The 230,686-nt window shown below is 64.1% G+C and carries 199 protein-coding genes, 2 tRNA genes and 2 pseudogenes (1 of these 203 cut by a window edge); 100 read left to right on the forward strand and 103 right to left on the reverse strand.

The genetic code is table 11. The features are described from left to right. Positions 1-199: 199 nt before the first annotated feature. The 3 genes from P6U25_RS34425 to P6U25_RS34435 form a co-directional block, all read right to left on the reverse strand. On the reverse strand, positions 200-1,051 hold the full coding sequence (locus P6U25_RS34425) for a tetratricopeptide repeat protein (RefSeq protein ID WP_407149177.1): 852 nt from the start codon (positions 1,049-1,051) through the stop codon (positions 200-202). A gap of 423 nt (positions 1,052-1,474) precedes the next feature. Beyond that, positions 1,475-1,551 (reverse strand) — tRNA-Arg (locus tag P6U25_RS34430). Between the two features lie 118 nt (positions 1,552-1,669). Beyond that, on the reverse strand, positions 1,670-3,178 hold the full coding sequence (locus P6U25_RS34435) for a flavin-containing monooxygenase (protein ID WP_407149178.1): 1,509 nt from the start codon (positions 3,176-3,178) through the stop codon (positions 1,670-1,672). Between the two features lie 98 nt (positions 3,179-3,276). Here P6U25_RS34435 and P6U25_RS34440 point away from each other — a divergent pair, with 98 nt between their 5' ends. Together P6U25_RS34440 and P6U25_RS34445 are read left to right on the forward strand one after the other, a co-directional pair. Continuing rightward, positions 3,277-3,927, forward strand: a complete 651-nt coding sequence (locus P6U25_RS34440) for a TetR/AcrR family transcriptional regulator (RefSeq protein WP_407149179.1) — start codon at positions 3,277-3,279, stop codon at positions 3,925-3,927. A 263-nt stretch (positions 3,928-4,190) separates the two neighbouring features. Next, positions 4,191-4,832, forward strand: coding sequence for a hypothetical protein (locus tag P6U25_RS34445; protein ID WP_407149180.1), 642 nt, complete (start codon positions 4,191-4,193; stop codon positions 4,830-4,832). Between the two features lie 189 nt (positions 4,833-5,021). Here P6U25_RS34445 and P6U25_RS34450 read toward each other — a convergent pair whose 3' ends face one another. Next, positions 5,022-5,228 (reverse strand): hypothetical protein, encoded by a 207-nt coding sequence (locus tag P6U25_RS34450; protein WP_407149181.1) that lies wholly within the window; start codon positions 5,226-5,228, stop codon positions 5,022-5,024. A 40-nt stretch (positions 5,229-5,268) separates the two neighbouring features. Next, a complete protein-coding gene (locus P6U25_RS34455; RefSeq protein ID WP_407149182.1) occupies positions 5,269-6,279 on the reverse strand; it encodes a 2-dehydropantoate 2-reductase in 1,011 nt (336 codons plus the stop codon). Between the two features lie 150 nt (positions 6,280-6,429). Here P6U25_RS34455 and P6U25_RS34460 point away from each other — a divergent pair, with 150 nt between their 5' ends. Together P6U25_RS34460 and P6U25_RS34465 are read left to right on the forward strand one after the other, a co-directional pair. Next, on the forward strand, positions 6,430-7,029 hold the full coding sequence (locus tag P6U25_RS34460; RefSeq protein WP_407149183.1) for a YidB family protein: 600 nt from the start codon (positions 6,430-6,432) through the stop codon (positions 7,027-7,029). Between the two features lie 35 nt (positions 7,030-7,064). Beyond that, a complete protein-coding gene (locus tag P6U25_RS34465) occupies positions 7,065-7,343 on the forward strand; it encodes a GlsB/YeaQ/YmgE family stress response membrane protein (protein ID WP_407149184.1) in 279 nt (92 codons plus the stop codon). A 136-nt stretch (positions 7,344-7,479) separates the two neighbouring features. Here the strand turns inward: P6U25_RS34465 and P6U25_RS34470 are convergent, their stop codons facing one another. Beyond that, on the reverse strand, positions 7,480-8,262 hold the full coding sequence (locus tag P6U25_RS34470; protein WP_407149185.1) for an SDR family NAD(P)-dependent oxidoreductase: 783 nt from the start codon (positions 8,260-8,262) through the stop codon (positions 7,480-7,482). 263 nt (positions 8,263-8,525) lie between these two features. Between P6U25_RS34470 and P6U25_RS34475 the strand changes: the two genes are divergently transcribed. The 3 genes from P6U25_RS34475 to P6U25_RS34485 are packed head-to-tail and all read left to right on the forward strand — an operon-like array spanning position 8,526 to position 11,614. Then, on the forward strand, positions 8,526-9,593 hold the full coding sequence (locus P6U25_RS34475) for an acyl-CoA dehydrogenase family protein (protein ID WP_407149186.1): 1,068 nt from the start codon (positions 8,526-8,528) through the stop codon (positions 9,591-9,593). Between the two features lie 23 nt (positions 9,594-9,616). Further along, positions 9,617-10,777, forward strand: a complete 1,161-nt coding sequence (locus P6U25_RS34480; protein WP_407149187.1) for an acyl-CoA dehydrogenase family protein — start codon at positions 9,617-9,619, stop codon at positions 10,775-10,777. Between the two features lie 36 nt (positions 10,778-10,813). Next, entirely contained in the window at positions 10,814-11,614 is an 801-nt protein-coding gene (locus tag P6U25_RS34485) for an enoyl-CoA hydratase/isomerase family protein (RefSeq protein WP_407149188.1), read from the forward strand. 158 nt (positions 11,615-11,772) lie between these two features. On the opposite strand, the gene P6U25_RS34490 is transcribed toward P6U25_RS34485, so the two are convergent. The 4 genes from P6U25_RS34490 to P6U25_RS34505 form a co-directional block, all read right to left on the reverse strand. Next, positions 11,773-13,887, reverse strand: a complete 2,115-nt coding sequence (locus P6U25_RS34490) for an acetate--CoA ligase family protein (RefSeq protein WP_407149189.1) — start codon at positions 13,885-13,887, stop codon at positions 11,773-11,775. A 361-nt stretch (positions 13,888-14,248) separates the two neighbouring features. Next, positions 14,249-14,998, reverse strand: a complete 750-nt coding sequence (locus P6U25_RS34495) for a hypothetical protein (RefSeq protein ID WP_407149190.1) — start codon at positions 14,996-14,998, stop codon at positions 14,249-14,251. Between the two features lie 3 nt (positions 14,999-15,001). Then, on the reverse strand, positions 15,002-15,796 hold the full coding sequence (locus P6U25_RS34500; protein ID WP_407149191.1) for an enoyl-CoA hydratase: 795 nt from the start codon (positions 15,794-15,796) through the stop codon (positions 15,002-15,004). 58 nt (positions 15,797-15,854) lie between these two features. After that, positions 15,855-17,060 (reverse strand): ABC transporter substrate-binding protein, encoded by a 1,206-nt coding sequence (locus tag P6U25_RS34505; RefSeq protein ID WP_407149192.1) that lies wholly within the window; start codon positions 17,058-17,060, stop codon positions 15,855-15,857. Between the two features lie 154 nt (positions 17,061-17,214). On the opposite strand from P6U25_RS34505, the gene P6U25_RS34510 reads away from it, so the two are divergent. From P6U25_RS34510 to P6U25_RS34520, 3 genes are all read left to right on the forward strand, one after another. After that, on the forward strand, positions 17,215-18,000 hold the full coding sequence (locus P6U25_RS34510) for a thermonuclease family protein (RefSeq protein WP_407152696.1): 786 nt from the start codon (positions 17,215-17,217) through the stop codon (positions 17,998-18,000). Positions 18,001-18,141: 141 nt separating this feature from the next. Then, positions 18,142-19,557, forward strand: coding sequence for a M48 family metalloprotease (locus tag P6U25_RS34515; protein WP_407152697.1), 1,416 nt, complete (start codon positions 18,142-18,144; stop codon positions 19,555-19,557). Positions 19,558-19,721: 164 nt separating this feature from the next. Next, positions 19,722-20,513 carry a transporter gene (locus P6U25_RS34520; RefSeq protein ID WP_407149193.1) on the forward strand — a complete coding sequence of 264 codons (792 nt, stop codon included), beginning with the start codon at positions 19,722-19,724 and terminating at the stop codon, positions 20,511-20,513. Between the two features lie 265 nt (positions 20,514-20,778). Here P6U25_RS34520 and P6U25_RS34525 read toward each other — a convergent pair whose 3' ends face one another. Next, entirely contained in the window at positions 20,779-22,071 is a 1,293-nt protein-coding gene (locus tag P6U25_RS34525) for an MFS transporter (RefSeq protein WP_407149194.1), read from the reverse strand. Positions 22,072-22,261: 190 nt separating this feature from the next. Here P6U25_RS34525 and cyoA point away from each other — a divergent pair, with 190 nt between their 5' ends. From cyoA to P6U25_RS34565, 8 genes are all read left to right on the forward strand, one after another. Beyond that, entirely contained in the window at positions 22,262-23,428 is a 1,167-nt protein-coding gene (gene cyoA, locus P6U25_RS34530; protein WP_407149195.1) for a ubiquinol oxidase subunit II, read from the forward strand. Positions 23,429-23,437: 9 nt separating this feature from the next. After that, positions 23,438-25,447, forward strand: coding sequence for a cytochrome o ubiquinol oxidase subunit I (cyoB, locus tag P6U25_RS34535; RefSeq protein ID WP_407149196.1), 2,010 nt, complete (start codon positions 23,438-23,440; stop codon positions 25,445-25,447). Next, positions 25,444-26,073 (forward strand): cytochrome o ubiquinol oxidase subunit III, encoded by a 630-nt coding sequence (gene cyoC / locus P6U25_RS34540; protein ID WP_407149197.1) that lies wholly within the window; start codon positions 25,444-25,446, stop codon positions 26,071-26,073. Before cyoB ends, cyoC begins: the two co-directional genes overlap by 4 nt. Next, entirely contained in the window at positions 26,070-26,462 is a 393-nt protein-coding gene (gene cyoD / locus P6U25_RS34545) for a cytochrome o ubiquinol oxidase subunit IV (protein WP_407149198.1), read from the forward strand. The genes cyoC and cyoD overlap by 4 nt, the downstream gene beginning before the upstream one ends. Before the next feature lie 26 nt (positions 26,463-26,488). Continuing rightward, a complete protein-coding gene (locus tag P6U25_RS34550) occupies positions 26,489-27,283 on the forward strand; it encodes an SURF1 family protein (RefSeq protein ID WP_407149199.1) in 795 nt (264 codons plus the stop codon). Continuing rightward, the gene (locus P6U25_RS34555) at positions 27,255-28,646 is read left to right on the forward strand and encodes an ATP-binding protein (RefSeq protein ID WP_407149200.1); all 1,392 of its coding nucleotides are present in this window, start codon (positions 27,255-27,257) and stop codon (positions 28,644-28,646) included. Before P6U25_RS34550 ends, P6U25_RS34555 begins: the two co-directional genes overlap by 29 nt. Next, positions 28,636-29,172, forward strand: a complete 537-nt coding sequence (locus tag P6U25_RS34560) for a response regulator transcription factor (RefSeq protein ID WP_407149202.1) — start codon at positions 28,636-28,638, stop codon at positions 29,170-29,172. The genes P6U25_RS34555 and P6U25_RS34560 overlap by 11 nt, the downstream gene beginning before the upstream one ends. A gap of 158 nt (positions 29,173-29,330) precedes the next feature. Then, positions 29,331-29,750 (forward strand): hypothetical protein, encoded by a 420-nt coding sequence (locus P6U25_RS34565; protein WP_407149203.1) that lies wholly within the window; start codon positions 29,331-29,333, stop codon positions 29,748-29,750. 73 nt (positions 29,751-29,823) lie between these two features. On the opposite strand, the gene P6U25_RS34570 is transcribed toward P6U25_RS34565, so the two are convergent. The 5 genes from P6U25_RS34570 to P6U25_RS34590 all read right to left on the reverse strand — a co-directional run bounded on the left by P6U25_RS34570 (position 29,824) and on the right by P6U25_RS34590 (position 36,817). Continuing rightward, on the reverse strand, positions 29,824-30,834 hold the full coding sequence (locus P6U25_RS34570; protein WP_407149204.1) for a CarD family transcriptional regulator: 1,011 nt from the start codon (positions 30,832-30,834) through the stop codon (positions 29,824-29,826). A 189-nt stretch (positions 30,835-31,023) separates the two neighbouring features. Continuing rightward, positions 31,024-31,362: a ferredoxin FdxA gene (fdxA, locus tag P6U25_RS34575; protein WP_066499798.1), complete on the reverse strand. Its 339-nt coding sequence runs from the start codon at positions 31,360-31,362 to the stop codon at positions 31,024-31,026. A gap of 126 nt (positions 31,363-31,488) precedes the next feature. Further along, complete coding sequence (locus tag P6U25_RS34580) at positions 31,489-31,758, reverse strand: RNA-binding S4 domain-containing protein (RefSeq protein WP_407149205.1); 270 nt, start codon at positions 31,756-31,758, stop codon at positions 31,489-31,491. 67 nt (positions 31,759-31,825) lie between these two features. After that, the gene (locus tag P6U25_RS34585) at positions 31,826-35,299 is read right to left on the reverse strand and encodes a helicase-related protein (RefSeq protein WP_407149206.1); all 3,474 of its coding nucleotides are present in this window, start codon (positions 35,297-35,299) and stop codon (positions 31,826-31,828) included. Positions 35,300-36,031: 732 nt separating this feature from the next. Next, positions 36,032-36,817, reverse strand: a complete 786-nt coding sequence (locus P6U25_RS34590) for a DUF3108 domain-containing protein (RefSeq protein WP_407152698.1) — start codon at positions 36,815-36,817, stop codon at positions 36,032-36,034. A gap of 444 nt (positions 36,818-37,261) precedes the next feature. On the opposite strand from P6U25_RS34590, the gene rpmB reads away from it, so the two are divergent. Beyond that, positions 37,262-37,570 (forward strand): 50S ribosomal protein L28, encoded by a 309-nt coding sequence (rpmB, locus tag P6U25_RS34595; RefSeq protein WP_407149207.1) that lies wholly within the window; start codon positions 37,262-37,264, stop codon positions 37,568-37,570. A gap of 197 nt (positions 37,571-37,767) precedes the next feature. Here rpmB and P6U25_RS34600 read toward each other — a convergent pair whose 3' ends face one another. Continuing rightward, positions 37,768-38,379, reverse strand: coding sequence for an OB-fold protein (locus P6U25_RS34600; protein WP_407149208.1), 612 nt, complete (start codon positions 38,377-38,379; stop codon positions 37,768-37,770). A 792-nt stretch (positions 38,380-39,171) separates the two neighbouring features. Between P6U25_RS34600 and P6U25_RS34605 the strand changes: the two genes are divergently transcribed. Together P6U25_RS34605 and P6U25_RS34610 are read left to right on the forward strand one after the other, a co-directional pair. Further along, positions 39,172-39,390, forward strand: a complete 219-nt coding sequence (locus tag P6U25_RS34605) for a hypothetical protein (RefSeq protein ID WP_407149209.1) — start codon at positions 39,172-39,174, stop codon at positions 39,388-39,390. Positions 39,391-39,743: 353 nt separating this feature from the next. After that, on the forward strand, positions 39,744-40,949 hold the full coding sequence (locus P6U25_RS34610) for an ABC transporter substrate-binding protein (protein ID WP_407149210.1): 1,206 nt from the start codon (positions 39,744-39,746) through the stop codon (positions 40,947-40,949). Between the two features lie 226 nt (positions 40,950-41,175). Here P6U25_RS34610 and P6U25_RS34615 read toward each other — a convergent pair whose 3' ends face one another. From P6U25_RS34615 to P6U25_RS34630, 4 genes and pseudogenes are all read right to left on the reverse strand, one after another. Then, positions 41,176-42,141, reverse strand: a complete 966-nt coding sequence (locus P6U25_RS34615) for an alpha/beta hydrolase (RefSeq protein WP_407149211.1) — start codon at positions 42,139-42,141, stop codon at positions 41,176-41,178. A gap of 9 nt (positions 42,142-42,150) precedes the next feature. Then, entirely contained in the window at positions 42,151-43,926 is a 1,776-nt protein-coding gene (locus P6U25_RS34620) for a flavin-containing monooxygenase (protein WP_407149212.1), read from the reverse strand. A 167-nt stretch (positions 43,927-44,093) separates the two neighbouring features. After that, positions 44,094-44,285, reverse strand: a pseudogene (locus P6U25_RS34625) (hypothetical protein); the annotation flags it as partial. A gap of 78 nt (positions 44,286-44,363) precedes the next feature. Next, complete coding sequence (locus P6U25_RS34630; RefSeq protein ID WP_407149213.1) at positions 44,364-44,783, reverse strand: hypothetical protein; 420 nt, start codon at positions 44,781-44,783, stop codon at positions 44,364-44,366. 1,043 nt (positions 44,784-45,826) lie between these two features. Here P6U25_RS34630 and P6U25_RS34635 point away from each other — a divergent pair. The 3 genes and pseudogenes from P6U25_RS34635 to P6U25_RS34645 all read left to right on the forward strand — a co-directional run. After that, a pseudogene (locus P6U25_RS34635) lies at positions 45,827-45,877 on the forward strand (hypothetical protein); the annotation flags it as partial. Between the two features lie 207 nt (positions 45,878-46,084). Next, positions 46,085-46,702 (forward strand): phospholipase D-like domain-containing protein, encoded by a 618-nt coding sequence (locus P6U25_RS34640; RefSeq protein ID WP_407152699.1) that lies wholly within the window; start codon positions 46,085-46,087, stop codon positions 46,700-46,702. A gap of 95 nt (positions 46,703-46,797) precedes the next feature. Next, complete coding sequence (locus P6U25_RS34645) at positions 46,798-49,065, forward strand: DUF2235 domain-containing protein (protein ID WP_407149214.1); 2,268 nt, start codon at positions 46,798-46,800, stop codon at positions 49,063-49,065. A 199-nt stretch (positions 49,066-49,264) separates the two neighbouring features. Here P6U25_RS34645 and P6U25_RS34650 read toward each other — a convergent pair whose 3' ends face one another. The 6 genes from P6U25_RS34650 to cobS form a co-directional block, all read right to left on the reverse strand. After that, complete coding sequence (locus tag P6U25_RS34650) at positions 49,265-50,365, reverse strand: LLM class flavin-dependent oxidoreductase (protein WP_407149216.1); 1,101 nt, start codon at positions 50,363-50,365, stop codon at positions 49,265-49,267. Between the two features lie 210 nt (positions 50,366-50,575). Further along, entirely contained in the window at positions 50,576-51,688 is a 1,113-nt protein-coding gene (locus P6U25_RS34655) for an NADH:flavin oxidoreductase/NADH oxidase (protein ID WP_407149217.1), read from the reverse strand. Between the two features lie 127 nt (positions 51,689-51,815). Then, positions 51,816-52,889, reverse strand: a complete 1,074-nt coding sequence (locus tag P6U25_RS34660; RefSeq protein WP_407149218.1) for an esterase-like activity of phytase family protein — start codon at positions 52,887-52,889, stop codon at positions 51,816-51,818. 3 nt (positions 52,890-52,892) lie between these two features. Further along, a complete protein-coding gene (gene cobT, locus P6U25_RS34665) occupies positions 52,893-54,788 on the reverse strand; it encodes a cobaltochelatase subunit CobT (protein WP_407149219.1) in 1,896 nt (631 codons plus the stop codon). Next, positions 54,785-55,195, reverse strand: a complete 411-nt coding sequence (locus P6U25_RS34670) for a GNAT family N-acetyltransferase (RefSeq protein ID WP_407149220.1) — start codon at positions 55,193-55,195, stop codon at positions 54,785-54,787. Before P6U25_RS34670 ends, cobT begins: the two co-directional genes overlap by 4 nt. A gap of 3 nt (positions 55,196-55,198) precedes the next feature. After that, complete coding sequence (gene cobS / locus P6U25_RS34675; protein WP_280974423.1) at positions 55,199-56,197, reverse strand: cobaltochelatase subunit CobS; 999 nt, start codon at positions 56,195-56,197, stop codon at positions 55,199-55,201. Positions 56,198-56,486: 289 nt separating this feature from the next. Between cobS and P6U25_RS34680 the strand changes: the two genes are divergently transcribed. Next, entirely contained in the window at positions 56,487-57,146 is a 660-nt protein-coding gene (locus tag P6U25_RS34680; RefSeq protein ID WP_407149221.1) for a DedA family protein, read from the forward strand. Positions 57,147-57,151: 5 nt separating this feature from the next. Here the strand turns inward: P6U25_RS34680 and P6U25_RS34685 are convergent, their stop codons facing one another. Further along, on the reverse strand, positions 57,152-58,375 hold the full coding sequence (locus tag P6U25_RS34685) for a citrate synthase family protein (protein WP_407149223.1): 1,224 nt from the start codon (positions 58,373-58,375) through the stop codon (positions 57,152-57,154). Between the two features lie 75 nt (positions 58,376-58,450). Between P6U25_RS34685 and P6U25_RS34690 the strand changes: the two genes are divergently transcribed. Then, a complete protein-coding gene (locus P6U25_RS34690) occupies positions 58,451-59,554 on the forward strand; it encodes a citrate synthase/methylcitrate synthase (RefSeq protein ID WP_407149224.1) in 1,104 nt (367 codons plus the stop codon). Between the two features lie 169 nt (positions 59,555-59,723). Here the strand turns inward: P6U25_RS34690 and P6U25_RS34695 are convergent, their stop codons facing one another. Further along, positions 59,724-60,362, reverse strand: coding sequence for a J domain-containing protein (locus tag P6U25_RS34695; protein WP_407149225.1), 639 nt, complete (start codon positions 60,360-60,362; stop codon positions 59,724-59,726). A gap of 107 nt (positions 60,363-60,469) precedes the next feature. Between P6U25_RS34695 and P6U25_RS34700 the strand changes: the two genes are divergently transcribed. Together P6U25_RS34700 and P6U25_RS34705 are read left to right on the forward strand one after the other, a co-directional pair. Beyond that, positions 60,470-60,745 (forward strand): BolA family protein, encoded by a 276-nt coding sequence (locus P6U25_RS34700; protein WP_407149226.1) that lies wholly within the window; start codon positions 60,470-60,472, stop codon positions 60,743-60,745. Between the two features lie 132 nt (positions 60,746-60,877). Further along, positions 60,878-61,327, forward strand: coding sequence for a hypothetical protein (locus P6U25_RS34705; protein WP_407149227.1), 450 nt, complete (start codon positions 60,878-60,880; stop codon positions 61,325-61,327). Positions 61,328-61,470: 143 nt separating this feature from the next. On the opposite strand, the gene P6U25_RS34710 is transcribed toward P6U25_RS34705, so the two are convergent. The 3 genes from P6U25_RS34710 to P6U25_RS34720 form a co-directional block, all read right to left on the reverse strand. Continuing rightward, positions 61,471-62,781, reverse strand: coding sequence for an HlyC/CorC family transporter (locus P6U25_RS34710; protein WP_407149228.1), 1,311 nt, complete (start codon positions 62,779-62,781; stop codon positions 61,471-61,473). A gap of 95 nt (positions 62,782-62,876) precedes the next feature. Continuing rightward, complete coding sequence (aroB, locus tag P6U25_RS34715; RefSeq protein WP_407149229.1) at positions 62,877-64,022, reverse strand: 3-dehydroquinate synthase; 1,146 nt, start codon at positions 64,020-64,022, stop codon at positions 62,877-62,879. An 11-nt stretch (positions 64,023-64,033) separates the two neighbouring features. Continuing rightward, positions 64,034-64,651: a shikimate kinase gene (locus P6U25_RS34720; protein ID WP_407149230.1), complete on the reverse strand. Its 618-nt coding sequence runs from the start codon at positions 64,649-64,651 to the stop codon at positions 64,034-64,036. Positions 64,652-64,794: 143 nt separating this feature from the next. Between P6U25_RS34720 and P6U25_RS34725 the strand changes: the two genes are divergently transcribed. From P6U25_RS34725 to P6U25_RS34740, 4 genes are all read left to right on the forward strand, one after another. Next, positions 64,795-64,941 (forward strand): histidine kinase, encoded by a 147-nt coding sequence (locus P6U25_RS34725; protein WP_407149231.1) that lies wholly within the window; start codon positions 64,795-64,797, stop codon positions 64,939-64,941. Between the two features lie 17 nt (positions 64,942-64,958). After that, complete coding sequence (xerD, locus tag P6U25_RS34730) at positions 64,959-65,933, forward strand: site-specific tyrosine recombinase XerD (protein ID WP_407149232.1); 975 nt, start codon at positions 64,959-64,961, stop codon at positions 65,931-65,933. Between the two features lie 298 nt (positions 65,934-66,231). Continuing rightward, positions 66,232-67,194 (forward strand): acetyl-CoA carboxylase carboxyltransferase subunit alpha, encoded by a 963-nt coding sequence (locus tag P6U25_RS34735; protein WP_407149233.1) that lies wholly within the window; start codon positions 66,232-66,234, stop codon positions 67,192-67,194. 227 nt (positions 67,195-67,421) lie between these two features. Beyond that, positions 67,422-68,885, forward strand: a complete 1,464-nt coding sequence (locus tag P6U25_RS34740; protein WP_407149234.1) for a L,D-transpeptidase family protein — start codon at positions 67,422-67,424, stop codon at positions 68,883-68,885. Between the two features lie 258 nt (positions 68,886-69,143). Here the strand turns inward: P6U25_RS34740 and P6U25_RS34745 are convergent, their stop codons facing one another. The 9 genes from P6U25_RS34745 to P6U25_RS34785 form a co-directional block, all read right to left on the reverse strand. Further along, entirely contained in the window at positions 69,144-71,564 is a 2,421-nt protein-coding gene (locus P6U25_RS34745) for an EAL domain-containing protein (protein WP_407149235.1), read from the reverse strand. Positions 71,565-72,103: 539 nt separating this feature from the next. Continuing rightward, on the reverse strand, positions 72,104-72,805 hold the full coding sequence (locus P6U25_RS34750; RefSeq protein ID WP_407149236.1) for an ABC transporter ATP-binding protein: 702 nt from the start codon (positions 72,803-72,805) through the stop codon (positions 72,104-72,106). Next, positions 72,798-73,532 (reverse strand): ABC transporter ATP-binding protein, encoded by a 735-nt coding sequence (locus P6U25_RS34755; protein WP_407149237.1) that lies wholly within the window; start codon positions 73,530-73,532, stop codon positions 72,798-72,800. The genes P6U25_RS34750 and P6U25_RS34755 overlap by 8 nt, the downstream gene beginning before the upstream one ends. Continuing rightward, complete coding sequence (locus P6U25_RS34760; protein ID WP_407149238.1) at positions 73,519-74,613, reverse strand: branched-chain amino acid ABC transporter permease; 1,095 nt, start codon at positions 74,611-74,613, stop codon at positions 73,519-73,521. The genes P6U25_RS34755 and P6U25_RS34760 overlap by 14 nt, the downstream gene beginning before the upstream one ends. 7 nt (positions 74,614-74,620) lie before the next feature. Continuing rightward, positions 74,621-75,841 (reverse strand): substrate-binding protein, encoded by a 1,221-nt coding sequence (locus P6U25_RS34765; protein ID WP_407149239.1) that lies wholly within the window; start codon positions 75,839-75,841, stop codon positions 74,621-74,623. Between the two features lie 4 nt (positions 75,842-75,845). Beyond that, positions 75,846-76,703 (reverse strand): branched-chain amino acid ABC transporter permease, encoded by an 858-nt coding sequence (locus tag P6U25_RS34770; RefSeq protein ID WP_407149240.1) that lies wholly within the window; start codon positions 76,701-76,703, stop codon positions 75,846-75,848. A gap of 39 nt (positions 76,704-76,742) precedes the next feature. After that, a complete protein-coding gene (locus P6U25_RS34775) occupies positions 76,743-78,257 on the reverse strand; it encodes an amidase (protein WP_407149241.1) in 1,515 nt (504 codons plus the stop codon). Positions 78,258-78,429: 172 nt separating this feature from the next. Next, positions 78,430-79,614 (reverse strand): substrate-binding domain-containing protein, encoded by a 1,185-nt coding sequence (locus tag P6U25_RS34780; protein WP_407149242.1) that lies wholly within the window; start codon positions 79,612-79,614, stop codon positions 78,430-78,432. A gap of 85 nt (positions 79,615-79,699) precedes the next feature. Then, entirely contained in the window at positions 79,700-80,884 is a 1,185-nt protein-coding gene (locus tag P6U25_RS34785) for a substrate-binding domain-containing protein (protein ID WP_407149243.1), read from the reverse strand. 182 nt (positions 80,885-81,066) lie between these two features. Between P6U25_RS34785 and P6U25_RS34790 the strand changes: the two genes are divergently transcribed. Next, positions 81,067-81,510 (forward strand): MarR family winged helix-turn-helix transcriptional regulator, encoded by a 444-nt coding sequence (locus P6U25_RS34790; RefSeq protein ID WP_407149244.1) that lies wholly within the window; start codon positions 81,067-81,069, stop codon positions 81,508-81,510. Positions 81,511-81,555: 45 nt separating this feature from the next. Here the strand turns inward: P6U25_RS34790 and P6U25_RS34795 are convergent, their stop codons facing one another. Together P6U25_RS34795 and P6U25_RS34800 are read right to left on the reverse strand one after the other, a co-directional pair. Next, on the reverse strand, positions 81,556-82,617 hold the full coding sequence (locus P6U25_RS34795; protein WP_407149245.1) for a nickel/cobalt efflux transporter: 1,062 nt from the start codon (positions 82,615-82,617) through the stop codon (positions 81,556-81,558). 4 nt (positions 82,618-82,621) lie between these two features. Then, positions 82,622-82,900, reverse strand: a complete 279-nt coding sequence (locus tag P6U25_RS34800) for a metal/formaldehyde-sensitive transcriptional repressor (protein ID WP_407149246.1) — start codon at positions 82,898-82,900, stop codon at positions 82,622-82,624. A 358-nt stretch (positions 82,901-83,258) separates the two neighbouring features. Here P6U25_RS34800 and P6U25_RS34805 point away from each other — a divergent pair, with 358 nt between their 5' ends. The 3 genes from P6U25_RS34805 (at position 83,259) to P6U25_RS34815 (ending at position 86,249) form a co-directional block, all read left to right on the forward strand. Beyond that, a complete protein-coding gene (locus tag P6U25_RS34805; protein ID WP_407149247.1) occupies positions 83,259-83,696 on the forward strand; it encodes a VOC family protein in 438 nt (145 codons plus the stop codon). A gap of 554 nt (positions 83,697-84,250) precedes the next feature. Continuing rightward, on the forward strand, positions 84,251-85,918 hold the full coding sequence (locus P6U25_RS34810) for an esterase/lipase family protein (RefSeq protein WP_407149248.1): 1,668 nt from the start codon (positions 84,251-84,253) through the stop codon (positions 85,916-85,918). Between the two features lie 73 nt (positions 85,919-85,991). Further along, a complete protein-coding gene (locus tag P6U25_RS34815; RefSeq protein ID WP_407149249.1) occupies positions 85,992-86,249 on the forward strand; it encodes a hypothetical protein in 258 nt (85 codons plus the stop codon). Positions 86,250-86,424: 175 nt separating this feature from the next. On the opposite strand, the gene secA is transcribed toward P6U25_RS34815, so the two are convergent. Beyond that, positions 86,425-89,292, reverse strand: coding sequence for a preprotein translocase subunit SecA (gene secA / locus P6U25_RS34820; protein WP_407149250.1), 2,868 nt, complete (start codon positions 89,290-89,292; stop codon positions 86,425-86,427). 341 nt (positions 89,293-89,633) lie between these two features. Here secA and P6U25_RS34825 point away from each other — a divergent pair, with 341 nt between their 5' ends. The 3 genes from P6U25_RS34825 to P6U25_RS34835 all read left to right on the forward strand — a co-directional run bounded on the left by P6U25_RS34825 (position 89,634) and on the right by P6U25_RS34835 (position 92,766). Then, positions 89,634-90,566, forward strand: a complete 933-nt coding sequence (locus P6U25_RS34825; RefSeq protein ID WP_407149251.1) for a peptidylprolyl isomerase — start codon at positions 89,634-89,636, stop codon at positions 90,564-90,566. Between the two features lie 471 nt (positions 90,567-91,037). Then, complete coding sequence (gene argJ / locus P6U25_RS34830) at positions 91,038-92,279, forward strand: bifunctional glutamate N-acetyltransferase/amino-acid acetyltransferase ArgJ (protein ID WP_407149252.1); 1,242 nt, start codon at positions 91,038-91,040, stop codon at positions 92,277-92,279. Between the two features lie 76 nt (positions 92,280-92,355). Further along, positions 92,356-92,766 (forward strand): (deoxy)nucleoside triphosphate pyrophosphohydrolase, encoded by a 411-nt coding sequence (locus P6U25_RS34835; RefSeq protein WP_407149253.1) that lies wholly within the window; start codon positions 92,356-92,358, stop codon positions 92,764-92,766. Between the two features lie 427 nt (positions 92,767-93,193). Here P6U25_RS34835 and P6U25_RS34840 read toward each other — a convergent pair whose 3' ends face one another. Beyond that, a complete protein-coding gene (locus P6U25_RS34840) occupies positions 93,194-94,036 on the reverse strand; it encodes a methyltransferase domain-containing protein (RefSeq protein WP_407149254.1) in 843 nt (280 codons plus the stop codon). Between the two features lie 77 nt (positions 94,037-94,113). Here P6U25_RS34840 and P6U25_RS34845 point away from each other — a divergent pair, with 77 nt between their 5' ends. The 5 genes from P6U25_RS34845 to P6U25_RS34865 are packed head-to-tail and all read left to right on the forward strand — an operon-like array spanning position 94,114 to position 97,004. After that, entirely contained in the window at positions 94,114-94,923 is an 810-nt protein-coding gene (locus tag P6U25_RS34845) for a ComF family protein (protein WP_407149255.1), read from the forward strand. A 29-nt stretch (positions 94,924-94,952) separates the two neighbouring features. After that, on the forward strand, positions 94,953-95,225 hold the full coding sequence (gene grxC, locus P6U25_RS34850) for a glutaredoxin 3 (RefSeq protein WP_407149256.1): 273 nt from the start codon (positions 94,953-94,955) through the stop codon (positions 95,223-95,225). Further along, a complete protein-coding gene (locus P6U25_RS34855; protein ID WP_407149257.1) occupies positions 95,225-96,103 on the forward strand; it encodes a carbon-nitrogen hydrolase family protein in 879 nt (292 codons plus the stop codon). Before grxC ends, P6U25_RS34855 begins: the two co-directional genes overlap by 1 nt. Beyond that, entirely contained in the window at positions 96,100-96,579 is a 480-nt protein-coding gene (locus P6U25_RS34860; protein ID WP_407149258.1) for a DUF1178 family protein, read from the forward strand. Before P6U25_RS34855 ends, P6U25_RS34860 begins: the two co-directional genes overlap by 4 nt. Further along, positions 96,576-97,004: an EamA family transporter gene (locus tag P6U25_RS34865; protein ID WP_407149259.1), complete on the forward strand. Its 429-nt coding sequence runs from the start codon at positions 96,576-96,578 to the stop codon at positions 97,002-97,004. Before P6U25_RS34860 ends, P6U25_RS34865 begins: the two co-directional genes overlap by 4 nt. A 130-nt stretch (positions 97,005-97,134) precedes the next feature. On the opposite strand, the gene P6U25_RS34870 is transcribed toward P6U25_RS34865, so the two are convergent. From P6U25_RS34870 to P6U25_RS34885, 4 genes are all read right to left on the reverse strand, one after another. Beyond that, entirely contained in the window at positions 97,135-98,034 is a 900-nt protein-coding gene (locus P6U25_RS34870; protein ID WP_407149260.1) for an EamA family transporter, read from the reverse strand. 170 nt (positions 98,035-98,204) lie between these two features. Further along, entirely contained in the window at positions 98,205-98,486 is a 282-nt protein-coding gene (locus tag P6U25_RS34875; protein ID WP_407149261.1) for a GIY-YIG nuclease family protein, read from the reverse strand. Between the two features lie 791 nt (positions 98,487-99,277). Next, complete coding sequence (ubiG, locus tag P6U25_RS34880) at positions 99,278-100,036, reverse strand: bifunctional 2-polyprenyl-6-hydroxyphenol methylase/3-demethylubiquinol 3-O-methyltransferase UbiG (RefSeq protein ID WP_407149262.1); 759 nt, start codon at positions 100,034-100,036, stop codon at positions 99,278-99,280. Positions 100,037-100,048: 12 nt separating this feature from the next. Then, positions 100,049-100,516 (reverse strand): PH domain-containing protein, encoded by a 468-nt coding sequence (locus P6U25_RS34885; RefSeq protein ID WP_407149263.1) that lies wholly within the window; start codon positions 100,514-100,516, stop codon positions 100,049-100,051. Positions 100,517-100,693: 177 nt separating this feature from the next. Between P6U25_RS34885 and P6U25_RS34890 the strand changes: the two genes are divergently transcribed. The 3 genes from P6U25_RS34890 to prfA all read left to right on the forward strand — a co-directional run bounded on the left by P6U25_RS34890 (position 100,694) and on the right by prfA (position 105,787). Continuing rightward, positions 100,694-101,950, forward strand: coding sequence for an aspartate kinase (locus P6U25_RS34890; protein WP_407149264.1), 1,257 nt, complete (start codon positions 100,694-100,696; stop codon positions 101,948-101,950). Positions 101,951-102,382: 432 nt separating this feature from the next. Further along, entirely contained in the window at positions 102,383-104,650 is a 2,268-nt protein-coding gene (gene ptsP, locus P6U25_RS34895; protein WP_407149265.1) for a phosphoenolpyruvate--protein phosphotransferase, read from the forward strand. 57 nt (positions 104,651-104,707) lie between these two features. Further along, entirely contained in the window at positions 104,708-105,787 is a 1,080-nt protein-coding gene (gene prfA, locus P6U25_RS34900) for a peptide chain release factor 1 (RefSeq protein ID WP_407149266.1), read from the forward strand. Between the two features lie 34 nt (positions 105,788-105,821). On the opposite strand, the gene P6U25_RS34905 is transcribed toward prfA, so the two are convergent. Together P6U25_RS34905 and P6U25_RS34910 are read right to left on the reverse strand one after the other, a co-directional pair. Further along, on the reverse strand, positions 105,822-106,292 hold the full coding sequence (locus P6U25_RS34905) for a MarR family winged helix-turn-helix transcriptional regulator (RefSeq protein WP_407149267.1): 471 nt from the start codon (positions 106,290-106,292) through the stop codon (positions 105,822-105,824). 138 nt (positions 106,293-106,430) lie between these two features. After that, the gene (locus P6U25_RS34910; RefSeq protein WP_407149268.1) at positions 106,431-106,835 is read right to left on the reverse strand and encodes a hypothetical protein; all 405 of its coding nucleotides are present in this window, start codon (positions 106,833-106,835) and stop codon (positions 106,431-106,433) included. Between the two features lie 298 nt (positions 106,836-107,133). Here P6U25_RS34910 and P6U25_RS34915 point away from each other — a divergent pair, with 298 nt between their 5' ends. The 4 genes from P6U25_RS34915 to P6U25_RS34930 all read left to right on the forward strand — a co-directional run bounded on the left by P6U25_RS34915 (position 107,134) and on the right by P6U25_RS34930 (position 112,031). After that, entirely contained in the window at positions 107,134-108,489 is a 1,356-nt protein-coding gene (locus P6U25_RS34915) for a substrate-binding protein (RefSeq protein WP_407149269.1), read from the forward strand. A 113-nt stretch (positions 108,490-108,602) separates the two neighbouring features. Continuing rightward, positions 108,603-109,478: a branched-chain amino acid ABC transporter permease gene (locus tag P6U25_RS34920; RefSeq protein ID WP_407149270.1), complete on the forward strand. Its 876-nt coding sequence runs from the start codon at positions 108,603-108,605 to the stop codon at positions 109,476-109,478. A 13-nt stretch (positions 109,479-109,491) separates the two neighbouring features. Beyond that, on the forward strand, positions 109,492-111,336 hold the full coding sequence (locus P6U25_RS34925; RefSeq protein WP_407149271.1) for an ABC transporter permease subunit: 1,845 nt from the start codon (positions 109,492-109,494) through the stop codon (positions 111,334-111,336). After that, positions 111,333-112,031: an ABC transporter ATP-binding protein gene (locus P6U25_RS34930; protein WP_407149272.1), complete on the forward strand. Its 699-nt coding sequence runs from the start codon at positions 111,333-111,335 to the stop codon at positions 112,029-112,031. Before P6U25_RS34925 ends, P6U25_RS34930 begins: the two co-directional genes overlap by 4 nt. A 254-nt stretch (positions 112,032-112,285) precedes the next feature. Here the strand turns inward: P6U25_RS34930 and P6U25_RS34935 are convergent, their stop codons facing one another. Beyond that, positions 112,286-112,711, reverse strand: a complete 426-nt coding sequence (locus P6U25_RS34935) for an HIT family protein (protein WP_407149273.1) — start codon at positions 112,709-112,711, stop codon at positions 112,286-112,288. A 105-nt stretch (positions 112,712-112,816) separates the two neighbouring features. Here P6U25_RS34935 and prmC point away from each other — a divergent pair, with 105 nt between their 5' ends. Next, complete coding sequence (prmC, locus tag P6U25_RS34940; RefSeq protein ID WP_407149274.1) at positions 112,817-113,707, forward strand: peptide chain release factor N(5)-glutamine methyltransferase; 891 nt, start codon at positions 112,817-112,819, stop codon at positions 113,705-113,707. A gap of 442 nt (positions 113,708-114,149) precedes the next feature. Beyond that, on the forward strand, positions 114,150-114,863 hold the full coding sequence (locus P6U25_RS34945; protein ID WP_407149275.1) for a DUF4167 domain-containing protein: 714 nt from the start codon (positions 114,150-114,152) through the stop codon (positions 114,861-114,863). A gap of 156 nt (positions 114,864-115,019) precedes the next feature. Here the strand turns inward: P6U25_RS34945 and P6U25_RS34950 are convergent, their stop codons facing one another. Then, positions 115,020-115,754: a methyltransferase domain-containing protein gene (locus P6U25_RS34950; RefSeq protein ID WP_407149276.1), complete on the reverse strand. Its 735-nt coding sequence runs from the start codon at positions 115,752-115,754 to the stop codon at positions 115,020-115,022. Positions 115,755-115,885: 131 nt separating this feature from the next. On the opposite strand from P6U25_RS34950, the gene gloB reads away from it, so the two are divergent. Further along, positions 115,886-116,653 (forward strand): hydroxyacylglutathione hydrolase, encoded by a 768-nt coding sequence (gene gloB, locus P6U25_RS34955; protein ID WP_407149277.1) that lies wholly within the window; start codon positions 115,886-115,888, stop codon positions 116,651-116,653. Then, the gene (locus P6U25_RS34960) at positions 116,653-117,087 is read left to right on the forward strand and encodes a cupin domain-containing protein (RefSeq protein WP_407149278.1); all 435 of its coding nucleotides are present in this window, start codon (positions 116,653-116,655) and stop codon (positions 117,085-117,087) included. The genes gloB and P6U25_RS34960 overlap by 1 nt, the downstream gene beginning before the upstream one ends. A gap of 103 nt (positions 117,088-117,190) precedes the next feature. On the opposite strand, the gene P6U25_RS34965 is transcribed toward P6U25_RS34960, so the two are convergent. The 3 genes from P6U25_RS34965 to P6U25_RS34975 all read right to left on the reverse strand — a co-directional run bounded on the left by P6U25_RS34965 (position 117,191) and on the right by P6U25_RS34975 (position 120,308). Further along, positions 117,191-118,063 (reverse strand): DMT family transporter, encoded by an 873-nt coding sequence (locus tag P6U25_RS34965; protein WP_407149279.1) that lies wholly within the window; start codon positions 118,061-118,063, stop codon positions 117,191-117,193. A gap of 170 nt (positions 118,064-118,233) precedes the next feature. Next, positions 118,234-118,959 (reverse strand): acetoacetyl-CoA reductase, encoded by a 726-nt coding sequence (phbB, locus tag P6U25_RS34970; RefSeq protein WP_407149280.1) that lies wholly within the window; start codon positions 118,957-118,959, stop codon positions 118,234-118,236. Between the two features lie 170 nt (positions 118,960-119,129). Further along, positions 119,130-120,308, reverse strand: a complete 1,179-nt coding sequence (locus P6U25_RS34975; protein ID WP_407149281.1) for an acetyl-CoA C-acetyltransferase — start codon at positions 120,306-120,308, stop codon at positions 119,130-119,132. 317 nt (positions 120,309-120,625) lie between these two features. On the opposite strand from P6U25_RS34975, the gene phaR reads away from it, so the two are divergent. Beyond that, positions 120,626-121,213 carry a polyhydroxyalkanoate synthesis repressor PhaR gene (phaR, locus tag P6U25_RS34980; RefSeq protein ID WP_407149282.1) on the forward strand — a complete coding sequence of 196 codons (588 nt, stop codon included), beginning with the start codon at positions 120,626-120,628 and terminating at the stop codon, positions 121,211-121,213. Between the two features lie 66 nt (positions 121,214-121,279). Here the strand turns inward: phaR and P6U25_RS34985 are convergent, their stop codons facing one another. Then, on the reverse strand, positions 121,280-123,640 hold the full coding sequence (locus P6U25_RS34985; protein ID WP_407149283.1) for an acetamidase/formamidase family protein: 2,361 nt from the start codon (positions 123,638-123,640) through the stop codon (positions 121,280-121,282). A gap of 383 nt (positions 123,641-124,023) precedes the next feature. Here P6U25_RS34985 and P6U25_RS34990 point away from each other — a divergent pair, with 383 nt between their 5' ends. After that, positions 124,024-125,478, forward strand: a complete 1,455-nt coding sequence (locus P6U25_RS34990) for an acetamidase/formamidase family protein (RefSeq protein ID WP_407149284.1) — start codon at positions 124,024-124,026, stop codon at positions 125,476-125,478. A gap of 259 nt (positions 125,479-125,737) precedes the next feature. Here P6U25_RS34990 and P6U25_RS34995 read toward each other — a convergent pair whose 3' ends face one another. Next, complete coding sequence (locus tag P6U25_RS34995; RefSeq protein WP_407149285.1) at positions 125,738-127,426, reverse strand: putative bifunctional diguanylate cyclase/phosphodiesterase; 1,689 nt, start codon at positions 127,424-127,426, stop codon at positions 125,738-125,740. Positions 127,427-127,646: 220 nt separating this feature from the next. Here P6U25_RS34995 and P6U25_RS35000 point away from each other — a divergent pair, with 220 nt between their 5' ends. Further along, positions 127,647-127,931: a hypothetical protein gene (locus P6U25_RS35000; RefSeq protein WP_407149286.1), complete on the forward strand. Its 285-nt coding sequence runs from the start codon at positions 127,647-127,649 to the stop codon at positions 127,929-127,931. A gap of 120 nt (positions 127,932-128,051) precedes the next feature. Here the strand turns inward: P6U25_RS35000 and P6U25_RS35005 are convergent, their stop codons facing one another. The 3 genes from P6U25_RS35005 to mtgA all read right to left on the reverse strand — a co-directional run bounded on the left by P6U25_RS35005 (position 128,052) and on the right by mtgA (position 129,821). Next, positions 128,052-128,669 (reverse strand): hypothetical protein, encoded by a 618-nt coding sequence (locus tag P6U25_RS35005; protein WP_407149287.1) that lies wholly within the window; start codon positions 128,667-128,669, stop codon positions 128,052-128,054. Between the two features lie 140 nt (positions 128,670-128,809). Beyond that, positions 128,810-128,995: a 50S ribosomal protein L32 gene (rpmF, locus tag P6U25_RS35010; RefSeq protein ID WP_044536294.1), complete on the reverse strand. Its 186-nt coding sequence runs from the start codon at positions 128,993-128,995 to the stop codon at positions 128,810-128,812. A gap of 154 nt (positions 128,996-129,149) precedes the next feature. Continuing rightward, positions 129,150-129,821 carry a monofunctional biosynthetic peptidoglycan transglycosylase gene (gene mtgA / locus P6U25_RS35015; RefSeq protein WP_407152700.1) on the reverse strand — a complete coding sequence of 224 codons (672 nt, stop codon included), beginning with the start codon at positions 129,819-129,821 and terminating at the stop codon, positions 129,150-129,152. Between the two features lie 179 nt (positions 129,822-130,000). Here mtgA and P6U25_RS35020 point away from each other — a divergent pair, with 179 nt between their 5' ends. The 4 genes from P6U25_RS35020 (at position 130,001) to P6U25_RS35035 (ending at position 133,801) form a co-directional block, all read left to right on the forward strand. Then, a complete protein-coding gene (locus P6U25_RS35020) occupies positions 130,001-130,921 on the forward strand; it encodes a polyprenyl synthetase family protein (RefSeq protein ID WP_407149289.1) in 921 nt (306 codons plus the stop codon). 17 nt (positions 130,922-130,938) lie between these two features. Further along, positions 130,939-131,619 (forward strand): DUF1345 domain-containing protein, encoded by a 681-nt coding sequence (locus tag P6U25_RS35025; RefSeq protein WP_407149290.1) that lies wholly within the window; start codon positions 130,939-130,941, stop codon positions 131,617-131,619. A 128-nt stretch (positions 131,620-131,747) separates the two neighbouring features. Further along, positions 131,748-132,122 carry a nuclear transport factor 2 family protein gene (locus tag P6U25_RS35030; protein ID WP_407149291.1) on the forward strand — a complete coding sequence of 125 codons (375 nt, stop codon included), beginning with the start codon at positions 131,748-131,750 and terminating at the stop codon, positions 132,120-132,122. 71 nt (positions 132,123-132,193) lie between these two features. Next, positions 132,194-133,801: a Na+/H+ antiporter gene (locus P6U25_RS35035; protein WP_407149292.1), complete on the forward strand. Its 1,608-nt coding sequence runs from the start codon at positions 132,194-132,196 to the stop codon at positions 133,799-133,801. Positions 133,802-133,982: 181 nt separating this feature from the next. Here P6U25_RS35035 and P6U25_RS35040 read toward each other — a convergent pair whose 3' ends face one another. From P6U25_RS35040 to ispG, 3 genes are all read right to left on the reverse strand, one after another. Further along, entirely contained in the window at positions 133,983-135,323 is a 1,341-nt protein-coding gene (locus tag P6U25_RS35040; protein WP_407149293.1) for a Rieske 2Fe-2S domain-containing protein, read from the reverse strand. A gap of 127 nt (positions 135,324-135,450) precedes the next feature. Beyond that, positions 135,451-136,344 carry a TauD/TfdA dioxygenase family protein gene (locus tag P6U25_RS35045; protein WP_407149294.1) on the reverse strand — a complete coding sequence of 298 codons (894 nt, stop codon included), beginning with the start codon at positions 136,342-136,344 and terminating at the stop codon, positions 135,451-135,453. A gap of 169 nt (positions 136,345-136,513) precedes the next feature. After that, positions 136,514-137,803 carry a flavodoxin-dependent (E)-4-hydroxy-3-methylbut-2-enyl-diphosphate synthase gene (gene ispG, locus P6U25_RS35050; RefSeq protein WP_407149295.1) on the reverse strand — a complete coding sequence of 430 codons (1,290 nt, stop codon included), beginning with the start codon at positions 137,801-137,803 and terminating at the stop codon, positions 136,514-136,516. A 257-nt stretch (positions 137,804-138,060) separates the two neighbouring features. Between ispG and P6U25_RS35055 the strand changes: the two genes are divergently transcribed. Continuing rightward, entirely contained in the window at positions 138,061-138,936 is an 876-nt protein-coding gene (locus P6U25_RS35055; RefSeq protein ID WP_407149296.1) for a sulfurtransferase, read from the forward strand. A gap of 151 nt (positions 138,937-139,087) precedes the next feature. On the opposite strand, the gene P6U25_RS35060 is transcribed toward P6U25_RS35055, so the two are convergent. Together P6U25_RS35060 and P6U25_RS35065 are read right to left on the reverse strand one after the other, a co-directional pair. Then, on the reverse strand, positions 139,088-140,044 hold the full coding sequence (locus tag P6U25_RS35060; protein ID WP_407149297.1) for a DMT family transporter: 957 nt from the start codon (positions 140,042-140,044) through the stop codon (positions 139,088-139,090). Between the two features lie 216 nt (positions 140,045-140,260). Then, a complete protein-coding gene (locus P6U25_RS35065; RefSeq protein ID WP_407149298.1) occupies positions 140,261-140,749 on the reverse strand; it encodes a Fur family transcriptional regulator in 489 nt (162 codons plus the stop codon). A 158-nt stretch (positions 140,750-140,907) separates the two neighbouring features. On the opposite strand from P6U25_RS35065, the gene P6U25_RS35070 reads away from it, so the two are divergent. The 5 genes from P6U25_RS35070 to P6U25_RS35090 all read left to right on the forward strand — a co-directional run bounded on the left by P6U25_RS35070 (position 140,908) and on the right by P6U25_RS35090 (position 146,563). Continuing rightward, positions 140,908-141,387 carry a MarR family winged helix-turn-helix transcriptional regulator gene (locus P6U25_RS35070; protein WP_407149299.1) on the forward strand — a complete coding sequence of 160 codons (480 nt, stop codon included), beginning with the start codon at positions 140,908-140,910 and terminating at the stop codon, positions 141,385-141,387. Continuing rightward, positions 141,380-142,549: an HlyD family secretion protein gene (locus tag P6U25_RS35075; protein ID WP_407149300.1), complete on the forward strand. Its 1,170-nt coding sequence runs from the start codon at positions 141,380-141,382 to the stop codon at positions 142,547-142,549. The genes P6U25_RS35070 and P6U25_RS35075 overlap by 8 nt, the downstream gene beginning before the upstream one ends. 217 nt (positions 142,550-142,766) lie before the next feature. Continuing rightward, positions 142,767-144,323 (forward strand): MDR family MFS transporter, encoded by a 1,557-nt coding sequence (locus P6U25_RS35080; protein ID WP_407149301.1) that lies wholly within the window; start codon positions 142,767-142,769, stop codon positions 144,321-144,323. Positions 144,324-144,744: 421 nt separating this feature from the next. Beyond that, positions 144,745-145,134 carry a pilus assembly protein N-terminal domain-containing protein gene (locus tag P6U25_RS35085; protein ID WP_407149302.1) on the forward strand — a complete coding sequence of 130 codons (390 nt, stop codon included), beginning with the start codon at positions 144,745-144,747 and terminating at the stop codon, positions 145,132-145,134. A gap of 118 nt (positions 145,135-145,252) precedes the next feature. Further along, complete coding sequence (locus P6U25_RS35090; protein ID WP_407149303.1) at positions 145,253-146,563, forward strand: ABC transporter substrate-binding protein; 1,311 nt, start codon at positions 145,253-145,255, stop codon at positions 146,561-146,563. A 171-nt stretch (positions 146,564-146,734) separates the two neighbouring features. Here P6U25_RS35090 and P6U25_RS35095 read toward each other — a convergent pair whose 3' ends face one another. The 5 genes from P6U25_RS35095 to pcaF all read right to left on the reverse strand — a co-directional run bounded on the left by P6U25_RS35095 (position 146,735) and on the right by pcaF (position 151,404). Continuing rightward, positions 146,735-147,904 carry a Gfo/Idh/MocA family protein gene (locus P6U25_RS35095; RefSeq protein ID WP_407149304.1) on the reverse strand — a complete coding sequence of 390 codons (1,170 nt, stop codon included), beginning with the start codon at positions 147,902-147,904 and terminating at the stop codon, positions 146,735-146,737. Between the two features lie 18 nt (positions 147,905-147,922). Beyond that, positions 147,923-148,771 (reverse strand): shikimate dehydrogenase, encoded by an 849-nt coding sequence (locus tag P6U25_RS35100; protein WP_407149305.1) that lies wholly within the window; start codon positions 148,769-148,771, stop codon positions 147,923-147,925. Between the two features lie 14 nt (positions 148,772-148,785). Further along, complete coding sequence (pcaG, locus tag P6U25_RS35105) at positions 148,786-149,388, reverse strand: protocatechuate 3,4-dioxygenase subunit alpha (RefSeq protein WP_407149306.1); 603 nt, start codon at positions 149,386-149,388, stop codon at positions 148,786-148,788. Beyond that, positions 149,389-150,090 carry a protocatechuate 3,4-dioxygenase subunit beta gene (gene pcaH, locus P6U25_RS35110; RefSeq protein ID WP_407149307.1) on the reverse strand — a complete coding sequence of 234 codons (702 nt, stop codon included), beginning with the start codon at positions 150,088-150,090 and terminating at the stop codon, positions 149,389-149,391. Between the two features lie 105 nt (positions 150,091-150,195). After that, on the reverse strand, positions 150,196-151,404 hold the full coding sequence (gene pcaF, locus P6U25_RS35115; RefSeq protein ID WP_407149308.1) for a 3-oxoadipyl-CoA thiolase: 1,209 nt from the start codon (positions 151,402-151,404) through the stop codon (positions 150,196-150,198). 213 nt (positions 151,405-151,617) lie between these two features. On the opposite strand from pcaF, the gene mutS reads away from it, so the two are divergent. Continuing rightward, positions 151,618-154,377, forward strand: a complete 2,760-nt coding sequence (mutS, locus tag P6U25_RS35120) for a DNA mismatch repair protein MutS (RefSeq protein WP_407149309.1) — start codon at positions 151,618-151,620, stop codon at positions 154,375-154,377. Between the two features lie 231 nt (positions 154,378-154,608). Here the strand turns inward: mutS and P6U25_RS35125 are convergent, their stop codons facing one another. The 5 genes from P6U25_RS35125 to P6U25_RS35145 all read right to left on the reverse strand — a co-directional run bounded on the left by P6U25_RS35125 (position 154,609) and on the right by P6U25_RS35145 (position 158,943). Continuing rightward, entirely contained in the window at positions 154,609-155,412 is an 804-nt protein-coding gene (locus P6U25_RS35125; RefSeq protein ID WP_407149310.1) for a hypothetical protein, read from the reverse strand. A gap of 140 nt (positions 155,413-155,552) precedes the next feature. After that, a complete protein-coding gene (locus tag P6U25_RS35130) occupies positions 155,553-156,062 on the reverse strand; it encodes an OsmC family protein (RefSeq protein WP_407149311.1) in 510 nt (169 codons plus the stop codon). Positions 156,063-156,118: 56 nt separating this feature from the next. Continuing rightward, positions 156,119-156,904 carry an ABC transporter ATP-binding protein gene (locus P6U25_RS35135; RefSeq protein ID WP_407149313.1) on the reverse strand — a complete coding sequence of 262 codons (786 nt, stop codon included), beginning with the start codon at positions 156,902-156,904 and terminating at the stop codon, positions 156,119-156,121. Continuing rightward, positions 156,904-157,755 (reverse strand): ABC transporter permease, encoded by an 852-nt coding sequence (locus tag P6U25_RS35140; RefSeq protein ID WP_407149314.1) that lies wholly within the window; start codon positions 157,753-157,755, stop codon positions 156,904-156,906. Before P6U25_RS35140 ends, P6U25_RS35135 begins: the two co-directional genes overlap by 1 nt. Before the next feature lie 213 nt (positions 157,756-157,968). Continuing rightward, positions 157,969-158,943 (reverse strand): aliphatic sulfonate ABC transporter substrate-binding protein, encoded by a 975-nt coding sequence (locus P6U25_RS35145; RefSeq protein WP_407149315.1) that lies wholly within the window; start codon positions 158,941-158,943, stop codon positions 157,969-157,971. A 195-nt stretch (positions 158,944-159,138) separates the two neighbouring features. Here P6U25_RS35145 and P6U25_RS35150 point away from each other — a divergent pair, with 195 nt between their 5' ends. The 4 genes from P6U25_RS35150 to P6U25_RS35165 all read left to right on the forward strand — a co-directional run bounded on the left by P6U25_RS35150 (position 159,139) and on the right by P6U25_RS35165 (position 164,680). Continuing rightward, positions 159,139-161,931, forward strand: a complete 2,793-nt coding sequence (locus P6U25_RS35150; RefSeq protein WP_407149316.1) for a [protein-PII] uridylyltransferase — start codon at positions 159,139-159,141, stop codon at positions 161,929-161,931. Between the two features lie 254 nt (positions 161,932-162,185). Then, a complete protein-coding gene (locus tag P6U25_RS35155) occupies positions 162,186-163,523 on the forward strand; it encodes a PAS domain S-box protein (RefSeq protein ID WP_407152701.1) in 1,338 nt (445 codons plus the stop codon). After that, the gene (locus P6U25_RS35160) at positions 163,517-164,191 is read left to right on the forward strand and encodes a response regulator transcription factor (RefSeq protein WP_407152702.1); all 675 of its coding nucleotides are present in this window, start codon (positions 163,517-163,519) and stop codon (positions 164,189-164,191) included. The genes P6U25_RS35155 and P6U25_RS35160 overlap by 7 nt, the downstream gene beginning before the upstream one ends. 99 nt (positions 164,192-164,290) lie before the next feature. Continuing rightward, the gene (locus P6U25_RS35165) at positions 164,291-164,680 is read left to right on the forward strand and encodes a response regulator transcription factor (protein WP_407149317.1); all 390 of its coding nucleotides are present in this window, start codon (positions 164,291-164,293) and stop codon (positions 164,678-164,680) included. A 715-nt stretch (positions 164,681-165,395) separates the two neighbouring features. On the opposite strand, the gene P6U25_RS35170 is transcribed toward P6U25_RS35165, so the two are convergent. After that, entirely contained in the window at positions 165,396-165,920 is a 525-nt protein-coding gene (locus tag P6U25_RS35170; protein ID WP_407149318.1) for a methylated-DNA--[protein]-cysteine S-methyltransferase, read from the reverse strand. Between the two features lie 198 nt (positions 165,921-166,118). On the opposite strand from P6U25_RS35170, the gene P6U25_RS35175 reads away from it, so the two are divergent. Together P6U25_RS35175 and P6U25_RS35180 are read left to right on the forward strand one after the other, a co-directional pair. Continuing rightward, positions 166,119-167,339: an ABC transporter substrate-binding protein gene (locus tag P6U25_RS35175; RefSeq protein ID WP_407149319.1), complete on the forward strand. Its 1,221-nt coding sequence runs from the start codon at positions 166,119-166,121 to the stop codon at positions 167,337-167,339. 403 nt (positions 167,340-167,742) lie between these two features. Further along, positions 167,743-168,969 (forward strand): ABC transporter substrate-binding protein, encoded by a 1,227-nt coding sequence (locus tag P6U25_RS35180; protein ID WP_407149320.1) that lies wholly within the window; start codon positions 167,743-167,745, stop codon positions 168,967-168,969. Positions 168,970-169,260: 291 nt separating this feature from the next. Here P6U25_RS35180 and P6U25_RS35185 read toward each other — a convergent pair whose 3' ends face one another. Continuing rightward, entirely contained in the window at positions 169,261-169,686 is a 426-nt protein-coding gene (locus tag P6U25_RS35185) for a DUF1330 domain-containing protein (RefSeq protein ID WP_407149321.1), read from the reverse strand. Positions 169,687-169,922: 236 nt separating this feature from the next. Between P6U25_RS35185 and P6U25_RS35190 the strand changes: the two genes are divergently transcribed. Next, entirely contained in the window at positions 169,923-172,151 is a 2,229-nt protein-coding gene (locus P6U25_RS35190) for a transglycosylase domain-containing protein (protein ID WP_407149322.1), read from the forward strand. Between the two features lie 202 nt (positions 172,152-172,353). On the opposite strand, the gene P6U25_RS35195 is transcribed toward P6U25_RS35190, so the two are convergent. The 4 genes from P6U25_RS35195 to P6U25_RS35210 all read right to left on the reverse strand — a co-directional run bounded on the left by P6U25_RS35195 (position 172,354) and on the right by P6U25_RS35210 (position 176,463). Beyond that, positions 172,354-173,193, reverse strand: coding sequence for a M48 family metallopeptidase (locus P6U25_RS35195; protein ID WP_407149323.1), 840 nt, complete (start codon positions 173,191-173,193; stop codon positions 172,354-172,356). A gap of 198 nt (positions 173,194-173,391) precedes the next feature. Next, the gene (locus P6U25_RS35200) at positions 173,392-174,720 is read right to left on the reverse strand and encodes a polyhydroxyalkanoate depolymerase (protein ID WP_407149324.1); all 1,329 of its coding nucleotides are present in this window, start codon (positions 174,718-174,720) and stop codon (positions 173,392-173,394) included. A gap of 127 nt (positions 174,721-174,847) precedes the next feature. After that, a complete protein-coding gene (locus tag P6U25_RS35205; protein ID WP_407152703.1) occupies positions 174,848-175,615 on the reverse strand; it encodes an ABC transporter permease in 768 nt (255 codons plus the stop codon). 53 nt (positions 175,616-175,668) lie between these two features. After that, positions 175,669-176,463: an ABC transporter ATP-binding protein gene (locus P6U25_RS35210; protein WP_407152704.1), complete on the reverse strand. Its 795-nt coding sequence runs from the start codon at positions 176,461-176,463 to the stop codon at positions 175,669-175,671. A 106-nt stretch (positions 176,464-176,569) separates the two neighbouring features. Here P6U25_RS35210 and P6U25_RS35215 point away from each other — a divergent pair, with 106 nt between their 5' ends. Together P6U25_RS35215 and P6U25_RS35220 are read left to right on the forward strand one after the other, a co-directional pair. After that, positions 176,570-177,892: an ActS/PrrB/RegB family redox-sensitive histidine kinase gene (locus P6U25_RS35215; RefSeq protein ID WP_407149325.1), complete on the forward strand. Its 1,323-nt coding sequence runs from the start codon at positions 176,570-176,572 to the stop codon at positions 177,890-177,892. A gap of 119 nt (positions 177,893-178,011) precedes the next feature. Further along, complete coding sequence (locus P6U25_RS35220) at positions 178,012-178,566, forward strand: ActR/PrrA/RegA family redox response regulator transcription factor (protein ID WP_407149326.1); 555 nt, start codon at positions 178,012-178,014, stop codon at positions 178,564-178,566. Between the two features lie 153 nt (positions 178,567-178,719). On the opposite strand, the gene P6U25_RS35225 is transcribed toward P6U25_RS35220, so the two are convergent. The 3 genes from P6U25_RS35225 to P6U25_RS35235 all read right to left on the reverse strand — a co-directional run bounded on the left by P6U25_RS35225 (position 178,720) and on the right by P6U25_RS35235 (position 181,898). Further along, positions 178,720-179,205: an MmcB family DNA repair protein gene (locus tag P6U25_RS35225; RefSeq protein WP_407152705.1), complete on the reverse strand. Its 486-nt coding sequence runs from the start codon at positions 179,203-179,205 to the stop codon at positions 178,720-178,722. 180 nt (positions 179,206-179,385) lie between these two features. Further along, positions 179,386-180,990, reverse strand: coding sequence for an alpha-amylase family glycosyl hydrolase (locus P6U25_RS35230; protein ID WP_407149327.1), 1,605 nt, complete (start codon positions 180,988-180,990; stop codon positions 179,386-179,388). A 95-nt stretch (positions 180,991-181,085) separates the two neighbouring features. After that, positions 181,086-181,898: an RMD1 family protein gene (locus P6U25_RS35235; protein WP_407149328.1), complete on the reverse strand. Its 813-nt coding sequence runs from the start codon at positions 181,896-181,898 to the stop codon at positions 181,086-181,088. A 175-nt stretch (positions 181,899-182,073) separates the two neighbouring features. Between P6U25_RS35235 and P6U25_RS35240 the strand changes: the two genes are divergently transcribed. Next, entirely contained in the window at positions 182,074-182,742 is a 669-nt protein-coding gene (locus tag P6U25_RS35240; protein ID WP_407149329.1) for an MBL fold metallo-hydrolase, read from the forward strand. A 24-nt stretch (positions 182,743-182,766) separates the two neighbouring features. Here P6U25_RS35240 and P6U25_RS35245 read toward each other — a convergent pair whose 3' ends face one another. Both P6U25_RS35245 and P6U25_RS35250 read right to left on the reverse strand, forming a co-directional pair. After that, positions 182,767-183,948 carry a PHB depolymerase family esterase gene (locus P6U25_RS35245; RefSeq protein ID WP_407149330.1) on the reverse strand — a complete coding sequence of 394 codons (1,182 nt, stop codon included), beginning with the start codon at positions 183,946-183,948 and terminating at the stop codon, positions 182,767-182,769. 175 nt (positions 183,949-184,123) lie between these two features. Next, on the reverse strand, positions 184,124-185,530 hold the full coding sequence (locus tag P6U25_RS35250) for an MFS transporter (protein ID WP_407149331.1): 1,407 nt from the start codon (positions 185,528-185,530) through the stop codon (positions 184,124-184,126). 272 nt (positions 185,531-185,802) lie between these two features. Here P6U25_RS35250 and P6U25_RS35255 point away from each other — a divergent pair, with 272 nt between their 5' ends. Beyond that, a complete protein-coding gene (locus tag P6U25_RS35255; RefSeq protein WP_407149332.1) occupies positions 185,803-187,044 on the forward strand; it encodes an LLM class flavin-dependent oxidoreductase in 1,242 nt (413 codons plus the stop codon). 992 nt (positions 187,045-188,036) lie between these two features. Then, a complete protein-coding gene (locus P6U25_RS35260; RefSeq protein WP_407149333.1) occupies positions 188,037-189,428 on the forward strand; it encodes a cytochrome P450 in 1,392 nt (463 codons plus the stop codon). A gap of 88 nt (positions 189,429-189,516) precedes the next feature. Here the strand turns inward: P6U25_RS35260 and P6U25_RS35265 are convergent, their stop codons facing one another. Further along, positions 189,517-190,920: an FAD-binding oxidoreductase gene (locus tag P6U25_RS35265; RefSeq protein WP_407149334.1), complete on the reverse strand. Its 1,404-nt coding sequence runs from the start codon at positions 190,918-190,920 to the stop codon at positions 189,517-189,519. A 181-nt stretch (positions 190,921-191,101) separates the two neighbouring features. Between P6U25_RS35265 and P6U25_RS35270 the strand changes: the two genes are divergently transcribed. Next, the gene (locus P6U25_RS35270; RefSeq protein WP_407149335.1) at positions 191,102-191,953 is read left to right on the forward strand and encodes a LysR substrate-binding domain-containing protein; all 852 of its coding nucleotides are present in this window, start codon (positions 191,102-191,104) and stop codon (positions 191,951-191,953) included. Positions 191,954-192,069: 116 nt separating this feature from the next. On the opposite strand, the gene P6U25_RS35275 is transcribed toward P6U25_RS35270, so the two are convergent. Further along, positions 192,070-193,089, reverse strand: a complete 1,020-nt coding sequence (locus tag P6U25_RS35275; protein WP_407149337.1) for an adenylate/guanylate cyclase domain-containing protein — start codon at positions 193,087-193,089, stop codon at positions 192,070-192,072. Positions 193,090-193,410: 321 nt separating this feature from the next. On the opposite strand from P6U25_RS35275, the gene P6U25_RS35280 reads away from it, so the two are divergent. Next, positions 193,411-194,373: a sensor histidine kinase gene (locus tag P6U25_RS35280; protein WP_407149338.1), complete on the forward strand. Its 963-nt coding sequence runs from the start codon at positions 193,411-193,413 to the stop codon at positions 194,371-194,373. A 210-nt stretch (positions 194,374-194,583) separates the two neighbouring features. Continuing rightward, positions 194,584-196,353 (forward strand): putative bifunctional diguanylate cyclase/phosphodiesterase, encoded by a 1,770-nt coding sequence (locus P6U25_RS35285; protein WP_407149339.1) that lies wholly within the window; start codon positions 194,584-194,586, stop codon positions 196,351-196,353. Positions 196,354-196,421: 68 nt separating this feature from the next. Here the strand turns inward: P6U25_RS35285 and P6U25_RS35290 are convergent, their stop codons facing one another. The 7 genes from P6U25_RS35290 to P6U25_RS35320 all read right to left on the reverse strand — a co-directional run bounded on the left by P6U25_RS35290 (position 196,422) and on the right by P6U25_RS35320 (position 202,809). After that, complete coding sequence (locus P6U25_RS35290) at positions 196,422-197,168, reverse strand: amino acid ABC transporter ATP-binding protein (protein ID WP_407149340.1); 747 nt, start codon at positions 197,166-197,168, stop codon at positions 196,422-196,424. A gap of 40 nt (positions 197,169-197,208) precedes the next feature. Further along, the gene (locus P6U25_RS35295; RefSeq protein ID WP_407149341.1) at positions 197,209-197,904 is read right to left on the reverse strand and encodes an amino acid ABC transporter permease; all 696 of its coding nucleotides are present in this window, start codon (positions 197,902-197,904) and stop codon (positions 197,209-197,211) included. Beyond that, positions 197,904-198,599: an amino acid ABC transporter permease gene (locus tag P6U25_RS35300; RefSeq protein ID WP_407149342.1), complete on the reverse strand. Its 696-nt coding sequence runs from the start codon at positions 198,597-198,599 to the stop codon at positions 197,904-197,906. Before P6U25_RS35300 ends, P6U25_RS35295 begins: the two co-directional genes overlap by 1 nt. 10 nt (positions 198,600-198,609) lie before the next feature. After that, positions 198,610-199,446 carry an ABC transporter substrate-binding protein gene (locus tag P6U25_RS35305; protein ID WP_407149343.1) on the reverse strand — a complete coding sequence of 279 codons (837 nt, stop codon included), beginning with the start codon at positions 199,444-199,446 and terminating at the stop codon, positions 198,610-198,612. 23 nt (positions 199,447-199,469) lie between these two features. Next, complete coding sequence (locus P6U25_RS35310) at positions 199,470-201,062, reverse strand: rhodanese-like domain-containing protein (protein WP_407149344.1); 1,593 nt, start codon at positions 201,060-201,062, stop codon at positions 199,470-199,472. Between the two features lie 75 nt (positions 201,063-201,137). Then, positions 201,138-202,232, reverse strand: a complete 1,095-nt coding sequence (gene metC / locus P6U25_RS35315; RefSeq protein WP_407149345.1) for a cystathionine beta-lyase — start codon at positions 202,230-202,232, stop codon at positions 201,138-201,140. An 82-nt stretch (positions 202,233-202,314) separates the two neighbouring features. Next, complete coding sequence (locus tag P6U25_RS35320) at positions 202,315-202,809, reverse strand: hypothetical protein (RefSeq protein ID WP_407149347.1); 495 nt, start codon at positions 202,807-202,809, stop codon at positions 202,315-202,317. Between the two features lie 210 nt (positions 202,810-203,019). Between P6U25_RS35320 and P6U25_RS35325 the strand changes: the two genes are divergently transcribed. The 3 genes from P6U25_RS35325 (at position 203,020) to P6U25_RS35335 (ending at position 207,807) form a co-directional block, all read left to right on the forward strand. Further along, positions 203,020-203,892: a LysR substrate-binding domain-containing protein gene (locus P6U25_RS35325; protein WP_407149349.1), complete on the forward strand. Its 873-nt coding sequence runs from the start codon at positions 203,020-203,022 to the stop codon at positions 203,890-203,892. 244 nt (positions 203,893-204,136) lie between these two features. Further along, positions 204,137-207,229, forward strand: coding sequence for an EAL domain-containing protein (locus P6U25_RS35330; RefSeq protein WP_407152706.1), 3,093 nt, complete (start codon positions 204,137-204,139; stop codon positions 207,227-207,229). A 173-nt stretch (positions 207,230-207,402) separates the two neighbouring features. Further along, positions 207,403-207,807 carry a YccF domain-containing protein gene (locus tag P6U25_RS35335; protein WP_407149350.1) on the forward strand — a complete coding sequence of 135 codons (405 nt, stop codon included), beginning with the start codon at positions 207,403-207,405 and terminating at the stop codon, positions 207,805-207,807. Positions 207,808-207,823: 16 nt separating this feature from the next. Here the strand turns inward: P6U25_RS35335 and P6U25_RS35340 are convergent, their stop codons facing one another. Next, complete coding sequence (locus tag P6U25_RS35340) at positions 207,824-208,864, reverse strand: alpha/beta hydrolase (protein WP_407149351.1); 1,041 nt, start codon at positions 208,862-208,864, stop codon at positions 207,824-207,826. Positions 208,865-208,986: 122 nt separating this feature from the next. Next, positions 208,987-210,066 (reverse strand): LLM class flavin-dependent oxidoreductase, encoded by a 1,080-nt coding sequence (locus P6U25_RS35345; protein ID WP_407149352.1) that lies wholly within the window; start codon positions 210,064-210,066, stop codon positions 208,987-208,989. Positions 210,067-210,184: 118 nt separating this feature from the next. On the opposite strand from P6U25_RS35345, the gene P6U25_RS35350 reads away from it, so the two are divergent. From P6U25_RS35350 to P6U25_RS35380, 7 genes are all read left to right on the forward strand, one after another. After that, positions 210,185-210,261 (forward strand) — tRNA-Arg (locus tag P6U25_RS35350). A gap of 311 nt (positions 210,262-210,572) precedes the next feature. Continuing rightward, positions 210,573-210,905, forward strand: coding sequence for a hypothetical protein (locus P6U25_RS35355; RefSeq protein ID WP_407149353.1), 333 nt, complete (start codon positions 210,573-210,575; stop codon positions 210,903-210,905). Between the two features lie 848 nt (positions 210,906-211,753). Next, on the forward strand, positions 211,754-213,118 hold the full coding sequence (locus P6U25_RS35360; protein WP_407149354.1) for a hypothetical protein: 1,365 nt from the start codon (positions 211,754-211,756) through the stop codon (positions 213,116-213,118). 53 nt (positions 213,119-213,171) lie between these two features. Beyond that, on the forward strand, positions 213,172-213,915 hold the full coding sequence (locus P6U25_RS35365; RefSeq protein ID WP_407149355.1) for a hypothetical protein: 744 nt from the start codon (positions 213,172-213,174) through the stop codon (positions 213,913-213,915). A 10-nt stretch (positions 213,916-213,925) separates the two neighbouring features. After that, positions 213,926-215,866, forward strand: a complete 1,941-nt coding sequence (locus tag P6U25_RS35370; RefSeq protein WP_407149356.1) for a GMC family oxidoreductase — start codon at positions 213,926-213,928, stop codon at positions 215,864-215,866. A gap of 68 nt (positions 215,867-215,934) precedes the next feature. Continuing rightward, positions 215,935-218,751 carry a phospholipase D-like domain-containing protein gene (locus P6U25_RS35375; protein WP_407149357.1) on the forward strand — a complete coding sequence of 939 codons (2,817 nt, stop codon included), beginning with the start codon at positions 215,935-215,937 and terminating at the stop codon, positions 218,749-218,751. 319 nt (positions 218,752-219,070) lie between these two features. Then, positions 219,071-220,150: a tetratricopeptide repeat protein gene (locus tag P6U25_RS35380; RefSeq protein WP_407149359.1), complete on the forward strand. Its 1,080-nt coding sequence runs from the start codon at positions 219,071-219,073 to the stop codon at positions 220,148-220,150. A 9-nt stretch (positions 220,151-220,159) separates the two neighbouring features. On the opposite strand, the gene P6U25_RS35385 is transcribed toward P6U25_RS35380, so the two are convergent. Then, positions 220,160-220,816, reverse strand: a complete 657-nt coding sequence (locus P6U25_RS35385) for a hypothetical protein (protein ID WP_407149360.1) — start codon at positions 220,814-220,816, stop codon at positions 220,160-220,162. Positions 220,817-221,524: 708 nt separating this feature from the next. Next, positions 221,525-222,508: a cysteine synthase A gene (locus P6U25_RS35390; protein WP_407152707.1), complete on the reverse strand. Its 984-nt coding sequence runs from the start codon at positions 222,506-222,508 to the stop codon at positions 221,525-221,527. Between the two features lie 696 nt (positions 222,509-223,204). Between P6U25_RS35390 and crcB (P6U25_RS35395) the strand changes: the two genes are divergently transcribed. From crcB (P6U25_RS35395) to P6U25_RS35405, 3 genes are read left to right on the forward strand one after another with little or no spacing between them, the layout of a single operon-like run. Next, the gene (gene crcB, locus P6U25_RS35395) at positions 223,205-223,594 is read left to right on the forward strand and encodes a fluoride efflux transporter CrcB (protein ID WP_407149361.1); all 390 of its coding nucleotides are present in this window, start codon (positions 223,205-223,207) and stop codon (positions 223,592-223,594) included. Between the two features lie 9 nt (positions 223,595-223,603). Beyond that, on the forward strand, positions 223,604-224,041 hold the full coding sequence (gene crcB, locus P6U25_RS35400; RefSeq protein WP_407149362.1) for a fluoride efflux transporter CrcB: 438 nt from the start codon (positions 223,604-223,606) through the stop codon (positions 224,039-224,041). A 2-nt stretch (positions 224,042-224,043) separates the two neighbouring features. Beyond that, positions 224,044-224,385: a DUF190 domain-containing protein gene (locus P6U25_RS35405; protein WP_407149364.1), complete on the forward strand. Its 342-nt coding sequence runs from the start codon at positions 224,044-224,046 to the stop codon at positions 224,383-224,385. 50 nt (positions 224,386-224,435) lie between these two features. On the opposite strand, the gene P6U25_RS35410 is transcribed toward P6U25_RS35405, so the two are convergent. Further along, positions 224,436-224,675 carry a hypothetical protein gene (locus tag P6U25_RS35410; RefSeq protein ID WP_407149365.1) on the reverse strand — a complete coding sequence of 80 codons (240 nt, stop codon included), beginning with the start codon at positions 224,673-224,675 and terminating at the stop codon, positions 224,436-224,438. A gap of 52 nt (positions 224,676-224,727) precedes the next feature. Further along, complete coding sequence (locus P6U25_RS35415) at positions 224,728-226,035, reverse strand: MFS transporter (protein ID WP_407149366.1); 1,308 nt, start codon at positions 226,033-226,035, stop codon at positions 224,728-224,730. Positions 226,036-226,775: 740 nt separating this feature from the next. On the opposite strand from P6U25_RS35415, the gene P6U25_RS35420 reads away from it, so the two are divergent. The 3 genes from P6U25_RS35420 (at position 226,776) to P6U25_RS35430 (ending at position 229,361) form a co-directional block, all read left to right on the forward strand. Next, entirely contained in the window at positions 226,776-227,909 is a 1,134-nt protein-coding gene (locus tag P6U25_RS35420; protein ID WP_407149367.1) for an MFS transporter, read from the forward strand. A gap of 102 nt (positions 227,910-228,011) precedes the next feature. Next, on the forward strand, positions 228,012-228,905 hold the full coding sequence (locus tag P6U25_RS35425; RefSeq protein ID WP_407149368.1) for a sigma-70 family RNA polymerase sigma factor: 894 nt from the start codon (positions 228,012-228,014) through the stop codon (positions 228,903-228,905). A 117-nt stretch (positions 228,906-229,022) separates the two neighbouring features. After that, the gene (locus P6U25_RS35430; RefSeq protein ID WP_407149369.1) at positions 229,023-229,361 is read left to right on the forward strand and encodes a YciI family protein; all 339 of its coding nucleotides are present in this window, start codon (positions 229,023-229,025) and stop codon (positions 229,359-229,361) included. A 57-nt stretch (positions 229,362-229,418) separates the two neighbouring features. Here P6U25_RS35430 and P6U25_RS35435 read toward each other — a convergent pair whose 3' ends face one another. Further along, positions 229,419-230,686 carry the 3' portion of a YgiQ family radical SAM protein gene (locus P6U25_RS35435; protein ID WP_407152708.1) on the reverse strand. Its footprint extends 763 nt past the window's final position, so 1,268 of the gene's 2,031 nt are visible here — the last part of the coding sequence; the start codon falls outside the window, past its right edge — the gene reads right to left on this strand; the stop codon is at positions 229,419-229,421.

Consider the following 230,686-nt stretch of genomic DNA (forward strand, 5'->3'; position numbering starts at 1 on the left):
AGGCCGGGACGACGGGAGTGTGTGGCGCGATCTTGACACCAGCGCCGTCATTGCGAGGAGCCAAGGTCGCGCGAACGCGCCCGGTGACAGCCTCCGCGACGAAGCAATCCATGCTTCCGAATATGCGGGACCATGGATTGTTCCGCTCGCAATGACGTTATGGTTGGTGGACACAGCAGCCAGACGGCCCTCTCCCACGTCAGCCCGGCTCGCTCAGGAATCTCTTCACTGCGCTTGGACGAAAGAAGAAGCGGCCGTGCGACGATAGCGCCAGCGCGTAGGTGGCGCGTCCGATCATCTGCGGCCGGCCGCGCATGGCCTGACGCAGGTTGGCCTCGCCGGCCTCGCGCTGCCCCATCTCCAGCAGACAGGCGGCGAAATCGGCGCGCAGCATGGCATCCTCGGGACGCAGCGCCAGCAGTTGGCGGTAGAGATCCGCAGCGGCGGCGCATTCGCCGTCGAGCAGCAGCGCACGCGCCAGCGTCGTCAGGACCTCGGGATGCCCAGGCGCTGCGGCGCGCGCCTTGACAAGCAGCGCACGTGCCCGGGCGCGCTCATTGCGGTGAAGCAGCAGACGCGCAAGGCTGAGCTCCAGCTCTACAGCATTTGGTGCGAGGTCAAGCGCGCGCTCGACGACAGCCACCGCCTCGTCGAGGCGTCCGGCCCCGGCCAACTGCCCTGCCAGCTCCTGAAACGCCGGCGGGAATGGCGGACAGCGCGCGGTGGTCCGGCGCAACAGGTCGATCGCCTCGTCGCGGCGCCCGGCGCCGCCGAGTGCCGCGCCGAGCAGGGTCTCGATGGCAGCATCTTCGATGCGGCGCGCGACACGCTCGAGCGGCGCGATCGCCTCCCCGCTCCGGTTCTGGGCGATCAGCGCCCGCGCCAGGATCGACGCCGCAGCGACGTCGGTGCGGCTCGCCTTCAGCACCTCGGCTGCAAGCCGCTCGGCCTCGACGAGCTGCCCCATCTGCAACGCGACCGCCGCACGTTGCAGCGCCTGGGACTGATTTTGCCCGCGACCAGCGGACGGAACGGGAGGAGGTTTCGGCATGCGGCGTGCTTTGGGATGGTCTTCCGAGCCGTTATCGCCCCCGGCGGATGAGGCGTCCAGCAAAAGTCACATGACGAGAGCGGCCGCCTTTGCCGCGCCTACCAGGCTTCGCCGGAGGCCAGCGATTGCCGCTCCCCGGCGCCGATACGCCAGGTGGCGAAGATCATATGCCGCAGGCGCGCGCCGCGACACAGCCGCAAACGCGCAGCGCCGCCCCAGCGGAGTATAATCGCGGGCGGCGCTGGTTCAGTCTCCGGGCATGGGCAATTTCCCGGACATCCCATCGCAGCACGGATGCCGCTAACACTGAAAGTGACGAAGGGCACTTGTCTCGGCCGGCGCTGCATGGGCGAGCGGCGACCCGGATGACAGTCCGAGAAAGCCGTCGAAGATTGGGAGAGAACTTACCCGCCTCGGGGCGAGTGGCGATCCCGGGAAGACTCGAACTTCCGACCTACGGTTTAGGAAACCGTCGCTCTATCCGGCTGAGCTACGGGACCGCGAGCCCGTTGTTCGCGGGCGTGGCCCTCCATAGCAGAGCCGCCAGCGGATCGCCAGTCTGCGACGATGTCGGCATGCACGAAGTCGAAGGCAGGTCGGCCGTGCGCGAACCGGTTCCTACGCCGTCTGCCCCGCCGGCTTCGATGCTGATCCGATGGCGGCCGCGATCCGGCCGGCCGGCAGATATTCGATCGCCTCGTCCTTGATCGAGCCGAAACGCAGGCTGACGATGTCGAGCGCGTAGTTCTGGTAAAGCCGCCACGGCCGGCGCGAGCCCTGCTTGGGGAACTTGGCGGCAGCGCGCTGGATGTAGCCGGAGGAGAAATCCACCCAGGGCAGTTCAGCGACGGTCGGATCGTTCCGCCGCGGCGTCGCCTGCGCGTAGCCGTTGGCCTTCATGTAATTGAGCATGCGACAGACATATTCGCAGGTCAGGTCGCATTTCAGCGTCCAGGACGCGTTGGTGTAGCCGAAGGCCGCGGCAAGGTTCGGCACGCCGCTATACATCAGCCCCTTGTAGTTCATGGTTTTCGAAAGATCGACGCTGCTCCCGTCGACATTGATCTCGAGCCCGCCGAGCACCTGGAGATCGAGCCCGGTCGCGGTCACCACGATGTCGGCGTCGAGCGCCTTGCCGGATTTAAGCTTGATGCCCCGGGACGTGAAGGTCTCGATCTGGTCGGTGACCACCGACGAGGCACCGCTGCGGATCGACCGAAACAGATCGCCGTTCGGCACCAGGCAGAGCCGCTGGTCCCATGGATTGTAGCGCGGCGTGAAATGTGTGGCGATATCGTAGTCCGGCCCCAGCGCGTGGCGCACGCCGCCGAGGATCAGCTTCTTGACGCGCTCGGGATCGCGCTTGCAGAGCCGGTAGAAATACATGCCGAACAGCACGTTCTTCCAGCGCGTGATGCCATAGGCGAGCTTCGCCGGCAGCCGCGCGCGCAGCCAGTCGGCGACCTTGTCCTTGTCGGGACGTGCCACGACATAGGTCGGCGAACGCTGCAGCATCGTGACATGCGTCGCTCGCTTGGCCATCTCGGGCACCAGCGTCACCGCGGTGGCGCCGCTGCCGATCACCACGACCTTCTTGCCGGCATAGTCGATGTCGTCGGTCCATTTCTGCGGATGGACGACGCGGCCGGCAAACTCGGCGATGCCGGGGAAATCGGGCGTGTAGCCGTGCTCGTATTTGTAGTAGCCGCTGCACATGAACAGGAAGTTGCAGGTGAAGCGCTCGATCGTCTTCTCCGCGCCGCGCTCGACCTCGACCGTCCATTGCGCATCCGCCGACGACCAGTCGGCACGCACGACGCGGTGATTGAAGCGGATGTTCTTGTCGATGCCATAGACGCGCGCGGTCTCCCGCACATACTTCAGGATCGACGCGCCGTCGGCGATCGCCTTCGGCTCGGTCCAGGGGCGGAACGAATAGCCCAGCGTGTACATGTCGGAGTCGGAGCGGATGCCGGGATAGCGGAACAGGTCCCAGGTGCCGCCGATGCAGTCGCGCCCCTCGAGGATGGCATAGCTGCGGTCCGGACACTTCGTCTGCAAGTGGTAGCCGGCGCCGATGCCGGACAGCCCGGCGCCCACGATCAACACATCGAAATGAGCGGACATTGCCTCGACTCTCCTTCGGCCTCCCGTGACCGTTCGATTTGACAACAATTCTTGTCAGATACTTGACATCTGACAACACGCCATGTCAATACACTTTCATGGCAAGCAGCCGGAAAGCCCGCCTCTATGGCGGCATGGACGCCGAGGAACGCCGCACTGAGCGGCGGCTCAAGCTGATCGACGCGGCGATCGAGGTTTATGGCGAGGTCGGCTATCGCGGTGCGACCGTGAAGGCGATCTGCGAGGCGGCCGAGCTCACCGAGCGCTATTTCTACGAATCCTTCGCCAACAGCGAGGCACTGCTGATCGCGGCCTATACCCACGTCGTCGGCCATTTGCATGAGGAGATGGCGACAGCAGCCACTGCCGCAGGCCACGACGCCGAGGCGAGATTGCGCGCGGCGCTGACGCTGTATTTCACGCGGCTGAGGCAGCATCCCAAGCCGGCGCGCGTCTTCCTGCTCGAGATCTCCGGCATCAGTCCCGCCGTCGATGCCGTCAAGCTCGATGCCTTGCGCACCTTCAGCGACATCCTGGTGCCGCCGTTGATCGATCCGAAGCGAAGCGGCAAGGGCTCGACCGCGGTGCTGCTGTCGAACGGCATGGTCGGCGCCGTCATCTCGATCGCGCTGCGCTGGGTGTCGAAGCAATATCCGCAACCGCTCGAGGACGTGGTGGCGGTCGCGGCGAGCTTCTGCCGCGTGGCGCTCGGCGATCCGGGCCGCCGCAACCATCTGCGTTCGGTGTAGGACACGGATTGTGAGCGAGGTCTCGGCGGCGATTGCGGCCGCGGTCGAGGCTTCCAAGTTCCACATTACCGTGGGCGGCACGAACCGCGTCACACAAGGGAACCAGCCCTTGATATTGAGAATACAGGTCAATTTTGACCGTTGTGTCCGATCCGTCACACCGCACAGGCACCGCAATCTTCCACAACGGACGTGACAAGCTGCCCCAAAATGGCAAAAATTGGCGGAAATCGTGACCGCTGATTTGCGCTGGGACCTTGTCCGTGATTGCGAGCCGTTCATCGGTATATGCCATTGCCGCGGTGGCCGCCTGCCTTGAGCTGGCGCCGGTGACCGCGCATGCGCAGTGGTGGCGCAGCGGACCGAAAGACTTCGAGGAATGCGCCGATATCGCCGAGAAGGCGAAGACGAAGGAAGACAAGACCGCGCAACTCGGCGAGTGCAACGCCAAGTTTGCCGGGCGCCGCAAGCCCGGCGGCGGCTACACCTATTACGACTTCATGCAGGACCGCAGCTTCGACATCGCGGGTCCCAATCCGACGCCGGACGAGCAGAAGAAGATCGATCAGGAATACACGGTTTATCTCGAGCAGCAGCGCCGCTCGAACATCGTCGCGGCGCTCAACGCCAAGCAGCTTCAGGAAGAGGAAAAGCTGCAGCAACCACCGCCACAGCAACAATCGCAGCCCAAGCAGATCCCGCCGGCCACGGTGCACAGTGTACCGGCGCGCGTGCCGATCCCGGTCGCAAGCCCGGTCAAGCAGGCCGCGCGCATCAGGGCCGCGCAGTGCGCCAAGAACTCCTTCTCGTGCGAATGGCCCCGGCTGTCGCAAAGCCTCGATGATCTCAAGAAGCTGTTCACTTTTCAGCCATCGCCCCCGGGGCGGCCGGCGAAGCGGAGCTGACATCGCCTCGTCATGTTCTCGGCGTGCAGCAGTACAGCCGAATGTCGCGCTGACGCAAATAGCCACGTGGCGCCGGCATAGTCGGCCGCGCTTGCTGTAGCGGTCAGGCTCAGCACAAAGCCAAACACGAGGACGAACACCGTCATCCCGGACCGCCCCATTCAAATGGTGGCCGAGAACGACCGAGCATCAATGGGTGTGGTTACGCTTGCGATGTCGTGGCGCAATGTGCCTGGCAGCCGGCACCGGCCGCTCGCCTGATGCGGCCATCCGCGCTCGCTGCTCCTGCAACCGCGCATCATAGCCCGGCGACGGCACCACGGTCGGCGGCGCGGCCTGCGCGGACCACGCAGTGAACGCCGCAAGCGCGACAAGCACGATGCAAACCGGCTTCATGGCTTCCTCCCCACATGCGGCAACGCAATCGCGGCCGCAATCATGACACGACACCGCGGATCTGCTCGGGCGTCAGCCCCGGCGAGCCCTTGCCGTCGGCCTCCGCCCTCCGGATCAGTTGGATGACGCGGCGCGACAGCGGCACATCCAGCCCGCGACGATCGGCGATCGCGGTGATGACGCCCTGCAGATAGTCGATCTCGGTGCGGCGGCCGCGCTGCAGATCCTCCCACATCGAGGAACGTGCCCCGGGATCGATCTTCATGGTGCGGCCGAGCAGCATCATGAACAGTGTGTCCGGCAGCCGCAGCAGAGGCGGCATCCAGCTCGACGGCAGCGGCGTCGGCGACACCGGCCTGATGCCCTCGGCGCGCACCGCAGCCATTCCTTCCGCCATCTGATCGGCGAACAGGCGCCGCCAGTCGCGTTGCGCGAGCTGCTGGCGCAGCGGAATATCGGAGAGCGCGTTCAGCGCATTGTTGAGATTGACGATCAGCTTGCCCCACTGCACGCCGGCGATGTCGGAGGTCGCGCGGATGGCGAGACCCGGTGCCGACAGGCGTGCGGCGGTGCCGGCGGCGTCGCGGGCAATCACGATGTCGCCCGAGGTCGAGCGATGGAAGCGGCCATCGCCGAGCGCCACCACATTGAACGGCACCATGCCGCCGAGCACGCTGCGGCCCGGCAGCCGCTCGCGCAGCAGCGGCACGTTGCCGACGCCGTTCTGCAAACTGACCACGACGGCATCGGGCGAAGCATGGCGCGCGATCAGATCGGCGATCTCGCGCGTGTCGGCGCTCTTTACCGTGACCAGCAGCACGCGTACGTCGGCGAGGATCGACGGATCGTCCGACAGCATCAACCGATCGGCTGCGACAACTTGCTCGGAGCCGTCGACATCGGTGACCCGCAGGCCGCCGGCCGCGATCTCCTGCATGACGCGCGGCCGTGCCAGCAGCGCGACGCGGCGGCCGGATGCCGCCAGCATGCCACCGACAAAGCAGCCGATGCTGCCGGCGCCTGCAATGCCGATCGGCCGATCCCTGTTCATCTCCCCGAGCATCCGTTCAATTATGGCTCGATAGCAGACCTTGGGATGCCTGCCTATTCGGCGCTCCGCCGCGCGGGCGTGTCGCCTTGTAACCGTCATGGGCCGCAGCTATGTTTCGCGTTCGGGGCACAGTTGCGGCAGGAGACGACCATGGGTTTACTCGATGTACTCAACGGCATGCAGAACGGCCCCCGCGGACCGAGCGCGCCAAGCACACAATCCGACAGCTCCAGCGGCGGGGGAATGTCGCCGATGACGATGGCCATTCTGGCGCTGCTCGCCTGGAAAGCCGTCAAGCATTTCACCGGCGGCAACCAGCCGGGCACCGCGGCTCCGACGCCGACGCCGTCACAGGCTCCGCTGCCGCCCGGCAATGTGACCGCCGGCCTTCCCGGCGGGTCCGGCGGACTCTCCGACGTGCTCAAGGGCGGCCTCGGCGGACTGCTCGCCGGCGGCGCGGCCGGCACGGTTTTGAGCGGCGGCCTCGGCGACCTGCTCAACCAGCTCCAGCAGAAGGGTCACGGCGACGCGGCCAATTCCTGGGTGAGCAACGGCCCCAACAAGCAGATCTCGCCCGGTGATCTCGCCAACGCGCTCGGCGCCGACCAGATCGACTCGCTGGCGTCGCAAAGCGGCATGTCGCGCGACGATCTGCTGCAGGGCCTGAGCCGGTACTTGCCCGACGCGATCAATCACCTGACGCCGGACGGGCGGCTGCCGAGCGGTGACGAGCTGAGCGGCAGGCTGTAACGGCGGTTTGATTCCATCCGAGGAGGACCACTGATATGAGCGGCATCATCTGGGTGATCATCGTCGGCTTCGTCGCCGGCATCATTGCGCGCTTCCTGTCGCCGGGGCCGAACAACCCGAGCGGGTTCATTCTCACCACCGTGCTCGGTATCGCCGGCGCGTTCCTGGCCACCTTTGTCGGCCAGGCGATCGGCCATTACGGGCCCGAGCAGGGTGCAGGCTTCATCACCGCCACGATCGGCGCGGTGGTGGTGCTGTTTATCTGGAACCGGCTGGTCGCGGCGCGTGTGATCCCGGATTCGAGCAACAGATGACGCCGTAGGCGTCATCCCGGGGCGATGCGTAGCATCGAACCACAATTCGCAATTGCGAATTGTGGGATCTCGAGATTCCGGGTCTGGTGCTAACACACCATCCCGGAATGACGACGTTCAATTCACTGAATCACATTCACTGAATCAAATGCATGCCGGCGTCCATGCGGACGAACTCGCCGGTCATGTTGCTCGACGCGGGGCTCGCCAGGAAGCAGACCAGATTGGCGATGTCCTCCGCCGTCGACGCCACCTTCAGCGGCACCCGCGCCACCACGGCATCGCGCACCTGCTTGGCGCCTGCCTCGCCACGACCCTTGGTGAACCATGGCGTATCGATATAGCCCGGGCACACCGTGTTGACGCGGATCAGGGGCGCGAGCGCGCGCGCCAGCGACTGCGTCATGGTGTTGAGCGCGCCCTTGCTCGCGGCATAGGCGACCGACGAGCCGCCGCCGGAAATGCCGGCGACCGAGGAGACGTTCACCACCGCCGACGGCCGGCCCGAGGCCTTTGCGCCGGCCTCAAGCAGGCTGCGCGCTGCGCGCACCATCTGGAACGGGCCGATGGTGTTGACGGCATAGATGCGCTGGAAGTCCTCCGCCGTGAGCCCGTCGAGATCGTGATGCGGCACATGCTTGGTGGTGCCGGCATTGTTGATGAGCACGTCGAGGCGGCCCCAACCTTGCGCGGCGGCGGCGATCTTCTTGCAGTCCTCATCGCGCGAGACATCGCCCTGCACCGCCAGCACCTCGGCGCCCTGCTTGCGGCAGGCTTCCGCGGTGGTTTCCGCCTCCGCCTTGCTGTTGGAATAGTTGATGATGATGCGCGCACCGGCCGTGGCGAGGATTTGCGCGGTGGCGGCGCCGAGTCCCGATGCCGATCCCGTCACGATCGCGCACAAACCTTCCTTCGACATCTGCGTTTTCCTCTTCGTTGTTCTCTGACACATGAAGTCCGGCGGGGGCATACCATATTGCGCGCGGCCGTCCCGGAAAATCTGCGAAATCCGCACTGCGGAATTAGATTCGTCGCATGGCTGTTCGCATGCCGCAGCCGCAAGCGGCCCTGCGGGCAGCGCTTGTCACAGCTATGGCTTTTCCGCATCATTGAGCGCAAGACAACACCGCGAAGCATGACCGGCCGAGAGCCGGCTCTAGCCAAATCAACACGAGGAACGCTGTGGCGGAGAGTGAGAACATCGTTGCCGAGACTGCGGAAAAGATTTTCGCCGATCTCGCAGATGCCCAAACCATCAATCACGACAAGCAGGGCGCATGGAAAGCGCCGCTGTGGCAGGCGCTGACCGAAGCCGGCCTGCCGCTCTCCTGGGTGCCGGACGATCTCGGCGGTTCCGGCGCCAGCCTCGCCGAAGGCTTCAGCGTCCTCAACGTTGCCGGGCGGCATGCGATCGCTGTTCCGCTGGCCGAAACAATGCTCGCCGGATGGCTCTTGACGCAGGCGAAGATCGCCTCCCCCGAAGGCGAGATGACGGTGGTGCCGGCAAGCCCGAAGGACCGCATCACGCTCAATGCCGACGGCAGTCTCTCCGGCCGCGCCCGCGGCGTGCCGTTCGCGAAAGAGGCGAAGCATGTCGCGGTGCTGGCCCACGGCAATGGCGGCACGTCGATCGCGCTGGTCGACGCCGCGAAGTGCCGGATCGAATCCGGCATCGGCCTCGGCGGCGATCACAGTGACACCGTCACGCTCGACAAGGTGCAGCCGATCTCCCTCAAGCCCGCGCCGAAGGGTTTTGACCAGACCACGCTGATGCTGATGGGCGGCGTGGTGCGCAGCCTGCAGATCGCAGGCGCACTGGAATCGCTGCTGGATATCTCGGTGGGCTATTCCAACGAGCGCGTCGCCTTCGAGAAGAAGATCTCGAAATTCCAGGCCGTGCAGCACAACCTTGCCCGTCTCGCCGGCGAGTCCGCCGCGGCGCTGGCCGCGGCGACCTCGGCAGCCGACACCATCGTCAACGCGACGTCGCTGGACACTGACGCGGTGTTCCTCGAAGCGGCGTCCGCAAAGATCCGCTGCTCGGAAGCGGCGGAAAAGGGCGGCGGCATCGCGCATCAGGTGCACGGCGCGATCGGCTTCACCGTCGAGCATATTCTGCACCGCTACTCGCTGCGTGCGCTCGCCTGGCGCGACGATTTCGGCTCCGAGAGCTACTGGGCGGTCGAGCTCGGCAAGCGCGTCGCCGACCGTGGCGCCGACGAATTGTGGCCGCTGGTGGCCTCGCGCTGAGATCCGGACATTAGAGACATCACATGACCGCAGCCCTTCGTTTCGATCCGATCCGCCTGCCGGAAAAGTGCGAGCAGCTCCGCAAGGAGGTGCGCGCCTTCCTCGCCGAGGAAATCGCCGCCGGCACCTTCGATCCCCATGCGCCCAACCGCGAGGACAATGACGCGCCCGAGTTCTCCCGCCGCGTCGGCGCCAAGGGCTGGCTCGGCATGACCTGGCCAAAGAAATATGGCGGCCAGGAACGCTCGTTCCTCGAACGCTATGTGGTGACCGAGGAGATGCGGGTGGCGAACGCGCCGACCCGGCGCTTCTTCGTCGCCGACCGCCAGAGCGGGCCGGTGCTGCTGAAATACGCGCCCGAGCACATCAAGATGGATATCCTGCCGCGGATCTGCCGCGGCGAGCTCTGCTTCGCCATCGGCATGAGCGAGCCGAACTCCGGCTCCGACCTGTTCGCGGCGAAGACCCGCGCGACCAAGACCGACGGCGGCTATCTGATCAACGGCACCAAGATCTGGACCTCGTCGGCGCACATCGCCGATTACATGATCGCATTGTTCCGCACCTCGCCGCCGACCAAGGAGAACCGCCGCCACGGCCTGACCCAGTTCCTGGTCAAGATGAAGCAGCCGGGCATTCAGGTGAACCCGATCGGCCAGATCACCGGACAGCGCGAGTTCAACGAGGTGGTGTTCACCGATTACTTCGTGCCCGACGATCACGTGCTCGGCGAGATCGACGGAGCCTGGAAGCAGGCGACCTCCGAGCTCGCCTATGAGCGCAGCGGCCCCGAACGCTTCCTCGAGACCTACTATGTGCTGACCGAGCTGGTGCGCGCCGTCGGCAAGAATCCGGACACCCGCAGCGCGGAAGGCATCGGACGCCTGGTGGCGCAGGTCCACACCATGCGCCGCATGTCAGTGTCGGTCGCCGGCATGTTGCAGGCCGGCAAGGAGCCGGTGGTGGAAGCCTCCATCGTGAAGGACATCGGCACGGTGTGGGAGCAGCAGCTCCCGCATCGCGTCCGCGATCTTGCCGCCTTCGTCGAGGAGACCGTCACCAACCGCGAGACGCTGGAAAAGCAGCTCGACTTCGCCATCAAGACCGCGCCCAAGCTGACGATCCAGGGCGGCACCACCGAGGTGCTGCGCGGCATCATCGCCCGCGGCCTGGGCCTGCGCTAGCCGCGCGAGCCCACACAGATTCAACGAGGACAGATCATGACCAAGTACACTGATATCGGCGTCGAAACCCACGGCCACGTCGGCCTGATCGAAATCCGCAAACCCCCGCTGAACTTCTTCGACGTCTCGCTGATCAACCAGATCGCCGACGCGCTGGAGGAGTTCGACAACAACATCGAGATCCGCAGCTCGGTGCTTGCAGCGCAAGGCAAGGCGTTCTGCGCCGGCGCCAATTTCGGCGATCCGGCCCGCCAGGAGCAGGAGGAGCGCGCCAAGACCGATCCAGCCTCGAACCTGCCAATCAACCACCTCTACGTTCAGGCGGTGCGCATCTTCCGCAACAAGAAGCCGATCGTCGCGGCCGTGCATGGTGCCGCGATCGGCGGCGGCCTCGGGCTTGCCGTCTCGGCCGACTTCCGCGTCGCCTGCCCCGAGACGCGGTTCTCGGCGAATTTCACCAAGCTCGGCTTTCATCCGGGCTTCGGCCTCACCGCGACGCTGCCGGAGCTGATCGGCAAGAACAATGCGGAGCTGATGTTCTACACCAGCCGCCGCGTCACCGGCGAGGAGGCCTATCGCTGGGGCCTTGCCAACGTGCTGGTGCCGCAGGACCAGGTGCGCGCTGCCGCGATGAAGCTCGCGCAGGAGATCGCCGAATGCTCGCCGCTCGGCCTCGTGTCCACCCGCGCCACGATGCGCGCCGGGCTCGCCGACCGCGTGCTCGCCGCAACCAACCATGAGCTGGTCGAGCAGACCAAGCTGCGCGCCACCGAAGACTTCAAGGAAGGCGTCAAGGCAACAGCCGAGCGCCGCATCGCCAACTTCAAGGGCCGGTAAGCGCGCAAACGCGGCTCTCTCAACACGGTCGTCCCGGCGAAGCCGGGACCCATACGCCGCGGTCCGCGGAAAGGGTACAAGCGGCGTCGGCTTCTCTCACAATTCAATTCGGTGGTTATGGGCCCGGGCCTTCGCCGGGGCGACGTGAGGGGAAGTCACTACTTTCTCGGCACCACCAGCGCATCGACGATGGTGACGCCCTGCCCCTCCGGGTGCACCAGCACCGGATTGACCTCGATCTCCGCGATCTCGCCGGCGTGCCGGGCCGCCAGCAGCGATATCTCCGAGATCAATCGCGCCAGCGCTGCGACATCCGCCTTCGGCGCGCCGCGGAATCCCTGCAGCAGCGGCACGGCCTTCAGCGTCTCCAGCATCGCCGATGCCTCCGCCGCGCTCACCGGTGCCGGACGATAGACCACATCCTTGAACAGCTCCGTGGTGATGCCGCCGAGCCCGACCATCACCATCGGCCCGAACGTCTTGTCGATCATGGTGCCGACGATGATCTCGACGCCCTTCTTCGCCATCGGCCCGACCAGCACGCCCTGGATCGCGGCCTGCGGCCGGTGCGCTTGCACGTTCTCCAGCATATCGCGATAGGCCGTGAACGCCTCACCCTTGGACCGGATGTTGATGCGAACGCCGCCGAGCTCGCTCTTGTGCGGGATATCAGGTGACTGGATCTTCATGACAACAGGAAATCCGGCCTGCGCGAGTGCGGCGTCGAGCCCGTCGCGCTCGGTGACCAGCACCTCTTCCGGCAGCGCGATGCCGGCCGCGCGCAGCAGCGACTTGCTGTCGAACTCGGACAGCACCTTCGATTTCAGATACACAGAGAGATCGTGCCCCGGCGACGCCACGCTCTCCATCTCCGGCACGAGCCTGAACTTCGCATAGTCGGCCAAGCGCCGCATCGCGACTCCGACATGCGTCAGTCCCGAGAGCACCACGACGCCGGATTTCGCCAGCTCCCGCCGCGCGAATTGCGACGGCAGCGTGTAGGAATAGAACACCACGGGCTTCCGTTGCGCCGCGATCACGGGCTTCAGCTCGTCCTCCTTGAACGGCATCCGCGTCTCGCTCGACAGCGACAGCACCACCAGCGTCGCGTCGACTTCATCGGACGAATCGAACAGCTCGATGCTCTTCTGCAAGCCGCCGCTGGAGACGCCCTGCGCGGTCACGTCGACCGGATTGCCCGCCGCGCCATAGGACGGCATCCACTGCTTGATCCGGCTCTGGACCGCCGTTGAGAGCTCGGGCACGCGCAGGCCTTGCATCGACACCGTGTCGGCACTCCAGATGCCGGCGCCGCCGGAGACGGTCAGCACCGCGACGCGATCGCCCTTCGGCAGCGGATTGGTGGTGAGAACGGCGGCGATCGTCACGGCCTCATCGAGGTCGTTGGAGACGATGAAGCCGTATTTGGCGAACACCGCGTCATAGGCCGCCGACCAGCCCGCCATGCTCGCGGTGTGCGAGGCGGCCGCACGCTCGCCGGCACCGGAGCGGCCGACCTTGGTCACGATCACGGGCTTCCTGAGTTCCGCCGCCCGCTTCGCCGCCGCCGTGAACTTGTCGACGTCGCGGATGCCCTCGATGAACAGCAGGATCACATCGGTGGATGCATCCTGAACCATGTAGTCGAGGAACTCGCCGGCGCCGAGATCGCTCTCATTGCCGGCGCTGACGACGTAGCTGAGCGCGACACCCAGCGCCTTGGCGCGGTGATAGATCGCAAAGCCGATGCCACCGCTCTGCGCGACGATGCCGATTCGCCGCTGGCTCGCGACCAGATCGGGCGCGTCCGGCTTGACGTCGACGGTCGGGCTGAAGGTGGCGGCGACCTTCTGCACCTGGCTGTAGAAGCCTTCGGCGTTCGGGCCCGAGATCCGCATGCCCGTCTTCCGCGCCAGCGCCACGATCGCATCCTGCATCGCCGCGCTGTCGCCACCCTCCTCGGCAAAGCCGGACGAGATGATGACGGCGTTCTTGACGCCGACGGCCGCGCACTGCTCCAGCGCCGCCAACACCGCGCGGGCGGGGATGACGATAACGGCAAGATCGATCGGCGCGCCGATGTCGGCGATCGACTTGAAGCATTTCAGCCCGTCGATCTCGTCGTAGTTCGGATTGATCGGATAGAGGTTGCCCGGATAGCCGTTCTTGCGCAGCATGCCGAGCAGCCGGCCCGGAATCTTCTCGTGATCGCGCGAAGCGCCGATCAGTGCGATGCTCTTTGGTGCGAAGAAGGAATCGAGCGGATGCGGCATGGGGACGTTTCCGATTGTTGTTGTTGGCGCCAACGATATTGAATTGCCGCAACGAGCTCAATCCTACGCCCGTCATCCTGAGGAGGCCGCAACGCGGCCGCCTCGAAGGATGACCGGTCGTAGATACGTAGCCCGGATGGAGCGGAGCGCAATCCGGGTGCTGCTCATCCGCCGCAAAGCGCTCCATCCGGGCTACAGTCTTCCGTCATTGCCAGCCAACGGGTCGCGCGAATGCGCGCCCGATGATAGGCTCCGCGAAACAATCCATCGCGCGGCATATGCGGAGCATATGGATTGCTTCGTCGCTTCAGCGCAAAATTGCTTTGCAATTTTGTCGCGAGCTCCTCGCAATGACGACCAACTAGGTCGTCACCTTAAATCTCACGCCGCAGAGCAGGAACTCGTCACCCGGCACCGCGCAGCCCCTGGCCTTCGCGGCTTCCAGCACCATCGTCTTGTTCGCGACTTTGAACGTCAGGCCGCTCATGATCTCGGTCTCGCCCTTGACGAAGCGGAAGGTGCTGTTCGGCAGCTTCAGCGTCGTGTCGGTTGCGGCGATGCCGATGATCCTGCCCCAATGCTCCGCCAGCGCTTGCGGTTCGGGGCTCTGCATCTCGACCTCGGTCAGCGCCAGGGTCGTATCCTTGCGGATCGACTGCTGCCAGGTGGGACCGGCCGGCGGATAGGGGCCGAGAATGTCGTCACTGCCGTCGGTATGATTGAACTCGATGAAGGCAGCGCGGCAATCACGCGGGTGCAGTTGCACGCCGTGATAGGGCGCGTGCGTGATCACGTTGGCGGTGCGCACGCCCATCGCATTGGCCTTGGCACCGCGCGCGTCGGGATCCTCGCAACAGAAGATCGCCATATAGCCACCACGGCCGCCGGTCTTCTCGATGAAGCGGCCGGCCGCCGTGCCCGGCTGGAACGGCGCGACCACCTCGAGAAGGATGGTGTCGACCGGCAGCAGCGCATTCTCCAGGCCGTACTTTGCGACGTTACCGTCACGGTAGCAGACGTCGAGGCCCATGATCGCGGAGATGTCCGAGATCACGGGCTCGAGCTGCGGCGCCACCAGGCAGATCTGCCGCAGCCGCATGTACTCGGCCATCGGTTACTGTCCCTGGAAGGTGGGCTTGCGCTTCTCGACGAAGGCCTTGGCCGCCTCCTTGTGGTCGGCGGTCTCGCCGGCGCGCGAGTGATGGATCGCTTCGCCGTCGAAGCAGGCTTCCAGCGTCATCGTCTCGGCATTGTTGATGTTGCGCTTGATGTAGCCGAGCGCCACCGACGGTCCCTGCGCCAGCGATCGCGCGACTTCGAGCGCCGCCGCATCGATCTCGGCATCTGGCACCACCTTGCTCACCATGCCGAGACCAAGGGCCTCCTGTGCCGACAGCACCGGCGACATCAGATAGAGCTCGCGCGCCTTGGCGCTGCCGAGCATCTTGGTGAGGAAATAGGTGCCGCCATAGTCGCCGGAGAAGCCGACCTTGGCGAAGGCGGTCGTGATCTTGCAGGAGGCGCTGGCGACGCGGAGATCGCAGGACAGCGCGATCGACAGCCCGGCGCCGGCCGCCGCGCCGTCGAGCTGCGCCACCACCGGCTTCGGCATCTGATGCAGGATGCGCGAGACTTCCATGCCGCGGCGCAGGTTCGCCATCTTGGTCTCGAACGGCAGCGGCGCGCGCCCTTCCGCCATCGACTTGACGTCGCCGCCGACGCAGAACGTGCCGCCGGCGCCCTTGATCAGCACCGCGCGCACCTCGGGATCGTCCTGCGCGCGGCGCGCCGCATCCACCAGCCCGCGCGTCATGTCGGGATTGAGCGCGTTGCGCCGATCGGGACGGTTCATCATGATCGTGAGCAGGCCCTGGTCGAGGGATTGGAGGACCATCTGGTTGTCGCTCATGGCGTTTTGCCTTTCGTTGTTGTTGGTTGTTGTGGCGTCACGTGACTTCGTCACTCCGTCACTTCTTCACCAGCGGACAGCGCGACTCCGCCAGCGACTGGAACGCCTGGTCGCCCGGCACGGTCGCGAGCAGCTTGTAATCATCCCAGCGGCCCTTGGACTCCGACGGCTTCTTGACCTCGAACAGGTACATGTCGTGCACCATGCGGCCGTCCTCGCGGATCTTGCCGTTCTTGGCGAACATGTCGTTGATCGGGGTCTCCTTCATCAGCTTCATGACGGCGGCCGAATCGGTGGTGCCCGCGGCCTTCACCGCCTGCAAGTAATGCAGCACGGAAGAGTAGACCCCGGCCTGCGCCGAGGTCGGCACCCGCTTGGTGCGCTCCATGAAGCGCTTGGTGAAGGCACGGGTGTCGTCGTTGAGGTCCCAGTAGAAGGCTTCGGCCAACAGCAGGCCCTGCGCGGTATCGAGCCCGACGCTGTCGATATCGGTCACGAAGGCGAGCAGCGGCGACAGCTTCTGGCCGCCCTTGCTGATGCCGAACTCCGCGGCCTGCTTGATCGCGTTGATGGTGTCGCCGCCGGCATTGGCGAGCCCGATCACCTTAGCCTTCGAGGCCTGCGCCTGCAGCAGGAAGGATGAGAAGTCCGAGGTGTTGATCGGATGCCGGACGCTGCCCAGCACCTTGCCGCCGGACTTCACCACCACGTTGGAGGTGTCCTTCTCCAGGTCCTGACCGAAGGCGTAGTCCGCGGTCAGGAAGAACCAGGTGTCGAGGCCGGATTTCACCGCGGCGAGCCCGGTGACGTTGGCCTGCGCGAAGGTGTCGAACACGTAGTGCACGGTATAGGGACCGCAGGCCTCGTTGGTGAGGCGGATCGAGCCGGGCCCGTTGAACATGATGATCTTGCCGCGTGCCTTGGCGATCTCGGCGGCGGCGAGCGCAGTTGCGGACGCCGCGACGTCGAAGATCATCTCGACATGCTGGTTGTCGAACATGTCACGGGCGATGTTGGCGGCGAGGTCGGCCTTGTTGAGATGGTCGCCGACGACGACCTCGATCTTGCGGCCGAGCACCTCGCCTCCAAAATCCTCCACCGCCATCTTGGCGGCGGTCTCGCTGCCGGAGCCGGTGATGTCGGCATAGAGGCTCGACATGTCGAGGATACCGCCGAGCTTCAACGGGGGCTTCTCCTGCGCCAGCGCTGTATTCGCCGAAATCGCAAGCACGCAGGCCAGCACGCCGGCCAAAACTCGTCTCATCAAACCCCTCCCTGGAAGCCCGCGCCGCATTCCATCGCGGCCGGTCCGTTTCACGCGCGCGGGATCATGCCGCATGCCATTCACAGCGGCAAGTCGCGGAGCTGGCTCACGTTTTCCGCTGAACGGAATGGCTGAAATGTGCGAAGATCGATCGATGCAAGGATGGTCGATGTGGATTCCGCCGATATCCATTCGCCGCGCACTCATAGTCTGCGCGGCGCTGCTTGCTTGCGGCAGAGGCCACGCCGCAGGATGCAACTTCGAGACCCAGGGCGAAGGCCGCGTTGCCGCTGTTGTCGATGCACGCAGCTTCCGTCTGGACGACGGCCGCGAGGTCAGGCTCGCCGGCATCGAGGTGGCAGACGTGGCGAAGGCCCGCGCAGCCTTGTCCGGGATCTTGGCCGGGCGCGAGGTGACCTTGCGCGGCGGCGACGACATGCCGGACCGCTACGGCCGTCAGCCGGCCTATGCTTTCCTCGCCGACGCCGACACGTCCGTGCAGGGCGAGCTGTTGCGGCGCGGCCTCGCGCTGGTGTCACCCGACGTGACCGATAAGGATTGCGCGGCGACGCTGATGGCCGCGGAGGCCGAGGCCCGGCGGGCCCGGGCGGGAACCTGGGGCGAGGCCACCGTCATAAAAAACGCCGAAAGTCCGGGCGATATTTTGGCCGGAATCGGTCGGTTTGCTGTGGTCGAGGGCCGGGTTTTGTCGGTACGGCAGGCCGGGGCCACAACCTATCTGAATTTCGGCCGAAACTGGACACAGGACTTTGCGGCGACTATTTCAAAGCGCATAGTCCCTGCGTTTGAGGCGGCCGGGCTCGCGCCCAAGTCCCTCGAAAATCGAAAGATTCGCGTCCGAGGCTGGGTGGAAGCGCGACGTGGGCCACGTATCGAATTGCTCCGGGTGGGGCAGATTGAAGTGCTCGGCGAGAACTAGGGGATGTGCCCGTACTGGCCGTACCCCGGCCGGTTCATTCAACAATTGCGAGCTGTAGACTTGAGAAAGCGTGCAGGACGGCGTGAGGGAGTGACAGGCCGCCGCCTTGCGGCTGCGCTGCCGCTCGTCTGCGCCGCGCTGATGCTCGCAGCCTGCAGCAATGTCGGCCGGTTTGAGCAGGTCGCGCCCACCGCGGCGGCGGCCGTCCCGGTGAAGCCGAACCGCATCGTGCAGCAAACGCCCGCGACCGAGCGCGAGCACGAGCGGATCCTGTCCTCCTATGGCGGCGCCTATGACGATCCGAAGCTCGAGGCGCTGATCAGCAAGATCGTCGAGCGGCTGGTTGCGGCCTCCGATCGGCCCGACCAGGCCTACAAGGTCACCATCCTCAATTCCGGCGCGGTCAACGCCTTTGCACTGCCGACCGGCCAGCTCTACGTGACGCGCGGGCTGATTGCGCTCGCCAGCGACACCTCCGAACTCTCCTCCGTGCTCAGCCATGAGATGGCGCATGTGCTGGCCAAGCACGCCTCGATCCGCGAGGACCAGGCTCGGCAGGCCGCCGTGGTGACGCGCGTCGTCACCGACATGAGCAACGATCCCGATTTGACCGCGCTGGCGCTGGCCAAGACCAAGCTGACGATGGCGAGCTTCTCGCGGCAGCAGGAATTCGAGGCCGACGGCATCGGCGTCGGGATCGCCGCACGGGCGCATTTCGATCCCTACGGCGCCTCGCGATTCCTGAGCGCGATGGAGCGCAACGCGGCGCTCAAGATCGGCAGGACCGCGCTCGATCCCCGCGCACAGGACTTCCTGTCGTCGCACCCGGCAACGCCCGAGCGCGTCGCCAATGCCCAGGCGATCGCGCGGCAATACACCTCGCCCGAGAACAACGACCGCGACCGCGAGGCCTATCTCGCCGCGATCGACAACATCGTCTATGGCGAGGACCCGAGCGAAGGCTTCGTACGCGGCCGCCGCTTCCTGCATCCAAAGCTCGGCTTCACCTTCACGGCACCCGACAACTTCACGCTCGACAACACCGCACAAGCCGTGATCGGCGTACGCGAGGGCGGCAGCCAGGCGATGCGCTTCGACGTCGTCCGGGTGCCGGCCGAGCAGTCGCTCGGCGACTATCTCAATTCCGGCTGGATGGAAGGCGTCGAGAAGTCATCGACCGAAGACCTCAACATCAACGGCTTCCCGGCGGCGTCGGCCACGGCCCATGGCGACCAGTGGCAGTTCAAGGTCTATGCGCTGCGCTTCGGCACCGACGTCTACCGCTTCATCTTCGCTGCCAAGCAGAAGACCACCGAGAGCGAACGCAATGCGCGCGAGACCGTCAACTCGTTCCGCCGCCTGACGCTCGAGGAGATCCAGGCCGCGCGGCCGCTACGCATCAAGGTCATCAACGTGCAGCCGGGCGACACCGTGGAATCGCTGTCGCACCGGATGGCCGGCGTCGATCACCCGGCCGAACGTTTCCGCGTGCTGAACGGGCTCGACGCTCACGCGCAGGTGAAGCCGCGCGACCGCGTCAAGATCGTGGTGGATTGAGGCGCGATCGCGTAGCCCTCGTTGCGCGCCAAATGATTATACGCGGCCGACGCCTGCCTCATCCCTGAAGTTTTTTCACTAGGCCGGGAATATCCGTACGCGCCCGCCGATCCATATCGGAGCTGCCACCTCCGCAGCCGCGCCGCGCCATTGGAGCATCCCCAGTGTTTCTCAATCGCCTCGGCGCCGTCGCTCGCATGCTCGCTGTGCTCGCAGTTGCGGCAGCCTCCGCCGCACGCGCGGATAGCTGCCCCAAGGCGAGCGACGACATCGCGACCGACCGGCCCGACGTTACCAATTCGAGTATCGTCGTGCCGGTCGGCAGTTTGCAGAACGAGAACGGCGTCAACCTGACCTCGCGTGACGGCGGCCGCACCATCGACGGCAGCAACAGCCGGTGGCGGCTGGGCATTGCGCCCTGCCTCGAGGTCCTGGTCGACCTGCCAAGCTACTCCGGCCGTTTGAAATCGTCCGCCGTGTCGGGCTTCTCGGATGTCACCCCGGCGGTGAAATGGCAGATCAGCCCGGTGCCCGGCAAAATCGATCTGTCGATCACGGCCGGCGTCGCGCTGCCGACCGGTGCAACCGACATCGCCGGGCGCGGCGCTCAGCCCTATATCCAATTGCCGTGGTCATGGGAGCTGCATGACGGCTGGGGCGTCAGCGGCATGTTCACCGAATTTGTCCGTCCGGCCGAGCGGACGGGACGGCACATCAGCGAGACGACCTTCGTGATCGAGCGCAAGCTGACGGAGCGAGTGAGCGTGTTCACCGAATATGTCGGCGACTATCCCGATGGCGCGCGGCCGACCCAGCTCATCAACTCCGGCGGGATGTATCATGTGACGCCGACGCAGCAGCTCGACGTCCATGTCGCGTTCGGCCTCAACCGCAATTCACCGAACTATATTATCGGCGTGGGATATTCGTTCCGCGTCGACGGATTGTTTCGGTGAGGATGTAGATGTAGATGTATCGGCTGATTTGCGGGGCATTCCCACCTCCCCTTGAAAAGGGGAGGTCGCTTTGCTCGCTAGAGCAAAGCGGGTGGGGATCTTCTCTCTCCGCATACAGCGTCGCCAGCGGCTGACCCCCATCCCCACCTTCCCCCTTTCAGGGGGAAGGAGAAGAGCCCGGATGGAGCGCAGCGCAATCCGGGACAAGTCCGTCCGCGGGGAGAGCGGTCCCGGATTTCGCTGCGCTCCATCCGGGCTACAGGTATCACCCCTCGGCTTCGCGCAGGCCGCTCAGCCACAGCGCGAGCAAGGTCCAGACTGCGCCCGACAACAGATATGCGCCCGCCGAGATCAGCCCGAAATGGGTTGCCAGCAACAGCGCAGCGAGCGGGGCGAAGCCGGCGCCGAACAGCCAGGCCAAATCCGACGTCAGCGCGGAGGCCGTGTAGCGATAGGCCCGCGCGAAGCTGGACGCGATCGCGCCCGAGGACTGCCCGAAGGAGAGACCAAGCAGCACGAAGCCGAGCACCATGTAGACCGTCTCGCCGAGCGGACCGGCATCGAGCAGTTGCGGCGCGAAGCCGCTATACACCGCGATCGCGATCGCCGAGCCCAGCAGCAACGGCTTGCGGCCGACCCGGTCGGCGATCATGCCGGAGGCGACGATCGCGGCGACGCCGACCATCGCGCCGATCATCTCGATGATCAGGAAGCGCACCGGGCTTTCCTTGGTGAACAGGAACACCCAGGACAGCGGAAACACCGTCACCATGTGGAACAGGGCAAAGCTCGCCAGCGGCGCGAACGCGCCGAGCAGGATGTGGCGGCCCTCCTGCCTCACCGTCTCGCCGACGGGTGCCGGCTGCAGGTCGCGGCTTTCGAACAGTTCGGAATATTCATCCGTTGCCACCATGCGCAGCCGCGCGAACAGCGCCACGACGTTGATGGCAAAGGCGACGAAGAACGGATAGCGCCAGCCCCAGTCGAAGAAATCCTCCGCCGACAGGTTGCCGGCGAAGAAGGCGAACAGCGCGCTCGCCACGATCAGCCCGAGCGGCGCGCCGAGCTGCGGCACCATCGCGAACCAGCCGCGATGCCGCGCCGGCGCGTTCATCGCGAGCAGCGAGGCGAGACCGTCCCAGGCGCCGCCCCAGGCGATACCCTGCGCGACCCGCGCCGCAGCGAGCAGCCAGATCGCCGCCACACCGATCTCGCTGTAGCCGGGCAGGAATGCGAGCGCCACCGTGGCCGTGCCGAGCAGAAACAGCGCAATGATGAGCTTGGCGCCCTTGCCGTGGCGGCGGTCGATCGCCATGAAGATGACGGTGCCGAGCGGTCGGGCAGCGAAGGCGAGCGCAAACAGCCCGAAGGAATAGAGGGTGCCGGTCAGCTCGTTGACGAACGGGAACACCAGCTTCGGAAACACGATCACCGAGGCGATCGCGTAGACGAAGAAGTCGAAGAATTCCGAGGTGCGTCCGATGATGACGCCGATGGCGATTTCGCCGGGTTTTGCATGCCCGTGACCTGAAGAAGTCGCCGGGTTGCCGTGAGCCATTGCTGGGGCCTGTGCCATCGCGCCGTGAACCGTCCTTGGAGTGAGGCCGCGGACAGACTTTGCCGCGCGGTCCAATCGACTGTTTCGCGCCCTATCTCGCAGTGCAACATTGGACAAATTGTCCAATGTCCGTTTTGTTGCATCGCAGCTACCCCTTGGCGGAACTCATAAAATTCCAGCGGGGTAAGCTGTGCGCGCCTTGAAATTATTGGCCTTATTGCCGTTTGTGGCCCTGCTCGGCGGGTGCGATTTCGTCGTCCTGGCGCCTGCCGGCGACGTCGCCGCCCAGCAGCGCGACCTCGTCGTCATCTCCACCGTTTTGATGTTGCTGATCGTCCTGCCGGTGATGGCGCTGACGGTGTTCTTTGCCTGGCGCTACCGCCAATCCAACACCGCCGTGCCCTACGAGCCGGAGTGGGATCACTCGACCCAGCTCGAGCTCGTGATCTGGTCGGCGCCGCTGCTCATCATCGTTTGCCTGGGTGCGCTAACCTGGATGGGCACCCATCTGCTCGATCCCTACCGCACGCTTGGCCGCATCGATGCCGGCAAAGCGATCGAGAGCAAGGACGCGCCGCTCAATGTCGAGGTGGTCGCGCTCGACTGGAAGTGGCTGTTCATCTACCCGGACTACGGCGTCGCCGCCGTCAACGAGCTCGCCGCTCCGGTCGATCGCCCGATCCGCTTCCGCATCACGGCGTCCTCCGTGATGAACTCCTTCTACATCCCCGCACTGGCCGGCCAGATCTACGCCATGCCCGGCATGGAGACGAAGCTGCACGCCGTCGCCAACGAGCAGGGCACCTTCAGGGGCTTCTCCGCCAACTACAGCGGCGCCGGCTTCTCCGGCATGCACTTCGCGTTCAAGAGCCTCTCGGCCTCCGATTTCGACAAGTGGATCACGAACGCCAAGGCCAGCAGCAACATGCTCGGCCGCAGCGACTATTTGCAGCTCGAGCGCCCGAGCCAGAATGAACCGGTTCGCCTCTACGGCTCGGTCGATCGCGACCTCTACAAAGCGATCCTCAACATGTGCGTCGAGACTGGCAAGATGTGCGTGAGCGAGATGATGGCGATCGACGCCAAGGGCGGCCTCGGCCGCGAGGGTCTCAACAACACGCTGCCGCTGACCTACGACAAATACGCGAGGCGTGGCGCGCCGCTCGGCAACCAGCCGACCTTCGTCGCCGGCATCTGCTCGATCGACGAGCTGAAGGACACGCCGTCGCGCGAGATCTTCGCGCCGTCGGACATGACCCCGCTGCGCGGCGTCGGCATGAAGCGCCCGCCATTCTCTCCCGCCCATCCGTCATCGACGTCGCTGCTGTTTGGGCAGCGTTCGAAATCAGAGTCCTAAGAGGGCCGCATGTTCAACAATCCTGAAATCATCAAGGCGATCTTCGGCCGCCTCAATCTGGACGCGCTGCCGCTGCACGAGCCGATCCTGGTCGGCACCTTCGCCGTGGTCGCGACCGGCGGCCTCGCGCTGTTCGCCGCCGTCACCTATTTCCGGCTGTGGGGCTATCTGTGGCGCGAGTGGTTCACCACCGTCGATCACAAGCGCATCGGCATCATGTACATGATCCTCGGCATCGTGATGCTGCTGCGCGGCTTCGCCGACGCTCTGATGATGCGCCTGCAGCAGGCGATCGCCTTTGGCGGCTCCGAGGGCTACCTCCCGGCGCATCACTACGATCAGGTGTTCACCGCGCACGGCGTGATCATGATCTTCTTCGTGGCGATGCCGCTGGTCACGGGCCTGATGAACTACATCATGCCGCTGCAGATCGGCGCCCGCGACGTCTCCTTCCCGTTCCTGAACAATTTCAGCTTCTGGATGACGGTCGGCGGCGCGGTGCTGGTGATGGCCTCGCTGTTCGTCGGCGAGTTCGCCCGCACCGGCTGGCTCGCCTATCCGCCGCTGTCGAATATCGGCTACAGTCCTGACGTCGGCGTCGACTATTACATATGGGGCCTCCAGGTCGCCGGCGTCGGCACGACACTATCGGGCATCAACCTGATTTGCACCATCGTCAAGCTGCGCGCCCCGGGCATGACGATGATGAAGATGCCCGTCTTCACCTGGACCACGCTCTGCACCAACGTCCTGATCGTCGCCTCCTTCCCGGTGCTGACGGCCGTGCTGGTGCTGCTGTCGCTCGACCGCTACGTCGGCACCAATTTCTTCACCAACGACTTCGGCGGCAGCCCGATGATGTACGTGAACCTGATCTGGATCTGGGGCCATCCCGAGGTCTACATCCTGGTGCTGCCGGCGTTCGGCATCTTCTCCGAGGTGACCGCGACGTTCTCGGGCAAGCGGCTGTTCGGCTATACCTCGATGGTCTACGCCACCGTCGTCATCACCATCCTGTCCTACCTGGTCTGGCTGCACCACTTCTTCACGATGGGCTCCGGCGCCAGCGTGAACTCGTTCTTCGGCATCACCACCATGATCATCTCGATCCCGACGGGCGCGAAGATGTTCAACTGGCTGTTCACGATGTATCGCGGCCGAATCCGCTTCGAGCTGCCGATGATGTGGACGGTGGCGTTCATGCTCACCTTCGTGATCGGCGGCATGACCGGCGTGCTGCTCGCGGTGCCGCCGGCCGACTTCGTGCTGCATAACAGCCTGTTCCTGGTCGCGCACTTCCACAACGTGATCATCGGCGGCGTGCTGTTCGGCCTGTTCGCCGGCATCAACTACTGGTTCCCGAAGGCGTTCGGCTTCAAGCTCGATCCGTTCTGGGGCAAGCTGTCATTCTGGTTCTGGGTTACGGGTTTCTATGTCGCCTTCATGCCGCTCTATGTGCTCGGCCTGATGGGCGTCACCCGCCGCCTGCGCGTGTTCGACGATCCGAGCCTGCAAATCTGGTTTATCATCGCGGGCATCGGCGCATTCCTGATCCTGCTCGGCATCGTCTCGATGCTGGTGCAGTTCGCGGTGAGCTTCTTGAAGCGCGAGCGGCTCCGCGACGTCACCGGCGATCCCTGGAACGGACGCACGCTGGAATGGGCCACCTCGTCGCCGCCGCCGAGCTACAACTTCGCCTTCACGCCTGTCGTCTACGACAACGACGCGTGGTGGGACATGAAGCGCCGCGGCTACAAGCGTCCGCTGTCCGGCTTCAAGCCGATCCACATGCCCTCCAATACCGGAACCGGCATCATCCTCGCCGGCCTCGCAACGGTGATGGGATTTGGCCTGATCTGGTACATCTGGTGGCTTGCTGCCGTCAGCTTCATTGGGCTGCTCGCGGTCGCGATCGGCCACACCTTCAACTATCACCGCGACTTCAACATCCCGGCGGATGAAGTGAGTCGGGTCGAAGACACGCGGACGCATTTGCTTTCCGCGGGAGCAAAGTCATGACTGTAGCAACCGTCTCCACGCAGAATTCCGAACCGGTCTTCCACGTCATCGACGAGCACGCGCATCCCGAAGGCGCCAGCACCATGCTGGGCTTCTGGATCTACCTGATGAGCGACTGCCTGATCTTTGCGATCCTGTTCGCAACCTTCGGTGTGCTCGGCGGCAACTACGCCGCCGGTCCTGCGCCGAAGGACCTGTTCGATCTCAACCTCGTCGCGCTCAACACGACGATGCTGCTGCTCTCCTCGATCACCTACGGCTTCGCCATGCTGACGATGGAGAAATCGAAGATCGGCGCGACGCAGGCCTGGCTCGCGATAACAGGACTGTTCGGCCTCGCGTTCCTCGGCATCGAGCTCACCGAGTTCGCGCACATGATCCACGAGGGCGCGACGCCGCAGCGCAGCGCCTTCCTGTCGTCGTTCTTCACGCTGGTCGGCACCCACGGTCTGCACGTCACCTTCGGCCTGGTCTGGCTGACGACGCTGATGGTGCAGGTCGCGCGTTTCGGCCTGATCGAGGCCAACCGGCGCCGCCTGATGTGCCTCTCCATGTTCTGGCACTTCCTGGACGTGGTCTGGATCGGCGTCTTCACCTTCGTCTATCTCCTGGGAATGCTGCGATGACCTCAGACTCTCACGCCCTGCCATCCAACGCCGGCGATCACGGCCACCACGCCCACGACGCGGCGGCGCACGGCACGCTTTCGAGCTACCTGATCGGCTTCGGTCTCTCCGTCGTCCTCACCGCGGTGCCGTTCTGGCTGGTGATGACCGGCGCAATCGCGGACAAGCAGGTCACCGCGCTGATCGTGCTGTTGCTCGCCGCGGTGCAGATCGTGGTGCACATGATCTACTTCCTGCACATGAACACCCGGTCCGAGAACGGCTGGACCATGATGGCGCTGATCTTCACGGTCATCATGGTGGTGATCGCGCTGACCGGATCGCTGTGGGTCATGCATCACCTCAACATCAACATGATGCCGATGCACGACATGAGCCAGATGCCGTGACGATGCGGTCGTCCAGGCCCTCTGTGTTGCTCCTCACGCTCGGCATGCTGGGCGTGGTGCTGCTGACCGCGCTCGGGGTCTGGCAGATCGAGCGCAGGGCCTGGAAACTGGCCTTGATCGAGCGGGTCGAGCAGCGCATTCACGCTGCCCCCGCTCCGCTGCCGGCCGCCTCCTCGTGGCCTGCCGTGACGGCCGCCGGTGATGAATACCGCCGCGTCACCGTGACCGGCACCTTCCTGCATGCGGACGAAACCCTGGTCCAGGCCGTGACCGACGACGGTCCCGGCTCCTGGGTGCTGACCCCGCTGCGAAGGACCGACGGAACCACCGTGCTGGTCAACCGCGGTTTTGTGCCCGCCGAGAAGCGCGATCCCGCGACACGGCGCGAGGGCGCTCCGCAAGGCGTGGTGAGCTTCACCGGCCTCCTGCGGATGTCGGAACCGAAGGGCGGCTTTCTGCGCAGCAACGACCCCGCGGCCGGCCGCTGGTACTCGCGCGATGTCGCCGCGATCGCGGCCACGCATGGATTGTCGCAGGTCGCGCCCTTCTTCATCGATGCCGACGCCACCCCGAATCCCGGCGGTTACCCGGTCGGCGGACTCACCGTGGTGCGGTTTCATAACAGCCACCTGATTTACGCACTGACATGGTTCACGCTCGCCTTTATGCTGGCGGTTGCACTGCTGCGCGCTGTGCGCGGCAGGGGTCGCGCCGGCGGCTCCGATCCCCGACGCGCCGCCGTGCGCCGCCTGATCGGCGCAGCACGCAACCTGTCTCGCAACCCAGGCCCAGATGCTCGAGCGCACATCGGATCCGCATGACGACGAAACGGCGGCAGAAGGTGCCGTGACGCCGCCTGCCGGCAGCGCGCCCGCCGGCCTGTCATTCGATCTCACCGCGCCATCGCCGACCGACGCTGCGACCAATCGCAAGAACATGGCGCTGCTGATCCAGTTGCGCTGGACGGCGGTGATCGGCCAGATCGCCACCATCGCCTTTGTCCAGTTTTGGATGGGCATCGACCTGCCGCTGTTGCCGATGGCAGGCGTGATCTGCGGCCTGGTGGCGCTCAATCTCGTCAGCCTGCTCTGGGTCCGCTACCGCGCCGACATCAACAACCGCGAGCTGCTGATCGCGCTGGCGCTCGACGTGGCGGCGCTGACAACCCTGCTCTATCTCAGCGGCGGCGCCACCAATCCCTTCACGTCGCTCTATCTGCTGCAGGTGACGCTCGGCGCGGTGCTGCTCGACGCTCCATCGACCTGGTCGCTGGTGGCGCTGGTCTGCATGAGCTACGCCTGGCTGACCGGCTATTACCAGCCGCTGGCGCTGCCGCACGAAGGATTTGGCGATCCGTTCAGCCGGTATATCGCCGGCACGTTCATCGGCCTCGTGCTCGACGCCGTGCTGCTCGTGGTGTTCGTGACCCGCATCAACCGCAATCTGCGCGACCGCGATGCGCACCTCGCCGCGCTGCGCCAGCATGCCGCCGAGCAGGACCATATCGTGCGGATGGGCCTGCTGGCCTCCGGGGCCGCGCACGAGCTCGGCACGCCGCTCGCCTCGCTCTCGGTCATCCTGAGCGACTGGCGCCGCATGCCCGCGCTCAGCTCCGACCCCGAGCTGTCGCAGGACCTCGGCGAGATGGAGACGTCGCTACAGCGCTGCAAATCGATCGTGACGGGCATCCTGCTGTCGGCCGGCGAGGCGCGCGGCGAAGGCTCCGCGCCGACCACGGTCGCGGCCTTCCTGACCGCGCTGGTGGACGAATGGCGGACGACGCGGCCCTCGGCCACGCTGTATTTCCGCAATGCGTTCGGCGCCGATCTGCCGATCGTGTCGGACATTGCGCTCAAACAGGCGATCTTCAATGTGCTGGACAATGCCGCCGAGGTTTCGCGCGACTGGATCGAACTGATGGCAGAGCGGAAGGACGACACGCTAGTGCTGTCGGTGACCGACCGCGGCCCGGGCTTTCCGCGCGAGATGCTCCCGAACGTCGGCAAGCCCTATCAATCGACCAAGGGCAGCCCCGGCAGCGGCCTCGGCCTGTTCCTGGTCGTCAATGTCGTGCGCAAGCTTGGCGGCGTGGTGACGGCGCGCAACCGGCCCGATATCGGCGCCGCTGTCAGGCTCGAGCTTCCGCTGTCGACGTTAGTGATCGGAGACGAGCTTGACGGATGAACGCCAGCTTCTGATCGTCGAGGACGACGCCGGCTTTGCCCGCACCCTCAAACGATCGTTCGAGCGCCGCGGCTACGGCGTCGTCGTCGCGACCTCGCTCGACGAGGTCCGCCATCTGCTGGAGCAGCAATCGCCCGGCTATGCCGTGATCGACCTCAAGCTCGCCGGCGGCGCCTCCGGTCTTGCCTGCGTGGAAGCGCTACACGCGCACGATCCGGAGATGCTGATCGTGGTGCTGACCGGTTTCGCCAGCATCGCCACTGCGGTAGAGGCCATCAAGCTCGGCGCCTGCCACTATCTGGCCAAGCCTTCCAACACCGACGACATCGAGGCGGCGTTTCAGAAGGCGGCCGGCAACGCCGACATCGAGGTCGGCGCGCGTCCCACCTCGATCAAGACGCTGGAATGGGAGCGCATCCACCAGACCCTGATCGAGACCGATTTCAACATCTCCGAAACCGCCCGCCGCCTCGGCATGCACCGCCGCACGTTGGCGCGCAAGCTCGAGAAGCAGCGGGTGAAGTAGCTGCGGCCCGGCCTAGCCCGGATGGAGCGCAGCGCAATCCGGGATTGACATGTCCACGGACAGAGCAGTCCCGGATTTCGCTTCGCTTCATCCAGGCTACGAATAAAGGGATGCGGGCTCCGTTGCCGCTCATTTCCCGAACGGTGTATAGCAGCGGCATGAGCAGTGCCGACAATCTCTTCCAGCCGAGCCAGGATGACGCCGACGACGCGACCGTCATCGCGGCGGCGATCCGCTGCATCGACGATTTCACCGACCGTTTCAATGCCCGAGATCTCGCCGGCATGGACGCACTGCTGCATTTCCCGCACATCATCCTCTCGGGCGAGCAGCTCGTGGTCTGGGACGCGCCGGGCAACCTGCCAACGTCGTTCTTCGACGACTTGGCGCGCACCACGGGATGGGCAAAGAGCACCTATCAGCGCAAGGATCCTGTGCTGGTCAGTCCGCGCAAGGTTCATCTGCTGGTGCAATACACCCGCGATCGCGCCGACGGATCGGTGGCGAGCCATCATCGCAACCTCTGGATCGTGACGTCGGAGAACGGCCGCTGGGGCATCAAGCAGCGGTCGTACTGAGCGAGTCTCGCTGGAAAAGCAAAAGGCCCGGTCTTTCGACCGGGCCTTCCGTCTGAATTCTGTGGCAAGCGGCTCAGGCGGCCTCGTCGGCCACCGTGGCATCGTCTCCGTCGGAATCGAGATCGTCTCCGTCGGCATCGCCCTCGGCGTCGCCTTCTGCGGCTTCGGCCTTGGCACCGCGGCGCGGGCTCTTGGCGAGCTGGCTCTCGATCTCCTTGACCGCTTCGGTCTCGGTCGAGTGCTGCACCACGGCGATTTCGCGCGACAGGCGGTCGAGCGCCGCTTCATAGAGTTGGCGTTCCGAGTAGGACTGCTCGGGCTGCGATTCCGAGCGATAGAGATCGCGGACCACCTCGGCGATCGCGACGATGTCACCCGAATTGATCTTCGCTTCGTATTCCTGGGCGCGGCGCGACCACATGGTGCGCTTGACGCGGGCGCGGCCCTTCAGCGTCTCCAGCGCCTTCTTGACCAGCGCCGGCTCCGACAGCTTGCGCATGCCGACATTGGCGACCTTCGCGGTCGGAACGCGCAGCGTCATCTTGTCCTTCATGAAATTGATCACGAACAGCTCGAGCTTGGCGCCCGCGATCTCCTGCTCCTCGATGGCCAGGATCTGGCCGACGCCGTGAGCCGGATAGACGACGAATTCATTGGCCTTGAAGCCCTGACGCTGGGTCACGACCTTCTTCTCCTCCACGCGCGGCGCGGCGGCCGGCTTGGCGGCAACCTTCGGAGCAGCGGCGGGAGCGGCAGCCTTTGCGGCAGGCTTGGGCGCGGCGACGGACTTGGGGGCGACCTTGGCAGCAGAGGTCTTCGAAGCTGCCGCTTTCGCGGCAGTCTTGGCAGTCTTTTCTGGCATCACGCTTCTTTTGTTCTTTGAGGACTTTGCGGCCGAAGCCTTCCTGGCATCCTTCACAGGCGCCTTGGCACGGCCCTTGAGTGCGCTGCGAGCAACAACAGCGGCTTTCTTGGTCGTCTTTGAAGCACTCTTTTTACGCGTTTTCTGTGACACAGCCTGCGCGCGGAAACTGCCACGCCCCTGTTCGAGTTTGCGGGAACCTCGAAGCCACAGGATACGCATGGCAGCGGGTTCTTGGCTTGTAATGTGCTCGATATAGCACATTTTCCGCAAAAATCAATGATTTACGCCCGATTCCGGACATAAGTCAGGACCATGCGGTCATATGTCCGTCATTAGGGTTAAATCAGCAGGCCGTCATCGGGCCGGCACGGAGCTTAAGCCCGCGCCTACCGGGGTAGTTCCAGCGAATCAGTCACCGGTTCCGGGGTTCGGAGAAAAATATTTCTCGAACTTGCCCTCTTTGCCTTCCCATTCCTTGGCGTCTTCGGGCGAGTCCTTCTTCTGGGTGATGTTCGGCCAGCTCTTGGCGTAGTCGCGGTTGACCTCGAGCCACTTTTCCAGGCCTGGCTCGGTATCCGGCTTGATGGCGTCCGCCGGGCATTCCGGCTCGCACACGCCGCAATCGATGCATTCGTCAGGATGGATGACCAGCATGTTCTCGCCCTCGTAGAAGCAGTCGACGGGGCAGACCTCAACGCAGTCGGTATATTTGCATTTGATGCAGGCTTCAGTGACGACGTAGGTCATCCAAAACTCCGAAAACGGTCAACTTTTTCAGGGGTTGCCTAGCGCAGGAATACCGCAGCCGCAAGGGAAGCGGGCTCCCAAAGTGCAGGCGTTCCGGCGCTAATCCGAATTGCAGCCCCTAAATAATTACTCCTTGCCGGCTTGCAAATCGTCGTACAGCACGCGCGCCGAGGTGGCATCGCCGCGCCGCTCGGCAAAGCCCGCGACCTTCAGCACCCGGACGCTGTTGTCGAGCGCCACGGTGACGACGTCGCCGAGCTTGACTGCATGCCCCGGCGATCTCTCGCGCACGCCGTTGATGCGAACGTGACCGGATTCGACCAGCGCGGCCGCGCTGGTCCGGGCCTTCACCACCCGCGCGTGCCACAGCCATTTGTCGAGGCGCTGTCGGTCCAAGTGGATTCTTAAGTTTGACGCGCTTTCTTCACGCGAACCGGTCTCCGCTTCGCTTGAAAACGCTTTGCTAGTCCTTGCGGTTGCTCGCGAGCTGTTCCTTCAGCGCGGCGAGCTTTGCGAATGGCGAGTTCGGATCGATCGGCCGGTCCCGCTCGCGCGGCGCGCTCGACGCATAGGGCCGATGCGACGGCCCGCCGTCGCGCTTGTCGCGACCACCCTTGTCACGGCCGAAATCGCGGCCGCCGCGATCCCGATCGCCGCGCTCGCCCTTGCGGTCGCCACCGAACTTGTTGTCGCGGCGGCGCTCGTTGTCGCGATCGCGGCCCTTGCCCTCGAAGCGCTCGCGGCGCTGGTCACGGCCCTCGCGCGGCGCTCCCTCGGCAGGCGCCGCTGACGCATCGGCGGGCGCGCCGGGACGTGGCGTGCGGAAATCCTGGTGGCGGCGCGGCCGGCGATGCTGCTCACGCTTGTCGCCCTCGCCGCCTTCGATGGCCTGTGCACCGCCCTCGGCGGACTTGCCCTGGTGACGGCCACGGCTGCGGTCGTGCCCGCGATGATGCGGACGGCGCTGCTCGTCGGAGCGGCCGCCAGGACGCCAGACTTCCACGAGCTGCGGTTCGGCCGGCGTCTCGGGCGCGGCGGCAGCCTCGACTGCGGCAGCCTCGGCCGGCACAGCTTCGCCAGCCGTGGCCTCGGCGGGTGCTTCGGCAGCCACGACAGGAGCGGCCACCGTTTCGGCGGCGGGCGTGTCGGCCAGCGCCACAGGCTCTGGTGCGGCGTCGGCGACGACGTCGGATGACGCCTCGGCAGCGGCCGGAGCGGCCTCATCGGCCGGGGGAGCGAAGCCGACTTCGGGCAGCAGCGCGGCGGACGGGGCGGGATCGCCGGACACCGGCTGATCGCTGGCGGCATCCGCAGCCGGCGCCTCGGCGCTTGCCTCCACCGGCGTCTCAACGGCAGCGTCCGCGCTCGCCTCGACCGGCGTCTCGGCGGCGATGTCAGTGGTTGCCTCCGCTGGCGTCTCGGCGGCAGCGGCCTCGGTGCTTTCGGCCGGCGCCGGTTCGGCGGGCTTCGGCGGCAGCGGCGGACGGCGGTCCATCCGATAGCCGAGCGCGCGCAGGATCGAGGCGAAATCCTCGCCTGCCGATCCCGTCAGCGAGGTCATCGCCTGGGTCACGACAAAGCCGCGGCCGTCGAATGCGCCGGCCGGCTTCTCGCCCGGCGAGGTCTCACGCCAGGCCAGCGCCGGGCGGATCAGATCGGCCAACCGCTCCAGGATGTCGACGCGCACCGCGCGCTCGCCGCACTGGCGATAGCCGAGCACGCGATAAGCATCGCGTGGCAACGCCTTGTCGACCGGGAACGAGGTGCGGCCGCTGGAGGCCAGATGCTGCACGTTCGACAGCGCGCCCATATCGACATTGTTCTGCTTCTCGGCCCACAGCAGCGAGGCGAGCGAGCGCGCCGCGGGCTTTAAAAGCTGCGGGAAGTAGATGTGATAGGCGCCGAACCGCACGCCGTATTTGCGCAAGGTGGCGCGCGACGGCTGGTCGAGATCCTTCATCTCCGAGGAGATCTTGGCACGCTCGAGCACGCCGAGCGCTTCGACGAGCTGGAAGGCGATGCCGCGGGCGATGCCCTGCAGATCCTCCGCCTTGGCGAGCTCGAACAGCGGGCCGAGCAGCTTCTCGATATGGGTCTTGAGCCAGAGGTCGAGCCGGTTCTGCACGGCTTCGCGCGAGGCGCCGGTCAGTCGCTCGTCGGAAATGATGCGCAGGCGCGGATGCAGCGCGTCGTCGGCCGCGACCAATTTAGCCACCGCATCGCCGGTCCAGCGGATGGTGCCGTCGGAGGTCAGCACGAACTGCTCGTCGGGCGCGGCGCCCAATTTCTCGGCACGCACGTCGATCTCGCGCGCCAGCACCTGCTGCGCGGCAGCCTGCAGGGCCTTGGCGTCGGAGCCGGCTTCGGCGGCGTCGGGCGCAAAGGTGAATCCATCGAGCCGGCCGATCACATGACCTTCCACGATCACTTCGCCGGTTTTGCCAATTTCCGTATTCAAAACTGAGTTCTCCCGCAGGCGGCGCATCAATACACTGGTCCGCCTGTCAACGAAACGCTCTGTGAGCCGTTCATGCAGCGCATCGGATAATTTATTTTCGAGTTCGCGCGTGATCCCCTGCCAATGCTCCGGGTCATACAGCCAGTCCGGCCGGTTGGCGACGAAGGTCCAGGTGCGAATCTGCGCGATTCGGCCCGACAACGTGTCGATATCGCCGTCGGTGCGGTCGGCCTGGTCGACCTGGGCGGCGAACCATGCGTCAGGGATACGCCCCTTTTGCATCAGGAAGCCGTACAGCGTGGTCACGAGTTCGGCATGGGCGGCCGGCGACAGTTTCCGATAGTCCGGGACCTGGCAGGCGTCCCACAGCCGCTCCACGGCGGCCGCGCCATGCGCCATATCGCGCACCTCTGCATCGCGCGCGGCGTGATCGAGCACGCGCTGGTCCTCCGCAACCGGTGCCCGCGTCAGCGTCTCGTGCCCGGGCGGCAGCGCCAGCGACACCTGCAGCGCGCCGAGCGAGGCGAAATCAAGCCTGGCGTTGCGCCATTGCAGCATCTTCACGGCATCGAAGGTGTGGTTCTGCAGCGCGTTCACCAGTTCCGGCTCGAACGGCGCGCAGCGCCCCGTGGTGCCGAAGGTGCCGTTGCGCGTCGCGCGGCCGGCTCTCCCTGCGATCTGCGCGAATTCGGCGGGTGTCAGCCGGCGGAACTGGTAGCCGTCATACTTGCGGTCGGAGGCGAAGGCAACGTGATCGACGTCGAGATTGAGCCCCATGCCGATCGCATCGGTGGCGACGAGATAATCGACGTCGCCGTTCTGGAACATCGCGACCTGCGCATTGCGCGTGCGCGGGGAGAGCGAGCCGAGCACGACCGCCGCACCGCCATGCTGGCGGCGGATCAATTCGGCGATCGCATAGACCTCATCCGCGGAGAACGCGACGATTGCGGTTCGTCGCGGCTGCCGCGTGATCTTGCGGTCGCCGGCGAATTCGAGCTGCGACAATCTCGGCCGCGTCACGATCGAGGCGCCCGGCAGCAGCCGCTCGATGATCGGCCGCATCGTCGCAGCGCCCAGCAGCAGCGTCTCGTCGCGGCCGCGGCGGTTGAGGATGCGATCGGTGAAGACATGGCCGCGCTCGAGATCGGCGGCGATCTGGATCTCGTCGACGGCCAGGAACGAGACGTCGAGATCGCGCGGCATCGCCTCTACGGTCGAGACCCAGAAGCGCGGCGACTTCGGCTTGATCTTCTCCTCGCCGGTGATCAGCGCGACGCTCTCCTCGCCGGCGCGATCGGCGATCTTGTTGTAGACCTCGCGCGCCAGCAGCCGCAGCGGCAGGCCGATCACGCCCGACGAATGCGCCAGCATCCGCTCGATCGCCAGATGCGTCTTGCCGGTGTTGGTCGGCCCGAGAACGGCGGTGACGCCTGCGCCGGGCACGCGGTCATTTCCGAACGAAGTTGAGAAAGCCATATTGTGCAGGTGTTTCTTCTTGCCGCGTGTCGCGCGATGCGCGCCTAGAAAGTCACCTCGCCCCGCTCTTGCGGGGAGAGGTCGGCGCAACGCGCCGGGTGAGGGGGACTATCCGCGCGCCGCGCTCGTGGCGAGGGCCCCTCACCCCGACCCTCGCAGCGTGAGCTTTGCTCGTCGCGCCCCCGCAAGAGCGGGGCGACGGAGAACATGCAGCGCGCTCCTTCAATATCGTCGCTCCAGCGCGATCCAGCAATGCAGCATGAATCACGCGTCCTTTCGCAAAATCCGTCTCACAATGCGACGCTTCTCGCGCCAGATTTAAGCTCCGGAACGAGTTGAGAACGAATCGCGCCCGAATCGCTGACTCCCTTCCAGGCCTGAAACGTTCACCGCAACATCTCGGGCAACTCTCAAGCCGCGGCACTAGATCAAGTTTATATGGGGTCCACAAGCCGGCGTTTCAGGTGCTCGGTTCCTTAAATTGCAGACAACGCCGAGTCGAATCAGAATCGGTCAAGAGTCAACTGGATTCCGGTGCCGGTTGTCGTGTTCCGCAGGTCCTTCCCTGATCGCGCTTCGCTGATCGGACTACAAACTAGACCCGTCATCCTGAGGAGCGCGTCAGCGCGTCTCGAAGGATGAACGGCCCGGCCGGTGGCGTCGTCCTTCGAGACGCGCGCAAGAGCGCGCTCCTCAGGATGACGGTAGACAGTTTCGGCCGCGAAACGATCCTTACTGCGTCTTCGCCACGCGCGGCGGGGCGGCGGCGGTGACGAACGAGGTGGCCTCCAGCATCGCGGGGCCGAGCGGGGTCGGGATCGTCATGCGGAACGGCACCAGGATACGCGTGCCGGCGATCGGCACCAGCGTGATCTCGATGTTGCGCTGGGCGGCGAGATATTTGATGACGGGGCGATCGGGGATGTAGCCCGCGATCGGCACGAAATAGATTGCGCAGACCAGCGCCGGGCCGTGATAGCCGCGCTCGGCCTTTACCGTCTCCAGCCGCTTGTAATCCAGCTTGAGATCGTAACGCATGCGGCCGTCGAACACGCCGGCGGCAGTGCGGCAGCTATCCGGGCTCAACAGCTCGGTATTCCCGGGCACACGCAGCATCGAGCCGGTCATCGGATCGAACACGCCCTTCTTGTGCGCGTCGGTGACCGGGATGCGGTCGGCATCGACAGGCGGCTGCGGCTCGATCGTGGCATCCTTGACGTTGCCATTGGCGAGCACCATCCGGATCGTCTCAGACTTCTTCGAGGTGGTAGTGGTCGCGGTGTACGACGTCGCCACCAGCGCGCCGTTGACGACGCGGCCCTGCGAGGCACCGGTGCCGGTGCCGCCCGTGAAAGCCTTCAGAAGCCCGGCGGTGCCGCCCTGGGCCGAGGCCGAGAACGCGTCGTCGCCGATTTCGATGGTCCAGGAGCCCTTGCCGACCGGGATGCCGGCGAGGGTTGCTTCATACTGCGCATCGAGCCGCCCCTGGGCCTTGGCGGCCTCGGAGCCGAACAGCATGAATGCGCCGGCCAACAGGCCGAGCAGCCACCCGGAGGGCGGCAAAATGGCAATCGGGGTAGTCACTTACCTGACGGTCCTGCTATCGGCGCTCGATCGTGTCATTTAGGCAGACAAATTGGCCAGACAACGCGTGTTTCCGCAAAAGAGGGCGCCGCCTTGCGCCCGAACACGCCTCGTCAAACCCGCGCGCGTCTTTATGGAACCAGAATTGCAGCCGAATACGCCCTTTATATGGTTGCCATCTCAGGCGTTAAGTGGCTGGAACGGCTTATGAACCGGCAATTTCCGGGGCGCCCATGCGGCGATATAATCTTGACGCTTTCGCGATCTGCCCCTATACACCCGCGGTTCCTGGAAAATGGACGCGAATTCAAAACCCCCGCGCGGGCCGTGTGATTGCACGCCCGATCAAGAGGCGGGGATGGAAAAGGATTTTGTAAGATGTCCCGGCGCTGCGAACTGACGGCCAAGGGCCCCCAGGTGGGCCACAAGGTGAGCCACTCGAACATCAAGACCAAGCGGCGCTTCCTGCCGAACCTGGCCAACATCACCTTCATCTCGGAGGCGCTCGGCCGCAACGTGCGCCTGCGCGTCTCGACCAGCGCGATCAAGAGCGTCGACCACAATGGCGGCCTCGACGCTTACCTGTTGAAGGCCAAGGCCGACGTGCTCTCGCCCCGCGCCCTCGAACTCAAGCGCGCGATCGAGAAGAAGGTCGGCAAGCCCGCGCCGGTGAAGAAGGCGAGCTGAGCGCGGTTAGACGCGGAATTCGCGGGAAGAGAGTTTTGAACGGCCGGGTCGGATGACCCGGCCGTTTTTGTTTTCCGCCATTTTTGCTTTTAGGGATCGTTGAAGCAGAGGCGATTCAATCAACGCTCGCCTTCGAGTGGTGGTGATAAGTTTTTGGACGCATCGACGATACCCATCGTCGCGACTTCCGAACCTCCTCAGTCCATCAGCACGCAGCCCTTGCCTGACGGCGCCCCCATGAATCGTCCCATGGTCTCGCATCGGAATGTTGCGGCTTGTCCCTTATGCAGGCGCGCCATCTTGTCGGTCTCGGAGCTGATCGGCCGCACGCTCGCAGACATGAACTGATTGGGCGTCTGGAGTTCGACGTAGACGTTATCGAAGAAGTCCTTGTTGATGGCCGCGACCTTCCCGTTGATTTCGACGATCTTCCCCTTGAGGCGCAAGTCAGTTGCAACCTCGTTGCGATCGTACTCACGGAACAGACCCATGGCCGAGACCCTGACGACCTCGACCTGCTCTCCGCGGACGAAACTTCGATGGAGGTCCGTGGTGCGCTCCTGCATCGGTGACGGCAACGGCTGGGGCGACGTCTCGCTTGATCGGTCCGGCTGAGATCGGGGTATCGCAACGCTTTGTCCAACGACAGCGGCTTGCATCGGCTTCGATTCGACCAGCGTTGGCTCGGCTTCGTCTCGCAGAAAGACGAGAATGACGCAGGCAACAAACGCCGCGGCGATAGCCTTCTGGCGGCTGTTCGAACCCAGGAAGCGGGGCGGCGCGAAGATTGAAAACAGGCTCGCGAACAACAGAATGCTGACAACTAACTTTAGAACCACAATCGTCTCGTCTCTTTTTCTTGTTAAGGCGAGCTACTACTGTGTGGACTTCCTGATTCACAATTCGCCTTTCGGAGATGCGAATATTGGTTCGGCTTCTCCTCTCCCGCTCGCGGAGTAATCCGACGCCAAATTCGTCGAATGGAGGAGAGTCTCGACACGACGGGCGTCGCGTACGGAGGCCTCATCCAGCCACCGCGCGTCGCGGCGCGCCGCCGTGAATGCGCGCGACGACGGAAGCGGCGAAGGATAATTTGCTTCGAGTCGTTGCGCGCGCAGCAAGGCGATCCATCGCGGAGGCAAATCAGAGATGGATTGTCTTTGCGGGCTCGCTTCCGCCTTCGCCGAGGCATCGATGGACTAATTTGCGGGAAAAGCTGGCAGGAGAAGTTCGCCTGCGACGAACCCTACTGCTGACAGGTCCCGCCATGATGGCCGTGCGAGCGCTGAGAGCGGCGCCCAGTGAAAGAAGAGTTAACGAGAAATGCCTTTAAACAAAGAAGATTTCAAAGGTTAAAGCTCGCATCACGCGCGCATGAGGCGCATGCAAAACGCCGCGATCTCTTTCATAAATTTGTAGTCTAACGAGACGCTCAACCACGCTCGCGATTCGGCGCGGCACCCTCCGCAACACTAGCGGGACCGTGAAGAGGATCACGGTCGGCACAACTCATCGTGAGGCGCGTGCGCCGCACCCTTGGGAAGAAGCCGGGCCCCACCTAGATCGTAGCTTAAGAACGACCCACGCAAAGGAATTGGTAAATGCAAGTTCGCGCATCCGACACGCGCGGAAGACTGGTGCCTGCGCTCGCGTCCGCCGCCGTGGCGGTGCTGGCAACGGCCGCGCTGTTCATCCTCGAATTCAACCCGCCCCGCAATGTGCGCGTGGGCGACCCCGGCATGATCACCACCGCCGCGGCCAGCCGCGCCGGCGCCATCGTGCTGCCGACCGATCCGGAGACGACGGGGAGCGTGCGGTAGGGCGAGAGGGTTTCCCTCTCCCCGTGCTTCACGGGGAGAGGGTCAGGGTGAGGGGCATCTCTCCACAAGTGAGCTTGCGGACGTACCTGTACCCCCTCACCCGGATCGCATGTCCGCTACGCTCCATGCGATCCGACCTCTCCCCGCAAGCGGGGCGAGGTAAGTAGAGCGACATTCCGCTTAACGGCAGGCAATAGCGGCCGGCATCCCGCTTCGCGGAGGCAACGGTAACTGGCTGCATTGCAGCCGCATTTTCGCATCCCTGCCCCAGCTTCTCGCCACAAGCCTGATCCGCGCGGCCTGCGTAAGCTCTCCCTTGCGAACAACAATAAACGCAAAAGGGAGGCTCTCGAATGATGTGGAAGGCCATCACGGTCGCGGCGGCGATTGCGCTCGCGGCACAGGCGCAGGCTGCCGAGAAGAAATACGGCACCGGCGCCAGCGACACCGAGATCAAGCTCGGCCAGACCTCGCCATTCTCGGGCGCGGCATCGGCCTACAGCGTGATCGCGAAGACGCAGGCCGCCTATTTCAGGATGATCAACGACCAGGGCGGCGTGAACGGACGCAAGATCAGCCTGATCACGCTCGACGACGGCTACTCGCCGCCGAAGACGGTGGAGCAGACCCGTAAGCTGGTGGAGCAGGAGGAGGTCGCCGCGATCCTCAATCCGCTGGGTACGCCGACCGGCCTTGCGGTGCGCAAATATCTCAACGACAAGAAGGTGCCGCAGCTCTTCGTCGGCGCCGGCGCCACGCTGTGGGGCGACTACGCGCATTATCCGTGGACGATCGGCTTCCAGCCGTCGTACCAGGCCGAGACCGCGGTCTATGCGAAATATGTGCTGGCCAACAAGCCGGACGCCAAGATCGCGCTGTTCTACCAGAACGACGACGCCGGCAAGGACTACGGCAACGGCTTCAAGAAGGGGCTGGGGCCGGAGAACACCGCGAAGATGGTGGTGGCGGAAGCGACCTATGAATCGACCGACCCGACGGTCGACAGCCAGATCGTGAAGCTGAAATCGTCAGGCGCCAACGTGCTGTTCATGCACGCGATCCCCAAGCAGGCGGCGCAGGCGATCAAGAAGATCGGCGAGATCGGCTGGAAGCCCGACATGTTCTTCCTCGCGGCGACCTCGACCTCAGTGTCCTCGGTGCTGAAGCCGGCCGGCTTCGAATACTCCAAGGGCATCATCTCGTCCTACTCGCTGAAGGATCCCAACGATCCGCAGTGGAAGGCGGACCCGGACGTGATCGCCTGGCAGGACTTCATGAAGACATACTTCCCGGACGGCAATCTGCAGGACCAGCTCATCGTCTACGGCTATGTGGTGGCGGAGGCGACCGTGCAGGTGCTGAAGCAGTGCGGCGACGACCTGACCCACGAGAACATCATGAAGCAGGCCGCCAACCTCGACACCACGCTGCCGATGCTGCTGCCCGGCATCAAGATCAAGACCTCGCCGACCGACTACTTCCCGATTCAGGCGATGCGGCTGCAGAAGTTCAACGGCGAGACCTGGGAGCTGTTCGGCGACACCATCGGGAATGATTGAGGGGGCGAAGGGAAATTTGCGGAACGCAAAACCATCCACGCCAGGATTGTCGTCCCTGCGAAAGCAGGGACCCATAACCACAGAATGTCGGTGTGGTACGACGCCGGGGCCACAGCCCGTTGCAACAACACGCTGCGGTGGTTATGGGTCCCGGCTCGCGCTTCGCTTGGCCGGGACGACGAGGAGGTTAGACTTCCCCGACAACAACGGCCGGGACGCGAGGAAGCTAAGAAACTCCCCGCTCCAGCAGCAGCTTGAAATCGGCCCGCGCGCGGCGCGCTTCGGCGCGGGCGACATCCGAGGTGTCGCCGAGGCCGAAATAGCCGTGGATCAGGCCTTCGCCGGAGTGATACGCGACCGGCACGCCCGCGGCCTTAAGCGCCTTGGCGTAGGCGTGGCCCTCATCGCGCAGCGGGTCGAACCAGGCTGTCGTGACCACGGCCGGCGCGACGCCCTTGAGGCTGGTCGCGCGCAGCGGCGAGACCCGCCAGTCGGCGCCGTCGGCCTTGTCTGCGAGATAATGTCCGCAGAACCACTCCATCACCGCGCGCGACAGGAAGTATCCTTCCGCATTCTCGGCGCGCGACGGAAACCTGGCATTCTCCGCGGCATCGGCGAAATTGCCGACGAGATCGGTGACGGGATAGACCAGCAATTGCCCGGCGAGCTTGATGCCGGCATCGCGGCAGGCGAGCGCAGTGGTCGCGGCGAGATTGCCGCCGGCGGAATCGCCGGCGACGCCGACGCGCTGCGGATCGCCGCCGAATTCATCGAGCCGCGCGATCACGTCGCGGATAGCGGCAAACGCATCCTCGAACGCGCCGGGAAAGCGCGTCTCCGGCGGGCGGCGGTAATCGACCGAGATCACCACGGCACCGGTCTCGATCACCAGGTTGCGCGCCTGGCGGTCATGGGTCTCGAGATCGCCGGCGACCCAGCCGCCACCATGAAAGAAGATCACGGTCGGCGCGCGTCCGCTGCCGTTGCGATAAAGCCGCGCAGCGAGCTTGCCCGCGGCGCCCTCGACCTCGATGTCGCGCGCCACATCGACCGGCGGCGGCGGCACCGCCGCGCGCTGCGCCGCCAGCGCTCGCAGCGAATCGCGCGCGCTCTGCGGCGTCATGGTGGCGGGGTCGCGCAGCGGCAGCAGCGGAATGATCTTCTCAATGACGGGATCGAGGGGCAGTGGCATTGATGTCCTTCAGGTCAGGTGCTTGGAAAGGGTGCCGGCCTCGATCGCGGCGATTTGCAGCGCGATGAAGCGGCTATAGATGCGGGCTTGCGAGAACGCGCCGCCGGTGAACCAGAGGCCGGGCTGACCCGTGCGCGTCCACATGTTGCGGAGCTCTTGCGTGGTGTCGTCGAAGCCCCAGACGCGGCCGACGCGCCTTGCGACGTCGTCGCCGAACAGCTTCGCGAGCAGGTGATCGAGGCCCTTGTAGCCGGTCGCCAGCACGAACAGTTCGGCGTTCAATTGAGAGCCGTCCTTCAGCGCGAGACCATCGGCCGTGAAGCCTGTGATGTCGGCGGCCTGGATCAGGCGGACCTTGCCATCGGCGATCAGTTCGGAGCAGCCGACGTTGAAATAATAACCGCCGCCGCGCGAGCGGAATTTCAGCGGCCAGCCGGTGCCGTCCTCACCGAATTCGAGCCGGAAGCCGGCGCGCTCCAGCCGCGACAGCAACGGCGCGTCGAGCCGCTTCACCTCGTCGGTGATGAGCTTGTGCGCGATCTTCATCACCGGCAACGGCACGCCGGAATTGAGGATGTCGCGCACCTCGATCGGCGGGCCGTCGCCGAGATAGGTCCTGTCGTAGAGCTGCGCAGGCTCGACATTGACGACCATGGTCGGGCTGCGCTGCACCATGGTGACATCGGCGCCCGCGGCATGCAGCTCCTGACAGATGTCATGCGCGCTGGTGCCGGTGCCGAACACGACGACCGACCGATCCGACCATTCGCGGCCGGCGGCAAATCTACTGGAATGCAGCACCCGGCCCTTGAACTGCTCGATGTCGGAAATCTCAGGGATGTTCGGTGTGCCGCTGACGCTGGTGGCGAGCACGATGTGCTTCGGATGCAGTGTGCGCGCGCCGTCCGTTCGCTGCAGCGTCACGGTCCAGCGCTGCGCGGTCTCGTCATAGGCAGCACCTTCGAACTTGGTCTCGGTCCAGAAATCGAGCTCCATGATGTCGACATAGCTTTCCAGCCAGTTCGCGATCTTGTCCTTCGGGATGTAGTCCGGAAAGGTCTGCGGGAACGGCAGATAGCGGAAGTGGTTGACCGGCGTCTTGTTGTGCAGCTTCAGCCCGCGATAGCGCAGCCGCCAATTGTCGCCGATGCGCCGCGCGCGATCGACGATCAGCACGTCGAGCCCGATCCGCTTGCACTCGGTGGCGGCCGCGATGCCGGCATGGCCACCGCCGACGATCAGTACGTCGGGCTCGCGATCGGCGTAAGCGCGCGAGGCGTGCCGCTGCTCGAGCCAATCGGGCGCCGCGAAGTCGCGGGCGTGGATGCTGTCGGCTGCTCTTGCGCCACGAGCGTCGCAGATCGAATCGAAGTCGAGCATGGTCGAGAACGTCCACGCCACGGAATGTCCGTTGGCACCGGGCAGCAGACGAACAGCGCCGGTGCCGGGGCCATGCGAGGTGTCGAAGGTGAAGACGGCCTCGATAACCTCACGTCCGGCCACGACAGCGTGCCGCGGTATCAACGCACGGTCGTCGATGCGAAATCCCGCGGCGTGGGCTTTGGCGGCGCGCTGGGAGAGCTCAGGGGCGACACTGTGCCGGCCGCTAAAGGTCGCAAACAGCCAAGAGATCCCGAAGATGTTGCGCCAATGGCCGTCGGGCGCGAACAGCACGGCGAGATCGTCAGCAGAGCCTGCGGCAAGCGCGGCGTTGAGGGCGGCGATCCAGTCGGCCGCGACGATGTCGGGCGTTTCCTCTCGAGCCGGCTTCAGTGTGTCCAGCATGGTCGTGCTTTCTTGAGGAGCAGTTGCCAGCCATCTGACAACATGCTCCCGAAAAGCACAACCGTCATGCGACCTGCTGCTGCAACGGCTCCGGCTCGGCTTGCCGCGCGGTGGTATTGGCGGGCGTAGCCGCGAGGTCGTTGGCGAGCGCGGCGGCATCGCCGACAGGAAGACCATTCGTCGGCGATTTTGGCGAAGCGCTTGGCGCAGCGCTTGATCGTGATGAAGCCTTGCGCATCGACCGTGACGATGTCGCCGGTATCGTGCCAGCCCTCTGCGAGATGCTCCGACCCACCGGGATTTTCCGCGCGGAGATAATCGAGCATGACGTTCGGGACGCGCACCGAGTGACGTCCGCCGAGGCGGTCTCCAATGTACGCTTGAGCAGCGCTCAAGACCCCTCTCGCAACGCTCCGAATAGCGCGCAAGTCATGAGGTCACGCGCGGGTGCGCGTGATCGTGCCGGCGACGATCTGCATGGCGACGCCGAGGACCCAACCGACCATGACCGTGGCGGTCCAGGCGATATGCGGCTCGCCGTGCAACACGATCACCCCGACCGAGAAGAATGCGACCAGCGTCGCGAGGAAAGTTCCGACCGCGCTGAGGAACTCCGCCGCGTCGATCTCGCGCGGCGACTTGCCATTCCTGGCACCAAAGGCGAGCTGCGGCGTGTCGATGCCGAGATAGAAGCCGATGGCGCCGCAGAGCATCATGATGAGCAGAAACGCCTGCGAAGTCAGTACCGATACGCTGGAGCCGACATGGACCGCCACGAACAGGCCGCTCGCCGCCCCCGCCATGGCAAGGCCGAGCCGTTCCAGGATATGAGCAAATTTTCGCACGCGGGCCCGCATTGTGGTGCCCTCATCGGTTGCAGCCGCAAAGCTAGGCCGTTTCGCCGGGTCTTGAAAGCCGCAGTCGGCTCACATGAGCGCGACTTCGTCTGTGACCGCAATCTGTGATCCAGCCTACAGACACGGTTGCAGTTCAACTGTCATACTTCCCACGGCTGCGGCACCGCGACCGGGGCAATCCGACGCGTCCAATTCATGTTGACCAAATATTTCTCGACAGCGATTCGGAGGCATCACCATGGTTTCAAGAATTCAGGCTTTTCCAACCACCGACGGCATCTTCGTGGTCTGGGAGGTGTCGGCCATGATTCCGAACTGCCTCGGCTTTGCGCTGTATCGCCAGCAGCAGGGCAAGAGCGCGAGCGTCGTCGACACCTGGGTCGGCTTCGAGGATCAGGCGCAAGGCCACAAGAACGGGGAGCATCGGCCAAGCACCGAATGGCCGGTACAGAAGACAAACTGGACCGATTTCCTGGCCCCGAGCGATGCGCCGGTTCGCTACGGCGTGGTCCCGGTTCTCAAGGACGGCGACAGCAAGGTGAAGCCCGCGGCCAACGCGCCGTCGACATGGAGCGACTATGTCTCCGCCATGCCGACGGGGCCGCTGAAGCCGTGGTTCAACCGCGGCACGATCTCGGCGCAATGGCTGTCGCGGGCGATCGGCCAAGACCGCAAACCGGCGCAAACCCTGGACAAGGCGATCTCCACCAAGGGCAACAAGATTCGCGACTTCCTCATGGGGCAGCTCGGCGCCCGCCTGCTCGCGCTGCTGGCCGACGCCAGGACAAAGAAGCGCGATGTCTATCTCGCGCTGTACGAGCTCAACGATCCCGAACTGATCGCCGCGCTGACCGCGCTGAAGGGCAAGGCCCATGTCGTGCTCGGCAACAGCACCGGCAAATCCGACGCCACGGCGAAGGACACCGAGAAGAGCGCCGGAGTGTTGAAAAAGGCCGGCGTCGACATCGTTCGCCGCAAGATTGCCGAGCCGCTACGCCCACAACAAGTTCGCGGTGTTCTGCGACGGCGCGCAAAAGCCGCAGGTGGTCTGGACGGGCAGCACCAACTGGACACGCACCGGACTCTGTGCCCAGAACAACAACGGGCTCGAGATCACCGACCACGAGATCGCCGCCGCCTATCACGATCATTGGAAGATGATCTATGCGGACGGCAGCAAGTCTCCGAGGGAATTGGCGACGGCGGGCGATCGAGACTGGCCCTTCACCATCGGCAAGTCAGATATCAGTGTCTGGTTCACGCCGACCACCAAGAGCGGTGATCTTAAGGAAGCCACCAGGATGATCGAGGGCGCCGAGCATGGCGTGGTGTGCCTGATGCTCAATCCCGGCAACAAGGGTCTGCTCGGCCCGATCCTGGAGAAGGCCCAGGACAAGAACCTCTATGTGCGCGGCGTGCTCAACAATTTCCCGGCACAGGGCAAGGACAGCCCGAAGGATCAACTGCAACTCTTGACCAGCGACGGCCAGCAACAGGTCTTCAAGGGCAAGCAGATCGCCGACGTGATCCGGCCGGCCGGTATCAACAAGACCGCGGACTGGTGGCAAGGCGAGATCAAAAACACCGGCAAGTTCATGATCGCCGTGCACAGCAAGGTGATCGTGCTTGATCCGGCCGGCAAGACCCCGGTGGTCATGACCGGCTCGCACAATTTCAGCGACCGCGCCAGCACCAAGAACGACGACAACCTCGTGATTGTCAAAGGCGATTCGCAACTGGCGCTGACCTATGCCGCGCGCATCATCAGCATCTACGGCCAGTACCGCTGGCAGGCCTGGCGAAACACGCCGGAGGGTCAGAAGGACAAGGGGCTGAAGCGCAGCGACACATGGCTGAGCAGCCGCATCGGCAAGGGATGGGCCGAAACCGAGACGCGGTTCTGGCTCGGCACGACGTGACCGTGCATTGTGGCGACCGGCCGACGCGGAGCGCAGGACGGTCTTGGTCGTCCTCGTGACCTGTTGGTTCAGTTCTTGTCAACGAGCACATTTCAATGGCTAGTCCCAAGATCATCATTCTGTCTGATGGTACCGGAAATGCCGCCTCCAGCGTCTGGCGGACCAATGTGTGGCGGGTCTTTCAGGCACTTGATCTACAAAGCAATTGCCAGGCCGCCAAATATGATGACGGCGTCGGCACCTCGTCCTTCGTTCCGCTTGCCATTCTTGGTGGCGCCTTCGGCTATGGCCTCAAGCGCAATATCCTGGACGCGTACAAGTTCATCTGCCGCAACTACGACCATCAGGATCATTCGAAGATATACCTGTTCGGATTCAGCCGCGGTGCGTTCACTGTGCGCGTGCTCGCCGCGCTGATCCTCGATCAAGGCCTGATCGTCGCCGACCCCGAATCCGAGTTGCACGACGGTGCGGTGAAAGCCTACCGCGCCTACCGCGCCAAGGGTTACCACTCGGTGTGGCGCATCGAGGTGCTGTTCCGCGCCATTCGCGACTACATCCTCGTGCCGATGCTGGACCGCCTGAAGGGCAACAAGCCGTATGCACGGATCGCGCGGAAGCCGGTCCCGGCGATCGAATTCATCGGCATCTGGGATACCGTCGCGGCCTATGGTCTTCCCATCGACGAGATGACGCGCGGCATCAGCAACTGGGTGTGGCCGCTCGAATTGCCGAACCGGATTCTCAGCCCACGCGTCAACTGCGCGCGGCACGCGCTGGCCCTCGACGACGAACGCACGACCTTCCACCCGGTGCTTTGGACCGAGCACGAGCCGGGGCAACCTCCGCCGCCCGTGCCGGCGACCATCGATGGCGAGCGCCTCGTCCAGGTGTGGTTCGTCGGCATGCATGCCAATGTCGGCGGCGGCTACCCCGACGATGCCGTCGCGTTCGTGCCGTTGGCGTGGCTGGTCGACGAAGCCGTCAAGCGCGGTCTCGTCTTCAAGAGCGCGCCCGTCGCCGACCCCGATGCGATCAGATCGATCAGGTCCTCAGAGGACAAGGACGGCCGCCTGTACGATTCGCGCGCCGGGCTTGGCGCGTACTACCGATACGGTCCGCGCAAGGTCGCTGATCTCTGCAACGACCCTTACGTCGGCGTCAGCGTGCCAATGCCGAAGATCCACGAAAGCGTGTTCGAGCGGATCGACAGCGGCTGCAATGCCTACGCTCCGATCGGACTTCCGCCCAACTACGTCATCGTCTCACGAAGCGGCCAGATCACGCCGCTGGGCTCCGCAACGTTTGAAACCCCGGCCGGCGCGCCGGCACGACATGCGGCTCAGGAGAAGCTCTGGAACTACGTCTGGATGCGCCGGATTGCATACTTCGCCACGCTGGCGGCGTCGCTGCACCTGGCTGCGTTCTGGCTCTTCCATAACCAGCACAAGGAGCACGAGTTCGACTCCCACTTCAGGATGGTTTCCGAGCTGGTGCGCTTCGTCGAATCGTTCCTGCCCAATTCGTTTCATTGGTGGACCGATTGGTACGCGGGCAACCCGGAATGGTTCGCCGGCGGCATCATCGCCGTAATCGTGCTGATGACGGTCGGCAGCGCGCTCAGTGCAACGATCAGTGACAAGATGCGGATCATCTGGCGCGACCGCGCCAAGCCGGCCGCGCTCTCGGGGATCGTGCACGACGCGATCTACACGTTCCGCACCAGCACAATCTATCAGTGGATCCTCAACGTCGGGAAACGACACGTCGTTCCGTTCGTGCTCACCGCCGCCATGGTCTGGTACGGCGCAACGCTGCTGAGTCATTTTCTGTTCAACGCGGCGGACTCGATGGGTGCATACTGCCGGGGGACGGCGGCCGACAAGCTTGTCGCCGTCGACAAAGGCATCCCGCAAGATGCGGCCGACTTCGCTACGAGCGCGATCTGCGCGCCGACCGGGCTCACGGTGCGCACCGGCTTCAGGTACGAAATCGCGGTCACCATGACGGATCCCTGGGAGGACGACGGACGGTCGGTCACGCCGGTCGGATACCGGACGTCCACCAGCGAGCCTTCGAAACGCTGGCGCGGATACGCGACGATCTTCCTGCGGCGCATCTTGTTCCGGCCTTGGTACCGACTGATCGCGCGCGTCGGGCCAACCGGGGTCGATGAATATTTTCTGGACCCGGCGCCTGTGCCGAGCACCGACCCGCAAGTCTACAAGGCAAGGTTCACGGCCGACCGCAGCGGCGAGATCTTCCTCTATGTCAACGAGGCCGTCATCGGACTGCCGTGGCTCTCCGACTGGTTTTATCGAGATCACAAGGGCCAGGCGAAGGTGACGGTGAAGTTGCTGTGACGTGGCGCCCGCGACGCGCCGGCGTGGCTGGACCACCAACATACGGCGCGGGGCAGCAGACACCGCCCCGCACCATTCTTAGAGCATGATGGGATTAGGTTGACCTGAAAGCAGCGTCGGAGGTCACCTCTCCCCGTCGGGGAGAGGTAGACAGAAGCTGCTGCGAGTCGATTCGACCCAATCTCGTCGCGCTTTACCCTTACGCCGCGCGGCCGAGCGAGGCGTCGAGATGCTTGAGCCGCGGCATCACCTCGTTCTTGAGCAATTCCAGCGAGCGCCGCCAGGCCTCCGGCTTGTGCTTGTAGTCGAAGCCGAACACCAACAGCACGCCGAAGCCGCCGACCTCCTGATAGATCTTCTCGATCTTCTCGGTGACGGTCGCCGGCGAGCCGACGATCCAATTCCGGCGTGCGCAATATTCGACGGTGACGTCGCTGTCCGGCACGTCGGGCGCGTGCTTCAGATAGTCCTTGAAGCCGAAATGGCCGAGCAGCGGCAGGAAGTATTCGCTCATCATCCGGCCCATCATGTCGCCGACCGAGAGCTTCCAGGCCTCCTCGTCGGTGTCGGCGACGAACACCTCGCGCACCATCCGCCAGTCCTTGCGGCTCGGCTTGCGGCCGGTCTTGGCCGCGCCGGCCTCGACCGATTCCCAATGGCTGCCGACATAGGCCGGGTTGAGGTTGAGGCTCATCGGGATGAAGCCGCGCTCGCCGGCGAGCTTCAGCGTGTCGGAATTCTTCGACAGGCCGGCAACCCCGATCGGCGGATGCGGCGCCTGCACCGGCTTGATGTGCGGCTTGAGGAAGTCGAACATCGTGTCCGGCTTGGTCACCGTCCAGTACTTGCCCTTGTGGGTCCACGGCGCCGGATCGGTCCACATCTTCAGGATGATCTCGAGCGCCTCGCGGGTCATGTCGCGGTTCTGCCCCGACATGCCGTCGACGTTGAACATCGCCCAGTCGCTCGGCAAGCCGCTCGCGGCGACGCCGAAATTGAGCCGTCCGTTCGAGAGATGATCGAGCACCGCGACGCGGTTGGCGAGCTCGGCGGGATGATGATACGGCAGCAGGAAGCCGCCGGGCCCGATGCGGATGGTCTTGGTTTGCAGCAGCGCCTGTGCGATCAAGAGATCGGGCGACGGATGCGGCTCCCAGGGCGCGGTGTGATGCTCGCCGATCCAGGCCTCCTGATAGCCGAGCTCATCGAGCCAGCGCAGGGTCTGCAAGTCCCAATCGTGGCCCTCCTTCAATCCGCACTCCGGCGGATGCGAGGGCATCGCGAAGTATCCGAGTTCCATAAGGGCTCCTCTCCTCGTTGTTCTCCGCGTGTCTTCCGCACGCGATCGAAGAGTACCTCCTTTGGTTGCGGCAGAATAATGGCTAGTTGAATCGTATCGTCATTCCGGGGCGATGCGCAGCATCGAACTATGGTGCGCATTGCGCACCTGAGAATCTCGAGATTCCGGTTCTGGTGCTGACGCACATTCCGGAATGACGACGTGGCCAACTTACCTCGCCCCGAACGTGGTCTTCCCGAACAGCGCCTTCTGCGTCGAAGGCTGCGAGCGCCAGTATTGCGGCGGCGCGCTGACCTCGCCGCCGAGCTCGGCGGCAGCGTGCCAACCCCAGCGCGGGTCGTAGAGCATGGCGCGGGCGAGCGCGACCATGTCGGCCTTGCCGGAGGCAACGATCTCTTCCGCCTGCTTCGCTTCGGTGATCAGGCCGACCGCCATCGTGGTGACGTCGGCAGCCTCCTTCACAGCCTGCGCCGCCGGCACCTGGTAGCCTGGCCCGAGCGGGATCTTCTGCAGCGGCGAGACACCGCCGGACGAGACATCCATCCAGTCGACGCCGCGCTTGTGCAGCTCTTTTGCAAATTCAACCGTCTGCGCAAGGTCCCAGGCCCCCTCGACCCAGTCGGTCGCCGAGACGCGGACGCCGATCGGTTTGTGGTCCGGGAACGCGGCCCGCACCGCATCGAACACTTCGAGCGGAAAGCGCATCCGGTTTTCCAGCGAGCCGCCATACTTGTCGGTGCGCTTGTTGGCGATCGGCGACAGGAACTGGTGCAAGAGATAGCCGTGCGCACCGTGCAGTTCGAGCGCGTCGATGCCGAGCCGTTCGGCACGCTTGGCCGCCGCGACGAAGGCGTCGCGGATGCGCTTCAGGCCGGTCTCGTCCAGCGCCAGCGGCGGCGCCTCGCCGTCCTTGTGCGGGACATCAGATGGTCCCACCGTCTGCCAGCCGCCCTCCGCGATCGGGATCAACTGCCCGCCCTCCCACGGGCGCCGGCTCGACGCCTTGCGGCCGGCATGGGCGAGTTGCATGGCAACTGCCGCCTTCGAATGCTTGCGCACGGAGGCGAGAATCGGCTTCAGCGCCGCCTCGTTGGCGTCGCTGTAGAGGCCAAGGCAGCCCGGCGTGATCCGCCCGATATCCTCGACATGGGTCGCCTCGATGCAGAACATCGCCGCGCCCGACAGCGCCAGCATGTTGATGTGCGTGAAATGCCAGTCGGTGGCCGAGCCGTCGACCGCCGAATACTGACACATCGGCGACACCATGATGCGGTTTGGAAGTGTCAGGCCACGCAACTCGATCGGGGAGAACAGGGCGCTCATGCGGGACTATCCGGAGCTGAGGAAGGGAGTGTGCGGCTTAAGATAGAGGGCGTGCGCAAAATCACCAACCGTCCGCCCGACGAAACGAGCCCGTGCGCAGACCAGCAATGCGCCAGCGCGGGGCACCTCACTCCAGCAGCGTGAATTGCAGCAGCAGGTTGCGCTGGATCAGTGAGAAATTGTCGTCCGAGACCATCGTCAGCACGGTCTCGCCCTCCGCCGTCACATGGGCGTCGATGCCTTCCATGTTGTCGATCTCGTTGCCGAGGTCGGCGTTGAAGATCGCGGGACCGTCGACGACGGCGCCGGGCCCGATCTCCGACAGCGCGAGGCGACGGATGCGGATGCCGACGCCCCCGATCCAGGAGAATTTCCGCTCCAGGATCAACAGGTCGCTAGAGGGCAGCAACACCGCATCGCTGATATCGAAGCTCTCGGTACGCCGTATGCTGAACTGGCCCGGTGTTTTGCCGCCGACGAGAAAGGCGATGAGATCGCCGCTTGGATCAAGTCCACGTTCGGACAGCGCGAGAAGCGTACCGGCAAGCGGCAGGCCCTTGGGCACGAAGACCAGCGCCTCGAGCCCCTTGTTGCGCGGAAGCTTGCTGACCGCCGGCGGCATCGGCACCACCTCGCCGCGCGCACGGGTAAAGCCTTTGGCGAAATCGTAGCGCAGCACTTGGTTGACGCGCTCGAGCCCGACATAGACCACGGAGCCATCGAGCGCGATCGATTCCGAATCGTACCAGTTGCGCGAGGTGATCGGCTTGCCGTCGGGCCCGAGCAGCGGCGCGGCTTCGACGTCATCGAGCCCGACCATCTCCCGGCCGCGATAGACGATACGACCGGTGAACCAGCTTCCCTTGTCGCTGATCGCGATGAAGCGCTCGCCCTTGGGATCGAGACGCAGGCCCGACAGCCCACCGAAGCCGGGAAACGGCGAGGTCAGGATCAGGCCGCTGCGATATTCGAGCGCGCCGAACCGCGTCCGCGAACGATCGCGGATATCGAACGAGGGCAGCGGCCGCGCCTTGACCTCGATCGAGACGGGCTCACTGACGGAATAGGGGCTGGGTTTGGCGGCCCGCTTCGGCGGCGTCAGCGGCGCGCTCTGCGCCTGCGCAAGGCCTGGGAGCGCGGCGGTCAACAGCGCCGCCGCCACATCCTGCACGAAGCGGCGGCGGTTAACAGGTGGGCGCATGTCTCACGAGTGGAGCCTGCGTCGGGTGCCCTGTGCAGGCGCGGCGCCGTGGGTCTCGCTGAACAACTCGGCGAGCTTTTCGGTGATGGCGCCGCCGAGTTCTTCGGCGTCCACGATGGTGACGGCGCGGCGGTAATAGCGCGTGACATCATGGCCGATACCGATCGCGATCAGCTCGACCGGCGAGCGGGTCTCGATCTCTTCGATGATGTGGCGCAGGTGCCGCTCGAGATAGTTGCCGGGATTGACCGACAGCGTGGAATCGTCGACCGGCGCGCCGTCGGAGATCATCATCAGGATGCGGCGCTGCTCGGGGCGCGCGAGCAGGCGCTTGTGCGCCCAGTCGAGTGCCTCGCCGTCGATGTTCTCCTTGAGAAGGCCCTCGCGCATCATCAGGCCGAGATTCTTGCGCGCCCGCCGCCACGGCGCATCCGCCGACTTGTAGATGATGTGGCGCAGGTCGTTGAGGCGGCCGGGATTGGCCGGCTTGCCCGCGGCCAGCCACGCCTCGCGCGACTGCCCGCCCTTCCAGGCGCGGGTGGTGAAGCCCAGGATCTCGACCTTGACGCCGCAACGCTCCAACGTGCGCGCCAGGATGTCGGCGCAGGTCGCGGCGACCGTTATCGGACGGCCGCGCATCGAGCCGGAGTTGTCCAGCAGCAGCGTGACCACGGTGTCGCGGAACGTCGCCTCCTTCTCATGCATGAAGGACAGCGGGTGATACGGATCGGTGACGACGCGCGACAGCCGCGCCGGATCGAGGATGCCCTCCTCCAGATCGAACTCCCAGGCGCGGTTCTGCTGCGCCATCAGGCGGCGCTGCAGGCGGTTGGCGAGCCGCGCCACGATGCCCTGCAGATGCGCGAGCTGCTTGTCGAGATACGAGCGCAGCCGCTCGAGTTCGTCGTGATCGCAAAGGTCCTCGGCCGCGATTACCTCGTCGAATTTCGGCGCGAAGGCATGATATTCCGGACCGCGCGGCTCGTTCTGCCCGCGCGAGTTGGGCCGCGTCGCCTCACCCGGCGTTTCGTCGTCGCCGAGCTCGCCGTCGTCGAACGTGTCGCTGGTGGAGGCTTGCGCGCTCTCCATCGCGCTTTCGCTCATCTCTTCGGCGGTGGCCTGCGCCTGATCGGCGCTCATCTCCTGCGCGGCGTCGGAATCGGGCGAGCCCTCGGCGCCGGACTGATCGTTGTCGCCGTCCGGGCTCTCGTCCTGATCGTCTTCGTCGGTATCCATGTCGCGCTCGTCGCCGAGATCGAGCGCCGACAACAGATCATGCACCAGGTCGCCGAACCTGGCCTGGTCCTCGGTGAAGCGGCTCAGCTTGTCGAGCCGCGTGCCGATCTTGTCCTCCAGCACCGGGCGCCAGAGATCGACCATCTTCTTGGCGGCCGCGGGCGGAGCGAGGCCGGTGAGACGCTCGCGCACCAGCATCGCCAGCGCATCCGACAGCGGCGCATCGGCGCGATCGGTGATCTCGTCATACTTGCCGCGATGAAAATGATCGTCGAGCATCGCAGTGAGGTTCTTGGCCACACCGGACATCCGCCGCGAGCCGATCGCCTCGACGCGCGCCTGCTCGACCGCCTCGAACACCCCGCGTGCCTGCGGATTGCCGGGCATCAACTTGCGATGCACCTTGGGATCGTGACAGGCGATCTTCAGCGCGATCGAATCGGCATGCCCGCGTACGATCGCGGCATCGCGCTTGGTCATCTTGCGCGCCGGCTCCGGTAGCCGCGCCTTGCCGGGCGCAAGTCCGGGGCGTTCGGCAGCGAAGCTGACCTCAAGCTCGGGCTTCTTGGCGATGGCGCGCAGGCACGCGGTGACCGAGCGCTTGAAGGGCTCGGTCGGCGCTTCCTTCGAACCGGGACGGAATTTGATGTTGGAGGTTGTCATAGCGATTTCGTAAACCAATGGCGCGTCACGCCGCCGGGATACCCCTCAATCGAACCGAACTCTTGATAGCCGTTGGCACGGTAGAAACCGGGCGCCTGGAAGCTCATCGTGTCGACATAGGCCCGGGTGGCTCCGAAGCGCCGCGCCTCGTCCTCGATCGCCGCGATCAGCTTCGCTCCGAAACCTCTGTTGCGAAACTTCTGCTCCATCCAGAAGTACTGGATGAACAGCACCGCGGTCCAAAGCTCTCCGACGATGCCGCCGACGATCTCGTTGCCGTCGCGGAGCGAGATGGCGAAGCGCTTGTATCTCTGCTTCCCCATCTTCTCGTTGTTGTAGCGCGCCAATCCGTCGAGCACCGCCTTCTTGGTCTGGATCAGGGTGCGCTCGACGGAGACTGTTAGCATGGATCAGCTAAGCGCCACGTTGACCGAGGATTCCGGCAGCTCGACATTGAAGCAGCGCTGGTAGAACTCGGCGACCAGCGGCCGCTCCAGTTCGTCACACTTGTTGAGGAAGGTGACGCGGAACGCGAAGCCGATGTCGTTGAAGATGTCGGCGTTCTCGGCCCAGGTGATCACCGTGCGCGGGCTCATCACCGTCGACAGGTCGCCGTTGGCGAACGCGTTGCGGGTGAGGTCCGCAAGCCGCACCATCTTGTTGACGATGTCGCGGCCTTCCTGCGTGCGGTAGTGCCGCGCCTTCGCGAGCACGATCTCCACTTCCTCGTCATGAGCGAGATAGTTCAGCGTGGTGACGATCGACCAGCGGTCCATCTGGCCCTGGTTGATCTGCTGCGTGCCGTGATAGAGGCCGGACGTGTCGCCGAGGCCGACCGTGTTGGCGGTCGCGAACAGGCGGAACGACGGATGCGGCTTGATGACCTTGTTCTGGTCGAGCAGGGTGAGCCGGCCGGAGACCTCCAGCACGCGCTGGATCACGAACATCACGTCCGGGCGGCCGGCGTCGTATTCGTCGAACACCAGCGCGATATTGTGCTGCAGCGCCCAGGGCAGGATGCCGTCACGGAATTCGGTGACCTGCTTGCCCTCCTTGACCACGATCGCGTCCTTGCCGACGAGATCGATACGGCTGATATGACTGTCCAGGTTGACGCGCACGCACGGCCAGTTGAGGCGGGCCGCGACCTGCTCGATATGGGTCGACTTGCCGGTGCCGTGATAGCCGGTGACCATCACGCGGCGGTTCTTGGCGAAACCGGCGAGGATCGCGAGCGTCGTGGCACGATCGAAGCGATAGTCCGGATCCGATTCCGGCACGTGCGGGTCGACTTCGGAATAAGCGGGAACTTCCAGGTCGCTATCGATCCCGAAGACCTGCCGGACCGACACCTTCATGTCGGGCAAGCCGACGGGTTCCTGCGTTTTGGTCTGGACGGCGGTCGTCATTCATCCTCCGAGGTCCCGGGCAGTCCCGAAACCAGATTTAAGCATTTGGCTGCGGATTGGGTGCTTCGCACAAGCCTAGCAGAGAGCAGCGGCTGGAAGAAGCCCGGGGGCTAATCAAAGTTCCATTGTGCTATCATGAAGATAGGGGCGGCGTTCGGTTTTTGGAAGGCTGCCCTGCGAATCACGCCGTACTTTCGCCGCACCACCGCGGCGCCCGCCTGCCCGGCACTTTTCCCGGCGGCCCGGAGTTGTTAGGTCTGCAACCCGGTTCCACGGCCGCAGGATATTCGTGACCTCTTTCCTTGACCCGTTGATCAGCTTCGTTTCGGCCAACGCATGGCTTGCCTATCTGACGCTGTTTCTGGCCGCCCTGCTGGAAGCCGTCCCGGTGGCCGGCTCGCTGGTGCCGGGCTCGACCATCATCCTCGCGCTCAGCGCGCTGGTGCCCGGCGGCGAACTGAAGTTGTGGCTGGTGCTGGCCGCGGCGGTGGCGGGCGCGGCGCTCGGCGATGGCAGCGCCTTTCTGATCGGCCATCGCAGCCAGCGCGAGATCCTCTCGACCTGGCCGCTGAGCAATTACCCGGGCGTGATCGCGCAGAGCGAGGCCTTCTTCAACCGCTGGGGCGTGCTCGCGGTGTTCTTCGCCCGCTTCGTGCCGCCGATTCGCGCCTTCGTCCCGATCACGGCAGGGGCGCTCGACATGCCCCCGGCGCGCTTCTACGCCGTCAACATCCCCGCAATCCTGCTCTGGGCGCCGGCGCACGTGCTGCCCGGCGTGCTCGCCATCACCGCGCTGCACGACTATGCCGGTCTGCCGCATCACGGCCATGTCGGCAAACATCTCTGGATCTTTGCGGTGGTCGGCTGCGCCTTGATCATCACGCTTGCGGTCTGGACCATCCGCCGCCGGCACGGCGGCGGCCTGATCGAACCGGCCCGGTCCAAATAAATGTCTCAAAGGCTGTTGGTCGTGCCGCCGCGCCCGGGAGCCGGGCCGACATAGCGCGCGCGGGGCCGGATCAGCTTGCCATGCTGCAATTGTTCGCTGGCATGCGCGATCCAGCCGACACTGCGGGCCATCGCAAACAGCGCAAGCTCGCTGCCGGCGGGCATCCGTAACGCATGCACCAGCACAGCCAGCGCATAATCGATGTTCACGAACTCGCCGGTCGCCTCCGCGATCCGCTCCGGCACCTCCTTGGTGAACTTGCGCGGCGCGCCGGCGCGGGTCAGTGCCTCGAGCAGCGAGATCGCACGCGGATCGCCCTTCTTGTAGACGCCGTGGCCGAAGCCGGCGAAGCGTTCGCCGAGCGCGACGCGCTCGCGGATCACCGGCGCGACGTCGTTGTCGATCATGGTCTTGACCAGATGCGAGGCCAGCACGCCGGCGCCGCCATGTTTCGGGCCCTTCAGCGCTACGAGTCCCGCAATGACGGCGTCATAGAGGTTGAGCCCGGTCGACGCGGCACAGCGCGCGGTGAAAGTCGAGGCATTCAGTTCGTGGTCAGCGAGCAGCACCAGCGCGCGGCGAATCAGATCGGGCGCGTGCTTGTTGTCGGGCGCCCAGACGCGGGCCACCTGCTGATGCAACGGCTCCGCCGACGTTCGTGCATTGAGCATGGTCGCGACCAGGAGCCGCACAATGCGCCCGCCGACCATCGCGCGGCCGTCGGGCGCGCGGGTGAAGGCGCCGGGATCGGCACTTGCCGCCAGCGCCAGCACTGCGACGGTCCGGTCGATCGGCGGCGCGCGGCGCGCGGCCTCCGCAATCATCCGCATCTCGTCCGAGACGTGCGGACAATTGTCCGGCGCGAACGGATCGACGCCGGTGACATCCCACAGCAATGTCGCGGTGTGCTCCAGCGTGTCGCGTTCGGAGAGCTCGACGCAGTTCACGCCGCGATAGATCGGGCCCTGCTCGGTGATGGTCGCGATCGCCGAATCCATCACCGGGAGGTCCACGTCGAAACTGCGCAAGCCGCGCGGCTCGGGCGATGGCGCGCGGCGCTGCTTCAAATCCCTGATGTCCTCGGCGCGGTAGCGGTGGCTGCGCGAATCCGGCGAAGGCTCGGAGCGGATCAGCCCGCGGCTGACATAGGCGTAGAGCGTGGCCGGCGAGATCGCGAGCTCGGCGGCGGCTTCCCGGGCGGAGAGGTAAAGCTCAGCGGATTTTTTCATATTGATTGATATAATCAAGATTGATCAATACGTCGAGAGGTCCGACTTTTGCGGGGTGAAGCAAGGAGATCGGGCATGAACATGATTCTCACCAAGAGCCGGATCGGTCTGGACGGCGTTCCCGCCGCCGAGACCGTGTTGAGCCATGTCGACGGCGAGCGCGGCGAATTGATCATAGCCGGCGAGCACCTCGCCGACCTCGCGGGCAAGTCGAGCTTCGAGGGTGTCACCGCGCGACTGTGGAACGGCGCCACCGGCAAGTCGCTCAGCGAGGCCAATGTCCGCGCCAGTCTCGGTGCCGCCCGCGACCGCGCCTTCGCCCGGCTGCCGGACCTGTTGCCGGCGACGCGCGGCATGTCCATCATCGACGGCTTCCGCGCCGCGATCGCAGGCCTTCGCGCGCAGAGCGGGCTGGAGCACGAGGCGACCATTGTCGGCGCCTTCCCGGTGATCGCGGGCGCCCTAGTGCAGCGCGCCAAGGCCCGCGATCCGATCGCGCCGGATCCGAACGCCGGTCACGCCGCCGACACGCTGCGGATGCTGCTCGGCCGCAAGGCCGCGCCGCGCGAAGTTGCCGCGCTCGATGCCTATCTCGTGACCGTCTGCGATCACGGCATGAACGCGTCGACCTTCACCACGCGGGTGATCGCGTCGACGCAGGCCGATCTGTTCGCGGCGATCACCGGCGGCTATTGCGCGCTGACCGGTCCGCTGCATGGCAGCGCGCCGGAGCCGGTGCTGGAGATGCTGGATGCGATCGGCACGCGGGAGCGGATCAAGCCGTGGGTCGATGACGCGCTGGCGCGCGGCGAGCGGCTGCCAGGCTTCGGCCACCGGGTGTATCGCGTGCGCGATCCGCGCGCCGACGTGCTGAAGGCTGCGATCGAGCGGCTGGCGGCCGACGGTGCCGACCTGCCGTTCGCCGGCGAGGTCGAGGCCTATATCCGCTCAGCGTTGCGCAAGAAGAAGCCGGAGCGGCCGCTCGAGACCAATGTCGAGTTCTTCACCGCGATCCTGCTCGATGCACTGGACATCCCGCGTCAGGCGTTCACGCCGATCTTTGCCGTGGCCCGCGCCGCAGGCTGGACCGCGCACGCGTTGGAGCAGCGGCGCACCGGCCGGCTGATCCGGCCGAGTTCGTCCTATGTCGGGGCGATGCCGAAGGGTTCTGGCAAATAAGCTGTCGAATGCGACGGCGGAGGCATCCACTCCGCCGTCGTCCCTGCGAAAGCAGGGACCCATACGCCGCGGCCCGTCAACGGGGCAATCAGACCAACATCTCGTGTGAACAATGAGCGCCGGTGGTTATGGGCCCCTGCTTTCGCAGGGGCGACGAAGGCGAGAGACTTCAGGCCTCGCGCACCACGGTCTTCAGGTAGTTGTACGCCTTGATGATCTCGATCAGGCGATCCTCCGTGGAGCGGTCGCCGCCATTGGCGTCGGGGTGGTGCTGCTTCACCAGCGACTTGTACTTCGCCTTGACGTCCTCGAGCGTCGCCTCGGCACCGAGCCCCATCACCTGGAGCGCCTTGCGCTCGGCGTTCATGACCTTGCGCGCTTCCGGCTTGGCCTGGGCGCCCGGCCCCGGTCGCCAGCGGCCGCGGCCGTTGAGCTCGGAGAACATGTGGAACGGATCGGACGCGGCGTCGAAATCGCCTTCGCCCTTCTTGCCGCCGCTGTTGGCGCCCATCTTCCAGGTCGGGCGATGGCCGGTCAGCGCGTCTTTCTGGTAGCGCGCGACGTCCTCCGGATTCATGCCCTGGAAGAAATTGTAGGACTGATTGTATTCGCGAACGTGATCGAGACAGAAGTGCCAATACTCGCGCGAGTTCTCACGACCCTTCGGGGCACGGTGCGCGCCCTTGTTCTGGCAACCCGCCCACTCGCAAGTGACCGCCTCTTGGCCGGCCTGCGCCTGGCGCTTCGCACTCACCTTGGTCGGCTTGATGCGAATGGAGTCGAAGAATTTTGATGAATCGATCGGCATGTTGTCTTTGACTACGCAATGCACAATTCTTCAAGTCTTGACATTGCGCAGACCTCGTTTCCCGCTGCACCATTGACGAAAGGCCGTCGCGAACCTAATTCGCCGCCATGAGCACGAAAGACACTATCATAAGCAAGTTGCGTGAAGCTTTCTTGCCGGAAAGCCTCGACGTCGTCGATGAATCACATCTGCATGAAGGCCATGCCGGCCATCGGCCAGGCGGCGAGACGCATTTCAGGGTGTATATTGTATCTCCGACCTTCGAAGGGAAGAGCCGGGTCGAGCGCCATCGTATGATAAATGCGGCGCTGGCGCAGGAACTTTCGGCCTCTGTGCACGCCCTGGCGATCCACGCGAACGCCCCCGGGGAAAACCGGCGCTAGCTCGCGCTTGCCCAGGGACGCCGCGGCGGTTTTCCTCTAATGAGGATGAATACTCCCGGCGATGGACCTGCTCCATATCCGAGCAGGCAATCTTGCGGATCACATCGCCGGCCGATTAAAGGGGGCCGCCCGATGATCCCTCGCTGGCTACGCTTCCAGTCGATCGCAGCCGCTGCCGGCCTGCTCCTGACGTGCGCCACGCAGCCGGCATCGGCGCTCGACATGCCGAGCCCGTTCGTCCAGGAAGTGTTGATCAAAAGCATCCTGGTCTCGCTCAACGACGCGGTGGCCGCCGATAATTTCATCGTGTTCCACGCCAAGATTTCGAAGCCGTTCCGCGACCAGTTTCCGCCGGACAAGCTGAGGACCGTCTTCAAGGATCTCATCGACAAGCACGCGGTGTTCGACGCGATCGTCGCCAAGCCGATCGTGCTGGACCAGGACGCCAAGGTCGACGACAAGGGCGTGCTGCAACTGAAGGGCCATTTCGATACCACGCCCAAGCAGGTCAAATATCAGCTCGGCTTCATCCCCTCCGATGGCGCCTGGAAGCTTTCGGGTATCTCGATCGACATCGAGTAGCAGCACGACCGCTCATCCTTGGGAGGCCGCAACGCGGCCGTCTCGAAGGATGAACGGCCATCGCTCGTGCCCGTCGCCCTTCGAGACGCCGCTTCGCGGCTCCTCAGGGTGACGGTGATAGATCGACACGACTCGCCACGCCGCTAGAACGCCGTCCCCGCCCGCTTCGGTTTCTTCTCGTCGAGCTCGCCCGCCTCGCGCGGAATTGGGACGATGCGCAGCGCGGTGATGCGGTTGCGCTCACGGCGAAGGACGCGGAAGCGGAAGCCGTAGAAGGTGAAGCTCTGGCCGCGCTCGGGGATCGACCGCGCCTCGTGGATCACGAGGCCGGCGACGGTGGTCGCCTCTTCGTCCGGCAGATGCCAATCCATCGCGCGGTTGAGATCGCGGATCGGCACCGAGCCATCGACCACGACCGAGCCGTCCGGCTGGGCGCGCACGCCGGCCACCACGACGTCGTGCTCGTCGGAGATATCACCGACGATCTCCTCCAGGATGTCCTCCAGCGTCACCATGCCTTCGACCTCGCCATACTCATCGACCACGAGGGCGAAGTGGGTCTTGCGGCGGCGGAACGCCTTCAACTGCTCGGAGACCGGGCGCATCTCCGGCACGAACCAGGGCGGCAGCGCGATGGCGGAGGCATCGATCGCGGAGGTGTCGCCGTCGTTGGCACGGATCGCGCGCAGCAGGTCCTTGGCGTGCAGCACGCCGATGATGTTCTCCGGCTTATCTCGCCAGAGCGGAATGCGAGTGTACTCGGTTGCCAGCACCTCCCGCACCAGTTCCTCGGGCGGCAAGTCGGCATTGATCATGGTCATCTCGGTGCGGTGAACCATCACGTCGGAGACCTGCAGCTCACGCAGGTCCAACAGGCCTCCGAACATGTCGCGGTCCAGCTTCTCGACCTTGCCCTCGTGATGCAGCAGATCGACCGCGCCGCGCAGGCGCTCGGTCGGCGACAGGATGGCCTGGTACGCACCGATCTTGATGCCGAACAGCCTCATCAGGGCGCGGACGATGCCCTCGATGACGGACAGCAGCGGCCCGAGCACCAAAACCGTGAGCCGCATCGGGCGCGCCACCAACAACGACACCCGGTCCGGCGCGTTGATGGCGACGGTCTTGGGCAGCACCTCCGCGAAGATCACCACCAGCACTGTCATGACCCCGGTGGCATAGAGCACGCCGACATCGCCGAACCAGGCGGTGAAGATGCCGGTTGCCAGCGCAGACGCGCCGATATTGGCGATGTTGTTGCCGAGCAGCAGCGCACCGATCATCCGCTCGCGCATCGCGATCAGGCTGGAGACCACGGTGGCCTCGCCGTTACCCTGCTTCGAGAGCCGCAACATGCTGGCGCGCGAGGCGCCCGTCAGCGCCGTCTCGCTCGCCGAGAAGAAGGCGGAGACCAGCAGGCAGCCAATCACGATGGAGAAGGCTATCCAGTCCAACTTGCTTCACCCGAACAGTGTTTGAGCATGATCTCCCCGAAGATCCGCATCTGCTTTGTCGCCGATGCCGCGCCGCTCCGGTCGACATCCCTGCCCTAATGCGTCGCCAGCTTGGCTTGCAGGAAATCGCGCACCAGCGCCGGCTCGACATGATTGGCGATCACCGCGCGGCCGACGGCTTCCAGCAGGATGAAGGTCAGCCTGCCGCGCTTGACTTTCTTGTCCTGCGCCATCAGCGCCAATAGCGCGTCGGCATCGGCCAGCCCCTCCTGCGCGAACCCGGCGATGTCCTGCAGCCGCGTCGGCAATCCGACCGCCGACAGGTGACGCTCGATCCGCGCCGCATCATCGGGCGAGATCATGCCGAGCTGCGCAGAAAACTGCGCGGCCAGCACCATGCCGACCGAAACGCCCTCGCCGTGAAACAGGCGGTCGGAGAAACCGGTCGCGGCCTCCAGCGCGTGGCCGAAGGTGTGGCCGAGATTGAGCAGCGCGCGCTCGCCGGTCTCGCGCTCGTCGCGGGAGACGATCGCCGCCTTGGCGCGGCACGAGGTCGCGATCGCGTGCTCGCGCGCCGCGCCGCCCGAGAAGATGTCGGCGTGGTTCTTTTCCAGCCAGGCGAAGAAGGCTTCGTCGCCGAGGACGCCGTATTTCGCGACCTCCGCGTAACCGGCGCGGAACTGGCGCGGCGACAGCGTGTCGAGCACCGAGGTGTCGGCGATGACCAGCACCGGCTGGTGGAAGGCGCCGATCAGGTTCTTGCCCTGCGGCGAGTTGATGCCGGTCTTGCCGCCGACCGAGGAATCGACCTGCGCGAGCAGCGAGGTCGGCACCTGCACGAAATCGACGCCGCGGCGCAGGATCGCCGCCGCAAAGCCGGCGAGATCGCCGACCACGCCGCCGCCGAGCGCGATGACCAGATCGTTGCGCTCGATCTTGGCCGCGATCAGCGCTTCGCTGACCTGCGACAGCCCGGCATAGCTCTTCGAGCCCTCGCCTTCCTCGACGACAATCCGCGCCGTCGGAATGCCTGCGGCCCCGAGCGAGGCCTCGGCCGGCTCCAGCCAGTGACTGGCGACGGTGCGGTCGGTGACGATGGCGGTGCGCACGCCGGGCCGCAGCGCCGCGATCCGCGCGCCGAGCGAGGCCAGCACATCGCGGCCGATGACGATGTCATAGGCGCGGTCGCCGAGCGCGACGTCGACGGTCACAGAAGCGGGATGTTTCAGGGGCGCGGTCATGAGTTGGTATTCTATCCATCCTGCGTTGGGTCTGTGCCCGGACGGCTGCCGCACAGATGTGCGTGCAGGGCCTCCAGGCATTCGTCGACGATGCGGTCATGCGGCACCTCGCGCGAGGCGATCGTCAGGTCGGCGTTCCGGTAGACCGGCTCGCGCTCGCCGAGCAGACGATTGACTGTCGCTTCGGGGTCGGCGGTCTGCAACAGCGGACGATCAGCGCGGCGACGCACCCGCCGCATGATGACATCCACATCGGCCTTGAGCCAGATCGAGATTGCCTTGTCCCGGATGCGGTTGCGGGTCTCCTCGCGCATGAAGGCGCCGCCGCCGGTCGCCAGCACGATCGGGCCGTGATCGAGGATGCGCGCAATCACCCGCGCCTCGCCGTCGCGGAAGTAAGATTCCCCATGGGTCTCGAATATCTCCGGGATCGTCATGCCGGCCGCGGTCTCGATCTCGGTATCGGCGTCCGTGAACGGCAGCCGCAGCCGCGCGGCCACCCGCCGGCCGATGGTCGATTTGCCCGCCCCCATCATGCCGACCAGCACGATCGACCGCGATCCCAGCGCGGCCGCGATGTCGGCCTCCAGGGTCGGATGGGTTTGTGCCGGTGCGGCGGTCTCGGACATCAAAAAGCTCGGTTGGCGGATGAATTGCTGGAATTCCAGTCACCTATACTACCCCCGGCGATACCGTTACCAGCGACTCTTGCAACCGCGCGGGGAACATGTTGGATGATTTCATTGGTTAATTCGCCGTCCGAGTCGTCTCCATGCCCAGCCTGTTCCGCTTCCTGACGGTCGTCGCCGTGATTTTCGGGATCGGCTACGGCATCATCTTCGCGCTGGCGAATTTTGTGCATCCGAAGCCGCGGGAAATGACCGTGACCGTCCCACCGGAGAAGTTCCTCAAGAAATAGGCGCTATGATTCGCGGCATGCGCTCCAACACTGCCGCCAAAGTTCCCGCCAAGACCTCCGATGCCAACCTGATCGCGCTGTTCCTCGACATGCTTGCCGCGGAACAGGGTGCCGGCAGCAACACGCTCGACGCTTACCGGCGCGATCTTACCGACTGCTCCGAATTCCTCAGCCGTACCGGCAGCAACTTTACCGGCGCGGATACCGAGACGCTCCGTGCCTATCTCGCCGACCTCGATGCCAGAGGGTTCAAGTCGTCGAGCGTGGCGCGTCGGCTGTCGGCGATGCGGCACCTCTGCCGTTTCCTGCTCAACGAGCGGATACGCAATGATGATCCCGCCGCGATTCTGTCCGGCCCGAAGCGCGGGCGCGGCCTGCCCAAGGTGCTGTCGATCGCCGACGTCGACCGTATGCTGACGCGCGCCAAGGAGCTGACGCAGACCGACGCCTCGCCGGCGCAGCGGCTGCGCGCGCTGCGGCTGCACTGCCTGCTCGAGGTGCTCTACGCCACCGGCCTGCGTGTCTCCGAGCTGGTGTCGCTGCCGGTCTCGGCGGCGCGGCGCGATGCGCGGATGATCGTGGTCCGCGGCAAGGGCAACAAGGAACGGCTGGTGCCGCTCAACGACGCCTCGCGCCAGGCGATGGCGGATTATCTGGCGGCGATGCAGGTGATGCAGCCGGAGAAGAAGGCCGCGCCGTCGAAATGGCTGTTTCCCTCCTCCGGCGAGAGCGGCCATCTGACGCGGCAGCATTTTGCCCGCGACCTGAAGGAGCTCGCCGCCGCATCCGGCCTCGCGCCGCGGCTGGTCTCCCCGCACGTGCTGCGTCACGCCTTCGCCAGCCATCTGCTGCACAATGGCGCAGACCTCCGCATCGTGCAGACCCTGCTCGGCCACACCGATATCTCGACGACCCAGATCTACACCCACGTGGTCGAAGAGCGGCTGAAGAGCATGGTCCGCGACCTGCATCCGCTGGCGGAGAAATCCTAGCGGCATGGAGCACCGGTAACCCGGATGGAGCGCAGCGAAATCCGGGGACACTTTATCCATGGGCCGACTTGTCCCGGATTACGCTTCGCTCCGTCCGGGCTACATGGATCGAAGAGGCGGATACCATCGCGTCATCCGCCTTGACTTCGGCGGCATCTGCGCGGAAACAGCGTCACCTGCCCGCGACCTGGGGCGCCCGTTCAGCCCGGACGCGCGTTAACCATCTGAAGTTACAAAGCTTCTCCACCTCACGCCGAAACGCTTCGCCCCTCGCACCGTTCCTCCTTATATTGAGTTGATGCCCGACCCGATGCGCAGCTATCTCGACTTCGAAAAACCCGTCGCCGAGCTTGAATCCAAGATCGACGAGTTGCGCGCGCTTGCCGCCTCGGGCAGCGACATCGGCGACGAGGTCGCGCGGATCGAGGACAAGGCGCAGCAGGCGCTGACCGAGCTCTACGCCAATCTGACGCCATGGCAGAAGACCTTGGTGGCGCGCCATCCGCAGCGCCCGCATTTCACCGATTTCGTCGGCGCGCTGATCACCGAATTCACGCCGATGGCCGGCGACCGCAAGTTCGCCGACGACGAGGCCTTGATCGGCGGCTTCGGCCGTTTCCGCGGCGAGAGCATCTGCGTGGTCGGCCAGGAAAAGGGCGCCACGACCGAGAGCCGCATCAAGCACAATTTCGGCATGGCGCGCCCCGAAGGCTACCGCAAGGCGGTGCGGCTGATGGAGATGGCCGACCGCTTCGGCATCCCGGTGCTGTCAATTGTCGATTCCGCGGGCGCCTATCCCGGCATCGGCGCCGAGGAGCGCGGCCAGGCCGAGGCGATCGCGCGCTCGACCGATGCGTGCCTGTCGCTCGGCGTCCCCAATGTCGCGATCGTCACCGGTGAAGGCATGTCGGGCGGTGCCATCGCGATCACCACCGCCAACCGCGTCCTGATGCTCGAGCACGCGATCTACAGCGTGATCTCGCCGGAGGCGGCGTCCTCGATCCTGTGGCGCGACGGCACCAAGGCGCAAGAAGCCGCCAACAGCATGAAGATCACCGCCCAGGACATGCTGCGCTTCGGCGTGATCGACCAGATCATCATGGAGCCCGCCGGCGGCGCCCACCGCGACGCGGCGGCAATGATCGCAACCACCGGCGACGCGATCGCCCAGGCCTTCAACGACCTACGAAATCTTGATCCCGACGCGGTGCGCAAACAGCGGCGTCAGAAATTCCTCGATATCGGCCGCAAGCTCGGCTAGCCCGCCCGAATTAAGCGGATTTTTCTCCGAATCACCGATTTTGGCCGCAATTGAGCCGGAGGCGGGTGTTTAACGTTCCTTGAACCATGCCTGTTACGTTAAGGGCGGGTGACCCCCGTTCAGGTTGCGAGCATGGGGGCCGAAGGCTAATATTTTAGACAATGGCTTCAGGGCATATTCGCCGTGTTGGGGTCGCGAAAATCGCCCGGTGGGTGTGGAGCTTGGACTTGATTCATCGCACGCTCGTTCGCGCGCTGTTGGCATCCGCGGCCCTCGCGGTGAGCGTGCTGCTCGCCGGCTGCAACAGCGACCAGATCTCCCTCGCCAACAACGCCAAGGCCAACCAGCCGGTCCCGCCGAAGCTCGTCGCCGCCATGGCCGAGAAGGACATGGATCTGCAATCGCCGATCCTGATCCGCCTGTTCAAGCAGGAAGCCGAGCTCGAGGTCTGGAAGCGGACCCGCTCGGGCGACTTCGCGCTGCTCAAGACATATCCGATCTGCCGCTGGTCGGGCGATCTCGGCCCGAAGATCCGCGAAGGCGACCGCCAGGCGCCGGAAGGGTTCTATTCGATCAACCCGAGCCAGATGAATCCGCAGTCGGCCTATTACCTGTCGTTCAACACCGGCTACCCCAACGCGTTCGACCGCTCGCTTGGCCGCACCGGCTCCGAGCTGATGGTGCATGGCGACTGCTCGTCGCGCGGCTGCTACGCGATGACCGACGAGCAGATCGCGGAGATCTATGCGCTCGGCCGCGAGTCCTTCTTCGGCGGCCAGAAGGCTTTCCAGTTCCAGGCCTATCCGTTCCGGATGACGGCGGCCAACATGGCGAAGCACCGCAACAACCCGAACATGCCGTTCTGGAAGATGATCAAGGTCGGCAATGATCATTTCGAGGTGACAAAGCGCGAGCCGAAGGTCGATTTCTGCGAGAAGAAGTACGTCTTCGATGCGACGAGGCCGCCGAACGCGACGCGCGATCCGGTGTTCGACGCCTCCGCCAAGTGCCCGGCCTATGTGATCCCCGACGAGATCGCGAGCGCCGTGCGCGAGAAGGAGCAGCGCGACGACACCGAGATGGCCCGGCTGATCGCCAAGGGCACGCCGGTGGCGCGCATGAACACCGGCATCGACGGCGGCATGAACAAGATCTTCGCTTCGAAGATTCCGGAAGGCGCCACCGGCCTCTCCGACGGCGGCGACAGCCAGAGCCTGCAATCGCTGGCGCTGTCGCGTGCGCCGGGCACGATCCCCGGAACGGTCAATCCGCCGAAGCCGAATCTCGCGCCTGAGCAGAGCGAGCCTGTGGTGGCGACGACATCGGCCACCTCATCGACGCGCGTCGCGACGGCCGGCGCGTCCGAAGGCGTCTTCTCCAGCTTCGCCCGCAAGGTCGGCAACGGCGCCACCGCCGACGCATCCCAGGCGACCGCCGCGCGACCGTCCGCCCCTGCGCAGCCGAAGCCGAAGGTCGCCGATGCAAAACCGCAATCGGTGGTTCGCGTGGCGCCCAAGCACGAGGCGAAGCACGAGACCAAGCAGGCCGCCAAGCCGGCGCTGAAGCCCTCGGTCACCGATACCGCAGCCGCAGCGCCTGCCCCGGCGGCGAGCGCCAGCACCCAACTCGCCGGCTCCGCGCCGGTGGTGCAGTCGAGCTCGTTCGACAACCGCTTCTCGGCGATGAAGTAGACGCGACATTTTGCCTGCTCCGTTCGCGAAGGAGCGGCGCGCCGGGACGCTCGATTCACATTTCAAACAGCCGATCTTGCGCTGTCGTCACCCGCGAAGGCGGGTGACCCAGTATTCCAGAGATGCCGGTGCGTGAGCCGAGAGGCCGCGGTGTACTGGATGCCCGCCTGCGCGGGCATGACGACTGAGGGGACATGAGGAGTCGAAGCCGCTTCTCGAACCGCCCGATCAGTCCGGAATGATCTGACGACGGATGAGTTATATCCGCCGCGCCGTGCGCTCGATGCTGGCGGCCACCAGCAGCGCCTCGTCGGGGACGACAGGCGGGGAAAAGACGAAGCCCTGCACCAAATCGCAATCGAGCTCGCCGAGCACGTCCACCTCGGCCGGCAGTTCGGCTCCCTCCGCCACCACCTTCATGCCCAGCCCGCGCGACAGGGCGATGATGCCGCCCAGCAGCTTGCGCTTCTCCGGCGCGGTGGAAACGCCGTCCACAAAGGCCCGGTCGACCTTCAGCCGGTCGAAGGGCAGACGCGTCAGGTAGCCGAGCGAGGAATAACCCGAGCCGAAATCGTCCAGTGCCAACCGGACGCCGAGGCCGGAGAGAGCCGTCAGCGTACGACTGATCCGCTGCTCGGTATGATCGACGAACAGGCTTTCGGTCAGCTCCAGGCAGAGCAACTCGGCCGGAAGGCCGGTCTCCGCCAGCACGGCCGAGACTGCCGTCTCGAAATCCATGCTCCAGACCTGGGCCGGCGAGACATTGACCGAGACGGAGCGCGGCGGCAGCCCGGCATCCAGCCAGGCGCGGCCCTGCCGGCAGGCCTCGCGCAGCACCCACAGGCCGAGATCGACGATGAGCCCTGAGCTTTCGGCGATCGGGATGAATTCCGTCGGCGAGATCGGCCCGCGCTCGGGATGGGTCCAGCGCAGCAGCGCCTCGAAGCCGGTGACGCGGCCGGTCCTGAGGTCTACCTGCGGCTGGTAGTGGGCCGTGAGGGCGCCGGCCTCCACGGCGTGACGCAGATGCCGGCCGAGATCGAGCCTTTGATCGACCGCCTGGGCATGGACCGGCTCGAACAACTGAGCCCGGCCGCGCCCGGCCTCCTTCGCCATGTAGAGCGCCAGGTCCGCATTGCGCATGGCGGTCTCGGCCGCGACCCCGTGCTCCGGCAAGCGGGCAATGCCAACGGTAGCGCCGATGAAGGCCTCGCCCTCGGAGAGATCCACCGGACCGGACAGCCTGGCGATGATCCGGTCGGCAAGCCCGGTCAGCGCTGCGTCGGACTTGCCGCATCCTTCCACCAGCACAGCAAATTCGTCGCCGCCGAGCCGTGCGATGAACGCCCGCGGCCCGAGCTCCAGCCGCAGCGCGGTCGCCACCCGGATCAGCAACTCGTCGCCTGCGGCATGCCCGAGGGAATCGTTGACCTCTTTGAAGCGGTCGAGGTCGATGAGGAGCAACGCCCCGCCCCGGCCGTCCAGGGCGCAGCCCTCGATCAGGGCGGCGAGCTGGCGCTTGAACAGCGCGCGGTTGGCAAGGCCGGTCAAAGGGTCGGTGTAGGCGAGCATCTCGAGCTGGCGCTCGGCCTCCTTGCGCTCGGTGACGTCCTGCACGGTGCCGATGATGCCGATGACCCTGTCGTGGGCGACCTCCGCCTTGCAAATCACCGCCAGATCGCGGGCGGTGCCGTCCGCATGCAAGATGCGCAGGTCCATGGACTCGGTCCTGCGGGTGCGGAGGACACGTTTCTGCACGTCGCGGAAGCGATCGGCGTCGCCGTCCAGGAAATAGGGCCTCATGTTCTCGTCGGTCGGCTCGAACCTGTCAGCGTCGAAGCCGAGAAGCTGGTAGAGCTCCGGCGCCCACACCGTGCGGCCGATGTCCAGCCGGTAGCTCCAGGTGCCGATCTTGCCGAGCCGATGCGCCTCCTGCAGCGCCCGCGTGCGCTCGTCGAGCTTGGCCTGCGCCGCTCTCAGCTCGGTGATGTCGCTGGACGTGCCGCGGTAGCCGAGGAAGGTGCCGTCATCGGCGAAGATGGGCTTGCCGCTGGTGCGGATACTGACGCGCGATCCGTCCTGGCCGATCAGCGTATAGATGAAGTCGCGGAAAGGGCGGTGCGCCTCCATGTCGGCGCGGTGCCGCGCCATAGCCTCCTCGTCCTCGGGTGCATAGGCCAGCTCCCAACGCGCTCGCCCACCGGCGGCTACCGTCTGGAACGCGGCATTGCCGGCAAGCGACTTCGGGTAGGGCAACAGCCGGTGGGCGGCGTCGCTCTCCCAGCACCAGTCCGACGCGGTGCTGACGAAATCGGCCAGCCGCTGCTCGCTCTCGGCCAGGCGCCGGAGCGCCGTGGTCTCTTCGGTGACATCGCGGACAATGCCGGACACCCGTCGGACCTGACCCTGCGCGTCGAATTCCGGCTCGCCATGCACCATGCAGTCGAGCAGACTGCCATCGGACTTGCGGAGCTTCGCCTCCACCACATAGGGCTGCCCCTCGGCCCAGCAGGCCGCGTAATGCGCGTCCAGAAGCTTCCGGCTTTCAGGCAGGTATCGGCGGCGCACCGTGGCGATCGGGATGAAGCCGTCGACCGTCTCGAATTCGTAAAAGGCGGCGAGCTCAGGCGATATCCAGAAATCGGTCGCGGCGGCGCTCTGCGACTCCCAGTAGCCCATGCGGGCCATCCTGATGGCGCACCGTAGCGACCGTTCCTCATGCCAGCGGTGACGTGCTACCGGTGTGGGGGCCTGCCCTTGCGACCATCTGCGAGCGACCATCGGTCCCCGACCAAAACGCTAACCTAAAATCACGCGACAATCCGTTAGCATATCGCGCGACAACCTTGGAGCGAAGGCCGTCACGATCCCGGGTTCATGCGCGTATTTGGTATAGTTTCCGTGAATTCATCAACTGACATCACGTATGCCGAAGGACCCAATTTGGGCCGCTGTCACGCTTTCACGAAACGACGGCTTCTCGTTCGCCGTCGCCGCAAGTCGCGAAGGTGAAACAGAATTTCGGGCGCCGTCGGGCAAGTCAGTGATTGGCACGTGAGGGACGCACCGGCGGACTGTGCAACCGGCAACATAGGTAACAGTTCACACCGACGACATGGGTAACACAATTCTTGTTTCGTTCAGGTCTGTTGTTGTTGGGGCTGTGGACCCTGTGGGGAACGCGCAGTGGATGATCGCCGCTACATTGCAGTTGCCAGTTACGGCGCGAGATAGCGCAGCAGCTCCGGATCGTTGCGCACATCGCTCGCTGCGCCCTGCAACGCGACCCGGCCGCGATCGAGCACATAGGCGTAATCGGCGACGCGCAGCGCGAGGTCGAGATGCTGCTCGACGATGACGACGGAGATTTCCTTGGCGAGCTCGATCAGCCGCTCCGTGATCTCCTCGATCACGCCGATCCAGACGCCTTCGGTCGGCTCGTCGAGCAGCAGCAGCCGGGGATTGCCGAGCATGGCGCGGCCGATCGCCAGCATCTTGCGCTCGCCGCCGGACAGCGTGCCGGCCGGCTGATCGAGGCGCTGGCCGAGCTTCGGGAAAATCGCCAGCACGCGGTCGACCGCGCTCGTGTCGCGATTGAACAGCGAGCCGACCGCGAGATTGTCGCGCACCGACAGCCGCGCGAACACCGAGTGCTCCTGCGGCACATAGCCGATGCCCGAGCGCACGCGCTCCTCGGTACGGCGGCGGGTGATGTCGCGGCCATCGAAGAACAATTCGCCCTGCGAGCTCGAAAGCTCGCCGACGATGGTCTTCATCAGCGTGGTCTTGCCGGCGCCGTTGCGGCCGAGCACCGCGACGCCGCCGCGCCAGGGAATGTCGATGTTGACGTCGAACAGCACCTGGCTGCGGCCATAGCCGGCATCGAGATGCCTGATATCGAGGAAGGACTGGTCAGGCACGGCGCAGATAGATCTCCTGGACGCTCTTGTTGCTCTGGATTTCCGCGACCGTTCCGGTCGCCAGCACCTTGCCCTGGTCGAGCACGGTGAGACGGTCGCAGATGTCGCGGATGAAATCGAGATCGTGTTCGACGATGACGAGCGAGCAATGCTGCTTGATCGGCTGCAGCAGCTCGCCGGTGACGCGGCGCTCCTCGAGGCTCATGCCGCCGGTCGGTTCATCCAGCAGCAGCAGCCGCGGCTTGCCGACGAGCGCCATCGCGATCTCGAGCCATTGCTGCTGGCCGTGCGACAGGGTCGCCGCGGCGTCATTGGCGCGATCGGCGAGGCGAAACTGCTGCAGCATGGCCATCACCTGATCGTGCAACCGCCGGCGCGTCCGCGAGAACACGAGTTCGACCAGCGACGACTGCGCCTGTAGCGCCAGCAGGATGTTGTCGTACAGCGTCAAAGTCGGCAGCACGGAGGTGATCTGGAACTTCAGGCTCATGCCGGCCCGGGCGCGCTCGGTCGGCGTGAACGCCGTGATGTCGGCGTTGATGAAACTGACCTTGCCTGCGGTCGGCACCTCGGCGCCGGCCACGCATTTCATCAACGTGCTCTTGCCCGAGCCGTTCGGGCCGATCAGGCCGTGAAATTCGTTCTCGCCGACGGTCAGCCCTGCGCCGTCGAGCGCGGTCAGCTTGCCGAACACCTTGCTGATGCCTGACGCTTCAAGGAGCGGCATTGTGCGTCTCCTTCGGCGCCTTCCCGAAGCGGCCGACCCGCTCGCGCTCGCCGAGCACGAAGGAGATCAGCCCGAGCGGGCGGAACATGATCACCAGCAGCAGCAGCACGCCGAGGATGATCGGCCAGATGTCGCGGTAATTGTCCGACAGCCAGAAGCTGACGCCCTCGATGATCACGGTGCCGATGACGGCACCGATTAGCGTGCCGGACCCGCCGAACAGGACGTAGAGCACGACCTGGGTCGAGAACACGACGCCCAGGATGTTGGGCCAGACGAAACCTTCGTGGAAAGCATAGAGGCTGCCGGCGAGCCCGGCGATGGCGCCGCCGATCGCGAACACGATCGCCTTCAGATGCTGCGCCTTGTAGCCGAAGAAGGCGATGCGCTGCTCGTTCTCGCGCAAGCCCGCGAGCGCCAGCCCGAATTGCGAGCGCACCAGGAAGCGGCACAGCAGATAGACGACGGCGAGGATGCCGAGCGCCAGATAGTAATAGACCGGACCCTCCGAGATGTCGGTCGAGCCGAGCGACAGCGACGGGATCGACGGAATGCCGTTCTGGCCGCCGAGATAGTACCAGCCGCGCGCCAGCCGGTCCGCCGCGTACGAGCCGGTGAGCGTGCCGAGCGAGACGAAGATCACGCTGGCCGGATAGCGCCCGAGCAGCAGGAAGCCGCCGAGCAGCAGCGCCGCGACAAGCCCGATCAGCGTCCCCGCCGGCAGGATCAGGAAGATCGAGGTGATGTCGAGGTCGCGCGCCATCAGCGCCACGCCATAGCCGGCGGCGCCGAAGAACAGCGCCTGGCCGAAGCTCATGATGCCGGCATACCCCCACACCAGATCGAACGACAGCGCGAACAGCGCGAGGATGATCACGCGGGTGGCGAACACCGTCAGATAGTCCTGCAAGACCAGCGGCAGGAGCAGTGCGATCAAGAGCACCAGCCCTTCCACGATCGGCAGCACCTGCCGTCCTGCCGCGCCACGTCCCGCCGGCACGCCGGCGGCCGGTGCACCCTCACCCGTCACGACATCCGGTCCCTCGCTGAGGCGGGCGACGGCTTGCTTTGCTGCTGCCATCTCTCGCTCAGCATTCCTTGGGGTCGACGAGGCCGTTGCTGTGCGCCACGATCTCATAGGTCCCGTTCTTGGCGACCGCAGTATACATCTTCATCTTGCAGTGGCGCTTGCCCGGCACCATCTCGGCAGGTCCGCCGGGACCCTCGGCGATCTTGGCATGGTCGAGCGCCGCCGCGACGGATTCGCGGTCGACCTTGCCTGCCTCCTTGACGGCCGCTTCCCACAGCTTGAGGCCGCGATAGGTTCCGGTCGCGGCGCTGCCGGCGGCGAACAGGAAGTTGCCCGGAAAGTCCTTCTCATAGGCCGCCTGGATCTTGGCGCTGGCCGGGTCGTCCTTGGTCAGGGCCTTGAAGTAATCGAGACAGCTCGCCAGCCCCTCGATCTCGTTGGCCTGGTTGATGTTGAGCGTGTTCTCGTCATAGTAGACGCAGGCAAGCCGGCCGCCGTTCTTGAGGAAGCCTGCCTCATAGAGCTGCTTGAAGAACGGGCCGACGCCCGGCGGGATCACGGTGTTGAAGACGACGTCGACCTTGTTGGAGACGATGCGGTTGACGGTGGCGGAGAAGTCGACCTGGTCGAGCGGGTAGTATTCCTCGAACACCACCTCGCCGCCATTGGCCTCGATCACCTTGCGGGCGTAGACGTTAAGCGTATGCGGCCAGACATAGTTGGCGCTCGGCAGCGCGAACTTCTTGCCGCCATTCTTGATCAGCCAGGGAATGAATTCGTCGCATTGCTGCGCCGGCGTCGGCCCGGTGCAGAACAGATAGGGCGTGCACTCCTTGCCCTCGTAGAGCTGCGGATAGATGTAGAGCGTCTTGCCGCGGGCCACGATCGGATCCTTGATCGCGTTGCGCATCGACGAGGTGATGCCGCCGAGCACCATGTCGACCTTGTCACGCTGGATCAGCTTGCGGACGTTGCCGACTGCGACCGATTCGTTGGATGCGGTGTCCTCGATATAGAGCTCGAGCGGCCGGCCGAGCAGGCCGCCGGCTGCGTTGATCTCCTTGATCACCATCTTAGCGACGTTGGCGTCGGCATTGCCGGCATAGGCGATCGGCCCGGTGAGGTCGGTCGCGATGCCGACCTTGATCGGGGCTTCGGCGGCGTTGGCCCAGTCCGGCCGAACCACCCAGCTTCCGACGCCGGTCGCAATGGCGCCGGTGGCGAAAGCGAAATTGCTCATGAAGCGGCGGCGGGTGAGATGGCTATGATCCATTGACATCTGACTAGATCCCTTTTCCCGAAATGAGGCCCTGCGGCCTGAATTTGATGAAGGCAATTGCGAGCACGAAGACGAGCACGTCGGCGACCACGGGCGACATGATCCACGGCAGCGCGGCGCTGAGCGTGCCGATGACGCCGGCGCCGGCCACCGGCCCGATGAAGGAGCCGACCCCGCCGACCATCACGGCGACGAAGCCCTGGATCAGGAAGCGGATGCCGAGATCGGCGAACAGGCTGAACACCGGCACGATCAGCGCCCCGGCGAGACCTGCCAGCGCCGCGCCGAAGGCGAAGGTGGCGCCGTAGATCAGCGGCGTGGAGATTCCCGACGCCCGGGCCAGCGCCGGGTTCTCCAGCGTGGCGCGCACGCGCAAGCCGAACGAGGTGCGCGCCAGCAACAGATAGCTGGCGCCCATCACCACAAGGGTGACCACGATGATGGTAAAGCGCCAGGTCGAGATGTGCACCGAGCCGAGGTCGATCGAGCCGCCGATCGGCTCCGGCACCGTGAGGTAGAAGCCGCCGATCAGGCCGCGCACGGCCTCGCGGATGATCAGGCCGAGCGCATAGGTGCCGAGCATCGCCACGATCGGCGCGGCGTAGAAGCGCCTGATGATCAGCGCCTCCAGCACGAAGCCGAGCGCGCCGACAACGAACGGCGCGGCGACCATGCCGGCCCAGACCGGCGCGCCGTGGGCGGACGCCAGATAGGTGACATAGGCTCCGAGCAGGACGAACTCGCCCTGCGCGAAGTTGAAAATGCCCATCATGCTGGCGATGATGCCGAGCCCCAGCACGACCAGCACGATGATCGCGCCGAAGCTCACGATTTCGAACGCCGCGGCAAAGCTGCTAGCCATGGTGTCCGGTCCGGGTCGGTAACAGCGACAAGCGGCGCCTCACATCTTCTTCCAGTCGCCGCTCTGCTCGAAGGCATGCGCGGCGCGGTAGATGGTCTGTTCCTCGAACATGCGGCCGACCAGCATCAACCCGACCGGCAGTCCGTCGACCATGCCGCAAGGCAGCGACATCGCGGGGTGATGGGTGATGTCGAACGGCGCGGTATTGGAGATCATCTCGAGCGCGCGGGCGACATATTCCTCGCGGCTGGCATTGGCTGCCGGCAGCGGCGGCGCCTTCATCGGCGTGGTCGGCAACAGCAGCAGGTCGTAATCCCTGAACGCCTTGTCATAGGCCGCGGCCAGGCGCCTCGAGATGTTGAGCGCCTTGCCGTAGAAGCGCGGGCCGAAATTGTTGTTGATGTAGGTGCCGAGCATCATGAACAGCTTGGTGGTCTCCGACAGAGAATTGGCCTGACGGCGCCAGCCGCGATGGAAATCCATCAGCGAGGTCGAATAGAGGTCTCCTCGGCTGAGGCCGTAGCCGTCGCCGAACATCATGGTCTGGGTCAGGCCTTCGGTGCCGATCGGCGTCCAGATCGCGGGACCGACCAGGTGCATCGGGATCGACACGGTCTCGACCGAGGCGCCGAGATCCTTGAAGCGCTTGGCCGCCTCCTGGACGCTTTCATTCACCGCGGCCTCACCATTCGGCTGCTCAAAGCCTTCCTTGAGGATGCCGATCTTCATGCCCTTGACGCCGGCGCCGAGCGCCTTGGTGTACTCTTGGACTTCCGGCGCCTTGATGCGCGGATCGTAGCCGTCGTCGCCGGCGATGACTTCGAGCAGCAGCGCGTTGTCCTCCACCGTCGCCGTCATCGGGCCGGTGTGGTCGACGAAAATCTCGATCGGCATGATGCCGGTGTAGGGCACGAGCCCCCAGGTCGGCTTCATGCCGTAGGTGCCGCAGAACGACGACGGCATGCGGATCGAGCCGCCCTGGTCGCCGCCGATCGCCATGTCGACTTCGCCGAGCGCGACGACGACGCCCGAGCCAGACGACGAGCCGCCGGCCGAGTAGCCCATCTTGTGCGGATTGTGCACCGCCCCGTAGGAGTTGGTGTGGCTGCCGCCGGAGAGGCAGAAGTGCTCACAATGGGTCTTACCGGCGATCTCGGCGCCGGCGTCGAGCATCCGCGTGACGATGGTGGCGTCGAAATCCGGCACATAGCCTTCCAGCGTCGAGGAACCGTTCGTCATGGGCACGCCGGCCAGCATGATGTTGTCCTTCAGCGCCACCGTCTTGCCCTTGAGCTTGCCGGAGGACGCGCCCTTGACCGTCGCCTTGCGATACCAGGCGTTGTGCTTGTTCTCGTCCGGCGCGGGGCGATAGCCGGGCGTGCGTGGATACTTCACCTCGGGCAATTCGTCGGGCATCGCGGCGATGAGGTTGTAGGCATCGATCGAGCCCTGCATCAGGCCGCGGAACGAGGCTACGTCCTCTTCGGTCAGTGACAGCCCGCATTGCTCGGCGACGGCACGAAGTTGGGTTGGCGTGGGAAGGACAACTGTCATGGCGCGCTCTCCTTGGCTTCTTGATTTCGCTTTGGGCATTCCCTTGGGCGCGAGGCGTGGGACGCGCGCGATGCGCGCGAACCGTCCACCTCCTCACGGCATTCAAAACGGAAATATTTTCCTTTTCAAGTATTATTTCAAACTGCGACGCGCGCGGATCGCCGGCACGGCCTCAGATCGGCTTGATCAGCCGGAAGTCGAGACCATCGGCCTCGGCGAGATACATCGACATCCGCGCATGGCCGTCACGGACCGCGACCGGGCCGCGGGCGCCGCTGTACACCACGTTGCGCGCCGCCGCGAGCAACGGCGCCATCGACAGGGTTCCGGCCTTGCTGGCCGCGGCCTCGAGAAAGCGCAGGCCCTCGTAACTCGATTGACCGAGCGAGCCGACCGGAGGAGCATTCGGACCAAACATCGCGCGATAGCGTATCTGGAAGTCGTCGTTGGCCCGCGAGCCGACACCCGGGAAGAAACCGGAGGCGCAGAACAGATTCTCGGAGTTGTCGGCGCCGATGCCGAGCAGTACGGTCTCGTCCATCGCGCCGCCCAATCGCAGCGTGGTCGCGGCGAGCCCGCACTCACCGAACGCGCGATTGAAGACGATGCTATCGGTGCCGATCAGCGAGATCAGCACGACATCCGGCTTGGCGGCGCGGATGCGGGCCAGATGCGGCTCGTGATCGTCCTCGCCGAGCGGGACGAATTCCTCGCCGACCACCTGCCCGCCGGTCTCCGCGATGTATCGCTTGACCGCGCGATGCGACTGCCACGGCCAGACATAGTCGCTGCCGATCAAATACCAGCGCGAGGCGTTCTTGATCTCGGCCAGCCAGTGAATCGACGGCCGGCTTTGCCAGCGCGGCGTCTCGCCGATCGCGATCACGCCCGGCGTCCGTTCGCCGCCCTCATAGACGGAGGTGTAGATATAGGGGACGCGATTGCGGGTGACCTTGCGCATGGCGACGCGGACCGCGCTGGTGTGCAAGCCGACGATGAGAGCGACTTGGTCGACGTCGATGGCTTGTTCCGCGCGTTCCAGCACGTCATCCATCGGCCCGCCGGCGTCATAGATCGAGAGTTCGACCTCGCGTCCGAGGATGCCGCCGCGCCTGTTGATCTCGGCGACCGCAAGCTGCGCGCTACAGATGCCGGACGGCCCCCAGACGCCGGGCGAGCCGGTGCAGCAGATGAAGGCGCCGACGCGAAGCCGCCTGTCGGCCCCGCGCCGCCCGAATACCGCACGATCGCTCGGCGACATCGCCCGTTCGGCCAACGGCGCCGCGAGGTTCCTCAGCAGCAGCGATGGCGGAGCGGCAAAGCCGCTGCGAGCCTGGACGTTGACCGTCGCGTGCACTCCCACTCCTGTCTGGCATCAGGGGCCCGGGACGTTTCGCCGGCAACCGCGGCACTCGCCCTCTTGCGGGCCATGATGCCGCCTTTCAGATCGCCTTGACCAGCCTGAAATCGAGACCGTCGGCCTCGGCGAGATACATCGGCATCTCGGCGCGGCCGTTGCGAATGGTGACAGGTCCGCGTGCGCCGCGATAGACGACGTTGCGCGCCGCGGCGGACAGCGGCTCCATTGCCAGGGTTCCCGCACGTTCGGCGGCCGCCTCGAGAAAGCGCAGGCCTTCGTAATTGGACTGCCCGACCGAGCCGATCGGCGGCGCATGCGGGCCGAACATCGCACGGTAGCGGTCCATGAAATCGTCATTGTCGCGCGAGCCGACGCAGGCGAAATAGCCGGAGGCGCAGAACAGGCTCTCGGTGTTGTCGGCGCCGATGCCGAGCAGCACGGTCTCGTCCATCGCGCCGGCGAATCGCAGCGTGGTGGCGGCAAGGCCGGATTCGGCGAAGGCGCGGTTGAAGGTGATGCTGTCGGTGCCGATCAGCGAGATCAGCACGACGTCCGGCTTGGCAGCGCGGATCCGCGCCAGATGCGGCTCGTGATGGTCCTCGCCGAGCGGGACGAATTCCTCGCCGACCACCTGCCCACCGGATTCGGCGATATAGGACTTCACCGCGCGATGTGATTGCCAGGGCCAGACATAATCGCTGCCGATCAGGTACCAGCGCGACGCCTTCTTGACCTCGGCGAGCCAGTGGATCGACGGCCGCATCTGCCAGCGCGGGGTCTCGCCGATCGCCATCACGCCCGGGGTCCGCTCGCCGCCTTCATACACCGGGGTGTAGACATAGGGGATGCGGTTGCGGGTGACCTTGCGCAACGCCACGCGGACCGCGCTGATATGCGACCCCATGAACAGGTCGACCTCGTCGAGCAGGATCGCAGCTTCGGCGCGGCGCGCCACCTGCTCGATCGGGCCGCCGGCGTCGTACATCGACAGCTCGATCTCGCGTCCGAGGATGCCGCCGCGCTTGTTGATCTCGGCGACCGCGAGCAGGACGCTGTTGGTGGAGCTCGGGCCCCAGATGCCCGGCGAGCCGGAGAAGGTGATGAAATTGCCGACCCGGAGCTTGCTGTTGGCGCTGCGGCGCGCCGACGCGCCGTGCCTGCCGACCGACAGATCGAGCTCAGCCGCGCATGACGACGGATCCCTGAACAGCAGCGGCGGCGGGACGGGCGGACCGCCATATGCCTGGAAAGCAACCGTCGAAAGCACGCCAACTCCTGTCTGGGAAGCACAACGCAACGCAGCCAGCACGGCGGTCCGCGGCACCCGCCCTTTTGGTTGGAGGATTATCCTAGGTGAAAATATTGAATATTCAACAATTGAAGTGCATATAGAAACGGCATGAGTTGCCGGACATTCATTCAACCGGGTCAGGATCCCAGATCGCAGCCGTGGCCAAACCGCCGAAACAAAACTCCCCGATCACCGAACATCTCACCTACCTGCTCGCGCAAGCGAACCGGGAGATCAACCGGCAGTTGGAGACCCGCCTGAGCAAGGAAGGCGTGCCGGTCGAGCAATGGCGCATCCTGAAGGTGCTGTCCGACGGCAACGGACATTCGATGGGCGAGCTTGCCGAGGCGGTGCTGCTCAACCATCCGACGCTGACCAAGATGATCGACCGCATGGTGTCGGACGCGCTGGTCTATCGCGTCCAGGACCCGAAGGATCGCCGCAAGGTGCTGATGTTCGTCTCCGACCGCGGCAAGGCGCTGAGCCGCCGGCTGAACTCGCTGGCCATGAGCCAGGAGGAGCACATCGTCGAGAGCTATGGCGACAAGTCGACCAACGAGCTCAAGCGTCTTTTGGAAAATCTGATCGGCAGCGCCAACTGACGGCTGCTGGCTGGTCGCGTTTGCCGCGGCGAGCGACGCTCTCGGCTAGATTGCGCTCCAGCCCAGCCACCCCGTGTAGAGACCGACGAACACGATCAGCACCGCCGATGCGTAAGGCGCATGGCGCGCGAACCGGCTGAAGCCGGTCCAGCGCCGCTCGATGTGCCGCATGCTCAGTGCAGCGAGCACGCCGGCCGAGACCATCGTGATCGCAAGCCCGATCCCGAAGCACAACACCAGCGTGAAGCCGAGGCTGAGCTGCTTGAGCTGGATGCAGAGCAAGAGCACGGTGATCGCGGCCGGACACGGGATCAGCCCGCCGGTCAAGCCGAACAGCACGATCTGCCATGTCGTCACGGTGCGTCCCGCAAAGCGCTTGCGGATGTCGGCCGCATGGGCGCGGGCGTGTTCATCGTCCTCCTCGCCCAGATTCATGTGCGAATGGTCATGCTCTTCGTAAGTCGCCTCGAATACATCGGGGTGTCCGTGCAGCGACAGGCGCATCTGGAACGCGTGCGGCTCGGGAATCTCGTCGACGCTTTCGAGGAAGCCTTGCTTGGCGACGAACGCGAACGACTGCTTGGTCCCGTCGGGCCGCTCCGTCTCCACCATGACGTCTTTCGGCGACGGCAGTGCGCCCCGCTCGGCTGCGATCCGCCAGCGCGGCGGCACGCCGTCCTCGAAGATCGACAGCGTCAGCGCGGCATCGCCGAGCTCGACGCGCTGCGTTTCGTCGTGGTGATGGTGGTGATCCTCGCCGTTCTGCTCGCGCCAGGTCCGCCACGCCATCCAGACGGCGATGCCGATGATCACGACGGCTGAGGCGACCTGGAAATAGGCCTCGCCCTGCTCGCCGTTCCATTGCCGCCCGAAATACAGGCCGCCGAGCGCCACCGCCCACACGATCGCGGTGTGCGAGACCGCCGCCGACAGACCGAGCAGCGCGGCCTGCAGCACAGTGCCGCGTATCGCGATGATGAATGCCGCCATCATCGTCTTGGAATGGCCCGGCTCCATGCCGTGCAGTGCGCCGAGCAGGATCGCGCTCGGCACGAACAGCCAGGCGTGGGCGGAGCCCTGCTGCAGAAGCTCGGCGAAACCGGTCATCGCGTCACTTCAGATAGGTGCGGACCACGTCGATCAGATCCGCGGCGCCTTGCGCCTTCGCGGGATCCGTCTCATGCGCGGGATCAACGACGTGATGACGGATGTGCTCCTCGAGCAGCTCGGCAGTCAGCCCGTTCACGGCACCACGGACCGAGGAGACCAGCATCAGCACGTCGGCGCACCCGAGCTCGGATTCGAGCGCGCGCTCGACCGCCTCGATCTGTCCCTTGATACGCCTGATCCGGCCGATCAGCTTCGACTTGTGCTTGATGGTGTGCGACATAATAGCCTAATATAGGGGGGTACCCTATATCGATCAAGCGGCAATCGGCCCGTCTAGCGCTTTCGAGCGAAGTGGACTCCGGTTGGCGTGAAGAAAGCGCGTCAAAACAAGGATCCAGAGCTTCGGCTCTGATTCGATCAGAACCGAAAATGCACCGGGGCAACGCCATCGAAACAAACGACGGTCCGCGCCACCAAAAAGGTCCAGCTTGTCGGGCAGACGCCCGCCGGTTCGTCCTAGGGCTAGGCCGCCAAATGGATCCAGCACGCCCGCCTAGGGTCCAGTGCGCGGCGCCACCTCCGCGACCGACCGCGAAGGTTCGGCCCACCTCACCAAAGCAAAGCAAGGACCATTCCCTATGACTTCGATCACGCCGTTCCTCTGGCTCGACAATAATGTCCGCGAGGCCGTGGCCTTCTACAAATCGGTGTTCCCCAACGCCAGGATCGAGACCGTCAACGACTTCATGGCGAGCTTCGAGCTCGAGGGGCAGCGCTTCCACGCGCTCAACGGCGGCCCGAAATTCAAGTTCAACGAGGCGGTGTCGTTCTTCATCAGCGTCGAGACCCAGGAGCAGGTCGATTACTTCTGGACCAGGCTCACCGCCGACGGCGGCGAGGAATCCAATTGCGGATGGCTGAAGGACAAATTCGGCCTGTCCTGGCAGGTCGTGCCATCAGCACTCGGCCGCTACCTCGGCGACCCCGACCGCAAAGCGGCCGACCGCGCCATGCAGGCCATGATGAAGATGAAGAAGATCATCATCGCCGATCTCGATAGGGCGTTTGCGGGTTGATCGGCGGACGTGGGCTGATCACCGCGCGCAAGCCATCGACGAGCTAGGTTGTCCTGCCTAAAGACGCAATGCGATCAGGTCGAATTGCCGATCCCGAAAGGGCCGCGCGCCTTTCACGCTAGCGGAAGTTGGCCTGATCGTTCTCCCACGCATCGTGCGCAGTTGAGGTGTCCCCGCGCTTTCGCAGCCCTATCAACGCGCACCGCCTTATGGCAACGATGCGCTAGCGCCGCGCGATCGCCACTTGAACGACAACAATCGAAAAGAAGTAGCGTTGACCCTAGATCGCTGATCTGCGCCTGTATGCCGAGCTCACCGAGTTGCATCAGCGGACCGAATCAATTGTGATTATAAGGCAGATTAGATCGTCGGCCAGTAGCGACGCAGCGAAATACGTTGAAGGGACGTCAGCGAGGATCGCCTCCCTTCTTCAAGAACAGGGCGGCGAGCTATTTTTGTTCGATCATTGATGCATTTAGCAAGATAGACACGCCAGAACATTTGCAACTTGAGAGCAAGACGGCACAAGTTGAGCGTAGGAGCGCGGCATAGTTATGACACGGGCCGGGATCATTGCGGGGTGGCTTCTAATACTTGTGACGCAGGCGTTCGGGACCGACTCGAAATTCATAAAGCGCTCAACGCCTCCTGCCGATACCGTGATCGTTTTCGTTCATGGAATAACGGGAGACGCTATTGGAACCTGGTCTAGCGCTAAGGCATATTGGCCGCAACTAGTGGCCGATGATCCGGCATTCGGAACAGCAGACGTTTACGTTTACGAGTATCCAAGCAGATTCTTTAACGTTGGGCTCTCAGTCGACGAGATGTCGGAAGACATGAGAATTCGTTTCGATGCTGATGGGGTGAGCTCTCATCGGAATCTTGTTTTTCTGGCCCACAGCATGGGTGGATTAATTGTTCGGTCTTATCTTCTCAAGAATCGAGGCATCGCCGGACACACCAAGCTGCTATATCTCTTGGCTACACCTTCTCTGGGAAGCGAACTGGCATCATGGGCCGCCTTAGCAAGCGACAACCCTCAATTGGCAAACATGAAGCGGCTGCAGTCGAATGATTTTCTCTCGAACCTGAATCGAAGGTGGCTAGCTGCGAACATGCCATTCCCAACGCGATGCGCTTACGAAAAGCGTCCGATCGCTAAGCGAGTGGTCGTCGACGAGGCCAGCGCCTCGCACCTTTGTTCAGGACCTCTCGATCCTATCGACGCGGATCATATCGAAATAGCCAAACCGGAAGATCGCGGGGCAGCGCAGTATCAATCATTTCTAAATGCCTTCCGCGATTCCCGCTCGGCAAACTCTAGCGAGGGCGTCGTTGGCGTCCAGTATATAAGGCTATTTGGAGCGCTCGAGGTGCCATTGTTGATGGAGTTAATCCCCAGTCCTCGTTTCGCAAGCAGCGAATTAGGTAGGGATTATAAATCCGTCCTGAAAACGCACGTCAAAAACAAGGATGTCCAGACCCAGCTAGCCGAATTTATCCAACAATGGCCCTTCAAGAATGCTCGGCCGCTGCTAACGACAATGTGGACCGACCTAGCCGGGAAGGAAAATGCTGCTGCCAGCGTCGCGTGGCGGGCATCTCTAGGGAATCGAGACGAACGAAGCTGCTTCTTTCTTGAGCCGTTGATCGATGGAGGCTCACTGGCAAATGCGGACGAGCTTAGCGGGTTACTGCCGAAGAATTGGCGCAGGGAATGCGAGTCAATCCAGAATCGATTTGATCGCCGGATCGGATTTACATTCTTGCTGCTGGAGAATACCGGTCGAGATGCCTTGGATAACGTATCTCTTAAGGTTCACGACTCTTATCAGTACAACCGAGTGGTCAAGGAGTTCAACTCTGCGGTCCCAGCGCGGCGCTTTCGCAGATCGTTGGAGAAGATGCCGAGATCTGACGCTCTGCAGAACCTGATTTCAACATTTGGCACGGCTGCACAAGCAGAACAGAAAGTCGCCGACATTCCGCTTCGCGAACTCACAATCGCAAAGATGCGACCCGGCGAGCAATACCTACTCCTCATGAACATATACTTTGCGGATGAGCACCAGCTACCGGCTGGCTATTTGTACGGCATCTACACAGTCGACGAAGTAACTTATCAAATTGGCTCGAATCTTACCTCAATGAAGGTTCGCGGACCACTGCTTGAACGAGCAGCCCGTGTCGCGGTTCCATATGGATGGTTTAATCAGTGACCAGAAATTGCCATGGAGCCTTCTTGTAAAGGATCGCCAGCATTCGTCGAGCTTCGGCTTTGACTTCAGATAGGTGGTACACATCGCGCGCGTTGCTGTCCTCGCGGGGGCGAGCAGTGCCTGCTGTTGGCAGAGCGTCGAGCCTTTCAACGGACTTCAGTTCGATCTGGCGCCTTGTTTTTCGACCACGGCGGTTAGTGGCTCGGCTCTAAAACTATCGCAGATCGTTCATTGCGTACTCGATCGCGATATGGCCGACCGCGCCATGCAGGCCATGATGAAGATGAAGAAGATCATCATCGCCGATCTCGATAGGGCGTTTGCCGGCTGATCGGCGAACGTGCGCTGACGTGGCAGCATCGTCGTGCCCGGCTCAAGCCCGGGCATGACAAGGATGCGGGTCGATTAACCAAAACCGACACCGAACGCCGAGCACAATCAGCGCTCGCCACAAGCGAGAGAGGAGAAGCAGCTCGCGACCGATCTCAACCGCGGATTATCGCGCCTTACGCATACCGCCCATGGCAGTGCTTGTACTTCTTGCCGCTGCCGCATGGGCAATCCTCGTTGCGGCCGACCTTGCCCCAGCTTGCGGGGTTGTTCGGATCGCGGTCGGCGGCCGGGGTCTTCGGCACCAGCGAGGCCTGGGCGAAATTGGCTTGCGCGAAGTTGGCCTGCGCGAACGCCATCTCGTCCTCGCCGGTGTTCGGATCGAGCTTGTGCACTTCCATCGCCGGCAGCGGCTGCGGCGGCTCCTCCGGCGGCACGATCTGGACCCGCATCAATTGCGCGGTGACCGCCTCGCGCAAGTGCGCGCTCATTTCCTGGAAGAGGTTGAAGGCTTCGGTCTTGTATTCCTGCAACGGGTCGCGTTGGCCGTAGCCGCGCAGGCCGATCACCTGGCGCAGATGGTCGAGCATGATCAGGTGCTCGCGCCAGAGATGATCGAGTGTCTGCAGCAGGATGGTCTTCTCGACGTAGCGCATCACGTCGGGGCCCCATTGCGCGACCTTGGCCGCCATGTGCTCGTCGATATGCTTGTCGATGCGCGCGAGCAGCTCCTCGTCGGCGATGCCCTCTTCCTTGGCCCATTCGTCGACCGGCAGGTCGACATCGAGCACCCGCTTGAGCTCGTCCTTCAGGCCAGCGGTGTCCCACTGCTCGGCATAGGCATGCTCGGGGATGTGCTTGGCGACGACATCCTCGACGAAGGCATGGCGCATGTCGGCCACCGTCTCGGCGACGCTGTCGTCCTTCATCAGCTCGACGCGCTGATCGAAGATCACCTTGCGCTGGTCGTTCTGGACGTTGTCGAACTTGAGCAGATTCTTGCGGATGTCGAAGTTGCGCGCCTCGACCTTCTGCTGCGCCTTCTCGAGGGCCTTGTTGATCCAGGGATGGATGATGGCCTCGCCTTCCTGCAGGCCGAGCCGCTGCAGCATGCTGTCGAGCCGGTCGGAGCCGAAGATGCGCATCAGATCGTCTTCCAGCGACAGAAAGAATTTCGAGCGGCCGGGGTCACCCTGACGGCCGGAACGGCCGCGGAGCTGGTTGTCGATGCGGCGGGATTCGTGACGCTCCGAGCCGATGATGTAGAGGCCGCCCGGCTTCTTCACGGTCTTGGCCGGCTTGTTGCCCTTGGCGGGCTCGACCTCGACGTCTTCCTCCGCCTTCAGCACGATCTCGCGGAAGCGCTCGATGTCGGCCTTGATCTGCTCGACCTTGGCGGCCTTCTCAGCCTCGTCGGTGATGTCAGCGGTCTCCTGCTGGATCCGCATCTCGAGCGAGCCGCCGAGCTTGATGTCGGTGCCGCGGCCGGCCATGTTGGTCGCGATCGTGATCGCGCCCGGCACGCCGGCTTCCGCCACGATATAGGCTTCCTGCTCGTGGAAGCGCGCGTTCAGCACCGCGAACAGCTTGGCCGGCTTGCCGGCGCGCGCGGCGGCATAGAGTTTCTCCATGCCGGATCCGGAGCTGAAGTCGATCTGCTTGTAGCCGTGCTTGCGCAAATACTCCGCGAGCACTTCCGACTTCTCGATCGACGCCGTGCCGACCAGCACCGGCTGCATCCGCTTGTTGGCGCGTTCGATCTCGGCGAGGATTGCGGCGTATTTTTCGCCCTGCGTGCGATAGACTTCGTCGTCCTCGTCGAGACGCGCCACCGGCAGGTTGGTCGGGATCTCCACCACCTCGAGCTTGTAGATGTCGAACAATTCGTCGGCTTCGGTCGCGGCCGTGCCGGTCATGCCCGACAGCTTCTCGTACATCCGGAAATAGTTCTGGAAGGTGATCGAGGCGAGCGTCTGGTTCTCCGGCTGCACCGGCTGGTGCTCCTTCGCCTCCAGCGCCTGGTGCAGGCCTTCGGAATAGCGGCGGCCCGGCATCATGCGTCCGGTGAACTCGTCGATGATCACGACCTCGCCGTCGCGGACGATGTAATCCTTATCGCGCGTGAACAGAGTATGGGCGCGCAGTGCCTGGTTGATGTGGTGCACGACGGAGACGTTCTCGACGTCGTAGAGCGAATCGCCCTTGAGCTGGCCGGCATCGCGCAGCAGGGTCTCGATCTTCTCCATGCCGCCTTCGGTCAGCGTCACCGTGCGCTGCTTCTCGTCGACCTCGTAGTCGGACTTGTCGAGCTGAGGGAAGAAGGAGTCGATGGTGTTGTAGAACTCGGAGCGGTCGTCGAGCGGGCCGGAGATGATCAGCGGCGTGCGCGCCTCGTCGATCAGGATCGAGTCCACTTCGTCGACGATCGCATAATAGTGCCCGCGCTGGACCATGTCCTCCAAGCGGTACTTCATGTTGTCGCGCAGATAATCGAAGCCGTATTCGTTGTTGGTGCCGTAGGTGATGTCGCAGCCATAGGCTGCCTTGCGCTCGGCGTCGTCGAGGCCATGCACGATCACGCCGGTGGTCAGTCCCAGGAAGGAATAGATCTGGCCCATCCAGCCGGAGTCGCGGCGGGCAAGGTAGTCGTTGACGGTGACGACATGGACGCCCTTGCCGGCGAGTGCATTGAGGTAGACCGCGAGCGTTGCGACCAGCGTCTTGCCTTCACCGGTCTTCATCTCGGCGATGTCGCCCTCGTGCAGCACCATGCCGCCGATGAGCTGGACGTCGAAATGGCGCTGGCCGAGCGTTCGCTTGGCCGCCTCGCGCACGGTCGCAAAGGCTGGAACCAGGATGTCGTCCAGCGTCTTGCCGCTGGCGAGCTGTTGCTTGAATTCCGCGGTGCGGGCCTTGAGCTCCTCGTCTGACAGTTTGACGAGCTCCGGCTCCAGAGCGTTGATGGCGTTGACGCGGGCTTGGTATCCCTTGACCCGACGGTCGTTGGCGGAGCCGAAAAACTTGCGGGCGAGCGCGCCGATCATGCGTAATTCCTGTTCTTCGGTCTTGCGTTACAGCCAGAAATAGTCCACCGGGTCGCCCATCAACTCACCGTGACGCGCTGCGGGTCGAGCCCCGAACCGGGGTTGATCCGCCAACTGAGTGGGAAACAGACCATCCAAGGTTCAACGGCCAAAAACGCAGCAAAATAAGCGCTATCGCCGTTGACACGATGGGTGAGAGATATGGCCCGGTCGGTAGGTTGTCAACGCTGGCAAGATGTCAGGGAATTCATCATTTTGCCCGACTTTCGCGTTGCCAACGCCGTACGATTGGGCGAGTGTCCGCCCGCTCAAGCTTCCCCCCTTTGAGACAAGGATATTGTATGACCACCTCGCTCCCGGAAACGAAAACTGGCCTGCGCCTCGGCCTGGCCACCCTGGCCGCGACGGGCTGTCTTGTCGCACTCCTGGCCGCCGGTGTTCCGGCCCGGGCGGACTCCGACCCGGTGCTCGCGAAGGTGAACGGTTCCGAGATTCACGCCAGCGACGTGGCGCTCGCCGAGGAAGAACTGGGCCCGAGCCTGCAGCAGATGGACCCGGCGACCCGCAAGGACAACGTGTTGTCCTTCCTGATCGACATGAAGATCGTGGCGAAGGCCGCCGAGGACAAGAAGGTCGAGAACTCGGACGAGTTCAAGAAGCGCCTCGCCTTCGCCCGCAACCGCCTGTTGATGGACAGCCTGCTCGCCACCGAAGGCAAGGCCGCGACCACCGACGATGCCATGAAGAAGGTCTACGACGAGGCCGCCAAGCAGATCAGCGGCGAGCAGGAGGTGCGTGCGCGCCACATCCTGGTCGAGACCGAGGACGAGGCCAAGGCGATCAAGGCCGAGCTCGACAAGGGCGCCGACTTCGCCGAGCTCGCCAAGAAGAAGTCCAAGGACCCCGGCGCCTCCGATGGCGGCGACCTCGGCTTCTTCACCAAGGAGCAGATGGTGCCGGAATTCTCCGCGGTTGCCTTCTCGCTCGAGCCGGGCAAGATCTCCGATCCGGTGAAGTCGCAGTTCGGCTGGCACATCATCAAGGTCGAGGAGAAGCGGAACCGCAAGGCGCCGGACTTCGATCAGGTGAAGGGCCAGATCGAGACCTACGTGACCCGCAAGGCGCAGGCCGACTATGTCGCCAAGCTGCGCGAAGCCGCCAAGGTCGAGCGCACGGACGCCGCCAAGGCCGACGACGCGGCGAAGCCGGCGGATGCGGCCAAGGACGCGCCGAAGCCCGCCGACAACAAGATGGCGCCGCCGGCGAAGAAGTAAGCGTCGCGACGCCGCAGTATTGAATTCGCGATGGCCGGGCTCGTCCCGGCCATTTGCGTTTTGCAGCCTCGTTGTCGCCTCGGATTCTTCTCCTTCCCCCTGAAAAGCGGAAGGTTGGGATGGGGGTCAACCACACGCACCGTTGCTCATGGAGCGAGTAGATCCCCACCCGCTTTGCTCTGCGAGCAAAGCGACCTCCCCTTTTCAGGGGGAGGTTAGAGGGGGCCGGGACGAAGTTCTTTGAATGAAGTTCTTTGAATAGTGAGTGACAGCCTTGTAGCCCGGATGGAGCGAAGCGTAATCCGGGACAGACCTATCCGCGGCACGGCAACCCCGGATTGCGCTTCGCTCCATCCGGGCTACGGATCCTTGAACGCTTGATGACGGGCCTCATTCCCGCGTTCGCCCTCTCCCGCTTCAGCGAGCGAAATGATAAGGAGCGCTTCCCTCCCCGTAGCCGGAAGCCTTCCCATGTCCACCGCCGTCTCTCCCCTCGCCCCGACCGATGTTCCCGACATGCCCGTGATCGCGGGCGTGAAGCTTGCGACCGCGGCCGCCGGCATCCGCTACAAGGGGCGCACCGACGTGCTGCTGGCGCTGCTCGACGAGGGCACCACGGTGGCGGGCGTGTTCACCAAGTCGAAATGCCCGTCGGCGCCGGTCGAATGGTGCCGCGCCAAGCTGAAGGGCGGGAAGGCGCGCGCCGTCGTGGTCAATTCCGGCAACGCCAACGCCTTCACCGGCAAGACCGGCAAGCAATCCACCGCGCTGACCGCGCAGATCGCCGCAAAGGCGGTCGGCTGCTCGACCGGCGAAGTGTTCCTGGCCTCCACCGGGGTGATCGGCGAGCCGCTTGACGCCACCAAGTTCAATGGCGTGCTGGCGAGGCTCGCCGAGACCGCCACGCCGGATCACTGGATGGATGCGGCGAAGGCGATCATGACCACCGACACCTTTCCGAAGGTCGCGACCGCGACCGTGAAGCTCGGCAAGGCCAAGGTGACGATCAACGGCATGGCCAAGGGCGCCGGCATGATCATGCCCGACATGGCGACCATGCTGTCCTTCATCTTCACCGACGCGCCGCTCTCGGCCGCGGTGCTGCAATCCCTGCTCAAGACCGGTGTCGAGGACACCTTCAACGCCGTCACCATCGACGGCGACACCTCGACTTCGGACACGCTGCTCGCCTTCGCGACCGGCGCCGCCGCAGCCGATGGCGCGCCGAGAATCACCCGCGCCAGCGACCCGCGCCTGAAGGCGTTCACCAAGGCCTTCAACGCCGTGCTCGCCAACCTGTCCGAGCAGGTGGCGCGCGACGGCGAAGGCGCGCGCAAGCTGGTGGAAGTCGTGGTCGAGGGCGCGACGACCAAACCGTCGGCGCGCAAGATCGCAATGTCGATCGCCAACTCGCCGCTGGTGAAGACCGCGATCGCCGGCGAGGACGCCAATTGGGGCCGCGTGGTGATGGCGGTCGGCAAGGCCGGCGAGCCCGCCAACCGCGACAAGCTCTCGATCTCCTTCAACGGCATCCGCGTCGCCAAGAGCGGCGCGCGCGATCCGTCCTACAACGAGACCGAAGTGTCAGAGGCAATGAAGGCGCCGAAGATCCAGATCAAGGTCGCCCTCGGCCTCGGCAAGGGCCGCGACCGCGTGTTGACCTGCGACCTCACCAAGGAATATGTCGCGATCAACGGCGACTATCGGTCGTAATGTGCTACGCGCGCGCGTTTGGCCCGCGGGACATTGCTTGGTAATGAAAGCTTGAAGATCGTAACCGAACCATCGCATGGCCGCTATCAAGCTCACCCTCGTCGTCGCCTGCGCGCTTGTCGATGCCGACAAGCGCGTGCTGCTGGCGCAGCGCCCCGAAGGCAAGGCGCTGGCCGGCCTGTGGGAATTCCCGGGCGGCAAGATCGAGCCCGGCGAGCGGCCGGAGCAGACGCTGATTCGCGAGCTGCATGAGGAGATCGGCATCACCGTGAGCGAGCCGTGCCTCGCGCCGCTGACCTTTACCAGCCACGCCTACGAGACTTTCCATCTCCTGATGCCGCTCTACATCTGCCGGCGCTGGGAGGGCACGGTGATGCCGCGCGAGGGCCAGAACCTCGCCTGGGTGCGCGCGAGCAAGCTGCGCGACTACCCGATGCCGCCCGCGGACATCCCGCTACTGCCGCATCTGATCGACCTGCTGTTGTGAGCTGCGACCGCACTCTTGCCAATCAACAGGTGTCGTCCCTGCGAAAGCAGGGACGACGGGAAATGCTTGTCCTTGCCACCTCCCTCGCGGGACAGGGCGCGCTGAAAAAATATCGAAAACAACCCCATGCAAAGTAGCCTCCGCTGCCAGGGCACGGCGACTTGACACGCCAGGCAACTCACCGGCATTATTCCATTATTCCGAAATCGTGATGTGAGGCTGCTGCGGCTCCTCCAGGCGTCGTCCCTGCGAAAGCAGGGACCCATACGCCGCGGCGGACTTTGTTGAAGGGACTCGTCGTTCCAGCATCGCCCAACAATTGGCATTTGTGGTTATGGCTCCCGGCTTTCGCAGGGACGACGCTGAGGATGGTTCTCGATTCCAGGCGTCACACCACGCGACCTCATCACCCTTGCATCGCGCGCCCCTAACGCTTCGTGCCCTTCACCGCGGCTTCCAGGCTCGCCTTGGCCGAGCCCGGCTTCAGCGGCTTCGGCTGGCTCTCGTGCGGCGCCCAGCCGGAGAGCCAGACGATGTCGAAAGTGGCGCGGATGCGGCCGTCGGCGTCGGCGAAACGTTCGCCGTAGATCTGCGCCATGCGCAGCATGGTGGCGCGGCGCGTCGGCATATGGCGGCGCTCGCGCAGCACGTTGGTCGCGCCCATCCGCCTCAAATCGGCCATCAGCGCAAACGCGCTGGCATAGCGCACCACGACGCGGTCGACATCGGTGACCGGCAGCGCAAAGCCGGCCCGCTGCAGCAGCGCGCCGATGTCGCGCAGATCCGCGAACGGCGCGACGCGCGGCGAGACGCCGCCCTCGCATTCGGCCTCCGCCGCGGCAAAGCTTTGCCGGAGTTCGGTCAGCGTATCGCCGCCGAGCATCGCTGCCAGCAACAGTCCGTCCGGCCTCAACGCGCGGCGGATTTGCGCCAGCACGCCCGGCAGATCGTTGACGAACTGGAAGGCCAGCGCCGAGACTGCAAGATCGAGCGATTCCGGCGCCAGTGGCAGCGCCTCCGATGGCGCAAACTCGACCTGGCTGATCGAACCGGCGCGCGCGCGCAGCGCCTCGGCGAGCCCGTCGCCCGGCGTCCACACATCTGCCGCCGCGGAAAAGCTCCGCGACACGGCGTGCAGCCGGTCCGCCATGTCCTCCGTGGCGCGGTCGAGCAAGAACGTGACTGCGCCATCGCGCCGCGCGCGCGCAAGCCGCATGCCGAGCAGCGCGCGGTCGAACAGGATCGGGGCGGTGGTCGGGTTCGGTGCCATGCCGGCTGGTTACGCCGGACCGCGGCCGCAGGCAATGCGGGTTGAGGCTTTGCTGCCCAGACGCTAGCCTCCGTCCCATGGACGCCGCCGCATCACCATCACGCTCCATTGCAGGCCATCTGCGCAGCGCGCTCGGCGCTGTCGGCGGCGCCTGCGCGCAAACGGCGCGGCTGGTGCTCGACATTGCGCTGCCGACGCTCTGCGTGTCGTGCCGCGAGCCGGTCGCCGGCGAGGGCGTATGCGCGGGGTGCTGGGCCAAATTGTCGTTCATCGCACCGCCCTACTGCCCGCGGCTCGGCATTCCCTTCGTCTACGACCCCGGGCCCGAGCTATTGTCGATGGAGGCGATCGCCAATCCGCCGGCCTACAGCAGAGCGCGCGCCGCGGTACGCTATGATGACGTCGCGCGCACGCTGGTGCATGCACTGAAATACCAGGACCGCACCGATCTGGCCCCCACCATGGGCCGCTGGATGGCGCGGGCGGGCAAGGAATTGCTTGGTGATGCCGACGTGCTGGTTCCGGTTCCCCTGCACTGGCAACGCGGCTGGAGCCGGCGCTACAACCAGTCCGCCGCGCTGGCCAAGGTGATCTCGCGCCACAGCGGCGTCGCGATGGCCTCTGCCGCGTTGCGGCGCGTCCGCGCCACCGAGCAGCAGATCGGGCTGTCGCGTGCACAGCGCGCCAGCAATGTCCAGGGCGCATTCAAGGTGGCAGATGAGCGCAAGGCTGACATTCAAGGCCGCCGCGTCATCCTGATCGACGACGTCCTGACCTCCGGTGCCACGGTAACGGCCTGCGCGCGGGCTCTGCTGCGTGCCAAAGCCGCGCAGGTCGATGTGCTGGTATTCGCCCGGGTTGTCGATAGCCACCGCGCTCCCATATAATCTCACATTCTGTTGCAACCGAGCGCACCATGACCGCTGCCATTGAAATCTACACCCGCCCGGGCTGCGGTTACTGCACCGCGGCCAAATCGCTTTTGACGCGCAAGAACGCCGCCTTCACCGAATTCAACATCGCCAGCAACCCGGCCTACCGCGACGAGATGTATGGCCGCGCCGGCGCAGGTTCGACGTTCCCGCAGATCTTCATCGGCAAGACCCATGTCGGCGGCTGTGACGAGCTTTATGCGCTCGACCGCGAGGGCAAGCTCGACGGCCTGTTGGCCAACGGAGGCGGCGCCTGATGAGCACGGACAACATTTTCACCGCTGCGATGGTGCAGATGCGCACCGGCCTGTTGCCCGAGCCCAGCCTCGAGCAGGGCACCCGGCTGATTCGCGAGGCCGCGGCGCAGGGCGCCGACTATGTGCTGACGCCCGAAGTCAGCAACATGATGCAGCTCAACCGCAAGGCGCTGTTCGAGCATTTGGCGAGCGAAGAAGACGACAAGTCGCTGCAGGCCTATCGCGCGCTCGCCGCCGAGCTGAAGATCCATCTGCATATCGGTTCGCTGGCGTTGCGCTACTCGCCCGAGAAGGCGGTGAACCGCTCGTTCCTGATCGGGCCCGAGGGCAATGTGCTCGCGAGCTACGACAAGATCCATATGTTCGATATCGATCTGCCCGGCGGCGAGAGCTATCGCGAATCGGCCAACTACCAGCCGGGCGAGACCGCGGTGATCTCGGACCTGCCCTGGGGCCGGATCGGACTGACGATCTGCTACGACGTGCGCTTCCCGGCGCTGTACCGCGCGCTGGCCGAAGCCGGCGCCTCGTTCCTCACCGTGCCCTCGGCCTTCACCCGCAAGACCGGCGAAGCGCACTGGCATACGCTGCTGCGCGCACGCGCCATCGAGACCGGCTGCTTCGTGTTCGCAGCCGCCCAGGCCGGCCTGCACGAGAACAAGCGCGAGACCTTCGGGCATTCGTTGATCATCGATCCCTGGGGCGAGATTCTCGCCGAGGGCGGCGTCGAGCCCGGCGTATTCCTCGCCACCATCGATCCGGCCAAGGTGGAGACGGCACGCAAGAACATTCCGTCGTTGCAGCACGGCCGGCGCTTCGGCATCGCCGACCCCAAGGCCGGTCCGGAGCATCTGCACCTCGTCCGGGGCTCGGCATGATCCGCTACACCCTGCGCTGCGAGCGTGGCCACGAGTTCGAAAGCTGGTTTCAGAGTTCGTCAGCGTATGAATCGCAGGAGCGGCGGCACCTGATCAACTGCCCGTCCTGCGGCTCGGCCAAGGTCGAGCGCGCGATCATGGCGCCGCAGATCATCAGCAAGAAGGGCCGCGAGACCGCCGCCCCGGCACCTGCCGAGGCATCGGCGCCGGCGGAGACAGCGGCCACCACATCGACGTCACTGATGATGGCGCATGAGCGCGAGCTGCGCGCCAAGCTGAAGCAATTGCGCGACCACATCGTGAACAATGCCGACAATGTCGGCGACCGCTTCCCCAACGAGGCGCGCAAGATGCACTACGGCGATATCGAGCATCGGCCGATCTATGGCGAGGCGTCGCCCGAGGAGGCGCGCGCGCTGATCGACGAGGGCGTCGAGGTCTCGCCGCTGCCGACGCTGCCGGAAGACAGGAATTGACATCAACCTGGCAGGTCTGGGCGTTCCTCTCGGCGGTGTTCGCCGCGCTGACCGCGATCTTCGCCAAGGTCGGCGTCGAGGGCATCAACTCCGATCTCGCCACCCTGATCCGCACCGTGATCGTGCTGGTCACGCTGTCGGCGATCCTGTTCGCGACCGGGCAATTCACTCATCCCGGACCGATCTCGGGCAAGAGCTGGCTGTTCCTGCTGCTCTCCGGGCTCGGCACCGGGGCATCGTGGCTGTGCTATTTCCGCGCGCTCAAGCTCGGCCCCGCAACGCTGGTCGCGCCGATCGACAAGCTGAGCGTGGTGCTGGTGGCGCTGTTCGGCGTCGTCTTCCTCGGCGAACGCCCCTCGCTCTATGGCTGGATCGGCATTGCGCTGATCTCGGCCGGCGCCGTGCTGATCGCGGCAAAGGGTTGATTTCAGAACCGCGCCTCTAAAGCGCGATGAGATCGGGTTCAATCGACTCGCGGCGGCTTCTGTCTACCTCTCCCCGGCGGGGAGAGGTGACCTCCGCCGCTGCTTCAGATCAAGCTAATCCCATCATGCTCTAAGCGGCAATCAACAGCGCGACGCCGATCACGATCAGGACGATGCCGGCGAGCTCGCGCAGCGAGAACGGCTGCTTGAGCGAAACATACGCCACGCCCTGCGCGAACAGCACCTCGATCAAGGCCAGCGTGCGCACATTGGCGGCGGCCGTGAGCGCGAAGGCCAGGAACCAGAATTGCGAGGAGAACGCGCCCATGAAGCCCGCGAACATCGAGGGCCGCCACAGGCCGAGGATTTTCCTAAGCACCTCCGGCGCACGCAGCAGCAAATAGACCGACAGGATCAGCGTCTGGACGAACAGGCTCCACATCAACGTGTATGACGCCGCCGTCACGAAGGAGACGCCTGACACCGTGATGATCGCGCCGCGGAAGCTCACCGCCGAGATCGCAAACACGGCCGCCGCGCCGAGGCCGAGCACGGTCGGGCGCAGATTGGCAAAGCTCTTCTGGCCGCCGGGCCGCAGCGCGGTGATGACGACGCCGATGGTCGCGATCACGATCGCGATCACCTTCGCCGCCGTCAGATGGTCACCGAGGAAGATGAAGCCGAAGATCGCAGTCTGGATCGCCTCGGTCTTCATGTAGGCCGTGGTCACCACGAAGGAGCGGTCGTTCATCGCCAGCAGCATGAAGCCGGTGCCGACGATCTGGCTCAGCGCGCCGAGCACCAGCCACGGCCAGAACGACGGCGCCGGCCACGGCACGTGATCACCGGTTGCGACGGCGGCGAGCGCGAAGAACACCACCGAAAACGGCAGCCCGAACAGGAAGCGGATGTTGGTCGCGCCCCAGGTCCCGAGCGGCCCCGTCAAGTGCCGCTGCATCGCATTGCGCGCCACCTGCCCGAACGCGGCAACGATGGTGAAGGGAATCCACAGCGAGGTGATCGTGAACATGCGCGAAGGAAATTCGTACCGGGCGGGACTATGCACGCAGCGTGCCGATTAGCGCCGGTACGGTCAAACTCAGTCAGTGCATGACTGGATTGCAGAGTGTCCACAAGTGCGGTGTCGTCCCTGCGGAAGCAGGGGCCCATAACCACAGGCAGCGGTTTGAGGCCCACCAGTCAGACAAGCAGATCACTCAGATCCCGCCACTCCGGATTATCGCGCTCGATCAGCTCGATCTTCCAATCGCGCTTCCATGTCTTGAGCTGCTTCTCGCGCTGGATAGCCTCCTCCGCGCGCTGATACGATTCCACGCGCACCAGGCGATAGACGCCATACCTCTTGACGAACGACGAGCCTATGCCTGCCTTGTGCTGCTCAAGCCGTTTCTGAACCGAATTCGTCACGCCGATGTACAGCGTGCCATAGCGCCGGCTTGCGAGGATGTAGACGTAATACATTGCTCGGAACGCAGACCTCGCCCAACAATATAGGCCGGTGGCTATGGGTCCCTGCTTTCGCAGGGACGACACCTGCCGAATGGCCGTACCGTCTCACATCTCCACCAGTCGCGCCACAAACTCCGCGTCGCCCCTGCGGAAGCAGGGGGCCATAACCACAGGGAGCGGTTTGGGGCCACGATGGACGGACGCGCTCTGCATGATCGTCTGTTTCAAAACGAGGTCGCGACTGATGGGAACACTGACCTCGTCCGACCAGTTGGGCCGGTGGCTATCGGTCCCTGCTTTCGCAGGGACGACACCGGCGGAATGGCAACACCGTCTCACATCTCCACCGGTCGCGCCACAAGCTCGATGTCGCCCCTGCGGAAGCAGGGGCCCATAACCACAGGGTGCAGTTTGGGGTGCGATGGGCGAACGCGCTCTGCATGATCGTCAGCGTCAAAACGACGTCGCGACTGATGGGAACGCTGACCTCGTCCGATCAGTTGGGCCGGTGGCTATGGGTCCCTGCTTTCGCAGGGACGACACCTGCCGAATGGCAACACCGTCTCACATCTCCACCAGTCGCGCCACAAACTCCGCGTCGCCCCTGCGGAAGCAGGGGCCCATAACCACAGGGTGCGGTTTGGGGTGCGATGGGCGGACGCGATCTATACGATCGTCAGCTTCAAAACGAGGTCGCGAGTGATGGCACCGCTGACTTCGTCCGACCAGTCGAGCCGGTGGCTAGGGATCCCTGCTTTCGCAGGGACGACACCGGTCGTGCGGCCTAGGCTGGAGAGCCAGCCTCACACCTCCTCCGCCACCACCATGTAGTTCACGTCCATGTCGGACGAGATGCTCCATTTGTCAGCGAGCGGATTATAGACCACGCCGGCCTGCTCGGTGACGGTGAGGCCGTTGTCGCCGAGATAGCGCTCGAGCTCGGCGGGGGTGACGAACTTGCTCCAATCGTGGGTGCCGCGCGGCAGCCAGCGCAGCACGTATTCGGCGCCGACGATCGCGAGCGCGAAGCTCTTCCAGTTGCGGTTCAGCGTCGAGACCACCATCAGCCCGCCGGGCTTCAGCATCGCGGTGCAACGCTTCAGGAAGGCGCCGACATCGGTGACGTGCTCGACCACCTCCATCGCCAGCACGATGTCGAAACGCTCGCGCGGGTCCATCTCCTCCACGGTGGTGCAGCGGTAATCGATCGACAGATGTCCCTTGTCGGCATGCAGCTTCGCCGCTGATATGTTGGTGGCGGAGGGATCGATGCCGATCACCTGCGCGCCGAGCCGCGTGAACGGCTCGCACAACAGCCCGGCGCCGCAGCCGATGTCGAGCAAGCGTAGCCCCGACAAGCAGCTCAGGCTTTTGACGTTGCGCTCGAACTTGCGGCACGCCGCGTCGCGGATATAGGCCAGGCGCAGCGGATTGATCTTGTGCAGCGGCGCCATCTTGCCGTGCGGATCCCACCATTCGTCCGACAGCTTCGAGAATTTCGCGACCTCGGCCGGATCGACCGAGCTGGCGGTGGATGAGGAAAGACTTGTCTGCATGGCCATGGTTGCGCGCCCCTATCGCGCGGTGATCGAACTGCGGAATGCCAGCGGCGAGGCGATGGTCTTGATGGTCTCGACGCCCTCGCCGACGCCGCGGATGGTCACGTCGCCGTAGTTGAGGATCCGTCCCAGGATGCTCTGGTTGACGTCGACGCTCTCGACCTTGTCGAGGCTCATCTCGAAGGTGCGGCGCTTGATGAAGCCGGTTTTGTGCACGACGCGGAAATTGGTGACGTCGGTTTCCGTGGTCCAGCGGTGGAACCAGGCCGCGGCGGTCCAGTACAGCGCCGCGACGGCGACCACGGCCGCCGCGGCCAGGCACAGCATGACCAGAGCGTCCACGGTTGTCATGCGCGACAGGATCGCAAGCACGAGCGCCACGATCCAGGCGATGATGGCCGGCCAATAGAATATCCAGTGCGCATTGGTCGAATACAGCACCTTTTCGCCCGGCTGCAGGATTTGGTCGATGTAACGTCCCATCCGATCCGCCTTCGAGTCACCCCTGCGCCACAAGCTGCCCGCAACCGGCCGAATCATCCCCAGGAACCGGCTTGCCCCCGGGCGCGCCGGTATGTATACGCGCCTTTCGGTCCCCGCGCTTGCGGTTTTGGGCGCGGGTTACCCCACTTATCCTCTTAAAGGAATAGACGCGTCGTCATGGGCCGCCTCGTGATGAAATTCGGCGGTACGTCCGTCGCCAACATCGATCGAATCCGCAACGTCGCGCTGCACGTGAAGCGCGAGGTCGACGCAGGTCACGAGGTCGCCGTCGTCGTCTCGGCAATGTCCGGCAAGACCAACGAGCTGGTCGCCTGGTGCAGCGACGCCTCCCCGATGCACGATGCGCGCGAATATGACGCAGTGGTCGCCTCGGGCGAACAGGTCACCTCCGGGCTGCTTGCGATCGTGCTGCAGGGCCTCGGCATCCAGGCACGCTCCTGGCAGGGCTGGCAGATCCCGATCAAGACCTCGGACGCGCATGCGTCGGCCCGCATCGTCGATATCAATGGCAGCGAGATCATCAGCCGCTTCAAGGAGCGCAAGGAGGTCGCCGTGATCGCCGGCTTCCAGGGCATCAACGAGCAGACCGGCCGCATCACCACGCTGGGGCGCGGCGGCTCGGACACTTCGGCGGTGGCGATCGCGGCCGCGCTGCGCGCCGACCGCTGCGATATCTACACCGATGTCGACGGCGTCTACACCACCGATCCGCGAGTGGTGCCGAAGGCGCGCCGGCTCGACAGGATCGCATTCGAGGACATGCTGGAACTGGCCTCGCAGGGCGCCAAGGTATTGCAGGTCCGTTCGGTGGAACTCGGCATGGTGCACAACATGCCGATCTTCGTCCGCTCCAGCTTCGACAAACCCGAGGATATCGACCCCTACGCCAACCAGCCGCCGGGCACGCTGATCTGCAGCGAGGAGGAAATCATGGAAATGCACGTCGTCACCGGCATCGCCTTCACGAAGGACGAAGCCCAGATTTCCGTGCGCCAGGTCGAGGACAAGCCGGGAGTGGCGGCTGCGATCTTCGGGCCGCTCGCGGATGCCAACATCAACGTCGACATGATCGTGCAGAACGTGTCGGAGGACGGCAAGACGACCGATCTCACCTTCACCGTTCCGGCCGTCGACTACAACCGCGCCAGGGATACCATTACCGCCGCCAAGGCGAAGATCGGCTACGCGCGTCTCGACGCCGAAACCGACGTCGCCAAGGTCTCGGTGATCGGCAGCGGCATGCGCAGCCATGCCGGCGTCGCCGCGAAGGCCTTCAAGGCGCTCGCCGATCGCAACATCAACATCCGCGCCATCACCACATCCGAGATCAAGTTCTCGGTGCTGATCGACGCCGCCTACACCGAACTCGCGGTGCGCACCCTGCACACGCTGTACGGGCTCGATCAGGCGTAAGCGCGACCGGCGCACCAGGCGACAGGCGGACTCTTTCCGGCGTCATTCCGGGACGACGCGATAGCATCGAATCCGGAATCCCGAGGTTCCGGGTTCGCCGCTTCGTGACGCCCCGGAACGACGACACAGGGCACTCGCCGTACCTCCCGCGCCGCACCCCGGAGTTAGAATTTCTCTTAGCGGACGCAGCATTGGGCTGACGCAGACGTTATTTGCTACTGGCAGGCGTTTTGCTTGGCAAAGCAAGCCTCGATTGGCTATACGGCCAGTCAGGTGGGCTGCCGCAAACTGTGCCACAGTTTTGGCGATCCCGATTCGGCGGGAGCCGGCGCTTGCGGCGACGCCGAATAACTAAAATTGTTGGTTTTGACGAATTTTGCGCCAGCGGCCGGCGATCCCGCTCGCTGGCTTGGTGGGGAGGGCTTGAAGCATATGCGGAGCGCGTCGGGAGGTCCCCGCGTCCTGTTGAGACGGCTCCGCGAAACCATGGCGGAGCAAGTCTCCGCCCAGGAACGCCTCGACAAGATCGTGGTGCTGATCGCGGCCAACATGGTGGCCGAGGTCTGCTCCTGCTATGTGCTGCGCGTCGATAACACGCTCGAGCTCTATGCCACCGAAGGTCTGAATCGCGACGCCGTGCACCGCACCGTGCTGAGCGCCCACGAGGGCCTCGTCGGTCTCGTCGCCAGCGAAGCGACGCCGCTGAACCTCTCCGACGCGCAGAGCCACCCGGCCTTCTCCTACCGCCCGGAGACCGGCGAAGAGATCTACCACTCGTTCCTCGGCGTGCCGATCCTGCGCGCCGGCAACACGCTCGGCGTGCTGGTGGTGCAGAACCGCGCCAAGCGCACCTATGTCGAGGAAGAGGTCGAGGCGCTGCAGACCACCGCCATGGTGCTGGCGGAGATGATCGCCTCCGGCGAGCTCGCCTCGCTCGCGCAGCCCGGCCTGGAACCGGCGGCGCGGCACTCGCTCCACAAGACCGGCGCGGTGCTGTCCGACGGCATCGCGCTCGGCCATGTGGTGCTGCACGAGCCGCGCGTCGTCATCACCAATTACATTGCCGAGGACCTGCCGAAGGAGATCAAGCGGCTCGACGCGGCGCTGGCCAAGCTGCGCACCGATCTCGACCACTTGCTGGAGCGCGGCGACGTCGCCGAGGGCGGCGAGCATCGCGAGGTGCTGGAAGCCTACCGCATGTTCGCCAACGACCAGGGCTGGTCGCACAAGCTGCATGAAGCGGTGGCCACCGGCCTGACCGCGGAGGCCGCCGTCGAGCGCGTCCAGTCGGATACCCGCGCGCGCATGCTGCGCTCGACCGATCCCTATTTGCGCGACCGCCTGCACGACCTCGAGGATCTCGGCCACCGCCTGATGCGGCAATTGGTCGGGCAGGATCACGCGCCGTCGCGCGAGCAGCTCCCCGATAATGCCATCCTGATCGCGCGCGCGATGGGCCCCGCGGCGCTGCTTGATTATGACCGCAAGCGGCTGCGCGGCCTCGTGCTCGAGGAGGGCACCGCGAATTCCCATGTCTCGATCGTGGCGCGCGCGCTCGGCATCCCCGCGGTCGGCGAGGTGCCGAACGCACCCGGCATCGCCGATCCGGGCGACGCCATCATCGTCGACGGCATCTCGGGCGAGATCTATGTCCGCCCTTCGACCGAGATCGAATCCGCTTACGCCGAACGCGTGCGTTTCCGCGCGCGGCGGCAGGCGCAATATTCGGCACTGCGCGACAAGCCCTGCGTGACCAGGGACGGCCAGAGGATCGAGCTGCTGATCAATGCCGGCCTGACCATCGACCTGCCGCATATCGACGACACCGGCAGCGCCGGCATCGGGCTGTTCCGCACCGAGTTGCAGTTCATGGTGAGCCCGACCCTGCCGCGCTCGACCGACCAGCTCGCGCTTTACCGCACCGTGCTCGACGCTGCGGGCGCGAAGCCCGTCACCTTCCGCACGCTCGACATCGGCGGCGACAAGGCGCTGCCCTACATGGAGACGGTGATCGAGGAAAATCCAGCGCTCGGCTGGCGCGCGATCCGGCTCGGCCTCGACCGACCGGGCCTGCTGCGCGGCCAGATCCGCGCGCTGCTGCGCGCCGGCGGCGGCCGTGCGCTGAAGATCATGTTCCCGATGATCTCCGACGTCGCCGAGTTCGACCAGGCCAAGGCGATCGTCGAGCGCGAGCTGACCTATCTGCGCCAGCACGGCCACTCGTTGCCCGAGCGCATCGATGTCGGCACCATGGTGGAGGTGCCGGCCCTGCTCTATCAGCTCGACGAGCTGCTGAAGCGGGTCGATTTCGTCTCGGTCGGATCGAACGACCTGTTCCAGTTCCTGTTCGCGGTCGACCGCGGCAATGCCAAGGTTTCGGAGCGCTTCGACATCCTGTCGGCACCGATCCTGCGCGCACTGCGCGACATCGTGCGCAAGGCCAGGGCCGCGAAGAAAGCCGCCTCGCTGTGCGGCGAGATGGCCTCGAAGCCGATCGGCGCACTGGCGCTGATCGCGCTCGGCTACCGCTCGCTGTCGTTGTCGGCGACCGCGCACGGCCCGGTGAAGGCGATGATCCTCGACCTCGACGCCCAAAAGGCCGAGGCGATGATCAATCCGCTGCTCGATGCGCCGTCCGGCAGCGTATCGATCCGCGAGGCGCTGACGAAGTTTGCCGAAGCCGAGGGGCTGGCCTTGTAGCGACGCTGCCGTCGTCTGCGCCCAGCTCCCGTCGTCAGCAATTTCCGAGAACCGCCCATGCTACCCGAAGCCAAACTCGACATCCTGATCGCCCACCACGCCTCGCTCGAGGCCGCGTTGCTGGGCCAGGTGAACTCGGATCGCTACGTTGCGATCACGCGCGAATTGTCCGAGCTCAATCCGCTGATCGATGCGGTGAAGGCCTATCGCAATGCGCGCACCGAGCTTGCCGGCGCCGAGGCGCTGCTGGCGGACGCCACCGTTGATCCCGAGATGCGCAGCATGGCGGAAGCCGAACTGGAAACGCTGCAGGCGCGCATCGGCGAGCTCGAGCAGAAGATCCGCATCGCGCTGCTGCCCAAGGACGCCATGGACGACCGCAACGTGATGCTGGAAATCCGCGCCGGCACCGGCGGCGACGAGGCGTCGCTGTTCGCCGGCGACCTGTTCCGGATGTACGAGCGCTTCGCGGCCTTGCAAGGCTGGAAGGTCGAGGTGATCTCGGCGAGCGAAGGCACCGTCGGCGGCTACAAGGAAATCATCGCCGAGGTGCAGGGCCGCGGCGCGTTCGCGAAGCTGAAATTCGAGTCCGGCGTGCATCGCGTGCAGCGCGTGCCCGACACCGAGACGCAGGGCCGCATCCACACCTCGGCCGCCACCGTTGCCGTGCTGCCCGAGGTCGAGGACGTCGACGTCGACATCAAGAACGAGGATCTGCGGATCGAGACCATGCGCGCGCAGGGCGCGGGCGGCCAGCACGTCAACAAGACCGAATCGGCGATCCGCATCACGCACATCCCGACCGGCATCGTGGTGATGATGCAGGACAGCCGCTCGCAGCACAAGAACCGGGCCTCGGCGATGAACATCCTGCGCTCGCGCATCTATGATGCCGAGCGCCAGCGTGTCGAGGCCGCGCGCTCGGCCGACCGCAAGGAGAAAGTCGGCTCCGGCGACCGCTCTGAGCGCATCCGCACCTATAACTTTCCGCAGGGCCGGGTCACCGACCACCGCATCAATCTGACCCTCTACAAGCTGCCGCAGGTCATCTCGGGCGAGGCGCTCGGCGAACTGATCGATGCGCTGACGACGGAGCACCAGGCCGCGCAGCTCGCAGCGCAGGGCGCGACCGCGTAACGGGCGCCCGCAGGTCGGCCGAGCGCGCCGCCGTTCACGGCTCGCCGGGCGGTGGCGATGACTTCAGCAAGCGGTGCAGCGCCGGGCTCGCGGCACGCCGAAGCTCCTCGACATTCTTCTTCGAGAGCGCCTGCAGCTTCTGCTCGCCTTTCTTGGTCAGCTTGAGTTGGACGCGCCTGGCATCCTCGGGATCGGCAACCCTGCTGATCAGCCCGAGCTTGACCATGCGATTCATCAGCTCGACGGCGGAGTGGTGCCGAATCAGCAGGAACCGCGCGATATCGCCGACGGTCGCGGGGCCGGGATGGACAAAGCCCTTGATGCCAAGCAGCGCCTGATGCTGCTGCGGCGTCAGCCCGGCCTTCCGCGCCGCATTCTCGCTGAACGCCAGAAACGACCGCAGCCGGTATCGGAACCTCGCCAGCGCCTCGTAATCGACCGTTCCGGCTGCCACACCGCGCTTCGTGGTGTCCGATGGCGCGCGTCGCTGCTTTGTTGGAGGCATTCAGTCGTCATCCCTGTGCAGGCTCGGACCGCCCCGATGGCGGTAACGGGATGACGCTAGCAAGCCGAGGCGGAACAAACCATCGCGCGCGCTGTCGCACCTTACATTTTTCAACGACTTAGCCGGAGGCCCGCGCCATCAAGGCGATGGCCACTGATCGTAACTCGAGCTCAGGATCTTCAGCAGCACGATCTGGAAGGCGACCGGAATGCGCGGGCTCCTGCGGCGGATCGATTTCTCCAGCGCCTCGGTGATCTCGCTCCGGGTCAGACGTCCAGCCGACGCCCGCTCGATCAGGTCGCCCCACACCTCCGACAGCGATTTGCCGGCGTGATGCGGCAACGGAATCGAGATGCCGCGCGCCTCAGCCCAATCGACGATTTCGCGCGTCGTTTGCGGCCCGCAATTGCGCGCGGTCGCAAGATGGCGGGCCGTCAGTTCGCGGAGCAGATCGTCCGGCGGCTCCCAACCCGCTTTCGGCGGCACCTCGCCGGTGAGTTCGACCGCCAATTCCTTCAGCACGTTGAGCGCGCGGACGCTCAAGGCGCACGGCTCCGACGCGGTGCTCGGGTGTGCGGCACCGCCGCCTGGGCCTTCCCTCCGATCCGACGTTTCTTCGATCATGTCTCCTCATTACAGGACCGGACGCTGATCGGTAAATGCTCGATATGTCGTGGGCCGACATAGTTCGACGAAAGTGACATTGACTAAATATGCTGGAGGACAATGCTACGCTAAATGGGCTGCGCAAGCGCAGCCGGCGCATCTCGCGGCGGGTCACCTGATCCGGCGAGGGGTGATTATGCGCGCCAATAATCATGTGTTTGGAGGATATTGAACGATGAGCACCAAGGAGTTTCGGCCGGGCAGAGGACTGAACGTGTCGCGTCGTACCCTGCTGCAAGCTGGCGCGGGCTTGATCGGTGGCACGGTGCTTCCGGCTTCGCTTAGCGCACCGGCATTGGCCGAGGATCACCCGGCGATCGGGACCTATCCCGCCGGCTCATCCGGTTCTTCGGTCTTCATCGGAATCTCGGTGCCGCGCACCGGCACCTACGCGGTTCAGGGCGAGGACGAGCTCAAGGGCTATCAGCTCGCGATCGAGCACATCAACAGCGGGCACGAGCTGATCAAGAAGATCTCGCCGAAGACCACCAAGGGCGTGCTCGGCAAGGAATTGAAGTTCGGCGTGGCCGATTCCGCGGCGAAGCCGAACGAAGCCGTGCAGGCGCAGCAGCGCTTCATCACCGAGAACAAGGCGGTGATGATCACCGGCGGCACCTCCAGCGCGGTCGCGGTGGCGCTCAATAAGCTGGCGCAGCGCGAGAAGGTGATCTTCGTCTGCGGCATATCCGGCTCGAACGACACCACCGGCAAGGACTGCGTACGCTACGGATTCCGTCAGAATTTCTTCGGTCAGACCGCCGCGGCCGCGATCGCACCGGTGCTGATCAAACAGTTCGGCAAGAACAAGAAGGCCGCCTACCTGACGCCGGACTATACCTACGGCCACACCGTCACCAAGTCGATGCAGGACCACCTCGCCGCGGCGGGCTGGACCACCACCACCAACCAGGTGTCGCCGCTCGGCGCGCCCGACTACTCGTCATATCTGCTCAACGTTGCGAACTCCGGCGCGGACGTGCTGATCAACGTCAACTGGGGCCATGACGCCGTGCTGTCGACGCAGCAGGCCAAGCAGTTCGGCGTGCTCGACAAGATGAAGCTCGTGGTGCCCTACCAGGTGCCGTTCATCGCCCGCGAGACCGGCGGCCTGATGCAGGGCGTCTATGCCGCGACCGATTACTGGTGGACGATCGAGGACAAGTATCCGCTGGCCAAGATGTTCAACGACGCCTTCGACAAGAAGTACGGCTACAAGCCGGAATGGGGCGCGGAGAACGCTTATATCAGCTTCGCGCACTGGGCCCGCATGGTCGAGGAGGCCGGCAGCTTCTATCCGCCCGACGTGATCAAGGCCTATGAGAAGGGCGAGACCCTCCCGTCGCTGGTCGGCGACGTCCATTATCGCCCGGAAGATCATCAGTGCGTCCGCCCGGTCATCATCGTCCGGGGCAAGATGGAAAAGGAAATGAAGAACAAGGAGGACTACTACGAGGTCATCGAGATCGTCCCCGGCGACGAGTTGATGCAGAAGCCGGACGCATTCGGCTGCCATCTCGGCGACTACACCTGATTGAGCTTGGGAACCAGGGCGCCGTGGGCGGAGTTACTCGCCCGCGGCGCCGTTTTGTGTCGGAATGCTTGCGACGGCACACATTCGTCGAGCAGGCCATGTGAAGTGTCGCCATGATCAATTGGCCGAATTTCGTCTCGCAACTGTTCAACGGCCTCGCGCTCGGCGCGCTGCTGGCGCTGATCAGCTCCGGACTGACCATCATCTACGGCACCCTCGGGGTGCTCAACCTCGCGCACGGCGCGATGTTCATGATCGGCGGCTACGCCGGGTACGTGGCCTACACCTACACCGGCTCGTTCGTCCTCGCGGTCGTTGCGGGATCGCTGTTCGTGATGCTGCTCGGCGTGGTGATGGAGCGCGTCATCATCCGCCACTTCTATCACCGTCCGCATGAAGACCAGCTTTTGGTCACGTTCGGCCTCGGCATCTGCTTCGTCGAGATCGTGCGGCTGATCTTCACCAGCCAGTCGCAGGTCGTGCCGCCGCCGGCGGCGCTGCAGGGCATCACCTCGCTCGGCTTCCTGTTCTATCCGACCTATCGCCTCGCCGTCGTCGGCATCGTCGCGGTGGCGCTCGGCGGGCTGTTCCTGGTCCTCTACCGCACCCGACTCGGGATGATCGTGCGCGCCGGCATCGAGGATTCGGTGATGGTCGATTCGCTCGGCATCAACGTCTATCGCGTCTTCATGATCGTGTTCGGCATCGGCGCGATGGCCGCGGGCTTTGCCGGCATCATCAATGCGCCGGTGGTCTCGCTCACGCCCGGCGTCGGCGACGACATCCTGGTGGAAACCTTCGTGGTGGTGGTGATCGGCGGTGTCGGCTCGTTTCCCGGCGCGATCCTCGGCGGCCTGATCGCCGGCGAGATCATCAGCATCACCTCGATGTTCAACCCCGGTTATGCCTACGTCATGCTGTTCGCGGCGATGACGCTCGTGCTCGTGTTGCGACCGCACGGCCTGCTCGGCACGCAGGGCCGCGAATGACGACGGATCAACAATGCTGAAACAGCGCCCCTTCCTGATCGAGACCCTGACGGCCATCGGCCTGATCGCCGCGCCTTTCCTGCTGCCGCTGCTGGGATTTGCACCCAACACCGTGAACCGGATCCTGGTCTGGGGCCTGTTCGGTCTCGGCTTCGACATCCTGTTCGGCTTCACCGGCCTGCTGTCGTTCGGCCAATCGGCGTTCTACGGCACCGGCGGCTTCGTCGCGGCGTATCTGTTGACCCAGGCCGGCTTCCCGAACGTCGTGCTGGCGCTGATCATCGGCATGATCGCCGCCGCCGCCACCGGCTATCTGATCGGCCTGATCGCGTTGCGCCGCACCGGCATCTATTTCGCCATGATCACGGTCGCGATCGCGGAGGTGTTCTTCTTCGTCGAATTCAATCCGCTGTCGGACTTCACCGGTGGTGAGAATGGATTGCCGGGCGTGCCGACCCCGAGCTTCAATCTCGGCTTCACCACGCTGCACTTCACCACCGGCTGGTCGCTCTACCAGTTCCTGGCGCTGTGCTATTTCATCGGCGTCGTGATCGCGCTGCGCATCGTGCGCTCGCCGGTCGGGGCCATCTTCAGCGCCATCAGAGACAACCCGTTGCGGGCGACGGCGGTCGGCCACAACATCCACGGCTACAAGCTGACCGCTTTCGTCATTGCTGCCGCCTATGCCGGATTTGCCGGCGGCCTGCTCGGCGTGCTGCAGGCCTTCATGCCGCCCGACGCATTCACCTTCGATACCTCGGGCCAGCTCGTGATGCAGACGGCGATCGGCGGTCGCGGCACGCTGTTCGGACCGCTGGTCGGCGCGGCCGTCTGGCTGTCGTTGCAGGATTTCCTGCAGGCCGCACTCGGGCTCGGCGCCGCCTGGAAGCTCGTGCTCGGCATCGTCTTCGTGCTGCTGGTGTGCTTCCTGCGCCGCGGCATCGTCGGCGGCCTCGTGGATCTCTACCAGCTCCTGACCGGACAACGCCGCAAGACGGCGCCGGATGAAAGCGAGCCGCAGGAAGTCAGCCCCGCCCGGCAGATCGCCGCCACACCGATGCCGGCCCGGCAGCGCGCGGCAGCCGATCCCTCCGGCCCGATCCTGCAGGCCAAGGGCCTGACCAAGCGCTACGGCGGACTGATCGCCAACAGCAACATCGATTTCACCGTCAACCATGGCGAGCTGCGCGGCATCATCGGCCCGAACGGAGCCGGCAAGTCGACTTTCTTCAAGATGCTGACCTGCGAGGTTCACCCGACCTCGGGCACCATCCTGTTCGAGGGCCGCGACATCACCGGAATGAATGTCACCGACGTCTGCCAGCTCGGCCTGACCAAGAGCTATCAGGTCAACCAACTGTTCGCCGGGCTGACCGTGCGCGAGAACCTGGTGATCGCGGCCCTGTCGGCGCTGCGCGGCAAGTTCCGGCTCGATCTGTTCCGCAGCATCGACAGCATTCCCGGGCTGTCCGAGCAGGTACAGCACACCCTCGAGCTGGTCAATCTCGCGGCACGGCCGGACACGCCGGTGTCCGAGCTCGCCTATGGCGAAAAGCGGCGGCTCGAGATCGGACTGGCGCTGGCGACCTCGCCGAGCCTGCTGCTGCTCGACGAACCGCTGGCCGGCATGAGCCCGCGCGAGCGCGTCGAGACCGTGAAGCTCTTGAAGTCGATCAGCCAAGGCCGGACGATGATCATCATCGACCACGACATGGACGCGCTGTTCGAGCTCGCGGAGCGCGTGACTGTGCTGCAGGAAGGCCGCGTCCTGGTCGAAGGGACGCCCGAAGAGATCAAGAACAACTCGACCGTCCAGGAGGCCTATCTCGGCGGCGTGCATGGAGAGCTCGCCGCATGAGTCTGCTCGAGGTCAACGGACTGAACAGCTACTACGGGGATTCGCATATCCTGTTCGACGTCTCGCTGCGCGTCGAGCGCAACGAGGTGGTGGCGCTGCTCGGCCGCAACGGCGCCGGCAAGAGCACGACGCTGAAGAGCTTGATGGGCGTGGTGACGCCGCGCAGCGGCTCGGTGATGTTCGACGGCACCGAGGTCGCCGGCAGGAAGAGCCACCGGATTGCGCAGGCCGGCATGCAGCTCGTCCATGAGGAGCGACGCATCTTCGGCAGCCTCAGCGTCGAGGAGAATCTCGTCATCGCCGGGCTGACCGCCTCGCAGCGCTGGCCGCTGGATCGCATCTACGAGATGTTTCCGCGGCTCAGGGAGCGGCGGGGCAATCGTGGCACCGATCTGTCGGGCGGCGAGCAGCAGATGCTGGCGATTGCGCGCGCGCTGGTGCGCGACCCGAAGATCATCCTGCTCGACGAGCCGTTCGAGGGGCTGGCGCCGGTCATCGTGCGCGACCTGATGAAGGCTTGCCGTGACCTTGCCGAGGCCGGACAGACCATCGTGCTGGTCGAGCAGAATCTCGCCGCGACGCTCGCGCTCGCAGAGCGCATCTACATCATCAACAATGGACATATCGTCCATGAGGGGCCTGCGCAGGAGATCAAGGCGCAACCCGACGTGCTGCAGCGCTATCTCGGCGTTTAAAGCCTGATGAGGTTAGGTTGAGCTGGAACGGCGTCCAAAGTTCACCTCTCCCTTGGGAGAGGTCGATTTGCGGAGCAAATCGGGCGAGGGGTTACGTTCTATCGAGGGAGCAAGAGCCCTCACCCGGATTGCACTGGACGATGCTTCGCATCGCCAGGCGCAATCCGACCTCTCCCCAACGGGGAGAGGTGAACCGAGACCGCGCCAAGTCGATTCAACCAAAACTCATCCCGCTTTAGTCCATACAGCCGCGCTCAGCTTCCGAGCGCCGCGATCATCCGCCGGGCATGATCGGCGAGCACGTCCATGTCTTCCTTGCGGGTCTGCGGCGGCAGCAGCGCCACGCCATCCTTGACCGGCATCACGTGCATATGCAGGTGAAACACCACCTGGCCGCTGGCGGGTTCGCTGAATTGCTGGATGATGATGCCGTCCGCGTCGAAGGCTTTCATCGCGGCGACGGCGATCCGCTTCGATGACCGGGCGACCTCGGCAAGGTCATCTTCCGCCACATCGAGGATTCCGCGCGCTCGTGCTTTCGGAAGCACCAGCGTATGCCCAGGCGAGCGCGGCATGATGTCGAGGAAGGCAAAGGTCCGGTCGGTTTCATAGACCTTGAAGCTCGGGATTTCGCCGCGGAGGATCTTGGCGAAGATATTCTGGTCGTCATAGGGCGTCATGAGCGTCGCTTCCGGATCGTCACATTCAAAGGCCGACCGTGCGCGTCGTCGGCGCGCGGCGCAAGTGATATCGACGCCGCACCGGCCATCGGCTAACAACGCGCGATGAGCGAACCTTCCGACAAGAGCGGCCTGACCGTCGAGACCATCAGGCGCGCGCTTGCCGCGCGCCTCAAGGCCGCCGGCATCGATGCGCCCGAACTCGAGGCGCGCCTGCTGGTCGGCGCCGCGCTCGGCCTCGATCTGACCGGTATCATCACGGCAGCAGGCCGCGCGATCACAGAGGGCGAATCGGGTCGCCTCGAAGGCTTCGTGCAACGCCGCCTCGGCGGCGAACCAGTTGCGCGCATTCTCGGCACCAAGGAATTTTGGGGGCTGCCGCTGCATCTCTCCGCCGCGACGCTGGTGCCGCGTCCCGACACCGAGACCGTGGTCGAGCGCGCGCTCGAACTGCTGCGTGCCGACGGCGCAACCGACCGCGCGCTGCGGATCGCCGATCTCGGCACCGGTTCCGGCGCGATCCTGCTGGCGCTGCTCTCGGAACTGTCAAACGCACGTGGCTTCGGAACCGACATCTCGACTGAAGCGCTGCAGACCGCAAGCCAGAACGCCGCCGAGATCGGACTTGCGGATCGTGCAAGCTGGATTATGTGTGACTATGGCAGTGGCCTCACTGGCACGTTCGACTTGATCGTGTCCAATCCGCCCTACATCCGCACAGCCGACATCGCAGGTCTCGCCACCGAAGTGCGCGACCATGATCCGCGCGCGGCGCTCGATGGCGGCACGGACGGACTCGATGCCTACCGCGCGCTGATTTCGCAATCCGCGGGTCTTTTGACATCGGGTGGCGTTCTGGTTGTAGAAGTCGGCCTCGGCCAAAGCGATGATGTTGAAGGTCTGATGACCGTATCGGGGTTATCCCCGACAGGACGGCCCAGGGCCGATCTCGGGGGCGTCCCTAGGGCGGTCTCGGCCCGCCGGCTGCCCCGATAAAGTCCTATTGGAACGCAAAAAAACCTCTTGGAATATCCCCCGGGAACGACTACGTTCCGGGCACAACATCGGTGCTGGCCCCGTGACCTACGGGTGATGTCCAGGGTTCTCGACGAGAACCCGCCGATTGAAAGGTTCCAAGAACGCAGGTCACATAGAGCGCAATAGCCGGGGCTGTGCCGCTCTCGACCGCCAAGCGAACGAAAGCCTGCTATTGCGCTTGAAGACTTACGCAAGAGAGCTGAGCCTGTCTCGACGGGCGGAATGATTTGGTCGCCGGCGAGGTCGTCGGCGGTTGGGGAACGCGTCTTTGCTGAACGCGATGGTCGGCAACATTGAAGCCAATTTCGAACGGTAGTGCGATTCCGTGCGCGTGAGCGCGCGCCGAATCGATTGAAGCAATGGACGGCAATAACTTCAGGGCTGGAATAAAAGGCGACAGATGAGAAACGGTCAGAATAACAAGCGGATGCGCAACCGGAACAATAACAATAACAACAATAATAACCGGCGCGGCCAGAATCCCCTGACACGGGTGTACGAATCGAACGGACCCGACATCAAGATTCGCGGCACCGCCTCCCACGTGGCCGAGAAATATGTCCAGCTTGCCCGCGATGCGCGCTCCTCGGGCGATCCCGTGGCCGCCGAGAACTACTACCAGCACGCCGAGCACTATTACCGGATCATCGCGGCCGCCCAGGAGCAATTCCGGCAGAATCAGCAGCAGCCGCGTCCCGACGCTGAAGTCACGCTGCCCGACGACGGCGACGACGACGGCTATTCGAGCTTCGGCCAGGAGCCGGGGTTCGTGCCGCAGCCGCAGCCCTATATGCGCGACAACGGCCAGCAGCCCTACCAGCGCGACCAGCAGCAGCCGCGCGAGCATCGTCCGCAGCCGCGCGAATATCAGCCGCAGCCGCAGAACCAGCCGCAGCCCGTGATGGCCGATCCCGGCGGTGTTGATCGCCTGCCCTCGTTCATCACCGGAAGCCCGCAGCCGCCGGCCAATGGCGCCTATGAAGGCAATGGCGGCGGGGAACGCAGCGAGCGCGGCGAACGCTTCCCGCGCCGCCGCCGCCGGCCGCACGGTCCGCGTCCCGACATGGCCGCGCAGCCGGCGCCGAGCGAGGACGCCAATCCCGGCAACGAGTAACGTTTCGGATCAATCTTGCGAACAGGGCGGGCGACGCTTGAGGCGGCCCGCCCTTTGCTTTTGCGCCTTGCCCGAGCGTTTTCGGTTCTGACGGCGTCAGAACCGATCTCCGCATGTCAGCGTTGGCGCGTTGTTTCGCGCGAACCGGCGTTCGCCTCAGCCGCGGGTCGCGCTCGATGACGGCACCAGCACCGGCTGCAGCGAGGGGATCAGCCGCGTCCGCTCGCGGTGCGCGGGAATCGCGCGATAGACCTGCTTGCTGGCCTCGACGATATGCACGCCGGCGAAGGGCAGCGACAACGCCGCGCCGACGCGCTCCCATGCCGTCGCCGACCGCAGGAACCAGCCGCCCTGAACCGGCGGCATGAACAGCGCCTCGCCCCACGCCGTCGGTGTGAACCAGGTCTGCCGCAGCAGTTGTGTGATCTGCGCGCGCGAATACGGCCGGCCATGGCCGAACGGCGTGTTGTCGGTGCGCGTCCATACGCCGCGGCGGTTCGGGATCACGGCGATCAGCCGCCCGGACGGCGCCAGCACCCGCCAGACCTCGCGCAACAGCCGCTCCGGATCGTCGGACATCTCCAGCGCATGCACCAGCAGCACGCGGTCGACTGCGGCATCCTGCAGCGGCATCGAGAATTCGTCGATCAGGGTCGCGAGCGCAGGCCGCCCGGTCGGCCATTTCAGCACACCCTGAGCTGCCGGCATGAAGGCGATGCAGCGCTCGCAGGACTCGCGAAACAGGCCGAGATAGGGCGTCGGATAGCCGAGCCCGAGCACGCGCTGTCCTTCCGCATTGGGCCAGCGCTCGCGGATTCCGCGGTTGATGAGCTGCCGGGCCACGATGCCGAGGCGCTGCGAATAGAAATCCCGGAGGTCGATGACGTCCATGGGCCAAACCTAACATGCCGCGTGCGGCCGCGGCGCGCGGAAAATTGCGTTGCCGTCGGAGCGTTAACGCCATATTTCACCCCTATATTTGGCCTCTTAGCGCCTAAGCCCCAGCACTTCGTGGAGATATCATGGCCGCAGAAATTCGTACCTTTACCTGCCTGACCGACAATTTCGGTTACCTGATCCACGATCCCGCGACCAAGGCTACGGCGTCGATCGATGCGCCGGAGGCCGCGCCCATCATCAAGGCGCTGGAGCGCGAAGGCTGGACGCTGACCGACATCCTGATCACCCATCACCATGGCGACCATGTCGGTGGCGTCGCCGAGCTGAAGCAGAAATACGGCTGCCGGGTCGTCGCCCCGCACGACAAGTCGGCAAAGATCGCCAATGTCGACCTGCGCGCCGCGAACGCCGACGTGATCAAGGTCGGCGGCCTGCTGGCTCGCGTGGTGGAGACGCCCGGCCACACGCTCGACCACATCTCCTATGTGTTCGACGGCGAGAAGGCGGTGTTCGCCGCCGACACGCTGTTCTCGATCGGATGCGGCCGGGTGTTCGAAGGCAACTACCCGATGATGTGGGATTCGCTGCTGAAGCTGCGCTCGTTGCCGGACGATTTCCGGCTCTATTGCGGCCATGAATACACCGCCTCCAACGTCAAGTTCGCGCTGACGGTGGAGCCGGACAATCCGGCCCTCCAGGCCCGCGCCGCCGAGGTCACGAAGCTGCGCGCCGAGAACAAGCCGACGATCCCGGTGCTGCTCGGCGACGAGAAGAAGGCCAATGTGTTCCTGCGTGCCGACGAACCTTCGGTTGCAGCAAAGCTGCACATGAAAGGCGCCGATCCGGCCGAGGTGTTCGGCGAGCTCCGCGAACGCAAGAACAAGTCCTGATGTCACGGCCCTCGGCTGCCGAGATCATCGCGCGGCTCGAGTTGAAGCCGCATCCGGAAGGCGGGCATTATCGCGAAACGTTTCGCGACGAGCACGGCGACGCCGGCGGCCGCGCCTGCTCGACCGCGATCTACTTCCTGCTCGCGCGCGGCGAGCGCTCGCACTGGCATCGCATCGACGCAGTCGAGGTCTGGCACTACTACGCCGGGGCGCCGCTGCTCCTGCGGATTGCGCAGGAGGGCCGCGCACAGCACAGCGTCACGCTCGGCCCGGATGTCGCGAATGGCGAACAGCCGCAAGCGATCGTGCCGGCGGGTGCCTGGCAGGCCGCGGAAAGCACGGGAGACTGGACGCTGGTCGGCTGCACCGTGGCGCCAGGGTTCGAGTTCGCGAATTTCGAGCTGGCACCGAAAGGCTGGGAGCCGACGTCGTAACAGCTCATCTCGTAGGATGGGTAGAGCGCAAGCGTGCCCACCATCACGGGCACGTCAAGAATGGTGGGCACGTCGCTCCGCTCCTTTGCGCACCCTACTTTTCCTACATTCTCTTTCTCAGCACCATATCCTTGGCGGCGATCAGGCCGCCGCCGGCGATCAGGATCGCGGCAACGGCGATGTTGGCGCTTGGCTTGGCGAAACCCGCGAGAATCAGGAAGGCGGTCGACAGCAGCGGCGTGGCGTAGGATGCGGCGCCGAGCACGCGGATGTCGCCGCGCTTCATGCCGATGTCCCAGGCGAAGAACGCAGCACCCACCGGCCCGATGCCTAAACCGACCACCGCAAGCCATTGCAGCGGCGTCGCGGGCCACACCGTGGTCTCAACCATCAAATGCACGAGCGCCGCCAGCACCGCGGTGGCGAGGCAGAAGCCGGCCACCGCATCTGTCGGCACCGCCTTGAGCCGGCGCGACATCACCGAGTAGGTCGCCCAGACGAAGGCAGCGACAAAGGCGGCCACGAAACCCGGAATCTGGCTCTGCGCGAAGCTGCCGGTGTTGCCGGCGAACAGCAGCACCGTGCCGACCAAGCCCAAGAGCGCGCCGACGATGTGATGGACAGCGAGCCGCTCGCCCGGCAGCAATGAAGAGAACAACACGATCAGGAGTGGCCACAGATAGTTGAGCAGGCCTGCTTCCGCCGGCGGCGCGAAGCGCAGCGCCAGGAAATACAGCGCGTGATAACCGAACAGTCCACCGACGCCGACGGCCCAGGCAACCGGCGGCTGCCTCAATGCAGCGAAGGCGGAGGTGCGAAACAGGAAGCTCGCGAACGCCACCGCCGCGCCGATTGCGAAGGTCATGGCGGCGAGCTGGAATGCGGGGATTTGCCCGGTCGCAACCGTCATGACCGAGAGCAGTGACCACATCAGGATGGCGGTCAGTCCAACGAGGGTGGCGGTGCGAGTCGTCATCAGGCAGGATCCGGCGCGGCCGGGCACGAGCGCAGAACAGATCTGCTGCTCAAGCTGCCGTGGCCATCCACGTCATCATTCGGGACACCCTTGTAAAGACGTTGATGCCCGGCACAAGGCCGGGCATCGCGACTTGACGGATAACGCCTGCGACGCGACGCTTTTTCGTATCAGGCGTGATACTGACCGCCATTGATGGTGAGCGTCGAGCCGGTGATGAAGCCGGCATCGTCGGCGGCCAGGAACACGACCGCGCGCGCGATCTCCTCCGGCTCGCCGAGGCGGTTGACCGGGATCTGCGGGATCACGCTCTTCTCCAGCACGTCCTTCGGCACCGCCTGCACCATCTCGGTGTTGATGTAGCCGGGCGCGATCACGTTGACCGTGATGCCGCCCTTGGCGTTTTCGATCGCGAGCGCCTTGGTGAAGCCGATGTCGCCGGCCTTCGCCGCGGAATAATTGACCTGGCCGAACTGGCCCTTCTGGCCGTTGATCGAGGAGATCGAGATGATGCGGCCGAACTTGCGGGCGCGCATGCCCTCGATCACCTGCCGCGTCATGTTGAACAGCGAGCCGAGATTGGTGTTGATCACGGCATTCCATTGCTCGAGCGTCATCTTGTGGAAGGCGGTATCGCGAGTGATGCCGGCATTGTTCACCAGCACGTCGACCGGACCGAGCTCGGCCTCGACCTTTTTGACGCCGTCCGCGCAGGCATCGAACGAGGCAACATCCCACTTGAACACGGGGATGCCGGTTTCGGCCTTGAACTTCTCGGCAGCCGCATCGTTGCCGCCGTAAGTCGCCGCCACCTTGTAGCCCGCCGCCTTCAGAGCCTTGCTGATCGCAGCTCCGATGCCCCGCGTTCCGCCCGTCACCAATGCAACACGTGCCATGTCCGTTTCCTCCTTGGCCGTCTTTTACAACCGGAATGACTCCGGCGTTTTGCACTCACTCGCGTACAAAAACAAAGATGCCCGGCGCGTGGCCGGGCATCTTATTTATCAGCTCGCGCCGCGGTTCACAGACGATCTTTTCATCATGTGGCCGCCTCGCTGCCTGTTGTTCAGTCGCGTGCAACGCACATGGCGATGCCCATGCCGCCGCCGATGCAGAGCGTCGCGAGGCCCTTCTTGGAATCGCGCTTCTGCATCTCGTGCAGCAAGGTCACCAGCACGCGCGCGCCCGACGCACCGATCGGATGACCGATCGCGATCGCGCCGCCGTTGACGTTGACCTTGGACGTATCCCAGCCGAGGTCCTTGTTGACCGCACAGGCCTGTGCGGCGAACGCTTCATTGGCCTCGATCAGGTCGAGATCGGCGACGTTCCAGCCGGCCTTCTTCAACGCCGCGCGCGAGGCAGGGATCGGACCGGTGCCCATGATCTTGGGATCGACGCCGGCCTGGCCCCAGGAGACGATACGCGCGAGCGGCTTCTTGCCCTGCCGCGCCGCTTCCTTGGCGGTCATCAGCACCACGGCGGCAGCGCCGTCATTGATGCCCGAGGCGTTGCCGGCGGTCACGGTGCCATCCTTCTCGAAGGCCGCGCGGAGCTTGGCCATCGCGTCGAGGGTAGCGCCGTGGCGCGGATACTCATCGGCGTCGACCACGACGTCGCCCTTGCGGGTCTTGATGGTGACCGGGACGATCTCGTCCTTGAACCTGCCGGCCTTCTGCGCCGCCTCCGCCTTGTTCTGCGAGCCGACCGCGAACTCGTCCTGCTGCGAACGGGTGATCTGGTACTGCTTGGCGACGTTCTCGGCCGTGTTGCCCATGTGGTAGCCGTTGAAGGCATCCCAAAGCCCGTCCTTGATCATGGTGTCGACCAGTTCGAGGCCGCCCATCTTGACGCCGCCGCGCAGATATTGCGCATGCGGGGCCATGCTCATGGATTCCTGGCCGCCGGCGACGACAATCGAAGAGTCGCCGTTGACCAGCGCCTGATAGCCGAGGGCGACCGAGCGCAGGCCCGAGCCGCAGAGCTGGTTGACGCCCCAGGCCGGGCTCTCCACCGGGATGCCGGCCGAGATCGAGGCCTGGCGGGCCGGGTTCTGGCCCTGCGCGGCGGTGAGAATCTGACCCATGATGACTTCGGACACCTGACCCGGCTCGACGCCCGCGCGCTCCAGTGCAGCCTTGATGGCGACCGCGCCGAGGTCGTGGGCGGGAGTGGTGGCGAACGCGCCGTTGAAGCTGCCGACCGGGGTGCGGGCGGCGCTGACGATGACGACATCGTCTGACATGAACATCTCCTATTTGGTTGTAGCTGGATTTTTTCGACGGCGGGCGGCCGGTTGGCGGGCCTGTCTCTTAGTTAGTCATCCTGTAAAGCCGATCGAGACCTGTCAATCGGACTGTGGGCCGAATTCGCGCCGCGACGCACTCAAATTGGCACCCTTGGCAGTTTCCTGAGCAATCCCTATGCTTTGGGATTAACCGTGCCGCACAAAACGGTAGCCGAGCGGCTTTGAAAATGCTTACCTTTGCTGCGATGCGTTGCATTTAGCCCTGCGGCGATGCTGCCGGGTTCCGGATCCTTCGGTGTTTGAAGTGTGAGCCCATGGCAAAATCTGAACAACCGACTACGATCAAGAAGTACGCGAACCGGCGGCTCTATAATACCGGTACGAGCACATACGTGACACTCGAGGATCTCGCCGCGATGGTGAAGGAAGGCGAGGATTTCCTCGTCTACGACGCCAAGACAGGCGACGACATCACCCGCTCCGTGCTCGCGCAAATCATCTTCGAGCAGGAAAACAAGGCCGGGCAGAACCTGCTTCCGACCACGTTCCTGCGGCAGTTGATCCGCTTCTATGGCGACAGCATGCAGATGGTGGTGCCGAAATATCTCGAGCAATCACTGGAGACGCTGACCAAGGAGCAGGAGAAGTTCCGCAAGCAGATCGCGGGCGCCCTCAGCGGCACCCCGTTCGCACCTCTGGAAGAACAGGTCCGCCGCAACATGGAGCTGTTCCAGCAGACCTTCTCGATGTTCAAGCCGTTCGTGCCGCAACGCACGAATGCGGAGCCCGAGAAGGTGCCCGAGCCTGCGCCCGACGAGAACAACATCGACGACCTCCGCCGCCAGATGAAGGACATGCAGGAACGTCTCGAGCGCATGTCGCAGCCGAAGAAGGACGAGTGACGCCTCGCCGTCGCTCGGCCGGCTGACCAATCGCCGCCGCGTCGCAAATCCGGGTTCAGGCCAGCGTCACCCGCCGGCCTGACCGAACAGGCTCTTGCGCACGATCGCGTGGACACCCCAATTGCCGTCGGCGACCTGGGTGACTCCGAAATCGACACCGAGCGAGATCAGCGCCAGCGCCTCATCCTCGCTGAGGTGATAACCCTCCATCAGGAATTTGCGCGTCGCCCGGAACGCGTTGCGCAGCGCGAGATCGACCGACGAGCGCTGGTAGATTTCCGACTGCGCATTGCGGCCGAGCTCGCGCAGATAGTTGCCGTAGCTGAAGCCGTGCAGGATCCACTCCTCCGCGGTTTCCAGCAGCGGGTGCGCAAGCCCTTCCACATGCGGCTTGGTCCCCTGACCGCTCTTGTGCAGGACGAAGCGGAACTGGCCGGTGAGCGAAAGCTCCAGCGCGGTGCCGTTGACCTCGCCGTCGCCTTGCGCGAAATGCGGATCGCCGATCGAGAACAACGCGCCCGGCACCGCGACCGGCAGATAGAGCGTGGTGCCCTTGGTCGCCCGCCAGTTATCGACGTTGCCCCCGAAATATCCGGGCGGGATCGAATCGATGATGTCGGACTCGCGCGGCGCCACCGCCATGAAGCCGAAATGCAGCCGCGCCGGAATGCGCACGCCCGCCAGCACACCGGGCCGCTTCTCGATGCTGGCGTGATCGACCGGCACACCGGGATAATCCATGGTGTCATGGCGCACGCCGAACGGATCGGTTTGCGGCGTCCAGCGATAGGAATAGACCGCGCGAGCCCATTCGGCCTGCGCATCCGTCTCGAAGATGGTGATGGTCTCGCGCTTGGCCGGCGGATCGATCAGGTCATTGTACTGAAAGCCCCACCAGGCGGCAGCGTTGCTGCCGAACGACTTGCCGGCGAAGGCCGGGTTGGCGCAAGGGCGCGGCCAGATGTCGAGGATCTGCACCTCGAGCACATCGCCCGGCTCCGCGCCGCGAACATGGACCGGGCCGGTGCAGATGTGCACGCCAAATCCCTCGCCGGCGCCACGGCCGAAGATCGAACCGTCCATCGGACCGGCGCCGCGCCGCTCGACCGCCTTTCGCTCGGCGGTCCAGTGGAACACGCTCTCGGCGCCCGGATCGCCTTTGATCATGCGCTCATGGTCGTCGAAGGCGTGCTGGGTCAGCGTCTCGATCGTCACCACCGCACCCGATTCGATGCACATCACCGGCGGGATGGTGCGGCTGAGATAGCCCCAATGAGTGGTCTCCTTCGAAACCGTGAGGTGATGTGACGAGACGCGCGTTTCCGGCAGCGTCGTTGCCGGCTCGATCGGTGTGGCCGGTTCAAGCCGCAGGGCGCCGTCCCGCGCTGCCGTACCAGGCGCGAGCCGCAGCACCGTCGCAGTGCTGCGCGCGAGCCGGGGCCGACCCCGCGTGCGCTCAATCTCCGCATCGCGCGGCACCGACTTGCGGAATTCGCGCGGCGAGGTGCCGTAGGTCGCGCTGAACATGCGGCTGAAATGGGCCTGATCCGAGAACCCCCAGCGGTAGCTGATGTCCGCGATCCGCTGGTCGGAATAGTTCGGATCGATCAGATCGTTGCAGCAGCGCTCCAGCCGGCGCTCGCGCACATAGGTCGAGAATGTTGTGTTCTGGCGCTCGAACAGCCGCTGTAGATAGCGCTGCGAAAGGCCCTCCTGGCGCGCGATGTCGGCGATCGTCAGATGGGGATTGCCGAGCTGAGCCTCGATTGCGGCGTCGACCCGCCGCAAATGTCCGGCCTGGACCTGCGTCATGGCTTCGGCATCGAGCCGCGTTTCGCCCAGCACCGCGCCGGCAACGAGCTCGGTGACCGCGACCTCGGTCGTGGCAAGATCGGCCTTGTCCAGAATCGAAAAGTTGCCGCCCAGCGTCCGCATCACCGGGCGTACTGCCGCGGCCGCAATCGTCGCGCCGAGCACGATCGGCAGGCGCAGGCGATTGTGCCCGAGCCGGCCGAGCAGTCGCTCGCGCGGCAGCTCGAGCAGCAGCAGTTCGAAATCCTCGCGCAAGGTCATGCACCAGGCCGATTGCAGGTCGCACACCGACACGTCGTTATCGGCGAACTCGCAACTGCGTTGACTGGTCGCGATGCTGCCGCGGCCATAGGCATGGAAGATGATCGCCACCCGGGCCGGCGCGGCCGCCGACGCCGCATGACCGTTGCAGACGATCTGTTGCTCGCTCGAGCGCAGCAGCGCCAATTGCGCGCCGGTCGTCGAGCGCTTGGCGCTCAGTTCGCCGAACTGGAACGGGCCGGTGTCCGGCAGCCGGCAATCGAGCAGGAGCCCTGCCAGCGCCTCGCGCCAGACCTCCCGCTGGTTCTGCCGCGGAATCGCATCGATCGAAATCCGATAGGTCGTGGCGACCATCACCCCTCCAGGCCGCCGCACCGCGGCCCCCAAGTCACACAGCCGTGAACGCAGCGTGCACCGATCGCACTGGCGCGGCAAGCATGTTGCTGGGGCACACGCTGCCCAGCCTTCGTGCAAGACGCCGCGACGATCGTCCGCCGACGACGGGCCGCCCGCAAACGGAGCCGGCCGAACTTGATCGAATACGGCCAAAATCTTGATCGTGGCAGCCGTGCCGCGATGCGAAGTTGGCCATCCCACGCACTTTGCGCCGCCGTCGCCCGCCCCTCGCGCAGCGCTCGACGCGAGCGGCCGGCAAATTATTGGGCGCGCCCGGTCATGTCGAAGCGGCGCGGCGCAATGCACTCTCGCAAGCACTTTTCCAACCGCAGGAGAGCGAGATGTGCGCAGGTGACGACAGAAACTGCCCGGACTTCGAACTGCATCATCGGCAATTCAAGGACACGCTCGACCGGGAACGCCGCTCGTTCCTGCGATCGAGCTTCGCGGCGGCCGGTGGCGCCGCGGCGATGACCGCCGGCGGCATCTCGCTGGTGACGCCGAAGATGGCGGCGGCCGCGGAGAAGCATCAGCCGGCGCAGCGCGCCTATCACCACCTGCCGGCCAATGCCGACACCGTGCATTGGGGCTATTTCAGCAAGACGCTGAAGCCGCGCGTCGAGATCAATTCCGGCGATTTCATCACCATCGAGGCGCTGACGCACCATGCCAACGACGATGCCGAGCGCATGGTCAAGGGCGATCCCGGCGTCGAGAGCGTCTACCTCTGGACCAAGGAGAAGAAGGGCGTCGACCGCCGTGGCGCCGGCCCGATGGACGCCTCGATCTACGGACGCGGCGCCGGCGAAGGCCTCGGCGTGCATATCTGCACCGGGCCGGTCTTCGTCCGCGGGGCCGAGCCGGGCGACGTGCTCGAGGTGCGGATCATCGACGTGGCCCCGCGGCCCAGTGCCAACCCGAAATATGCCGGCAAGGCATTCGGCAGCAATGCTGCCGCATGGTGGGGCTTCCACTACAAGGACCTGATCACCGAACCGAAGCCGCGCGAGGTGGTCACCATCTACGAGGTCGACGCGACCGGCGAGCGGAACTGGGCGCGCGCGGTCTATAACTTCACCTGGACGCCGCAGACCGATCCGTTCGGCGTGGTGCACAAGACCATCGACTATCCCGGCGTCCCCGTCGATCATGCGACGGTCAAGGAGAACCACGGTATTCTGAAGAATGTGCGCATCCCGGTGCGCCCGCATTTCGGCGTGATCGGGCTCGCGCCCAAGGAAGCCGACTTCGTCGATTCGATTCCGCCGAGCTACACCGGCGGCAACATCGACAATTGGCGCATCGGCAAGGGCGCCACGATGTATTACCCGGTCGCGGTCGAAGGCGGCCTGCTGTCGGTCGGCGACTCGCATGCATCGCAAGGCGATTCCGAACTGTGCGGCACCGCGATCGAATGCTCGCTCAACGGCACCTTCCAGATCATTCTGCACAAGAAGGCGGATCTCGCCGGCACCGCGCTCGAGTCACTCGATTACCCGATGCTGGAGACCAAGGACGAATGGCTGGTGCACGGCTTCAGCTATGCCAACTATCTCAGCGAGCTGGGTTCCAGCGCGCAGACCGACATCTACAAGAAATCGTCGGTCGACCTCGCCTTGCGCGACGCATTCCGCAAGATGCGCACCTTCCTGATGACGACGAAGAAGCTGACCGAGGACGAGGCGATCTCGTTGATCTCGCTCGGTGTCGACTTCGGCGTGACCCAGGTCGTCGACGGCAATTGGGGCGTCCATGCCGTGATCCGCAAGGACATCTTTGCCGGCGAGATTAGCTGACGAACAGCCATAGCGTTTTCGAGCGAAGTGGACACCGGTTCGCGTGAAGAAAACGCGTCAAGACGAGAATCTGGAGCGCGGTGATCAGCCGATCATCGCGCTTCAGCCCGCGGCCACACGCATCTCGGCTGTCATCACCCGCGCATGCGGGTGATCCAGTATTCCAGAGACGTCGGGTGCGTGAACGAGAGGCCGCGGCGTACTGGATACCCGCTTTCGCGGGTATGACGACCAACGTTGCGGATCAGCTTGTTGCCGCTCAGCCAGTGGCCGGCACTGCCTTCTCGGGCTGCCCGCTCCACGGCCGATCCGGTGACGCAAGCCCGATCAGCCGGCCCTGGATGAAATCGCAGCCCCATTCGCGCAGCATCACCGCAGCCTCTTCATCCTGCACCCATTCGGCGACCGTCTTGATCTGAAGACGCCGGGCCAGATCGATCAACGTCTGCACGAAGGCGCGGTCGTCGGCGGAATGCACGATGTTCTGCACGAAGGCGCCGTCGATCTTCACGATATCGACGCCGAGCTTACGCAGGTTGCGGAACGAGGTGTAGCCCGCGCCGAAATCGTCGATCGCGATCTTGCTGCCGAAATTCTTCAGCCGCGTAACGAAGCCGCGAACGTCATCGATGTCCTGGATCGCGACCGTCTCGGTGATCTCGACGATCAGCCGCTCGCCGACGCCTTGATGGGCGCGCATCAAGGATTCGATCGTGGCCCACCAGTCCGGATCCATCGTGGTGTCGGGCGAGATGTTGAGACTGAGCTGCACGCCAGGTGCCGTGGCGAGCTCGGCGATCGCCAGCTCCAGCACGCGGTGATCGACCAGCCGGATCAGGCCGAGCCGTTCGGCGACCGGCACGATGTCAGGCGCGAGCAATGCCCGGCCATCCTCCTGCTCCATGCGGACCAGGCACTCATAGAACGCGGGCTGCCGCGAGCGCGCCTCGACCACGGGCTCGAACCCGATCACGATCCGCCGCTCGTTCAGCGCGGTGACGATCTCGTCGGTGACGCGGATGTTGACGCGACGCTGGGCGTCGCGCTCGACATTCGGCTTCCACATCGCGAACGAACCGGCGCGGCGGCTCTTGGCGGATTCCAGCGTCTCCTGGGCGCGGTTGACCGCCTCCTCGGCCGACTTTGCGTGCCTGGGGATGGTGACGGCACCGATCGAGGCGGTCACCGACACGGGGCCGGACTTGGTCGGCACCACGTCGTCGCGCACCGCGGCGAGGAATCGTTCGGCGGCGACATTGGTGTCGTCGACCGTGCAGTTGCGCAGGATCAGGCCGAACTTGTTGCCCGAGAAACGGCCGAGCATGTCGCCGCTGCGCAGCCGCGCGCGAATCCGCTTCGCGACCTCGGCAATGACGGCGTCGGCGACGTCGAAGCCGAAGGCGTCGTTGACCCGCGCCAGATGGTCGATGCCGATCAGCATGAAGGCACAGGAGGTGCGGAAGCGCGTGCACTCCTCGATGGTCTCCGCGAGCGAGGCGATCAGGTGAGTGCGATTCAACTCGTTGGTCAGCGGATCGTGCCGCGACAATTTCAGAAGCTGCTCGTCATGGGCGTGGCGCTCGTTGTTGATGCGAACGATGCCCTGCGCGTGCGCCGGCCTGCCGTCGGCGCCTGCAAACCAGACACCGGTTTCCTCGATCCAGATCACGGGCGCGGAGGTCACCGCGCGCACGCCGTATTCGATCCGATAGGGAACGGCTTCGCCGCTCGCCGGCGCGGCCTGGCCGACCGCCTCGCGGCGCACCGAGCGCGACGGCTCGATCAGTTTGGCAAACTCCGCGCCGCTGGCGAGGGCCGCCTCGGGAATGTCGGCGAAGACCGCCGCAACGTTGTCGCTCCAGGCGATCGCGTCGGTCGCCAAATCCCAGGCGAATGTCGCCTGGCCCAGAGAGGCGAGGATGCTGGCAGCAGGCGGGACTGAGGGCATCGGACTTGCCTCGATTTGGAACACCGCGCGGTGATTCTACGTCCCCAAGATAGTGGTTCCGGCGAATCCAACGCTAGGCGAAGTTGATAAATAATCTGGAAACCACATTTGAGGGCACCCCGGAACGGATTGGGCGCCATCGGCATGACACTTGCCGTGACAAGGCAGCACAGGGACTCAACGTCCCAAAATGTGACGGCTCAACCAGGTCCCATTGGCAATGTTCGATATCGATCAAGCAGATGCCCAGGACGAGGAGGCTGCAAGCAACGTCCAGCCCGCCTGCACGGCGTTGGTCCCGTTGACCGCGACGACTTACTGGGCACCCAAGGTGCCGCTGGTCAACGCCGATCCCTCCTTCGTTGCGCAATTGCTCGCGACCGCCGAGCACGAACCGCAGACGCGCAGGCTGCGGCGGGGATCACCGGCCGATGCGCGAAGCGCCTACGATCAGCATCTCCGCGAACGCCGCAGCGTCGCGCGGCGGACCCGGCAAATCATCTAGCATGATGGGATTGGCTTGATCTGAAACAACGGCGGAGGTCACCTCCCCCTTGGGAGAGGTCGACCGAAGCCGCCGCGAGTCGATTCAACCTGACCCGCATCCCGCTCTAACAATCAATCGTCAGGGCTTCGGCGTGTCGGACGGCGGCTGGTTGCCCGGCTGCAGGTCCGGTGAGGCGACCGAGGGTTTTGGCGGGGTCTGATCGACCAGCACGGATTCCGCGACAGACGCAGCCGGCGGAACCGGCGCGGCAGGTGGTTGTGGCGAAGGCGCGGCGACCGGTGCCGGTATGGGCTGGGATTGCGGCGCATCGTTCGTCACCGGCGCGGACATGCTGGCGCGGGCGCTCGATGCCGCGGCCACGGCCGGCGCGCGGCGGCGCGTCCGCAGCGCGATGCCCGAGATGAAGTCGACCAGCGCCAGCAGCGCGAGCAGGCAATAGGTCGAGGTACCGAATTTCGGCCAGAGCACGAATTCGGCGGCCGCCGCGCCGAACACGATCAGCGACAGCAGGTGATCGGTGAGATACTTCGCGCCGGGCCGGGCCGCCTTGATGATCTCGAGCAGCAACAGCAGCACGCCGGCGGCGAGCAGCATGTCGCTCAGCGTGATCTGCCATTCCTCGCCCGACATCAACGTCAGCTTGATCAGCGGCTCCGTAAAGGACACGCCGGGCATCAGGAAGACGATGATGTTGTAGACCGCGAGCGGAATCAGGAGCAGCGGAAAACCGACCATCGGGCTTGCGCCTTATTCAGGGAGAACCAAGCAGCGCGGCGATGCATCCGTTCCGCCGCAAACGCGCCCGTCTTGACCGCACTCGTTGGTCGAATTCAGGCGCAGCGCCGCAGGTGTTGCGACGCGGGCCGAACGTCCGATCAGGACTCTTTCTTGGCCTTCAGAACCTGGCGGCCCTTGTACATGCCGGTCTTCAGGTCGAGGTGATGCGGACGGCGCAGTTCGCCGGAGTCCTTGTCCTCAACGTAGGTCGGGGTCTTGAGCGCATCGGCCGAACGGCGCATGCCACGACGCGACGGCGAGGTTTTTCTTCTGGGAACGGCCATAACGGTGTCCTCTAGGGTGTTGCGGAGGCATCGTCCGAAATGCGGACGGCCCAGCGCTGAAAGCGCAAGCTGCGATGCCGGTAAGGCCGCGCTTATAGAGGAAGGGATCGCGTAAATCTAGGGTGGGATGGAGCAAAATGCGCCCGAAATCCGCTCAAGTGCCGCGATTTTCACGCCAGCAGCGCCCGACCCTGTTGGCCCGCGCCATATAGGTGCCGGACAGTCGGCGCACCCCCGGACCCGGGTTCCGGGCACTCCTTTTGACCGGATTCGGCAGAATCGCCGCCAACAGCGCCGCCTCGCGCGGCGACAGGGCGCCGGCCGACCGGCCGAAGGCATACTGGGCGCCGGCTTCGGCTCCGAACTGCCCGGATGGGCCCATTTCGGCGATATTGAGGTAGATTTCCAGAATCCGCTGCTTGGGCAGCACGAAATCGATCCAGAGCGCCAGCGGTATTTCCAGGCCCTTGCGGATCACGCTCCGTCCGGACCACAGGAACAGGTTCTTGGCGACCTGCTGGGTGATGGTCGATCCGCCGCGCGCCACCTCGCCATCCTCGGCATCGTCGAGCACTTCGCGCAGCGCGCCCCAGTCGATCCCGCGGTGAATGCAGAAATGGGCGTCCTCGGAACCGACCACGGAACGGGGCAGATAGGGCGACATCGCACCGAAATCGACCCAATGCCGCGTGACCGGCGCGCCCTTCAGCGTCCGCCATGCCATCAGCGCGGAGACCGGGTGGCCGGTGCGATAGAACGGCGTCACCGCGTAGGGCAGCACCAGCAAGGCCAGCAAAACCAGCAATAAAATTCGGACGATGCGCAAAACGAGAGTCCCGGCGGGGACGCGGCCCGCGGCCAGAACCGGGCCGGCGCACCTGACGTCGGCGGCATAATTCACGGTTTTTCCAGCACTTTTAAGGCGCATTCCGTCGCAGGGTGGAATTGACGAAGCCGGTGCCATCAACGATTGTCCGGCCGAAAATCGATCTGGAGCAATTCTTGATGACGACCGGTACTGCAGACTTTGCCAAGCGGCTGGACCAGACCGCGGAGGATACCGAAGCCCTGCTTGCGAAATTGCTGTCTGATGCGACTGAGACCGACGAGATCGTGCGTCCGAAGCGGCTGATCGAGGCGATGCGCTATTCCAGCCTCGGCGGCGGCAAGCGGCTCCGGCCGTTCCTGGTGGTCGAGAGCGCGGCGGTGTTCGGGGTGCCCCGGGAGTCGGCCCTGATGGCCGGTGCGGCGCTCGAATGCATCCATTGCTATTCGCTGATCCACGACGATCTGCCGGCCATGGACAATTCCGACCTGCGCCGCGGCCGCCCGACGCTGCACAAGGCCTATGACGACGCGACCGCGATCCTCGCCGGCGACGCCCTGCTCACGATCGCCTTCGACATCATCACCCGCGACGCGATCCACAAGGACGCCACGGTTCGCCTGCTCCTGACCCGCGCACTGGCGCGCGCCTCCGGGGTCGGCGGCATGGCCGGCGGCCAGATCCTCGATCTCGCCGGCGAAGGCCGCTTCGGCGACCGCGAGCCGGTCAACGTCGCCCGCTTGCAGCAGATGAAGACCGGCGCGCTGTTGCGCTTCGGCTGCATCGCCGGGGCGATCCTCGGCCAAGCCACGCAGAAGGAGTATCAGGCGCTCGACGATTACGGCAAAGCGCTCGGCGAGGCCTTCCAGATCGCCGACGACCTGCTCGACGTCGAGGGTGACGAGGCTGCCCTCGGCAAGCCGGCCGGCGCTGATGCGGCGCTCGGCAAGACCACGTTCGTCACCCAACTCGGGATCGATGGCGCGAAACAGCGCGTACGCGACCTGCTGGCACGTGCCGATGCGGCGCTGTCGGTGTTCGGCAGCCGGGGCGAGGTGCTGCGGGCGACGTCCCGCTTCGTCGCCGAGCGCAAGAACTAACCCACGGCACTAGCGAAATGAGCAAGGAGTTCGAGGACCGCCTTGTTCGTTTCCGCAAGCTGCCGCTGCCGGTCCGCGTCATCGTGGGCCGGCCGCGCACCTTCGTGTCGGTTATCTTCGGCATCCTGGTGGCGCTGCTGGTTCCGGGATCGGCGCACGTCGTGACGCGCCTGCTCGCCGGCTGGGATGCCTTCGCCGCGCTCTATCTTGTGCTCGCCTATGTCATGATGCTGCGCTGTGACATCAGCCACATCAAGCGCAATGCGATCGTGCAGGATGACGGGCGCTTCCTGATCCTGCTGCTGACGGCGCTTGGCGCATTTGCCAGCCTGGCCGCCATCGTTTCCGAGCTCGGCGCGGCGAAGGACAACCCGACGGCGCTGGCGCTTGCGGTCGTCACCATCGCGCTGTCATGGGCGGTGGTTCACACCGCGTTCGCGCTGCACTACGCCCATGACTTCTACCGCGGCAGGAAGCCCGGCGGCCTGCAATTCCTCAGCGGCGACGAGCATGTCGAGGCCGACTACTGGGACTTCGTCTACTTCTCGTTCGTGATCGGCATGACCGCGCAGGTCTCCGATGTCGGCATCACCGACAGGATCATCCGCCGCACCGCGACCGTGCACGGCATCATCTCGTTCGTGTTCAACACCGCGCTGCTGGCCTTGATGGTGAACATCGCGGCGAGCGCGATCTAGCCGAGCGGCACACTCGCTGCATTTCCGCCTTCCTCCCTTCACGCGGAAGTTTGGCGGCGGCGATGGTGTAATCCAGCGGTTCATGGCTAAATCCTGCCACCGCCAATTCCTGCCGGGAGGACTGACCCATGAGCCAAGATCGATCGAGCGTCGAAGCTGTCGTACAGACCTATTTCGATGGCCTCTACGAAGGCAGCGCCGACAAGCTCGGCACAATCTTCCATCCCTCTGCCGACCTTCGCTGGGTCGAGAAGGGCGAGTTGCAGGTGCTGACGGTGCCGGACTGGCTTGAGCGTGTGCGCAAGCGGCCATCGGCGAAGGCGGAAGGCAAGCCGCGCGAGGACTTCATCGTCACCATCGATCGCTCCGACGACAAGACCGCCTTCATCAAGGTTCGCTGCCAGCTCCCGCCGCGCTACTTCACCGACTACCTGGTGGCGATGAAGCTTGCCGATGGCTGGCAGATCGTCTCGAAATCCTATCGCTACGACCTCAAGGAGTGATCGCCGGCACTTCGCCCGGGGCCGGCCGATCCGCATTGACTGGCGCTGGTTTCCGGGCGAATTGAGCCATTATGGAAGCCAAGTTTCAGATCTTTCTCACCCTGCTGGCGGTGCTGGCGGGAACCGCGCTGCTGGCGCGCCGGGTCAACGTTGCCCCGGCGATCCTGCTGCTGCTGGTCGGGATCGCGCTCGCCTTCGTGCCGGGCATGCCGTCGGTGGAATTGCCGCCGGAGCTGGTGCTGCTGGTCGTGCTGCCGCCGCTGATCTACTCGGCGAGCGTGGCGATGAGCTGGCGCGAGTTCAAGGCCAATCTGCGCCCGATCATCCTGCTGTCGGTCGGCTGCGTGATCTTCACGGCTTTCATGGTCGCGGCCGCAACCTACTATCTGATCGGCCTGCCCTGGAGCGTCGGCTTCCTGCTCGGCGCCATCGTCGCGCCGCCGGATGTGGTCGCGCCGCTTGCGATCGCGCGCAAGCTCGGCATGCCGCGCCGCATCATGGTCGTGCTCGAGGGCGAAGGCCTCGCCAATGACGCGACCGCGCTGATCCTCTATCGCTTCACCGTGGCGGCGATCACGACCGGGCTGTTCTCGCTGCCGAAGGCGACGGGCACGTTCCTCGTCATCGTCGCCGGCGAGATCTTGTTCGGCGCCGCGGTCGGCTGGCTCAGCCTGCGCGCACGCCGCCGGGCCCGCGATCCCCAGGTCGAGATCACGCTGTCGCTGATCACGCCCTACATCGCCTACTGGATCCCCGAGCATTTTGGCGGCTCCGGCGTGATCGCCACCGTCGCCTGCGGGCTCTACATGAGCTGGAACGGGCCGCTGCTGATCTCGGCCGCGACGCGCCTGCAGGGCATCTTCTTCTGGGACCTCGTCATCTATGTGATCGAGGGGCTGCTGTTCCTGTTGACCGGCTTCCAGATGCGCTCGCTGTTCGAGCGATCGAAGGCGTTTCCGCTGCACGACATCCTCGCGGCCACCGCGCTGGTCGCGGTCATGGTCATCGTCGCGCGGTTCGTGTGGGTATTTCCCGGCACCTACCTGCCACGCTGGATCAGCCGACGCGTGCGCGAGCGCGATCCGCTGCCGTCCTGGCGGGCGGTGTTCGTGGTCGCATTCACCGGCGTGCGCGGCGCGGTGTCGCTCGCCGCGGCCCTGGCTCTGCCTTTGGCGCTTCCGGACGGCGAGCCCTTCCCTTACCGCGACCTGATCCTGTTCGTGGCCTTCGGAGTGATCTTCGTAACCCTGGTCGGGCTCGGCCTCGGCCTGCCGCCGGTGGTGCGCTGGCTGGGCCTCGCCAGGGACGGCCGCAGCGAGCATCTCGCCGAGCACGAGCAGGAGATCGCGGCACGGCGCGACGCGCTGGCGGCCGCGCTGAAATCGCTCGATGCCATTACCGACGACCGCGAATTGTCGGACGAGGTGGTGAAGCTGTTGCGCTCGCGGCACGAAATCCGCCTCAGCCAGTTGCCCGACTCCCTCGACCCGGACAAGCACGACGCCTCCGCGGCCGGCACCGAGCTGACGCGCGAACTGATCTCTTCCGAGCGCAAGTTCATCCATGCGCTGTTGCGCGACGGCAAGATCACCGACGAAACGCGCCGCCGGATCGAGCGCGATCTCGACCTCGAGGAAGCCAGCCTCTCCAACCGCGAGTATCGGCGGATTCCGTTGTAGTCCCGATGTCGTCCCGGGCAAGCCAACGGGTCGCGCGATCGGCGCCCGATGACAGGCTCCGCGCGAGCCGGGACCCACAACCACGGATCGACGTTGTTGGAACAGGTTGTGGCCACGGCCTATTCCAGCAGTTTCCAACTGTGGTTATAGGTCCCTGCTTTCGCAGGGACGACAGCAAGGATCATTCCGCGGCCGCGTTCTGTCCGGGGCCGCCGACGAAGCCTGCGGGATCGCCGAAGCGTTCGATCATCACCGCGGTGAGATCCTTGGTCTTGCTGGTGACGCAGGCGCCGGAGCGCACGGTGTAGCGGTCCTGGCGCTTGACGTGCGGCGGCGCGTCGCCCTGCTGCAACGCGCGGGCGGCATCCATCACCAGCTTGCGGAAGTGCATGATGCCGAGATCGGTCGGCCCGAGATGCTCGCGCGTCCGGTCGGCGATCGGCCCCTGGCTGTCCTGCACCGCGGCGTCCTGCTCGGAGACACCCTTGATCCCCGTGTAGCTCTTGGTCCGCTGCAGCTTGCGGTCGATCAGATAGTCGTTCGACTTGTTGCGCAGCGGCACGTAGTTCTCGTCGACCACCGCCATCACGCCGTTGCCGTTGCGGTAACCCTCGCGCTCCGCCTCGGTCAGCGGGCGATGCGGATTCCATGCGTAAGTGTAGATCCAGCAATTGGTGTCGGTGACCGGCACGAAGCTCTGGCCGAACATGTTCTCGCCCGGCATCGAACTCGGTGCGTAGGAATGGATCGGCATCAGGAACTGGGCGATGCGCCAGTAGATGTTGTCGCTGCCGGTGAGCCGCCCGCCGGCGACGGTGAGGCCGGCCTCATGCGGATTGATCTTGATCACCGGGCGCGGGTCCTCGGCGATCCAGCGCATGTGATCGGTCGCAACGCGCGTCAGCGGATTCACGAAATGCCGCTTGATGTCGAGGATCTCGTTCTCCTCCTTCTCGAAGGAGAGATGCGCGAAGGTGAAGTGCGCGGTGTCGATCGATCCTTCCAGCGCCTGCACCCAGTTGCAGTCCTGCCACTTCTTGGTGACGAAGCGGTGTGACCGCGGCAGCAGCGCCATCTCCAGCGCCGGCAATTCCGGCACCTGATCGGCCGGGCCCATATAGGCCCAGATCATGTCGCCCCATTCGCGCACCGGGTACGACTTGATGCGGATCAGGTCCTTGGCATTGAGGTCCGGATATGACGTCGGCATGTCGACGCAAGCGCCGTCGGTATCGAACTTCCAGCCGTGATAGACACAGCGGATGCCGCATTCCTCATTGCGGCCGAGCCAGAGATTGGCGCCGCGATGCGGGCAGTACTGATCGATCACGCCGACCACGCCGCGGCTGTCGCGGAAGGCGAGCAAGTCCTCGCCGAGCACCGTGATCTTCTTCGGATCGCTATCCGGCTCCGGCAGCTCTTCCGACAGCAGCACCGGAATCCAGAACCGGCGCAGCAATTCGCCCATCCCCGTTCCTGCACCTGACTCGGTGAGGAACTTGTTGTCTTCGGCGCGAAGCATGGGCGATCTCCCGGATTTATTTTTCGTTTCGAATCGTAGGATGGGTGGAGCGAAGCGATACCCATCACTTGCACCCGCGCAGTTAGATGATGGGTTTCGCTTCGCTCTACCCATCCTACGCGAACCCTCACACCGGCCGCTCTCCCTTCACGGTGACGCGCGTGCCTGCGCGGGTGTGCGGCCAGTAATCCCACATCGCGCGGTGCTGGGCGCAGCGATTGTCCCAGAATGCGATCGCGTTCTCGGTCCAGCGGAAGCGGCACTGGAATAGCGGGTTCTCCGCGTGCTGATAGAGATAGGCCAGAACAGCGTCGCTCTCGTCACGCGGGATGCCGACGATGAACCGGGTGAAGCCGCGATTGACGTAGAGCGCCTTCTTCCCGGTCACGGGATGGGTGCGGACCACCGGATGCTCGGCGCGCGGATAGCTCTGCTTGTCGGCAACGCCGTAATTGGCGTAGAGCCCGCGATAGGTCTGCTCGCCGTCATGCAGCGCGGTCAGCCCGTCGAGATAGGCCTTCATGCGGTCCGACAGCGCCTCATAAGCGGCGTACATGTTGGCGAACAGCGTATCGCCGCCGCGCGGCGGGCACTGCTTGATGTAGAGGATCGAGCCCATCGGCGGCTCGAGATCGCACGACACGTCGGTGTGCCAGCCCTCACCATTGGCGCGCGGTGAATCCTTGTCGGCATAGATCCTCATCAGCGCCGGATCGCCTTCATTGGGCGCGGCCGGATGCACGTGCAGCTCGCCGAACTTGCGGCCGAAGGCGAGATGCTGGGCCGGGGTGATGTGCTGGTCGCGGAAGAAGATGACGAGGTTTTCGGCGAGCGCACGATGGATCTCGTCCATCTGCCGGTTGGAGCGCGCGTCGCCATCGACAAGCTTGCCGATATCGACGCCGGAGATTTCCGCGCCGATGATCGGCGTCAGCTTCTCGACGCCGATGGTCTCATAGGGCTCGGATTCGTCCGCGACGTGCCGGTAGCGCGGGCCCTGCTTGCCGGACAGTGAGCTCATGGGCGCTCTCCCAATGTTTCTTGATTACGAAACATCGTAGCCCGGATGGAGCGAAGCGCAATCCGGGGAGCACCTCGTGCATGGCAGGATTGTCCCGGATTTCGCTGGCGCTCCATCCGGGCTACGGTCCTTTCGCCGGGACGACGATTGGGTTACGTGCCGAGTAAAGCTACTCCGCGACGCCCGCCGTCTCCGGCAGCTTGGCGCCGTTGCCGTAACGCTGGTCGATGTAGTCGATCACCAGCGCCTTGAACTCGGCGGCGATGGTCGGGCCGCGCAGGGTGCGGAACTTCTTGCCGTCGACGAAGACAGGCGCAGCCGGCGCTTCGCCGGTGCCGGGCAACGAGATGCCGATATTGGCGTGCTTGGATTCGCCGGGGCCGTTGACGATGCAGCCCATGACAGCGACGTTGAGCTGCTCGACGCCGGGATACTTGGTCTTCCAGGTCGGCATCTCGTCGCGGATGAAATCCTGGATCGAGCGCGCCAGCTCCTGGAACGTGGTCGAGGTGGTGCGGCCGCAGCCCGGGCAGGCCGCAACCAGCGGCACGAAGGTGCGGAAGCCCATGGTCTGCAGCAATTCCTGCGCGACCTGCACTTCCAGCGTGCGATCGCCGCCGGGCTCCGGCGTCAGCGAGATGCGGATGGTGTCGCCGATGCCCTGCTGCAACAGGATGCCGAGCGCAGCCGACGACGCCACGATGCCCTTCGAGCCCATGCCGGCCTCGGTGAGGCCAAGATGGATCGCATAGTCGGAGCGGCGCGCCAGTTCCTGATAGACCGCGATCAGATCCTGCACGGCGGACACCTTGGCCGACAGGATCATCTTGTTCTTGGGCATGCCGAGCTCTTGGGCGCGGGCGGCCGACAACAGTGCCGACTGCACCATCGCCTCGCGGGTCACCGCGCGGGCATCGCGCGGATTTGGCGACGCCGTGTTCTCGTCCATCAGCCTGGTGAGCAGCTCCTGGTCGAGCGAGCCCCAATTGGCGCCGATGCGCACCGGCTTGTTGTTCTTGTTGGCGATCTCGATGATGTCGGCGAACTGGGTGTCGCGCTTGTTCTTGAAGCCGACATTGCCCGGATTGATGCGGTACTTGTCGAGCGCCTCGGCGCAGGCCGGATATTCGGCGAGCAGCTTGTGGCCGATATAGTGGAAGTCGCCGATCAAGGGCGTGGTGATGCCGCGCTTGCGCAAGCCGTCGCGGATATGCGGAACGGCGGCTGCGGCCTCCTCGCGATCGACGGTGATGCGGACCATTTCGGAGCCGGCGCGGCTGAGCGCTGCGACCTGGGCGATGGTACCCTCGACGTCGGCGGTGTCGGTGTTGGTCATCGACTGCACGACGATCGGCGCGCCGCCGCCGACGGCGACGTTGCCGACCATGACCTGGGTGGTTTGATGCCGGGCTTGCGGGCCTGCGACGTCGTCTTGCGGCAAAATCTCGGGCTTGTTCATGGCGTCTCGAATATCAGGTTTTGGTGACATTCACCAAGGGAGCGATGAGCCCTGCGCGAAGCAGGCCATACGATCGTGTTTCGGAGTGAATTCAATAGCTTATGCCGTCGATCGAGGCCGAATTCAAGCCATGCGACGGCAACGTGCATGCCCCGCTATATTGGACCGGATTGGGGTGAATCAAAGGGCGAAGTCGCGGCTTTTCATGTGATCCGGCGCATCTTAGCATCCCGTTAAGACATGCGGGAGGACGTGACATGGCCGACCACAGCGAGCTGATCACCACGGCGGAACTCGCCGACATCCTGACCCGGCCCGAGCTGCGCCTGTTCGACTGCACCGCCTATCTGGAGCCGGCGCCGGCCGGCAGCGGCGTGCCCTATATCGTGGTCTCGGGCCGGCAGACCTTCGAGGCCGGGCATATCCCGGGCGCGAATTTCCTCGATTTGCAGGCCGAGTTCTCCGATGCCCAGACCGCGCTGCGCTTCATGATGCCGCCGGTCACTCAGCTCGAGGCCGCGTTCGGCCGCCACGGCATCTCGGCCACGAGCCATGTGGTGCTGTATTCCATCGGCACCGCGATGTGGGCGACCCGCTTCTGGTGGATGCTGCGCGCGCTGGGTTTCGAGCGCGCCTCGGTGCTCGACGGCGGCATCGACAAATGGACCGCGGAAGGACGCGACATCGAGACCGGGCTCGCTGGCGGCTATCCGCCCGCGACCTTTACGGCGCGGCCGAAGCCCGATTTGTTCGTCGGCAAGCACGACGTGCTGGCCGCGACCGCCGACCGCAACACCGTGATCGTCAACGCGCTCGGCCCACAATTCTTCAAGGGACTGGAGTCGAGCCGCTATGGCCGGCCCGGCCGCATCCCCGGCAGCGTCAGCGTGCCGGCGGCAACGCTGGTCGATCCCAAGAGCAAGACCTTTGTGTCCTTGGAGGACGCCGAGGCTGTGTTCGCAGCCCAGGGCATCACCAGGGACAAGCGCGTCATCGCCTATTGCGGCGGCGGCATCTCCGCAACCGTCGACCTCTTGCAACTGCATCGGCTCGGCTACCACAACCTCACGCTCTATGACGGCTCGATGGGGGAGTGGGCCAAAGACGATGAGCTGCCGATCGAGACGGGGTAGGGTTTGATCAGTGCGGTTCGTGGCCGCCATTCGCAGGGACCCATCCGGTGTCGTCACCCGCGAAGGCGGGTGACCCAGTATTCCAGAGACGCCAGTGCTTGATCTGAGAGGCCGCGGCGTACTGGATGCCCGCATGCGCGGGCATGACGGGTCACGCCGGCACGTTCGGATCTGGCGTCACCTTCGGATCGGGCTTGTTGACGAGATAGAGCCCGGCGATCACCAGCAGCGCGGCGACGCCGAACACGGCGGTCAGCGTGTCGTGCATGATAAAATAGGCCGCGACCACGCCGAACAGCGGCGTGATGAAGGTGAAGGCCGACAGCTTGCTCGCCGAATAGGTCTTCACCATCGCAAACCAGATCACGAAGGTGCAGCCCACCACCCAGATCGCCTGATAGGCGAGCAGCGAGATCGACAGCGCGCTCGGCATCTGCGTGATGCGCTCGCCGGAGATCCAGGAGGCGAGCGCGAGGATTGGGACCGACACCGCCGCCTGATAGCCGAGCGCCTTTTCCGGCGCGGCCTTGCGCAAGTTGGTGCCCTTGGCGACCAGCGTGGTCGCCGCCCACAGCACGCCGCCGCCGACCACCAGGAGGTCGCCGAGCAGCACCTTGGCGTCGACGTTGGGCTGCGGCACGCCGATCGCGAGCGCGACGCCGGCAAAGCTCAGTGCCAGGCCGCTCCACTGCACGGGGCTGAGCCGCTCGCCGAGGAACTGATGCGAGCCGAGCGCGACGAAGAATGGCGCGGTGTAGAGGAACACCGAGGCACGCGAGGCCGAGGTGAACACCAGCCCGGTGAAGATCAGCACGAATTCGACGCCGAACATCAGCCCGGCGACAAGGCCGGGAAGCAGCGTGCCGTCCCGCTCGAAGAATTTCACGCCGCGCATCCAGCCGACGATCAGCATCACCGGCAACGCGCCGGCGGAGCGGATCATCGCCTGCAACATCGGCGGCACGTCGGGCAGCGCGAGCTTGACCGCGAGCTGATTGAAGCCCCAGCTCACGCACAGCATCAGCATGATCGCGATGGCGCCGGGCGGCAACCCGTGCCCGGCGGTGACAGGTCTTGCGGCGTTGCTGGTGATCGCTTGCGTCGACACGTTTCCTCGCGGGCCGGCTTGCTGCCGTGTTGTTGATTTGGCTTGTTGGGATCGCTTACCTCTCCCGCTTGCGGGGGAGGTCGACGCGCGGAGCGCGGCGGGTGGGGGCTCTCTCCGCGGCATGACTCGTGGAGAGAGCCCCCACCCCAACCCTCCCCCGCAAGCGGGAGAGGGGGTGCAGCAGTTTCGCGGCAATGGCTTTGGACAACGCGATCATCACGCTTTCCGGCAATGCGCGCAGGTGCCGGCGATCTCGACGACGGAAAGTTTCGGGATGAAGCCGGAGGCCCGCGCCGCGGCGGTGAGGCTTTGCGCGACCGGAGCTGCCGGGATTTCGCCGACCGAGCCGCAATGCTCGCAAATCAGGAACGCCACCATCGAGGTCTCGTCGTGGTCGTGGGCGCAGGCGAGGAAGGCGTTGCGGCTCTCGATACGGTGGACGAGGCCGTTCTCCATCAGAAAGTCGAGCGCACGGTAGACGGTGATCGGCGCCGGCCGCGGCATCGACTTGGCGAGTTCGTCGATCACCTCATAGGCGCCGAGCGGGCGATGGCTGGACAGCAGCGCGCCCAGCACCTGACGGCGGATCGGGGTGAATTTCTGCTCTCGGCGAGCGCAAACCTGCTCGGCATGGGTCATCGCGTCAGCGGCGCAACGGCCGTGATCGTGATCGGGCGCAGGGAATGTCGGCTTGGCCAAGCTCATTTCTGACGAAATGTAACATTCTTTGTCCCGGGTCCCCAAGCCCGCGCCGGGCGTCCCGCGCCCGAGCCATGTGCGCAATGCGGGGCAGCTCCCCGTTAACCCCGCATGCAGAATTAATAAGCAAGCTTATTATATCCCAAGCTTATGGAGGCAGGAGCATGCCCGGGTCCGTGGAGACCAATTTCCTTTTTACGCTCGGCGAAGTGTTCCGGCTGATCCGCGTCTACGCCGACAAGGAGGCCGCGCGCTACGGCATCACCCGCGCGCAATGGGCCGTCCTGACCAAGGTGGAACGCAACGAGGGGCTCAAGCAGACCGAGCTCGCCGAACAGCTCGATATCCAGCCGATCACATTGACGCGGCTGATCGACAAGCTGTGCGACAATGGCTGGATCGAGCGCCGCGGCGACGAAAACGACCGCCGCGTCAACCGCCTTTATCTGAAGAAGGCCGCGCACCCTCTGCTTGGCAAGCTCGCCGGCCTCCGTTCCGAACTCACTGCGACCGCGCTCGAGGGCATCAATCCCACCGATGCGCATCGCATGCTCAGCCAACTCGAATCGATCAAGGAAAACGTTCGCAATGCCATCCAAAGCCCAGCCAGCGACTCCTCCCGAAAGGAACAGCGCTATGGCTGAAACCGTCCTCAAACTGGCGCCCGAGCAGAAGAGCAATCCGGGATTGTCGCCATCAGGGCAGAGCTCCGGCAAGCCGCGGCGCAGCCTGATGAGCCGCCTGCGGCGCCGCCGCCGCACGCTGCTGCTCGTGGTACTGCCGATCGTCGCTGTGATCGGCGGCGTCGTGTTCTATCTCAACGGCGGCCGCTATGTCGGCACCGACGACGCCTATGTCGGCGCGCAGAAGGTGCTGATCACGCCGGAAATCTCCGGCAAGATCGACAAGATCGTCGTGAAGGAAGGCCAGCACGTCAAGAAGGGCGACGAGCTGTTCGAGATCGACCCGGTGCCGTTCCGCCTCGCCGTCGATCAGGCCAAGGCGGCGCTCGACCAGACCAAGACGACCTATGACAACCTGGTCGACAACATCAAGATCAACACCAAGATGCTCGAATTCGCGCAGCAGAGCATCGAATTGAAGAAGCGCGACGTCGAGCGCAAATCGACGCTCGCCAAGCAGAATTTCGGCTCGCAGCTCGACCTCGACAACGCGGCGAACGCGCAAGTCACCGCCGAAAGCCTCGCGCAATATATCAGGCAGCAGATCTCCAACGCCAAGACGCAGCTACTCGGCAATGTCGACCTTCCGATCGAGCAGTTCCCGCCCTACGCCGCGGCCAAGGCCAAGCTCGACGACGCGCAGCGCAACCTCGACCACACCGTGCTGCGCGCGCCGATGGACGGCGTCGCGACCCAGGTTGACCAGATCCAGCTCGGCCGCTTCGTCGCGGCGGGCTCGCCCGTGTTTTCCGTGATCGACGTCGACCATCCCTGGGTCGACGCCAACCCGAAGGAGAGCGACTTCACCTATGTCGCGGTGGGCCAGCCGGTTACGCTCGACGTCGACGCCTTCCCCAACCACGTGTTCAAGGGCACGGTCGGCTCGCTGTCGCCCGGCACCGGCGCGCAGTTCGCGATCCTGCCGCCGCAGAATGCCACCGGCAACTTCGTCAAGGTGGTGCAGCGCGTGCCGGTGCGCATCTACTTCGACAAGGACGATCCGTTCGTCAAAAAGCTGAAGGCGGGCATGAGCGTCTACGCCACGATCGACACCAACCATCGCCGCACGCTGGCCGGCCTGCTCGGCCTCGCGCCGGCGTCCGCGCACCAAGACCAAGATTGACGATACGATGTCGATCTATGAGCGCCATACACGCCGCTGTCATCGCCCGGCTCGACCGGGCGATCCAGTACGCCGCGGCCTTGCGGTTCACGGCGTGGCCTCTGGAATACTGGGTCCCCGCATTCGCGGGGACGACAGCCGCGATACCTGATTGCGACCGCCGCCCGTGCGCGGCCGAGATGATCTCCCACGCTCAGGACCAACAGGACTGAACTGAATGACCGAGCCGTTGCCATCCGCCGTCCCCGGCCTGCGCCGGAACATGGTGACGGTATGCGCCATGACGGCGACGATCATGCAAGCGCTGGACACCACCATCGCCAATGTCGCGCTGCCCTACATGCAGGGCTCGCTGTCGGCCTCGCAGGACCAGATCAACTGGGTGCTGACCTCCTATATCGTCGCGGCCGCGATCATGACCGCGCCGGTCGGATGGATCGCCAACCGCTTCGGGCGCAAGCGCATCTTCATCATCTGCTCGGCCGGCTTCACCATCGCCTCGGTGCTGTGCGGGCTCGCGCAGGATATCAACCAGATGGTGCTGTTCCGCCTGTTGCAGGGCGTGTTCGGCGCGGCGCTGGTGCCGCTGTCGCAGGCGGTGATGCTCGACTCCTACTCGTTGCAGGAACGCGCCACCGCGATGGCGATCTGGGGCATGGGGGTGATGCTGGGCCCGATCATGGGCCCTTCGCTCGGCGCCTGGCTCACCGAAACCTATTCCTGGCACTGGGTGTTCTTCGTCAACCTGCCGTTCGGACTGCTGACGGTGCTCGGCCAGATCATCTTCATGGACGAGACCAAGCAGGACCGCACGCGCCGGTTCGACTGGTTCGGCTTCATCGCGCTCGCGGTCGGCGTCGGCGCGTTGCAACTCGCGCTCGACCGCGGCGAGCAGCTCGATTGGTTCGAATCCAACGAGATCATCGCCGAGTTCATCATCTCCGGCGTCGGCTTCTACTATTTCTTCGCGCATTCGCTGACGACATCGAGCCCCTTCGTGCAGTTCGCGCTGTACAAGGACAAGAACTTCGTCACCGGCAGCATCTTCATGATCGTGATCTCGCTGTCGCTCTATTCGACCATGGCGCTGGCCTCGCCCTACCTGCAGAACGTGATCGGCTATCCGATCATCACCGCCGGTCTGCTGCTGGCGACCCGCGGCGCCGGCACCCTGGTTGCGATGATGATGGTCGGGCGCCTGATGGCCTATATCGAGGCGCGTACGCTGATCATCGCCGGCCTCGCGCTGATCGTGATCACGCTGTTCTACATGAGCGGCTGGACCGACCAGACCGGCGTGCCCGAGATCGTGACCTGGAACATCATGCAGGGCTTCGGTTTCGGCCTGGTCTTTGTGCCACTGTCCACCGCCTCGTTCCTGACGCTGCCCGCCCATTTGCGCACTGACGGCACCGCGATGCTGACGCTCGTGCGCAACATGGCGAGCTCGATCGGCATCTCGCTGGTCACCGCCGAGCTGACCCAGGGCACCCGCCGCACCTATGCGATCCTGTCGGAGCACATCAACCCGTTCAACCATGCGCTGCAGATGCCCGACGTCGCGGGCAAGCTCAACCTGAACACCGACACCGGACGCGCGCTGGCCGACGTGATGGTCAAGCTGCAGGCGCAGATCATCGCCTTCGCGCATGATTACCAGCTCATGATGATTTTCATCCTGGTCTCGCTGCCGCTGGCGATCCTGATCAGCTCGACCAAGACCACGCTGCGTAACCAGTCCGGGCCGCCGGATCATGCGGCGGTGATGGAGTAGTAGCCGTCGTCCGCGCCCCGGTCGCACGGCCAGACGTCCTTTTCGGTGTCATCGCCCGCGAAGGCGGGCGATCCAGTACGCCGCGGCTTATCGGTTCAATCACAACTGTCTCTGGAATACTGGATCGCCCGGTCGAGCCGGGCGATGACAGCTTAGCAAGCCCACCGCTCCTCCTAAAAAAACGATTTCAATAACGAGGCCAGATCAGCCGTAAGGCGTAATCCGCCATTGCCCTCGGCAAGCGTCGAGCGGCGGACTACTATTTTGCTCATTCGCTGTAGAAAGCCGATTGGTCGTGTGCCGCGGCGGCCGCACGCAGTCATGGAACCAATGAGATCCTCACGAAGTGTGGGCCACTTCATTTGCGCCGTGCCTGAAGCGCCTTACCCTTCCGAGGCAAACCAGCCGCAAAGGCGTTGCGATGATCACGGGTCTTCGCGCAACCGTCCTGGCCATCTTGCTGTTCGCCGCGGTCTCCGGCGCGCGGGCCGAAGGTCTCGTGCTCCAGCCGGGCACGGCATCAAGGCTCGTGCTGGACAAAACCTTCGCAACTGTGATGCTCGGTGATTTCCGTATCGTCGACGTTCACACCGTCGGCGATCGGTCGGTCATTATCGAGGCATTGAATCCCGGCACGACGAACCTCGTCTTCATCGACGAGCGCGGCATGGTGACCGCCAACATCAGGGTATCGGTCTGCGATCCGACCGCATCCGGCAGTTGCGATGCGGCAGCATCCTCGGAGACTGGCGGGGCGCGGAGTCCGTCGTCAATTCCAGCGCCGGCGCCAGGGCAGGGCGGCAAGGCGTAAGCCTCATCAACGCCCAGCTACGACTTGCGCATAGATTGACTTTCAGGCCCCTTCTCCCAATACTTCGCAAAAAAGCAGAAAAACCCATCAAAAATGGCGGTTCAATGGGGAGGATGCGATGCCGACTTCACGCAGGACGCTGCTGAAGACGTCTGCGGCTGCCGCCGCTGCCTTCAGCTTCGATTGGACCCGCGCACAGGCGCAGGCGGAAACGGTGCGCATCGGCTCGGTCTATGACATGACCGGACCGTTCGCGGCGGGAGGTTCGGTCGCCTCCTCAGTCGGCACCGACATCGCGATCGAGCTGTGCAACGAGCGGGGCGGCATCGGCGGCAAGTACAAGGTCGCTACCGTCAAGGTCGATTCGCAGAGCAAGGCCGACGTCGCCATCAACGAGGTCGAGCGGCTGATCAACCAGGAGAAGCTCGACATCATCCTGGGCGTGTTCTCCAGCGCGCATGCGGTGCCGCTCGCCGCCAAGGTCGAGCAGCACAAGAAGATCCTCTGGATCACGACAGCGGTGTCGACCGCAGTGTTCAAGGACAAGAATCTGCAATATGTCTTCCGCGCGCAGATCCATTCCGACCAGTACGGCCAGGCCTTTGCGGGCTTCCTCGCCGAGCACACCAAGGCCAAGCTCGGGGTGGAGCCGAAGGACGTCAAGGTCGCGCTGATCCACGAGGATGGCCCCTATGGCGTCGGCGTCGCCGCCGCCGACGAGGCGTTCGCCAAGCAGGCCGGGCTGCAAATCGTGCTCAAGGAAGGCTATTCGGCCGCAGCGCCCGATCTCTCCGTGCTGGTGACCAAGCTGAAGCGCGCCAGGGCCGACGTGATCTCGCATGCCGGCTACAACCCCGACATCACCCTGTTCCTGCGCCAGGCGCGCGAGAGTGGGCTGAAGTTCAAGATGCTGTTCGGCGCGGGCGCCGGCTACAGCCAGCTCGACAAGCTGCGCGCCACCTTCGGCGCCGACATCGACAATTTCTGCAACATCGATCCGGTGCCGGCGCAACTGCTCGATCCCACAAAGCTCGCGCCGGGGGTCGGCGATCTCACCAAGATCATGGTGGCGCACTTCAAGGAGAAGACCAACGCGACCGAGGTGCCGCCGCACTGCTCGATGGGCTTCAACCAGACCTGGATCCTGCTCAACAATGTGCTGCCCGTCGCCAAGGAGAAGTATGGCGGCTTCGATCCGGAGGCGATCCGCAAGGCCGCGCTCGACGTCGACATCCCACCCGGCGGCACCATCCAGGGCTACGGCGTAAAATTCTATCCGCCAGGCACGCCGATGGCCGGCCAGAACGAACGCTCGACGCCGGTCGTGATGCAGAACGCCGGCGAGCACATCTCGGTGGTGTGGCCGACCAACATCAGGACGCAGGACCCGGTGTTCCCGCTGCCGAAGGGCTCGGTCTACGCGGCGTAGGGTTGTGCCTCAGCGATCTAGCTTCACCTCTCCCGCTTGCGGGGGAGGTCGCATCGCATCATAGATGCGATGCGGGTGGGGGCTCTTTCCCCTTGGGGAGCGCCGCAAGCGGAGACACCCCCACCCCGGCCCTCCCCGCGAGCGGGAGAGGGAGCGCAGTCCCGGCGCCCCTCACAACACCACCCGCCGCCCCTCATCCGCGGCCCAATAGCCGGCGTAGTTCACCTTCGTGGTCTCGTAGGCCAACGCGAGGTCGGCGAGCGGCTGGCGGCCGGTGGCGACGCATTCCATGAAGTCCTGGATCTCCTGCAAATAGCCGCGGGTCCATTCCTCCTCGAGGCAGACATATTGCCAGCCGGTTTTGCGGTCGACCTTCTCGGTGATGTAGACGCCGGCGAGCTTCTGCTCGGAGGTCTGGTAGCTCACCAGATGCGTGTTCGGCGTGATGTTGGCGAACAATGAGCCGCCGGAGGTGTAGGTCTCGATCAGGTTGCGCACGCCGCCCATGATCATGTCGCCGGAGAACACCGTCGCCTTGGTGCCGTCGGAGAAGGTCAAGGTCAGCGTGCCCCAGTCCTCGACATCGACCGGATTGGCCTTGATGAAGGCGCGCTCCTCCGGCTTGAGGCCGGTGGTGACATTGCCGACGTCGCAGGTCACGCTCGCAACCGTGATCGTCTCGCCGCGCGCACGCGCTTCGACCTGCTTGAGATAGAGCACCGCCGACAGCGGATGGCAGCCCATGCGGATCAGCGAGCCGCCGCCGGTCATCGCCCATTGCGCGGCATGTGCGGCGTGCGAGCCGGAATGGCTCTCCTCGCCCTTCATGAACAGGATCTTGTCGCCGGTCGCGCGGATGATCTCCGCGGTCTTGGTCACGGCGGGCGCGTAGATCCAGTCCTCGGCATACATGAAGAGTTTTCCGGTTCGCTCGATCGCGGCGCGGGTTGCCTCCATCTCCTCCATCACGCGCTGGTACATCAGCGCCTTCGGCACATATTTGCCGATCGGCTGCTGATCGCCTTCCCGGCCGAAATAGCCGCTGAACGGCTTCTCGCAGATCACATGCTTGCCGCTCTCCATCGCCACCACGATCATCGTGGCATGCAGATTGGGCGGCGTGCAGATGTCGATGACGTCGAGCTCGCGATCAGCCACGAGTTCGGCGAAGCTGCGATAGGTGGTCGGGATCTGGTGCTTGCGGGCGAATTCGACGACATGATCGCCGCGCGCCGCGACCGCCGTCACCTCGACGTCGACGCCGTAGACGCGCCGATAAGCCACCATGTGCAGCTCCGACGCGAAGCCGCAGCCGGCCAGACCGATCCTGATTTTCGCCATGGGCAATGCCTCTGTGCGTCACGCCGGCGAAGCGTAGCGCGCCGCCATCACGGCGTCGAATGCATTTGCCATGACGTGCGCCGGTGGCGTCATCCCCGTGAACAGCGCGAACGCATCCGCCGCGGCGTTGATCGCAAGGTCACGGCCGGTCAGCACCGCGGCGCCTTTGGCCTTCGCCGCGGATAGCAGCGGCGTCCATAGCGGGGTGTAGACGGCGTCGGCAACCCACATCGCCGGATGCAGTAGCGCATCCGGCACCGGCGTGTCATGGCTCGGCAGCATGCCGACCGGCGTCGCATTGATCAGCCCGGCAGCGCCGTCGACCGCGGCGGCGACGCTGCGAACCGCGACGCCGCCCTGCACCTGGCCGGCAAGCTGTGCAGCCTTGTCGGTATTGGCGTCGAAGATCCTGATCTCGCCGGCGCCAAGGCCGGCGAGCGCGAAGGCGATCGCCTTGCCGACGCCACCTGCGCCGATCAAGGCGATCGCGCCGCGCGGCGCGGCCGTGAGCAACGGTGCGATCGCGCGCGCAAAACCCGTGGCGTCGGTGTTGTGGCCGATCAGACGGTTGCCATCGACAGCGACGGTGTTGACCGCGCCGATCGCGCGGGCATCCGGCGTCAGCTCATCCAGGAGATCGACGATCGCTTCCTTGTAGGGAAAGGTGACGTTGACGCCGGCGAAGCCGAGCCGCCTGACGCCGTCGAGCATCGCGCGAAGATCGTCACGGCCGGCGCCCTTAACCTCGATGAGCTGGTAGTGGCAGCGAACGCCGAGCGCCGTCGCGGCCTGCTCATGCATCGCGGGCGCGGCCGAATGCGTGATCGGATATCCAATCAGACCCGTGAGGAAGCGGTCGCGCGGCATCCCCACCCTCCGTGTCAGACGTCGAAGAAGACCGTTTCGTTGTCGCCCTGGAGATAGACGTCGAGCGTATAGACATGGCCCGCGCCCGCCTTGCGCTTGGCGATCAAGGTGGCGCGGCGATCTTCCGGCACCAGCGCGAGCACGGGATCGCCGGCGTTGCCGGCTTCATCGTCGAAATAGATCCGCGTGTAGAGATGCAAGAGCATGCCGCGCGCGTAGACCGCGAGCAGGATGTGCGGCGCCTGCGGCTTGCCATCGGGATCCGGCACCACACCCGGCTTGATGGTGTCGAAGGCGTAGCCGCCGCTCGTGTCGGTGCCGCAGCGGCCAAAACCCTTGAAGGACGAGTTCGGCAGTGCGCGCCTGTCCTGCGGATCGGAGAAGCGCCCTTGCGCATCGGCCTGCCAGATCTCCAGCATGCAGTCCGGGATCACGGCGCCGTCGCCATCATAGACCTTGCCCTCGATACGGATGCGCTCGCCGGAGACATCAGGTGTCAGCAGATTGTTGCTGAAGGCGTCGTTCCACGCATACTCGCCGTTCGGCGTCAGGCCGTACTTGAAATAGGGGCCGACGGTTTGCGACGGCGTGATTCCATCAGGACGCGGGTTCGACACTTACCTGGTCTCCATCGGCGTGGCGCTCTGCCCGCGCAGCACGATATCGAAGCGGTAGCAGAGCGCCCATTCCGGCTTGGTGTTCTCGAGATCGAAGGACGAGATCATCCGCGCCCGCGCCTTCTCGTCCGCGACCGAGTTGAAGATCGGATCGAACGGAAACAGCGGATCGCCGGGGAAATACATCTGCGTGACCAGCCGCGAGACGAACGAATGGCCGAACACCGAGAAGTGGATGTGCGCGGGCCGCCAGGCGTTGTGGTGATTGCCCCACGGATAAGCGCCGGGCTTGATGGTGATGAACTTGTAATAGCCCTTGGCATCGCTCTGGGTGCGGCCGGCGCCGGTAAAATTCGGATCCAGCGGCGCCGGATGCTGGTCGACGACATGGATGTAGCGGCCGCAGGCATTGGCCTGCCACAGCTCGACCAGCGTGTTCGGCACGCCGCGGCCGTCCTCGTCGAGCACGTAGCCGTGCACGATGATGCGTTCGCCGAGCGGCTCGCCCTTTGCCTGGATGGTGAGATCGTTGTCGTGCTCGCGCACGGTCTCATGACCATAGACCGGACCCGTCAGCTCGGAGAGCGTGTGCCGCATCGGGATCAACGGCTTCGTCGGCGCGCGCTTGACCGTGGACCGATAGGCGGGCGACAGCCGCGCCGGATGCGCTGCAAGCGACTGCAGCGGATAGTGAAGGGTCATGGCGAAGTCCTCCGTGGGCCCGCCTGCCGCGAGCCCTGCCGAAGATCATTATAGGACATAACCAATTCGGGGAAGGTTTGTTTTAAGTCCTTCCAAGCTATTGGTTTAATTGATCTTTTCGATCGCCACCGCAACGCCCTGGCCGACGCCGACGCACATAGTTGCCAAGGCAAGCTTCCCGCCCCGCTTCTCCATGCCGTGCACGGCGGTGAGCGCCAGGCGCGCGCCGCTCATGCCGAGCGGATGGCCGAGCGCAATCGCGCCGCCATGCGGATTGACGAAATCGGCATCCTCCTTGACGCCGAGCTGACGCAGACAGGCGATGCCCTGCGAAGCGAAGGCTTCGTTGAGCTCGATCAAGTCGAAATCCGACACCTTGATGCCGAGCCGCTCGACCAGCTTCTTGGTCGCCGGCACCGGGCCGATGCCCATGATGCGCGGCGGCACCGCGGCCGACGCGAGCCCGAGAATCTTCGCGCGCGGCGTCAGGCCGTGCTTCTTCACAGCGGCCTCGGAGGCGAGGATCATGGCGGCCGCGCCGTCATTGACGCCGGATGCGTTGCCCGCGGTGACCGTACCCGGATTGCGCACGATCGGCTTAAGCTTGGCGAGGCCTTCGAGCGTGGTTTCAGGGCGCGGGTGCTCATCCTTGTCGACTGTGATGGGGCCTGCCTTGCCGCCGGGCGCCTGGATCGGGATGATCTCCTCGGCGAAATAGCCCGACGCGATCGCCGCGCCCGCACGCTGCTGCGAGCGGATCGCGAACGCATCCTGATCGGCACGCGAGACCTGGAACTCCTCCGCGACATTCTCGCCGGTCTCCGGCATCGCATCGACGCCGTACTGCGCCTTCATCAGGGGATTGATAAAGCGCCAGCCGATCGTGGTGTCGTAGATGTCGGCTGAGCGCGAGAACGCTTCCGCCGCCTTGCCCATCACGAACGGCGCGCGCGTCATCGATTCGACGCCGCCCGCGATCGCGAAATCGATCTCGCCGGCGCGGATCGCGCGACCCGCGGCGCCGACCGCATCGAGACCGGAGGCGCAAAGGCGGTTCAAGGTCTGGCCGGGAACCGACTCAGGGATACCGGCGAGCAGCAGCGCCATCCGCGCGACGTTGCGGTTATCCTCGCCGGCCTGGTTGGCGCAGCCGAAAAAGACTTCGTCGACCTGACTCCAGTCGAGGTTCGGATGCTTCGCCATCAGCGCCTTGATCGGGGCCGCGGCGAGATCGTCGGCGCGCACCTTGGCGAGCGAACCGCCAAAGCGGCCGATCGGAGTCCGGACGGCATCGCAAATGAACACATCACGCATTGAATCTCTCCCTGAATGCCGTGGCTTAGGCGCTGGATAGGCTGGAACTTGAGCGGAGTTTTAGGAGTGTGCCCGCCACAGGTCAATTGACGCGGCTGCGTGGCATCAGCGCATTGCTGTGATGCCTTGCCGTATCCGAGGTCGTGGAGAAGGTGGAAAACCCGGTCCTCTCGGATAGGACCGCACGGCGAAATTTTGTAGTTTCCGCGCCTCATGACAATTCAACAGTCCATCCCGGTCCCGCCTGACTCCACCCCCGCCGAGGCGCCGTCGCGCGTCACGCCGATGATGGAACAATACCTCGAGATCAAGGCCGCCCATCCCGGGCTGTTGCTGTTCTACCGGATGGGCGATTTCTACGAGCTGTTCTTCGAGGATGCCGAGATCGCCTCGAAGGCGCTCGGCATCGTGCTGACCAAGCGCGGCAAGCATCAGGGCATGGACATCCCGATGTGCGGCGTACCGGTCGAGCGCTCCGAGGATTATCTGCACCGCCTGATCGGCGCCGGGCACAGAGTCGCGGTGTGCGAGCAGACGGAAAATCCCGCGGAGGCGAAAGCCCGCGGCAACAAGAGCGTGGTCCGCCGTGGCGTGGTGCGGCTGGTGACGCCGGGCACGCTGACCGAAGACACGCTGCTCGACGCCCGCACCAACAACTACCTGCTGGCGATCGCCCGCGCGCGCGGCTCGGCGGGCGCAGATCGGCTCGGGCTTGCCTGGATCGACATCTCGACCTCCGAATTCATGGTGACGGAGTGCTCGACTGCGGAGCTCGCGGCGACGCTGGTGCGCATCAATCCAAACGAAGTGATCGTCACCGACGCGCTCTATGGCGACGCCGAGCTTGCGCCCACGCTGCGTGAGTTGCCGTCAGTGACGCCGCTGACCCGCGATGTGTTCGACAGCGCCACTGCCGAGCGGCGGCTATGCGACTATTTCGCGGTCGCGACCATGGACGGCCTCTCGGCGATGTCGCGGCTGGAGGCGACTGCCGCGGCCGCCGCCGTCACTTATATCGACCGCACCCAGGTCGGAAAACGTCCGCCGTTGTCGCCGCCGGCGCGCGAGGCGGCCGGCACCACGATGGCGATCGATCCCGCCACCCGCGCCAATCTCGAGCTGACGCGCACGCTTGCCGGCGAGCGCCGCGGCTCGCTGCTCGATGCGATCGACTGCACGGTGACCGCGGCGGGCTCACGGCTCCTGGCGCAGCGCCTTGCTGCGCCGCTGACTGACGTTGCCGTGATCGCGCGGCGGCTCGATGCGGTCTCGGCCTTCGTTACCGACAGTGCCGCGCGCGAAGACATCAGAACCGTGCTGCGTGCGGCGCCCGACATGTCGCGGGCACTGGCGCGGCTCTCGGTCGGCCGCGGCGGCCCGCGCGATCTGGCAAGCTTGCGCGACGGCATCCTGGCCGCCGACCAGGCCCTCGAGCTGCTCGCGCTGACGGACAATCCGCCGGCCGAGATCGTGGCCGTGATGGCCGCGCTGCGCCGGCCATCGCGTGATCTCGCGCAGGAATTTTCTCGCGCCTTGAGCGAACAACTGCCGCTGATCAAGCGCGATGGCGGCTTTGTCCGCGAGGGCTATGAGGCCGCGCTCGACGAAAGCCGGAATTTGCGCGACGCCTCGCGCCTCGTGGTCGCCGCGATGCAGGCGCGCTATGCCGAGGACACCGGCATCAAGACGCTGAAGATCCGGCACAACAATGTGCTCGGCTATTTCGTCGAGGTCACCGCACAGCACGGCGACAAGCTGCTGGCGCCGCCACTCAACGCCACCTTCATCCATCGCCAGACCCTGGCCGGACAGGTCCGCTTCACCACGTCGGAGCTCGGCGAGACCGAGGCCAAGATCGCCAACGCCGGCGAGCGCGCGCTCAATCTCGAGCTGGAAATCTTCGAGCGGCTGAGCGCGATGGCGCTCGCCGCCAGCGACGATCTACGCAACGCCGCGCATGCCTTTGCGATGCTCGACGTCGCGACAGCGCTCGCCAAGCTCGCGATCGACGACAACTACGTGCGGCCGGAGGTCGACGGCTCGCTCGGCTTCGCGATCGAAGGCGGCCGGCATCCGGTGGTCGAGCAGGCGCTGAAGCGCGACGGCCAGCCGTTCATCGCCAACGCCTGCGATCTGTCTCCCGTACCCCCACCCTACCCTCCCCCGCAAGCGGGGGAGGGTAGGGTGGGGGCCGGCCAGCTCTGGCTGATCACTGGCCCGAACATGGCGGGCAAATCGACCTTTCTGCGCCAGAACGCGCTGATCGCGCTGCTCGCGCAGATCGGAAGCTTCGTGCCGGCGTCGCGGGCGCGGGTCGGCATCGTCGACCGCCTGTTCTCGCGCGTCGGCGCCGCCGACGATCTGGCGCGCGGCCGCTCGACCTTCATGGTCGAGATGGTCGAGACGGCCGTGATCCTCAACCAGGCCAGCGAGCGGTCGCTGGTGATCCTCGACGAGATCGGCCGTGGCACGGCGACCTTCGACGGGCTCTCGATCGCCTGGGCCGCGATCGAGCATCTGCATGAGAGCAATCGCTGCCGCACGCTGTTCGCGACGCACTATCACGAGCTGACCGCGCTCTCGGCCAAGCTGCCGCGGATGTTCAATGCCACGGTGCGGGTGAAGGAATGGCAGGGCGACGTCGTTTTCCTGCACGAGGTGCTGCCGGGCTCGGCCGATCGCTCCTACGGCATCCAGGTCGCGAAGCTCGCGGGCCTGCCGCCTGCCGTGATCGCACGCGCCAAATCGGTGCTGGCAAAGCTGGAAGCCCAGGACCGCGGCCAGACCGCGCGCGCGCTGGTCGACGACCTGCCGCTGTTCGCCGTCCCTTCCCGCGCCGCCGCCGAGGACGTGCCGCCGAGCGAGGCCGATCTGCTGGTCGAGGCCGTGAAAGCGCTGCATCCCGACGAGATGTCGCCGCGTGAGGCGCTGGAGGCGCTCTATGCGCTGCAGGCAAAACTGCCGAAGCGATAATTCCGTAGCCCGGATGCAGCGAAGCGAAACCCGGGAACGTTTTCACCGATTGCACCAGGAAGCCCCGGATTGCGCTCCGCTCCATCCGGGCTACGGATGATCCTTCTCCTTCCCCCTGAAAGGGGGAAGGTCGGGATGGGGGTCAGCCGCAGACGATGCTGTTCTCGGAGAACGCAGACCCCCACCCGCTTTGCTCTGGCGAGCAAAGCGACCTCCCTTTTCAAGGGGAGGTTAGGACGCCTTCACGGCTTTCCTCCGCCCGTTCCACCACAGCACCAGATTCCACACGATGCAGGTGGCGAGCGCGCAGCAGAGGCCGATCGCCGAGCCGAATTGCAACACCGCGACATGCAGCACGGCAACGCCGAGGCCGAAGCCCATCAGGCCCCAGGCGCTGTTGGCGAGCACGGCTGCGGTGGCAGGTCCCCCGATGCGCGGATGCAGGATCAGCATCATCGAGGAGAACACGATCGGAAACAGCGCCATCACGCCGGTGACGCGCGGACCGACCCAGCTCGACGCCGTCACCACGGTCCCGACCAGGCTTGCGACCAGTGCGGCGCGCAGCGGGATGTCGTACCAGCGCCGCGCGATCAGCGGCATCTTGGCGACGTGCCGATAGGGCTTGAGCAGCGGGATGCAGATCGCAAAGGTGATGGCGTTGACGATCAGCCCGCCGGCGAGCGACCATTCGAACTGGCGCATGATGGTGGCGAGCACCAGCCACAGCGCGATCGCGGCGCCGGCGCTGATCCACATGCTGCAACGCTGCGCCAGCACGGCATATGCGAGGCCCATATAGATGGTCGCGGCATTCACCGGCAGGCTCGACAGTGCGCCCTCGGCGATGAAGGCGGCATCATGATCGAGCGCGAGGAAGGTGTAGGACGGTCCTGCCGAGATCGGCAAGGTTGCCACCAGCGCGCCGATCACCGGCCCCGAACGCTCCGTGATGATGGACGCGCTGACCACGAACGCCGCCGCAACCGCCATGCGCAGCACGAGGATGAGGAGGAAATGGAGATCGGGGGACATACTGTGTCGTCCCGGCGAAGGCCGGGATCCATAACCACGACTGGTCGTGGGGAGCGAAAGTCGACGGGCAGCGCGGCTCGCAACGGGAAGGCACGGCGTATGGGTCCCGGCTTCGCCGGGACGACACCGATGAAACCCGTTCACACCCGCTGCATCGAGACGGTGACTTTCGGGCCGTTCTTGATGGTCTGGTACACCACACAATAGCGCTCGGTGAGCTTGAGCAGCAGGTCGAGCTTGTCCTGCGGTGCGTCGGTGCCGACATCGAAGCGCAGGCGGATCTCGCGGAAGCCGACCGGGGCTTCCTTGTCGACGCCGAGCGTGCCGCGGAAATCGAGATCGCCCTCAGCAAACACATTGCCGACCCTAAGCGGCACCTCGACGGCGGTCGCGACCGACTTCAGCGTGACGCCGGCGCAGGCGACCAGCGCCTCCAGCAGCATGTCGCCGGAGCAGAGCTCGAGCCCGGAGCCGCCGGTTGCGGGGTGGAGGCCGGCGACCGCGAGCGCGCGGCCAGTCTCGACCTTGCAGGAAATGCTCTCGTTATCGATCGAGCCCTTGGCCTTCAGCGTGATCACGGCAGCCGTCGGATCGGCCTTGTAGCGTTCCTTGATCGGGGCCTGCATTGCGCGGAGTTCGGCGGAGTCCATGGTTCTGCTCCCGGCTATTGTTCTTTATGCCGGTGTAAAGCCTTAACGCGCCGCTGTCACCACCACATCGCTTCGCCGGCGCTCGATTTGTCCGCGACATCAGGCACGTTGCGGTCCAGCGAGCGGTCGAGCGCGGTCAGCACGCGGCGCTTGAAGCTGTCGAACAGCTCCGAATTGCGGTCGCGCGGCCGCGCCAGATTGATGGTGATGTGCTCGAACAGCCGGCCCGGCCGTGGCCGCATCACGATCACGCGGTCGGCCAGCACCACGGCCTCGTCGACGTCATGGGTGACCAGGATCAAGGTCGGGCGCGTGTCGGCCCAGAGATCGAGCAGATGGTCCTGCAGATCGCGCCGGGTGAAGGCATCGAGGGCGGAGAACGGCTCATCCAGCAGCAGCACCTCGGGCTGCGGCACCAGAGCGCGGGCGATCGCGACCCGCTGCGCCTGCCCGCCGGAGAGCTCGCGCGGCCAGGCCGCGGCCTTGTCGGCGAGGCCGACGCGGGCGAGCGCCGCGGCGACCTTCTCGCGCCGGACGCGGGACGGAAGGTCGGCGAGGCCGAAGCCGATATTGTCGGCGACGCTGAGCCAGGGCAGCAGCCGTGGTTCCTGGAAGATGATGCCGATCTTGGCGTGCGGCGATGAGATCACCGCATTGTCCAGCGTCACCGTGCCGGTGGTGGCGCGATCGAGCCCAGCGATGGCACGCAACAGCGTGGATTTGCCGCAGCCGGAACCGCCGATGATGGCGATGATCTCACCCGGCTTGATCTCGGCCGAGAAGCGCTCCAGCGCATGGACCCCGTTGGGATAGGTCTTGCCGACCTCTTTCAGCGCCAGCATCAGTGCCCTCCCGGCACGCCGCCGAACGCGTCCTGCCAGCGCAAGAGCGGCGTTGCTGCGATCTCGATCAGCCAGTCGGTGAGCTTGCCGAGAATGGCGAAGATCACGATCGCAGCGAGGATCTGCGCCGGCTTGCCGAGCTGCTGGCCGTCGATCAGGAGGTAACCGAGCCCTTCGGAGGCCCCCATGAACTCGGCGGCAACCACGAACATCCAGCCCAGGCCCAGCCCGACACGCAGCGCCACCACATAGGCCGGCAGCACCGCGGGCAACAGGATGCGGCGGATCATCGCAAAGCCGGATAGCCTGTAGACGCGACCGACCTCGACGATCTTGCGATCGACCGACAGGATCGCGCCCATCACGCCGAGATAGACCGGGAAGAACACCCCGACCGCGATCAGCGCGATCTTCGAGGTCTCGAAGATGCCGAGCCACAGGATGAACAGCGGCACCCAGGCGATCGATGGGATCGCACGCAGCGCCTGCACGGTCGGATCGAGCAGCCGCCGGGCAAAATTCCAGTAGCCGGAGATCGCGCCGAACATCGTGCCGGCGACCACGCCGAGCACGAAGCCCGCGCCGACGCGCCACAGCGTCGCGAGGATATGGCGCGTCAGCTCGCCGCTCCGGGCTAGCTCGACGATGGTCGCGAACACCTTTGACGGCGGCGGCACCAGCCGGCCGTTGGACCAGCCGAGAGAGACCGCGAGTTCCCAGCCCAGCGCGAGCACAAGCGGCAGCGCCAGCCCGAGCGCCGGCCGTGCGCAACGCGACCATCGCGCCGGCGCTGCAGGCGTCGCGGTCGCATCGCTCTCTCGGAGCGTAGGCAGGTCAACAGTCATGGCCATCGCAGGAAAGACTCTTCGTGAGATTGCAAGGGAGCCGAAAAAAGTCCGGCGCCCTCTTCCTTCTCCCCTTGTGGGAGAAGGTGGCGCGGACGAAGTCCGCGCCGGATGAGGGGTTCTCTCCACTGCCGAGTTTGTGCCGTGCGGAGAGAACCCCTCCCCGGCTTCGCTTTCGCGGAGCCACCCTCTCCCACAAGGGGAGAGGGTACGGCAGAGCTAATTCGTCGGCAGCGGGACCTGGTCGTCGATCAGTGAATCCAGCGCGACCTTCACGTCGGTCTTGGCGTCGATCACGCCGGCCTGTTGCAGGGCAAGGCCGGCGGCGAGGATCGATTCGCGCTGCGGGGCGCCGATGCGGCTGTGGGTCAGCTCGGTGCGCTCCTTGAGCTGCTTGTCGACCACGGCGTCCGGCAGCCTGGTGACAGCGATGAAGGTCTTCTTCAGCTCGTCATAGTTCGCCAGCGAATATTGCCGCGCCTCCTCATAGGTGGCGAGCACGCGGCGAACGATGTCAGGATGATCTTTCAGGAACTGTTCACGCACATTGAGAATGCCCCAGGTGTTGGCGTCCGCCTTGCGGTAGAACAGTTTCGCACCGTCCTCGACCTCCGCCTGCGCCATCATCGGATCGAGCCCGGCCCAGGCGTCGACGTCGCCGCGGATCAGCGCCGTCTTGCCGTCGGCGTGCTGCAGCAGCACCGGCGTGATATCCTTTTCGGTGAGGCCGGCGGCAAGCAGCGCGCGGACCAGGAAGATGTGCGGGTCGGTGCCGCGGGTCACCGCGACGCGCTTGCCCTTGAGATCGGCGACCGAGGTGATCTTGGAATCCTTTGACGTCACCAGCGCGGTCCATTCGGGGCGCGAATAGACATAGATCGACTTGATCGGATTGCCGTTGATCTTCGCCACCAGCGCCGCCGACCCCGCGGTCGAGCCGAAATCGATCGAGCCGGCATTGAGGAATTCGAGCGCCTTGTTGGACCCGGCCGACTGCACCCAGACGATGCTGATGCCGTCCTTGGCGAACTCCTTCTCCAGCAGTCCCTTCTGCTTCAGGACCAGCGACACCGGATTATAGGTCGCCCAGTCGATCCGGATCTCCTTCAGCGTATCGGCAGCGAAGGCTGTGCCGGGAAACAGCGCCGACACCGCGAACAGCGCGGCCAGCGCGCGCCGGGACACCAATGACATTCCGCTCTCCTTGACCTGATAAAAAACATCCTTTTATTTCAATGCGTTAGTCTTGCGGTCAACGAGAAAATCTCTACCCTTTGCAAGGCGGCGCGAGAACGATCTTGCTCGCCTCGCCGATGAAACAGCATGGAGCTGCTGTCCTTATACTTTGGTCAGTGACAGCAAACGCCCGGTCCGTTATCGGATGGAAGCATGGATAGCGTCGTAGCCGAGATCCGCCCTGCAGCGGATGATCGTTTCGAGACTGCGCGGATCACCGCGGCGGTCAATGCACTCGCTGAGAAGCATGCCGGCCGTGAGGACCAATTTCGCGCCGCGATGGCGCAACTGCTCAAGGCCGAACTGATCGCGGCGCGCGCCACGGCGCAGGCGCTGCTGCTGAAGGACCGCCACGGCCGCCGCTGCGCCGAACGGCTTTGCTTCGTGCAGGACGAGATCATCCGCCTTCTCTATGAGGCGGCGACCAAGCACCTCTATCCCTCGCCGATCCCCTCGGGCGCCGAGCGCATGGCCGTGGTCGCGACCGGCGGCTATGGCCGCGGGCTGATGGCACCGGAATCCGACATCGATCTCTTGTTCATCCTGCCCTACAAGCAGACCGCCTGGGGCGAGCAGGTGGCGGAAGCGATCCTCTACTGCCTCTGGGACATGGGGCTGAAGGTCGGCCACGCCACGCGTTCAGTCGACGAATCGATCCGCCAGGCGCGCGGCGACATGACGATCCGCACCGCGATCCTGGAGACCCGGTTCCTGACCGGCGACAGGCCGCTCTATGACGAGTTGGTCGGGCGTTTCGACAAGGAAGTTGTGCAGGGCACGGCCTCCGAATTCGTCACCGCCAAGCTCGCCGAGCGCGAGGAGCGGCACCGCCGCGCCGGCCAGTCGCGCTACCTGGTCGAGCCCAATGTGAAGGACGGCAAGGGCGGACTGCGCGACCTGCACACCCTGTTCTGGATCGCCAAATACGTCTACCGCGTGCGCGAGACCGACGAGCTGCTGGAACGCGGCGTGTTCGACGCGCAGGAGTACCGCACCTTCCGCCGCTGCGCCGATTTCCTCTGGTCGGTGCGCTGCAACCTGCACTTCTTCGCCGGCCGCGCCGAGGAACGGCTGTCGTTCGACATGCAGCGCGAGATCGCGGTGCGGCTCGGCTACACTTCGCATCCCGGCATGCAGGACGTCGAGCGTTTCATGAAGCACTACTTCCTGATCGCCAAGGATGTCGGCGACCTCACCGCGATCCTGTGCGCCAGGCTCGAGGAGGAGCACAACAAACCCGCGCCGGTGCTGAGCCGCATGGTGGCGCGCTTCCGGCCCGGCGCCAAGCGGCGGCGGGTGACCGGCAGCGACGACTTCATCGTCGACAACAACCGCATCAACCTCGCGGCACCCGACGTCTTCAAGCACGACCCGGTCAACCTGATCAGGATCTTCCGGCTCGCGCAGCAGAATGACCTTGCCTTCCATCCCGACGCGATGCGCACGGTGACCCGCTCGCTGAAGCTGATCAATACCGAGCTTCGCGAGAACGAGGAAGCCAACCGCCTGTTCATGGAGATCCTGACCTCCGACAACGCGGAGATCGTGCTGCGGCGGATGAACGAGACCGGCGTGCTCGGCCAGTTCATCCGCGCCTTCGGCAAGATCGTGTCGATGATGCAGTTCAACATGTACCACCACTATACGGTGGACGAGCATCTGATCCGCTGCATCGGCTTCCTGCAGGAGATCGAGCGCGGCGGCAACGAGGAGTTCACGGTCGCGAGCGATCTGTTCCGCAAGATCCGTCCCGAGCACCGCCCGGTGATCTATATCGCCACGCTGCTGCACGACATCGCCAAGGGGCGGCCCGAGGATCATTCGATCGCGGGCGCCAAGGTGGCGCGGCGGCTGTGCCCGCGGCTCGGCTTCTCTCCGGCCGACACCGAGCTGGTGGCCTGGCTGATCGAGGAGCACCTGACGATGTCGACGGTGGCGCAATCGCGCGACCTGTCGGACCGCAAGACGATCGAGAACTTCGCCGCCGTGGTGCAGTCGGTGGAGCAGATGAAGCTCTTGACCATCCTGACCACCGCCGACATCCGCGGCGTCGGCCCCGGCGTGTGGAACGGCTGGAAGGCGCAGCTCTTGCGCACGCTGTATTACGAGACCGAGCCGGTGCTGACCGGCGGCTTCTCTGAGGTGAACCGCGCCCAGCGCATCGCGGTGGCGCAGGCCGAATTCCGCGCCGCGTTCACCGAATGGCCCGAAGCCGAACTCAACGCCTATATCGGCCGGCACTATCCGGCCTACTGGCTCAAGGTCGAGCTGCCGCGCAAGATCCGCCAGGCGCGCTTCATCCGCGCCAGCGAGCAGGCCGGCCACAAGCTCGCGATCAATGTCGGCTTCGACGAGGTCCGCGGCGTCACCGAGCTGACGATTCTGGCGACCGACCATCCCTGGCTGCTGTCGATCATCGCAGGCGCCTGCGCCTCGGCCGGCGCCAACATCGTCGACGCCCAGATCTACACCACGACCGACGGCCGCGCCGTCGACACCATCTCGATCTCGCGCGAATACGACCGCGACGAGGACGAGGGCCGCCGCGCGACCCGGATCGGCCAGATGATCGAGGACGTCTTGGAGGGCAAGCTGCGGCTGCCCGAGGCGGTGGCGCGGCGCGCCGTGCGCAGCAAGGCGCGGCCGTTCGTCGTCGAGCCCGAGGTCACCATCAACAACCAGTGGTCGGATCGCTACACCGTGATCGAGGTCTCCGGCCTCGACCGGCCCGGCCTGCTCTACCAGCTCACCACGGCGATCTCGAAGCTCAACCTCAACATCGCCTCCGCGCATGTTGCGACCTTCGGCGAGCGCGCCCGCGACGTGTTCTATGTCACCGACCTGCTCGGCGCCCAGATCACCGCGCCGACCCGGCAGGCCGCGATCAAGAGTGCGGTGCTGCATCTGCTGTCGAGCGAGGACCAGGCGGCGAAGCCTGCGGCATGACCGGCGATCATGGGACCGCAGGTCCAATCGGTCTGTTCGGCATCGGCCCGGCTTTGCGGTTTGCGCTGCCCGGCTTGCCTCCGGGAAGGCAAGATAACTTGCCTCGGACAGCAGAGGGCCAGATCGAACAGTGCACCCCCTGAGCAAAGCTGCTAGTATTCGGCATATTTGAAGGGCGACGTTGTCGCCGCTGATGATAATGGTCACCTAGCGACGCAGCGCGGCCCGCGATGGCCAATTGCTTTGTGCTGCCGATGATGCGTAATCCGACGATGAAGTGGCCGGCCGAGCAGTGGCTGCTCGGCGGCATGGTGCTGGCGCTCGGGACAGCAGCCTGCATTTGGCTGGTGCTTGGTCCGCAGCCTGCGACCACCGCATATCTGGTTGCCGCCGCGCTGCTTGTCGCCTCGCTGGCCGCCACATTGATCATGATGCGCCTGGTGAACTCCGCGAAGGACGAGGAACGCGTGATCGAGGCGCTGCGCAACGGCGAGGCGCAATGGAAGGAGGTGTTCGAGCATAACCCGGTGATGTACTTCATGGTCGATGCAACAGGCACCGTCCTGTCCGTCAACACGTTCGGCGCGGCGCAACTGGGCTACTCTGTCGACGAATTGCTCGGGCAATCCGTCCTGACCGTTTTTGCCGCCGAAGACCGGCCCCTGGTCCAGAGCAATGTGGCAGCATGTCTCGACAATATTGGCCAAACCCAGAGCTGGGAGATCCAGAAGGTTCGCAAGGATGGTTCGCGGCTTTGGGTTCGTGAAAATGCCAAGGCCGTGCGGCGGCCCGACAATCAATTGATCGTGCTGATTGCATGCGAGGACGTCACTGCGCGCAAGCGAGCCGAGGCGGAATTGCATGAATCTCAGGCCAATCTCGCGCACGTTACGCGCGTAACGGCTCTGGGGGAGCTTGCCGCGTCGATCGCCCACGAGGTGAACCAGCCCCTAGCCGCCGTCGTTACCAATGCCGCCGCATGTCTGCGCTGGCTCGATCGGGCGCCTCCCGATCTGAACGAAGCGCGCGGAGCGGTGGAAGCGATCATCAAGGACGGCAGTCGGGCAGGCGAAATCATCCAGCGCGTCCGCGCGCTGGTGAACAAGACGGTCGAGCAAAAAGCACCGCTCGACATCAATGACGTCGTCAACGAGGTGATCAGTCTGGTGCAGCACGAACTGCTGAGCCACCGGGCGTCGCTGCGGCTGGAACTCACGCCCGGGCTGCCGCTGGTCCTGGCCGATCGCATCGAGCTGCAACAGGTCATCCTCAATCTGGTCATCAACGGCATCGAGGCGATGCAGGGCGTGACGGATCGGCCGCGAGAACTCGTGATCCGAACACGTCAGGATGAAGCCCGGCATATCCTGGTCACTGTCAGCGACTGCGGCACCGGCGTTGCCGCCGAGAATGCCGATCGGTTGTTCGATGCCTTCTTCACCACCAAATCCGCCGGCATGGGCATGGGGCTATCGATCTGCCGCTCGATCATCGAGGCCCATGGCGGCCGCCTCTCGATGGCCGCTAGCGCCGGTCCGGGCGCGACGTTTCAGTTCACGTTGCCATTGTATCAGGAGGACCGTGCATCGTGATCGGGCGCGCTGCATCGCCTCACACTCCTGCAAGCGCCGAGGAACCGATCGTCTTCGTCGTCGACGATGACGCATCGGTGCGAGATGCACTCAGCAATCTCTTCCGATCGGTCGGCTTGCGGGTCAAGGTGTTCACCTCGGCGCATGAATTTCTGCAGCACAAGCTTCCGGACGCGCCGAGCTGCTTGATCCTTGACATCAGGCTGCCGCGCGTGAGCGGCCTCGACTTTCAGGCCGAGCTGGCAAAGGCCGGCATTCATATCCCGATCATCTTCATGACGGGCCATGGCGATATCCCGATGACGGTCAGGGCGATGAAGGCCGGAGCTGTCGACTTCCTGACCAAGCCATTCCGCGATCAGGACATGCTGGATGCGGTCACGACCGCGATCGAGCGCGACAGAGGCCGCCGCGACGAGGCAAAGGTCCTTTCCGATCTGCGTGCGGCGTTCGCCAACCTCACTCCTCGCGAGCGGCAGGTGATGGCCCTCGTCACGGCGGGCCTCATGAACAAGCAGATCGCGGCCGAAATCGGGGTGGCCGAGATCACCGTGAAGATCCACCGCGGGCACATCATGCGGAAAATGGCAGCGAAGTCGTTGCCGGACCTGGTGCGGATGGCGCAAATGCTCGGGATTGGGCCCGCATCCGGCAGGCCGCAAACCTAAGTATGATTCTCTGGCGCGGCCTCGCGACGCACTGTGCGAACAGCAAGACCGCACCGGACGCCGCGAACGCTCCCTTAGTCGCCCCCAGGAAGGATCCTCTTGCCTCACCCGCCGGTCATATCAATCGTCGACGACGATGGGTCGGTTCGTGCCGCGACCTACAATCTCGTCAGGTCGCTTGGCTACATGGTTCATACATTCGCGTCGGCGGAAGAATTCCTGCTGTCGCAGCACCTGAACGACACATCGTGCGTGATCGCAGATGTCAGAATGCCGGCCATGAGCGGTCTCGACCTGCAAGCCCACCTGCTTGCCAACGGGCGGCGCCTGCCATTCATCTTCATTACGGCCTTCTCGGTCGAGAGCGATCGCGTCCGCGCTCTGAAGGCGGGGGCGATCTGCTTTCTGATCAAGCCGTTCGACGGGGACGTGCTGATCAGATGCCTTGATACCGCCCTCGCCCAGGTCGGTGCACCTGCGATCGAATGAGTCAACCGAACGCTGCAGGCGGACTATACGCAAGGATAGTCCCCGCAAACATCTAGACAAGTTGAAGATAAGCGACGACGGCGCAAGGCTTGGCGTCGTCATCTTCGAGGATGGCGAAAGGCAGCATCAGACATCGTGATCGAAAGATGGCCGCTGCCCGGAGGGAGGTCACCATGCGTGCAGAACCGCGCTGCTCTGAGTGTGACGGGGAAGATCCCAAGATCATCTCCCTGCGAAATCCGGCGAGTGAACGCTACTGCGGGCGCCTGTGTCTCTACAAGGGTCAGCAGAACTTCATTCGCTGGATGCAGCGAGCCAATGCGGAGGCCGCGTCATGACAAACCGTTGCTGCAATCCGGAGTGCAGGCGCCCCTTCGGACTGATCCGGCGGAGCTGGCACTTTGAGCAGTTTTGCTCGACGAAGTGCCGCGAGGCCTACAAGCGGCAGTTGGAGCGCAACCGAGCCTATTGGAAATGGCTCTACCCTCTGCCCCGAACCGGTGATGCAGCGAAGAAATTGATCTAGCGACGCGAGCGGGGAACGCTCAAAGGAGCCGCCATGACGACAGTGGATGCGATGCTGGTGGGAGCGATACTCGCGTGGGTGCCTTCGCTGGTTGTATTCCTCTATATCGTGCGCGACCTGCGAAACATGCTCAGCGAGGATCTGGATTGATCGTTGATCAGTCGTCAGGCGCGGCTCTTCGCAAGCGCGCTAAACCTCAACCCCCTCGTGGCGCAGCAGCCAGCGCTTGCGCTCCAGTCCGCCGCCATACTTGACCAGCGAACCGTTGGCGCCGATCAGGCGGTGGCAGGGCACGACGACGCTGATCGGGTTGGAACCATTGGCGTGGCCGACGGCGCGCATTGCGTTCGGCGCTTTCAGTTTCGCCGCCAGGGCGCCGTAACTCATGGTGGTGCCGGCTGGAATCTTCGGCAGCGCGTGCCATACCTTCTGCTGGAACGGGGTGCCGGCGACGCGCCATTTGATCTCGGCGAGCCGATCGAGGTCGCCCTTGAAATAGCCGCTCAAGGCGTCGCGAAGCTCGTGCGGCGCACGGCGGTCCCGCAGCGTCACCGCGCCATAGTGCAGCCGCAGCAGCTCGAGCATCCGCGCTTCGTAGTCGTCCCAATCAAGCGCACGCAGCATGCCGTCGTCATCGGTCACCAGCAGCGCGGTTCCGATCGGGGTCTTGAGACGGTCGAGGTTGAAGATTTGTGGTGTCTTCAGCTTAGCCATGGTCAACTCACGGAAATCGATCTCGCGCGGTGATACTTTCACCTTGCCGACGCCGGCGTCCACCCGAATCCCGCGACACTGCGCGCAGCCGGCGTCCTTGCAATGGCCTACCCCTTCCTCCATCATCCCCGCAACGATGACATCCGACGGGGAAAGCTTCCCGCGGACAAGATCATCGGCAACATGGGAGGTCACGACATGAGAAGCGTGCAATTGCTCGCTGCGAGTGCGCTTGCGATCGCGTTGTCCGTTACTTCAGCTACCGCGCAGAAGAAATACGACATCGGTGCGACCGACACCGAGATCAAGATCGGCCAGACTGTGCCGTTCTCCGGTCCCGCATCGGCCTATGCCGGCATCGGCAAGACCCAGGCCGCCTATCTCAAGATGATCAACGATCAGGGTGGCATCAACGGCCGCAAGCTGAACCTGATCCAGTATGACGACGCTTATTCGCCGCCCAAGGCGGTCGAGCAGGTACGCAAGCTCGTCGAGGGCGACGAGGTGCTGTTCACCTTCCAGATCATCGGCACGCCGTCGAATGCCGCCGTGCAGAAATACTTGAATGCCAGGAAGGTGCCGCAACTGCTCGCCTCGACCGGCGCCTCGCGCTTCTCCGATCCGGTAGCCGCCCCCTGGACCATCGCCTTCAATCCGAACTACCAGTCCGAGGGCCGCATCTACGCCAAATACATCCTGGCCAATCACCCCAACGCCAAGATCGGCATCTTCTACCAGAACGATGATCTCGGCCGTGATTACATCACCGGCCTGAAGAGCGGGCTCGGTGATAAGGCGGCGAGCATGATCGTCGCGGAAGTCTCCTACGAGCTGACCGATCCGACCGTCGACTCCCAGATCGTCAAGCTGAAGGCCGCCGGCGTCGATCTGCTCTACGACGCCTCGACGCCGAAATTCGCTGCGCAGGCGATCCGCAAGGTCGCGGACCTCGATTGGCACCCGGTCCACATCCTCGACATCAATGCGAGCCCGGTGTCGGCGACGCTGAAACCTGCCGGCCTCGACATCTCCAAGGGCATCATCTCGACCAACTACGGTAAGGACCCGGCCGATCCGCAGTGGAAGGACGATCCCGGCGTGAAGGCCTATTTCGCCTTCATGGACAAGTATTACCCGGAAGGCGACAAGCTCAACACCGTCAACACCTACGGCTATTCGACCGCCGAGTTGCTGATCCAGGTGCTCAAACAGTGCGGCGACGACCTCACCCGCGAGAACCTGATGAAGCAGGTGACCAGCCTGAAGAACTTCGTGCCGTCGCTTGCGCTGCCCGGCATGTCGATCACGACAGGACCGAAGGATTATCGCATCAACAAGCAGATGCAGATGATGCGCTTCAACGGCGAGCGCTGGGAGCTGTTCGGCCCGATCATCGAGGATACCGGCCCGGCGGGTTAGGTCGCTCGGCGACAAGACTGCGCACACTGTCATCCCCGCGAAAAGCGGGGATCCAGTACGCCGCGGCCTATCGGCTCAATTGCAAATGTCTCTGGATCGCCCGCATGCTGTTTCGCGGGCGATGACGACTGACGTGGGCGCGGACCTGGCTGCCCCGCGGAGACTCCGCCTTGCCCGCAGGCGGGGTGTGGTGAAGCGGAGCGCAACGCTTGCCGCCGCGCCGGTTTCTTTTGCGCCGCCCCCTACTTTGGTTGACTGAAATCGCTGGCTTTTTCGGCATCGCTCGTCTTGCGTTGCAACAAGGGTTCCTCCAGTATCCGTCGCAAGCGATGGCACCTTCGGGAATTTGAACCCGCGGACGAGATCATCGGCCAACCATCAATCACGTGAGGAAAGCAGCATTATGAGGAATGGGATTTTCCACCTGGTGACGGGAACGGCGCTGGCGATGGCGCTGGCGACGTCACCGGCCCTGGCGCAGAAGAAGTACGATCCCGGCGCGAGCGACACCGAAATCAAGATCGGCCAGACCGTCCCCTTCAGCGGCCCGGCGTCGGCCTATGCCAGCATCGGCAAGACCCAGGCCGCCTATTTCAAGATGATCAACGATCAGGGCGGCATCAACGGCCGCAAGATCAACCTGATCCAGTATGACGACGCCTATTCGCCGCCCAAGGCCGTCGAACAGGTGCGCAAGCTCGTCGAAAGCGACGAGGTGCTGTTGACGTTCCAGATCGTCGGCACGCCGTCGAACGCCGCCGTGCAAAAATATCTCAACGCCAAGAAGGTGCCGCAGCTATTCGCCGCGACCGGCGCCTCGAAGTTCACCGATCCGAAGAACTTCCCCTGGACGCTCGGCTTCAACCCGAACTACTTCGTCGAGGGCCGCATCTACGGCCAGTACATCCTGAAGGAGCATCCGAACGCCAAGATCGGCGTGCTCTATCAGAACGACGACCTCGGCAAGGATTATCTGAACGGCATCAAGGCCGGCCTCGGCGACAAGGCTGCCAAGATGATCGTGGCCGAAGCCTCCTACGAGGTCTCCGATCCGACCGTCGATTCCCAGATCATCAAGATCAAGGATGCCGGCGCCGATCTGTTCTTCTCGGCCTCGACGCCGAAGCAGGCCGCGCAGGCGATCAAGAAGATCTACGAAATGGGCTGGCATCCGATCCAGATCGTCGACATCAACGCCACCTCGGTCGGCGCCGTGCTGCAACCGGCGGGTCTCGAAGCCTCCAAGGGCTTGATCAGCACCAACTACGGCAAGGATCCGGCCGATCCGCAGTGGAAGGACGATCCGGGCATGAAGCGCTATTTCGACTTCATGGCCAAGTACTATCCGGACGGCGACAAGAACTCGAACTTCAACACTTACGGTTACTCGACCGCGCAATTGATGGTGCACGTGCTGAAGCAGTGCGGCGACAATCTGACGCGTGAGAACGTGCTGAAGCAAGCGACCAACTTGAAAAACGTCGAACTCGACATGGCGCTGCCCGGTATCAAGGGTAACACTGCGCCGAACGACTACCGCGTCAACAAGCAGCTTCAGATGATGCGGTTCAACGGCGAGCGCTGGGAGCTGTTCGGCCCGATCCTCGAGGACGCCGGCCCCGCGGGCTAGTGGTTCGCACAGGTTGAAAATGCAATTGGCGGCCTACGGGCCGCCGATTTGTTTTTTGGGCCTCGCCATTCGACCCATCACCGTCACCCTGAGGAGCGCGTAGCGCGTCTCGAAGGGTCGACGGCCACCAGCCGGGCCGTGCATCCTTCGAGACGCGCGCAAGAACGCGCTCCTCAGGATGACGGCGATAAAGCTGGCTCGACCCGGCAATCCATCGACCAGAACCACTCTCTTCGATGGATGCGCGGGTCGGGCCCGCGCATGACGCATGTCAGCCGATGGCCGACATCGTCACTTCGGAATCTCGCCGAAATTCTTCCCCACCGGCAGCACGGCATGGCGGATCAGGCGGGAATCCTCCACCGCGGCCTGGCGATGCTTCACCGCCTCGCGATAGACGGGATCGCGGATCATCTCGACGAAGGCGCCGACGCTCGGATACTCCGCGATGAAGCAGTGATCCCAGCGCTCCTCTTGCGGGCCGATCAGCATCAACTCGAACCGCCCCTGCCAGACGATGCGACCGCCGAGCCGCTCGAACACCGGGCCGCTTTCGCGGCCGTAAGCAGCATAGGCTTCGGCACCGGTCGCCTTGCGGCCGTCGGGATAGGCCGCCCATTCGCGCAAGCGCACCAGGTTGAGCATGTGAATCGGGCCCGGCCGATTGTTGTCACGGAACTGAGCGAAGACGTCCTTGGTCGGATCGATATGGCCCATGCGGCGCTCCTTTGCTGCTTGTTCCACTCCTATCTAGCACGCGCCGCCTCACCTCCTAATCCCGCGTTAAACTTTGCGTAACCGCCCCTTAAACCGGGAGCGCTAGTTTCGCGCCGGACGAGAGCGTTTTCGAGCGAAGTGGATACCGGTTCGCGTGAAGAAAACGCGTCAAACCAAGAATCCAGAGCTTCGGTTCCGATTCGATCAGAACTGAAGCGCCGGTGTGAGCGTTGTGGATGGCGTGGGGACGGAAGAAAGGCGGAGCGCGCAAGGAGCCGCTGTTCGGGCTTCCGGCCGCGCTTGCCGACCTGCGACTGTCGCCCGATGATCGCATTCCAGGCGGCGGCGACGACAAGCCCGCCAAATCCAAGCCCAAGAAAACAGATTCAGGCGAGAAACCGCGCGCCCCGCGCGGCGGAAGCAAGCGCCGCGGCAAGTCGCGCGGCTTCGGCATCGGCCGCCTGTTCTATTGGGGTGCGGTGCTCGGGCTGTGGGCGTGCATCGCCGTGATCGGTGTCGTGGTGTGGGTCGGCGCACATCTGCCGCCGATCCAGTCGCTGGAAATCCCGAAGCGCCCGCCGACCATTCAGATCGTCGGCCTCGACGGCAGCGTGCTGGCACAGCGCGGCGAAATGGCCGGCGCCAACGTGACGTTGAAGGATCTGCCGCCTTATCTGCCGAAAGCCTTCATCGCCATCGAGGACCGCCGCTTCTATTCGCATTATGGCATCGACCCGTTCGGCATCCTGCGCGCGGCGGTGGCCAACCTGATGCATCGCGGCGTCTCGCAGGGCGGCTCGACGTTGACGCAGCAGCTCGCCAAGAACCTGTTCCTCACCCAGGAGCGCACCGTCCAGCGCAAGCTGCAGGAGGCCGAGCTCGCGCTGTGGCTGGAGCGCAAGCGTTCCAAGAACGAGATCCTCGAACTCTATCTCAACCGCGTCTATTTCGGCTCGGGCGCCTACGGCGTCGAGGCCGCGGCGCAACGCTATTTCGGCAAGTCGGCGAAGGACGTGACGCTGGCGGAAGCCGCGGTGCTCGCGGGCCTCGTGAAGTCGCCGTCTCGGCTGGCACCGAACCGCAATCCGCAAGGCGCCGAGCAGCGCGCACAGGTCGTGCTGGCAGCGATGGCGGACGCCAAGTTCATCACCGAGGCGCAGGCCAAAGCCGCGATGGGCCAGCCCTTGCTCAACGTGAAGCCGCCCGGCGCCGGCACCGTCAACTATGTCGCCGACTGGATCAGCGAGGTGCTGGACGATCTGGTCGGCCAGATCGACCAGGATATCGTGGTGCAGACCACGATCGACCCGAAGCTGCAGAATATCGCCGAAGCCGCCGTGATCGACGAGCTCGCGGCCAAGAGCGTGAAGTTCAATGTCAGCCAGGGCGCGCTGGTGGCGATGTCGCCTGATGGCGCGGTGCGCGCCATGGTCGGCGGCCGGAACTACGCCGAAAGCCAGTACAACCGCGCCGTCACCGCGAAGCGGCAGCCCGGCTCGGCCTTCAAGCCGTTCGTCTATCTCACCGCGGTGGAATCCGGCCTGACGCCGGACACGATCCGTCAGGACGCCCCGCTCGACATCAAGGGATGGAAGCCCGAGAACTACACCCACGAATATTTCGGCTCGGTGACGCTGACCCAGGCGCTGGCGATGTCGCTCAACACGGTCGCGGTGCGGCTGGGGCTCGAAGTCGGCCCGAAGAACGTGGTGCGCACCGCGCACCGGCTCGGCATCTCCTCGAAGCTCGAACCGAATGTCTCGATTGCGCTCGGCACGTCCGAAGTGTCCGTGCTCGAACTGGTCGGTGCCTATGCGCCGTTCGCCAATGGCGGCTACGCGGTGTCGCCGCATGTGGTGACCAGGATCAAGACCAGCACGGGCAAGGTTCTCTACGACCGTCCGGCCGATCCGCCGAACCAGGTGATCGAGCCGCGCTACGATGCGATGATGAACAGCATGATGCGGGAAACGCTGATCTCCGGCACTGCCCGCAAGGCCGAGATCCCCGGCTGGACGGCCGCCGGCAAGACCGGCACCAGTCAGGATTATCGCGACGCCTGGTTCATCGGCTACACCGCTAATCTCGTTACCGGCGTCTGGCTCGGCAATGACGACAACACGCCGACCCGGAAGGCGACAGGCGGCGGTCTTCCCGTGGAGGTGTGGTCGCGCTTCATGAAGGCCGCACATCAAGGCGTGCCGGTCGCTTCCATCCCGAACTCGCAAGGCAACTGGGGACCGGCGAACCTGGTCCAGATCTCCTCGCAGATCATGCCGCCATCAGTCCCAGCGGCCCAGATGCAATCACCGCCAGTCCCGGTGCCCCAAGCCGGCGGCGGCTATTATCGATCACCGGCTCCGGTGCGCGCCTCGGCCGCACCGCCCAACCCGAACGCGCGGCCCGAAGCCGCCGCCGGATTGGACGGCTGGCTGGTGGATCGCCTGTTCGGCGGACGTCGCTGAGCGCTTTCAGCTCGTAGATGGAGTAACGGGCCCCGTTACCCCATCTACCAGCAGCGCTTCCATTGACAACATGATCGTCATCCCCCGCGAATGCGGGGGATCCAGTACGCCGTGGGCTCTCGGTTTAGACACAGACGTCCCTGGAATACTGGATCGCCCGCTTTCGCGGGCGATGACAGTTCAGTCTGGACACGACCGTCGACTAATCCAGAATCCCGTAGCGATGCAGGTCGTTGCCGTGAGTGTCGAGCCAGTTCTTGGCGCGGTCGACCGACACACAGACCTTGTCGACCACCCTCCAGAACCGCGGCGAGTGGTTCATCTCGACGAGATGAGCGACTTCATGAGCCGCGAGGTAGTCGAGCACGAAGGGCGGGGCAAGAATCAGCCGCCACGAGAACGACAACGAGCCGGCCGAGGTGCATGAACCCCAGCGGCTGGATTGATCGCGAATCGAGATTCGTCGCACCCGGACGCCAAGTTCCGCGGCGTAGAGTTGCGCGGCCTTTTGCAGGTCCTTGCGCGCCTCGCGCTTGAGGAAGTCATGCACGCGACGGTCCATGTGCTCGACGCCACCGGCAACACACAGCACTTTCTCGCCGCTGTCTCGCGTCTCGGTCCAGACCGTGCCGCGTTCGCCGGCGCGGTGAACGAGGCGATGATGTACCCCGCGCAACGGCACCAATGTGCCGGGTTGAAAGGGCGCAGCCTTTGGCAGACGACCGAGACGGGCGGCGATCCAGCCACCGTGGAGGTTCGCAAAGTCCTTGGCTTCCACGATCGTGCCGCGCGGCGGCATTGTCAGGATTGCTTCACGGTCGGTCGGATGGATTCTCAGTGTGTAACGGCGCGCGCGCCTGTGTCTGCGAAGCCTGACGGTGAAGAATTGAGAGCCGTGCCTGACCAAAAGGGTCGCGGGTTCGGCGGGCCGCCGATAGAGGAGCGCACGAGTAGCCATGTCTGAGAGTCCGGGGAGCAGGAGTTCACCCGAACTCTGCCATATCCGCCGCCAGCGGAATGGCTCGGCGCAAAAACAAATCATTTGCCCAATATACAGGGGTCGGCTGATTCTCGCCCCCTATGGGCTGGGGCTGGAACCGGAATTTTTCCAATGAATCACGATTAGAAGCTACGCTCAAGAAATGAGCGAAAACTCATCCCTTGAGCGTGCCTAGAATCGGAATTCTTTTAGTCAATTCAGCAGCTTATGCTGCGACCGAAATCGCAGCCGAAATGATACCTATTCGGCCGCTGCGACCAGGGAAAGCCGCGTATTGGCGGCTGAAACCATGAAATCGGAGATGCGCGGCACGATTTCGGAGCGGAAACGCGAGCCGTTGAACACGCCGTAGTGGCCGACCCCCTTCTGCACGTAATGCACGCGGCGATGATTGGGAATCGCCGTGCAGAGTGCGTGCGTTGCCTCGGTCTGACCGAGACCGGAGATGTCGTCCTTTTCGCCTTCCACCGTCATCAGCGCAACACGCCGGATCTTCGACGGATCGACCGGCTTGCCGCGGTGGGTCATCTCGCCCTTCGGCAACGCGTGCTTGACGAACACAAGGTCGACGGTCTGCAGGTAATACTCTGCCGTGAGGTCCATCACCGCGAGATATTCATCGTAGAATTCGCGGTGCTTGTCGACGAGATCGCCGTCACCCTTCACCAGATTGGCGAACAGCGCCTTGTGCGCGTCCATGTGCCGATCAAGGTTCATGCTGATGAAGCCGTTGAGCTGCAGGAATCCCGGATAGACGTCGCGCATCACGCCGGGATGCGGGAATGGCACCTTGGTAATGACGTTGTTGCGGAACCAATCGATGCCGCGCTCTTCGGCCAGGTTGTTGACCGCGGTCGGATTGCGCCGTGTATCGATCGGCCCGCCCATCAACGTCATCGACAGCGGCACGAAGGGATCTTTGTTCGCTTCCATGACGGACACGGCCGCGACCACCGGCACCGACGGCTGGCACACCGCGATGACGTGAATGTTGCCGCCCAGGGTGTGCAACATCTCGATGACGTAATCGACGTAGTCATCGAGATCGAAGCGGCCGGCCGCGAGCGGCACCATGCGCGCGTCCGCCCAGTCGGTGATGTAAACCTCATGCGTCGGCAGGAATGCCTCGACCGTGCCGCGCAGCAGTGTCGCATAATGGCCCGACATCGGCGCCACGATCAGCACGCGTGGTTGGGGCGCGCGCAACGGCCGCGTCAGCTTTCGATCGAAGTGCAGCAGGCGGCAGAACGGCTTTTCCCAGATCGAACGGACCTCGACCGCGGTGCGGATGCCATTCACCTCGGTCGTCGGCAGGTTCCATTCGGGCTTGCCGTAGCGGCGCGTGGTACGCTCGAACAGCTCGCATGCGGCGGCAATCGATTTGCCGAACTCGGTATGCGTCCACGGATTGAGCGGATTCTGGAACAGAATCTTGGTGGCGTCGGTCACCGCGCGCGCCGGATTGAGCGAGGCATGCGCCATCTCGTACATCCAGTAGAGCGGCGTCGTGAGTGCTGGACTGCCTTCCGCCACCAGTGGCGGTGCCCCGCCAAATTCACCAATCGGCATCGTCGTTCAGACCCCTGTTTTGCGCCGCAGCATACTGACCAATGCAAAATAATGCGTCAATGCGCCGCTGGACACATTTGGGGGCAAGATTCGCCTAAAGGGGCGAAATTCCTTGGGAAAGTGACATTTATTCACCAGCGCTGAGCAGCGACCCGTGACGCTTGGCACTGCGCAAGAGGGCAAGGAAGACCGCAAAGGATGCGGCGAACAGGACCGCGTTGATGAGCAGCGCATCGAGCATCAGGTCGGCGCGGAAGATGTGGTCGATCAGAAGTGCGCGCATGCCCTCGAACACATAGGTCGGCGGCAGGGCCCAGGCGACATATTGCAGCCAGACCGGCAGCACCTCGACCGGATAGTAGATGCAGGCGAGCGGCATCACCGCGAACATCAGCGTCCAGACGATGCTTTCTGCGCCGAGACCGTTGCGCAGCACGAGGCCCGAGGCGAACACGCCGACCGACCAGCTCGTGAAGATCAGATTGCAGAAGAACGCGATCAGCGGCACCCCGATGGCGTAGAAATTGAAGCCGAAAAAGAACAGCGCCATCAGCGTCATCGGGATGATGCCGATGGCGAGCCGGATCAGGCTCATGATCATCAGCGAGAGCAGGAACTCGATCGGCTTCAACGGGCTCATCATCAGGTTGCCGAGATTGCGCGCCCACATCTCTTCCAGAAACGAGATCGAAAAGCCGAGCTGGCCACGGAACAGAATGTCCCAGAGGATGACGGCACCGATCAATGAGCCGCCGGCCTTGGCGAAGTAGCCCGAGGTTTGTGAGATGTAGGTCTGCAGGAAGCCCCAGGTGATGATCTGCAGCGCCGGCCAGTAGACCAGTTCCAGCAGCCGCGGCCATGACGACATCAACAGATACCAATAGCGCAGCACCATCGCGTTGATGCGCTGCAGAGAAATCCGGTGCTGCTGCCGGCTGACGAGCTCGCTCACGTCGCCCCCTCCCGCACCCGGCCACGCGCGACGTCGAGAAACACCTCTTCCAGTGTATCGCGGTTGTAGCGCGCCATGATCCCGTCGGGGCTGTCATCGTCCTCGATCTTGCCGCGCTTCATGATGATGACCCGGTCGCACAGCCGCTCGACCTCGAGCATGTTGTGCGATGCGAGCAGGATCGTCGCGTTGTGAGTCTTGCGATAGGTCTCCAGATGCTGCCGCACCCAGTCGGCGGTGTCGGGATCGAGCGACGCTGTCGGCTCGTCCAACAACAATAGTTCCGGCTGGTTGATCAGCGCCTTCGCCAGCGCGACGCGCGTCTTCTGCCCGGCGGAGAGCTTGCCATTGGCGCGGTCGAGGAAATCCTTCAGGTCGAGATCGGCGGCAAGCTGGTCGATCCGCTCGCGCAAATGCTTCACCGCATAGAGGCGACCGAAGATCGTCAGGTTCTGCCGCACCGTGAGCCGCATCGGCATATCGACATAGGGGCTTTCGAAGTTCATCCGGCCGAGTACGTCATAGCTCTGTTCGGGGATGTCAGCGCCCAGCACCCGCACACGGCCCGAGGTCGGCAGCACCAGGCCCATGATCATCGCGATCGTCGTGGTCTTGCCGGCGCCGTTGCCGCCGAGCAGGCCGGTGATGCTGCCACGCGCGATGCGGAAGGAAATGTCGTCGACGGCGCGGGTGGTCTTGTAGACCTTGACCAGATGCGCGACGTCGATCGCCGCCGATCCACCCAGATCGGCCGCCGGCGGCTGCCCCTGACCTGTCTCGCTCTGTTGCATATGGCCGTTCATTGAGCCATTGCGACAATAAGCGCAAGGCTTGCGCCGGCTCCTTGCGTTAAGTCGCGAATTTGTGCGCTACCGATAGCACAGCTAAGGTCCGGATATGACCGACGTCGCCACCTCCGATTTTCGCCAGCCACGTAGCAATGTCCGCCTGGATACGATCCTGCGGCTGCGCTGGCTGGCTGCGCTTGGCCAATTGGTGGCGATCTTCGTCGTCGCCCAGGGGTTGGAATTCGACGTTCCGATCGTGCCTTGCGTCTGCATCATCGCATTTTCGGCGCTGCTCAACCTGGGACTGCAGATTGCCTTCAATCCGATGCAGCGGCTGGAGCCGCCCCATGCCGCAGCGCTGCTCGCACTCAACATCGTGGAGCTTGCTGCGCTGCTTTATTTCACGGGCGGCCTGCAGAACCCATTCTCGTTCCTGTTCCTCGCGCCGGTGCTGATCTCGGCAACGGTGTTGCCGGTGCGGCTGACCATCGCGCTTGGCTGCCTCGCGGTCGCCTGCGCCTCGGCGCTATTCTTCTATCACCTTCCGCTGCCGTGGGATGCCGATGACCCGCTAGTGCTGCCGCCGATTTATTTGCTCGGCGTCTGGCTTTCGATCCTGCTCGCGATCGGCGTCACCAGCCTCTATGCCTTTCAGGTGACGGAGGAGGCGCGACAGCTATCCGACGCGCTGGCCGCAACCGAACTGGTGCTGACGCGGGAACAGCATCTGACCCAGCTCGACGGCCTTGCCGCCGCCGCCGCGCACGAGCTCGGCACGCCGCTGTCGACGATCTTCCTGATCTCGCGCGAGCTCGAAAAGACGGTGCATGACCCGAACCTCGCGGGCGACCTGAAGACCCTGCGCGAGCAGGCGCAGCGCTGCCGCGACATCCTGAGCAAGATCGCGCAGCTCTCATCGACCGGCGCGCCGTTCGACAACATGAAGCTGTCGACGCTGATCGAGGAGGCGGTGGCGCCGCATCGCGACTTCGGCGTCAACATCAAGGTGCGGCTTGCTGTCGCAGCGACACCCGAGCCGATCGGCGCCCGCAACCCCGCAATCCTGTATGGCGTCGGAAACATTTTGGAAAATGCCGTCGATTTCGCGCATCAGTCGGTGGAGGTGAATGCGTGGTGGAATGCCGAAACTGTCGAGATTGTGATCTCCGATGACGGTCCCGGCATCGCGCCCGACATGCTGAAACGGATCGGAGAGCCCTATCTGTCGCGTCGTCGGGGCGCAGACGAGGCCCAAAATGCGCGCGGAGGCCTTGGTCTGGGCGTTTTCATCGCAAGAACGCTGCTGCAGCGCACCGGCGCCAAAGTGTCGTTCACCAACCGCGTGTTTCCCGATCACGGCGCGGTCGCCCAGATCGTCTGGCCACGCGAGCGCTTCGAGGGCACCGCGCCGGACGGCGAGAGCGCGTCTTAAGAACAATTCTCAATCGCACGTCTGGCATTACGCATGCAGCGGCCGCGACTTTCGGCTGCCTTGGCAGCGCCGTACTGCGACCCCATATACAAGCGGTCTGCCACAGGGAAAAATCGACCGTGAACGCCATCGCTGAACTGAATGAGCACACCGACCGATCGCTCCTCATCGTCGAGGACGACAAGCCGTTCCTGGAGCGCCTGTCGCGCGCCATGGAGACGCGCGGCTTCTCGGTGAAGTCATGCGATACCGTGACCGACGGTCTCGCCGAGATCGGCCGCGCCGCACCCGCATTCGCGGTCGTCGACCTCAGGCTTGGCGACGGCAACGGCCTCGACGTCGTCTCGGCGTTGAAGAGCAAGCGCCCTGATGCGCGTGCGATCGTACTCACCGGTTACGGCAACATCGCCACCGCGGTCACCGCGGTGAAAATGGGTGCCGTGGATTATCTGTCGAAGCCGGCCGACGCCGACGACGTCGTCGCTGCGCTGCTTGCGAGCGGCACCGAGAAATCCGAGTTGCCGACCAACCCGATGTCGGCCGACCGCGTGCGCTGGGAGCACATCCAGCGCATCTACGAGATGTGCAACCGCAATGTCTCGGAGACCGCGCGCCGGCTCAACATGCACCGTCGCACGCTGCAGCGCATCCTCGCCAAACGCGCGCCGCGGTAAGCGTCGTTTTGCAACTGTTTTGCGATGGCCGGGTTCGCCCCGGCCATTTGTTTTTTGTAGCCCGGATGGAGCGAAGCGAAATCCGGGGCAGACCCTTCCGCGAAAAGGCTCAGCCGGATTGCGCTGCGCTCCATCCGGGCTACGTCACCGTCTTCAAAACTCGCTATGCCCCTGCGGATCGACCAGCCGGTTGATCCGCTGCGCGGCGGCCATGGCGAAGCGCACCGTCATCGCCTTGCGCGTTGGCGCTGGCAACCGATGCTCCGGCGCCTCGCAATGCAAATGCGCGCCATAGGCGTCGGCGATGATCAGGCCGGTGTCCGCAGGAAAGAGCTCGCATGGCAAGTCCTGGGTGAAGGCGAAAAACAGCCGGTCGCAATGCATCCGGTAGTCCTGCCATTTCTGGTCCGCGCGCAGATCCTCCACCGACGACTTGATCTCGACGATCCAGATCTCGCCACGCTCATTGAGCGCGACCAAGTCAGCGCGGCGGCCGGACGGCAACGGTAATTCGCTGATGCACGAGAAGCCCAGCGATCTCAAAAGCCTCGCCGTGCCGCGCGCGATCGCAAGCGCGGTCTCCGACTGGCGTCGGTCGGGCGCGGGCACAAGCGCGATCTGGCGGGCGGGCGATTCCATCATGGCAAGGTTAGCCGATTCCGCCGCACAACGGCAGCACCGGATTCGGCTGCTAACTCGCGACGGAACCGCCCTGCCGCTGGTTCGGTAGCTGGAATCGACTGTTCAACCCCGCTGCGGAAGGCGCCGTCGGCGGCGAGAGAGCCCAAGCTTCGTGCTCACGTCGCAAAAGACGTCAGGTCACGCCAGCGGCAGACCGAGGATCACGCCCTCATTGCCACGCAGTTCGAGCTTGCCTTCGATCTTCTCGCCTTGCCGGTCCATGAATGTCGACAGCAGGATCTCGTTGCTGAAGCCGACGGCGCTGGAGGTGATCGCCGCCGCCTCTGTGCCAAGATTGAGCGCAATCACCGCCACTCCCTCCGCGCTGCGCCGCCGGTAGAGCAGAATGTCACCCTGCGCTGCCACCGGCTCATAGGTGCCGCGGGCAAGTTGCGGCATCTGCTTCCGCAGCGCGATCAGCGATTTGTAGAGGTTCAGCATCGACGTCCCGTCGGCCTCGAGGCTCGCGACGTTGTCGCTGGCGTAATCGCGCGCCAGCGGCAGCCACGGCTTCTCCGTCGAGAACCCGGCATTGCGCTCGGCGCTCCATTGCATCGGCGTGCGGCAGCCGTCGCGGCCGACGCCGATATCAGGCACGTTCTTCTCAAAGGGATCGCGCACCTGATCGGCCGCGAGTGCGAGCTGGCGCATGCCGATCTCGTCGCCGTAGTACAGCGTCGGTGTCCCGCGCAGTGTGAGCAGCAGCATCGCGGCGACCGGCGCCTGCGCGAGCCCGACCCGGCTCGCCACCCGCGGCCGATCATGATTGCCGAGCACCCAGTTCGGCCATGCCCCCGGCGGCAGCGCCTTTTCATAGTCGATGATGATCTTCTCGACCGAACGCGCGCTCCACAGGGTCGACAGCAGCGCGAAATTGAACGGCATCTGCGCGCCGCGCAGATCGTTGCCGTAGTAGGCGACGAGTCGGTGCAGCGGCAAATAGACCTCGCCAATCAGCACGCGATCGTCGAACTCCTCGGTGACGCGGCGCATCTCGGAGATGACCTCATGCACCTCGGGCTGGTCCGTCGAATATTGCGTGAGGAGTGTCTCGTGCGGCGGCCGGCCCTCGATGTAATGCGGGTTCGGCGGATTATTGCGGAATTCGGCGTCCTTGATCAGGTGCCAGATCACATCGACGCGAAAGCCGTCGACGCCCTTGCGCAGCCAGAAGCGCATCACGTCGTAGATCGCCGCCCTCACCTCGGGATTGCGCCAGTTGAGATCGGGCTGCTGGGCAAGGAAGGCGTGATAGTAATACTGGCCCGAGGCCTCGTCATACGCCCAGGCACTGCCGCCGAATTCGGACAGCCAGTTGTTGGGCGGGCCGCCGTCGGGCCCCGGATCACGCCATATGTACCAGTCGCGCTTTGCGTTCTCGCGCGAGCCCTTCGCCTCGATGAACCAGGGATGCTGCTCGGAGGTGTGGTTTGGAACGAGATCAAGAATCAGCTTGAGCCCGGCATCATGCGCGGCCGCGACGAGCTCGTCGAAATCCTCCATCGTCCCGAACAGCGGATCGATGCCGGTGTAATCGGAGATGTCGTAGCCGAAATCGACCATCGGCGACGGAAAGATCGGCGCCAGCCAGATCGCATCGACGCCGAGCTCCGTCAGATAGGGCAGCCGGTCGATGATCCCCCTGATGTCGCCGACGCCATCGCCGTCACTGTCCTGAAACGAGCGCGGATAGACCTGATAGAAGATTCCGTGCCGCCACCAGTCCGTGTCGCCCTGATCCATCTCCCACCCCATCTCGCCGCCGGGCCCAGGCAGGGCAATGCCCGTTGCCGCCTGGGTTCAGGGATGACGCACAATTCGGGACGGAAAGATGACGCTCAGTGCCGGCCCATCGCAATCTGGTAGATGGAGATCAGGACCTCGAACAGGATCAGGAGGATGATGATCAGCTCCAGTCGCAGCGAGCGGCCGGTGTCAATGATATCAGTCAGCACTTGCGCGCTCTCGGCGATAACGGCGAGCTTGCGGTTCAGCGCTTCCGCACGCTCCTTCAACTCGTATTCATCTTCAAGCCGGGAATAGAGCCGCTCGAGCTGTGGCTTGTCCCAGAGAATGTCAGGCTTTTCCGCGATCTCGACCGGGCCGGCCACGCGGTGGCGCAGCGACAGCGCGTTGCCGATGTGCTTGAGGATCGCGATCCGACCGCCATTGACCTGCCCGCTCTTGGCGAGCTCGCGTGCAAACGGCTCGGTGGCATCGAACACCGCCGCGACCTCGCGCTCGTGCCGCGCCAGCACCACGCTCTTGGCCAAGGCCTCGCCGACCAGGATCAGGCGCTCCGGCGACAGGCTTTGCAGATAGATCGGTCCGCCGGGCGGAATCTGATCTTCCTTCTCGGCGGCGACCTCCATGATCGCGATTTCCTCCTCGCGCCGGGTGAATGGACCGGTCATGCGGGACTGCAGGCTGCGGAGGAATTCATCCTCCTCCAGCGCGTTGAGTCCGATCAGGACGACGACGCCGTAGCGAAACAGAACGGCGACGCCGTTGTCATTGACACGAAACGCCAGCGGGGTCGTGGCCAGCACGTCGCCGCGCTCGAGGCCGGAGGTGTTGATGCGGTCCGCGACGGAGAATGCGCGGGCAGTGGTCCGGGGTCCGCCGAGCGGTGGTTTGGGGGCCTGGGTCATGGAGTTCCGGACTGCGAGGACCTAGATCATGATTGCGAGCAACGGCATAGCGGGCTGCTCACGAATTCGTTCCGTCGAGTGCGACCTTACCACGGTCCGTTTTGAGATCACACGCCAGGTCAGCGGCAGTTCCCGTCCGTGTTGACGGCTGTTGCTGGAAGCCTATGGTGACGTCATGGACGACAAAACCGAAACCAAACCGAAGGCCGGCGCGATCATCGTGCCGGTGACGCCGTTCGAGCAGAACTGCACCATCATCTGGCACGAGCCGAGCAAGAAAGCCGTGGTGATCGACCCCGGCGGGGACGTGCCGAAGATCCAGGCCGCGATCAAGCAGACCGGCGTGACGGTGGAGAAGATCTGGCTGACGCACGGCCATATCGACCACGTCGGCGGCGCCGCGGAGCTGCGCGACGCGCTGCAGGTCAAGATCGAGGGACCGCATATCGCCGACAAATATCTGCTCGACAATGTCGTCTCGAGCGGCGCGCGCTTCGGCATGACCGGGGTGCGCAATTTCGGTCCGGACCGCTGGCTCGACGAGGGCGACCAGGTCTCGATCGGCGATCTCACCTTCGACATCCTGCACTGCCCCGGCCATTCGCCGGGCAGCGTGGTGTTCTTCAACAACGAGCTGCGCTTCGCCCATGTCGGCGACGTCCTGTTCGCAGGCTCGGTCGGGCGCACCGACCTGCCCGGCGGCAGCCACCCGACGCTGATCCGATCGATCAAGGAGAAGCTGTTGCCGCTCGGCGATGACGTCGGCTTCATCTGCGGCCACGGCGCCGGCTCGAGCATCGGCCAGGAGCGGATGACGAACCCGTTCCTGACCGGCGAGATGTAGCCACCGCAGCGCCAGTCTCGCCCGCTATTTCATCAGCCCCGCGGCGGTCAGCGCCCGCGCGATGACGCGGCCGACATTGACGCCGCTGCTCCGTGCCTTGCGTGGACGGGCGCTGCGGCGGCCGGATGCCGCTGCCGTCGCAGGCTCCGTCGCCGTCACCGGAATCGTCATCGAGATCGTATCGGCGCCCTCGCGTGGGACGCCCGTTGGCGCCGCATGCGGCTGACGCGCCTGACCGGTCAGGCCGAAGAATTCGGCGATACGGTACGACGACGAGATTCCGGCCTCGATCAGGAACGCGCCCTCGACGCCATAGCGCTCGTCATTGTCGGCAAGGCCGAGTGGCGTGCCATGCGCCATGTCGGTGATGGTGTAGGACTCGACCAGCGTCTCGCCGTCGCCATTCCACCAGACCTCGCGCGGGTGGCCGTCGACATCGGACTTCGACATCGCGTCAAGCGGCAGGCCGTGGACGTCAAGCCATTGTCGCACAGTCGCATCGGCGTTGCCCGGATGCACGGTGCGGTCGGCGCTGCCGTGCCACACCGAGATCTTCGGCCACGCGCCCTTGTGCCGCGAGGCGTTGCGGACGAGTTCGCCGAGCTCTGGCGCGGACAGCGCGCTCGCATGCATCATCGCATGCAGCGCCTCGCGCAGATTGGTGGCGACGCCGAACGGCAGGCCGGCGATGATCGCGCCGCCCGCGAACAGGTCCGGATAGGTCGCAAGCATGACGGACGCCATCGCGCCGCCGGCGGACAATCCCGTCACATAGATGCGCCGCGGATCGACCTGATGCGCATTGACCATATGCGTGATCATCTGCCTGATCGAGCAGGCTTCGCCCTGACCGCGTGCGGTGTCCTCCGGATTGAACCAGTTGAAGCAGGTATTGCCGTTGTTGATCGCCTGCTGCTCCGGCATCAGCAGCGCGAAGCCATAATGGCTGGCGAGTGTCGACCAGCCGGTGCCGAGATCGTAGGACGCAGCCGTCTGGCCGCAGCCATGCAGCACGACGACGAGCGCGGGCGACCGCGCAAGCTGCGCAGGCACGAACGAGAACATCTTCAGTGCGCCGGGATTGGCGCCGAATTCGGTCGTCTCGACGAGCGGCGTCGGCACGGCGGGCGCGAGCGCACCCAACCCGTTGAACGCGTTCATCTTGGGCAGATGACGCAGAAATTCGACGTTGTTGACCAGTGACAACAGCAACTCCTGAGGTGATTCTTGTTCTGGCGTTACCAAACCAGATAGTTGCTGCACTGCAAACTGAAAAGGCCGTGTGCTGTCAATCCTTCCAAAACGTGAGAATCGGCGTTAACGCGTGATCGTCTTGCTATTTGAGCATGATGTTTCGGAAAACGGCCTTCATCTTTTCGGATCATGCGCTGGCGCGACGCATCGATGACAGAAATGCGGCTGAAATCGCGACCGACAGCACAAACAATACGCATGCCGCAAACAGCGCCACGCGTGCCGACATCGCAGCCTCGACAGCGAAGAATACCGCGCCGATTGCAGCGACGCCCGCCGCGTTGCCGATTTGCGTCGTCGTTCCATACATGCCCGAGCCTGCGCCGGCGCTCGCGGGCTTCACGGTCAAGAGCACCGCGCTCGACAACGGCGCCATCACCAGTCCCTGGCCGTAGCCGACGATCATCAGCACCAGCGCAAGCAGCAACGCCGACGGCTCTGCGGTCATCTCGACGGTGACAACTAGCGCGGTGAGGCCGATGATCTGCAAGACGCAGCCCTCGATCAGCACCAGCGTGCCGCGATGCCGGGCGCGCACGCCGCTGTGACGCGAGGCGACCACGAAGGTCAGCGCCAGCGGCACGAACACCAGCCCCGCCTGCAGCGGCGGAATCTGCAGGGACTTCTGCATGAAGATGGTCATGATAAGGTAGAAGGACAGGTTGGCGAAGAAGAAGAAGAACACCGCAACCAATCCGCGCATGAAGGCGATGTCCGACAGCAGCGCCAGATCGATCAACGGCATGCCGTCGCGGCGCGCCACGGCGCGCTCCAGCCGCACGAAGCCGGCGATGATCGCAACGCCCGCCGCCATCACCAGCCACACCGATGGTGCCCAGCCGAGATCGTGGCCGAACAGCAGCGGGCCGATCAGGCACAACAGGCCCGCGAACAGCACGAGCGCGCCTGCGATGTCGAGCCGCGTGCCGACGCGGCGCGGCACGGTCGGCATGATCCTCAGCGCCGCCGCGATGATGACGACGCCGCTAGGCACGTTGACGAAGAACACCGCGCGCCAGCCGAGCCCGGCGAGATCGAGCGTCACCAGCACGCCGCCGAGCGTGAAGCCCGCGGCGCCCGCGAGCCCGAGCACAATGCCATAGATGCCGAAGGCGCGTGCGCGGGCGGCATCCGAGAACAAGAGATGCAGGGTCGCCAGCACCTGCGGCACCATCAGCGCCGCGGTGGCGCCCTGCGCCAGCCGCGCCACAATCAGCTCGGGACCGGATTGCGCGAGGCCGCACCACAGCGACGTCGCCGAGAAGCCGGCCACCCCGGCGATGAACACGTTCCTGGTGCCGTAGATGTCGCCGAGCCGGCCGCCGGTAACCACCAGCGTCGCATAGGCAATCAGGTAGATCGCGATCACGGCCTCGATTTGCGCCGGCGTCGCCTGCAGCTCCGCGGCGATCGTCGGGATCGCCACGTTGACGATGAAGGCATCGACGCCGAACATGAACTGCGCGGCGACGACGATCGCAAGGACCCACCAGCGGCGGGATGTATCCGCTCGCGCCGAAACGATCTGATGCATGTGCTGTGGTCCTGCCCGAAACAACCCGAGGCCCACACCAGCAGATTCCGGTCATCCGTTCGATTACCTCCGAGGTAAGCAGCGGATCACGGACGCTCGACCCGGGCGCAACTTGCGTTGACGCGCTGGGAAACATTCCGGACGGCGGCAAGTGCCGCCGATTTGCGCAACAACCATGCGGGCGCCGCAGCCTCCAAGCATTGCCATGCTTCGGCCCACCCCGTAGGTTGATCGAAAGCCCCCGATAACAAATAAGCCGGAGAGAACGACCTATGGCGCGCCTCAAGTTCGGAGCCTTCCTCGCCCCGCATCACCCGATCGGCGAGCATCCGATGCTGCAATTCCGCCGCGACCTCGATTTCGTCGAACAGCTCGACGACCTCGGCTATGACGAATTCTGGTGCGGCGAGCACCATTCCTCGGGCTGGGAAATGATCGCCTCGCCGGAGATGTTCCTGGCCGCGGCCGGCGAGCGCACCAAGCGCATCAAGCTCGGCACCGGCGTGATCTCGCTGCCCTATCACCACCCGTTCAACGTTGCACAGCGCATGGCGCAACTCGATCACATGACCGGCGGCCGCGCGATCTTCGGCTCCGGCCCCGGCGCGCTGGCCTCCGACGCCCACACGCTCGGCATCGACCCAATGACCCAGCGCGACCGCCAGGACGAGGCGATCGCGGTGATCCGCCGCCTGTTCAACGGCGAGCGCGTCACGGTCAAGACCGACTGGTTCGAGATGCACGACGCCGCGCTGCAGATCCTGCCCCTGCAGGAGGAGATGCCGTTCGTGGTGGCCTCGCAGATCTCGCCGTCGGGCATGACGCTTGCCGGCAAGTACGGCATCGGCATCATCTCGCTCGGCTCGATGTCGACGCAGGGCCTGATGGCGCTGCCGCAGCAATGGCAGTTCGCCGAGGATGCCGCCAAGAAGGCCGGCACCACCGTGAGCCGCTCCAACTGGCGCGTGCTGCTGTCGTGGCATATCGCCGAAACCCGCGAGCAGGCGCGGCGAGAGGCCGGCGCCGGCCTGATGCGCTGGCACAACGAATACAATGTCGGCACCTTGATGCGGCCGGGCTTGACCGCGTTCTCCTCTCCGGACGAGGCCGTCGACAAGACGGCTTTTGTCGACGGCGCGGCCTCGACCATCGGCACGCCGGATGATCTCATCAAGATGATCAAGAATCTCGTGAACGTGTCGGGCGGCGTCGGCGCGATCATCGGCTTCGCGCATGATTGGGCCAATCCGGAAAACACCCGCCGGAGCTGGGACCTGGTCGCGCGCTACGTGATCCCGGAGATCAACGGCTATATCGACGGCCTGCGCAAATCGCGCCAGTTCGTGATCGACAACCGCGCGGTGTTCGAGCGCGCCGGTCAGGCGGTGATGGCCAAAATCATGGAGAACGACAAGGCCGCCGCGGCCCTTCAACAAACCGGCCCCGGCCGCGTCGCCATTCCCACGGTCAATGCGCCCGATCTGCAGAAGGCGGCCGCCAAGCAGAAGGCGTAAGGCAGCCAATATGCCGGACATTTTCTTTGCAAGGCTGTTTGACCCGTCATCCTAGGAGCGCGGCACGCGCGTCTCGAAGGATGCGCGGCCCTGACGGTGGCCGTTCGCCCTTCGAGACGGCCGCCTTGCGGCCTCCTCAGGGTGACGGGGATGGATTTGAGCACGCGACCCTTCCGCCGTCATTGCAAGCAACGAAAGCGACGAGTCTCTGCACCCGCAGGAGCCCGGAGCCGCGTCCCCACATTGTCGTCCCGGCGCAGGCCGGGGCGACAGCGGGGATAGTTCTTGCCCGATGTCTCACCCCGTCATTGCGAGGAGCCAACGGGTCGCGAACGCGCGCCCGATGACAGGCTCCGCGACGCAACCCATCTCTCCGCCGTCATCCCCCGCGCATGCTGGGGATCCAGTACGCTGCGGCCTCTCGGATCAATCACTGCGGCCTCTGGAATACTGGATCGCCCGCCTTCGCGGGCGATGACAGGCGTGAAGATATGGCTTTACGTTCTCGCGACATGAATTGCCCGAGGTTTGCTTCTTTGTTTCGCCTCATTGAGATGGCGCAGGGAAAGCCGGGTGCCGATCGCACCCATGGGTCCCGAGCAAGGGTAGAAAGCTCGGGGGTAGGACCACAGGTGTAACCGGAGCAATCCCGGCTTTCCCAGCGCGATGGGTTAGGCTTATACGTGCTCGCCCCGGCGAGACTGGGCCTGGTTGTCACCGTCTCCCTCATGCGCGCACTGGTCAGTTGCACAATCGCCTGCGCGATCACAAATCCGCAGGAATGCCATCAGCCTCGTTGTTTTCTTCCCGCGCAGGCTTGGTTTCGGTTAGATTGGCATGGCTTGCACGACCTGCCGGACGGAGCGGACGCGAGTGCGGCTAAGGGTTAGTTGCGGACCAGACCTTGTTCTCCAGCGTGTTGATTTCGGGCGACCGGCCTCCATTTTGTCCGATCGTCTCCGGGCAATGGCATCCCAATTGGAGCAATGGCCATGTCGATGCAGAATGTGGCACCCACCCCCTACACGGTCACGCCGCCGAAACGTAACGCGCTGAAGCACATTCCGGGCGACGAAGGCTGGCCGATCATCGGCAAGACGCTGCAGGTGCTGGCCGATCCCAAGGGACATATCGAGCAGAACGCCGCGAAATACGGTCTGTGCTACCGCAGCCATATGTTCGGCGAAACCAGCATCGTGCTGCTCGGCCCCGAAGCCAATGAGCTCGTGATGTTCGACCAGGCCAAGCAGTTCTCCTCCGAACATGGCTGGGACAACATCCTCGGCCGGCTGTTTCCGCGCGGGCTGATGCTGCGCGATTTCGAGGAGCACCGCCTGCATCGCCGCGTGCTGTCGGTCGCCTTCAAGAGCGAGCCGATGAAGTCCTATTTCACCGAGCTCGACCGCGGCATCGCCGCGCGGGTGACGCAATGGAAGGCCAAGCCAGGGGAGATGCTGATCTATCCGGCGATGAAGCAGCTCACGCTCGACCTCGCCGCGACCTCGTTCCTCGGCGCCGACATCGGGCCCGAGGTCGACGAGGTCAACCGGGCCTTCGTCGACATGGTGGCGGCGGCAGTGGCACCGATCCGCAGACCATGGCCGGGCACGCAGATGGCGCGCGGCGTCAGGGGACGCAAGCGCATCGTCGCCTATTTCGCCGAGCAGATCCCGATTCGGCGCGCCCGCGGCGGCGGCAACGACCTGTTCTCGCAACTGTGCCAACTGAAGCATGACGACGGCGCGCTGCTCTCCGAGCAGGACATCATCGATCATATGAGCTTCCTGATGATGGCAGCGCACGACACGCTGACCTCATCGCTGACCTCTTTCGTCGGCGAGCTCGCCGCCCATCCGGAATGGCAGCAGAAGCTGCGCGACGAGGTCGAAGCACTCGGCATCGCGGCGGACCAGCCGACCAGCCTGGACCATCTCAATGCGATGCCGTTATCGGAGATGGCGTTCAAGGAAGCGCTGCGTCTAAAGCCGCCCGTGCCTTCGATGCCGCGGCGCGCGGTGCGCGACTTTTCCTTCAGGGGATACGCGATCCCCGCCGGCACCGCGGTCGGCGTCAATCCGCTGTTCACGCATCACATGAAGGACATCTGGCCGGAGCCTGACCGGTTCGACCCGCTGCGTTTCACCGAGGAGGCACAGCGCGGCCGTCACCGCTTCGCCTGGGTGCCGTTCGGCGGCGGCGCGCATATGTGCCTCGGCCTGCACTTCGCCAACATGCAGGCGAAGTGCTTCGCCCGCCACTTCGTGCAGAATCTCGATGTGTCGCTGCCGCAGCGTTACAAGCCCGAATGGCAGATGTGGCCGATTCCAAAGCCGCGCGACGGGCTGCGGGTGGTGATCAAGCCGGCCCAGCGCAAGTCCTCATGAGCGTTTGCACCTGAGGACAAAGCGGAAATCGCGTGGCTCGGCTGCCATCGATGGCGTTTGCTCGCACAACCAGTTTGACGTGCCACGATCAATCCGCACGTCCGGACGTCGCGCTTGCGGGTTTGATGTTCTGGTTCGACTGGAAGAAATTGGCCGGATCATATTTGGTCTTGAGCGCAACCAGCCGCGCAAAATTCTCGCCGTAGGCCGCTTCAATGCGCTCCGTTCCCTCTTCGCCGAGATTGTTGGCATAGACGCCACCGGTCGAGAAAGGTCGCATAGCCTCCCACAGTTCGCGCGCCCAGCGGATCCGCGCCGCATCCTCTGCCGGATCGTCCCAGATCGAAATGGGGAAGCAATCGTACAGCGCGTCACGGTTAGCATAGGGCGTGGCGCTGACCGGTATGCGCGCAATCGCGCCGCCGACGTGCTGCAACACAAGCAGCGATTCCGCGGCGGCAGTCGCATATGACGCCAGGAGCGTGTCGATCGCCGCGTCAGACAGTTCGCGCAGGAACTGCGCCTTCCAGTAGTAACGACGGCCGCGCGGAAACAGAGGATCTCCGGCGGCCTGGATTTCCACGTAGGGACGCGGTGCAATCTCATCCTGAATGGGTGCTCCATAGGCGCGCAGCGGCTTGACGACCCGCTCTCCCTCATCGATCGGACCGACATAGCAGGCCGATATACTCAACGCCCGCTCGCCCGAAGGCATGGTCACCAGCGCCGCATCCAGGCTCAGTTCGTCCGGAGCGGCCTTCGCAAACGCATGATAGAAGCGCATCGCGTCGCGCGCGCGATCGTACGGATACAACACCGAGCCGGCCAACAAGATCGGACCGACCGGAAACAACCGGTATTCAAAATTCGTGACAATACCGAAATTGCCGCCGCCTCCGCGGATGGCCCAGAACAAGTCCGGATGTTCGGTAGCGCTTGCCCACAGCAATCGACCGTCCGCCGTCACGATCTCGGCTGAAATGAGATTGTCGCAGGAGAGACCATGCTTGCGGCCAAGCTTGCCGAAGCCGCCGCCCAGCGTCAGTCCGGCGATCCCGGTGTCGGCGTTGACGCCCATCGTGGTCGCAAGGCCGTGCGCCTGCGTTGCCGCATCAAACTCGCCGAGATTGAGACCCGCCTGCGCTCGCGCCGTCCGCCTGATTGGATCGACCACGATCTGCTTCATGCGCGAGAGATCGATGACGAGCCCGCCGTCGCACACCGAGGCGCCCCCCATGTTGTGGCCGCCGGCGCGCACGGCGACCAGCAGGGATTGCGACCGCGCGAAATTGACGGCCGCAATGACGTCGTCGGAGCCGGCGCAATAGACAACCGCGGCCGGGTGTCGATCGACCATGCCATTCCAGACCTTACGGGCCTGATCGTAGGCCACGCCGCCCGGCAGCACCACGTCGCCGCGGACCATCCGTCTCAGGGCGGCGGCATCAGCGGCTTGACCATTAGGTCTTTCGTTAAGCCCGGTTGCGTCCATGGCGGCCTCCCGATCCGCCGCTGCGATGCGGCGTTGACGGCGGCAAGCGTCGCATAGCCCTTAATTCCCGGCAAAATCGAATTTCTTAGTCGCCACATGAGCTGAATTCACCTACGCTTGGACAATGCGAAAGCTTCCGCCCCTGGGTTCCCTCCGTGCCTTCGAGGCGGCCGCAAGGCATATGAGCTTCCGCGAGGCGGCCAACGAACTCGGGGTGACGCCGACCGCAATCAGCCACCAGATCCGGATCCTTGAGGATATTTGTGGTCAGCCGCTGTTTCGTCGTCGCCCGCGTCCCCTCGAACTGACCAGTGCCGGCGAACGACTGTTTCCGGTGATCCGGAGCGGCTTCGATACATTCGCCAGCGCGATCGCCTCTGCGTCCCCGCGCGTCAGTCACGGGCGGTTGCGGGTGACGAGTCCAAATGCCTTTGCCAGCCGTTGGCTGGTGCCTCGGTTGCCAAAGTGGCGCGAGGCCTATCCAAAGATTCCGTTGGAGATCATCGGGACCGACGCGGTGCTGGATTTGCGCACTGGAGAAGCCGATATCGCAATTCGCTACGCGCGGCACATGCCGCTTGATCTCAGCGGCACGGAGATCTTTCGCGACACGTTTTTTCCAGTGTGCAGTCCCGAATTGTTGGCGAGGGGAGGACGACGGATCGAACGCGCCGCCGATCTCCTGCACTATCCGTTGATCCACTTCGACTGGATGAATCGCGACCGTGATGCGCCGACGTGGTCCCGCTGGCTCGCGACCGCGCGATCAATTGATCCTGCCATTCCGGAGACCAACAAGGCGTGGCATTTGAGTTTCAGGGAAGAACTGCACGCAATCGATGCCGTGGCCGCGGGTGAAGGAATCGCGATCTTCAGCGACGTTGTCGTTGGACGCGAGCTCAGAAGCGGAACGTTCGTCAAGGCTCACGATCTGTCGCTGCCGGGCTACGGCTACTACGCCGTTCACGTCGCCCATCATCCCGAGCAGCCCAGCATCGAAGCCTTCTCAACCTGGCTGCGAGTTGTCACATGATGCGCTGGGCTTGCGGCCCTGCCGTCGTTTCGCGCGCCCGAACGTGGCGATTTGCGAGCGCTGGCGTACACCGCAACAAGACAGTACCGCCGCTCCGCTTGCGGAGAGATCAAGGGCTAAACCGTCGCTCCAATCCCGACCACCTCGATCCCGTCCACCCGGCCGCGGATCGGCAGCGTGCCGAGGTCATGCAATGGAACCGGCAACGGCCCGGCAAAGCGCGCCATCGCCGCGCGCGAGGCGAGGAAGCCGCCATCGACCTTGCGGCTCAGCTCTTCCAGCCGCGCCGCGGTGTTCATGACATCGCCGTTGAACACGATCGCCGGCTTGACGTCGCCGATCTCGCCGACGATCACCGGTCCGAAATGCAGGCTGCCGCGGATTTGCGGCGCCGCGCCGAATTCACGCTCGAACTGTGACGCTGCGTTTTGCAGCGTGTCGCGCATCGCGACAAAGCACCGCAGCGGCCGGCAATCGACCGACCCGAGATCTTCCGGCCAGGTCACGATCACCTCATCGCCGATATAGTTCAGAACCTCGCCGCGATAGTCCACGACCGAGTCCGTGAGCAGGCGGAAGGTGCGATCGAGAAAACGGTGAATGCCGATGCCGCCGAGCCGTTCCGCAAGCCCGGTCGATCCCGCGATGTCGACGAACAGCACAAAGCGATTCTCCTCGACCGGCGAATGATAGCGCCCGGTGACGAAATTCATGAAGACGCGCGGACCGATCAGATTGGCGATGCTGAAGCCGAGATTCAGCAGCACCGATATCGCTGCGGAATAGACGATGCTGAGGCCGAAATCCCTGACGGACGATTGCAGGCGCAAGCCTGCCGCGCGCTCGCCAATCTGCAACAACTGGATGGCGATGATGATGACGGCGTAGATCGTGCTGCGCACGGCAAGCAGACGAATGAATGACAGGCGGTTGAGCCGCTCCGCCAACGGCCCCTGAAGAATGAAGAGCTCGATTCCGCCGATCACCACGCACGTCACGAGCGCATAGGCGAAACCCGCGATCATCTGCGCCGCCTCATGGCGACCTTGGCCGAGGTTGACCACGACGCTCATCAGACAGCCGGCCACGATGATCGAGGCAAGATAACGCAGCCTTCGCTCGAGCCTGGCATTCATACTGGTCTGCCTCGGCGACGACGATTATCTCTCACCCAGATCGGACGCCTTGCGCGGAATGACGGAACCCGCCCGCCGGGTCCGCTGCGCCGCCTTGTCGACCTCGCGGGTCACCGCGACCTCGCTGTCCCGCCGTCTCATGCCAAGCCCCATCCATCCCCAATTGATACCGTCGATTTTCGCCGCGCGACCGGGACGACGCAAGCGAGCGCCACACTCACGGCGCGCGGGGTCCATCTGTGGCCGGAAGGACACAACTGCGGTTTTTCGGTCGCAGCGGCCTTATTTTGGGGCATGTGATCACGTGAAGTGAAACGACACATGACGAAATGGATCGACGAGTTCAGGCAAGGCTGGCAGGGCAATTTCCAGCCCTCACTGCCGGTTGCGATCGCCGTTGCGTTGCTCTGTCTCGCTCTGGCGACGGCCGCCCGTTACGGGCTGGCCCAGATCCGGCCGGACGTGTTCTTTACGCCGTATTTCCCGGCCGTGTTCTTTGCGACCGCCTTTGGCGGGTTCAGGATCGGGATCGCGACCGCGATCGTGAGCGGCTTGCTCGGTATCGTCTTCAATTTCAGTAATACGACGGTCGATCCGGCCCGTTTCGCGCTTCTGATGATCTTCTGGGCGGTGTGCGGCATCGCGATCTGGGGCGTGGAACACTATCGCTCCCTGGTCATGCAACAGCGTGAGGATTCCAAGCGGCTGATCGAGGAAGAGCAATACCGCAAGCTGGTGGTCGAGGAGTTGCAGCATCGGCTGAAGAACAAGTCCTCGACCATTCACGCCGTGCTGCACCAGGCGCTGCAGGACCGGCCCGACGTCTGGGAGCGCATCGATCACCGCATCCGCGCGCTGTCGGCGACCGACGATCTGATCGCACGGGTCGATGGCTATGGCTGCGATATCAAGGATTTGCTGCGCTCGGAGCTCGGGCCCTACGGTCATGTGCGGTTCACCCTCAATGGCGAGCAACTGTTCCTGCCGGCCAAGCTCGCGGTGTCGCTGGCGCTGATCTTCCATGAGCTCGCTACCAACGCCGGCAAGTACGGCGCCTTCTCCTCGCCGCGCGGATTCCTGCAGGTGTCATGGACGGTGGACGACGACCGTCTCAACGTCATCTGGGATGAGACCGAGGGACCGGCGGTCGAGACGATCGGTGAAGCCGGCTTCGGCACCAAGCTGCTGAAATCGGCGCTGCGGCCGTTCGATGGCAAGACCGAGATCAGTTATCTGAAGACCGGCGTTCACTGCACCATGCAGTGCCGGCTTCCCAGCAGTTGACACGACATCTCTGTACCGACACCGCGTTTCGCGCGCGACGCGCAACCGCGCGAACCTCAATCGCTTTCGCGAGCGGTTCCGTTTCGCATTGATAGTCTGTTAATGACGATTGCCGCGACCGCTTGCGAAAGCCGTCGTCAGTTCATTCTGTCACGGCTTTTCACAGTTCCGCTTAACCAAAACTACAAGGGACTTTGCCAAGCTCGGCCCATGCATAATCTTGTCAAACACGACTTTCAGCCCGGCGTGTCAGCGACCGGCAATGAGAGCATTTCCAGCAATGAATTGCACATCTTGCGCGATCTTCTTCGCCTGCTGCCCACCGGCGTGACGGTGCAGGACGAGCACGGCGAATTCCTCGTCGTGAACGAAGCCGCCGCCGCGCAATTGCAGCTTGCCGCCAGCCAGCCGTCGGCGATCGACGACCGCCACGAAGCCTCCCTTGATATGCTGCGCGACGGCCGCCCCGTGGTGATCGAGGAGACGCTGACCTGCGGCGCCTCCAAACACGTGTTTCTCACTTCGCACCGGTCGGTGCAGATCGCCGGACGTACCCTGCTGATCTCAAGCTCGACCGACATCAGCGCGCAGAAGGCGTTTGAAGACCAACTGTTTCGCTCTGCCTACTACGACGAGCTGACCGGCCTGCCGACGCGGCGGGTGATCGAACACCGGGTCAACAGCCTGATCCGCAGCGACGGATCACACGACCAGTTCGCGCTCGCCTTCCTCGACGTCGACAATTTCAAGCACATCAACGACTACTACGGACATGCGATCGGCGATGCGCTGCTGATTGAGCTGTCCAAGCGGCTCGGACACGCCCTGCGCGACACCGACATCCTGTCGCGCATCTCCGGCGATGAATTCCTGCTTCTGCTCAACCCGGTCAGCGGCGAGCGGGAGGTCGCGGAGTTCATCCGCATCATGCAGGAGCGACTGAAGGCGCCGTTCTTCATCGATCAGTCCGAGATCTTTGCCTCGACCTCGATCGGCGTCAGCCTCTATCCCGTGCACGGCAGGAGCTACGAGGCGCTGCGGCAGAACGCAGACATCGCGATGTACCGCGTCAAGAACAACGGCAAGGGCTCGACCGCGTTCTTCGACACCAGCATGGAGCGCGAGGCGCTGGCGCGGATGAAGATCGAGCAGTCGCTGCGGCTGGCGATCCTGGAAAAGCGCTTCTGCTGCGCGTTTCAGGCCAAGGTCGACATCCGCACCCAGGAGGTCATGGGCATCGAGGCGTTGGTGCGGCTGCGCGATGACGAAGGCGTGATCCAGGCGCCCGGCACCTTCATCAACCTCGCCGTCGAGCTCGGGCTGATCGACGAGCTGACGCTCCTGGTGCTGGCGGAGATCGTCAAGTCGATCGACCTGATCAACGACACATTCGGTCCGACTACGACGATCAGCATCAATGTCGCCGCCAAGCAGGCCGGCAATCTCGAATTCATGCGCGCGTTCGCCCGCGCGATCGAAGAAACCGGGTTTCCGAAGCGCTTCATGATCGAGGTGACCGAGGATGCGTTCGTCACCCGGTCGCATTTCCAGGACCAGATCCTGCCGATCCTGCGCAAGATCGGCGTCGGCATCTCGATCGACGATTTCGGCATCGGCTATTCGTCGCTGTCGGCGCTTGCCGACATCACCGCGGACGAGATCAAGATCGACCGCTCCTTCATCACCGACATCCATAAGCGGCCGCGCAGCCAGGGCATCCTGCGCGCGATCGAATCGCTGAGCGAGGCGCTCGGCATGACCGTGATCGCCGAGGGCATCGAATCCTACGAGGAGCTCACTTATCTGCAGGCCGCGACCCGGATCCGCTACGCGCAGGGCTACTACTTCGCCAAGCCGATCTTTCTCGAAGACCTGAAGCCCGCAACCCCGCTCGCCAGCGAGAGCCGCGCGAGCCTCGCCGCGCGGCCGACGCCGGAGAACCGCGCGGCCTATTCGCGCGCCAACGGCTTCCGCCGCTGAGGTCAGGCGATGCTGGACGTGCTCCTGCCCGGCTGGACGAGCCACGATCGGCGCGCCTGACGTCCGGGTCAGTGGGAGGATGCGTTATGCGGCCTCAGGATGTCGGATAGAAACTTCTGCGCGCGGGGGTGTTCCGGCGACGTGAAGAACTGGTCCGGCCTCGCCCGCTCGACGATCTTCCCTTCATCCATGAACCAGATCCAATCCGCGACGTCGCGGGCGAAGCCCATTTCGTGCGTGACCACCATCATCGTCATGCCGTCCTGCGCGAGCTGTTTCATGACGGACAGCACCTCGCCCACCATTTCGGGATCGAGCGCACTGGTCGGCTCATCGAACAGAATCACCGGCGGACGTTGCGCGAGCGCACGCGCGATCGCCACCCGCTGTTGCTGACCTCCTGACAGGTTGGCAGGCATCGCATCCGCCTTGTGCGCCAGTCCGACCTTTGCAAGCAGCGAATCCGCCAGCTCGTCGGCTTGTGCGCGGGACATGCCACCGACCTTCACCGGCGAAAGCGTGATGTTCTGCCGGACCGATAGATGCGGGAACAGGTTGAACTGCTGAAACACGAAGCCAATGCCGGCGCGCAATGCATTGATGTCCCTTCCCTGCTTGTAAATGTCCTCGCCACCGATCCGAATCGTGCCACGCTGTATCGGCTCCAGACGGTTGATCGTGCGGATCAAGGTCGACTTGCCCGACCCCGATGGTCCGCACACGACGAGCACCTCGCCGTTCGTCACTGAACCCGTGACATCACTCAGGGCATGGTAACTGCCGTACCATTTGTTGACCCCGTCCAGCTCGATCATGTTTGTCCGCATCATGGTCTCCACGCGTTGTGCAGCTCACTCAGGCAATGCCCATTTGCCTTCGGTGCATCCGTCGCTCCAGATACTGCGCGATCAGGGATATCAGGTAACAAACCGCGAAGTAGAAGCACGCCAGAGCCATGAAGGTCTGGAACGCCTTGCCGACTTCCATGCTGCTGACCTGCTGCGCCGCAAACGTCACTTCCTGAACGCCGATGATGTACACGATCGACGTTGCCTTGATCGTCGAGACGAACTGATTGACGATCGACGGCACCATATTCGCCAGCGCCTGTGGCAGCATGACGTGCCACATCGTTTGCCCGTAGCTCAGCCCAACGGAGCGCGCGGCTTCAGCCTGGCCGGCGGGCAGCCCCTGCAAGCCGGCACGCACGATCTCGCCCAGAAACGCCGATTCATAGACGACGATCGCGCACAGCGCGGTCACGAATGCGGGCACAGCGATGCCGGTCAGTCGCGGCAGCACGAAGTACGCCCAGAAGATGATCATGACCAGCGGAATGCCACGAAAGGCATAGACCCAGACGGTCGCCAGAAGCCGCGGGCCGCGCAAGGCTCCGGTGCGGGCGATGCCGATCACGATCGCAATCGGAAATGAGAGCAGCATGCCGAGGAAGGCAAGGATCAGCGTTGCAGCAAATCCGCCCAATGGACCGTTCGGCCACGACCCGACGAGGAAGAGCGCCCCGTATTGTTGGATAAGCTCGATCATCATCAGGCCTTGAAGGTTGGCGGGAATCGCCTGCCGAACCAAGCGCCCAAGCCCATGATCGTCAGCGACAGCGCGAGATAGGCGACGGTCGCGGTTGCGAACACCTCCAGCGAACGGAATGTCAGATTCTCGATCGCCTTGACCTGGTAGGTCATCTCGGCGACGCCGATCACCATGGCCAGGCTGGTATCCTTGAACAGGATGAGCGTGCGGTTGAGCAGCGGTGGCACGGCAATCCGGACGGCTTGTGGCACCGTCACATAGCGCATGGCCGAAAAGGCCGACAGCCCGATCGCTCTCGCCGCCTCCTGCTGCGTCTTGGGGATGGCACGCAGGCCGGAGCGGACGTCTTCCGAGAAATACGCGCTGACATTGAGAGACAAGGCGATCGCCGCAAAGATGAACTCCGACTGGTTCTGATTGATCCATTGGCGGATCGGGTCCGGGAGAACCTCGGGCACGCCGAAATACCAGACCATGATCTGCACCACTGTCGGGACGTTGCGGTGGTACTCGACAAAGACGCGCATGATCCAGCCGAGCGGCGGAAACGGAATTGCCCGCAATCCGACGACGACAAAGGCCATCAGAAGGCCGCCGGCCCAGGACGCGACGAACAGTTCCAGCGTGGTGGCAAGCCCCGACAACAGACGGGGCGCAACGCTTTGGCTCGCCAGGAAGCTCCAGTCGAAATTCACTGGAGTCGCCCTATTGCGCCGTGCTGACGGGTTCGACCTTGAAGTTGCGCGACAGGCCGTAGACAGTGTCCTTGCCCATCCAGCGATTGAAGATGGCGTCGAGCTCGCCATCGGAATCCATCTTCTGGATCACGCCGTTGATGGCCGCCAGCAGCTCCGGATTTCCTTTGTCGACCACGAGGCCGATGTGCTCGACCGCCGTCGGCTCCTGCAGCAACGCATAGCGCTCGGCCGATGCCTCCGACGCGTTGAGGAAACGCTTGAGGACCAGCTCGCCGGCCGTAAAAGCGTCGACGCGACCGCTCTGTAGCGCGAGATTGCACGCGGCCACGTCCTGGAAGCCCATCACGCGGCTGTTGGTCAGGACCCGCTCGGCGATGGCGGCGGAGCTCGATCCTTTCGAAGCGCACACGCGCTTGCCGGCGAGGCCGGCAAGGTTGGCGATGCCTGCGCTTTCGCGGACCAGCACCTTGATCTCTCCCCGCAGATATTGAAGGCTGTAGTCGACCTGTTGGGCACGTTCGGGCAGATAAGCCATCGATCCCGCCACAACATCCACCCGCCCAAGCTTCAGCTCGGGAATTCTTGCTTCGGTGGACAGGGGACGATGCTCGAGTTCGACGCCGAGACCCTTGGCGAGAGCCTTGCACATATCGACATCATAGCCGACGAAGGTGCGTGAGCTCTGGTCCTGATAGGCATAGGGAACGCTGGTGCTCTGCGTGCCGCAGACGAGCTTGCCACGTTCCTTGATCTCCTTGAGACGGTCGGCATGCGCGGCGCCGGCCGTCAGGAAAAGAGCGAAGACGGTGATTCCCAAAGTATTCGCGTACGGCCTTCCTCGCATCGTTCTGCTCTCCTGATTCGGTGTTATCGAAAGACGAAGCGTGCCCTCTCCTGCGGGTCGATCTGCCGGACGAGGTTCGTCTCCCATTCAAGATATTGGCGTGCGGCCTGCTTGTTGCCGTCGTGCCGGTTGTGCACGAAGAACAGGAAGTCGATGCAATCTGCATCTGGCGGCTCGGCAGGGGTAGCGGCGATCGACAGCTTGGCCCCGCGCCAGTCCTCCGGTGTCCCGCAATGAATTCGGACGTCGGTCACGCCCTGCTCGCGCAGCGTCTCCGCGGCCAGAGCCGCAACGCCGGGCGACGAGGCGATCAGAATCACGGGCTCGTCCAGCGCAAGGGACAGGCGGTCGAGGCGCGGCCGGATCGACCAGCGCGCGCCGGCGAGATGGGCGGCGCGAAACTCCGTGCTGGAGCGGATATCCACCACCTGACACCCACCTTGGCGCAGCTCGTCCACCAGCTCCTCGACGGACAGGGCTGCGGGCGGCGAGGGCTGGATCGCGGTGACCGGCATTGCCGCAACGTTGGCAGCGACACCTTCGTTGAGAACGACGGCTTCCCAACCCATCTGCGTCAGCCAGCTCGCCACGACCCGGGCGCGGATTCCCTCATCGTCGAAAAGCACGAGCCGCGCGCGCTGCACGCCGACGTATTGATCGGTCGCCTGGATCAACTGCCCGCCCGGGGTATGCTGGGCGCCGGGCAGCGAGCCGCTCGCGAACTCCTCCGGAGTGCGCACATCGCACAGGAAGGTCGTGCGATGCGTCTCGGAGAGCCAGCGTCTCACCGTCCTCTCATCGACGACCTCGACGCCAAATCGATCCGCGAGTGCCTGGGCTCGCGCACGCCGGCCTTCGATGTCGGCCGGATTCACGGCCTGGTCGTGGCGACGCTGCACGCCATGTTCAAGCTCGAGATCCGCAAGGAACCAGCCCTGCGTGCCGTTCTCGAGGGCCATGACGGGATTGGGCAGCCCGAGATTGATCAGCGTCTGCGCGCCAATGATGCTGCGGGTGCGCCCCGCGCAATTGACGACGATAGTGGTGCTCCTGCTCGGCACCAGATCATCGACACGAAGCGCAAGCTCTCCGTTCGGGCATGAGGTTGCGCCGGGGATGCTCATCTTCTTGAATTCCGCGAACGTGCGGCCGTCGAGCACGATCAGATCGTCTTTCCTCCCGATCCGCTCGGCCAGCTCGCGGGCGCCAATTCGGGGCGTCTCAAAGAAGTGTTCGGCCAGTTCACCGAATGTCTTGCTTGGCACGTTGACGCCAGCAAACAGTCTGTAGCCGGCTGCAGTCCATCCTTTTGCGCCGTCCTCCAGCACGGACACGTCGGAATACCCCATGCGGGCAAGCTGCACGGCGGCACGTTTGGCAACGGTTGCGCCGTCTTCGTCATAGACGACGATCCGGGCGCTCAGCCGCGGCACCAGCCGCGTGATCTCGCATTCCAGACGGCTGAAAGGCGCGTTCACCGCAAAGAAGAGGTGGGCCTCGCCATACTCACCGTGTTCGCGGACATCGATGAGGGCAATCTCCTCCTTGTCGTCCAGCCAGGCTTTCAGGGCGGTTGCGGTGAGGCATCCGATCGTCGTCTTGGATTGGGAAGGCATCGTTCCTTGGCTCATGTGATCGGTGAGGACCGAAGAGAAAATGTGGGAACTATTCAAAGCCGAACCGCCGCGACGTCAGGGCTTGAGCGGCGCGAGGGCCTGACCGAGGTCGGCGATAAGATCCTCCGGGTTCTCCAGCCCGATATGCAGGCGGACGACGCGGCCTCGCTGCGACCAGTCGCACAGCGTACGCGCTTTCATCATATCGGCGGGCACCACCAGACTTTCGAAGCCGCCCCATGAGGCCCCCACGCCAAACAGGCGGAGCCGATCGATTGTCGCCTCGACGTCGGCTTGCGAGAACTCCTGGCGAAACTCGAGCGACAACAGGCCGTTCGTGCCGCTGAAGTCGCGACGCCAGATCTCATGTCCTGGATGACTCGGAAGAGCCGGGCAGATCACCCGGGCGATCTGCGGTTGCTGCTCCAGCCAGCGCGCCACGAGCATGGCATGGCGTTCATGCATCTGCAGACGCGGCGCCAGGCTCCTCAAGCCGCGCAACACCAGATACGCATCGTCGGCGCCTACGGTCTGGCCGAAATCGACCGATGCGAGCTGGATGGCTTTCCATGCCCGCTCGTTGCTGACGAGTGCTCCCATCATCACGTCGGCATGACCGCCGAGATATTTCGTCGCGGCCAGCACGGAGATATCGGCCCCAAGCGACAACGGACGATAGAGCAGGCCGGAGCCCCATGTGTTATCGACGGCCAGAAGACAGCCGCACCGCCGCGCCAGTTGAGCAAGCGCCGGCAAATCCAACATCTCGAAGGCCAGCGATCCCGGACATTCGGCATAGATCAGCTTAGTCTCCGGACGCAGTCGCGAGGCGATGTCGCTGCCATCGGGCAAATAGAACTCGACCTTGACGCCAAGTCGCACGAGATGCTTGGCGCAGAAGCGACGAACCGGCTCATAGACGGCGTCGGTGACCAGCACGTGATCGTTGGGCTGCAGCAGCCCGAGCATCATTGTCGCAATCGCAGCCTGTCCCGTTGGAAAGAGCTGCGCCCGATGTCCACCCTCCAACTCGACCAGCGCGTCCTCGAGGGCGAAGGTGCTGTCCGTCCCCCGTGCCCCATAGGAGGCGACGCGCTGCTCTTCCCGAACCGCGCGCGTTTGCCGCCATTGCGAGACGCTTTCGAACACGTAGGTGCTCGCACGTGTCACCGGCGTATTCACCCATCCGACATGGGGGCGACCGGCGCGCAGAAGACGCGTCGAGGCGCTCAGCGAATCCTGATCCACAGATTCAGCTCCGCGTCTTCACGCCGATCTTCATCACCTCGCACGTGCCCTTTTCCAGATCATAGACGAGGCGCTCGTCGAGCGTCTCCAGCGCACGACCGTACATGTGCAGGTGCCGGATGATGTCGTTACCCTCGATGTGCACCGAATGGATATCGTCGGGCATCAGCGCGATGCCGGAGCCCGGCTCGATGACCACCCTTTTCGGCGCGCCGAGCACGCCGACTCCCGGTCTGGAGCCGTCGTCGAGGCGCTCATAGAGGTAGTTGGTCTCGGCGCCTTCGACAGCCGCGATGCAGGCCCATGTCGTATGGTTATGCGGAGGGATTTTTTTGCCGGACCGCATGACGTTCAGATAGAGCGCGTAGGTCTGATCGTCGTCTTGCGTGATCAGATAGCGAGCCTGCTGCTCACCTTCCGTGGGCGCCGGGTACCGGTCGCTCGCCCACCAGTCGCGATGGGACGCGAGCTCCAGGACGGTGTCCAGCGCGACCTGCAACTTGTCGGGCGTGGCACCTCCATCTAAAGCATCTCTAATGTTTGAGACCGCCGAATGGATAGCGCTCATATGAGGGTGCGCAGACGTCACGCTGGTTTCCTCTTCTTTTCAAGGTTGTGAGGTTACGCTACGTTTGCTCCGACACCGGCACAAATTAGAATGGCAGGCGAAAGCATTAGCGATTCTTATGAAACTTCTTAAGGAGGTCTAATGATTAATCTCGATATCGACCTCCTTCGGACGCTGGTCGCCGTCGACCGACGCGGAACGTTCGCTGCCGCAGCCGAGACGGTGCTGCGGACACAATCCGCCGTGACGCAGCAGATGCAGCGCTTGGAACAAATGCTCGGCATGCCCCTGTTCGAGCAACGTGGCCGCAGCAAAGTCCTCACGCCACAAGGCGAGATGCTCGTGCGCTACGCGCGGCAGATTCTCGTCATCAATGACGAAGCCGTCAGGACCATGACCGGGAAGCAATTCGAAGGCACCGTGCGGATCGGATCGCCGCTTGATGTCGCCGATTCCCTGCTGCCGACCATCCTCACGCATGTCGCGCGCTCCCTGCCAAGCATCAAGATGGAGATCCGCGTCGATCGCAGCCCGTTTCTGATGGAGGCCCTCCATGCCGGCGACATTGATCTGACGGTCTCCACCCGGTTCGATCAAACGTTGGAGGGCATGGTGATTCGTCGGACCCCCACCGTCTGGCTGTGCTCCGCCGACTATGTTCACGACCCCGCGCAACCCGTGCCGCTGGTGCTCGCCGATGAGCCCAGCATTTTCAGGCGCGTTGCCCTCAACGCCCTCGAGCAATCACGCGTCGCCTGGCGCGCAAACTACGTCGCCCCCAATCTGGTAGGCATCAAGGCGGGGCTGCGCGCCGGCCTTGGCGTCACCGCGCGCGGAGTGGACTTCCTCAATCCTGAATTCAGGGTGCTGGGCGAGGCCGACGGACTGCCGAAACTTCCTGATATGACCTATTTTCTTTGGACCCGACGCGGCGCATTGGTGCCGTTGACGCGGCATGTCTATGATCTTCTGATCCGCAGCATGGGTCTGACCGAGCCCGGTCGACGCCCCTGACCCACCAGGTCATACCGACCGCGCCGGCGCTCAGAGAAATAATTCGGGCCCAGCCGCCAAGCTCGCCACGCACCTGATATTTCGACTCCTGAAAAATGGAGCTTGTTGAGTTGGTTGCGGCCACACAACCATTCCGCTCAAAACACATCCGTTCCGATTAAGCGTTGAGTAACCGATTTTCCTAACGGCTTATGCGAACTCTGCGGCTTATCCATGCCGGCAGGGGTATGGCATGCGTGGATCGATGCAGGGGCAGGCGGACGTCCCATCAGAACCGAGTACAAGGCGATGGCGGGTCGCGGCGGCCCCTCGCGGGCCGGTGCTGTGGCTGAGCGTGTGCGGCGCCCTGCTGGTGACTGCAATCTTCGCCGGCACCATCATGACGGTCGGCGAATTCCGCGAACGCGCCCTCGTCAACAGCGAGCGCGAGCTGGAGAACACTGTCCTGCTGCTCGCCCGCCACTTCGATCAGCAGTTCGAAGACTCCGACATCATCGCCGAGACCATGATCGACAAGCTGCGGATCTCCGAGATCAGTTCGCCGGAGCTCTTCAGGACCAGGATGTCGACGCCGGAGGCGCATCAGATCATCAAGGCCAGGAGCGTCTCGTTCCTCGGCAAGATCTCGCTGTTCGATGCCGACGGCAAGGTCATCACCTGGTCCGGCGATTTGCCGCCGCCGGCGAGACTCGACATTTCCGGGCGCGACTATTTCAAGAGCTTCAAGTTCGATGCGCACCCGGAGCCGGTGCGCACAGAAACCCTGCGCAGCATACTGATCAGCGGTCTCAGCACCATCATCGCCCACCGCCTGAGTGGGCCGGACGGCGGCTTCCTCGGCGTCATGACGCGGCGGATCGATCCCCTGAACTACGAGAAGTTCTTTGCCTCGGTCACGCCAGGGACGAGCGCTGCGATCACCATGGTCCAAACCGACGGCACCCTGCTCGCGCGCTATCCGCATGTTGACGCGTTGATCGGCCGCAAGCTCTCCGCCGCGCGGCTGGTGGAGCTCACCGTGCGCGAGGGCGGCCAGCACACGATGCGCATGATCAGCCCGATCGACGGCACCGCGCGGCTCGGCTCGGCGGCGAAGCTCCGCCATTTTCCCGCCGTCGTCATCGCCACCAACACGATCGAGGCCGCGCTCGCCGACTGGCGGGCGCAGACCCGCTTCCTGATCTCCGCCGCGACGCTCGCTGCCGCTACTGTCGCGCTGATTCTGTTCACCCTGATCAGGCAGATCATGCGGCAGAACCACGAGGCGCGGCAGCGGCTGGTCGCGGAGCGGCAGCGGCTCGACACCGCGCTCAACAACATGATCCAGGGCCTCGTGCTGTTCGACACTGCGGCCCGCGTGGTGGTCTGCAACCAGCGCTACCTCGAGATGTGTGGCCTATCGCCGGGGCTCATCAAGCCCGGCTGCAGCTTCGAGGAGGTGATGCGGCACCGCAAGCTGAGCGGATCGTTCGTCGGGGACCTCGACGCGTTCTGCACGACGGTGCGGGCCAATATCGCCAACGGACAGGTGATGGAGGTCGTCACCCCGACCGCGGACGGACGCTGCTTCTCGATCGTCAACCAGCCGTTGGCCCATGGCGGCTGGGTCGCCACGCTCGAGGACATCACCGAACGGCGCAACCTGGAGCAGGAGCGCGACCGCAACAACGCCTTCCTGCGCGAGATCGTCGACCACATTCCCTCGCAGATCACGGTGAAGGACGCGCACACCCGCCGCTATCTGCTGGTCAACCGCGTCGCCGAGACCCATTTCGGCACCTCGCGCGAGAACATCATAGGTAAGACGGCGGTCGACATCTTCCCGCCGGAGCTCGCGGCAGTGATCGCCGAAGACGACAACACTGTCCTGCAATCGGTCGATGGCCTGTTCAAGGACGAGCACCGCTGGCTCAGCCATGTGACTGGCGAGCACTACATCACGTCGCAGCGGATCGGCATCCGCGACCAAGCCGGCATGCCGCGCTACATCATCACCGTCGTGGACGACGTCACCGAGCGGCGGCGTGCCAATGAGCGGATCGCCCATCTCGCCCATTACGATGCGTTGACAGACCTGCCGAACCGCGTGCTGTTCCGTGAGCAGATCGAGCGCGAGCTGGAACGGGCCAGGAAAGGCCAGCAATTCGCCCTGCTCTATATCGACATCGATGAGTTCAAGGGCATCAACGATTCGCTCGGACACCATGTCGGCGACGAGCTGCTCAAGACCATCGCCGGCCGCATCAAGGCCTGCTTGAGTGAAGGCGACCTGATCGCGCGGCTCGGCGGCGACGAGTTTGCAGTGATCCAGACCGCGATCCGCGGCATTGGCGATGTCGAGGATTTCGTCGCCAGCGTGCATCGCGCGATCCGGCAGCCTTGCGATTGCCTCGGCCATCATCTGTCGACCGATGCCAGCATCGGCGTCGCACTGGCACCGCGGGACGGCACCGACCTCGATCAGTTGATCCGGAATGCCGACATCGCGATGTACAGCGCCAAGGCTGGGGGCCGCCACACCCACCGCTTCTTCGAGCCCGAGATGGGCGCGATGGCCCGCGCGCGGCTGACGATGGAACAGGACCTGCGGCAGGCGATGACCGATGGCGGCTTCGAGATTCACTATCAGCCGCTGCTCGACCTCAACAGCGGCGAGGTGACTGGCTGCGAGGCGCTGCTGCGCTGGCGCCATGCCGAGCGCGGCATGATCTCGCCGGCGGAATTCATCCCGGTCGCGGAGGACACCGGCCTGATCGGCGAGCTCGGCGAATGGGTGCTGCGGACCGCCTGCATGGAGGCCGCGACCTGGCCGGACGACATCCGCCTCGCCGTCAACGTGTCGCCGATCCAGTTCAAGAACATCTCGCTGGCGCTGAAGGTCGCAACTGCGCTTGACGCCTCCGGTCTGAAGCCGAGCCGGCTCGAGCTCGAAATCACCGAAGCGGTGCTGATCGGCGACGACGAGGTGGCGCTCGCGATCCTGCACCAGTTGCGTGCCCTCGGTGTCAGGATCGCGCTCGACGACTTCGGCACCGGCTATTCGTCGTTGAGCTATCTGAAGCGCTTCCCGTTCGACAAGATCAAGATCGACCGCAGCTTCGTCAGCGACATCGCCGTCGACGGCTCGGCGACGATCGTGCAGTCGGTGGTGAACATCGCCACCTCGCGCAACATGACCACGACGGCGGAAGGGGTCGAAACCGAACAACAGCGCGACTTGCTGCGCGAGCTCGGCTGCACCGAGATGCAGGGCTACCTGTTCAGCGCCCCGAAGCCGGCCGCCGAACTGAGGCATCTGCTCGCCGCGTGCGGCGCACCTGCGCTCGCGCGCGCCTAGAGCATTCGGTTCTGATTGAATCAGAACCGAAGCTCTAGATTCTTGCTTTGATGCGCGTTCCTCACGCGAACTGGTATCCACTTCGCTCGAAAACGCTCTGGGCCGTACCTACCGTAGCGCCGGCCGCTGGCCTATATTCCGGGCGGTCCCACGCGGCGCGAAGGTATCAGCCAATGCAGCCTGTATCTATTCTCCTGAACATCCTTTGGATTCTGATCGGCGGCGCATGGATGGCGTTCGGCTGGCTGGTCGCTGCCGTGATCATGGCGATCACCATCATCGGCCTGCCCTGGGCGCGCGCCGCCTTCAACATCGCGGTCTATACGCTGCTGCCGTTCGGCTCGCGCGCGGTGCGCCGCGACGAGCTGACCGGACAGAGCGACACCGGCACCGGGCCGCTCGGCCTGATCGGCAACGTAATCTGGTTCATCCTCGCCGGCTGGTGGCTCGCGATCGGGCATCTGATCACCGCGCTGCTGCTGGCAGTGACCATCATCGGCATTCCCTTCGCCTGGGCGCATCTCAAGCTCGCCGGCATCGCGCTGTGGCCGATCGGCAAGGCAATCGTGCCGGCGTGATGCACCGGTCTCGCGATCAGTGCGCGGCCGCGCAGCCGGGAATGTCGAACACTGCGGTGAGACCGCAGGGTGATGTCAGCATCTTGCCGCCTTCGTGGCCGACCCCGGGCACGTCCCATTCGCTGTGGTTCGGCGTGCCGTTGTCGCGCGCCTTCATGACGGCGACGTAGGCGTGGCCACGCGCATATCGATACGGACCCTCGGCCTCCGCCATGCAGGATTTGTCGAGTGCGGGATGGTTGGGATTGGTGTCGAGCGTTCCCAACAGATAGATCACGCGCCGTGCGACATAGGCCTGCTCCAGCGCGGCCGGCGTCGGCGCGGCGAGATAGGGCGGACGGTCGTCCATGCCGAACTTCCAGCGGTTGTAGCCGTGGCAGCTCGCGGCGATCGCGGGCTCCGGCCGGTCCTTGCTGAAATAGGCGTAGGAGGACGGGTTGGCGATCACATAGCGCACGCCGATGCCCTCTCCCGTGAGCATCTGATCGCCGTTCGCCGCGATCGCGTAGCGCTGCACGACCTGCCCGCCGCCGGAATGGCCGAACACCACCACCTGCTTCAGGTTCGGAAACAGCGTGCGGTCGCCAAGCTTCGCCAGGATGGCATCGAGCGTCTCGAACGAACTCACCGGGCCCGGCGCGATCGCGGGATTGCCTCCCTCCCAGCCCGTGATAGTCCAGCGCAGCATGTTTTCGGGGAGATTGAACGCATCGACGTCGGCTTGCGTCAGGAATTGCGGCGCGATCATCAGCGTCGTCTTGCCGGCCTCGCCAGCCGCCGCTTGCGCGTCCAGGGCAGAGCGGAAATAGTCGTCGGCATTGCGCAGCACGCCGTGCAGGACGAGAACTGCGCGCGTGATGTCCGGCAACGGCTTCGACCAGTCGGCCGAGACGTAAAGCGGAAAGGTTGCCGCGCCGACCGCGACGCGCGCGCTGCCGATTTGCTTGACCGGCTTCCGATAGCGCTCGGCTCCCGTATCAACGGCAGATGCGGCAGGCGCGTGGGCCGCCGTCACGACAAGCAGCGTCAGCGCAACAAGCCAGCCTCGCTTATGCATGGGGTTCGACTCCAGGTGCAGAGCATTCCGGCAGGATACGATCGGGGCCGGATTATCGCGCGTCGTGCTGCTCTCCACGCATGAACTTTCGGAAAACCTGCCTCACATCTTCCGGATCACGATCAGGCGGCGAGCCGCCCGGGATTGTTCGCGGCGAGGATCGGGCGGATCAGCCGGCCGAACCGCTCGGCTTCCTCGTCGTGCAGATAGCCCGACAGGCAGAAGGAGTGGCACCCGGCGTCGATGAATTGCTGCAGCGTGGCAGCGCATTGCTGGGGATTGCCGACCACGGCGATGCCGGCGCCGGGCCGCACCTTGGTGATGCCGGTCCACAGATGCGGCATCAAGAGATCGCCGTAGTCGCGCGCGAGCTGCTGCACGCGCTGATTGGCCTCCGAGCGGTTATAGAGCGTCTTCATCTCCTGCTTCTGCCGCTCGGTGGCGTGACGCACCAGTTGGTCCGCCGCCTCCCAGGCGTCCGCTTCGTTCTCGCGGCAGATCACCTGCAACCGCATACCGAAGCCGATCGCGTCCTCGCGATCATGGGCGCGCGCCATCCGCCTGATCTCGGCGATATTCTCGGCGATGCGCTCCGGCAGGTCGCCCCAGAACAGATGCACGTCGGAATGCTTTGCCGACAATTCCCAGGCCTGCCGCGACCCGCCGCCGAGATAGAATTTCGGGAACGGCTGCTGCTTTGGCCGCGGTCGGATATGGGCGCCCGAGATCGTGTGAAACTTGCCTTCGACATGCACCGGACCGCGTGTGGTCCACAGCGCCTTGAGGATCGAGACCTCCTCCTCCATCAGCGCGTACCGCTCCTCTTTCGCGTAGCGCACGCCTTCGGCCTCGACCTCGCTCTCGTTTTGGCCGGCGATCAGATTGATGCAGATCCGCCCGTCCGACATCTGGTCGAAGGTCGAGATCATCTTGGCCAGCAGCACCGGGTTGATGTAGCCCGGCCGCGCCGCGATCAGCGGCTTGATCCGGGCCGAGCGCGCCGCCATGAAGGCGCCCGTGATCCAGGCCTCCCAGCACACCGAGCCGACCGGAATCAGCAGATATTCGAACCCCGCGTCCTCGGCGGCCCTGACCACCCGCTCGCAGAGTTCCGGCGAGCCGGCGACCTGCGCCTCCATCAGCCCATAGGCCGTGGTGTCGCCATGCGTGGGCAAATACCAGCCGAATTCCAGCGGACGCATGCCGATCTCCCTCGAAACACAGCCCTTTTCCATATGGCGGCGGCCAGTTTACAGCCAACGCCGGGCCGGACAACATCGTTGCCGTTCGCGGGCCAATCAGCTAAATGAGGCCCTGCACGCACCCGTAGCTCAGCTGGATAGAGCGTTGCCCTCCGAAGGCAAAGGTCACACGTTCGAATCGTGTCGGGTGCGCCATTTTTCACCACTTCCGAACAAAACCGCGAACCCGTCGGGATTCGAGCGGGGAATTCGTCGGTGCTTTTTGGACGATGTCCGTTTCGGACTCTCAATCTGTTTCGCGGCCTCGATCTTTCCGACGCTCCGCACATACGACCACGCCTTGCATGGTGCCGGGCCAGCGCCGCGTGGCGATATTGGGAAATGCCAATAGCCCAACAACATGATGAAGCGTTCTTGAGACTGTCATTCCGAACATCAGGACTGCTCAAAAGATTGCACCCACTATTCGAACGCTGACCAGCACGACTCGCGCTATACTCGTCGTAGTGTCTGCTGATACGACTGCGATAAACATCCCATCGGAAGAAGTTGCTCGGCAAGCCGAGGCCGCGCTGCTGGAATATTCCCATCAGCTCTATCAGACCGTCCTTGCCTGGCTTTCGCTGGGATCGAATGAAGTCCTGCACATCGCGTTCGCAGAAGACTTCGCCGTCTCCGACGACGGCTCGCTCAAGATGACGCAGTTCAAGAATTCTAAGGTCGCTTTGACCGACCGTTCCAAAGCCGTCGCCGCGCTTCTCAGGGCTGTCTGGCTTCTCAGGAGGCCAATCCCGGGCGCGATGAGCCAAGGTCGTTTCGACTTGCTCTTGCGCGGCTGAGCGCAACGCTCGCGGCAAGCAGCGCGCTTGGGCTCATATTGGCACAGCGCCACCCGAGCCTTCCAAATTTGCTGCTTTGCAAAAACGCCGTCACTGCTTCTGACGCGAGAAGCCCGTCGCCAAGCTTGGGTTTTCCCACGGCCTGAGCCGCCCAACATTGTTGGGTTGCGAAGTCATCGAAAGCACGCTATTGTTGTCGCAATTAAAGCGTGTGTCGTTTTTCTCCGATTACTGACTCTAATTCCTAGGATGTCATGCAACCCCTTGACGTGAGGGGAGACGACATGGCCCACAGCCGCGATCGCAATATCGATCGAATGATTCACAAACAACATGTGCCGATTGTGCAAATGCGGTGCACTGTTTGCTCGCCCCGGGTGCGAAATCAGGGTTCGCCGGTTAACCGGCGGGCGCACCGCGCGTTTCGACCATACCAAGAAGCAAGCCCTAGCGACATCTCGCCGGCTTGGCACGTTAGCTAAATTTTTGAGTGACGCGACCTGTTCGCTAATCATTGGCATGCACGACTTCGTTTCTGCTTCCGAGGGTTTTTGACGCACTCAACCATTTCTTCGATCACGTAGGTCGCCACAAAAGGGATGTCGATCATGCGCAGCAGCCGATTGTGTGCCGCTCACCTCGCAAATGGGATTGGCCTGATCTTGTTGTTGGCATTGTCGGTGCGATCAATGGCCCAAACGGCTGCCACCCCGCCAGGGGCTCAAGTCCAAGCGCCTGGCCTCCAATGTAACGGGACGCAGATATTCGATCCTTTCAAGGGTAGGTTGGCTGGTCCAGGCTTGCCTCCGGGACTGCTTCCGATTGACACCGCAAGCAGAGACAAGGTTTTGAAGTCGGGGCTGCCATGTCAGGAAAACGTACGTACGAGCGCGCAAGGTGACCCTGCAGGAATCGAAGCGACCGGCTTGGAAAACCTGCAGCGAGGCTTCGATTTTTATTCGTGGCGCACATTTATCGCGCTGAATTCGCCAGCCGACGGAACGCCTATCGATAGCGAGAAGACGCAGGCGGACACGCCTACTCGATGGGAGGATGCGAACAACTTCAAGCAGCTTCTTGACGTGATGCTTCCGTCCGATCTGCAACCCCCGAGATGGCCGATTGACCCGAACGGGATGAAGGCCGAGCGCGAGAGATTGGTGCCAAGGGAATGTCGCGATCAGCATAAGCAGATGCCCGATCGAATGATCGTGAAGATGATCGAGGAGAGTTTCAATGAGCCGTTCAAGACCGGCCCGCTCATCGATCAGAATGGGCGCTACGCCATCTTCGATATTCTGATGAACCGGCAGATGTTCGACTACATCATGCGGCATCATCTGAATACCAAGGCTGGTCAGGCGAGCGCAGCCAATGCCGGTCTTCTGGTTGATTTTCCGCCGGGCCAGAATTCCGGTGCCGCGTTTGGCGCCTTCATGCTCAAGGTCTCCTGGAAGATTTTGACGCCTGAAGAGATAGCGGCAAAGAACTTCCACATGGTGAGAGCACTCGTTTTGACGCCCCCGGGCGACAAGCGGCGGTGTCTACCCGAAACCCTGGGCTTGGTCGGCTTTCATGCGGTGCATAAGACCGTAGGTCGGCCGCAGTGGATCTGGACGTCTTTCGAACATGTGAAGAACGTGCCGGATAGAAATGAAGTCGCGACAAACAAGCTGGACAGCTCATACAATTTCTTCAGCGTCACATGTAAAGCCGACTGCCCGGCCGAAAACGCGACACCACCCCAACCATGGGATCCCGATCCGGCCCTGGAGCTGCGCTTCAGAAAGGACAATTCGTTCAAAAGTCAGATCGTTCGTGAAACGCCATTGACCGATGCTGCCAAGAACATGAACGCCGTCTTTCACAGCATGCTTCCAGATGGCAGCGTCTGGAAGAACTATATGTTGCTCAGCACGCAATGGCCCAGCGCATTCGCTTGCACGTCGCTGCACTCGCAAAGCTCCAGCGCTCCAGCCCCTCAGACCGATTTTGTCAAGCAACCCGACATGACCTGTTCTCCGGCGCCTACATTCTTGGCGAATTCTACGCTTGAGACATATAGCCAAGGAGATGTCCCGCTCGCGTCATCGAGTTGCATCGCCTGCCATGGAAATGCGGTCGGCTTCCAAGCAGGCGCGTCGGCTTCGAAGCCAGGCCAGATACGTCTGAACCAATCGGATTTTACGTTCATGCTGGAAAAGGCGCAGTAGCTCGACCGGCGTGATCAGCCGCCGTCAGTTGGAATCTAATGGTGGGGAGCACCATGGCAACATTACCGAAGCATAGTCGCAACTCTGGATCAGGCGCGACCCACTCGGAGCCCGACGGCTCATTTTCACGTCGCGCGGTGCTCGCCGGCACGGTAGCGGCGACTGCGGCGGCGGCCGTAGCGCCCATCGCCGGTTCGGCCTATGCCGCAGGACCAGACGTGAATTCGAAGCAGGATATGATGGCGTTCCTGCTGCTTTCCGCTGCGCTCACCGGAGTTCACGTTGTCAATCTGGCGCCAGAGTTCAACCTGGATAGTGCGAAGGACATATTGGATCAGGATCCCGGCGTCGATCCGATCAATGTCAAGAACGACTATTTCAAGTGGATTGTGCTCAACGATTCAACGTCGTCGTTCGGCAAACTAATTCAGACTGCCAAGGACAATCGTCAGTCGGCAACCAGTATCCTCGCTGCGGTGAACGCCAGCGATGACGATACCAAGTTCCTGGCCCGCAGCATTGTGCTGCTCTGGTATCTGGGCTCCTGGTACAAGCCGGGAGATCTGAAGGCCAATACCGTTACGGACGGAAAACCTGCGCCTGGAAAACGCGCACCTACTCCGTCAGTCGTCGTCTCCTCGAAGGCATACACCCAGGGACTGGTTTGGCAAATCATAGGAGCCCACCCGATGGGCTACAGCAATTTGCAGTTCGGTTACTGGTCGCGCGATCCGAGCGATCCGAACAATCCCGTCGAAAAATCGAATCGCGGCGTCATCACCGCAACAATTCCCTAAGGAGGCGATTGTGGCCGACGATTGCGTCATGTGCGATGTCGCGATTATTGGATCCGGGTTCGCCGGGTCCCTGATCGCGAAAGAATTGAGCCGAAAGCCCATCAATGGGAAGCGTCTCGATATCGTTATTCTCGAGGCGGGTCCGGGAGTTCTGCCGAATTTCAACGAATATCTGGCACGCTTTTACAAGGCGACCGTCAAAGTGCCGGAGAGTCCCTACCCTCCGGCATTGACTGAACCCGATCCGAATAACAAGGACAAGGTGATTAACATTAATCCGGCGAAGCTCGCCGCCGGACGGCCCAATTCGCTCACCTTGTCCGCTTCCAACTGGAAGGATCCTAATCAAGCCTATCTTGATCAGAGCAAAAGCAATCGTCCCTTCAAGAGCACCTACGAACGCCTCGCCGGGGGCACGTCCCATTGGCTTGGCCAGACACCGCGGCTCGTGCCGAACGATTTTCGCATGAAGATGTACGACAAAAACCTGCCGAATTGGCCGATCGACTACAATACGATCAGCCCGTACTACGACAGAGCGGAAGCTGAGCTCGGTGTGTCCGGTGACGTGGAGGAGCAAAGTTTCTGCGGCATCACCTTTTCCAAGAACTACCCGATGCCCAGAATTCCGCCTTCGCTATCCGACCAACGCATCGGCGCCGCCCTTGCGCAGTTGAGCGCTGAAGAGACCAACTTTCTGGGAATGGACAAGCCCGTGACCGGGCTCAGGCTGCGGAGCCTGCCGGTGGCTCGCAATTCCCAGCCCTATCGAAATCGCCGCGCCTGCGCGGGTAATACCAATTGCATTCCAATTTGCCCTATCCAGGCCAAATATGATCCGACCATTACGTTGAATGAAGCGACGAATAACGGGGCGAGACTGAAGGATCGTACGGTCGCCAGCGAGATTTTGGTCGATGAGCATAATCTCGTCAGTGGGATCAACTTCATCACGTACAAGGACGAGGCTGGACCGAAGACGGGAAATGGTTGCATCAAGGCCAAGATATATGTGATCGCCGCGAACGGTATTGAGACGCCGCGGCTCCTGCTGATGTCAAAGAATGGGGGCCGGACTGCCAACGGCGTGGCCAACAGCAGCGACATGGTCGGGCGAAATTTGATGGACCACCCTCAATACGTTACCTGGGGGTTGCTGCCTGCAAATTCAAAGCCGGTATATCCTTATCGCGGTCCGCTCATCACCTCTGCTATCGGCGATCTCTGTGACGGTCCATTCCGCGCCACGCGTGCCGCCTTCCGAGTCAGTTTCGGCAACGAAGGTTGGAATTTCACGGTTGGCGGTGGCGCGTTCGGCGCCGATCCCCACGTGACGACGCTGGATTTCATCAACGGGATGAATTCCAGTGGGCTCAACAAGAGCAAATTCAGTCAATTGGCAGCCGACAACAGCGCGCTGCTTGGCGCTGGCCTCGCTTCGACGCTCAGCGACTTGATTCCGCGACAGTTCCGGATTGCATTTGCGTGCGAGCAAAACCCCGACCCGAACAATCGTGTCACGCTGTCTTCGGTCTCCGACGGGTTAAATTTGCCACGTCCGCAGATTGCCTACGACATCTCCGATTATACGAGACAGGGCATCGTCACGGCGTTTCGCATGAAAGGGCTGATCTTCGGCAAGCTGAAAGCGCAGGACTTCACCGAGCGCCATGACGGCGATCCCGCCGGCTTCGAGGAGATGATCGACGGCAAATCGGTACCACTCACTTACGGTGGCGCGGGTCACGTCATGGGCACTTATCGTATGGGCGACGATCCGAAGACGTCAGTCGTCGATTCCTGGCAGCGCTCACATGATCATCGAAACCTTTATCTGGTTGGAAGCGGCACCTTTCCGACCGTGGGTACCGCTAACCCAACGCTGACTCTTTCGGCGCTGGCGTTCCGGACAGCCGATAGCATCGTCAAAGACTTCAGTTCGCGTGCGTGACGGCTTTTTCAGACACAGGTTCGTCGTGGTTTGGAACCTGAACGGTTGGTGTATGACGGGGCAGGAAGATGCCGTACACGGTTGGAGATCTCGCACGGGCGCGCAACCGAATTTTGGCGAATGATCCGGAGCTCGCGGCACATGTCCGCAAGCTCGCTGGCGCCAGGCGCAAGCCGTCCTGGCTATCGGATGCGGTTGAAGGGCTGAGGGGCATCTCGAAGCTTCCTGCTGCGGAAGCCGCGGCGCCGGATCTTGAATTGGAGTCTATCGTGCAGCGGGTCGGACGGCCCGTATTTGGCGTGATCGACGGAAAGATCGATCTGGACACAACTTCCGCCGAGGATGGAGTTTGGAAGACGAGACTACAGCAAGCTGCCGCCGTGCTCGGACCTTCGATCGCGGCCGTTGGCCGCGTCGAGGCAACAAACTGGCCGATCGGTCTGCCTTATGTCGGTACGGGCTGGCTGATCGAGCAGAATCTGATCGTGACCAACAGACACGTTGCGTTGGAATTCGCCGAGCGCGGGCCGAACGGGTTTGCGTTTCAGCTCGGTTTCGATCGTCGGAATCCCGTGGCTGCCGATATCGATTTCCTGGAGGAGATTGATAATCCAGCCACAGCCCGCTTTGCGATCGGGGATATTCTTTATATTGCTCGCGATACCGAGCCCGATGTGGCCTTTCTTCGGCTAGCTCCAAGCAAGGGACCGCTCGCGCGTCCGATCAAGCTGGCGAGCGCGCTTTTGCCGAACAAAACGATGGTCGGCGTCGTCGGCTATCCGGGGCAGGATCCGCGCATCCCGGACCAGGATTTGATGGCGAAGATCTTCGGGAATGTGTTCGACAAGAAGCGCTTTGCCCCCGGTCTTGTGACCGGGTTCGAAGCGGATGCCCTGACGCATGACTGCACGACATTGGGCGGCAATTCAGGGTCGGCAGTCCTGGACCTGCTCACGGGTGAGGCGGCCGCGCTTCACTTCTCGGGCGTGTTTCTCAAGACCAACTACGCGGTGCCGGCGCCCGTAATCTCGGAGCTGCTCGCCCGCGTCAAACAGGCGTCTTCCATCACAGCCTCGTCGCGGCCCTCGGACGCGACGCAGGATGCTACGAGTTCGACCACTTCGGCCAACTTCAATCAGACCGGTGATGCCATGACGAGCACGACAATTGTCGTTCCCTTGCAGATCACAATTTCGCTCGGAGATCTGACCGGCGGTGCGGCCGATCTCAACCTATCCGTCGTACCGGGAGATACCACGAAGGGGCCCGCTCCCGACGCGTCAAAGCCGCCTTCGCCCGACGCGTTGACCGCTGCCGTGGTTGAGGGGCGACGCACCTTGCTGAATCGGGCCGATGTGATCTCGATCAGGCCCGGCTACCGGGTAACCGACGGCTGGATCACTGACGAGCGATGCTTGGTGGTTTCCGTGAAGAAAAAGCTCGAGCCTGCGGAACTTGCCGCGGCCGGCCTGACGCCGCTCCCTGAATCGATCAATGGAATCCCTGTCGACGTTGCCGTCGGCGCCGTCGCTGATCGCGAATCCTATCTGACACTGGAAGCCATGCAGGAGGCACGGCGCGAACTGATCGCCAAATACGAGAAGCCAACTAATATGCCGCTGGTCGAATTCAACGAGCCGATGCAGGTGGTGGCTCATGCCGGGCCGGACGCCGGCTGGCCCATGTTAGAACCGTTCTTCGGACGCGTGAAGAAGCAGCTAACCATCGGAATGTACGAATTCACGGCGCCTCACGTCGTCAAGTCCTGCGTAGCGGCGATCAAGCCGGCGGGGCGCAAGACGAGTCTCGTGCTGCAAAATCGAGATGAAACGAAGGAGGCTACGACCGCCAACGACCTCACTGAACAGGCTACTGTCGACACTCTAACCAAAGCGGCACGCAAGCGCCTGTCTTTCGCGTGGGCGTCTGTGTCAGGTCCGAATCGCCTGTTTGCGACGTCCTATCACATCAAGGTGGCCGTTCGCGACCAGCAGGAGATGTGGCTCTCGAGTGGGAGCTGGCGTTCGTCAAACCAGGCACCGTTTGATCCAATCAAGGATGGCGATCAATCACCGCCCTTGCTTCAGCGGTATGATCGCGATTGGCATATCCTGCTTACCAACAAGCCTCTCGCCTCCCTCATCGAAAAATATCTCCTGCGCGACGAAACACAGGCGGCCGCGTTGGAGGAGGCATTGGCCCCGCCCCCCCCCGACCCGGAGTTCTGGGTATCGGAGGCGTACTTCAGGGCGACAGATGAAGAGGCAAAGGTCGCGGTCAAGTACCGCCCTCCGCTGAACATCAAGCGCAAGGTGCGGGTGCAGCCGCTGCTTACGCCAGACAATTATGCTGACCACGTGGTGCCGCTTATCCAGAGTGCGACTAGGAGCGTTTATTTCCAGAACCAATCCCTGGACGCGCGGGCATCCGGCGAGAACGGAAACGTTTTCGAAAGTCTGCTGCAGGCTCTGCTCGACAAGCAGAAAAACCAAGCGATCGACGTGCGCATCATCTTCCGCCGTTTTCCGACCATGCGCCAGACACTGACCGGCATGAAAGATTTTGGATTTGATACCAGCAAGGCTAAGGTGCGCGTTCAAACGAACTGTCACACCAAGGGCATCATAATCGACGGCGAGACGGTTGTGGTCGGGAGCCACAACTGGACGCGCGCCGGGACATCGCTCAATCGCGACGCAAGCTTAATCTTTTTTGATCAGGACATCGCCCGCTATTATCAGGACCTCTTCCTGTTTGATTGGAGCAGGATCGCGAGTGTCGGCATTGATGAATCTCTGGCGGCACCCGAAGCCGTGCGGCCGGACGAGGGACTCATTGAGCCGGGTCGGCTCAAGGTGCGAGCGAGCGAGCTCTTAGGTGACTAGCCAGATAGTGAGTGCGAGAAGTCACTGGCGCAGCAATGAGTGGCTTCGGCGTGTCCTCCAAGCAGAGCTTGAGCGTGCGGCAGTGTATGCACGCCGGCGGGACCGATCACTGGAAGCATCGCTTGAGAGCGATGATCCTTCGTTCGTCGTTCCCGTTGTCGGAGATCTAGCCCAAGGCTCAGGGACTTTCGACGGTCTCCCGCGCGAGACTGGACCGATCCGCGAAGCGATCGCGATGGCGTTTCGCGAGGAGGCAGACGGCTATCAACGGGGGCGCGGGTCAAGCTGAAGTTGCATTTGAAGACGAGGGCCAGCGGACATGTCCAAAGGAAGAACCAATCCCTTTCTGAATTCCGTTCATCGAATCCAGCGAATGTTGGGCATTCTAGTACCGGCGTGTGTCGCCGCAACACTTGCAATGTTGCCGTCGATCCCTTCTAGAGCGGCAGCGGATGATCTGGCAACTTGCTCTCAGGAAGCCGCCGAAACCTTTATTCCTGCTTGTACGGCAGTCATAACTTCTGCAGAGCGATCCTCGCATGAGAAAGCGCAAGCATACATCTCTCGAGGCAATGGCTATTACAACATCAAGGGCAACTACGACCAAGCGCTGCAGGACTATGATAGTGCGATTGCGCTCGACCCAAGCAATACTGTTGCGCTGTACAATAGAGGAAACATCAGAACAAGTGTCGGCCAATACGAGAAAGCAATCGCCGACTACACGAAAGCTATCGAGCTAAACCCAAAATATGCCAACGCGCTCAACAATCGCTGCTTCGCATACAATGCCCGTGGGGACTACGAAAGAGCTCTTGACGATTGCCACCGCGCCATCAAGTTCGATCCGAGCCAAGCGAACACTTACGTGGGATTGGGAAATGCCCTTAACCAGAAGAGCGAATATGACAAGTCCCTAAAGGCATACGATGACGCCTTACGATTGGATACAAAAAACGCCAAGGCGTATCTGGGCCGATGCAGTGTGTATATAAAGATCAGCAGGTTTAGCAACGCCATCGAGGCTTGCGGACAGGCTATCCAGCTCGACGCCAAAGATCCGACCGGCTGGAATAATCGCTGTTGGGCACGAGCAATTATAGGGGATCTTCCATCCGCCCTGCTTGATTGCAATCAAGCATTGGAGCTTCAGTCGAACGATCCGTACTCACTCGACAGCCGAGCGTTGGTCTATTTGAAGATGGGCAAGTACGACAAGGCTGTCGCCGACTACGGTCAGGCGCTGCTGGTCCAGCCGGGTCGGACGACGTCATTGTATGGACAGGGCGTTGCCAAGCTCAAACAGGGAGACGCGGCCGGGGGAAATGAGGAGATAAATCTCGCCAAGCGCGGAGATCCGTCGATAGCAGATCGGTTTCGCGAATACGGCGTTCAATAACTCGAAAGCCTATTGCGTTGCGAGTTTAGGTTTATCCATTCCCTGCGTCGAATTGTATGCTTGAGGAGTCGGCACCGGTCTTATGATGACTTTGCCGACGTTTATTCGCTTACGAAAGATATCCCTCGTTTCCGTAGTATCCGTTTGATCAAACCACTTCCAAAATTTCCACCCGGACGATGCTTGTTGTCTCAGCGGTATACTCTTCTGAGCCTTGAAGTTGGAATCCGGAAACGAAATCTCAATTGAAGAGGGAAGGCTTCCATCGTCTGCTTCGGGGATTTTGAAGCTTAACGTTGTGCCGTCGTGTCCTAGTATGTTAGGATCATGAGTTCGCACGTCCATTCGATCGAGAACGTTGTCCAAAACTTGAATCGGATTTCCTGTTTCATCAAGGAGAACTAGCTCGCCCCTGATTTCCCAGTATGGTCGCGTGGCCTCGTGAATATAATCCTTAGCGCTGAACACCAGTGGAGTGATAACCAACAAGATAATTAAATAGGCCGCAAACGCCCCACCGGTATTAATCGTCAAGCCTGCCAGCGGGCCATTCGCAACAAGCGGCGCATTGGGAAAGCGATTATAAATAAGGACTGCTGGGATTAGCGGTACCAAAACCCAGACGGCCAGCAGCGCAAGCAGGCAAAGAAAAAACATGATGAACATGAGTCGCCTCGGGACGAAGCTCTCAGGAACTGGGATATGCCCGGACGTTCGGGAGTGTCGCTCCGGGCTAACGCGGATCGGCCATCGCGTACGTGACCGCCGGACTCAAGGGAGAGAAAAAGCCAGCGGCAACTGATAGGCCTATAAATGCTGCAAATAGAAGCGATTTCATATTCCGCCTCCATGAATTCAATGTAGTTAGGGTACGTCACCCGCGGATCAATCGCAAGTAGTACCACAGCACTCCTACCCCCGCTTTCAGAAGATATCTGTGAGCCAGATCACGTTTACGGCTCACAAAATGAAGAGAACCAGATTGCTTTGCAGACGCGAATGCGGTCGCGCCAGGACTATGCTGACAGGACTATCCTGACTGGCTTGGTAACCGTCAGTCACATCATCAGGAGGTTGTCACCGTCCGTCGGCGGGTTGACGCCCGACCGCCCGATCCGCATCCTCGCTGCGTCAGAGTGAGATTTCAATTACATGCGAGTTCGGGGTTTTGTTCTGACCGGCGCGCCACTTCGAGATAAGACTGGGTACTGCAAGGCCTGCCGGTATCGCGCTCGATGCGGCAGCCCGCAACAATCGCGCGTTAAGACGCTTACGAGCACTCGCGGTTGTGCCGCTCCCAGTTCACGTTGCGCTTCCGATCAAGCGCGAGACTCGACCAACAGGCGCTCCTGCTCCTCCAGCGGAACGTCGCCCTCACTTCATCCAAGGCGGCACCGGCAAGTTCTTCTTGCGCAGGAAGTCCGGATTGAAGAGCTTGGACTGGTAGCGTTGGCCGCCGTCCGCGAGGATGGTGACGATGGTCTTGCCTGGGCCGAGATCGCGTGCAAGCCGCATGGCCCCGACGATGTTGATCGCGCTTGAACCGCCCAGCACGAGCCCCTCATGCTCGATCAGGTCGAACAAGACGGGTAGCGCCTCCTCATCGGTGATCTGGTAAGCAATGTCGATCGGCGTGCCTTCAAGGTTCTTCGTCACGCGTACTTGACCGATGCCCTCTGTAATCGAGTCGCCTTCTGTCGTCAGCTCACCCCTGGTAAACCAATTGTAGAGGGCGGCGCCCATTGGATCGCTGAGAGCAATCTTCACGTTGGGATTGCGCTCCTTGAGAGCGCGCGCAACTCCACCCAAGGTCCCGCCACTGCCGACCGCACAGGTGAAGCCGTCCACCTTTCCGTCCGTCTGTTGCCAAATTTCGGGGCCAGTCGTGCGATAGTGGCCATCGCGGTTGGCGACGTTGTCGAATTGGTTTGCCCAGAGTGCGCCCAGTTCCTCAGCGAGGCGACCGGAATAGCGGGCATAGTGACCGGGATTGGAGTACGGCACGGCGGGTACCAAGCGAAGATCGGCGCCGCAGAGCCGCAGCATGTCCTTCTTTTCCTGACTTTGCGTGTCCGGCATCACGATCACGGCGCGATAGCCGCGCACATTGGCCACGAGCGCAATGCCAATACCCACGTTGCCGGCTGTGCCTTCCACGATGACGCCACCCGGCTTGAGCAGCCCGTGCTGCTCCGCGTCATTGACGATGGCCAAGGCGGCACGATCTTTGATCGATCCGCCGGGATTGAGGAATTCGGCCTTGCCGTAGATGTCGCAACCCGTGATATCCGACGCGGCGTGCAGCCTGATCAATGGCGTATTGCCAATGGATTCCAAAAACCCAGATCGAACATTCATGGTTGGCCCCTGCCCGAACGGTGGCTTGATGCTCTTTTTGCGTTCATCTCGGCAACTTCTTTGTCGCTTGGCACGCGAGATTGGCAAGCCTGTGATTCCGAGCTTGCCGCTCCCAAGGAGATAATGCGCCGACATGCCGAAGCGGAAAAGAAGGCTCAGTAGAGCCATTTTTCACCCGTCGTACAATCTTCGTTTTGTCAACGCGACTGCGGATCACCTTCACAATTGCCCATGGCCTCGATCCGGGATGGATCAAGAGAGCAGCTATCAAGGCGTAACCGGATCACCTTGTGCGATCCCCCTGGGTTTTGAAGCTGTTTTTTTGGAGGCTGCCGATGCGACGGCTTGCGGAGAGGCAACCGGAACTGGAAAATGCATCACGAGACGCCGAACCAACAGGTGCCGCCATGACTCCCGATGCAGTTCGAACTAGCAAGCTCCACAAGCGGTGTGCCGATGGCTATACCGCATTCTGACTGATCTTGCATTGTTGCTTCTGGGCGGGATCAAGTTTTGTGCTCGAAAGCGGAGGTGTCGCGGCTCCAGAGCAATCGACAACCCTATCGCTTTCTCGCTGTTCTGATCCCGATCGTCGCGATCCGGCGAGCGGTTGGCCCGGGGATTGCTAGAATGCACATGATCATCAGAGAAATTGATCTTGAGCGGTAACAACAGGCTTCAAAGAGGACATCGGACGTGCTGAGTGGCTTTGTTTGCATCGTGATTGGCAGCGTGCTGGGGGGCTGTGCACGCTACTTTATCTCAGGCGTTGTCGCCCGAAGCGTGGGCGAGACCTTTCCGTGGGGCACAATGATCATCAATGTCAGTGGAGCCTTCCTGATTGGAATTTTGGGTGGTCTGGCCACCGATCAATCGTCATTGATGGCGTCAACCAATCCGTGGCTGTTTGCCGTGACGGGATTTCTCGGTTGCTATACGACGGTTTCGTCGTTCAGCCTGCAGACGCTTTCGCTGGCTCGCGATGGCGAAACCGGTCGCGCGGTCGGCAACGTCTTACTTTCGCTGATACTCTGCCTTTCCGCGGTGACATGCGGCTTTTCGCTCAGTGAATGGCTTTCGACATAGTCCATCCCCATGGTGCGCAAATCCAATTCAACGATGGCTGATCGATGGAATGCCGCGATGCTTTACGCCTGTGTGGCGTCAGGGGCTGTCGTCGGCGGCCTGACAAGATTTCTTGTATCAGTGGCTCTGCAGACAGGAACAGAGTTTCCATGGGCCACCCTGTTCATCAACGCCACCGGGTCCTTTATCATTGGCTTCTACGCTGTATTGACGGGTCCCGACGGGAGGCTCTTCGCCGGCGCGCGGCAACGCCAGTTCGTGATGACCGGTTTTTGCGGAGGCTACACAACATTCTCGACGTTCAGCCTGGAAACCTTCAGGCTGTTCCATTCGGGAATGAAACAAACGGCTTTGATGTACATTGTCGCCTCCACCATCGCCTGGCTGGTTTCAGTATGGTTGGGCCAAACAATCGCGAGCCGACTTAACCGCTTGAAGGGGAGCTAACGATGCAACTTCCGAAACAGGCTGTCCTGCTCCGGATATTTATCGGCGAGGACGATCAGTGTGACGGATCACCGCTATACGAGGCGATTGTCCTGAAGGCGCGCGAACGGCATCTCGCCGGTGCAACCGTATTGCGCGGTCCGATGGGTTTCGGCAAGTCGAGCCGACTCCATACGACAAAGATCCTCCGCCTTTCTGAAGATTTGCCACTGGTTATTGAGATCGTCGACAGCGAGGAAAACATAAACGGCTTCCTGCCGGTGCTCGATGGCATCATGACGAGTGGGCTGATCACGTTGGAAAAGGTTCAGGTCCTGCGATATGGGGAAGACACGACGGCGTAGGCCGTATCGCAAGCTGTTGCGACTTGCCGCGCGGGGCCAGACAGTCGAAGTCACATCGGGCTCCGGAGCAACATTTTGGCGGCCAAGCGCCGCTCTTCGTCAGCGCGCGTCTCGTCGAACCTAAGGATGTACAACGCCCGGTCGTGGCCTCGGACTTTGACGTAGCGGTAGTCCGGCCCGTACCATTGATCGACCGTTTCAACGACCTCGATCCGACGGCTATCGAAATGAAGCGCCCGCAGCATCGGCGTGCCGTCGTCATTGGGATGGAGCTCGACTTGAACGCGCATGGTTGGCGTCCCAATGAGGGTGGCGCCTGATGCCACGGCAAGCAGCGAACCGTCAGCGCTCCGACGGCGGAGCCGACCTGGCACCGGCTTGCATGGGTGCACGCGCATAACCCTCCGGGATAACGATCGAGGGATCGGCCGGATCCAGCGCATCGTGCGTGACCACCGTGCCCACGAGTGCGGTTGTGGCAAGATCGAACTCGGTCTTTCGCGGGGAGGCAAGCGAGACCTGGACACGTGTGCGATAGAATACGTAGGCCGCAAGCAACGCCTGGGCAGTCGCGGTAAACAGGAATAGCGCGCGCGGTCCTTCCGCCGACATGAAGGTGGCGGCAATGAGAGGCCCGACCACCGAACCGAGGCCGTTGGTGAGCAGGATTGTAGCGGCGATCGGTACGACGTCACTCGCCGGTGTCTTGTCGTAGGCATGGGCCGCGGCAAGCGAATAGCCGGGCAGTGCGAGCGCCCCGAAGAGAATGCCGAATAGCAGCAGCGTCGTTCCCGATGCGGAGATCAGCCACGAGGCAACGCCCGCGGCGGCAGCTCCGATCAAGAGAATAAGCAGAACCCAGCGGCGATCGACGCGATCGGATAGACGGCCGACCGGCAACTGGATGATCGCTCCAGCCAGCACCGCCGTGCTCATGAACAGCGCTACCTGATCGATGCTGAGTCCGCTGCCGGCGGCCGACAGCGGCGCAAGGCCCCAGAATGCACCGTTAGCCGCTCCAATCATGAAACTTGCGATCAGCGCGACCGGCGCCGCGTGATATAGCTGCCCGACGCGAAAGCTGACGATGGTGATCGGTGCGGGTTGCGCCGCGCGGGTCAATGCCACCGGGACGATGGCCAATGAGGACAGCATGGCGGCCACCATGAAGTTCCCAGGCTCGGCGATCGGATAAAGCGTCACCAAACCCTGGCCAAGTGTGATGGCGCCATAATTGACCACCACATAAGCCGACAGCACGAGCCCGCGAGTCTCGTTCGAGGCGCGATCGTTGAGCCAGCTCTCGACCACCAGATAGAGACCGGCGAGGCAGAGGCCAGTTACACCGCGGAACACGATCCAGGCCGCGACCACCGGTGCGAGCGCGTAGGCAAGCGCCACGGCCGCTGCCACCGCCACCATTGCTGTAAAGGCGCGAATGTGCCCTGCGCGCACGATCAGGTAAGGCGCGAGCAGACAGCCGCTGACGAAGCCGACATAATAGGCTGAACTGATGACGCCGAGCGCAAGCTCGTCAAATCCTTCCGCGTTGCCGCGCAACGGCAGCAAAGTGAATTGCAGGCCGTTACCTGCCAGCAGGAACGCGAGCCCCAGCAGCAACGACACGATCGGGCGCAAGGTCTTCGGCATGCGGATCGATCCAACAGTCATCGGCGCCCAGATTCATCGAATTCGCAATCTATTGGCAAGACAGATCAATGGGTAAAAAGCTGCATACCAATTCAGCGGCGTGTCTGGACAGATCGTCCTTGGAACCTTTGCCTCGAAGGCAAAGGTTGCGCGTTCGAATCGTGATGACCGCACGCGATCGATGGCCTGCGAACCGGAAGGAACAAACGGCGGTTGCGATTGACGTCGCCTGGGACGGTTGCACCACGTCAACGATCTTCGCGGACATGCTTGTTGGAGCGCATCTCCGGATAGGGAATCATCGTGGAAGAGATGAGCAGATACCCACGCATGCAGACAGACAAATGAACGGGCGAGCAAACGAGAGATCACGAGAGGAACAACCCTTCTTTCAATCCTTACCCAGCGGGGAGAGACCAAGGTGAGCGCGACTTGGCGGCTGTCAACGAAGGCATGCTGCAGTGGGACGGGGTCGCGATGCTGCGATGCCCCGCGGCTGCGCCAGCGCGGCCTGTCGCGGGCTCAGACGGTCGTCACTGCGCTTTGACAAGGCTGTAGTGCCCATCTTCGTCGACGCTGGCGCGCCAGTTCCGCTACCGGAAAGACAGAACTCGACATGGCGCTCTGAAGCCGACACTGTCGTTGGGTCGCATCCTCGTCGATGCCACCAACTGCTCTCCAGCCTCGCCGCATTCGCAGTCGCCTTTCTGGCTCGGCCGATCGGGGGATTCTTCTTCGGAATGCTCGGTGACCGGATCGGTCGCCGAAGCATCCTCGCCACCACGATCATCGCGATGGCGGCGGCCACCTTCTCGATCGGTTTGATCCCAAGCCATGCATCGATCGGCATCTGGTTGCCGGTTCTGCTCTTTGCCGCGCGCCTGGTGCAGGGTTTCTCGACCGGCGGCGAGTACAGCGGTGCCTCCACGTTCGTCACCGAGTTCGCACCCGATCGACGGCGCGGATTCCTCGCGTCCTTCCTGGAGGTCGGGACCATCTCGGGATTCGTCCTGGGCGCAGCCCTGGTCACCGGCCTGACGGCGGCGCTCGGCGACGCAGCGATGGAGTCATGGGGCTGGAGGGTGCCGTTCCTGATTGCCGGACCGCTCGGCGTTATCGGGCTCTATCTGAGGCTCAAGCTCTCGGAGACGCCGGCATTCGCGTCAATACAGAAGAGAGCGCACGCGCGGTCCGGCGGGAGCCGACTATACGACATCGCCGTCGAGCACCGTCGCGTTGTCCTGCTTTGTATGGCCCTGGTGCTGGCGCTCAACGTCACCAATTACCTGGTACTCACCTACATGCCAAACTACCTGTCGGCAACGCTGGGCTACGACACGACGCACAGCCTCTCCCTCAATCTGCTGACCATGATGGTGATGCTGGCGGCGATTCCGTGCGTCGGCTGGCTGGGTGACCGGGTTGGGCGACGGCCGGTACTGCTCGCAGCCTGTGTGGGCTACCTGGCGCTGTCCTTGCCGTCACTGTGGCTGCTGCAACACGGTTCCATTGTCGCGGTCCTGACGGGCCTCCTGGTCCTGGCTCTATGCCAGACGCTCTTCATTGGAACGACGCCGTCAACGCTGCCGGCCATGTTTCCGACGGCGATCCGCTATGGCGGCTTGTCGATCGCGTACAACGTGTCGGCCTCGCTGTTCGGCGGAACGGCGCCGTTGGTGGCGGAGTGGCTGGTGCGCGTCACCGGCAACGATGACATGCCCGCCTACTACGCGATGCTGGCGGCGCTGGCCGGCCTCGTTGCCGTACTGTTCATGCGTGAGACGTCCGGGCGGCCCCTGGAAGGATCGGCGCCGACCATCAGCGCCGAGGAGGCCGATCGCTTGCAACCCGTCGCCGACGCCGCAGCGGAATGAGCAGTGGCTGACAAGCGTTGGAACCCGCGGTTCTCGTTGTCACGCTGACCGGGGGCCCATTCGTCATAGTTATGATGAATTGGCACCAAGGAGATGTGGCTGATGGGCGAACGGGAATGGCTCACGGAGCAGTTCACAGCTCATCGCACTCAATTGCGGAAGGTCGCCTACCGGATTCTCGGCTCGGTCGGCGAGGCTGACGACGCCTTGCAGGAAACCTGGCTCCGAATCAGCCGCGCCAATGCACATGGCGTCGAGAATATGGGCGGATGGCTGACGACGATCGTCGGGCGGGTGTGCCTCGACATCCTGCGCGCGCGTGTGCGCAAGGTCCGGCGCGAGGAGCCCCTGGACTTGCTCGGGCCGGAGGCGGTCGCGCGTGGCGGGAACGTGATCGACCTGGAGCAGGAAGCAATGCTCGCCGATTCCATCGGGCTGGCATTGCTCGTCGTCCTGGAGAGATTGCCCCCGGCGGAGCGGGTCGCCTACGTCCTGCATGACATGTTCGATCTGCCCTTCGACGAAATCGCGCCGATTGTTGCGCGGTCTGTCGAAGCCACGCGCCAGCTTGCGAGCCGCGCGCGCCGCCATGTGCAGGGAGAAAGGTCAGTCCCCGAGGCTGATCCGGCTCGCCGGCGTCAGATTGTGGAAGCCTTTCTGACCGCGTCTCGTGCCGGTGACTTCGATGCCCTCGTCGCCGTGCTCGATCCCGACGTCGTGCTCCGGGCGGACGAAGCCGCGGCACGCAGCGACGTCGCAATGGAGCTTCGCGGCGCGTCAACCATTGCGAAACGGGCGCTGGCGTTCTCGGGGCGCGCGCCGGCGACGCGTCTTATGCTCGTGAATGGCGCCGTCGGAGCGGCGTGGTTTCGAGGCGAAGAACCAGCCCTCGTCCTTGTCTTCACTGTCGACGATGCGAAGATCGTTGAGATCGAGCTCATCGCCAATCCCGACAGACTTCACAGCATCGATCTGGCAAATCTCGATGAGCAGTGATCTTCACAAAAGACCGGGTTGCGTGACGTGTCCTGTCACGGAATGGAGCTTCGCTTCGTCAATAGGATAGGGGCTAACGCAGGAGCCCAAGTTCGATCAACCCTGGAGATCAACGCCATGAAATATCTGATGTTCATCTATCAGCCGAAGGACTTCGACGCGAAGGCGCTCAGTGAAAGCGAGTATCAGGCTGTGGCCGCGCAATACGCGGCCGTGACCGCGACGCCCAATGTAACGCCGGGACTGCCGGCTGGCCTGCCGAAAGACGCTGTCACCGTTCGCGTGCAGAACGGCGAGACCGTAACCGCGCAAGGGCCCTACCAGGAACACGCAGTGGGAGCCTATCTGGAATTCGAAGCCGACACGATTGATGCGGCGATCGAATTGGCCGCCCGCATCCCGGCTGCCCGCTTGGGGGGTGCGGTTGAGGTTCGTCCGGCCCAGAAATACTGGTAAGAAGCCAAGCGGCCCGCCTGCAAAGCGCGGCCGCATCAGACACCGGGCGATGCTCGCTTACTTGCCCATCCGCAGGCCCTTGGTGGTGAAGCGCGGCGTCTTGCCGCCGGGGCGCACCGGACGGCGGGTGCCGGCGGCCTTGCCGGTGCCGGGCGGCTGGTGGGCGGGCACGAGTTGATCGGGACGCGAGCCGATCAGGTCGGCGCGGCCCATCGCTTTCAGCGCCTCGCGCAGCAGCGGCCAGTTGTCGGGGTCATGATAGCGCAGGAACGCCTTGTGCAGCCGGCGCTGCCGCAGCCCCTTGATCGCCTCGACCTGGTCGCTCGCGCCACGGCGCACGCCGCGCAGCGGATTGACGCCGGTGTGGTACATCGCCGTCGCGGTCGCCATCGGCGACGGCAGGAAGGTCTGCACCTGATCGGCGCGGTAGCGATTCTTCTTGAGCCAGAGCGCGAGGTTCATCATGTCCTCATCGGTCGTGCCCGGATGCGCCGCGATGAAATACGGAATCAGATAGTACTTCTTGCCGGCCTGCTCGGCCGCGGCATCGAACATCCGCTTGAAGCGGTCGTAGGCGCCGATGCCCGGCTTCATCATCTTGTCGAGCGGGCCGCGCTCGGTATGCTCGGGCGCGATCTTCAAGTAGCCGCCGACGTGATGGGTGACGAGCTCCTTGATATAGGCGGGGCTCTCCACCGCGAGATCGTAGCGCACGCCGGAGGCAACCATCACCTTCTTGATGCCCTTTACCTCGCGCACCTTGCGATAGAGCCGGATCAGCTCGTCATGCGAGGTATTGAGATTCGGGCAGATCTCGGGGAAGACGCAGGACGGCCGCCGGCATGCCGCCTCGATCTTGGGATCCTTGCACGCCATCCGGTACATGTTGGCGGTCGGCCCGCCGATGTCGGAGATCACGCCGGTGAAGCCCGGCGTCTTGTCTCTGATGCGCTCGATCTCGCGCAGGATCGAGCCCTCCGAGCGGTTCTGGATGATGCGGCCCTCATGCTCGGTGATCGAACAGAAAGTGCAGCCGCCGAAGCAGCCGCGCATGATCGTCACCGAGAACTTGATCATCTCCCATGCGGGAATCTTGGCATCGCGATAGGAGGGATGCGGCGCGCGGGCGTAGGGCAGATCGTAGACGGCGTCCATCTCGGCTGTCGTCAGCGGGATCGGCGGCGGGTTCAGCCACAGGTCGCGGTCGCCGTGGCGCTGCACCAGCGGCCGTGCGTTGCCGGGATTGCTCTCCCGGTGCAACACGCGCGAGGCGCGGGCATAGGCCTCGCGATCCTCTTCGACCTGCTCGCAGGCCGGCAGGCGGA

This window comes from Bradyrhizobium sp. ORS 86 (assembly GCF_045571475.1).
Lineage (GTDB): Bacteria > Pseudomonadota > Alphaproteobacteria > Rhizobiales > Xanthobacteraceae > Bradyrhizobium.

Bases quoted from the DNA above. Each gene is read 5' to 3' on its own strand.
- P6U25_RS35430 (WP_407149369.1), top strand. From the start codon at position 229,023: ATGAAATATCTGATGTTCATCTATCAGCCGAAGGACTTCGACGCGAAG.
- prmC (WP_407149274.1), top strand. From the start codon at position 112,817: ATGAGCGAACCTTCCGACAAGAGCGGCCTGACCGTCGAGACCATCAGG.
- P6U25_RS35090 (WP_407149303.1), top strand. From the start codon at position 145,253: ATGCCGACTTCACGCAGGACGCTGCTGAAGACGTCTGCGGCTGCCGCC.
- P6U25_RS35255 (WP_407149332.1), top strand. From the start codon at position 185,803: ATGGCGCGCCTCAAGTTCGGAGCCTTCCTCGCCCCGCATCACCCGATC.
- P6U25_RS34490 (WP_407149189.1), bottom strand. From the start codon at position 13,887: ATGCCGCATCCGCTCGATTCCTTCTTCGCACCAAAGAGCATCGCACTG.
- P6U25_RS35340 (WP_407149351.1), bottom strand. From the start codon at position 208,864: ATGCATAAGCGAGGCTGGCTTGTTGCGCTGACGCTGCTTGTCGTGACG.
- P6U25_RS35020 (WP_407149289.1), top strand. From the start codon at position 130,001: ATGACGACCGGTACTGCAGACTTTGCCAAGCGGCTGGACCAGACCGCG.
- P6U25_RS34765 (WP_407149239.1), bottom strand. From the start codon at position 75,841: ATGTCAATGGATCATAGCCATCTCACCCGCCGCCGCTTCATGAGCAAT.
- P6U25_RS35175 (WP_407149319.1), top strand. From the start codon at position 166,119: ATGAGAAGCGTGCAATTGCTCGCTGCGAGTGCGCTTGCGATCGCGTTG.
- P6U25_RS35420 (WP_407149367.1), top strand. From the start codon at position 226,776: ATGCTCGGTGACCGGATCGGTCGCCGAAGCATCCTCGCCACCACGATC.
- P6U25_RS34570 (WP_407149204.1), bottom strand. From the start codon at position 30,834: ATGCGTATCCTGTGGCTTCGAGGTTCCCGCAAACTCGAACAGGGGCGT.
- P6U25_RS35285 (WP_407149339.1), top strand. From the start codon at position 194,584: ATGCATAATCTTGTCAAACACGACTTTCAGCCCGGCGTGTCAGCGACC.
- P6U25_RS35365 (WP_407149355.1), top strand. From the start codon at position 213,172: ATGGCAACATTACCGAAGCATAGTCGCAACTCTGGATCAGGCGCGACC.
- P6U25_RS35330 (WP_407152706.1), top strand. From the start codon at position 204,137: ATGCAGGGGCAGGCGGACGTCCCATCAGAACCGAGTACAAGGCGATGG.
- P6U25_RS34515 (WP_407152697.1), top strand. From the start codon at position 18,142: ATGCTCGCAGCCTGCAGCAATGTCGGCCGGTTTGAGCAGGTCGCGCCC.
- P6U25_RS34525 (WP_407149194.1), bottom strand. From the start codon at position 22,071: ATGGCTCACGGCAACCCGGCGACTTCTTCAGGTCACGGGCATGCAAAA.
- P6U25_RS34565 (WP_407149203.1), top strand. From the start codon at position 29,331: ATGAGCAGTGCCGACAATCTCTTCCAGCCGAGCCAGGATGACGCCGAC.
- cyoB (WP_407149196.1), top strand. From the start codon at position 23,438: ATGTTCAACAATCCTGAAATCATCAAGGCGATCTTCGGCCGCCTCAAT.
- P6U25_RS35210 (WP_407152704.1), bottom strand. From the start codon at position 176,463: ATGCAACAGAGCGAGACAGGTCAGGGGCAGCCGCCGGCGGCCGATCTG.
- P6U25_RS34505 (WP_407149192.1), bottom strand. From the start codon at position 17,060: ATGAGACGAGTTTTGGCCGGCGTGCTGGCCTGCGTGCTTGCGATTTCG.
- P6U25_RS35140 (WP_407149314.1), bottom strand. From the start codon at position 157,755: ATGGCCATGACTGTTGACCTGCCTACGCTCCGAGAGAGCGATGCGACC.
- P6U25_RS34455 (WP_407149182.1), bottom strand. From the start codon at position 6,279: ATGAACAGGGATCGGCCGATCGGCATTGCAGGCGCCGGCAGCATCGGC.
- P6U25_RS34920 (WP_407149270.1), top strand. From the start codon at position 108,603: ATGATCAATTGGCCGAATTTCGTCTCGCAACTGTTCAACGGCCTCGCG.
- P6U25_RS34705 (WP_407149227.1), top strand. From the start codon at position 60,878: ATGATCCCTCGCTGGCTACGCTTCCAGTCGATCGCAGCCGCTGCCGGC.
- cobS (WP_280974423.1), bottom strand. From the start codon at position 56,197: ATGACGACCGCCGTCCAGACCAAAACGCAGGAACCCGTCGGCTTGCCC.
- P6U25_RS34760 (WP_407149238.1), bottom strand. From the start codon at position 74,613: ATGGCAGCAGCAAAGCAAGCCGTCGCCCGCCTCAGCGAGGGACCGGAT.
- P6U25_RS35055 (WP_407149296.1), top strand. From the start codon at position 138,061: ATGGCCGACCACAGCGAGCTGATCACCACGGCGGAACTCGCCGACATC.
- P6U25_RS34585 (WP_407149206.1), bottom strand. From the start codon at position 35,299: ATGGCTTTCTCAACTTCGTTCGGAAATGACCGCGTGCCCGGCGCAGGC.
- pcaF (WP_407149308.1), bottom strand. From the start codon at position 151,404: ATGCGTGATGTGTTCATTTGCGATGCCGTCCGGACTCCGATCGGCCGC.
- P6U25_RS34630 (WP_407149213.1), bottom strand. From the start codon at position 44,783: ATGCGGGCCCGCGTGCGAAAATTTGCTCATATCCTGGAACGGCTCGGC.
- P6U25_RS35280 (WP_407149338.1), top strand. From the start codon at position 193,411: ATGACGAAATGGATCGACGAGTTCAGGCAAGGCTGGCAGGGCAATTTC.
- P6U25_RS35145 (WP_407149315.1), bottom strand. From the start codon at position 158,943: ATGTCATTGGTGTCCCGGCGCGCGCTGGCCGCGCTGTTCGCGGTGTCG.
- P6U25_RS34685 (WP_407149223.1), bottom strand. From the start codon at position 58,375: ATGAAAAAATCCGCTGAGCTTTACCTCTCCGCCCGGGAAGCCGCCGCC.
- P6U25_RS35345 (WP_407149352.1), bottom strand. From the start codon at position 210,066: ATGCGTCCGCTGGAATTCGGCTGGTATTTGCCCACGCATGGCGACACC.
- P6U25_RS34930 (WP_407149272.1), top strand. From the start codon at position 111,333: ATGAGTCTGCTCGAGGTCAACGGACTGAACAGCTACTACGGGGATTCG.
- P6U25_RS34450 (WP_407149181.1), bottom strand. From the start codon at position 5,228: ATGAAGCCGGTTTGCATCGTGCTTGTCGCGCTTGCGGCGTTCACTGCG.
- P6U25_RS35305 (WP_407149343.1), bottom strand. From the start codon at position 199,446: ATGCGAGGAAGGCCGTACGCGAATACTTTGGGAATCACCGTCTTCGCT.
- P6U25_RS34825 (WP_407149251.1), top strand. From the start codon at position 89,634: ATGACCACCTCGCTCCCGGAAACGAAAACTGGCCTGCGCCTCGGCCTG.
- rpmF (WP_044536294.1), bottom strand. From the start codon at position 128,995: ATGGCCGTTCCCAGAAGAAAAACCTCGCCGTCGCGTCGTGGCATGCGC.
- P6U25_RS34995 (WP_407149285.1), bottom strand. From the start codon at position 127,426: ATGCCCTCAGTCCCGCCTGCTGCCAGCATCCTCGCCTCTCTGGGCCAG.
- P6U25_RS34935 (WP_407149273.1), bottom strand. From the start codon at position 112,711: ATGACGCCCTATGACGACCAGAATATCTTCGCCAAGATCCTCCGCGGC.
- P6U25_RS34890 (WP_407149264.1), top strand. From the start codon at position 100,694: ATGGGCCGCCTCGTGATGAAATTCGGCGGTACGTCCGTCGCCAACATC.
- P6U25_RS34660 (WP_407149218.1), bottom strand. From the start codon at position 52,889: ATGCGCCCACCTGTTAACCGCCGCCGCTTCGTGCAGGATGTGGCGGCG.
- mutS (WP_407149309.1), top strand. From the start codon at position 151,618: ATGACAATTCAACAGTCCATCCCGGTCCCGCCTGACTCCACCCCCGCC.
- P6U25_RS35025 (WP_407149290.1), top strand. From the start codon at position 130,939: ATGAGCAAGGAGTTCGAGGACCGCCTTGTTCGTTTCCGCAAGCTGCCG.
- P6U25_RS35200 (WP_407149324.1), bottom strand. From the start codon at position 174,720: ATGCCGATTGGTGAATTTGGCGGGGCACCGCCACTGGTGGCGGAAGGC.
- P6U25_RS35130 (WP_407149311.1), bottom strand. From the start codon at position 156,062: ATGGACTCCGCCGAACTCCGCGCAATGCAGGCCCCGATCAAGGAACGC.
- P6U25_RS35265 (WP_407149334.1), bottom strand. From the start codon at position 190,920: ATGGACGCAACCGGGCTTAACGAAAGACCTAATGGTCAAGCCGCTGAT.
- P6U25_RS34690 (WP_407149224.1), top strand. From the start codon at position 58,451: ATGAACATGATTCTCACCAAGAGCCGGATCGGTCTGGACGGCGTTCCC.
- P6U25_RS34460 (WP_407149183.1), top strand. From the start codon at position 6,430: ATGGGTTTACTCGATGTACTCAACGGCATGCAGAACGGCCCCCGCGGA.
- P6U25_RS35190 (WP_407149322.1), top strand. From the start codon at position 169,923: ATGGCGTGGGGACGGAAGAAAGGCGGAGCGCGCAAGGAGCCGCTGTTC.
- ubiG (WP_407149262.1), bottom strand. From the start codon at position 100,036: ATGGCCATGCAGACAAGTCTTTCCTCATCCACCGCCAGCTCGGTCGAT.
- P6U25_RS35085 (WP_407149302.1), top strand. From the start codon at position 144,745: ATGATCACGGGTCTTCGCGCAACCGTCCTGGCCATCTTGCTGTTCGCC.
- P6U25_RS35405 (WP_407149364.1), top strand. From the start codon at position 224,044: ATGCAACTTCCGAAACAGGCTGTCCTGCTCCGGATATTTATCGGCGAG.
- P6U25_RS34615 (WP_407149211.1), bottom strand. From the start codon at position 42,141: ATGCCACTGCCCCTCGATCCCGTCATTGAGAAGATCATTCCGCTGCTG.
- P6U25_RS34950 (WP_407149276.1), bottom strand. From the start codon at position 115,754: ATGGACGTCATCGACCTCCGGGATTTCTATTCGCAGCGCCTCGGCATC.
- P6U25_RS34855 (WP_407149257.1), top strand. From the start codon at position 95,225: ATGAGCACGGACAACATTTTCACCGCTGCGATGGTGCAGATGCGCACC.
- P6U25_RS34435 (WP_407149178.1), bottom strand. From the start codon at position 3,178: ATGTCCGCTCATTTCGATGTGTTGATCGTGGGCGCCGGGCTGTCCGGC.
- xerD (WP_407149232.1), top strand. From the start codon at position 64,959: ATGCGCTCCAACACTGCCGCCAAAGTTCCCGCCAAGACCTCCGATGCC.
- P6U25_RS34805 (WP_407149247.1), top strand. From the start codon at position 83,259: ATGACTTCGATCACGCCGTTCCTCTGGCTCGACAATAATGTCCGCGAG.
- P6U25_RS35235 (WP_407149328.1), bottom strand. From the start codon at position 181,898: ATGACCCAGGCCCCCAAACCACCGCTCGGCGGACCCCGGACCACTGCC.
- P6U25_RS35225 (WP_407152705.1), bottom strand. From the start codon at position 179,205: ATGGAATCGCCCGCCCGCCAGATCGCGCTTGTGCCCGCGCCCGACCGA.
- P6U25_RS34695 (WP_407149225.1), bottom strand. From the start codon at position 60,362: ATGCCGATCGATTCATCAAAATTCTTCGACTCCATTCGCATCAAGCCG.
- P6U25_RS34860 (WP_407149258.1), top strand. From the start codon at position 96,100: ATGATCCGCTACACCCTGCGCTGCGAGCGTGGCCACGAGTTCGAAAGC.
- P6U25_RS35230 (WP_407149327.1), bottom strand. From the start codon at position 180,990: ATGGATCAGGGCGACACGGACTGGTGGCGGCACGGAATCTTCTATCAG.
- P6U25_RS34590 (WP_407152698.1), bottom strand. From the start codon at position 36,817: ATGCTGTTCGGCTCCGAGGCCGCCAAGGCCCAGGGGCGGCTCGATGCG.
- P6U25_RS35100 (WP_407149305.1), bottom strand. From the start codon at position 148,771: ATGCCGCGCGACCGCTTCCTCACGGGTCTGATTGGATATCCGATCACG.
- cyoD (WP_407149198.1), top strand. From the start codon at position 26,070: ATGACCTCAGACTCTCACGCCCTGCCATCCAACGCCGGCGATCACGGC.
- P6U25_RS35155 (WP_407152701.1), top strand. From the start codon at position 162,186: ATGATGCGTAATCCGACGATGAAGTGGCCGGCCGAGCAGTGGCTGCTC.
- P6U25_RS35125 (WP_407149310.1), bottom strand. From the start codon at position 155,412: ATGTCCCCCGATCTCCATTTCCTCCTCATCCTCGTGCTGCGCATGGCG.
- P6U25_RS35040 (WP_407149293.1), bottom strand. From the start codon at position 135,323: ATGCTTCGCGCCGAAGACAACAAGTTCCTCACCGAGTCAGGTGCAGGA.
- P6U25_RS35270 (WP_407149335.1), top strand. From the start codon at position 191,102: ATGAGCTTCCGCGAGGCGGCCAACGAACTCGGGGTGACGCCGACCGCA.
- P6U25_RS34610 (WP_407149210.1), top strand. From the start codon at position 39,744: ATGATGTGGAAGGCCATCACGGTCGCGGCGGCGATTGCGCTCGCGGCA.
- P6U25_RS34480 (WP_407149187.1), top strand. From the start codon at position 9,617: ATGACCGCAGCCCTTCGTTTCGATCCGATCCGCCTGCCGGAAAAGTGC.
- P6U25_RS34845 (WP_407149255.1), top strand. From the start codon at position 94,114: ATGGACGCCGCCGCATCACCATCACGCTCCATTGCAGGCCATCTGCGC.
- pcaH (WP_407149307.1), bottom strand. From the start codon at position 150,090: ATGACCCTTCACTATCCGCTGCAGTCGCTTGCAGCGCATCCGGCGCGG.
- P6U25_RS35080 (WP_407149301.1), top strand. From the start codon at position 142,767: ATGACCGAGCCGTTGCCATCCGCCGTCCCCGGCCTGCGCCGGAACATG.
- P6U25_RS34640 (WP_407152699.1), top strand. From the start codon at position 46,085: ATGATCGAGGGCGCCGAGCATGGCGTGGTGTGCCTGATGCTCAATCCC.
- ptsP (WP_407149265.1), top strand. From the start codon at position 102,383: ATGCGGAGCGCGTCGGGAGGTCCCCGCGTCCTGTTGAGACGGCTCCGC.
- P6U25_RS34650 (WP_407149216.1), bottom strand. From the start codon at position 50,365: ATGGAACTCGGATACTTCGCGATGCCCTCGCATCCGCCGGAGTGCGGA.
- P6U25_RS34465 (WP_407149184.1), top strand. From the start codon at position 7,065: ATGAGCGGCATCATCTGGGTGATCATCGTCGGCTTCGTCGCCGGCATC.
- P6U25_RS35310 (WP_407149344.1), bottom strand. From the start codon at position 201,062: ATGCCTTCCCAATCCAAGACGACGATCGGATGCCTCACCGCAACCGCC.
- P6U25_RS34795 (WP_407149245.1), bottom strand. From the start codon at position 82,617: ATGACCGGTTTCGCCGAGCTTCTGCAGCAGGGCTCCGCCCACGCCTGG.
- P6U25_RS34670 (WP_407149220.1), bottom strand. From the start codon at position 55,195: ATGCTAACAGTCTCCGTCGAGCGCACCCTGATCCAGACCAAGAAGGCG.
- P6U25_RS35065 (WP_407149298.1), bottom strand. From the start codon at position 140,749: ATGAGCTTGGCCAAGCCGACATTCCCTGCGCCCGATCACGATCACGGC.
- ispG (WP_407149295.1), bottom strand. From the start codon at position 137,803: ATGAACAAGCCCGAGATTTTGCCGCAAGACGACGTCGCAGGCCCGCAA.
- aroB (WP_407149229.1), bottom strand. From the start codon at position 64,022: ATGACCGCGCCCCTGAAACATCCCGCTTCTGTGACCGTCGACGTCGCG.
- P6U25_RS35390 (WP_407152707.1), bottom strand. From the start codon at position 222,508: ATGAATGTTCGATCTGGGTTTTTGGAATCCATTGGCAATACGCCATTG.
- prfA (WP_407149266.1), top strand. From the start codon at position 104,708: ATGCTACCCGAAGCCAAACTCGACATCCTGATCGCCCACCACGCCTCG.
- P6U25_RS34725 (WP_407149231.1), top strand. From the start codon at position 64,795: ATGCCCAGCCTGTTCCGCTTCCTGACGGTCGTCGCCGTGATTTTCGGG.
- phaR (WP_407149282.1), top strand. From the start codon at position 120,626: ATGGCAAAATCTGAACAACCGACTACGATCAAGAAGTACGCGAACCGG.
- P6U25_RS35295 (WP_407149341.1), bottom strand. From the start codon at position 197,904: ATGATGATCGAGCTTATCCAACAATACGGGGCGCTCTTCCTCGTCGGG.
- P6U25_RS34810 (WP_407149248.1), top strand. From the start codon at position 84,251: ATGACACGGGCCGGGATCATTGCGGGGTGGCTTCTAATACTTGTGACG.
- P6U25_RS35045 (WP_407149294.1), bottom strand. From the start codon at position 136,344: ATGAGCTCACTGTCCGGCAAGCAGGGCCCGCGCTACCGGCACGTCGCG.
- P6U25_RS35425 (WP_407149368.1), top strand. From the start codon at position 228,012: ATGGGCGAACGGGAATGGCTCACGGAGCAGTTCACAGCTCATCGCACT.
- P6U25_RS35180 (WP_407149320.1), top strand. From the start codon at position 167,743: ATGAGGAATGGGATTTTCCACCTGGTGACGGGAACGGCGCTGGCGATG.
- P6U25_RS34775 (WP_407149241.1), bottom strand. From the start codon at position 78,257: ATGACAGTTGTCCTTCCCACGCCAACCCAACTTCGTGCCGTCGCCGAG.
- P6U25_RS34555 (WP_407149200.1), top strand. From the start codon at position 27,255: ATGCTCGAGCGCACATCGGATCCGCATGACGACGAAACGGCGGCAGAA.
- P6U25_RS34990 (WP_407149284.1), top strand. From the start codon at position 124,024: ATGTGCGCAGGTGACGACAGAAACTGCCCGGACTTCGAACTGCATCAT.
- P6U25_RS34645 (WP_407149214.1), top strand. From the start codon at position 46,798: ATGGCTAGTCCCAAGATCATCATTCTGTCTGATGGTACCGGAAATGCC.
- P6U25_RS35135 (WP_407149313.1), bottom strand. From the start codon at position 156,904: ATGCTGGCGCTGAAAGAGGTCGGCAAGACCTATCCCAACGGGGTCCAT.
- P6U25_RS34905 (WP_407149267.1), bottom strand. From the start codon at position 106,292: ATGCCTCCAACAAAGCAGCGACGCGCGCCATCGGACACCACGAAGCGC.
- P6U25_RS34655 (WP_407149217.1), bottom strand. From the start codon at position 51,688: ATGAGCGCCCTGTTCTCCCCGATCGAGTTGCGTGGCCTGACACTTCCA.
- cyoC (WP_407149197.1), top strand. From the start codon at position 25,444: ATGACTGTAGCAACCGTCTCCACGCAGAATTCCGAACCGGTCTTCCAC.
- P6U25_RS34925 (WP_407149271.1), top strand. From the start codon at position 109,492: ATGCTGAAACAGCGCCCCTTCCTGATCGAGACCCTGACGGCCATCGGC.
- P6U25_RS35415 (WP_407149366.1), bottom strand. From the start codon at position 226,035: ATGCCGAAGACCTTGCGCCCGATCGTGTCGTTGCTGCTGGGGCTCGCG.
- P6U25_RS34840 (WP_407149254.1), bottom strand. From the start codon at position 94,036: ATGGCACCGAACCCGACCACCGCCCCGATCCTGTTCGACCGCGCGCTG.
- crcB (WP_407149362.1), top strand. From the start codon at position 223,604: ATGGTGCGCAAATCCAATTCAACGATGGCTGATCGATGGAATGCCGCG.
- P6U25_RS35070 (WP_407149299.1), top strand. From the start codon at position 140,908: ATGCCCGGGTCCGTGGAGACCAATTTCCTTTTTACGCTCGGCGAAGTG.
- cobT (WP_407149219.1), bottom strand. From the start codon at position 54,788: ATGACAACCTCCAACATCAAATTCCGTCCCGGTTCGAAGGAAGCGCCG.
- P6U25_RS35335 (WP_407149350.1), top strand. From the start codon at position 207,403: ATGCAGCCTGTATCTATTCTCCTGAACATCCTTTGGATTCTGATCGGC.
- P6U25_RS34470 (WP_407149185.1), bottom strand. From the start codon at position 8,262: ATGTCGAAGGAAGGTTTGTGCGCGATCGTGACGGGATCGGCATCGGGA.
- P6U25_RS35380 (WP_407149359.1), top strand. From the start codon at position 219,071: ATGTCCAAAGGAAGAACCAATCCCTTTCTGAATTCCGTTCATCGAATC.
- secA (WP_407149250.1), bottom strand. From the start codon at position 89,292: ATGATCGGCGCGCTCGCCCGCAAGTTTTTCGGCTCCGCCAACGACCGT.
- P6U25_RS34720 (WP_407149230.1), bottom strand. From the start codon at position 64,651: ATGTCCGAGACCGCCGCACCGGCACAAACCCATCCGACCCTGGAGGCC.
- P6U25_RS34755 (WP_407149237.1), bottom strand. From the start codon at position 73,532: ATGCCGCTCCTTGAAGCGTCAGGCATCAGCAAGGTGTTCGGCAAGCTG.
- P6U25_RS35030 (WP_407149291.1), top strand. From the start codon at position 131,748: ATGAGCCAAGATCGATCGAGCGTCGAAGCTGTCGTACAGACCTATTTC.
- grxC (WP_407149256.1), top strand. From the start codon at position 94,953: ATGACCGCTGCCATTGAAATCTACACCCGCCCGGGCTGCGGTTACTGC.
- P6U25_RS34875 (WP_407149261.1), bottom strand. From the start codon at position 98,486: ATGTATTACGTCTACATCCTCGCAAGCCGGCGCTATGGCACGCTGTAC.
- P6U25_RS35195 (WP_407149323.1), bottom strand. From the start codon at position 173,193: ATGATTTGTTTTTGCGCCGAGCCATTCCGCTGGCGGCGGATATGGCAG.
- P6U25_RS34425 (WP_407149177.1), bottom strand. From the start codon at position 1,051: ATGCCGAAACCTCCTCCCGTTCCGTCCGCTGGTCGCGGGCAAAATCAG.
- P6U25_RS34620 (WP_407149212.1), bottom strand. From the start codon at position 43,926: ATGCTGGACACACTGAAGCCGGCTCGAGAGGAAACGCCCGACATCGTC.
- P6U25_RS34500 (WP_407149191.1), bottom strand. From the start codon at position 15,796: ATGAGCGACAACCAGATGGTCCTCCAATCCCTCGACCAGGGCCTGCTC.
- P6U25_RS35385 (WP_407149360.1), bottom strand. From the start codon at position 220,816: ATGTTCATCATGTTTTTTCTTTGCCTGCTTGCGCTGCTGGCCGTCTGG.
- P6U25_RS35290 (WP_407149340.1), bottom strand. From the start codon at position 197,168: ATGATCGAGCTGGACGGGGTCAACAAATGGTACGGCAGTTACCATGCC.
- P6U25_RS35250 (WP_407149331.1), bottom strand. From the start codon at position 185,530: ATGCATCAGATCGTTTCGGCGCGAGCGGATACATCCCGCCGCTGGTGG.
- P6U25_RS34965 (WP_407149279.1), bottom strand. From the start codon at position 118,063: ATGACGACTCGCACCGCCACCCTCGTTGGACTGACCGCCATCCTGATG.
- P6U25_RS35000 (WP_407149286.1), top strand. From the start codon at position 127,647: ATGTTCGATATCGATCAAGCAGATGCCCAGGACGAGGAGGCTGCAAGC.
- P6U25_RS34975 (WP_407149281.1), bottom strand. From the start codon at position 120,308: ATGTCAGACGATGTCGTCATCGTCAGCGCCGCCCGCACCCCGGTCGGC.
- P6U25_RS34440 (WP_407149179.1), top strand. From the start codon at position 3,277: ATGGCAAGCAGCCGGAAAGCCCGCCTCTATGGCGGCATGGACGCCGAG.
- P6U25_RS34945 (WP_407149275.1), top strand. From the start codon at position 114,150: ATGAGAAACGGTCAGAATAACAAGCGGATGCGCAACCGGAACAATAAC.
- argJ (WP_407149252.1), top strand. From the start codon at position 91,038: ATGTCCACCGCCGTCTCTCCCCTCGCCCCGACCGATGTTCCCGACATG.
- P6U25_RS35035 (WP_407149292.1), top strand. From the start codon at position 132,194: ATGGAAGCCAAGTTTCAGATCTTTCTCACCCTGCTGGCGGTGCTGGCG.
- P6U25_RS35410 (WP_407149365.1), bottom strand. From the start codon at position 224,675: ATGCGCGTTCAAGTCGAGCTCCATCCCAATGACGACGGCACGCCGATG.
- P6U25_RS35275 (WP_407149337.1), bottom strand. From the start codon at position 193,089: ATGAATGCCAGGCTCGAGCGAAGGCTGCGTTATCTTGCCTCGATCATC.
- P6U25_RS34700 (WP_407149226.1), top strand. From the start codon at position 60,470: ATGAGCACGAAAGACACTATCATAAGCAAGTTGCGTGAAGCTTTCTTG.
- P6U25_RS34735 (WP_407149233.1), top strand. From the start codon at position 66,232: ATGCCCGACCCGATGCGCAGCTATCTCGACTTCGAAAAACCCGTCGCC.
- P6U25_RS35005 (WP_407149287.1), bottom strand. From the start codon at position 128,669: ATGGTCGGTTTTCCGCTGCTCCTGATTCCGCTCGCGGTCTACAACATC.
- P6U25_RS34870 (WP_407149260.1), bottom strand. From the start codon at position 98,034: ATGTTCACGATCACCTCGCTGTGGATTCCCTTCACCATCGTTGCCGCG.
- P6U25_RS35150 (WP_407149316.1), top strand. From the start codon at position 159,139: ATGGATAGCGTCGTAGCCGAGATCCGCCCTGCAGCGGATGATCGTTTC.
- phbB (WP_407149280.1), bottom strand. From the start codon at position 118,959: ATGGCACGTGTTGCATTGGTGACGGGCGGAACGCGGGGCATCGGAGCT.
- P6U25_RS34495 (WP_407149190.1), bottom strand. From the start codon at position 14,998: ATGGCCGAGTACATGCGGCTGCGGCAGATCTGCCTGGTGGCGCCGCAG.
- P6U25_RS35215 (WP_407149325.1), top strand. From the start codon at position 176,570: ATGACCGACGTCGCCACCTCCGATTTTCGCCAGCCACGTAGCAATGTC.
- P6U25_RS34885 (WP_407149263.1), bottom strand. From the start codon at position 100,516: ATGGGACGTTACATCGACCAAATCCTGCAGCCGGGCGAAAAGGTGCTG.
- P6U25_RS34605 (WP_407149209.1), top strand. From the start codon at position 39,172: ATGCAAGTTCGCGCATCCGACACGCGCGGAAGACTGGTGCCTGCGCTC.
- P6U25_RS34510 (WP_407152696.1), top strand. From the start codon at position 17,215: ATGCAAGGATGGTCGATGTGGATTCCGCCGATATCCATTCGCCGCGCA.
- P6U25_RS35240 (WP_407149329.1), top strand. From the start codon at position 182,074: ATGGACGACAAAACCGAAACCAAACCGAAGGCCGGCGCGATCATCGTG.
- P6U25_RS35075 (WP_407149300.1), top strand. From the start codon at position 141,380: ATGGCTGAAACCGTCCTCAAACTGGCGCCCGAGCAGAAGAGCAATCCG.
- P6U25_RS34985 (WP_407149283.1), bottom strand. From the start codon at position 123,640: ATGGTCGCCACGACCTATCGGATTTCGATCGATGCGATTCCGCGGCAG.
- P6U25_RS35185 (WP_407149321.1), bottom strand. From the start codon at position 169,686: ATGGGCCATATCGATCCGACCAAGGACGTCTTCGCTCAGTTCCGTGAC.
- P6U25_RS34835 (WP_407149253.1), top strand. From the start codon at position 92,356: ATGGCCGCTATCAAGCTCACCCTCGTCGTCGCCTGCGCGCTTGTCGAT.
- P6U25_RS34770 (WP_407149240.1), bottom strand. From the start codon at position 76,703: ATGGCTAGCAGCTTTGCCGCGGCGTTCGAAATCGTGAGCTTCGGCGCG.
- P6U25_RS34745 (WP_407149235.1), bottom strand. From the start codon at position 71,564: ATGGGCTACTGGGAGTCGCAGAGCGCCGCCGCGACCGATTTCTGGATA.
- P6U25_RS34960 (WP_407149278.1), top strand. From the start codon at position 116,653: ATGTCACGGCCCTCGGCTGCCGAGATCATCGCGCGGCTCGAGTTGAAG.
- P6U25_RS35095 (WP_407149304.1), bottom strand. From the start codon at position 147,904: ATGGCGAAAATCAGGATCGGTCTGGCCGGCTGCGGCTTCGCGTCGGAG.
- rpmB (WP_407149207.1), top strand. From the start codon at position 37,262: ATGTCCCGGCGCTGCGAACTGACGGCCAAGGGCCCCCAGGTGGGCCAC.
- P6U25_RS35205 (WP_407152703.1), bottom strand. From the start codon at position 175,615: ATGGTGCTGCGCTATTGGTATCTGTTGATGTCGTCATGGCCGCGGCTG.
- P6U25_RS34915 (WP_407149269.1), top strand. From the start codon at position 107,134: ATGAGCACCAAGGAGTTTCGGCCGGGCAGAGGACTGAACGTGTCGCGT.
- P6U25_RS34485 (WP_407149188.1), top strand. From the start codon at position 10,814: ATGACCAAGTACACTGATATCGGCGTCGAAACCCACGGCCACGTCGGC.
- P6U25_RS35170 (WP_407149318.1), bottom strand. From the start codon at position 165,920: ATGGCTAAGCTGAAGACACCACAAATCTTCAACCTCGACCGTCTCAAG.
- P6U25_RS35260 (WP_407149333.1), top strand. From the start codon at position 188,037: ATGTCGATGCAGAATGTGGCACCCACCCCCTACACGGTCACGCCGCCG.
- gloB (WP_407149277.1), top strand. From the start codon at position 115,886: ATGGCCGCAGAAATTCGTACCTTTACCTGCCTGACCGACAATTTCGGT.
- P6U25_RS34800 (WP_407149246.1), bottom strand. From the start codon at position 82,900: ATGTCGCACACCATCAAGCACAAGTCGAAGCTGATCGGCCGGATCAGG.
- P6U25_RS35375 (WP_407149357.1), top strand. From the start codon at position 215,935: ATGCCGTACACGGTTGGAGATCTCGCACGGGCGCGCAACCGAATTTTG.
- fdxA (WP_066499798.1), bottom strand. From the start codon at position 31,362: ATGACCTACGTCGTCACTGAAGCCTGCATCAAATGCAAATATACCGAC.
- P6U25_RS35325 (WP_407149349.1), top strand. From the start codon at position 203,020: ATGATTAATCTCGATATCGACCTCCTTCGGACGCTGGTCGCCGTCGAC.